The sequence below is a fragment of the Desulfonatronospira thiodismutans ASO3-1 genome, assembly GCF_000174435.1.
Taxonomy (GTDB): domain Bacteria; phylum Desulfobacterota; class Desulfovibrionia; order Desulfovibrionales; family Desulfonatronovibrionaceae; genus Desulfonatronospira; species Desulfonatronospira thiodismutans.
In genome coordinates this window covers 749,730-980,415 of sequence record NZ_ACJN02000002.1, presented here as the reverse complement: position 1 = coordinate 980,415, position 230,686 = coordinate 749,730, and the positions used below count along the sequence as shown (strand labels likewise).

Annotated in this window: 212 protein-coding genes and 4 pseudogenes (1 of these 216 running past the window's edge); 80 read left to right on the top strand and 136 right to left on the bottom strand. The window is 51.6% G+C overall.

Annotated features, from left to right (window positions below; translation table 11 throughout):
* Both rseP and tsaB read left to right on the top strand, forming a co-directional pair.
* Positions 1–924 carry the 3' portion of an RIP metalloprotease RseP gene (rseP, locus tag DTHIO_RS10660; protein WP_008870307.1) on the top strand. Its footprint begins 144 nt before the window's first position, so the window shows 924 of its 1,068 coding nt (coding positions 145–1,068); its start codon lies beyond the left edge, outside the window; the stop codon is at positions 922–924.
* A gap of 29 nt (positions 925–953) precedes the next feature.
* Positions 954–1,673, top strand: coding sequence for a tRNA (adenosine(37)-N6)-threonylcarbamoyltransferase complex dimerization subunit type 1 TsaB (gene tsaB / locus DTHIO_RS10655; RefSeq protein WP_008870306.1), 720 nt, complete (start codon positions 954–956; stop codon positions 1,671–1,673).
* 26 nt (positions 1,674–1,699) lie between these two features.
* Here the strand turns inward: tsaB and DTHIO_RS23105 are convergent.
* From DTHIO_RS23105 to hisS, 8 genes and pseudogenes are all read right to left on the bottom strand, one after another.
* Positions 1,700–1,816, bottom strand: a pseudogene (locus tag DTHIO_RS23105) (PIN domain-containing protein); the annotation flags it as partial.
* Positions 1,817–1,852: 36 nt separating this feature from the next.
* Positions 1,853–2,068: a UPF0175 family protein gene (locus DTHIO_RS10650; RefSeq protein WP_008870305.1), complete on the bottom strand. Its 216-nt coding sequence runs from the start codon at positions 2,066–2,068 to the stop codon at positions 1,853–1,855.
* Between the two features lie 107 nt (positions 2,069–2,175).
* On the bottom strand, positions 2,176–3,429 hold the full coding sequence (locus tag DTHIO_RS10645) for a transcription antitermination factor NusB (protein WP_008870304.1): 1,254 nt from the start codon (positions 3,427–3,429) through the stop codon (positions 2,176–2,178).
* Positions 3,413–4,318 carry a DUF116 domain-containing protein gene (locus tag DTHIO_RS10640; RefSeq protein ID WP_008870303.1) on the bottom strand — a complete coding sequence of 302 codons (906 nt, stop codon included), beginning with the start codon at positions 4,316–4,318 and terminating at the stop codon, positions 3,413–3,415. The genes DTHIO_RS10645 and DTHIO_RS10640 overlap by 17 nt, the downstream gene beginning before the upstream one ends.
* A gap of 39 nt (positions 4,319–4,357) precedes the next feature.
* Positions 4,358–5,314 carry a methionyl-tRNA formyltransferase gene (gene fmt, locus DTHIO_RS10635; RefSeq protein WP_008870302.1) on the bottom strand — a complete coding sequence of 319 codons (957 nt, stop codon included), beginning with the start codon at positions 5,312–5,314 and terminating at the stop codon, positions 4,358–4,360.
* Positions 5,290–5,799: a peptide deformylase gene (gene def, locus DTHIO_RS10630; protein ID WP_008870301.1), complete on the bottom strand. Its 510-nt coding sequence runs from the start codon at positions 5,797–5,799 to the stop codon at positions 5,290–5,292. The genes fmt and def overlap by 25 nt, the downstream gene beginning before the upstream one ends.
* A 417-nt stretch (positions 5,800–6,216) precedes the next feature.
* Positions 6,217–8,028 (bottom strand): aspartate--tRNA ligase, encoded by a 1,812-nt coding sequence (gene aspS, locus DTHIO_RS10625; protein WP_008870300.1) that lies wholly within the window; start codon positions 8,026–8,028, stop codon positions 6,217–6,219.
* 41 nt (positions 8,029–8,069) lie between these two features.
* Positions 8,070–9,329, bottom strand: coding sequence for a histidine--tRNA ligase (gene hisS, locus DTHIO_RS10620; protein ID WP_008870299.1), 1,260 nt, complete (start codon positions 9,327–9,329; stop codon positions 8,070–8,072).
* Positions 9,330–9,574: 245 nt separating this feature from the next.
* Here hisS and DTHIO_RS10615 point away from each other — a divergent pair, with 245 nt between their 5' ends.
* A complete protein-coding gene (locus tag DTHIO_RS10615; protein ID WP_008870298.1) occupies positions 9,575–10,276 on the top strand; it encodes a molybdopterin-guanine dinucleotide biosynthesis protein MobB in 702 nt (233 codons plus the stop codon).
* A 26-nt stretch (positions 10,277–10,302) separates the two neighbouring features.
* Here DTHIO_RS10615 and DTHIO_RS10610 read toward each other — a convergent pair whose 3' ends face one another.
* The 16 genes from DTHIO_RS10610 to purM all read right to left on the bottom strand — a co-directional run bounded on the left by DTHIO_RS10610 (position 10,303) and on the right by purM (position 29,100).
* On the bottom strand, positions 10,303–10,962 hold the full coding sequence (locus tag DTHIO_RS10610) for a hypothetical protein (RefSeq protein ID WP_008870297.1): 660 nt from the start codon (positions 10,960–10,962) through the stop codon (positions 10,303–10,305).
* A 354-nt stretch (positions 10,963–11,316) separates the two neighbouring features.
* Positions 11,317–13,056 (bottom strand): aldehyde ferredoxin oxidoreductase family protein, encoded by a 1,740-nt coding sequence (locus DTHIO_RS10605; RefSeq protein ID WP_008870296.1) that lies wholly within the window; start codon positions 13,054–13,056, stop codon positions 11,317–11,319.
* A 147-nt stretch (positions 13,057–13,203) separates the two neighbouring features.
* A complete protein-coding gene (locus tag DTHIO_RS10600; protein WP_008870295.1) occupies positions 13,204–13,674 on the bottom strand; it encodes a ferritin-like domain-containing protein in 471 nt (156 codons plus the stop codon).
* Positions 13,675–13,705: 31 nt separating this feature from the next.
* On the bottom strand, positions 13,706–14,560 hold the full coding sequence (locus DTHIO_RS10595) for an FAD/NAD(P)-binding protein (protein ID WP_008870294.1): 855 nt from the start codon (positions 14,558–14,560) through the stop codon (positions 13,706–13,708).
* Positions 14,557–15,627 (bottom strand): 4Fe-4S dicluster domain-containing protein, encoded by a 1,071-nt coding sequence (locus DTHIO_RS10590; RefSeq protein WP_008870293.1) that lies wholly within the window; start codon positions 15,625–15,627, stop codon positions 14,557–14,559. Before DTHIO_RS10590 ends, DTHIO_RS10595 begins: the two co-directional genes overlap by 4 nt.
* Positions 15,627–16,583 (bottom strand): 4Fe-4S dicluster domain-containing protein, encoded by a 957-nt coding sequence (locus DTHIO_RS10585; RefSeq protein WP_008870292.1) that lies wholly within the window; start codon positions 16,581–16,583, stop codon positions 15,627–15,629. Before DTHIO_RS10585 ends, DTHIO_RS10590 begins: the two co-directional genes overlap by 1 nt.
* Before the next feature lie 202 nt (positions 16,584–16,785).
* On the bottom strand, positions 16,786–17,244 hold the full coding sequence (locus DTHIO_RS10580; RefSeq protein WP_008870291.1) for a hydrogenase iron-sulfur subunit: 459 nt from the start codon (positions 17,242–17,244) through the stop codon (positions 16,786–16,788).
* Positions 17,232–19,190 carry a CoB--CoM heterodisulfide reductase iron-sulfur subunit A family protein gene (locus DTHIO_RS10575; RefSeq protein WP_008870290.1) on the bottom strand — a complete coding sequence of 653 codons (1,959 nt, stop codon included), beginning with the start codon at positions 19,188–19,190 and terminating at the stop codon, positions 17,232–17,234. Before DTHIO_RS10575 ends, DTHIO_RS10580 begins: the two co-directional genes overlap by 13 nt.
* Positions 19,187–20,125 carry a CoB--CoM heterodisulfide reductase iron-sulfur subunit B family protein gene (locus DTHIO_RS10570; protein WP_008870289.1) on the bottom strand — a complete coding sequence of 313 codons (939 nt, stop codon included), beginning with the start codon at positions 20,123–20,125 and terminating at the stop codon, positions 19,187–19,189. Before DTHIO_RS10570 ends, DTHIO_RS10575 begins: the two co-directional genes overlap by 4 nt.
* On the bottom strand, positions 20,122–20,682 hold the full coding sequence (locus DTHIO_RS10565; RefSeq protein ID WP_008870288.1) for a 4Fe-4S dicluster domain-containing protein: 561 nt from the start codon (positions 20,680–20,682) through the stop codon (positions 20,122–20,124). Before DTHIO_RS10565 ends, DTHIO_RS10570 begins: the two co-directional genes overlap by 4 nt.
* A gap of 189 nt (positions 20,683–20,871) precedes the next feature.
* The gene (locus tag DTHIO_RS10560) at positions 20,872–22,053 is read right to left on the bottom strand and encodes an iron-containing alcohol dehydrogenase (RefSeq protein WP_008870287.1); all 1,182 of its coding nucleotides are present in this window, start codon (positions 22,051–22,053) and stop codon (positions 20,872–20,874) included.
* A gap of 398 nt (positions 22,054–22,451) precedes the next feature.
* Positions 22,452–23,801, bottom strand: a complete 1,350-nt coding sequence (locus DTHIO_RS10555) for a sigma-54-dependent transcriptional regulator (protein WP_008870286.1) — start codon at positions 23,799–23,801, stop codon at positions 22,452–22,454.
* Position 23,802: 1 nt separating this feature from the next.
* Positions 23,803–25,005 carry a two-component system sensor histidine kinase NtrB gene (locus DTHIO_RS10550; protein ID WP_008870285.1) on the bottom strand — a complete coding sequence of 401 codons (1,203 nt, stop codon included), beginning with the start codon at positions 25,003–25,005 and terminating at the stop codon, positions 23,803–23,805.
* A complete protein-coding gene (locus DTHIO_RS10545; protein WP_008870284.1) occupies positions 25,005–26,156 on the bottom strand; it encodes an iron-containing alcohol dehydrogenase in 1,152 nt (383 codons plus the stop codon). The genes DTHIO_RS10550 and DTHIO_RS10545 overlap by 1 nt, the downstream gene beginning before the upstream one ends.
* Before the next feature lie 82 nt (positions 26,157–26,238).
* A complete protein-coding gene (locus DTHIO_RS10540) occupies positions 26,239–27,783 on the bottom strand; it encodes a hypothetical protein (RefSeq protein WP_008870283.1) in 1,545 nt (514 codons plus the stop codon).
* 270 nt (positions 27,784–28,053) lie between these two features.
* The gene (purM, locus tag DTHIO_RS10535; RefSeq protein ID WP_008870282.1) at positions 28,054–29,100 is read right to left on the bottom strand and encodes a phosphoribosylformylglycinamidine cyclo-ligase; all 1,047 of its coding nucleotides are present in this window, start codon (positions 29,098–29,100) and stop codon (positions 28,054–28,056) included.
* A 456-nt stretch (positions 29,101–29,556) separates the two neighbouring features.
* Here purM and amrS point away from each other — a divergent pair, with 456 nt between their 5' ends.
* A complete protein-coding gene (amrS, locus tag DTHIO_RS10530) occupies positions 29,557–30,591 on the top strand; it encodes an AmmeMemoRadiSam system radical SAM enzyme (protein WP_008870281.1) in 1,035 nt (344 codons plus the stop codon).
* Positions 30,592–31,000: 409 nt separating this feature from the next.
* On the opposite strand, the gene DTHIO_RS10525 is transcribed toward amrS, so the two are convergent.
* Positions 31,001–31,570, bottom strand: a complete 570-nt coding sequence (locus DTHIO_RS10525) for a MotE family protein (protein ID WP_008870280.1) — start codon at positions 31,568–31,570, stop codon at positions 31,001–31,003.
* The gene (gene fliJ, locus DTHIO_RS10520; protein ID WP_008870279.1) at positions 31,545–32,024 is read right to left on the bottom strand and encodes a flagellar export protein FliJ; all 480 of its coding nucleotides are present in this window, start codon (positions 32,022–32,024) and stop codon (positions 31,545–31,547) included. Before fliJ ends, DTHIO_RS10525 begins: the two co-directional genes overlap by 26 nt.
* Positions 32,025–32,222: 198 nt before the next feature.
* Between fliJ and DTHIO_RS10515 the strand changes: the two genes are divergently transcribed.
* Positions 32,223–34,163, top strand: a complete 1,941-nt coding sequence (locus DTHIO_RS10515) for a molybdopterin biosynthesis protein (protein ID WP_008870278.1) — start codon at positions 32,223–32,225, stop codon at positions 34,161–34,163.
* A gap of 4 nt (positions 34,164–34,167) precedes the next feature.
* On the opposite strand, the gene DTHIO_RS10510 is transcribed toward DTHIO_RS10515, so the two are convergent.
* Positions 34,168–35,115, bottom strand: a complete 948-nt coding sequence (locus tag DTHIO_RS10510; protein WP_008870277.1) for a histone deacetylase family protein — start codon at positions 35,113–35,115, stop codon at positions 34,168–34,170.
* 189 nt (positions 35,116–35,304) lie between these two features.
* Positions 35,305–36,078 carry an SAM hydrolase/SAM-dependent halogenase family protein gene (locus DTHIO_RS10505; RefSeq protein ID WP_008870276.1) on the bottom strand — a complete coding sequence of 258 codons (774 nt, stop codon included), beginning with the start codon at positions 36,076–36,078 and terminating at the stop codon, positions 35,305–35,307.
* A 382-nt stretch (positions 36,079–36,460) separates the two neighbouring features.
* Here DTHIO_RS10505 and DTHIO_RS10500 point away from each other — a divergent pair, with 382 nt between their 5' ends.
* Entirely contained in the window at positions 36,461–37,330 is an 870-nt protein-coding gene (locus DTHIO_RS10500; protein ID WP_144311504.1) for a DUF2156 domain-containing protein, read from the top strand.
* A gap of 271 nt (positions 37,331–37,601) precedes the next feature.
* Here the strand turns inward: DTHIO_RS10500 and topA are convergent, their stop codons facing one another.
* Positions 37,602–39,839, bottom strand: coding sequence for a type I DNA topoisomerase (gene topA, locus DTHIO_RS10495; RefSeq protein WP_040418491.1), 2,238 nt, complete (start codon positions 39,837–39,839; stop codon positions 37,602–37,604).
* Between the two features lie 689 nt (positions 39,840–40,528).
* On the opposite strand from topA, the gene DTHIO_RS10490 reads away from it, so the two are divergent.
* Together DTHIO_RS10490 and DTHIO_RS10485 are read left to right on the top strand one after the other, a co-directional pair.
* The gene (locus DTHIO_RS10490; RefSeq protein ID WP_008870273.1) at positions 40,529–41,530 is read left to right on the top strand and encodes a DUF933 domain-containing protein; all 1,002 of its coding nucleotides are present in this window, start codon (positions 40,529–40,531) and stop codon (positions 41,528–41,530) included.
* A 270-nt stretch (positions 41,531–41,800) separates the two neighbouring features.
* On the top strand, positions 41,801–42,559 hold the full coding sequence (locus DTHIO_RS10485) for an RNA methyltransferase (protein WP_008870272.1): 759 nt from the start codon (positions 41,801–41,803) through the stop codon (positions 42,557–42,559).
* Here DTHIO_RS10485 and DTHIO_RS10480 read toward each other — a convergent pair.
* Together DTHIO_RS10480 and DTHIO_RS10475 are read right to left on the bottom strand one after the other, a co-directional pair.
* Positions 42,504–44,135, bottom strand: coding sequence for a response regulator (locus tag DTHIO_RS10480; protein WP_008870271.1), 1,632 nt, complete (start codon positions 44,133–44,135; stop codon positions 42,504–42,506). The genes DTHIO_RS10485 and DTHIO_RS10480 overlap by 56 nt on opposite strands.
* A 425-nt stretch (positions 44,136–44,560) precedes the next feature.
* Positions 44,561–45,406, bottom strand: a complete 846-nt coding sequence (locus DTHIO_RS10475; protein WP_008870270.1) for a purine-nucleoside phosphorylase — start codon at positions 45,404–45,406, stop codon at positions 44,561–44,563.
* 147 nt (positions 45,407–45,553) lie between these two features.
* On the opposite strand from DTHIO_RS10475, the gene DTHIO_RS10470 reads away from it, so the two are divergent.
* The 16 genes from DTHIO_RS10470 (at position 45,554) to DTHIO_RS10400 (ending at position 58,614) form a co-directional block, all read left to right on the top strand.
* The gene (locus DTHIO_RS10470; protein WP_008870269.1) at positions 45,554–46,312 is read left to right on the top strand and encodes a motility protein A; all 759 of its coding nucleotides are present in this window, start codon (positions 45,554–45,556) and stop codon (positions 46,310–46,312) included.
* The gene (locus DTHIO_RS10465; RefSeq protein ID WP_008870268.1) at positions 46,299–47,054 is read left to right on the top strand and encodes an OmpA/MotB family protein; all 756 of its coding nucleotides are present in this window, start codon (positions 46,299–46,301) and stop codon (positions 47,052–47,054) included. Before DTHIO_RS10470 ends, DTHIO_RS10465 begins: the two co-directional genes overlap by 14 nt.
* Entirely contained in the window at positions 47,055–47,465 is a 411-nt protein-coding gene (locus DTHIO_RS10460) for a PilZ domain-containing protein (protein WP_008870267.1), read from the top strand.
* Positions 47,452–48,858 (top strand): ATP-binding protein, encoded by a 1,407-nt coding sequence (locus DTHIO_RS10455; RefSeq protein WP_008870266.1) that lies wholly within the window; start codon positions 47,452–47,454, stop codon positions 48,856–48,858. The genes DTHIO_RS10460 and DTHIO_RS10455 overlap by 14 nt, the downstream gene beginning before the upstream one ends.
* A gap of 30 nt (positions 48,859–48,888) precedes the next feature.
* Complete coding sequence (locus tag DTHIO_RS10450) at positions 48,889–51,129, top strand: carboxyl transferase domain-containing protein (protein ID WP_008870265.1); 2,241 nt, start codon at positions 48,889–48,891, stop codon at positions 51,127–51,129.
* A gap of 43 nt (positions 51,130–51,172) precedes the next feature.
* A complete protein-coding gene (locus DTHIO_RS10445; protein ID WP_008870264.1) occupies positions 51,173–51,823 on the top strand; it encodes a biotin/lipoyl attachment domain-containing protein in 651 nt (216 codons plus the stop codon).
* Between the two features lie 95 nt (positions 51,824–51,918).
* Positions 51,919–52,266: a hypothetical protein gene (locus DTHIO_RS10440; protein WP_008870263.1), complete on the top strand. Its 348-nt coding sequence runs from the start codon at positions 51,919–51,921 to the stop codon at positions 52,264–52,266.
* A gap of 36 nt (positions 52,267–52,302) precedes the next feature.
* Positions 52,303–52,773, top strand: a complete 471-nt coding sequence (locus tag DTHIO_RS10435) for a single-stranded DNA-binding protein (protein ID WP_008870262.1) — start codon at positions 52,303–52,305, stop codon at positions 52,771–52,773.
* A gap of 88 nt (positions 52,774–52,861) precedes the next feature.
* Positions 52,862–54,220: a dynamin family protein gene (locus tag DTHIO_RS10430; protein WP_008870261.1), complete on the top strand. Its 1,359-nt coding sequence runs from the start codon at positions 52,862–52,864 to the stop codon at positions 54,218–54,220.
* A 123-nt stretch (positions 54,221–54,343) separates the two neighbouring features.
* The gene (locus DTHIO_RS10425; RefSeq protein ID WP_008870260.1) at positions 54,344–54,973 is read left to right on the top strand and encodes a LexA family transcriptional regulator; all 630 of its coding nucleotides are present in this window, start codon (positions 54,344–54,346) and stop codon (positions 54,971–54,973) included.
* Positions 54,974–55,272: 299 nt separating this feature from the next.
* The gene (locus tag DTHIO_RS21850) at positions 55,273–55,431 is read left to right on the top strand and encodes a hypothetical protein (RefSeq protein ID WP_008870259.1); all 159 of its coding nucleotides are present in this window, start codon (positions 55,273–55,275) and stop codon (positions 55,429–55,431) included.
* A 20-nt stretch (positions 55,432–55,451) separates the two neighbouring features.
* Positions 55,452–55,886: a LexA family protein gene (locus DTHIO_RS10420; protein WP_008870258.1), complete on the top strand. Its 435-nt coding sequence runs from the start codon at positions 55,452–55,454 to the stop codon at positions 55,884–55,886.
* 30 nt (positions 55,887–55,916) lie between these two features.
* Entirely contained in the window at positions 55,917–57,191 is a 1,275-nt protein-coding gene (locus DTHIO_RS10415) for a Y-family DNA polymerase (protein ID WP_008870257.1), read from the top strand.
* 72 nt (positions 57,192–57,263) lie between these two features.
* The gene (locus DTHIO_RS10410) at positions 57,264–57,608 is read left to right on the top strand and encodes a cupin domain-containing protein (protein ID WP_008870256.1); all 345 of its coding nucleotides are present in this window, start codon (positions 57,264–57,266) and stop codon (positions 57,606–57,608) included.
* A 116-nt stretch (positions 57,609–57,724) separates the two neighbouring features.
* The gene (lolA, locus tag DTHIO_RS10405) at positions 57,725–58,363 is read left to right on the top strand and encodes an outer membrane lipoprotein periplasmic chaperone LolA (RefSeq protein WP_008870255.1); all 639 of its coding nucleotides are present in this window, start codon (positions 57,725–57,727) and stop codon (positions 58,361–58,363) included.
* 68 nt (positions 58,364–58,431) lie between these two features.
* The gene (locus tag DTHIO_RS10400) at positions 58,432–58,614 is read left to right on the top strand and encodes a hypothetical protein (RefSeq protein WP_008870254.1); all 183 of its coding nucleotides are present in this window, start codon (positions 58,432–58,434) and stop codon (positions 58,612–58,614) included.
* A gap of 144 nt (positions 58,615–58,758) precedes the next feature.
* Here DTHIO_RS10400 and DTHIO_RS10395 read toward each other — a convergent pair whose 3' ends face one another.
* Genes DTHIO_RS10395 through DTHIO_RS10380 form a run of 4 tightly spaced genes read right to left on the bottom strand, consistent with a single transcriptional unit; the run spans position 58,759 to position 61,251 of the window.
* Positions 58,759–59,583, bottom strand: a complete 825-nt coding sequence (locus DTHIO_RS10395) for a pseudouridine synthase (protein WP_244156354.1) — start codon at positions 59,581–59,583, stop codon at positions 58,759–58,761.
* Positions 59,544–60,329, bottom strand: a complete 786-nt coding sequence (locus DTHIO_RS10390; protein WP_008870252.1) for a J domain-containing protein — start codon at positions 60,327–60,329, stop codon at positions 59,544–59,546. The genes DTHIO_RS10395 and DTHIO_RS10390 overlap by 40 nt, the downstream gene beginning before the upstream one ends.
* Positions 60,330–60,368: 39 nt before the next feature.
* Positions 60,369–60,824 (bottom strand): YkgJ family cysteine cluster protein, encoded by a 456-nt coding sequence (locus DTHIO_RS10385; protein ID WP_008870251.1) that lies wholly within the window; start codon positions 60,822–60,824, stop codon positions 60,369–60,371.
* Positions 60,825–60,828: 4 nt separating this feature from the next.
* On the bottom strand, positions 60,829–61,251 hold the full coding sequence (locus DTHIO_RS10380; RefSeq protein WP_008870250.1) for a CoA-binding protein: 423 nt from the start codon (positions 61,249–61,251) through the stop codon (positions 60,829–60,831).
* A 124-nt stretch (positions 61,252–61,375) separates the two neighbouring features.
* Between DTHIO_RS10380 and mqnC the strand changes: the two genes are divergently transcribed.
* Both mqnC and DTHIO_RS10370 read left to right on the top strand, forming a co-directional pair.
* Positions 61,376–62,401 carry a cyclic dehypoxanthinyl futalosine synthase gene (mqnC, locus tag DTHIO_RS10375; RefSeq protein ID WP_040418261.1) on the top strand — a complete coding sequence of 342 codons (1,026 nt, stop codon included), beginning with the start codon at positions 61,376–61,378 and terminating at the stop codon, positions 62,399–62,401.
* Between the two features lie 19 nt (positions 62,402–62,420).
* Positions 62,421–63,638: a M24 family metallopeptidase gene (locus DTHIO_RS10370; protein WP_008870248.1), complete on the top strand. Its 1,218-nt coding sequence runs from the start codon at positions 62,421–62,423 to the stop codon at positions 63,636–63,638.
* A gap of 11 nt (positions 63,639–63,649) precedes the next feature.
* Here DTHIO_RS10370 and DTHIO_RS10365 read toward each other — a convergent pair whose 3' ends face one another.
* From DTHIO_RS10365 to DTHIO_RS10350, 4 genes are all read right to left on the bottom strand, one after another.
* Complete coding sequence (locus DTHIO_RS10365) at positions 63,650–64,060, bottom strand: DUF1844 domain-containing protein (protein ID WP_008870247.1); 411 nt, start codon at positions 64,058–64,060, stop codon at positions 63,650–63,652.
* 69 nt (positions 64,061–64,129) lie between these two features.
* Entirely contained in the window at positions 64,130–65,281 is a 1,152-nt protein-coding gene (locus tag DTHIO_RS10360; protein WP_008870246.1) for a pyridoxal-phosphate-dependent aminotransferase family protein, read from the bottom strand.
* A gap of 226 nt (positions 65,282–65,507) precedes the next feature.
* Positions 65,508–68,045 carry a DNA polymerase I gene (polA, locus tag DTHIO_RS10355; protein ID WP_008870245.1) on the bottom strand — a complete coding sequence of 846 codons (2,538 nt, stop codon included), beginning with the start codon at positions 68,043–68,045 and terminating at the stop codon, positions 65,508–65,510.
* Positions 68,026–69,087 carry a DHH family phosphoesterase gene (locus DTHIO_RS10350; RefSeq protein ID WP_008870244.1) on the bottom strand — a complete coding sequence of 354 codons (1,062 nt, stop codon included), beginning with the start codon at positions 69,085–69,087 and terminating at the stop codon, positions 68,026–68,028. Before DTHIO_RS10350 ends, polA begins: the two co-directional genes overlap by 20 nt.
* A 595-nt stretch (positions 69,088–69,682) precedes the next feature.
* Between DTHIO_RS10350 and DTHIO_RS10345 the strand changes: the two genes are divergently transcribed.
* Together DTHIO_RS10345 and fusA are read left to right on the top strand one after the other, a co-directional pair.
* Entirely contained in the window at positions 69,683–70,627 is a 945-nt protein-coding gene (locus DTHIO_RS10345; protein WP_008870243.1) for a hypothetical protein, read from the top strand.
* A gap of 31 nt (positions 70,628–70,658) precedes the next feature.
* On the top strand, positions 70,659–72,707 hold the full coding sequence (gene fusA, locus DTHIO_RS10340) for an elongation factor G (protein WP_008870242.1): 2,049 nt from the start codon (positions 70,659–70,661) through the stop codon (positions 72,705–72,707).
* Between the two features lie 107 nt (positions 72,708–72,814).
* Here fusA and DTHIO_RS10335 read toward each other — a convergent pair whose 3' ends face one another.
* Complete coding sequence (locus tag DTHIO_RS10335; protein ID WP_008870241.1) at positions 72,815–73,030, bottom strand: FmdB family zinc ribbon protein; 216 nt, start codon at positions 73,028–73,030, stop codon at positions 72,815–72,817.
* A gap of 103 nt (positions 73,031–73,133) precedes the next feature.
* On the opposite strand from DTHIO_RS10335, the gene DTHIO_RS10330 reads away from it, so the two are divergent.
* The 9 genes from DTHIO_RS10330 (at position 73,134) to cmk (ending at position 80,269) form a co-directional block, all read left to right on the top strand.
* The gene (locus tag DTHIO_RS10330) at positions 73,134–73,571 is read left to right on the top strand and encodes a universal stress protein (protein WP_008870240.1); all 438 of its coding nucleotides are present in this window, start codon (positions 73,134–73,136) and stop codon (positions 73,569–73,571) included.
* 76 nt (positions 73,572–73,647) lie between these two features.
* Complete coding sequence (gene pilM / locus DTHIO_RS10325) at positions 73,648–74,712, top strand: type IV pilus assembly protein PilM (RefSeq protein WP_008870239.1); 1,065 nt, start codon at positions 73,648–73,650, stop codon at positions 74,710–74,712.
* Positions 74,713–74,715: 3 nt separating this feature from the next.
* Positions 74,716–75,303: a PilN domain-containing protein gene (locus tag DTHIO_RS10320; protein WP_008870238.1), complete on the top strand. Its 588-nt coding sequence runs from the start codon at positions 74,716–74,718 to the stop codon at positions 75,301–75,303.
* Positions 75,304–75,306: 3 nt separating this feature from the next.
* Complete coding sequence (locus tag DTHIO_RS10315; protein ID WP_008870237.1) at positions 75,307–75,924, top strand: type IV pilus inner membrane component PilO; 618 nt, start codon at positions 75,307–75,309, stop codon at positions 75,922–75,924.
* 3 nt (positions 75,925–75,927) lie between these two features.
* Complete coding sequence (locus DTHIO_RS10310) at positions 75,928–76,422, top strand: pilus assembly protein PilP (protein ID WP_008870236.1); 495 nt, start codon at positions 75,928–75,930, stop codon at positions 76,420–76,422.
* Between the two features lies 1 nt (position 76,423).
* Positions 76,424–78,133 carry a type IV pilus secretin PilQ gene (locus DTHIO_RS10305; RefSeq protein WP_008870235.1) on the top strand — a complete coding sequence of 570 codons (1,710 nt, stop codon included), beginning with the start codon at positions 76,424–76,426 and terminating at the stop codon, positions 78,131–78,133.
* 11 nt (positions 78,134–78,144) lie between these two features.
* Positions 78,145–78,432 carry a hypothetical protein gene (locus DTHIO_RS10300; RefSeq protein WP_008870234.1) on the top strand — a complete coding sequence of 96 codons (288 nt, stop codon included), beginning with the start codon at positions 78,145–78,147 and terminating at the stop codon, positions 78,430–78,432.
* Positions 78,433–78,479: 47 nt separating this feature from the next.
* A complete protein-coding gene (gene hisC, locus DTHIO_RS10295; protein ID WP_008870233.1) occupies positions 78,480–79,586 on the top strand; it encodes a histidinol-phosphate transaminase in 1,107 nt (368 codons plus the stop codon).
* A complete protein-coding gene (gene cmk / locus DTHIO_RS10290) occupies positions 79,583–80,269 on the top strand; it encodes a (d)CMP kinase (RefSeq protein WP_008870232.1) in 687 nt (228 codons plus the stop codon). Before hisC ends, cmk begins: the two co-directional genes overlap by 4 nt.
* A 267-nt stretch (positions 80,270–80,536) precedes the next feature.
* Here the strand turns inward: cmk and mazG are convergent, their stop codons facing one another.
* Together mazG and DTHIO_RS10280 are read right to left on the bottom strand one after the other, a co-directional pair.
* Entirely contained in the window at positions 80,537–81,313 is a 777-nt protein-coding gene (mazG, locus tag DTHIO_RS10285) for a nucleoside triphosphate pyrophosphohydrolase (protein ID WP_008870231.1), read from the bottom strand.
* Complete coding sequence (locus tag DTHIO_RS10280; protein ID WP_008870230.1) at positions 81,310–81,870, bottom strand: CvpA family protein; 561 nt, start codon at positions 81,868–81,870, stop codon at positions 81,310–81,312. Before DTHIO_RS10280 ends, mazG begins: the two co-directional genes overlap by 4 nt.
* A 172-nt stretch (positions 81,871–82,042) precedes the next feature.
* Here DTHIO_RS10280 and DTHIO_RS10275 point away from each other — a divergent pair, with 172 nt between their 5' ends.
* Positions 82,043–82,405 carry a hypothetical protein gene (locus tag DTHIO_RS10275; RefSeq protein WP_008870229.1) on the top strand — a complete coding sequence of 121 codons (363 nt, stop codon included), beginning with the start codon at positions 82,043–82,045 and terminating at the stop codon, positions 82,403–82,405.
* A gap of 106 nt (positions 82,406–82,511) precedes the next feature.
* On the opposite strand, the gene DTHIO_RS10270 is transcribed toward DTHIO_RS10275, so the two are convergent.
* From DTHIO_RS10270 to panC, 8 genes are all read right to left on the bottom strand, one after another.
* The gene (locus DTHIO_RS10270; RefSeq protein ID WP_008870228.1) at positions 82,512–82,979 is read right to left on the bottom strand and encodes an Hsp20/alpha crystallin family protein; all 468 of its coding nucleotides are present in this window, start codon (positions 82,977–82,979) and stop codon (positions 82,512–82,514) included.
* A 28-nt stretch (positions 82,980–83,007) separates the two neighbouring features.
* Positions 83,008–83,376, bottom strand: a complete 369-nt coding sequence (locus DTHIO_RS10265) for an Hsp20/alpha crystallin family protein (RefSeq protein WP_008870227.1) — start codon at positions 83,374–83,376, stop codon at positions 83,008–83,010.
* Positions 83,377–83,392: 16 nt separating this feature from the next.
* The gene (locus DTHIO_RS10260) at positions 83,393–83,806 is read right to left on the bottom strand and encodes an Hsp20/alpha crystallin family protein (RefSeq protein WP_008870226.1); all 414 of its coding nucleotides are present in this window, start codon (positions 83,804–83,806) and stop codon (positions 83,393–83,395) included.
* A 359-nt stretch (positions 83,807–84,165) separates the two neighbouring features.
* Complete coding sequence (locus DTHIO_RS10255) at positions 84,166–84,978, bottom strand: hypothetical protein (protein WP_008870225.1); 813 nt, start codon at positions 84,976–84,978, stop codon at positions 84,166–84,168.
* A 179-nt stretch (positions 84,979–85,157) separates the two neighbouring features.
* Positions 85,158–86,327, bottom strand: a complete 1,170-nt coding sequence (gene metK / locus DTHIO_RS10250) for a methionine adenosyltransferase (protein WP_008870224.1) — start codon at positions 86,325–86,327, stop codon at positions 85,158–85,160.
* A gap of 2 nt (positions 86,328–86,329) precedes the next feature.
* Entirely contained in the window at positions 86,330–86,986 is a 657-nt protein-coding gene (locus tag DTHIO_RS10245) for a DUF502 domain-containing protein (protein WP_008870223.1), read from the bottom strand.
* Positions 86,979–87,338 carry an aspartate 1-decarboxylase gene (gene panD, locus DTHIO_RS10240; RefSeq protein WP_008870222.1) on the bottom strand — a complete coding sequence of 120 codons (360 nt, stop codon included), beginning with the start codon at positions 87,336–87,338 and terminating at the stop codon, positions 86,979–86,981. Before panD ends, DTHIO_RS10245 begins: the two co-directional genes overlap by 8 nt.
* A gap of 87 nt (positions 87,339–87,425) precedes the next feature.
* The gene (panC, locus tag DTHIO_RS10235) at positions 87,426–88,271 is read right to left on the bottom strand and encodes a pantoate--beta-alanine ligase (protein WP_008870221.1); all 846 of its coding nucleotides are present in this window, start codon (positions 88,269–88,271) and stop codon (positions 87,426–87,428) included.
* A 266-nt stretch (positions 88,272–88,537) separates the two neighbouring features.
* On the opposite strand from panC, the gene DTHIO_RS10230 reads away from it, so the two are divergent.
* Positions 88,538–91,453, top strand: a complete 2,916-nt coding sequence (locus tag DTHIO_RS10230; RefSeq protein WP_008870220.1) for an insulinase family protein — start codon at positions 88,538–88,540, stop codon at positions 91,451–91,453.
* A 128-nt stretch (positions 91,454–91,581) separates the two neighbouring features.
* On the opposite strand, the gene DTHIO_RS10225 is transcribed toward DTHIO_RS10230, so the two are convergent.
* Entirely contained in the window at positions 91,582–92,886 is a 1,305-nt protein-coding gene (locus tag DTHIO_RS10225; RefSeq protein WP_008870219.1) for a M23 family metallopeptidase, read from the bottom strand.
* Positions 92,887–93,386: 500 nt separating this feature from the next.
* Here DTHIO_RS10225 and DTHIO_RS10220 point away from each other — a divergent pair, with 500 nt between their 5' ends.
* The 16 genes from DTHIO_RS10220 (at position 93,387) to DTHIO_RS10145 (ending at position 108,065) form a co-directional block, all read left to right on the top strand.
* Positions 93,387–93,938: a hypothetical protein gene (locus tag DTHIO_RS10220; protein ID WP_008870218.1), complete on the top strand. Its 552-nt coding sequence runs from the start codon at positions 93,387–93,389 to the stop codon at positions 93,936–93,938.
* Between the two features lie 177 nt (positions 93,939–94,115).
* Entirely contained in the window at positions 94,116–94,394 is a 279-nt protein-coding gene (locus tag DTHIO_RS10215) for a hypothetical protein (protein ID WP_040418259.1), read from the top strand.
* Between the two features lie 396 nt (positions 94,395–94,790).
* Positions 94,791–95,063: a ComEA family DNA-binding protein gene (locus DTHIO_RS10210; RefSeq protein ID WP_008870216.1), complete on the top strand. Its 273-nt coding sequence runs from the start codon at positions 94,791–94,793 to the stop codon at positions 95,061–95,063.
* 304 nt (positions 95,064–95,367) lie between these two features.
* Positions 95,368–95,751 carry a Fur family transcriptional regulator gene (locus DTHIO_RS10205; protein ID WP_008870215.1) on the top strand — a complete coding sequence of 128 codons (384 nt, stop codon included), beginning with the start codon at positions 95,368–95,370 and terminating at the stop codon, positions 95,749–95,751.
* 158 nt (positions 95,752–95,909) lie between these two features.
* Positions 95,910–96,485: a rubrerythrin gene (gene rbr, locus DTHIO_RS10200; protein ID WP_008870214.1), complete on the top strand. Its 576-nt coding sequence runs from the start codon at positions 95,910–95,912 to the stop codon at positions 96,483–96,485.
* A gap of 330 nt (positions 96,486–96,815) precedes the next feature.
* Positions 96,816–97,019, top strand: coding sequence for a rubredoxin (locus DTHIO_RS22420; protein WP_008870213.1), 204 nt, complete (start codon positions 96,816–96,818; stop codon positions 97,017–97,019).
* Between the two features lie 69 nt (positions 97,020–97,088).
* The gene (rd, locus tag DTHIO_RS22415; protein ID WP_008870212.1) at positions 97,089–97,250 is read left to right on the top strand and encodes a rubredoxin; all 162 of its coding nucleotides are present in this window, start codon (positions 97,089–97,091) and stop codon (positions 97,248–97,250) included.
* A gap of 252 nt (positions 97,251–97,502) precedes the next feature.
* Positions 97,503–98,705 carry an FprA family A-type flavoprotein gene (locus DTHIO_RS10185; RefSeq protein WP_008870211.1) on the top strand — a complete coding sequence of 401 codons (1,203 nt, stop codon included), beginning with the start codon at positions 97,503–97,505 and terminating at the stop codon, positions 98,703–98,705.
* Between the two features lie 3 nt (positions 98,706–98,708).
* Positions 98,709–99,395 carry a DVU0298 family protein gene (locus DTHIO_RS10180; RefSeq protein WP_008870210.1) on the top strand — a complete coding sequence of 229 codons (687 nt, stop codon included), beginning with the start codon at positions 98,709–98,711 and terminating at the stop codon, positions 99,393–99,395.
* A 63-nt stretch (positions 99,396–99,458) separates the two neighbouring features.
* Positions 99,459–100,328 (top strand): decaprenyl-phosphate phosphoribosyltransferase, encoded by an 870-nt coding sequence (locus DTHIO_RS10175; RefSeq protein WP_008870209.1) that lies wholly within the window; start codon positions 99,459–99,461, stop codon positions 100,326–100,328.
* On the top strand, positions 100,325–100,723 hold the full coding sequence (locus DTHIO_RS10170) for a GtrA family protein (RefSeq protein ID WP_008870208.1): 399 nt from the start codon (positions 100,325–100,327) through the stop codon (positions 100,721–100,723). Before DTHIO_RS10175 ends, DTHIO_RS10170 begins: the two co-directional genes overlap by 4 nt.
* A 46-nt stretch (positions 100,724–100,769) precedes the next feature.
* A complete protein-coding gene (locus DTHIO_RS10165; protein ID WP_040418258.1) occupies positions 100,770–102,095 on the top strand; it encodes an FAD-binding oxidoreductase in 1,326 nt (441 codons plus the stop codon).
* Positions 102,077–102,811 carry an SDR family oxidoreductase gene (locus tag DTHIO_RS10160; protein WP_008870206.1) on the top strand — a complete coding sequence of 245 codons (735 nt, stop codon included), beginning with the start codon at positions 102,077–102,079 and terminating at the stop codon, positions 102,809–102,811. The genes DTHIO_RS10165 and DTHIO_RS10160 overlap by 19 nt, the downstream gene beginning before the upstream one ends.
* Positions 102,812–103,028: 217 nt before the next feature.
* Positions 103,029–104,519 carry an ArnT family glycosyltransferase gene (locus DTHIO_RS10155; RefSeq protein WP_008870205.1) on the top strand — a complete coding sequence of 497 codons (1,491 nt, stop codon included), beginning with the start codon at positions 103,029–103,031 and terminating at the stop codon, positions 104,517–104,519.
* A gap of 367 nt (positions 104,520–104,886) precedes the next feature.
* Complete coding sequence (locus tag DTHIO_RS10150) at positions 104,887–106,131, top strand: HDOD domain-containing protein (protein ID WP_008870204.1); 1,245 nt, start codon at positions 104,887–104,889, stop codon at positions 106,129–106,131.
* 20 nt (positions 106,132–106,151) lie between these two features.
* Positions 106,152–108,065 (top strand): bifunctional diguanylate cyclase/phosphodiesterase, encoded by a 1,914-nt coding sequence (locus tag DTHIO_RS10145; protein ID WP_008870203.1) that lies wholly within the window; start codon positions 106,152–106,154, stop codon positions 108,063–108,065.
* Positions 108,066–108,389: 324 nt separating this feature from the next.
* On the opposite strand, the gene DTHIO_RS10140 is transcribed toward DTHIO_RS10145, so the two are convergent.
* Entirely contained in the window at positions 108,390–109,766 is a 1,377-nt protein-coding gene (locus tag DTHIO_RS10140; RefSeq protein ID WP_008870202.1) for a sigma-54-dependent transcriptional regulator, read from the bottom strand.
* A 354-nt stretch (positions 109,767–110,120) separates the two neighbouring features.
* Between DTHIO_RS10140 and DTHIO_RS19810 the strand changes: the two genes are divergently transcribed.
* Entirely contained in the window at positions 110,121–113,318 is a 3,198-nt protein-coding gene (locus DTHIO_RS19810; protein ID WP_008870201.1) for a PAS domain-containing hybrid sensor histidine kinase/response regulator, read from the top strand.
* A gap of 268 nt (positions 113,319–113,586) precedes the next feature.
* Here the strand turns inward: DTHIO_RS19810 and treZ are convergent, their stop codons facing one another.
* From treZ to glgX, 5 genes are all read right to left on the bottom strand, one after another.
* Entirely contained in the window at positions 113,587–115,353 is a 1,767-nt protein-coding gene (gene treZ, locus DTHIO_RS10130; protein ID WP_008870200.1) for a malto-oligosyltrehalose trehalohydrolase, read from the bottom strand.
* 585 nt (positions 115,354–115,938) lie between these two features.
* Positions 115,939–117,180, bottom strand: a complete 1,242-nt coding sequence (locus DTHIO_RS10125) for a glycosyltransferase (RefSeq protein WP_008870199.1) — start codon at positions 117,178–117,180, stop codon at positions 115,939–115,941.
* Positions 117,177–117,911 carry a DUF5752 family protein gene (locus tag DTHIO_RS10120; protein ID WP_208596401.1) on the bottom strand — a complete coding sequence of 245 codons (735 nt, stop codon included), beginning with the start codon at positions 117,909–117,911 and terminating at the stop codon, positions 117,177–117,179. Before DTHIO_RS10120 ends, DTHIO_RS10125 begins: the two co-directional genes overlap by 4 nt.
* Positions 117,912–118,150: 239 nt before the next feature.
* The gene (gene treY / locus DTHIO_RS10115) at positions 118,151–120,826 is read right to left on the bottom strand and encodes a malto-oligosyltrehalose synthase (protein ID WP_008870197.1); all 2,676 of its coding nucleotides are present in this window, start codon (positions 120,824–120,826) and stop codon (positions 118,151–118,153) included.
* On the bottom strand, positions 120,816–122,918 hold the full coding sequence (gene glgX, locus DTHIO_RS10110; protein ID WP_008870196.1) for a glycogen debranching protein GlgX: 2,103 nt from the start codon (positions 122,916–122,918) through the stop codon (positions 120,816–120,818). Before glgX ends, treY begins: the two co-directional genes overlap by 11 nt.
* Positions 122,919–123,392: 474 nt before the next feature.
* On the opposite strand from glgX, the gene DTHIO_RS19805 reads away from it, so the two are divergent.
* From DTHIO_RS19805 to DTHIO_RS10090, 4 genes are all read left to right on the top strand, one after another.
* On the top strand, positions 123,393–124,106 hold the full coding sequence (locus tag DTHIO_RS19805) for a 4'-phosphopantetheinyl transferase family protein (protein WP_008870195.1): 714 nt from the start codon (positions 123,393–123,395) through the stop codon (positions 124,104–124,106).
* On the top strand, positions 124,103–124,660 hold the full coding sequence (locus tag DTHIO_RS10100; RefSeq protein WP_008870194.1) for a chemotaxis protein CheD: 558 nt from the start codon (positions 124,103–124,105) through the stop codon (positions 124,658–124,660). Before DTHIO_RS19805 ends, DTHIO_RS10100 begins: the two co-directional genes overlap by 4 nt.
* Before the next feature lie 116 nt (positions 124,661–124,776).
* Entirely contained in the window at positions 124,777–126,048 is a 1,272-nt protein-coding gene (locus tag DTHIO_RS10095; RefSeq protein ID WP_008870193.1) for a metallophosphoesterase family protein, read from the top strand.
* A 69-nt stretch (positions 126,049–126,117) separates the two neighbouring features.
* A complete protein-coding gene (locus DTHIO_RS10090) occupies positions 126,118–129,621 on the top strand; it encodes a YhaN family protein (RefSeq protein WP_008870192.1) in 3,504 nt (1,167 codons plus the stop codon).
* Here DTHIO_RS10090 and DTHIO_RS10085 read toward each other — a convergent pair.
* From DTHIO_RS10085 to DTHIO_RS10075, 3 genes are all read right to left on the bottom strand, one after another.
* Complete coding sequence (locus DTHIO_RS10085) at positions 129,609–130,952, bottom strand: B12-binding domain-containing radical SAM protein (protein ID WP_008870191.1); 1,344 nt, start codon at positions 130,950–130,952, stop codon at positions 129,609–129,611. The two genes, DTHIO_RS10090 and DTHIO_RS10085, sit on opposite strands and share 13 nt — an antisense overlap.
* A 95-nt stretch (positions 130,953–131,047) precedes the next feature.
* A complete protein-coding gene (gene tes / locus DTHIO_RS10080; protein ID WP_008870190.1) occupies positions 131,048–132,652 on the bottom strand; it encodes a tetraether lipid synthase Tes in 1,605 nt (534 codons plus the stop codon).
* 408 nt (positions 132,653–133,060) lie between these two features.
* Positions 133,061–133,993: a DMT family transporter gene (locus tag DTHIO_RS10075; RefSeq protein WP_008870189.1), complete on the bottom strand. Its 933-nt coding sequence runs from the start codon at positions 133,991–133,993 to the stop codon at positions 133,061–133,063.
* A 133-nt stretch (positions 133,994–134,126) separates the two neighbouring features.
* Between DTHIO_RS10075 and DTHIO_RS10070 the strand changes: the two genes are divergently transcribed.
* The 3 genes from DTHIO_RS10070 (at position 134,127) to DTHIO_RS10060 (ending at position 138,441) form a co-directional block, all read left to right on the top strand.
* On the top strand, positions 134,127–134,993 hold the full coding sequence (locus DTHIO_RS10070) for a LysR substrate-binding domain-containing protein (protein ID WP_008870188.1): 867 nt from the start codon (positions 134,127–134,129) through the stop codon (positions 134,991–134,993).
* A gap of 202 nt (positions 134,994–135,195) precedes the next feature.
* Entirely contained in the window at positions 135,196–136,866 is a 1,671-nt protein-coding gene (locus tag DTHIO_RS10065; protein WP_008870187.1) for a BCCT family transporter, read from the top strand.
* 207 nt (positions 136,867–137,073) lie between these two features.
* Positions 137,074–138,441, top strand: coding sequence for a tetratricopeptide repeat protein (locus tag DTHIO_RS10060; protein ID WP_008870186.1), 1,368 nt, complete (start codon positions 137,074–137,076; stop codon positions 138,439–138,441).
* A gap of 158 nt (positions 138,442–138,599) precedes the next feature.
* Here DTHIO_RS10060 and DTHIO_RS19800 read toward each other — a convergent pair whose 3' ends face one another.
* The 4 genes from DTHIO_RS19800 to rfaD form a co-directional block, all read right to left on the bottom strand.
* On the bottom strand, positions 138,600–139,034 hold the full coding sequence (locus DTHIO_RS19800) for a zinc ribbon domain-containing protein (protein WP_008870185.1): 435 nt from the start codon (positions 139,032–139,034) through the stop codon (positions 138,600–138,602).
* A gap of 660 nt (positions 139,035–139,694) precedes the next feature.
* Complete coding sequence (locus DTHIO_RS10050) at positions 139,695–141,200, bottom strand: glycine betaine uptake BCCT transporter (protein WP_008870183.1); 1,506 nt, start codon at positions 141,198–141,200, stop codon at positions 139,695–139,697.
* Between the two features lie 127 nt (positions 141,201–141,327).
* Positions 141,328–142,125: a universal stress protein gene (locus DTHIO_RS10045; RefSeq protein ID WP_008870182.1), complete on the bottom strand. Its 798-nt coding sequence runs from the start codon at positions 142,123–142,125 to the stop codon at positions 141,328–141,330.
* A 17-nt stretch (positions 142,126–142,142) separates the two neighbouring features.
* The gene (rfaD, locus tag DTHIO_RS10040) at positions 142,143–143,135 is read right to left on the bottom strand and encodes an ADP-glyceromanno-heptose 6-epimerase (RefSeq protein ID WP_008870181.1); all 993 of its coding nucleotides are present in this window, start codon (positions 143,133–143,135) and stop codon (positions 142,143–142,145) included.
* A 1,198-nt stretch (positions 143,136–144,333) separates the two neighbouring features.
* Between rfaD and DTHIO_RS10035 the strand changes: the two genes are divergently transcribed.
* The 6 genes from DTHIO_RS10035 to DTHIO_RS21680 all read left to right on the top strand — a co-directional run bounded on the left by DTHIO_RS10035 (position 144,334) and on the right by DTHIO_RS21680 (position 151,394).
* Positions 144,334–145,812 (top strand): B12-binding domain-containing radical SAM protein, encoded by a 1,479-nt coding sequence (locus DTHIO_RS10035; protein WP_008870180.1) that lies wholly within the window; start codon positions 144,334–144,336, stop codon positions 145,810–145,812.
* 642 nt (positions 145,813–146,454) lie between these two features.
* Positions 146,455–146,697: a crotonobetainyl-CoA--carnitine CoA-transferase gene (locus DTHIO_RS10025; protein WP_008870178.1), complete on the top strand. Its 243-nt coding sequence runs from the start codon at positions 146,455–146,457 to the stop codon at positions 146,695–146,697.
* Positions 146,684–147,040 carry a type II toxin-antitoxin system PemK/MazF family toxin gene (locus DTHIO_RS10020; RefSeq protein ID WP_008870177.1) on the top strand — a complete coding sequence of 119 codons (357 nt, stop codon included), beginning with the start codon at positions 146,684–146,686 and terminating at the stop codon, positions 147,038–147,040. Before DTHIO_RS10025 ends, DTHIO_RS10020 begins: the two co-directional genes overlap by 14 nt.
* A 154-nt stretch (positions 147,041–147,194) precedes the next feature.
* Positions 147,195–148,742 (top strand): ATP-binding protein, encoded by a 1,548-nt coding sequence (locus DTHIO_RS10015; RefSeq protein ID WP_008870176.1) that lies wholly within the window; start codon positions 147,195–147,197, stop codon positions 148,740–148,742.
* A 347-nt stretch (positions 148,743–149,089) separates the two neighbouring features.
* Positions 149,090–149,260 (top strand): hypothetical protein, encoded by a 171-nt coding sequence (locus DTHIO_RS21435; protein ID WP_208596400.1) that lies wholly within the window; start codon positions 149,090–149,092, stop codon positions 149,258–149,260.
* Entirely contained in the window at positions 149,226–151,394 is a 2,169-nt protein-coding gene (locus tag DTHIO_RS21680) for a methyl-accepting chemotaxis protein (protein WP_008870174.1), read from the top strand. The genes DTHIO_RS21435 and DTHIO_RS21680 overlap by 35 nt, the downstream gene beginning before the upstream one ends.
* Positions 151,395–151,504: 110 nt before the next feature.
* On the opposite strand, the gene DTHIO_RS10005 is transcribed toward DTHIO_RS21680, so the two are convergent.
* Positions 151,505–152,470, bottom strand: coding sequence for a patatin-like phospholipase family protein (locus DTHIO_RS10005; protein ID WP_008870173.1), 966 nt, complete (start codon positions 152,468–152,470; stop codon positions 151,505–151,507).
* A gap of 38 nt (positions 152,471–152,508) precedes the next feature.
* Positions 152,509–153,723, bottom strand: a complete 1,215-nt coding sequence (locus DTHIO_RS10000) for an MFS transporter (protein WP_008870172.1) — start codon at positions 153,721–153,723, stop codon at positions 152,509–152,511.
* A gap of 502 nt (positions 153,724–154,225) precedes the next feature.
* Between DTHIO_RS10000 and DTHIO_RS09995 the strand changes: the two genes are divergently transcribed.
* From DTHIO_RS09995 to DTHIO_RS09985, 3 genes are all read left to right on the top strand, one after another.
* The gene (locus tag DTHIO_RS09995; RefSeq protein WP_008870171.1) at positions 154,226–156,217 is read left to right on the top strand and encodes a BCCT family transporter; all 1,992 of its coding nucleotides are present in this window, start codon (positions 154,226–154,228) and stop codon (positions 156,215–156,217) included.
* A 413-nt stretch (positions 156,218–156,630) separates the two neighbouring features.
* Positions 156,631–156,927, top strand: coding sequence for an antitoxin (locus tag DTHIO_RS09990; protein WP_008870170.1), 297 nt, complete (start codon positions 156,631–156,633; stop codon positions 156,925–156,927).
* A 12-nt stretch (positions 156,928–156,939) separates the two neighbouring features.
* On the top strand, positions 156,940–157,332 hold the full coding sequence (locus DTHIO_RS09985) for a PIN domain-containing protein (RefSeq protein WP_244156352.1): 393 nt from the start codon (positions 156,940–156,942) through the stop codon (positions 157,330–157,332).
* 131 nt (positions 157,333–157,463) lie between these two features.
* Here DTHIO_RS09985 and DTHIO_RS09980 read toward each other — a convergent pair whose 3' ends face one another.
* The 5 genes from DTHIO_RS09980 to DTHIO_RS09960 all read right to left on the bottom strand — a co-directional run bounded on the left by DTHIO_RS09980 (position 157,464) and on the right by DTHIO_RS09960 (position 164,319).
* Positions 157,464–159,923, bottom strand: a complete 2,460-nt coding sequence (locus DTHIO_RS09980) for a DNA internalization-related competence protein ComEC/Rec2 (RefSeq protein ID WP_008870168.1) — start codon at positions 159,921–159,923, stop codon at positions 157,464–157,466.
* A gap of 181 nt (positions 159,924–160,104) precedes the next feature.
* Positions 160,105–162,234: a DNA translocase FtsK gene (locus DTHIO_RS09975; RefSeq protein ID WP_008870167.1), complete on the bottom strand. Its 2,130-nt coding sequence runs from the start codon at positions 162,232–162,234 to the stop codon at positions 160,105–160,107.
* A 20-nt stretch (positions 162,235–162,254) separates the two neighbouring features.
* Positions 162,255–162,812 carry an elongation factor P gene (efp, locus tag DTHIO_RS09970; RefSeq protein WP_008870166.1) on the bottom strand — a complete coding sequence of 186 codons (558 nt, stop codon included), beginning with the start codon at positions 162,810–162,812 and terminating at the stop codon, positions 162,255–162,257.
* Between the two features lie 215 nt (positions 162,813–163,027).
* Positions 163,028–163,489 (bottom strand): type II 3-dehydroquinate dehydratase, encoded by a 462-nt coding sequence (locus DTHIO_RS09965; protein WP_008870165.1) that lies wholly within the window; start codon positions 163,487–163,489, stop codon positions 163,028–163,030.
* Positions 163,490–163,491: 2 nt separating this feature from the next.
* Positions 163,492–164,319: a hypothetical protein gene (locus tag DTHIO_RS09960; protein ID WP_008870164.1), complete on the bottom strand. Its 828-nt coding sequence runs from the start codon at positions 164,317–164,319 to the stop codon at positions 163,492–163,494.
* Between the two features lie 131 nt (positions 164,320–164,450).
* On the opposite strand from DTHIO_RS09960, the gene yihA reads away from it, so the two are divergent.
* Positions 164,451–165,071 (top strand): ribosome biogenesis GTP-binding protein YihA/YsxC, encoded by a 621-nt coding sequence (gene yihA / locus DTHIO_RS09955; RefSeq protein WP_008870163.1) that lies wholly within the window; start codon positions 164,451–164,453, stop codon positions 165,069–165,071.
* Here the strand turns inward: yihA and DTHIO_RS09950 are convergent.
* The 37 genes and pseudogenes from DTHIO_RS09950 to istA all read right to left on the bottom strand — a co-directional run bounded on the left by DTHIO_RS09950 (position 165,033) and on the right by istA (position 200,398).
* Positions 165,033–166,100 (bottom strand): LptF/LptG family permease, encoded by a 1,068-nt coding sequence (locus DTHIO_RS09950; RefSeq protein ID WP_008870162.1) that lies wholly within the window; start codon positions 166,098–166,100, stop codon positions 165,033–165,035. The genes yihA and DTHIO_RS09950 overlap by 39 nt on opposite strands.
* Positions 166,101–166,124: 24 nt before the next feature.
* Complete coding sequence (gene lptF, locus DTHIO_RS09945; RefSeq protein ID WP_008870161.1) at positions 166,125–167,297, bottom strand: LPS export ABC transporter permease LptF; 1,173 nt, start codon at positions 167,295–167,297, stop codon at positions 166,125–166,127.
* On the bottom strand, positions 167,294–167,488 hold the full coding sequence (locus tag DTHIO_RS09940) for a hypothetical protein (protein WP_008870160.1): 195 nt from the start codon (positions 167,486–167,488) through the stop codon (positions 167,294–167,296). The genes lptF and DTHIO_RS09940 overlap by 4 nt, the downstream gene beginning before the upstream one ends.
* A gap of 71 nt (positions 167,489–167,559) precedes the next feature.
* On the bottom strand, positions 167,560–168,930 hold the full coding sequence (locus DTHIO_RS09935) for a B12-binding domain-containing radical SAM protein (RefSeq protein ID WP_244156351.1): 1,371 nt from the start codon (positions 168,928–168,930) through the stop codon (positions 167,560–167,562).
* The gene (locus DTHIO_RS19790) at positions 168,875–169,621 is read right to left on the bottom strand and encodes a tetratricopeptide repeat protein (RefSeq protein WP_050775178.1); all 747 of its coding nucleotides are present in this window, start codon (positions 169,619–169,621) and stop codon (positions 168,875–168,877) included. Before DTHIO_RS19790 ends, DTHIO_RS09935 begins: the two co-directional genes overlap by 56 nt.
* A 30-nt stretch (positions 169,622–169,651) precedes the next feature.
* On the bottom strand, positions 169,652–170,533 hold the full coding sequence (hisG, locus tag DTHIO_RS09925) for an ATP phosphoribosyltransferase (protein ID WP_008870157.1): 882 nt from the start codon (positions 170,531–170,533) through the stop codon (positions 169,652–169,654).
* On the bottom strand, positions 170,530–170,907 hold the full coding sequence (hisI, locus tag DTHIO_RS09920) for a phosphoribosyl-AMP cyclohydrolase (RefSeq protein WP_008870156.1): 378 nt from the start codon (positions 170,905–170,907) through the stop codon (positions 170,530–170,532). Before hisI ends, hisG begins: the two co-directional genes overlap by 4 nt.
* A gap of 405 nt (positions 170,908–171,312) precedes the next feature.
* The gene (gene rlmN / locus DTHIO_RS09915) at positions 171,313–172,344 is read right to left on the bottom strand and encodes a dual-specificity RNA methyltransferase RlmN (protein ID WP_040418450.1); all 1,032 of its coding nucleotides are present in this window, start codon (positions 172,342–172,344) and stop codon (positions 171,313–171,315) included.
* A complete protein-coding gene (locus tag DTHIO_RS09910) occupies positions 172,341–173,666 on the bottom strand; it encodes an HD domain-containing protein (RefSeq protein ID WP_008870154.1) in 1,326 nt (441 codons plus the stop codon). The genes rlmN and DTHIO_RS09910 overlap by 4 nt, the downstream gene beginning before the upstream one ends.
* A gap of 710 nt (positions 173,667–174,376) precedes the next feature.
* Entirely contained in the window at positions 174,377–175,291 is a 915-nt protein-coding gene (locus tag DTHIO_RS09905; protein WP_008870153.1) for a dihydroorotate dehydrogenase, read from the bottom strand.
* Between the two features lie 2 nt (positions 175,292–175,293).
* Positions 175,294–176,079: an iron-sulfur cluster-binding protein gene (locus DTHIO_RS09900; protein ID WP_008870152.1), complete on the bottom strand. Its 786-nt coding sequence runs from the start codon at positions 176,077–176,079 to the stop codon at positions 175,294–175,296.
* A 301-nt stretch (positions 176,080–176,380) separates the two neighbouring features.
* Positions 176,381–177,940: a DNA repair protein RecN gene (locus DTHIO_RS09895; protein WP_008870151.1), complete on the bottom strand. Its 1,560-nt coding sequence runs from the start codon at positions 177,938–177,940 to the stop codon at positions 176,381–176,383.
* Positions 177,941–178,118: 178 nt separating this feature from the next.
* Positions 178,119–178,988, bottom strand: a complete 870-nt coding sequence (locus tag DTHIO_RS09890) for an ABC transporter ATP-binding protein (RefSeq protein WP_208596399.1) — start codon at positions 178,986–178,988, stop codon at positions 178,119–178,121.
* The gene (locus DTHIO_RS09885; protein ID WP_008870149.1) at positions 178,981–179,871 is read right to left on the bottom strand and encodes an ABC transporter ATP-binding protein; all 891 of its coding nucleotides are present in this window, start codon (positions 179,869–179,871) and stop codon (positions 178,981–178,983) included. The genes DTHIO_RS09890 and DTHIO_RS09885 overlap by 8 nt, the downstream gene beginning before the upstream one ends.
* Positions 179,872–180,140: 269 nt before the next feature.
* Complete coding sequence (locus tag DTHIO_RS09880; RefSeq protein WP_008870148.1) at positions 180,141–180,431, bottom strand: nucleotidyltransferase family protein; 291 nt, start codon at positions 180,429–180,431, stop codon at positions 180,141–180,143.
* A 614-nt stretch (positions 180,432–181,045) separates the two neighbouring features.
* Complete coding sequence (locus DTHIO_RS09875) at positions 181,046–181,321, bottom strand: Txe/YoeB family addiction module toxin (RefSeq protein WP_008870147.1); 276 nt, start codon at positions 181,319–181,321, stop codon at positions 181,046–181,048.
* Between the two features lie 13 nt (positions 181,322–181,334).
* The gene (locus DTHIO_RS09870; RefSeq protein ID WP_008870146.1) at positions 181,335–181,613 is read right to left on the bottom strand and encodes a type II toxin-antitoxin system Phd/YefM family antitoxin; all 279 of its coding nucleotides are present in this window, start codon (positions 181,611–181,613) and stop codon (positions 181,335–181,337) included.
* A gap of 413 nt (positions 181,614–182,026) precedes the next feature.
* Positions 182,027–182,170: a hypothetical protein gene (locus DTHIO_RS21430; RefSeq protein WP_008870144.1), complete on the bottom strand. Its 144-nt coding sequence runs from the start codon at positions 182,168–182,170 to the stop codon at positions 182,027–182,029.
* Entirely contained in the window at positions 182,167–183,174 is a 1,008-nt protein-coding gene (locus DTHIO_RS09865; RefSeq protein ID WP_208596398.1) for an AAA family ATPase, read from the bottom strand. The genes DTHIO_RS21430 and DTHIO_RS09865 overlap by 4 nt, the downstream gene beginning before the upstream one ends.
* A 79-nt stretch (positions 183,175–183,253) precedes the next feature.
* Positions 183,254–183,592, bottom strand: a complete 339-nt coding sequence (locus DTHIO_RS09860) for a hypothetical protein (RefSeq protein WP_008870142.1) — start codon at positions 183,590–183,592, stop codon at positions 183,254–183,256.
* A 12-nt stretch (positions 183,593–183,604) separates the two neighbouring features.
* On the bottom strand, positions 183,605–184,126 hold the full coding sequence (locus DTHIO_RS09855) for a hypothetical protein (RefSeq protein WP_008870141.1): 522 nt from the start codon (positions 184,124–184,126) through the stop codon (positions 183,605–183,607).
* Between the two features lie 76 nt (positions 184,127–184,202).
* Positions 184,203–184,613, bottom strand: coding sequence for a hypothetical protein (locus DTHIO_RS09850; RefSeq protein WP_040418256.1), 411 nt, complete (start codon positions 184,611–184,613; stop codon positions 184,203–184,205).
* Positions 184,610–184,900, bottom strand: coding sequence for a hypothetical protein (locus tag DTHIO_RS09845; protein ID WP_040418255.1), 291 nt, complete (start codon positions 184,898–184,900; stop codon positions 184,610–184,612). Before DTHIO_RS09845 ends, DTHIO_RS09850 begins: the two co-directional genes overlap by 4 nt.
* Before the next feature lie 75 nt (positions 184,901–184,975).
* Positions 184,976–185,134 (bottom strand): addiction module protein, encoded by a 159-nt coding sequence (locus DTHIO_RS22410; RefSeq protein ID WP_083803984.1) that lies wholly within the window; start codon positions 185,132–185,134, stop codon positions 184,976–184,978.
* An 866-nt stretch (positions 185,135–186,000) separates the two neighbouring features.
* Positions 186,001–186,897 (bottom strand): aq_1923 C-terminal domain, encoded by an 897-nt coding sequence (locus tag DTHIO_RS09840; RefSeq protein WP_008870140.1) that lies wholly within the window; start codon positions 186,895–186,897, stop codon positions 186,001–186,003.
* A gap of 280 nt (positions 186,898–187,177) precedes the next feature.
* Positions 187,178–187,552, bottom strand: coding sequence for a Fic family protein (locus DTHIO_RS22405; protein ID WP_144311503.1), 375 nt, complete (start codon positions 187,550–187,552; stop codon positions 187,178–187,180).
* 107 nt (positions 187,553–187,659) lie between these two features.
* Entirely contained in the window at positions 187,660–187,857 is a 198-nt protein-coding gene (locus tag DTHIO_RS09830) for a DUF2283 domain-containing protein (RefSeq protein ID WP_008870138.1), read from the bottom strand.
* A gap of 731 nt (positions 187,858–188,588) precedes the next feature.
* Entirely contained in the window at positions 188,589–189,329 is a 741-nt protein-coding gene (locus DTHIO_RS09820; protein WP_008870136.1) for a hypothetical protein, read from the bottom strand.
* The gene (pglZ, locus tag DTHIO_RS09815) at positions 189,326–191,329 is read right to left on the bottom strand and encodes a BREX-3 system phosphatase PglZ (RefSeq protein WP_008870135.1); all 2,004 of its coding nucleotides are present in this window, start codon (positions 191,327–191,329) and stop codon (positions 189,326–189,328) included. The genes DTHIO_RS09820 and pglZ overlap by 4 nt, the downstream gene beginning before the upstream one ends.
* Complete coding sequence (locus tag DTHIO_RS22040) at positions 191,326–191,832, bottom strand: hypothetical protein (RefSeq protein ID WP_208596397.1); 507 nt, start codon at positions 191,830–191,832, stop codon at positions 191,326–191,328. The genes pglZ and DTHIO_RS22040 overlap by 4 nt, the downstream gene beginning before the upstream one ends.
* A 97-nt stretch (positions 191,833–191,929) precedes the next feature.
* Positions 191,930–192,649, bottom strand: a complete 720-nt coding sequence (locus DTHIO_RS22035) for an SNF2-related protein (protein WP_208596396.1) — start codon at positions 192,647–192,649, stop codon at positions 191,930–191,932.
* 105 nt (positions 192,650–192,754) lie between these two features.
* Positions 192,755–193,789, bottom strand: coding sequence for a type II toxin-antitoxin system antitoxin DNA ADP-ribosyl glycohydrolase DarG (darG, locus tag DTHIO_RS09800; protein WP_008870134.1), 1,035 nt, complete (start codon positions 193,787–193,789; stop codon positions 192,755–192,757).
* 11 nt (positions 193,790–193,800) lie between these two features.
* A pseudogene (gene darT, locus DTHIO_RS22400) lies at positions 193,801–194,403 on the bottom strand (type II toxin-antitoxin system toxin DNA ADP-ribosyl transferase DarT).
* Between the two features lie 38 nt (positions 194,404–194,441).
* Entirely contained in the window at positions 194,442–195,236 is a 795-nt protein-coding gene (locus DTHIO_RS09790) for a hypothetical protein (RefSeq protein ID WP_040418252.1), read from the bottom strand.
* A 177-nt stretch (positions 195,237–195,413) separates the two neighbouring features.
* Positions 195,414–196,952, bottom strand: coding sequence for a transposase (locus tag DTHIO_RS09785; protein WP_161598660.1), 1,539 nt, complete (start codon positions 196,950–196,952; stop codon positions 195,414–195,416).
* A 1,130-nt stretch (positions 196,953–198,082) separates the two neighbouring features.
* Positions 198,083–198,838 (bottom strand): IS21-like element helper ATPase IstB, encoded by a 756-nt coding sequence (gene istB / locus DTHIO_RS09775; RefSeq protein ID WP_008869526.1) that lies wholly within the window; start codon positions 198,836–198,838, stop codon positions 198,083–198,085.
* Between the two features lie 12 nt (positions 198,839–198,850).
* The gene (gene istA / locus DTHIO_RS09770; protein ID WP_008869525.1) at positions 198,851–200,398 is read right to left on the bottom strand and encodes an IS21 family transposase; all 1,548 of its coding nucleotides are present in this window, start codon (positions 200,396–200,398) and stop codon (positions 198,851–198,853) included.
* A gap of 160 nt (positions 200,399–200,558) precedes the next feature.
* Here istA and DTHIO_RS09765 point away from each other — a divergent pair, with 160 nt between their 5' ends.
* The 7 genes and pseudogenes from DTHIO_RS09765 to DTHIO_RS09730 all read left to right on the top strand — a co-directional run bounded on the left by DTHIO_RS09765 (position 200,559) and on the right by DTHIO_RS09730 (position 206,755).
* Complete coding sequence (locus DTHIO_RS09765; protein ID WP_083803971.1) at positions 200,559–201,470, top strand: nitrilase-related carbon-nitrogen hydrolase; 912 nt, start codon at positions 200,559–200,561, stop codon at positions 201,468–201,470.
* Between the two features lie 48 nt (positions 201,471–201,518).
* Complete coding sequence (locus DTHIO_RS09760) at positions 201,519–202,262, top strand: YrzE family protein (RefSeq protein WP_008870132.1); 744 nt, start codon at positions 201,519–201,521, stop codon at positions 202,260–202,262.
* 83 nt (positions 202,263–202,345) lie between these two features.
* Positions 202,346–202,921, top strand: coding sequence for a Pycsar system effector family protein (locus tag DTHIO_RS09755; protein ID WP_208596395.1), 576 nt, complete (start codon positions 202,346–202,348; stop codon positions 202,919–202,921).
* The gene (locus tag DTHIO_RS09750) at positions 202,918–203,787 is read left to right on the top strand and encodes an adenylate/guanylate cyclase domain-containing protein (protein WP_008870130.1); all 870 of its coding nucleotides are present in this window, start codon (positions 202,918–202,920) and stop codon (positions 203,785–203,787) included. The genes DTHIO_RS09755 and DTHIO_RS09750 overlap by 4 nt, the downstream gene beginning before the upstream one ends.
* A gap of 2 nt (positions 203,788–203,789) precedes the next feature.
* Positions 203,790–204,566 carry an adenylate/guanylate cyclase domain-containing protein gene (locus DTHIO_RS09745; protein WP_008870129.1) on the top strand — a complete coding sequence of 259 codons (777 nt, stop codon included), beginning with the start codon at positions 203,790–203,792 and terminating at the stop codon, positions 204,564–204,566.
* A 210-nt stretch (positions 204,567–204,776) separates the two neighbouring features.
* Positions 204,777–206,111: pseudogene (locus DTHIO_RS09735) on the top strand (IS1380-like element ISDth1 family transposase).
* Positions 206,112–206,518: 407 nt separating this feature from the next.
* Entirely contained in the window at positions 206,519–206,755 is a 237-nt protein-coding gene (locus tag DTHIO_RS09730; protein WP_008870128.1) for a phage integrase N-terminal SAM-like domain-containing protein, read from the top strand.
* A 33-nt stretch (positions 206,756–206,788) separates the two neighbouring features.
* Here DTHIO_RS09730 and DTHIO_RS09725 read toward each other — a convergent pair whose 3' ends face one another.
* From DTHIO_RS09725 to DTHIO_RS09595, 28 genes and pseudogenes are all read right to left on the bottom strand, one after another.
* On the bottom strand, positions 206,789–207,496 hold the full coding sequence (locus DTHIO_RS09725) for a hypothetical protein (RefSeq protein ID WP_008870127.1): 708 nt from the start codon (positions 207,494–207,496) through the stop codon (positions 206,789–206,791).
* Positions 207,497–207,720: 224 nt separating this feature from the next.
* Positions 207,721–208,404: a hypothetical protein gene (locus DTHIO_RS09720; RefSeq protein ID WP_008870126.1), complete on the bottom strand. Its 684-nt coding sequence runs from the start codon at positions 208,402–208,404 to the stop codon at positions 207,721–207,723.
* Positions 208,405–208,541: 137 nt separating this feature from the next.
* Positions 208,542–208,895: a hypothetical protein gene (locus DTHIO_RS09715; protein WP_008870125.1), complete on the bottom strand. Its 354-nt coding sequence runs from the start codon at positions 208,893–208,895 to the stop codon at positions 208,542–208,544.
* 74 nt (positions 208,896–208,969) lie between these two features.
* Positions 208,970–209,461 carry a hypothetical protein gene (locus DTHIO_RS09710; protein WP_008870124.1) on the bottom strand — a complete coding sequence of 164 codons (492 nt, stop codon included), beginning with the start codon at positions 209,459–209,461 and terminating at the stop codon, positions 208,970–208,972.
* A gap of 74 nt (positions 209,462–209,535) precedes the next feature.
* Positions 209,536–210,072, bottom strand: coding sequence for a deoxyhypusine synthase family protein (locus DTHIO_RS09705; protein WP_083803970.1), 537 nt, complete (start codon positions 210,070–210,072; stop codon positions 209,536–209,538).
* Between the two features lies 1 nt (position 210,073).
* A pseudogene (locus DTHIO_RS09700) lies at positions 210,074–210,757 on the bottom strand (IS630 family transposase); the annotation flags it as partial.
* A gap of 113 nt (positions 210,758–210,870) precedes the next feature.
* Complete coding sequence (locus DTHIO_RS22395) at positions 210,871–211,113, bottom strand: hypothetical protein (RefSeq protein WP_244156350.1); 243 nt, start codon at positions 211,111–211,113, stop codon at positions 210,871–210,873.
* Between the two features lie 21 nt (positions 211,114–211,134).
* Positions 211,135–211,473, bottom strand: coding sequence for a hypothetical protein (locus DTHIO_RS22390; protein WP_244156311.1), 339 nt, complete (start codon positions 211,471–211,473; stop codon positions 211,135–211,137).
* A 365-nt stretch (positions 211,474–211,838) separates the two neighbouring features.
* Complete coding sequence (locus DTHIO_RS09690) at positions 211,839–212,957, bottom strand: hypothetical protein (RefSeq protein ID WP_008870122.1); 1,119 nt, start codon at positions 212,955–212,957, stop codon at positions 211,839–211,841.
* A 47-nt stretch (positions 212,958–213,004) separates the two neighbouring features.
* Entirely contained in the window at positions 213,005–213,706 is a 702-nt protein-coding gene (locus DTHIO_RS09685; RefSeq protein ID WP_008870121.1) for a hypothetical protein, read from the bottom strand.
* Positions 213,707–213,845: 139 nt separating this feature from the next.
* Positions 213,846–215,144, bottom strand: a complete 1,299-nt coding sequence (locus tag DTHIO_RS09680) for a hypothetical protein (RefSeq protein ID WP_008870120.1) — start codon at positions 215,142–215,144, stop codon at positions 213,846–213,848.
* A 59-nt stretch (positions 215,145–215,203) separates the two neighbouring features.
* Positions 215,204–215,875: a hypothetical protein gene (locus DTHIO_RS09675; protein WP_008870119.1), complete on the bottom strand. Its 672-nt coding sequence runs from the start codon at positions 215,873–215,875 to the stop codon at positions 215,204–215,206.
* Between the two features lie 129 nt (positions 215,876–216,004).
* The gene (locus tag DTHIO_RS09670; protein WP_008870118.1) at positions 216,005–217,192 is read right to left on the bottom strand and encodes a hypothetical protein; all 1,188 of its coding nucleotides are present in this window, start codon (positions 217,190–217,192) and stop codon (positions 216,005–216,007) included.
* Positions 217,193–217,231: 39 nt separating this feature from the next.
* Positions 217,232–217,909 carry a thioredoxin domain-containing protein gene (locus tag DTHIO_RS09665; protein WP_008870117.1) on the bottom strand — a complete coding sequence of 226 codons (678 nt, stop codon included), beginning with the start codon at positions 217,907–217,909 and terminating at the stop codon, positions 217,232–217,234.
* Between the two features lie 139 nt (positions 217,910–218,048).
* On the bottom strand, positions 218,049–219,350 hold the full coding sequence (locus DTHIO_RS09660) for a hypothetical protein (protein ID WP_008870116.1): 1,302 nt from the start codon (positions 219,348–219,350) through the stop codon (positions 218,049–218,051).
* A 42-nt stretch (positions 219,351–219,392) separates the two neighbouring features.
* A complete protein-coding gene (locus DTHIO_RS09655) occupies positions 219,393–220,070 on the bottom strand; it encodes a YbbN family protein (RefSeq protein ID WP_008870115.1) in 678 nt (225 codons plus the stop codon).
* A gap of 139 nt (positions 220,071–220,209) precedes the next feature.
* Entirely contained in the window at positions 220,210–221,514 is a 1,305-nt protein-coding gene (locus tag DTHIO_RS09650) for a hypothetical protein (protein WP_008870114.1), read from the bottom strand.
* 59 nt (positions 221,515–221,573) lie between these two features.
* Positions 221,574–222,269, bottom strand: a complete 696-nt coding sequence (locus DTHIO_RS09645; RefSeq protein ID WP_008870113.1) for a thioredoxin domain-containing protein — start codon at positions 222,267–222,269, stop codon at positions 221,574–221,576.
* A 138-nt stretch (positions 222,270–222,407) separates the two neighbouring features.
* Entirely contained in the window at positions 222,408–222,884 is a 477-nt protein-coding gene (locus DTHIO_RS09640; RefSeq protein WP_008870112.1) for a hypothetical protein, read from the bottom strand.
* Positions 222,885–222,977: 93 nt separating this feature from the next.
* Entirely contained in the window at positions 222,978–223,586 is a 609-nt protein-coding gene (locus DTHIO_RS09635; protein ID WP_244156349.1) for a transposase, read from the bottom strand.
* Positions 223,587–224,223: 637 nt separating this feature from the next.
* Positions 224,224–224,586, bottom strand: a complete 363-nt coding sequence (locus DTHIO_RS22030; RefSeq protein WP_040417538.1) for an ADP-ribosylglycohydrolase family protein — start codon at positions 224,584–224,586, stop codon at positions 224,224–224,226.
* Between the two features lie 149 nt (positions 224,587–224,735).
* The gene (locus tag DTHIO_RS09625) at positions 224,736–224,948 is read right to left on the bottom strand and encodes an addiction module protein (protein ID WP_008870111.1); all 213 of its coding nucleotides are present in this window, start codon (positions 224,946–224,948) and stop codon (positions 224,736–224,738) included.
* Positions 224,949–225,218: 270 nt separating this feature from the next.
* Complete coding sequence (locus DTHIO_RS09620; protein WP_008870110.1) at positions 225,219–227,021, bottom strand: GmrSD restriction endonuclease domain-containing protein; 1,803 nt, start codon at positions 227,019–227,021, stop codon at positions 225,219–225,221.
* 34 nt (positions 227,022–227,055) lie between these two features.
* The gene (locus tag DTHIO_RS09615) at positions 227,056–227,259 is read right to left on the bottom strand and encodes a restriction endonuclease (protein WP_040418246.1); all 204 of its coding nucleotides are present in this window, start codon (positions 227,257–227,259) and stop codon (positions 227,056–227,058) included.
* A 563-nt stretch (positions 227,260–227,822) separates the two neighbouring features.
* A complete protein-coding gene (locus DTHIO_RS19785) occupies positions 227,823–228,245 on the bottom strand; it encodes an HIRAN domain-containing protein (protein WP_008870109.1) in 423 nt (140 codons plus the stop codon).
* A 147-nt stretch (positions 228,246–228,392) separates the two neighbouring features.
* Positions 228,393–228,662 (bottom strand): hypothetical protein, encoded by a 270-nt coding sequence (locus DTHIO_RS09605; RefSeq protein WP_008870108.1) that lies wholly within the window; start codon positions 228,660–228,662, stop codon positions 228,393–228,395.
* 139 nt (positions 228,663–228,801) lie between these two features.
* Positions 228,802–229,608 (bottom strand): ADP-ribosylglycohydrolase family protein, encoded by an 807-nt coding sequence (locus DTHIO_RS09600; protein ID WP_008870107.1) that lies wholly within the window; start codon positions 229,606–229,608, stop codon positions 228,802–228,804.
* A gap of 59 nt (positions 229,609–229,667) precedes the next feature.
* Entirely contained in the window at positions 229,668–230,024 is a 357-nt protein-coding gene (locus DTHIO_RS09595) for a helix-turn-helix domain-containing protein (protein WP_008870106.1), read from the bottom strand.
* Positions 230,025–230,686: the final 662 nt, after the last annotated feature.

Genomic DNA, 230,686 nt, shown 5'->3' with positions numbered 1-230,686 from the left:
GTCATGGGCAAGACCGAATACCGTCTTTCCGCCGTGCCGCTGGGCGGGTATGTACATCTTGTGGGGGAAAGTGAAGACTCGGAACTGCCCGGGGGTTTTACTTCCCAGGAAAGTTTCGCCAAAAGACCTCCCTGGCAAAGGATCCTGGTAGTTGCTGCCGGACCTGTTTTCAACTTTGTCCTGGCCTGGTTCATCTACTGGGGGCTCTTTTTTGCCCATGGACAGATGCAGATGTTGCCCCAGATAGGCGATCTGGCCGACGACGGCCCGGCCATGGAGGCGGGACTGCAGTCTGGAGACCTGGTACTGAGCATCAACAGCCATGAAGTGCAGTACTGGGAGGACCTGGTCCAGCACATCCAGCGAAACGAGGGTGAACCCCTGGACCTGGAAGTCCAGCGCAATTCCAGCATAAAGGAATTCACCCTGGTCCCCAGAATGGCGGTCCAGGAAAACATATTCGGCGAGGAGATAAAGACCCCGCAGATCGGCATCGTGGCCTCGGGCGAGACGGAAACCATATCCCTTGGTTTTATAAGTGCAGGCAAGGAAGGCCTGTCCCAGACCTGGATGCTCATCAAGCTCACGGTGGAGGGTATCAAAAAGCTCATTGAGCGTATTATCCCCCTGGACACCATCGGCGGCCCCATCCTTATAGGTCAGCTGGTAAGCGAACAGAAACAGGAGGGCATGGTCAATCTGCTGGCCCTTACCGCCCTCATCAGTATCAACCTTGGGCTGATAAACCTCCTGCCTGTACCGGTGCTGGACGGCGGGCACATCCTTTTCTACACCATAGAAATGATCACCCGCAGACCGCTGAACGAGCGCATGCGCCAGGTAGCCACCAGGATCGGAATACTTTTCATACTTTCCCTCATGGCCTTTGCCATAATAAACGATATCCTGCGGCTGGTGGGTTGATACACTAAGGCAACTGATCCGGTTTACACATGTACCTGATAATCAATTGCGCTGAAGGCGATCTGCAGATTATCCTGGGAAACAGTGAAAGGCTCTGGTTCTCCAGCAGCCTGTACGTACCCGGACGGGCCATGAAGTACATGGCCCCGGGCATAGAATGGGCCCTTGGGTCCCTGGAAATGCAAACCCATGAATTACAGGGCATTGCCTGCGTATCCGGACCCGGGTCTTTTACCGGGGTGCGCATGAGCCTGGCTCACGCCCTTGGACTGGCCTGCGCCCACAACATCCCTCTGGCAGGGCTGAGCTTCATGCAGGCCCTGGCTATGGGGCCCGGACCTCTTATTCAGGGCACCCTTCTGGTCCTGGTACACTCCCGGCGTGAACAGGTATACGCCCAGGCTTTTTCCTGCCCCGGCCTTGCTGTCTCCTCTCCTGCAAAGAACCTGCACCTCTCGGAACTAAAAGACCTTTTATCCGCATACCCCGATCCAGTCTATCTGACAGGCAGCGGAGTACGCCGGAATATGGACTTTTTTCAACACTACAGGTCCGCTGTCCTGCCCCGGCACTGGGACGTGCCCGCACCCCACAACCTTTTGCGCATGTCCCTGGAGGCTTCATGGGATACGGCCCTGCCCGCTCCGGAATACCTGCGGGCTTCCGAGGCCGAGGAAAACCTGGCCCGCATCGCCGCAGGCCGCGGCCTGGACCTGGACCAGGCCAGAGAATACCTGCAGCGGGAATAAACTGGAAAATAAAACTGCTTGCTTGCCACTTCATAAAAAACAGCACCGGGGATAAAAATTGTGCCGTATAGATGTTTCAGGATAGACAGACGTCCAATTCTGGAGAGATTGACCAGTGGCGAAGAATTGCTGACCACCTTCATAAGCGACCCAGCTTTTTAAGATTTTGCATATCTTCATCAAAATCTTTCAACATCATAGTGGATGTTAATTCCGCGATGGCCCAGAAGCTGCTGAAATGACCAGACGTTTAACCCCGTGAGTTCCCTGGCCTTGCCAAAAGAAATTTTGTTTTGCTGATATAGAAGAATGGCAAGCTCTCTTTTCAGTTCCTCTGGAGTGGTGCGGGCTGAATGCAGTACTTCCCTGGGGATTTCAATGCATACATTTTCCATGTTTTCCTCCAATCATAAATGAAATCAGCAGCAGAATATACCCTGTAAACTGACAAGTCCACAAGAAAACCTGAAACACGTAAGTATGCTTTCACTATTATAATGTCCTACCTTCGCTGCAGCCTTGCCCCGAAGAAGAACTCCCCCAGGTCTTCGTCAGCTCCAGTGCCGTAAGTCTGCAGGCACTCAAAGTCTTTGTGTTTCTTTAGAAAATCTGTCACCTGCTCCTGGTTTTCCTGTCTGCTCAGGGTACAGGTGACATAGATGAGCTGGCCTTTACTGGGCAGGACATTGGCGGCGGCAGCAAGCAGTTCCTTCTGGACGCGGCAAAAGTCCAGCACATCCCGGGGGCTTCGCTTCCACTTGGTGTCCGGTCTTCTGGAGAGCACCCCCAGGCCGGTACATGGAGCATCCACAAGTACTGTGCCGGAACTTTTCTTCAAAGGCGGGCTTTGCCCCTGGGCTGCAAACACCTGCACTTGCACCTGCTCCAGGAGTTCCTTTTTCAGCCCGGCCAGTCTGGGCAAATAATTATCACTGGCCCAGACCTGCAGGCCCTGGCTGCTCATGAGCATGGTCTTGCCGCCCCGGCCGGCGCACATATCCCACACAGGAGACTTCCAGTCCCCCATTCCCAGTTCCCAGAGGGTCTTTTGCCCGGCAAAGCTCTGTCTGACGACCTTTTTGTTTTTTTCAAGGTCTTCCAGGCCGGGATAATTATCCCTTAAAAGTATAGAAGGGCCAATGCGCTGGAGCACATAATGCTCATCCAGGCGGCCTGCATCTTCTCCCGGGGCGAGCCTTACGCCTGCAGCCGGTTTCTGCAGGCTCTGCTTCAGGTATTCACGGGCCATATCAGTCCCGTAGTCCTTTTGCCAGAGCTTTACTACCCACTCCGGGCAGGAATAAAACCTGGACAAAAAAAGCATTTCTCCGGGATGATCCTGCCTGAAAAAATCCGGATCAAAGGCATCTACTCTGCAGCATTTGCGCAGGACTGCATTTACCAGGGAGGACATGCGGGAACCGAATCTCTTGCGGGTCAGGGCAACGGCCCTGGAAACAGCAGCATAATCAGGGATGCGCTCCAGAAAGAAGATCTCATATGCAGCCAGGCCCATCAGGACCCTGATTTTCCCGGACAGCCCGGCCGGAGACTTTAAAAAGCAGTTCAGCACAAAATCCAGGCGGCCCTTGTAGCGCAGATAGCCATAAGCCAGCTCAGTGGCCAGGGACCTGTCCCTTAGGTCCATTTCCGGGTCCAGGTTTCTGTCCAGGACCATCTGCAGGTCCCGGCCGGGCCGCAGGGCATCAAGAACCACGTTCAGGGCGACAGCGCGGGGATCACTTGCCTGGGGCATTTTTCAGACTGATCTCTGAGAGTTGTACTCTGCTTTCGGTAACCTGCTCTGACCCATCTGCACCGCGCCTGCTGCTCTTACTGTCCTGCATCGGGACATCAACAAACTTATCCAGAGCCAGTCTTACATGCTCCAGGGTCACCCTGGTATCCAGGCAGGGACCTTTGGGACGTTCGTTCAGGACTCCGTAGACAGGTATGGGGTAGGCATCCTGAATGCCGCTGGAGAGGTCGCGCTCGCAGGCCACGGCCACAATGAGCCTGGGCCGGATATTGACCACAATCCTTCGGGCTATGGTGCCGCCGGTGGCAATAGCCATATGCACTCCGTACTCGCTGCTTAAATCAAGAAGTCCGGAGATACTGCATTCACCGCACCTTTTGCAGTTGTTTACATTGTAGGTGAGCCTGCGGCTGCAGATGCTGTTCTGCAGGCAGTGGGGCATGAGCATGAGCACCTTGTCCGGGGGATATTTGCGGCTTTCGGACAATACAAGTTCATTGTTCACCTTGATGAAGGAGGCCCGGATCTTCTGTTTGGGGATGCGCAGGAGCCTGCCGAAGATGGTCATGAGCGGCAGGAAAAATTTTATGCTGATGCCCCGCAGGTTCCTGGAGTAAAGAACCGGGCGCTTGAGCAGAATGTTCAGGACCAGACCCAGGGATACCCAGAAGATAAAACCTATGGCCAGAGCCACCACCGTGCCCATAACCCACGGTGCCCAGGGATGAATACTGTCCAGTCCTACGTAAGGGATATACCACAAAAGAAGCAGGATCAGGCATACAAGGACGGATGTCCCGGTAATAAGTCCTATGAACAGCCTCTTTCTGGCCTCAAAGGAATCCTGGATTTCCTTCTCCAGAAAATTCTGGCTTTCTGTGCTCATCTTATATTTTAAAAGCTATGGGTTGTAAGCACTAGACATTCAGTCCCGGCATTGCTGCATGAAGCCGCAGTAAAAGCTGCGGGCGGACATTTCTCTGCTGTTTTCAGGCTTTACCCTGTCTGTAAGATACATTTTATCCCTGCAGGCAATGGCCAGATGCTCATCTTCCAGACCCGCCACAGTGCCCGGGTTTATTTCCGGGGGCCTGTCCCCGCCGACCCTGCCCGGGTAGACCTTCAGGCGAATGGTCTTTCCAGATGGACTGGTCCAGTCAAAATAAGCCCCTGGCCAGGGATACATGCCCCGGATCTGGTCGTGAATTTCCTTTGCCGGCCTGTCCCAGATTATGCGGCCCTCTTCCTTGGTAAGCTTGGCCGCATAGGTGGCCTGATCATGATCCTGCGGGACAGGATCAATCTTTCCATGCTTCAATGCTTCCAGTGTTTTGACCACAAGATCCCCGCCCAGGAGGGCCAGCTTGTCATGCAGGCTCTGAGCGGTATCCTGTTCTTCTATGGCCAGGGACTCCTCCATGAGCACCGGCCCCTCGTCCATGCCGGGAGTAAGGCGCATTATGCTGATGCCGGTCCTGCTGCGGCCTTCTATGATGGCTCTCTGGATGGGGGCTGCCCCCCTGTACAGGGGCAGAAGGGAGGCATGCACATTGATGGGCATCTCGGAGGCGGTGTCTAGAACAGCAGAGGGAAGGATCAGACCGTAGGCCGCCACCACCAGATAGTCCGGTCGGAAATCAGCCAGTTTTTCCACTTCTTCCAGAGATTTGAAATTGGGAGGTTGAAGCACCGGCAGACAACGATCCAGAGCCAGTTCCTTCACCGGGGAGAAGGAAAGCCTGCGCCCGCGTCCACTGGGACGGTCCGGCTGGCAGTAAACCCCCACTACTGCACCCCCGGGCCACTGCAGCAACTTTTCCAGCACAATCCGGGCAAACTCCGGAGTGCCCATGAAGACTATTCTTTTTTGTTTTCCAGCCATTTTTTTACTTTTTTATCATACATGGCCCTTTTAAGCCGGCTGATATGGTCAATAAACAGTATGCCGTTGAGATGATCTATCTCGTGCTGCAGACATACAGCCCAGAGATCCTCTCCTTCGTGGATCACTTCCTCTCCCTGCAGGTTCAGGGCTCTTACCTTAACTTTCCTGGCCCGGCAGACCCTGGTCTGGTAACCCGCAACACTCAGGCAGCCCTCCTCGGTGGTGGTCTCATCCTCGGAAGCGATAATCTCCGGATTTATGTAGGTAAAAAGGTCTTCCTGGTTGTCAGGCCCGCTTAAGTCCACTGTCACCACTCTCAGGGACTCTCCCACCTGGGGGGCGGCCAGCCCGATACCTCTGTGTTCATACATGAGCCTGGCCATGTCCCGGGAAAGATCAATTATATAATCGTCGATCTTTTCCACAGGCCTGGCCTTCTGGGTCAGAATCTTATCCGGGTATGTATGTATCTTTCTGGACATAATCAGTCTCTAATGCGGGCCATGTCCGCAACCCAAGCGAAAAAGTTACCAACATGGCAACTATTCAACCCCTGCGGGCGAAAAGCCAGGGTCCGGAGGTTCGGCAAACAGGGTCCCGCACTTACTTTCTTATGTCTGCCCAACTTTCAAAACAAGATTTGCCAGAAAGTAAGTGCGGGATTTGAGCGACGCGTAATCACGCCTGTGGCGTGATTAATCAAAACCGTAAAACACCGAACCTGATTCAAAGCATGTTATAGGAAATATCCTGGTTATCAAACCCGTGTGTAGGTTTTGATTCACGCTTCCTTGGAGCGAGTTTTTACGTCCTGTTTGCCGAATTTCCGGACCACTGGAACTCATATCATTAAAGTGAACAGCTACCCAACATGGTTGTTTGAAATTTGTGCTAAGCGCCTATTCCTCCGGCTTTTTTTCCGCCTCCCTCAGGCGGATGCCCAGCTCTCTGAGCTGACGGTTGGATACTGCTGCCGGGGCCTCGGTCATAAGACAGGAAGCCTTCTGGGTCTTGGGAAAGGCGATTACGTCCCGAATGGAAGAGCACCCGGCCATGAGCATCACTAAGCGGTCCAGACCGAAAGCGATCCCCCCATGCGGCGGAGCCCCGTAATCCAGGGCCTGCAAAAGAAACCCGAACTTGTTCCTGGACTCCTCCAGGTCCATGCCCAGGGCCTTGAACATTCTCTCCTGGTCCTCCCGGGTATGCAGGCGGATGGATCCTCCCCCCACCTCCTGGCCGTTTATGACCATGTCGTAAGCCCGGGCCAGGGCCTGTCCCGGCTCTTTTTCCAGAAGATCCATGTGTCCGTCCTTGGGCGAGGTGAAAGGGTGATGCCTGGCCATCCATCTCTTTTCCTCCCCGTCCCATTCCAGGAGGGGAAAATCCATGATCCAGATGGGTGCAAAGGTATCTCTGGGAATGAGCCCGAATCTTTCACCCAGCTTCAAACGCAGATAGCCCAGGGAGTTGTTCACCACCTCCGGGGACGCAGCCTGAAAGAAAACAATATCCCCGGCCTCCAGTCCCAGGGCCTCTGTCAGCCCGCTGCACTCCTCCCGGCTCAAAAACTTGGCAATGGGGGACTGCCATTCGTCCTCCTTTATCTTGATCCAGGCCAGCCCCTTGGCCCCGTAAATACCTACAAAATCAGTATACTCGTCGATTTCCCTGCGGCTTAGCTCTGCTCCTCCGGGCACGCGCAGGGCCTTGACCAGCTCAGCCCTGGCAAACAGGTTGAAACCTGAGCCGCGCACCACGTCAGTAACATCCTTGAGAGTCAAATCAAAGCGCACGTCCGGACGGTCCAGACCATAGTCAGCAATGGCCCGGGAATAGTCAAGCCTCTGAAAGGGGGTCTCAAGCTCCACGTCCAGGACTTCCTTGAACAGCCGGGCAATCATGTTTTCCGATTCAGACATGACCCCTTCTTCTTCCACAAAGGACATCTCCATGTCCACCTGGGTGAACTCCGGCTGGCGATCCGCCCGCAGATCCTCGTCCCGGAAACACTTGACCACCTGGTAGTAGCGGTCCATGCCCGCGCACATGAGCAGCTGCTTAAATAGCTGCGGAGACTGGGGCAGAGCATAGAAATGCCCCTGACTCAAGCGGCTGGGAACAAGGAAGTCCCTGGCTCCCTCCGGGGTGCTCCTGGTCAGAACCGGGGTTTCCACTTCCGTGAAGCCTGAACTGTGCAGAAAATTTCTAATCTCATGCACCACCTGGCTGCGAAGTCGCAGATTTCCGGCCACCGCCGGCCGCCTCAGATCCAGATAACGATGCTTGAGCCGCAGGTTCTCTGCCGCCTCAGCCCTGTCTTCTATGAGGAAAGGAGGAGTTCTGGAGCGGTTCAACAGCTTGAATTCCCTGACCGCGACTTCAATATCGCCGGTGTACAGGTTGGGATTGATCATATCCTCCGGCCTTCTGCGCACCACCCCCTTTACAGCCAGGACATACTCGCTGCGCAGGGCGTGAGCGTCTTCCAGAGCCTGCGCACTTACATCCGGGGTGAAAACCACCTGGGTCAGACCGTCCCTGTCCCTTAAGTCGATAAAAATAAGTCCGCCATGATCCCGGCGGTACTGCACCCAGCCCATGAGGCACACTTCCCTGTCGTCATGTTCCAGGGTCAGATCATTGCATCCATGAGATCTCACCCACCACCCCAGGGGCTGGGTCTCGAGCTTGCTTCTGGCTTCATCCATTGTGTTTTGTTCCTGTATGGAGTTGAGGTTTGTACTGAAAATTACCTGGGCTGAAATACAAGGCCCAGAGCCTGTTCTGCATCGTCCTGACTCACGGCCCGCTGCACACCCGTGGACATATCCTTGACCTGAACCTGGTTTTTATGCATTTCATCCAGGCCCAGCAATAGACATGTCTTGACGTTTTTCTTGTTGGCCTGGCGCAGATGGCTCTTTACGCTTCTTACCTGAAAGCTCATCTCGCCGCGGTACCCTTTGCTGCGCAGCCTTCTTACCATAAGCATGGCCTTATCCAGGGCATCTTCGTGCAGAACCGCCATATAAAAATCCATGGGTCTTTCCTGGATACCCTGCAGCAGAAGCGCCAGGCGCTCCATGCCGCAGGCAAAGCCGATGCCCGGCACCTCCGGACCACCCAGGACCTTAACCAGGCCATCATACCTGCCCCCTCCGGCCACGGCTGACTGAGAGCCGATATCGTTGGAAATGACCTCAAAAGTAGTCCTTTGATAATAATCCAGACCCCGCACCAGGAACGGGTTCAGCTCATAGTAAATGTCAAAACTCTTGAGAATACCCAGCACCCGGTCAAAATGTTCTTTGCATTCCGGACACAGGTTGTCCACAATTCTTGGAGCCTCTGAAGCCACCTCCCGGCAGCCCGCGGCCTTGCAGTCCAGAACCCTCAGGGGATTGGATCCGGCCCGGCGCTGGCAGTCCTCGCAAAAAACGTCTCTGTTTATACCCTCCAGAAAGCTCTTGAGTTTTGCATCAAAGCCTGGACGGCAGGCCGGACATCCCAGGGAATTGATCTCCAGAACAAGCTCTTTGAGGCCCAGGGACTGAAGATATCCCCAGAGCATGGACAGAATCTCGGCATCGGCATACGGTGAATCCTCTCCCAGCATTTCCGCGTTTACCTGGTGAAACTGGCGGGTCCTTCCTTTTTGGGGCCGTTCGTACCTGAACATGGGACCCAGGGTGAAAAACCTGCTGACATTCCCGGAACTGGCTGCAGGACTGTCGATATAGGCCCGGATAACCCCGGCGGTGGCCTCGGGGCGCATGGTCAGGCTTCTGCCTCTGCGGTCAGGGAATATGTACATTTCTTTCTGGACCACATCCGTATCCTGGCCTATGGACCGGGCGAAAAGCTCTGTCTGCTCCAGAATCGGGGTGCGCAGTTCCTGGTAGGCGTACCTGGCAAATATCTCCCTGGCCTTGTCTTCCATGAAAGTATAAGAAGTGCTTTCGGGAGGAAAAAGATCAAAAAAGCCTTTGATTTTGTTCACTCTGCTCATGCTTGTTCTTTTTTTCTCCGACTGGACAGCCGGGACTGGGGATAGTAAAAAAGCTGAATTAAATAAATCCGGCTGACACCTCCAGCGAAGATTATCAGTAAACCTCCGGGGCTGTCCCGCATCTAGTTGGAATTTCGAAATATTTATTGTGCTTAAATACAGATAACTTACTTGTTTTACGCTCACGTAAACTTTTTAATGTTAGAGCAAGTATTGTTAAATGTCAAAACTTCAGAGGAGCACAGATGATCCAGGCTCTATCCATCGTGGGATACAAAAAGAGCGGCAAAACCGGTCTTATGCTCAAGCTGGCCAAAGAACTTCAGAAAAGAGACATAAAGGTGGCTGCAGCCAAGTTTTCCGAACACGGCTTTGACCAGGACAACACGGACACGGCCCAGATGTCTTCCGTGGTCAGGGAAGTTATCGGCTTGAGCAGGGAACAGTCATTTTTCCACTGGCAGGAAAAAAAATACCTGCCGGACCTCATACCCCTTCTGCAAGCAAAAATGCTCCTGGTGGAGGGAGGAAAACATCTGGGATGGCTGCCGCGGGTGCTGGTTTTAAAAAAGCCGGCTGATGCGGAAGCCCTGGACAGGGGACTGGCCGTAGCCACGTGGGGAAAGATAAAGACCCATTACCTGCCTCATGCCGGCAGCATCCAGGACCTGGCGGACATTGTGCAGTCCAGGGGATTCGCCCTGCCCGGCCTGGACTGCGGCACCTGCGGCCGGGAAACATGCCTGGACCTGGCCCGGGAGATGGTCGCGGGAAAAGCCGGCATTCAGGACTGCCAGGCCATGCACTCCAGGATGAAGGTCACCGTAAACAACCAGGAACTGGCCATGAACCCCTTTGTGGAAAGGATCATAACTAAGTCCATCCAGGGCATGCTCTCGGAGCTGAAAGGCTACTCCCCGGGAAAAATAAACATATCCATTGAATGATCAGACGCAGCGTGTGGCAGGCGGTATTACTCTTTTTCCCCGGAAACCACCCGCAAAAAGACTTCACCTTCGGGTATATTCAAAGATTCAAGGTTGCCCTGTTCCACAGTCAGTTCTGAACTCTGAAATTTTACGCTTTTCAGCTCCGAAAAAAACTTGTCCGGCCTGGATTTGAAAAACTGCATCAGGTCACTGGAAGACAGAATTATTCCCTGATGCAGAAACAGTCCGGCCAGGTCCCGTCCCACTGCATTGTAAAGGCGCACCTGGATGCGAAAGGAAATATCCTGCTCTGAGTCAGTTTCCTCTTCCTGGCGGCTGGACAGGGAGATGCCCTCGCGCATGCGCTTGAAATAGCCGTCCCGGCGCATGGTGGCTCCCACAAGCCCCGGCATGGCTGCAGAAAGTGCCAGCCTGCATCCGGGCCTGATGGTAGCCTGATCAATATCGTCCACTGCTGATCCATCCAGAAAGATGGTCTGCAGGCTCTTTTCGGTATAAACTCCGCATACTCCTACCAGTTCGCAGAGGAACTCCCGCAGGGAGCATACCTTTGGCACCGGCATGAAAAATCCCTGCTGCAACAGCAGACTGAACTGCTCCGGGGCCTCATGTTCAAGCATCAACACAGGCAGACCAAACATGTCTTTGCAATATGGTTCGGGGTACTTGGCTGTATAAGTCATGGCTGTTTCCAGAAAAAATGTAACTATTCACAATCTGATAAAAATGGGCAACCTATGCACAACGCTGATATCCAGGGTCCGGGGGCTTTGCAAACTGGGCGTAAACTGTCTGAACGACGCGTAGTCACGCCTGTGGCGTGATTAATCAAAACCGTAAAACACCGAACATGATTTAGAGCAGGTTATATAAGTTGTTCTGGTTTAAAAACTCGTGTAAAGGTTTTGATCTACGCTTCATAGGAGTGAGTTTTTACGTCCTGTTTGCGAAGTCCTCGGACACTGGTGAAAGGTTTTGAAAAAAGAAGGAAGGCCCTGGAGCCTTCCTTCTTTTTAATATGTATTTTTCAATACTGATTAGAAGTTATATACACTGTCCAGTTCTTTGTCCGGTACGTCAAAAACAACGTTGTGCGGAGCTAGGGGTTCGCGGGAGAAGTACCTGGGCAGACGGTCGTGTGCAGGACCGAAACCGGCCTTCTCGTTGAATTCCTTCTCCATCTTGAGGATCTTCTGGCCCAGGGCCACTACGTCATCACCGGTCATATCCAGTCCGTACATATGATTGATGGTCTGAACCATGGCCTCAAATGTCTCGCCCTGATCCAGGATGGCAAAGGCCACGAACAGGCAGAAGCCGGTGGAATCCAGGGCTGCAGTGGCTATCTGCAGGTTGCGGGACAGCTCGGCCTGGCCTCCGGTCTGCAGGGGATCCACGTCTCCGCCCACCTTGAGGATGTTGGCGGTGACTGCATACCCGGCCGTGTGGTCAGCTCCCTGGGTGGTGGTGGCGTAGGTCACCCCGATACCCTTGACCGAACGGGGGTCATAGGCAGGAAGAGCCTGGCCCTTGACCACAGGTGCATGCTCCATGCCGTAGCAGCGGGCGGTTGTGGCGGCCCCGGCGCCCAGGATACGCCCCAGGGGTGTGCCTTTGCCCACTTCGTGCACCAGGTTTATAGCCCCTTCAGCATCACCGAATTCGATTACGCCTGCCTCCATGGCCACGCCTATGGTCACGCCCATCTCTATGGTATCCAGTCCGTAATGATCATCCAGGTAGTCCAGCCTGGCAATGGCGTCCAGGTCGTCGATGCCGCAGTTGCCGCCGTGGGACCAGACAGTCTCGTATTCCGGCTGCTTGGACATGTAATTGCCGTCCTTGTCTGTGTATATACCGGAGCACTGGATGATGCAGCCCCGGTGGCAGCCGTGTGTGGGCTGACCGCCTTCGCGGTTTTTCATGTTTTCGGCCTGCAGCTCCCCGGACAGGTTCTGGGCGTGTTTATAACGGCCTTCCCTGAAGTTGTACGTGGGGTAGCCTCCGGCCTCGTTTAAGATATTGGTGAGCACGTTGGTGCCGTAGGTGGGCAGTCCCTGGCCGGTGACTGCGTGGGCCTTGAGGCCTTCAACAAACTTCTTGTTGGACTCCTTGAACTCGTCCGGGCGGACAGGCTTGCGGGTCTTGGCACCAGAAGCATCCACAACAATGCACTTGATACCCTTGGAACCCATGACAGCTCCTACACCGCCGCGGCCGCAATGCCTGGTGGGCCTGAATTCCGGGTCGGTGACGGCTATGGAAGAGTTGGACATGCGCATCTCCCCGGCAGTACCGATAGAGATGACCGAAACCTTTTCCCCGTGCACCGGTTTTAGCTTGTCGATGAGGTCGTAGTTGGCCAGCATTTTCAGATCGTTGGCCTTTTCCAGGCTGACGCCCTGGTCGTTGATGACCACTTTGTACATGTCCTCTCCCTGGCGCTCACCTTCCAGGATAACCGCGGCATAGCCCAGTCTGGCCAGGGCCTGGGACCCTGTTCCGCCGGCGTTGGACTCCTTGATGGTACCGGTAAGGGGGCTTTTGCAGCCAACGGACATGCGTCCGGATGAAGAAGCAGCCGATCCGCTCATGAGTCCCGGAGCAATAACCAGTTTGTTCTCCGGTCCCAGGGGGTGGCAATCCGGGGGAACCTCTTTGTAGACCACTGAAGTGGTCATGCCGCGTCCGCCCATTCCGGCATAGTCGCCTATGGGCTCTTCTGTAGCCTTGGGACCGCCCGGGGCCCCAACATCGATTCTCAAGATCTTGTCCATGAAAATACCTCCTTCAAAGGGTTGAGTCTTTATGCAGTTGCCTGTTTATGCCTGTATCATACCTTGAGTATTCCGGCTGCAGGGCAAAGCAGTGCAGGCATGGTCATGCTCATGCCTTTGCAGTCCGGGTAAACGCCTGAAAATATTCTACGTCAACATGCTGGACAGCTGACGCAGATGGGAACGCTCCTCATCTATGCACTGCTGAACGAACTTTTTCTCCGATTCCGGTACAAGCTCGCGCATCTCCATGAAGAAAAGGATAGTATCCTTTTCAAACCCCATGGCCAGTCTTATGGCCTCGTTCTCATCACCGGCTTCAGTCAGCCTTTTCTGAAGATCCGGGGAAAATATTGAGTGAGAATCAATGAGTGCAGACAGGTACTGGCTGTATTCATCGCTGGTGCTCCAGGCCGGCAGTTCTGTCTTGCCCAGGCGCTCCTTGAACTTTGCAAAAATCTCCTCGTGCCTGGATTCCTCCTTGGCAAAATACAGAAAAAAATCCTTGGCATCCGGGTTTTTGGCCGCTTCTGCGGCTCTGGTATAAAAGGCCTGCCCCTGTTGTTCAATATTTACGGCTGCTTCGACGATCTCCGCCGCCTTGAAAAAACCGGCCATCTTATTCTCCTTGATTCAATTACTGGTTCGCCTAAAGTTCATTGGGCAGGGCCCGAAGCTGTTCGTAGCTGAACACGGGTCCGTCCACGCATACATAACTGGTGCCGATATTGCATCTGCCGCAAAGTCCTATGCCGCATTTCATGCGCTTTTCCAGGGTGGTGATTATCTGGTTGTCCTCGAAGCCCAGCTTTTTCAGGGCCTGCAGGGTAAACTTGATCATTATGGGCGGACCGCAGGTCACAGCTATGGCATTTTGTGGCGTGGGAGCCATTTCCAGAAGTACGTTGGGAATAAGTCCCACCCGGTGTTCCCAGCCCTCGGCCTCGTTGTCGATGGTCAGCACCGTTTCCAGGTCCTTTCTCTCCAGCCAGTCCGGAAGCTCGTAACTAAAAGCCATGTCCTGAGGACTGCGCGCCCCGTAAAGCAGCTGAATCCGGCCGTAGTCGTCGCGGTTGTCCAGCATGAACAGAAGCAGGGTGCGCAAAGGGGCCATGCCTATACCTCCGCCCACTATCAAGATATCCTTGCCCTTCATGGACTCATAGGGAAAGTAGTTGCCCAGGGGGGCACGCACCCCTATGCGGTCTCCTTTGGTCAGGCTGTGCAGTTTGGTGGTCACTTCTCCGGCGCGCATGACGCTGAACTGCAGATACTCCTTGCGCGTGGGCGGTGAGTTGATGACAAAGGTGGCCTCTCCAGTGCCGAAAACTGATAGCTGTCCCACCTGGCCGGGTTCAAAGCTGAAATCCTGCATGCGGCTGTCTCCGTCCAGGACCACCCGGAAAGTCATTATATTGTGCGTCTCCTGGATGGTCTCCACAATGGTGCCCAGTTCCGGCAGGTAGGGGTTATTTTCTGTCAGATACTGCTGAATGTCCATCATTTTCCGGCCTCCTCGCCAGTCTCGGTCTGATGCTCCATGGCCCTGATGACAATTTCACGGATGTCCACGCTCACGGGGCAGTGCTTGATGCAGCGCCCGCACCCGCAGCAGGCGATCATACCCTGATGCAGTTCGGGATAATAGCTGAACTTGTGCCCCACCCTGTTGCGCAGTCGATGCGCCTTGGTGGGCCGGGGATTGTGGCCGCTGGCCTCCAGGGTGAACTGAAAAGACATGCAGTTGTCCCAGGACCTTATGCGGCTGCCCTGCATTCCGGCACTTTCATCAGTGATGTTGAAGCAGTAGCAGGTGGGGCAGAGGTAGGTACAGGCCCCGCAGCTGATGCACTTGGCCGAGACGTCTTCCCAGAAGTCCAGGTCATCAAATATGGCCAGCAGTTTTTCCCGGGCCGGAGTAAAATCCCGGGGCTCGCCCATGTCCTTGAGGGCCTTGTCCCGGAGCTCCCGGGCCTTGCCCGCTTTGTCTCCTGCCGCCTCCAGAAGGGAACTGCCGAGCATTTCCCCGCCTTTGTCCGTAACCGCCTCAGCTACGTATCCATTGTCCACCGGGGTGAGCAGGATGTCTGAACCTGCAGTGTCTCCGGGTCCGGAACCCACACTGTGGCAGAAGCAGGAATTCTCGTGACTTACACAGGCCACCGAAGCAAATATGGTGGATTCACGCCTGACCCGGTAATAGGGATCCATGTAGTAGCCCTGGGTATACACCGGATCAAAGATGACAAACCCTCTGGACCCGCAGGGCCTGGCCCCGAAAACCAGGGTCTTTTGAGGTTGTGCCCGGGGACCTATTTCCACGTCGGTCTGGGCCGGGTCCTCTGGATTTTTGCGGTATGTATAGGCAAAAAGCTCCTCGCTGGCTGGAAAAACCGCTTCCTTGGGAGGCAGTGTGGGCTGGCCCTCCAGCCTGATTTCAGTTCCGGTCTGATAGGGTCTGAAAACCACAGCCTCACCTTCCTGTACCGGGGCAAGTACCTGCATCTGCTGGGACAACTCGTCCAGCCACTTGCCAAGCTTGTCCTGGGATATGTATTTGGCCTCTGCCATTACCAACCTCTCTCGTTGATATTCTCTTCCTCAACTTTGAAAGAGAGAAGCGGCGCAGTCTCGTTGGGATCAACACCGGCTTCGTAGTTGAAAAGCTCCCTGGCCTCCCTGTTGAGCTTGCGCTTCAGGGCCATAATGGGGATATCCATGGGACAGGCCCGCTGGCATTCGCCGCACTCAACGCAGCGTCCGGCCAGGTGCATGGCATGGATCACCTGAAACATCCACTTCTCCCGCACGGAATCTTCCTGGGTCAGCCACTGGGGCTGTCTGCTCTGGGCCACGCAATGATCCCGGCATACGCACATGGGACAGGCATTGCGGCAGGCATAACAGCGGATGCAGCGATGCATCTCCCGCTCCCAGTGTTGGAAACGCTCCTCCAGGGACAGGGACTCCAGTTCCTCAACATCCTGGTATTTATCTTCCGAGGCATGAGGTTCAATGGGCTGCCCTGCAAAATGGTCATAGAGCATGGCGTTGGGGTAGCGGCACCTGGCGCACTTGTCCGCCAGAACATCCTTTAAGGCCAGGTCTCTTTCTTCACCGTTGACCTTTACTTTCAGGGACGAGTCCTGGATCTGCACTTCCCTTACCAGGCCGGTGTTGCCCAGGTGCTTCTGCACCTTGACCATGTCCACCACTCCCTGGCAGGGAAAGCCGAATATGACCACGTTTTCCCTGTCTATTAGACCTTCCTGCAATAGCTGGATGACCGCCCGGCTGTCGCAGCCCTTGACCACCAGCCCGACTTTTTTGCCTTTAAATCCGGTCAGGTAGGTGGCGGTATTGTGCACTGCCAGAGGGCCCAGTTCCAGTCGCTCCACGTCCTGGGCCTTGCGCATGAAAAGCGGAGTGGCGTGCAGGGGGTCAAACCCTCTTTCCCAGCCGATGACCATGTCTAAGTCCGGCAGGGCTGTTTTTATCTGCTCTTTGAGCTCCGTGATAACAGTCACTTTGTGCTCCTTAGTTTCTATCCGGAAAGTCTTTCTTTCCGGATATTGAAATCTATTGGTTTTCTTTCCTTAAACGAGGAATTTTTTCTTTTGGCAAGGAAATCAAACAAATTATGAGGAGGCGTATCTTAATACGTTGACGAATAATTGTGCAGATTGACGCCGCCAAAGGGAAAAATAACCGTTTAAGGATGAAAACTCCTTAAGACTGTGGCGCGGTGGCCGGGTTCTCGTCCTGGAAAGCCCCGAAGCGCGGGGCGGGTCCCAGTTCGTGTATCTGCTCTGTAAACTTGGTCACCACTGTCTGCCAGCGCTGGCCCTCGGATGCCGACACCCAGGTATATTCAAAACGCCTGGGCTCGATGCCCATGGTGGACAGCAGACGCTGAAACATTTCCAGCCTGCGCCGGGCGTAGAAATTGCCCTCGGCATAATGGCAGTCCCGGGGATGACATCCCGATACCAGCACCCCGTCGGCCCCGTTTAAAAGGGCTCTGGCTATAAACAGCGGATTGATACGCCCTGAGCAGGGCACCCGGATAATGCGCAGATCCGTGGGCTGGCTGAAGCGCCCCACCCCGGCGGTATCAGCCCCGCCGTAAGAGCACCAGTTGCACAGAAAGCCTATGATGCGTAATTCATTCTGGTTTAAGGCTGACATAAGGCGTTCACCTCGGCTAGAATCTGGTTGTCTGTAAAATGGGACAGCTGAATGGCTCCCTGGGGACAGGTGGCTGTGCATATTCCGCAACCCTGGCAAACGGTCTCAATAACCTCGGCCTTGGGCTGGCCCCTGAAATCCACTTCCTTGACCGCACCAAAGGGACATACCTGTATGCACTTGCCGCAGCCTATGCAGCGGTTGATATCCACCATGGAAATCACCGGGTCGTTTTCTAACTTGTCCTTGGCGAACATGGCCAGCACCTTGGAGGCAGCAGCACTGCCCTGGGCTACAGAGGCCGGAATATCCTTGGGTCCCTGGCAGGCTCCGGCCAGGTAGACCCCGGCGGTATTGGTCTCCACCGGGCGCAGCTTGGGATGACTTTCCATGTAAAAGCCGTAGGTGTCATAAGAAATACGCAGCTTCTCAGCCAGCTGGGGCGCGCCAACTGCCGCCTCGGCCCCGGCCGCCAGAACCACCAGATCCGCCTCCAGCTCCACCTGGGTGCCAAGCAGGGTATCTGCTCCGCGGACCACGTATTTGTCCCCCTTGGGGTAGATCATGGAAACCCGGCCCCGCACGTACTGAGTACCGTATTCCTCCATGGCCCGCCTGGTGAACTCGTCATACATCTTGCCCGGGGCACGGATATCCATATAAAACACATAAGAGTCGGAATCCGGGATATGATCCTTGGTCAAAATGGCCTGCTTGGCCGTATACATACAGCAGAAACCCGAACAGTACGGCCGGCCCACGCTTTTATCCCTGGAGCCGACACACTGGACAAAAACCACGGTCTTGGGTTCCCTGCCATCAGATGGACGTTTGACGTGCCCGCCCGTGGGGCCGGAGGCCGACAGGAGACGCTCATACTGCAGGCTGGTGATTACATCCGGCAGCCTTCCGCCGCCGTATTCCCCGTACTTGCTGATGTCGAATACATCATAGCCGGTGGCTGCTACGATAGCTCCCACCTGCTCCGTGACAAACTCTTCCTGCTGCTCAAAATCAATGGCCTTGGTGGGGCAGAGCTTGGCGCAGACGCTGCATTTGCCCTTGGTGAACTGGCGGCAGAAATCCGGGTCGATGACCGCTTTTTTGGGGATGGCCTGGGGAAAGGGGATGTTTATGGCCGTGGTCTTGCCCAGGTTTTCATTGAAATAGTCCGTGGACTTCTTGGCCGGGCACTTTTCCATGCACAGTCCGCAGCCGGTACACAGATCCCAGTTGACGTAAGCCGGCTTTTTTTTGATCTTGACTTCAAAATTGCCCACATAGCCGCCTACTTCTTCCACCTCGGACATGGCGTACAGGGTGATCTTGGGATGTTGAGCCACGTCCACCATCTTGGGGCCAAGGATGCAGCTGCTGCAGTCCACAGTGGGAAAGGTCTTGTCCAGTTTGGCCATTTTGCCGCCTATGGTGGATCTTTTCTCCACCAGGACCACTTCCCGGTCCCCGTCGGCACAGTCCAGTGCAGCCTGGATGCCAGCCACTCCGCCTCCCACAACAAGCACCCGCTTGTTGATTTCAAACTGCTTGGGATACAGGGGCTGGTTGCGCCTGAGCTTTTCCGCAGCGATGCGGGTCAACTCGATGGCCTTGTTGGTATTGGCCTCCATGTCCTTGCCGATCCAGGAGACGTGCTCGCGGATATTGGCCATTTCAAACATGTAACGGTTAAGTCCTGCCCGCTCCACTGTGCGCCTGAAGGTGGGCTCGTGCATCCTCGGGGTGCACGAGGCCACTACCACGCCGTCCAGTCCTTTTTCCCTGATGGCCTCAACGATAGCGTCCTGACCGGGTTCGGAACAGGCATACATGGTATCAGAGGCAAAGGTGACTTCCGGAAACTCCATGGCGGCTTTGGCGACTCTGGCCGTGTCAACTGTTCCGGCGATATTGCTGCCGCAGTGGCAGACAAACACTCCTATTTTCATGAGTTCTCCTTGGTCTCAGGCTTTTTCTTGCCAGCGCTCTTGGATACGGGCTCTTGTTCCCTGTTGCTGCGCATGGCGTCAAAAGCGATACTTGGCTTGACGCAAAGTTTGGAAAGCCCCAGTTCTTTCTGGGGCAGGCCCAGGGCCACCCCTATCAGCTGGGTGTAGTAAAAAACGGGCATGTTGAATTCTTTGCCCATTACGGATGCAGCCTGGCCCTGACGCAGGTCCAGGTTCATCTGACACAGGGGGCAGGCAGTGACCATGGCATGTGCTCCCAATGCCTGAGCCGTATCCAGGAGTCTGCCCGACAGGGTGGCCACTACGTCCTTGCGAGGTATACCGAAAGAGGCCCCGCAGCATTCCACCTTGAGGGGGAAAGGCAGGACTTCAGCCCCCAGGGCCTGCATGAGCCGGTCCATGGCCATGGGATGCTCGTGATCGTCGAACTGCATCACCTCCGGAGGCCGGTTCATGATACAGCCGTAATAAGTAGCCACTTTGAGACCGCGCAGGGGTTTTTCCGGCAGTCTTTCCGCCAGCTCCCGGCTGCCCACTTCCTCGTCCAGGATCTGCAGGACGGATTTTACGGGCATGGTGCGCTGTACAGGCTTTTCCAGAAGGTTGTTCACTTTATGGCGAAACCCGCGGTCACTCAAACGATGCACAGTGCCTTTAAGATTGGAAAGACAGCTGGGACACGGAGTGATCATGGCCTCGGCCTCCATCTCCTCTGCCAGGGCCAGGTTGCGCCCGGACAAAGCCGATGAAAGCAGATGATCCACTGTATGAGCCGGGGTGGAGCCACAACAGCTCCAGTCATTAATATCCATCAGATTTATCCCCAGGGCTTTACATACGGCCCTGGTGGATTTGTCGTACTCCATGGACGTGCCCAGACCGGAGCACCCCGGGTAGTAGGCGAAATTTCTCATTTATGCGCCTCCTCCCTGAAGCGTTTGAATATCTGGGCAACCTTGTCCCGGCCCTCTATCTTATGGGGTCTTATGGACAGCTTGCCCTTGGGAAGCATCTTGGGGGCCAGGTCCACGTCTGTCCAGACCCGGCCGGTCCTGGTTATGTATCTGGTCAAAAGCCCCATCTCAAAGACCCGGCCGTGTTTTTCCACCGAATCCAGAAAGCTGTCCCAGAATTTCTTCACTTTCTGCTCGGATACATATCCTTCCCGCCTGGCCATATGGCGCAGCACGTCCATGATGGTGGCCACGTCGATCTCGTTGGGACACCTGGTAGTGCAGGATTCGCAGGTGGCGCAGAGCCAGATGGACCTCGAAGAAAGAATCTTCTGTTTCTGACCGGCCTGCAAAAGGCGCATGATCTGGCTCACCGGGATATCGTACACAAAAGTGTACGGGCACCCGGCGGTACAGTTGCCGCACTGATAACACAGGCGCACATTCTGTCCGCTTTCCTCCTCCACTTTGGCGATGAATTCGTTATCGCTGGAGGCGTGAATATCAACAACTTCCATGATTTCTCCCGGCAAATGATGATTAACCTGATTCCTTATTGTGCTCTCAGGTGGTTGTGTGAAATGATAGACCAAGTAATATACAGACTGCCCTGCCTTGTGTAAAGCTTCACAAAACCACGCAAGTTCACAAAAAATCCAGGCAGCCGGCCGCAGGGACCGGACTGCCTGGAACAGGTCAAGGGGTTATTACAGAGCGGCCTCGAAAATCGCTTCCACATCCTTGTCAGTGGGGCAGCGGGGATTGGTGAATCCGCAGGCGTCTTTCTGAGCGTTGGCGGTCATGGTCTTGATGTCCTCTTTCTTGACATCTTTGCCGTAGCGCTTGCCCAGCTCGATGAGACCAGAGGGAATGCCTACGTCCTTGGACAGCTTTCTGATGCCTTCCAGGGCCTTTTCAGCGGCTTCACGCCGTCCCAGGCCTTCGATGTTTTCGCCCATGAGTTCGGCCATGGTGATGAAGCGGTCCATCTTGGCAATGAGGTTGAACTGTTCGACATGGGGCAGCAGGATAGCATTGCACTCGCCGTGGGGCAGGTCATAGAAGCCGCCCAGCTGATGAGCCATGGCATGTACGTGACCCAGGCTTGCGTTGTTGAAAGCCATACCTGCCAGATATTGAGCGTAGCACATGCCTTCGCGGGCGTCTACGTCCTGGCCGTTGGCCACTGCAGGGCGCAGGTACTGGAATATGAGGCTGATGGCCTTTTCGGCGCAGGCATCGGTCATGGGGGTTGCTGCCTGGGATACGTAGGCCTCCACTGCGTGGGTCAGGGCGTCCATGCCGGTGGCTGCGGTCAGTGCCGGGGGCATGCCCATCATGAGCAGGGGGTCGTCAACTGCTACGCCGGGGGTGCAGCGCCAGTCGACTATGGCCATCTTCACCTTGCGGGAAGTGTCGGTGATGATGCAGAACCTGGTCATCTCGGAAGCGGTCCCTGCTGTGGTATTTACAGCAACGTAGGGCAGAAAGGGCTTTTCGGACTTGTCAATGCCCTCGAAATCATGGATCTTGCCGCCGTTGGAGACCACAAGGCCGATGCCTTTTCCGCAGTCATGGGAGCTTCCGCCGCCCAGGGTGATGACGCTGTCGCAATTGTTTTTCTTGAAGACTTCAACACCGTCGTGGACGTTGTTGTCAGTGGGGTTGGGAATGGTATCGTCGTAAACGACGCAGTCCATGCCTTCGGCTTTGAGCAGGCTTGTGATCTGCTCGGTGATGCCTGCGGCGGTGATGCCCTTGTCTGCTACTACCAGGGGCTTGTTGCCGCCCAGGGCCTTTATCTTTGCGGGTACTTCCTTGTGAGCGCCCAGGCCGATGAGGGTAACACTGGGGATAAAAAAACCATAAACCTGTTCACGTACTGCCATAACAATCACCATCCTTTTGGGTTAAATAAATTGAATAAATAAAAAACGCTGCACCTGCTTCAAACAGCAACTATTGATCTTTATGTCAGCAACATGCATGCCACAAAAATAATCAATTTATTTCAAAATGTTAAACTGAATAAACCTGTGAAGAGTGGTTCTTTTGAAGGACGGTGACAGGACAGGCAGCGCTGAAAAGCCTGTAAAAGGGAATGGCTCAGGAAAAAAACCAGTTATTTCAAAGCATTCATTTTTAGTGATTTTTTGATACGCCCAAAACCGCCTTTTGGGTCAAAAAGATACAGTTTCAAGGTCACATATTATGAAAGAACCGCCCGTTGATTCCAATACAAGCCGGAGGCAGCACCAGCCCTTGAATCAGGGGCTCAGCCCATACGCTACTCCAGCTGGTATTCCTTCATCTTGCGATAAAGGGTCTTCCTTCCTATCCCCATGGCCTTGGATGCCTGCTGGCGATTGCCCTGGAAGTAGCTGAGAACTCGGGATATATGGTTTTTTTCAGCCAGGCGCAGGGAAAAGATACCCTCCTGCCTTCCCTGCTCGTGAGCGTCCAGGGTCTTTTCCACCAGTTCCCTGGGCAGGGACCTTTCGGTGATGTTGCCCTGTTCAGCCAGGATCATGCTGCGCTCCAGCACGTTTCGAAGCTCGCGCACATTGCCGGGCCAGGAGTAGTTCATCAGGCAGTTCATGGCCTTGTCCGTAACGCGGTAGTCTGTGATGGAAGTATTCAGGCTGGACAGAAAATGCTCCACCAGCAGGGGTATGTCTTCCAGGCGGTCCCGCAGTGGAGGAGTCTCGATATTAAAAACGTTTATGCGGTGCAGAAGGGCTTCCTGAAACCTGCCCTCCTCCACCTCGGTATACAGGTTGCGGCTTGTGGCGAAAATAAAACGGACATCTATGCTGCGCTCTTCTTTTTCTCCCACCCGGCGATATGTCCTGTTTTCCAGGACCCTCAACAGGGACGCCTGGACTTCCAGGGGCAGTTCTCCTATTTCGTCCAGGAAGAGAGTGCCCTTGTGGGCATAGGCCATAAGCCCATCGCTGGATTCAGTGGCCCCGGTAAAGGAACCCTTGACGTGCCCGAAAAGCTCGGTGCGGGCCAGCTCTTTCACTAAGGAGGCGCAGTTTTTTACGATATAGGGCTTGTCCGCACGCTGACTGCCGTGATGAATGGCCTGGGCCGCCACATCCTTGCCCACCCCGCTTTCTCCGGTAAGCAGTACCGGCACCTCGGCGGGGGCGACCTTGTCTACGAGGTAGCGGATGTGTTTTATGCTTTCAGAGGCCCCAACCATCCTGTGCGTCCGGTTGTTGCCGGAGTAAAGCCGGTAACTGCGGTTTTCACGCTGCATGCAGGCCCTCTGCCAGGCCCTTTCTATAACCAGTTCCAGCTTGTCCAGATTGAAGGGTTTGGTGATATAGTCATAAGCCCCCAGCTTCATGGCCCTGACTGCATTATCGATATTGCCGTGGCCGGTGATAAGAATAATCTCCACATCCTGCATACGCTCCTTGAACTCGGTATACAGATCCAGACCGTCACCATCCGGCAGACAGATATCTAAAAGGACAACATCAAACACGTTCTTCCGGATTAGCTGACGGGCCTGGGAGGCGGAGGAGGCAGTGGAGATGCTTCTTTCCGGTGTGGCGAACTCCTTTTTGAAAAGGGTCAGAATGGACTGCTCATCATCCACTACCAGCACTGAGTACTGCTTGGTCATATCACTCTATAGAGGGGTTTAAAGGAAGACATACCGTAAACCTGGAACCTTTGCCCGGCTCACTGGTCACGGATATCTCTCCCCCGTGACTTTCGACGATATTATAACAGGAGGCCAGGCCTATACCAATGCCTTTGCCCACGGGCTTGGTGGTGAAAAAGGGCTCAAACAGCTTATCCATCTTGTCCGGATCAATGCCGCAGCCGTCATCCTCCACGCACAGGCAGACTTCGTTTTCATGCTCAAAGGCCGAGGTCTTGATGGTGATCAGCCCCTTGTCCTGGATGGCATCCTTGGCGTTCACCAGCAGGTTCAGTATTACCTGTTTCAGCTGAGACTCGTCTGCATTGATCAGGGGCAGACCGTCCTGCAGATCCAGTTTGACCTTGAGCCCTTTACGCTTGCGCAGGCTATGATCCACCAGGCGCAGGGTCTCGTTTACCACCCGGTTGAGATTGATGGGAGAAAACGAGAAATGCTTGGGCCGACTGAAGGTCAGCAGAGTCTGGATAATCTTCTGGCAGCGCTTGCATTCCTTGAGGATGATGTCTGTGTATTCCCGGAAATCCTGGGCCAGTTCAGGATCGACGCTTTTTTCAATGCGCGGAATACGCCGGCGCAGCCCTTCGGCGAACCCGTTTATGGCAGCCATGGGGTTGTTGACTTCATGGGCCACTCCAGCAGCCAGCATGCCTATGGTGGCCATTTTTTCCACCTGATAGTACTTGGCCTGGTACTCCTTTTCCAGGGTCACGTCGCGCTTGAATATAAGAACCCGGTTTTCTTCCCATTCCTTATTTTTCAGGGGCGAAGCCACCATTTCAAACTGCAGGTTGCGGCCTCCCAGCTTGAATATGGCTGTATCCCGGCATACGGAATCAGTGGCCATGGAACGGAAAGCCGGGCATTCCGGGCAGGGATAATCTTCGCCGCGAAAAAGCTGGTAGCAGAATTTGCCTTCGGGCCGGGGTTCGTCAAAAAATTCATGAAAAACATGGTTGACTGAAATTATGCGCAGATTTTCCGAAAGAACCATCATGACATCGGTAATGCCGTCCAGGATAGCTGCGATTTCTCTTCGGCGCTCCTCGGATTTTCTGTTGGCTTCTTTGAGCTCTTCAATCTTCTGGCGCAGCTCCTGAAAAAAACCCAGTTTGCTGTGTTCGATGCCCACAAGATCATTTAGATCAGGAGTCTTCTGCATCACCAGGCCTCCTGGCATATGGAAAAAAGATCTTCCCATCCGGCCTTGCGCGGATTGGTCAGCATACAGGCATCATGCACCGCCATTTTGCAGATCTGTTCCAGCCTGGATGCATCCGGGACAATGTCGCGCAGGTGTACCGGAATACCAAGTCCTGCAAAGAGCTCTTCCAGCCTGGATATGCCCTCCTGCCCCTGGTCGCTGGAACAGGTAGTGCAGGAGCCCTGCACGATGCGCCCGATAATGCACATCTTTTCCGGACAGGCAGGCAGGTTGTAGCGCATGACCGAAGGCAGCACTATGGGGTGCACCAGCCCGTGCAGGGTATCAAAGATTCCTCCTAAGGAATGGGCCAGGGCGTGCCCTATGCCCAGGCCGGCATTGCTGAAGGACATGCCCGCCGCAGTGCTGGCTATGGAAAGCTGCTCCATGGCTTCGCAGCTTCGCGACTCCAGGGCCGGCTGAAGGTATGCGGCTATGAGCTCAATGGCCTTCATGGCCTGGTTTTCGGTGAATGGCGAGGCCAGAGGGGAGACATAGGATTCGATGGCATGGGCCAGGGCGTCCACGGCCGAAGCCACCACCATCTCGTCGCTCTTGGTCATGAGCAGGTCCGGGTCTATAATGGACACATTGGGCACCAGTGAGCGGCTGATGATGGACATCTTTACCTGGCGCTCCACATCAGTGATGATGCAGAACTGGGAAATATCCGATCCGCTGCCTGCATTGGAGGGTATAAATATCATGGGCGGAAGGGGCCGCATTATCTTGTTGGCCCCCTCATAGTCCCCTATCCTGCCGCCGTTGCCCACAATGGTGCCGATACCCTTGGCCGTATCCATGGGACTGCCCCCGCCAAGGGATATTATGACATCAGCCTTTTCCCGGTCATAAATTTTTGCTCCCTCATGCACCTGGTAGTCCCTGGGGTTGGAGTCCACCTGGTCAAAAGGAATATAATCCAGATTGTCGTCCTTGAGTATTTCCTGAACATGTCCGGCCCATCCCGAGTGTATGAGCCCCTCATCCGTGACCAGAAGTGCCCTTTTAGCGCCCAGGCGCATGGCGCACTGGGCCACGTAGCGCAGACTGCCGTGCCCGAAAATGATCTCCGGGATGGCGAATTTTGTGATTCTGTTTTCAGACATCTATATCCGTTTTACTTTGCCGGATCCTTTCAGGAATCCTGTTGTGAATTTAACTGGAATACAGACTTTAATTCATTGGAACCTATATCGCAAGCATGGAATAAATTATTCCTAGAAGTCCTATCAGGGCTATAATATATACCGGTTTTCTGGGCATTGACCCGTCTTTTTCCATAGCCTTGCCGAACATGAAAAACACCAGCGGATGCACCAGGAAGGGCATGGAAAAGATAAACGGTATCATCAGGGACGCCTCCTCACCGAACATGCCTCCCTGGGTGGCTGCGAACAGCCCGAAATGGGATATGCCCGAAGAAACCGCCATGGCTGTAAAATCCAGGGACATGCTGGCTAAGCTGAGAAGAGTAAAGCCCCCGAAAACTGCACAGAGCTGCCAGCCAAAAGAAAACTGCATCAGTCCCTTGACCTCTTTTGCATCTTCACCCCCGGCATTCTTCATGGTCCTCATGGAGAGAACCGTAAGAACAACACCCGCCAGAACTATGATAAAGGACGGCAAAAGCATGAGACTGCCCTTTTGAGCGCTCATGGCCAGCACGGAAAAGACGAATATATGCCCGAAAAACGGTACATTGATCATGATGGGGGCGCGGTAGGCCGCGGTTTTGCCCAAATCTCCAGCGGTACAGGCACCGGTAAGACCCGAGTGGGAAAGTCCGCCGGCCATGCCCGGGGCCAGGTTCCTGGCCATGTCGGTCTTGCCGAAGAGCATGAGCAGGGCTATGCCTCCAAACATCCAGAACATCTGCCCGAAAAACCCGTAAGCCAACACCGCGTTCATGCCGGTAATGGCAAAGGCCTCTTCAATGCGCGACCCTCCGATCATGAAGTTGGCCGCCAGCACCACCGGAATGCCTGCAAACAGAAGGGCCCTGATGGTCGGCCCGAATTGCCAGCGATACATGAGCGCTCCCAGACCGGCTGCAATGACCATGGAAAAGAATATCTGGGGCAGGGCTATCAGGGGCTCTATCCACATGGCTACGGTATAGGAACCGATAAGAATCCCCAGAATGGCGACTATCTCCACCAGACCCATCTTGATGTAGCGCCTTTTATTGGTCACCTGGGCCTTGTGATCTATAAGTATCACAGCCCCCACCAGGCCCAGATAGGCGATAATGGGGTAAAAACGGCTTAGATCTCCAGCTCCCATTCCCACTATCAACCTGTACAGGGCTTCTATGCCCACCAGGAGGAAAAAGGCCCGGACAATAAAGATAAGCTGAGTTCTGCCGGTACCCAGTATAGTCTCTTCCTTGGAGGGAGTCACCATTTCATCAGGTTCGAGCTTGATCCCCCCCAAAATCTTTCGAAGCTCCTGTCCGCCCACGAAGAACGACACCGTCAGAGCCACTATGGTGGTACGGCTTATGAGATCGATGAGGGAAAACTGCGGCAGCCCAGGGGTGCTGACCCCGCTGGCCACCAGGACATAACCCATGGTCAGGCCGAAAACGACAATGATAAGTATCGGGGAATAGCGTGTTCCGGCAACAGCCGTCCTGGCCACCAGGACCATGGGAATAAGCAGAAACAGGGAGAGAAAGAACTGGTTGAGCATCTGCAGATTGGCAATCTGGTCAACTAAATGGGTGGTATCCATTGTTAGCCCTCGCATGATTTTGGTTTAGCGGTGGAAAAAACCTGAAGAGAAAGGCTGTTTAATCCAGATCGGGTTGTGTGACAATCAAAAAATCAGCACATCAATAACTGTAAATGCATAGTCACGTCATCAAGGGTGCATTTTAGCGGTTCCAGCCTGAAAAAACCGGCATTGCGGGCGGAAACTAAAAAGAGGGTGAAGAGCAGGAAGGTGGTGCCGGCAATAAAAGGGGAAAACTTGTTTTCATCCGGACAGCAAGGCCGCAGACCGTCAAAAATCCATCACAACAGTATCGCCGTCAGCCAGGGCCCCGGTGATACGCCCTATCTCCCAGGCCGGGCAGCCCATGCCTGCCAGTCTGGAGCAGACCTCCTCACTGTCCCCGGGGGAGACAACCATTACATAACCTATGCCGCAGTTGAATATCTGCAGCATGTCCTCCCAGTTCATCCGGCCCTGCTCTCTGACCCAGTGCATTACCGGAGGGATATCCCAGCTGCCGAAGTTGATCCTGGCCCCCAGCCCGCGGTGCAGTATCCTGGGAATATTGTCGTAAAAACCTCCGCCGGTGATATGCGCCATTCCCTTGATGCGGATATCGCGCATCAGCCCCTTGACCTCTGCGGTATAGATCCTGGTGGGCTGCAGAAGAACTTCGCGGACTTCACTGGAAGTCCCGGGAAAAATATCCTCGCCTTTCAAGCCCGACTGAGTAAGAAGCTTGCGCACCAGGGAAAAACCATTTGAGTGCAGACCGCTGGAAGCAAGGCCGATAATCACGTCGTCGCGCCTTATTTCTCCGCCGTCCACTATCCTGGAGTCGTCAACCACTCCCACGCAGAAACCGGAAAGATCATATTCCCCCGGCGGATAAAAATCGGGCATTTCAGCGGTCTCACCCCCCAAAAGAGCACAGCCGGCCTGAATACACCCCTGGGCTACTCCCTTTACGATCTCTTCACCCTGCCTGGTATCGAGTTTACCGGTGGCCAGGTAATCCAGAAAAAACAAGGGCTTTGCTCCCTGCACCAGGACATCGTTGACAGACATGGCCACCAGGTCGATACCTATGGTATCGTGACGGTCAAAGAGGAAAGCAAGCTTCAGCTTGGTCCCCACCCCATCGGTGGAGGCAACCAGTACAGGTTCCTGGAGCTCGTTCATATCAAGCTTGAACAGTCCGCCGAATCCGCCGATATCGTTGATAACCCCCTTGACATGGGTTTGGGCCACCATGCTTTTGATACTCTCCACAAACCGGCCTGCTTTTTCCGTATCCACTCCGGCCTGCTGGTAAGCCTCTCCTCTCCTGGTCATAAAATCTCCTGAAATAATTGAAAAAATCTGCCTTCCCAGGCAATTAAGCGTATTATTTTCATTGAGAACAACCCGTGCAACAATAATCATTAATGCTTTTTTCTTTCAAACTCAAGAACTTTCCACCTGACTTCTGCTTCATCTGGATCACGGGCCGGACGCACCATTTCTCCGCAAAAATTTCCGTCATCTACTTGAAAAAACAAAATTTGAACCTATTAATTTACATAGCATGAATATAAAAACGCGTGATGTATCATGTCAGCGCTTTGCATGTGGCATGGGGACTGGCTCTTCCGTCACGCCTGAGGCGTGATTGTCCCAAAAAATGAGATGTTTTAAGCACAAAATGATGCTCAAGTGGGTCCCGGAGTGCCTGTCCCCTGCTTTCCTTAAAAGCGCTGACAGATACCGCGAAATAAACAGCTATCATCGTAATAGTTAAGGAGGTACAATATGATGCATACTTCTAAACAGGCTATACTTTGGAAGCCCTTGAAGGAGCAGAAGGTCCAGTGCCTGGCCTGTTGCCAGTTCTGCCTCATAGAAGACGGAGGCAGGGGTTTTTGCGGGGTAAGACAGAACACCCGGGGAGAGCTTTTCACCCTGGTGGGGGATAACGTGGCCGCCATGAATGTTGACCCGGTGGAAAAAAAGCCTCTGTTTCATTTCATGCCCGGCAGCATGACCCTTTCCCTGGGCACCATGGGCTGTAATTTTTCCTGCAGTTTCTGTCAAAATTACACCCTGTCCCAGCCTCCCAAGGAGCACCAGTTCCGCCAGGGCCAGCCTGTCACCCCTGAGCAGCTTGTAAGCACAGCCCGGGAATACCGGGCCGGGAGTATTTCCTACACCTATTCCGAGCCTACGGTATTCATTGAGCTTGTCCTGGAGACAGCCCGCCTGGCCAGAGAGAATAAACTCAAGAATATAATCGTCAGCAACGGTTTTCAGAGCCCGGACTGCCTGAAGGAGATGGACGGGCTGATTGACGCAGCCAATATAGATCTCAAAGCCTACACCGAGGATTTTTACCAGAACCAGTGCAAGTCCAGGCTAAAGCCTGTTCTGGACAACCTGGTCAAAATCAGGGAAATGGGCTGGTGGCTTGAAGTAACCACTCTTATCATTCCCGGGCTCAACGACTCCACCAGGGAGCTTAAAGACATGGCCGGATTCATTAAAAACAACCTGGGAGCGCATACGCCGTGGCACATATCCAGATTTCACCCCACCTTCAACCTCACCGACAGGCAGTCCACCCCGGTGGAAACCATCGAAGAGGCCTGGCATACTGGAAAGGAGGCCGGACTGGAATATGTCTATACCGGAAATATTCCGGGCCATGACGGTGAAAACACCACTTGCCCCGGGTGCGGGGAAATTGTTGTCTCCAGGCTGGGGTTTCAGTTGCGCAGTGTCAATCTTGACAAGGGAGCCTGCGCCGGATGCGGCAGGAAAATAGCCGGTTATAAAATGTCCAGGGCCTGATGGTGAATGATTGTGAAGAGTTATTTAGTTTCCATCCGGAAAGTCTTTCTTTCCGGATGTTGAAGCTGTTGGTTTTCTTTACGGAAACGAGGAGTTTTTTCTTTTGGCAAGGAAGTCAAGCAATTATGAGGAGGCGTATCTTAATACGGTGACGAATAATTGTGCAGATTGACGCCGCCAAAAGGAAAAAGAACCGTTTCCGGATGAAAACTATTTAACGATAGAGCAAAACTATACGTGCACTCCAGCGATCTGTTTTCACGAAAAAAACCTTTAACCATGAAGGACATGAAGGGTATGAAGTCCAGAAAAGAGACAGCTTTTTCCTTTCTGTTTTTTAAACTTCATGCCCTTCATGGCTGGCAACTCTTAATCATGGTTAGAGCGGAAACAAAAGACGCTCAGGCAGTTACTGCTCAATAAATGGCAGCTGCAGGTCGGTGAGCATCTCTGAGAGCCTGGCCGCTTTCTGGGGGTTGACGTTGGTCAGTATGTCCCCTGCTTCCCTGCCCCGCATTCCAGCCAAAACTTTGACAGCTATGTCTTCGTTCAGGGTCTCCAGGACCTGGGCTGCCTGAGGAGGCTCCATATTTGAATAGACATCCACCAGGTGGGCGATTTTTTCATCGCGGACCACGTCAGCCTCTTTGAGCATCTCATCCACTTCGGCCTGCAACCCTCTGAGTTCTTCCAGCTTGGCATCCAGCTCTTCTTCCAGATCGCGCAGGTTGCGCTCCCTGCGGTCCAGCTCAGCCTCACGTTCCCGGAGCCTTTGCACCTCCCCCGGGATATCCTCTTCATCCACTTCCTCCACGTCTTCATCGCCTCCGTCATTGTTGTTGTCCCCGGGAGCGGCCATGGCAAGCCTTGTTTCCATGACAGGAGCTTTCTGGGTCACGGGTTCACCTTCCGTCTGGCTTTTCTGACCCGGCAGGGCGAAAATAAGCCCCAGCTTAATCACCGCCAATACCATGATCATCTGCAACAGCCTGGAGGGCCTCAGGCTGGTAGCGCAGAACGGCCATTTCATCAAACTCTTTTTGTTCTTCTTGTTGCTGCTCATGGTCAAATTTTACCTTTCTATTGTGTTTCAATCTTTCCAGAACTTTTTTCTGCTTGCTTTTCTCTACGAGTTCCTGGCGTTTCTGGTTGATATCCCTGGACAACCTGCCCAGTTTCTCTTCGGCCTTGACCAGGTCAAGATTCAGACGGTCCCGGTAAAGGTTGTAGAGCCAGATATCGGCCTGGGTTATATCTTGTTTCTCTTCCATGCTCTGCCTGGCCCGCACCCTTTCCTCCAGGATCTCCTGGACCACCTGGTTCTGCTCCTGGTATCTCTTCCTGGCCAGGGCCAGGGCTTCTTTGGCCTTGTCCTCCTGCTGCCGGCGCAGGTCCAGTACTTTCTGCAGGGAAAATATAAAATTCTTTCTCATGAATGACAACCTTGTTTTCCGGATTTCTGCCTGGGCTGATTCAAAAAATGTGCCTTTCCCTGAAAACAGGCTTAAGCCATACTGCCCTCGGAACTTGAAGCCCTCTGGACCTTTATAGTGAAAAAAATTAATATCAATTTTCTCTTCCGCAGAACTTAAGTTTAAACCTGCAACAAACTGAAATCAAAGGACTATAAAATGGACAGTCAAAGAAGTATCTATCTCAAAACCATAAGCATTGATGAAGCACTGGAAAAGGTGCTGGAGGAAATTACTCCCGCCAGCCTGCCGGGCCGTGAATCCGTTCCCTCACAGCAGGCCCTGGGCAGGGTGACAGCAGGGCCGGTCCGGGCCAGGTATTCATCCCCCACCTTTCACAGCGCAGCCATGGACGGAGTGGCAGTAAGGGCCGAAAGCACCTTCACCGCCCGGGAGGACAACCCGGTGATACTTGAGAAAGGGCGGGACTATGTGGAGATAAATACCGGCAATCCCATTCCTGATGGTATGGACAGCGTTATCATGGTGGAAAAGATCAACCAGGAGTACGAGCACAGCATATCCATTGAGCAGCCGGCCTACCCCTGGCAGAACGTGCGCCGCATAGGCGAAGATATAGTGGCCACAGAGCTTCTGCTGCCCCGGAATCACGAGATATCCGCCTATGACATAGGAGTATTGCTCAGCGGAGGCATCTGGGAAGTGGATGTATACCAGCAGGTGGGCATCCATGTAATACCCACCGGGGATGAAGTCCTGGATTTTACATCCCGGCCGGACCCCAGTCCCGGACAGGTCATCGAGAGCAATTCCCAGGTGCTTGCCGCCATGGCCCAGTCCTGGGGATGCAGGTTCTCGCGCACTGCCCCGGTACCAGACGAACCACAAAAGCTGGAAAAGGCCCTGCAGGAAGCCCTGGACTCCCAGGCCCATATCGTGGTCATCGGGGCCGGTTCGTCGGCTGGCAGCAAGGACTTTACCCGCAGAATCATCCAGGAAAAGGGCCGGTTACTGGTGCACGGCCTCAAGGCCATGCCCGGCAAACCCACGGTGCTTGGCATCTCCCACAACAACAAGATCCTGGTAGGAGCTCCGGGATATCCAGTAAGTTCTGTAATCTGCTTTGAGCAAATATTAAAGCCCCTGGTTTATCATCTGTCGGGAAAAACCCCGGAAGAACCGGTGACTGTCGAGGCCAGACTGACCCGGAAAATACCCTCCAGACTGGGAATGGAGGAGTTTTTAAGGGTCTCTGTGGGCCGGGTGGGAGAACAGTACGTGGCCACTCCCCTGCCCAGGGGCGCGGGCATGATGACCACCCTGACCAAAGCCCAGGGCATGACCAGAATCCCTGCCGACCTGGAAGGGATGCAGCAGGACAGGATGATCGAGGTACAGCTTCTGCGCAGATCCCGGGAAGTAAACCAGGTGCTGGTAACCGTGGGCAGCCATGACAACACCGTGGATTTTCTGGCCAACGAACTGGCCCTGTTCAACCCTCCGGTCAGGCTGGCCTCAACCCACGTGGGCAGCATGGGCGGCATTACCGCCATCAGGCGGGGCACGGCGCACATGGCCGGCATTCATCTTTTCGACCCTGAAACCGGGGACTACAACTTTCCATTTCTGGATAAATATGCCCCTGACCTGGACTACAGGCTCATCAACCTGGCCGTCCGGCACCAGGGCCTGATGGTTTTACCGGGCAACCCCAGAAACATCCGCTCTCTGCAGGACCTGCCCCGGGATGACGTGGAATTCGTCAACCGCCAGAAGGGAGCAGGCACCAGGATCCTTCTGGATCATCATCTGCAGCAGGCGGATATTTCACCTGAAAAGGTGAAAGGCTACTCCAATGAAGAGTACACGCATATGGGGATTGCAGTAAATGTCCTGAGCCGGACCGCTGATTGCGGGCTGGGCATCAAGGCCGCAGCACAGGCCCTGGGTCTGGACTTTGTGCCCCTGGCCAGGGAGCGCTATGACCTGCTCATTCCTGAAGATTTCATCCAGGACGACAAGGTGGTCCAGGTAATGAATCTGCTGCATTCCCGGGACTTCAAGGCCGGGATTGAAAGCCTGGGCGGCTACGAAACCACCCTCACCGGCCGGGAAATGAAACCCGGCATGGGGCTTTAGCCTGTTACCCGCCTTGCATAAGGGTTTTTACGTGGGCTGCACAGGCCCGGGCCAGACCGTCCAGGTTGTACCCCCCTTCCAGGGTTGACACCAGCCGTCCCGAGGCATGCTTGCCGGCTATTTCCATGGCGATTTCGGTGAGCCGGGCAAAATCGTCCTCTGTAAGGTTGAAGCGGCCCAGGAGATCTCCCTGCATGGCGTCAAAGCCGGCGGAAACAAGAACAAGCTGAGGCTTGTATTCATCCATGGTCGGGACCAGGTGCCCTGTAAAGGCGGGCAGGATTTCATCCCGGCCCGCACCGGCGCTGAACGGAAAATTCATGTTTGTTCCCCGGCCTTTGCCGGAGCCGGTTTCGTGTCTTTCCCCTGTAAAAGGAAACCAGGCTTCCTGGTGGGTGCTGAAGAAAAACACCTCCTGCTCCTGGTAAAAGGCCTCCTGGGTACCGTTTCCATGGTGTACGTCCCAGTCTATGACCAATATCCGGTCCAGGCCGTATTTCTTCATGGCATGCCTGGCAGCCAGGGCCACGTTGTTGAACAGGCAAAAACCCATGCCCATGCCGGGACGGGCATGATGCCCCGGGGGACGCACCGGGCAGAAGGCATTGGCCGCCTTGCCCTCCATGACCAGGTCCACCGCGTTTATGAGGCCTCCTGCGGCGGTAAGGGCCGCATCCCAGGAACCGTTGCTTATACCGGTATCCGGATATCCCAGGGAGTGGCGTCCGGCGGCCACGCTGTCACGTACCAGGTCCACGTAACCGGCTTCATGGTTGCCAAACAAGTCCTCTTCCCGGGCCGGCTCAGGGCTTTGCCATACCAGCTCAGAATTCTGATCCTCGTTCTGCAGGGCGGAAACAATGGCATCCAGCCTGGCCGGGTTCTCGGGATGCCCGCTGCCGGCCAGGTGGGTCTTGCATATCTGATCATACATAATAAATGTTTTAGCCATCTGCCTTCTCCTTTTGGTCTTACGTACTCCCTTACTGTAAAATACACAGCAGTTGACATCGAGACTGTGCACACTGTCGCGCCCCTGGCCAAGTCGCTGCGTTAGCTTACATCGCTAAAGTCGCCCAGTCGCCCCCCAATCCCCAATCCCCCAATCCCTTAATCCCCCAATCCCTGAATACCTCAATTCTCAATCCATAAACGAAAACAAAGCCTCATCTCCGGGGGCGAGCCCCAGCAGCCGGGCAGCGCTGTATTCCCTGGCCGCGATCTCAAGTTTGCCCTGGCTTCCGGTGACCAGGCCCAGGCACCCTTCGGGGATGGCAGCGTAATATGCAACCAGAACCATTTCATAACCGCCGATACGCATCCTCGCCCCCTGCAGCCTGCCCGCCCAGGGATCTATGTCCAGGTTGAGCACCAGGTTGCCGTAGTGGTCCCGGTGCAGGACCACGCATTTAACCCCGGTACTGCACGCAGCCGGCTCAGGCAGGTAAAGCCTGACCAGTTCCTGGGGATCAAAAGCTTCAAAATCCGCGGGTACCTTTTGCTTTTCAGCCAGATCCGCCCCCAGAGGTGCAAATATATCCCGGCCGTGAAATGTGGTGGATGAGGGAGGATTGCCCAGAAACCTCCGGCATGTCTTTAAAAGCCCGGCATCCAGGGCCTGGGACAGAAGTCCGTTGTCCGGAGCCAGTATCCAGCAGGTCCGGGTTTCAGCCAGGACTATGCCGCGATCAGATCCCACCCCGGGATCAATCACGGCTATAAATACTGTGCCCGGTGGAAAAAAATCCAGGGAGCATGCCAGCAGAAAGCCTCCCTGGTGGATATTAAAGGCCTGCACTCCGTGGGTCAGATCCACAATATCCGCCCCGGGGCAACGACTGTAGACCACCCCTTTCATCTGTCCCACATAAGGGTCCTCTATGCCGAAATCAGTAAGCAGGGCAATCAGGGACATGACAAGCCTCCATGAAAATTATCGACTCACCGTGACTTCCACGCCGTAAAGGACAGTAAGGATCTGTCACGATATAAGTGTTTTATTTGTCTTATTGTTCCCACGCTCTGCGTGGGAACATTCCCTGGACGCTCAGCGCCCACAATGACCGCAGGAGCGGTCGGGCTACGCTCTCCCGCCCTGGCGGGACAGAGCGTAGGAGCGATAAACCCCAGATTATGCAAGCATTATGTAACACTAATTTTTTGACAAACCCTAAACCCTGCATGGCGCACAGCGGGAAAATGGTTGTTGCTTAATTATAGAATTTTACCAGAAAAAATCCGCCTTGACCATGCCTTGTACCTGCTTTAAGTAAGTTGTTTTCACCAGATTGAGGACAATGATGCAATTTTACCCCATAGATTTATCCCTGCAGGACAGTTACAACCGTCTGCTTGCCCGAACTCAGCAACCCGTTTCAGACTACAGCTTTACCAATGTCTGGGGCTGGTCCCAGGAATACGGCCTGGAAATAGCCTTTGACCACGAACTGGCCTGGATCAGACAGGACAAGCCCGAGCAGGGCTTCTGGGCACCGGTGGGCGACTGGAATGCAGACTGGCCCAGGATACTGGACAGCTTCCCCAGGCCGGCCCGATTTATACGGGTCCCGGAAAAACTGGCCCTTATCTGGAAGGAAAGCCTGCCAGGCGTAGAAATACATGAGGCCCGGGAACACTGGGACTATCTTTACTCCGTGCCGGAACTAAAGGCCCTGAAGGGCAACAAGTGGCACAAAAAAAAGAACCTGTACAACCAGTTTGTAAAAAACAACGACTATACCTACGTCTCACTGGACCGCAAGTACATTGAATTCGCCCTTGGACTTCAGACGGAGTGGTGTCTCTGGAAGGAATGCCAGGAATCCCAGACCCTGGAAGCTGAAAATCACGTCGTGGTCCGGGTCTTCAACGCCTGGGAAGAACTCCGGGGGCCTTTCGGGGCCGGGATCATGGTCAACGGTGACATGGCCGCCTTTACCGTGGCCGAGGCCCTGCCGGACAACACCCTGCTTATTCACTTCGAAAAGGGCTGCCCCAAATACAAGGGGGTGTATCAGGCCATGAACAGTCTGTTCCTGCAGAATTCGGCCCCGGACTTTGAAGTCGTCAACCGGGAGCAGGATATGGGCGACCCGGGTCTTAAAAAAGCCAAAGAATCCTACCACCCCATTGGGTTTCTGAAAAAATACACCGTGGTTATCCACTAAGGCGGGCTGTGCCCGCAACCCAAGAAATAAAGACTCCTTAACCGCCCGTTCGAAGACTCACTCAAGACGCAAAGGTCGCAAAGGAAGGCAGTAAGGTTTTTTTCATTTGCCGGGCTTGCGGCAAATGAAAAGGCAGCCTTGTCCAAAACCGTGTCCCGGTTTTGGACAATAGACCTGCTTCGCGTCTTTAACTTTGCGTACTTAGCGGCTTTGCGGTTCAAAATTTTTCTTGTTTTTTATGACAGGGTTTCAAGAGTAAGCCAGTAACTCATCATATTTCCTCCCAGTACTTGCATCCCTTAACCGGACAGTCCAGGTGCTGCCCGCGTGTCTTGGTGTTCTTCTGCACCAGAACCTTTGACCCGCACTCCGGGCATTCCTTGGCCACAGGCGGATTCCACAGAGCATAATCGCATTCGGGATATCTGTTGCAGCCGTAAAATATCTTGCCCCTGCGGCTGCTCTTTTCCACGAGTTCCCCGGTACAGCCGTCCTGAGGACAGGCAATGCCCGTGGAAAAAGGAGCGCTGTGCTTGCACTTGGGATAGTTGTCGCAGGCGATAAAACGGCTTCCGGTGCGGGCTTTCTTGATGACTAAGTCTCCGCCGCAGTCCGGGCAGGTCCCTACCTTTTCACGTTCCACTGTCTCATTTTCCACCAGTTGCACGCTGCCCTTGTCATCCCGGGTGAAATTGCTGGTATTCTTGCATTCCGGATAACTGGAACAGGCCAGAAAAGCCCCGTTGCGCCCGAAACGGATGAGCATGGTTTCTCCGCACTTGTCGCACTTGATGTCCGTCTCCTTGCCCCCCTTGACCGAAGCCATGGCCTTCTGGGCCTTTTCCAGGGTGGGGTAAAATTCCCCGGTAAAACTGCGCATCACCTCCACCCAGTTTTTTTCACCCAGAGCGATGGTATCCAGGTCCTGCTCCAGCTGGGCGGTAAATCCTGCATCCAGCAGGGACGGGAAATGCTCGACAAGCAGATCGCACACTTCTGAGCCCAGTTCAGTGGGCCGGAAATTTTTTTCCTCCAGGGTTACGTATTCCCTGTCCAGGAGTGTGGAAATAATGGCTGCATAAGTGGAGGGCCTGCCGATGCCCAGTTCCTCCAGCCTGCGCACCAGGGAGGCTTCGCTGTACCTGGCCGGGGGCTGAGTGAATTTCTGCTCCTTGGACAGATTTTCCAGGACCAGCTCTTCATCCTTGGCCAGCTTGGGCAGAAGACTGTCCTCCTGGGTGCCCCCCGGGATATAAATGCGCAGAAAACCCGGAAAGATAATGCGCTCTCCCTTGGCCCGCCACAGAGTGTCTGCCGCCTTGACGGTCACCACAGTATCCCAGAACCTGGCCGCGGCCATCTGGGAGGCCATGAACCTGGACCAGATGAGATTGTAGAGCACGTAATCATCCCGGGACAGGTAGGACTTGATTTCGTCCGGAGTAATGGACGGGTCCACCGGCCTGATGGCTTCGTGGGCATCCTGGGCTGAGCCCTTGGATTTGAAGAACCTGGTCTTTTTTGGATAATAATCCTTGCCCAGGTTGTTTATGATCCAGGATTTGGCCTCCTGCTGGGCCTCCTTGGCCACCCGCACTGAATCGGTACGCATGTAGGTTATAAGGGCGGTGGTGCCTTTGTCTCCCAGGTCCAGGCCTTCATACAGGCGCTGGGCCACGCTCATGGTCCGCTTGGCGGTGAATCCTAAGCGGTTGCTGGCTTCCTGCTGCAGGGTTGAGGTGATAAAAGGCGGCTTGGGATCCCTGGATCTCTCCTTTTCTTCAACCGACTGCACTGTAAACGAAGCCCCCCTGACTTTTTCCTCCAGGGCCAGGGCATCTTTTTCCGAGGGCACATGGGCCTTTTTACCGGCAATCTTCCACAGTCCAGCCTCAAAACTCTCCAGGGCCTGGGTCTGCAAATTGACCTTAAATACCCAGTATTCTTCGGGCACAAAGGCCTGGCGCTCGCGCTCGCGCTCCACTATCATGCGCAGGGCCACGGACTGCACCCGGCCGGCGGAAAGGCCGCGTTTGACCTTTTTCCAGAGAAGAGGCGAGATCTTGTAGCCCACCAGCCGGTCCAGAACACGCCTGGCCTGCTGGGAATCAAACAGGCTCTGGTTCAGCTCTCTTGGATTCTGCAGGGCCTCCTGTACCGCCCTGGAAGTGATCTCGTTGAACTGGATACGATGGATATTGGCATTCTTGGATTTTATTTCCTCGGCAATATGCCAGGCTATGGCTTCACCTTCCCGGTCAGGGTCCGGTGCCAGAAAAACTCTGGCTGACTTGGCAGCGCTCTGCTTGAGCTTATTGACCACCTTTTTCTTGCCGTAGATGATCTCGTATTCGGGCTGAAAACCGCTTTCTTCATCCACTCCCAGGGTTTTCTTGGGCAGGTCCCGGATATGGCCCACTGAGGCCTCCACCATGTAATCCTTGCCCAGGAATTTGCTGATGGTCTTTACCTTGGCCGGCGACTCGACGATAATTAGATCTTTGCTCATAATGTTGGTGCGTATAAGCATAGCATTCTTCTTTGGCAAGGAAAAATTGACCCGGGGCGTTTCCCTTGTCAGAAAGAGCTTTTTGCTATAAGGCCTTTGGCCTTTGACGGCCTGCGCCTACAAACCTGTTTCTTGAAGAATCAAGGATCAATGAGTTGAGGGATCAAGGAATCAAGAAAGGCTTGACACACGTGCTTTATGACAGTCCAGAATCCCTGAAACTGTAACCATTCAGGGGGTCCTCGGTGCTGACTAGTTTCCATCCGGAAATTCTTTATTTCCGGATGCTGAAACTGATGGTTTTCTTTCCGGAAACGAGGAGTTTTTTCTTTTGGCAAGGAAATCAAGCAATTATGAGGAGGCGTATCTTAATACGTTGACGAATAATTGTGCAGATTGACGCCGCCAAAGGGAAAAAGAACCGTTTCCGGATGAAAACTGACTAATGGCACAAGGCCAGGGGACTGTCCCCCGCTAAGTAATGATTATGCAGCTTCACAAAATTTTGCGTCTGTAATTTGTGTATTTGTGCAGGACAAGTGACGCGGGGACTGTCCCCAGTCACGCCAGAGGCGTGATTCCTGTCCCCCTGAATGGTTACCTGAAACTTTATCCTTTAATGAATCCCTCAATCCCTTAATACCTTAATTCCATAATCCCTTAATCCCATAATCCATAAAGGTGAAGATATGAAAACCGCCATAATAGGCTTCAGCGGCAGCGGCAAGACTGAGCTTTTCAAAGCCCTGGCCGGTCCAGGCACCCCGGGCAACAGGGCCGCGGTCAAGGTCCCTGAGCCGCGCCTGGAACCACTTTGCGACCTTTTCAAACCCAAAAAAATCACCCATACGGAAATAGAGTTCCAGGACCTGCCCGGGGGAGGCTCAAACTCCCTGGGCAACAAGGTTTTAAGCGATATCAGAGGCTTTGAATGTCTGCTGGCGGTCCTGGACGCCTACACCGGAACCCATGACCCGGCAGCCCAGCAAAGCGCCATTGAAGCCGAGCTCATTATCGCCGATCTGGCGGTGATCGAAAAAAAACTGGAAAGGATGCAGGAAGACAAAAAAAAGGCCAAACACCTGCATGACCAGAACCAGGAAGAACTCCTGAACAAGGCCAGGCAGGTCCTGGAACAGGACAGTCCTCTGCGGGAATATCCAGACCTTGCCGCTCATGAGGATCTGCGGGGTTTTGCCTTTCTGTCATCCAGACCAGTACTCTATGCCTGGAACGTGGCTGAGGACAGCTTGAGCGGCTTTAAAACTCCGCCGGAAAGTACCGGCATGGGACATGTCGCCTTTTCCGCCAGGCTGGAAAGGGAACTGTCCGAGCTGGAGGACCAGCAGGAGCTTCTGGAATTCATGCAGGAACTGGGCATTGAGGGGTCAGTGCTGGACCGGGTCATTGGCCGGACTTATGACCTTCTGGGCTTGATCACTTTTCTCACCGCAGGGGAAAAAGAAGTGCGCTCCTGGCCGCTGAAGCGGGGGAAAAACGCCTGGGAAGCCGCAGGTGTAATCCACTCCGATATACAGAAAGGCTTTATCCGGGCCGAAGTGCTGGGATGGGAGGACTTTTTGGCCTGCAAGACTTTTAAAAAGGCCAGAGAACAGGGTGTGCTGCGCCTTGAAGGCAAGGAATACATCGTGCGTGACGGGGACATCATAACCTTCAGGTTCAATGTCTAACGCGGGCCATGCCCGCAACCCATTTTTTCACGCAAAGGCGCCCAGTTAAATCCTCTTCGAGGTGCTTACGCATTTAACCGGGCAAGCAAAGATCGCAAAGGAAGGCAGCCTTGTGCAAAACCATGTCCCGGTTTTGGACAATACACCTACTTCGCGTCTTTGACTTAGCGTCTTAGCGTCTTTGCGTGAGAATTTTCTTGTTTTTTATGACCCCAGTGTATTGGAAGAAAATACACGGGGCAAGCAAGGTTTCAGGAGTAAGTCACTAACATGAACAACATCGCGGTCATACTCTGCCGCCCCAAGTACTCGGAAAACGTCGGCTCCGTGGCCCGGGCCTGCATCAACATGGGCTGTTCCAGGCTGATCATCGCCGGATCACAGACCTTCGACCCGCAACGGGCCGCTCCCCTGGCCACCTCCAGAGGGGCGGAACTGCTGCGCTCAACCGAGCACTACCCCAACCTGGAACAGGCTCTGAAGGGCTTTCACCGGGTCTTTGCCACTTCCGCCCGGGTGGGTGGCTGGCGCAAGGGCGTATTTCTGCCCTGGCAGGCGGCTCAGGAAATCATGCGCCCGGAAACCCTGGACCAGGACACCGCCCTGGTTTTCGGCCCCGAGGACAAAGGCCTGGCCAACCATGAGATAGAACTCTGCCCGCGCATCATTTCCATCCCCACCACAAGCCAGGCCTGGTCCCTCAATCTCTCCCAGGCGGTTCTCCTGGTCCTGTATGAATGCTTTAAGCATGTACCGGCCGCCAGAACCCGCCATATCCCCTCCTGGGACTCGCCTCCTGTTACCCAGGAGCAGATGCAGCTTTTGCACCAGAACATCCAGGAGACCCTGCTGCTTATAGATTTCCTGCAGCCGGACAACCCGGATTACTTCATGCTGCCCCTGAAAAGGTTTCTGGCCAAAACAGGCATCCGGCAGCATGAATTCAATCTTCTCATGGGAATATGCAGGCAGATCAAGTGGATGGCCGGCCGGCTCCCTCCAGGGCCTGCTTCAAGGTCTCAGCCGTAAAGGGCTTGAAGGTGATATCACTCACACCGGCTTTCCTGGCCTTTTCATTGTCCTGGACCTCGTTCTGGGTGGTGACCATGATAATGGGCAGACTGTTGTCAGGATAGATTTCCCTGACCATGCCTATAAGGTCGATTCCGGTTATCTCGGGCATGTTCAGATCAGTAAACACCACCTCCGGCCGATTTTCCCTGAGCCATTTCATGGCTTCAGTCGGGTACTCGAACACCAGCGGCTCATAACCCAGTTCGTACAGAGTGGATTTATAAATCTTCAGGATCATCTTTGAATCATCCACGGCCACGGCCACCGGTCTCTTGTCCTCCCCAGGATCACCAGGCTTGAGCCTCTGAGACAGTTCCCTGTAACCATACTTTTCCAGCAGATCCCGGAAATATTCCTGCACTTCGGGAGCAGCGCTCTGCACAAGATAATCAGTGACCATTTCCTGGAATGTCTCTTCCTCCAGAAGGGCAACCAGGAGATTCTTGGCCTGGGCGCTGACAATGGCCCGGACTGTTTTCAGCGCGTCCTGGTCCTTCTGCCGGACCATGTTTTTCACCCCGGCGGCCAGGACCTGGTTCAGATTCTGATCAATAGCCGAAGCCGCAACAACGCACACATGCTCCTCTGGATCAGTAAGACCCCTGGCCAGTATGTAAGCCCCCTTCTCCAGGGGCATACGCCCCAGGGCCTCATAGGCTGCAAACCGCACGTTGGGATCCTTTGGTTCCTTTCCCAGCATCTTGCGTATAAAGGTCAGTGCCGAAGCATCCCCGATATCTCCCAGGACATTCAGGGTATGAATCACGAGGTCCGGGTCGTCGTGCATGAGGTTGTCGCAGAGCATGGGCACCGCCTTGGGGCCGATGCGCACCAGCTTGGACTTGGCATAGTTTCTCAGGTGGGCATAATGCGAACTCAGGGATTGATTCAGCTTGCTGAGGGAAACATGATCCTGAACCTGGGAAAATATGTCCAGTATAAGAATGTCCAGCTGGGCATCGCTGCCCATTTTCTCCGATAACCGCTGCATGGCCGTTGGTGTGCCTATCTGTCCCAGGCTCCTGGTGGCGGCGATGGTCAAAGGTTTGTGATTGGAATAAAGAAATTCGCTTATGGAATTGGTGGCGGCAGGATCTCCCATGGATCCTAAGGCGGTAATGGCTTCCTTCAAAATATTTTCGTCCAGCTCCCGCACCAGGATCTCCATAAGACCTGTAGCCGCCTCCTGCAGCCTTAACTCCCCGGCCATACTGATAAAGACTTCCCGGGGAGGCACCTTGTCCTCGATGGTCTTGAGAAGAATTCCCGGTTGCTGCAGGGTTACTGCCATGAGTGCGCTCTTGAGGTCTAAAAGCTGTTCCTGCAGGGCCGGCCTCTTTGAAATGAGAGAAACAAGCAGAGGTCCGACAAACTCAGGCTTGCCCTGTTCCAGGATATGTATCAGCTTTTTCCGGGTGCCGGCATCAGCGCTTTCAATATGTTCCAGGACCAGGTCGGCCTTTATCCGGTCCTGCTTGGAAACGTTGTCTTCCAGTTCACTCAACAGGTGCCTTGGGTCGAAATGAGACATTTTCTCTCCTTGTCATTCCGGCGACAACCAGGCTCTATCCCTGGTTCATCAGCGCACATTTTTTGAATTTTCTGCCTGTCACGCTGCAAGTGTTCTCTCTAGTTTCCATCCGGAAAGTCTTTCTTTCCGGATGTTGAAGCTATTGGTTTTCTTTCCGGAAACGAGGAGTTTTTTCTTTTGGCAAGGAAATCAAGCAATTATGAGGAGGCGTATCTTAATACGTTGACGAATAATTGTACAGATTGACGCCGCCAAAAGGAAAAAGAACCGTTTCCGGATGAAAACTCTCTAACGATCCAGCACTCAACTTGAGCTGCCAATCCCGCCAGGCTCGGCCTCCGGCCCAGAGGGGCCTGCGCCCCGGATGGCAAAATCACTTACTCAAGTTGAGTGCTGGACAAAGCCCCCTGACCTCTGACCCCTGACTACTGACCCCTGACCACCCCGGTTAGTCGGGGCAGGGTTTCCCTTAGCAGTGTCACCAGGTTATTGTTTATCTTGCGGGCCTGTTCCAGGATTTCCTCGTGAGAGGTCTCGGCCATGCAGTCAGGAAGATTCTTGTTGGTCAGGCATGAATATCCAAGCACCCGCATTCCCAGGTGCCTGGCGGCTATAGCCTCAAGGGTGGTGGACATGCCGATGGAGTCAGCACCAAGCTTCCTGAATGCCTTAGTTTCCGCAGGAGTCTCCAGGGAAGGACCCTTTATACCCATGTATACTCCTTTCTCCAAAGGGATTTTCGCCTCCAGAGCTGCCCCGGCTGCCAGACTTTGTAGCTCCCGGCAATAGATATTGCTCATGTCCGGAAATCTGGGTCCCCACTCCTGCACATTATCCCCCACCAGGGGGTTTTCCCCGGTCATATTGATGTGATCGGTGATAAGCATTATATTGCCTGTAGAAAAAAGAGGGTTCAGGGCCCCGGCTGCATTGGTCAGAACAGCTGTCCCGGATCCCCAGAGCCCCATGACCCGCAGATTGCGCACCACTTCCCCGGGGCTTCTTCCTTCATACAGGTGGACCCGGCCGCTCATCACCGCCAGGCAAAGATCCTGATCCCGGCACAGAAAAAGAGTGCCCTCGTGCCCTTCTACTGTTGAATCAACAAACCCGGGGACATCACTGTAATCAAGGCTTGCAAAGGGCTTGAAATCCCGGGCCAGATCTCCCAGGCCGCTTCCAAGCACCACCAGAACATCCGGGCGAAAATCCGGAAAAATTTTTTTTAAATAGCCAAGGGCTTCATAAACCTTGTTTTTTTCTGTCGACATGTTATATTGTCTCCTGCTCTGGCTTGCTCACCCATAAAAAACCGGGATTAATCATTGCAATTTTCGTGAAGATAACCCAAAAAAATCCCCGGAGCACTGCATACGTCCCAGCCCAACCCGCTAAGCCAGGAATCATAAGGATGCTTTATGGATTTTGCAACTTTTTTCGGCATCATTGTAGGATTTTCCCTTATAATTGGTGCCATATTCATAGGCGGAGCAGTAGATACCTTTGTCAACGTCCCCGGGGTCATGATAGTCCTTGGGGGAACCATGGCCGCCACCAGCATAAATTTTCCGGTTACGGACATCAACAAAGCCTTTCGGGCCGCTTTTTACATTTTTGCCGGAAAAAGCGTCACCGCCAACGACGTGGTAAACACTATGGTCCGCATAGCCGAAATCAGCCGCAGGGACGGACTGCTGGCCCTGGAAAACATCAAGACCGAGAACTCAACCTTGAAAAAAGCATGCCAGCTTATAGCCGACAATACTGACCCGGAAACCATTTCCCAGACCCTGCGCATCGAGATAGTCGCCCTGCGCAACCGGCATGCAGTTATCCAGGATGTATTTAAAAAAATGGGCACCTACGCCCCCAGCTTCGGGATGATCGGGACCCTTATAGGACTGGTCCAGATGCTGACCATGCTGGATGATCCGGCTTCCATAGGACCGGCCATGGCTGTGGCCATCCTGACCACATTTTACGGGGCACTTCTTGCAACCTTGCTCTTTTTGCCCATTGCAGGCAAACTAAAGAGCAGGACACAGCAGGAGAACCTGCATCTGGAAATCATATTCCAGGGCGCCCAGTCCATCCTTGAAAACAACAACCCAAGGGTGGTCTACGAGAAGCTGTCATCCTTCGTGCCCCCGGCGGAGAGGAAAAATGAGCGAAGATAAATACAGCCTGTCCTCCAGATCCGCTGAAATGGAGCAGGACCAGGAAGAAGACGAGCCTAAAAACTGGATCACCATTTTTGCAGACATTGCCCTTCTTTTGCTGGTCTTTTTTGTGCTGCTGTTCTCTTTTTCCACTTTAAGCGATGAAAAGTTCCGGGAAACCATTTTATCTGTGCGGGAGTCCCTGGGCCGGGAAGAAACCGAAGACTGGGGAATGCGGGTCAGAACAGACACGTCCGGCGTCCTCATGGACAGAGCCACTCAGTTCCGCCAGCTCCAAGAGGCCCAGCAGGAGACATTCGCCGATATCCAGTACTATCAGAATGAACATGGCATTGAAGGCATAGTGGGAGCCAGGCTGGATGAGGGCAAAATAACCCTGACCCTGCCCTCGGAAGTGCTTTTCGACCTGGGAGAGGTGGAACTCAGGCCGGAAGGAGAAGAACTGTTGCAGGACATGAGAGATATATTTAATCGACACTCTGAGCAACGCATCAATATTGAAGGACATACCGACAACATCCCTCCCCGGGAAGGCGGCAGGTTCGAGGACAACTGGGAAATATCCTCCCTGCGCGCCCTGAACACCCTGCGTTTTCTCAAGCAGGAGGGTATTGATCCCGGACGTATGACCGCCACTGGATACGCCGACCTGCAACCCCTCTATCCTAATACCACAGAGGGCAACAGGGCCAGGAACAGGCGTGTGGAATTCGTCCTGGAAAGGCATATCGGGGGATAGATGTCTGATTTCTTTGGCGAATTCAACTTCGATTACGAGACCGGCACCAGGCGCAGGGCATACAGGATCTCTATCCCCGGTCTTTACGTGCGTATCAGGGGTCTTGAACATGCTTTTCCAGTTCAGGACATCAGCGCCACTGGTGTTGCTTTTGAAAACACCTATAGACAGCATCTGGACTACCAGCCCGGTGACGAAATGGAGCTCGACCTGCTCATCAAAGACAGAACCTATCTGGAAGAACTCAAGGCCTTGCTTGTCAGGCACAGGGATTTCATGCTGGCCTGCGAGTTTCATGACCTTGGCCTGCGCCAGGAGGCCGGACTGGACAAGCTGGTTCTGGAAGTGCAGAAAAAATGGATAGCCGCCAAAAAGAAAAAAAGGGCCGAAGAAAAAAATGAAAAAACATAAAGTGCTCATTGCCAACCGCGGAGAAATCGCCATCCGCATACTCAAGGCATGTATGGACCTGGGTCATGACTTTGTCTGCGTCTACACCAGGGAGGATGCCCAGTCGGAACACTGCACAGAGGCTTTAAAACAGGGCGGTGAAGACTGCCTTTACCGCATAAGCTCCTATCAGGATCCCAACGAGATTTTCGCCGTGGCTGACCAGAGCCAGGCCACAGCAGTGCACCCGGGGTACGGATTCTTTGCCGAAGATTTCCGTTTTGCCCGCCGGGTAGTCCAGAGAAGCAGAAAACTGGAGTTCATCGGGCCTTCCTGGAAAATAATCCAGGACCTGGGAGACAAAATCAACACCAAAAGGCTGGCCAGACAACTGGGCGTACCCACCATACCCGGCTCAGACCGCCCCATCTTCGACGACCTGGAGGCCGAGGAGATAGCCCGCTCTCTTTTCAATTTCCAGCAGGAACAGGGTATTGAACAGCCTGTAATCCTGGTCAAGGCCTCTGCCGGAGGCGGAGGCATGGGCATCGAGGAGGTCAATGATCCCGATCGCTTCCGCAACGTCCTTAGAAAGGTCAAAAACTACGCCCGCCGACAGTTCCGGGACGAGGGCGTGCTCATCGAGCAAAGGCTTTTTGATTTCAATCACCTGGAAGTACAGATCCTGGCAGACAGCCATGGCAACGTGGTGCATTTCGGAACCCGCAACTGCACAGTGCAAAGTACAGGCAGGCAGAAAAGAATCGAAGTTGCACCGGGATTTGATCCCGGTGCAATAAGTTACGCCTTTGACGCCGGGCGGGTACTGGACGACATCATAAATTATTCCGTACGCATGGCTCAGAATGTGGGCTACAACAGTATCGGCACCTGGGAATGGATAGTCAGCCCCACAGGGGAACCCTTTCTCATGGAGGTCAATACACGCATCCAGGTGGAAAACGGAGTCTCGGCCATTACCTCCCGCATTGAGGATATGGAGGTGGACCTCATCCGGGAGCAGATCCGCATCGGCCTCGGGGAAAAGATGGACTTTGATCAAAGCAGCATCAGGTTTGAAGGTGTAGGCATAGAGTACCGCATCCTTGCCGAAGACCCGGACAATGCATTCACCCCCTGGGTGGGCAGAATAGAGCAATTTTCCTGGCCCGAACATCCCTGGCTCAGGATGCACACGCACATCCCCAGGGACCGGGCTTACGACATCCCTACGGAATTCGACCCCAACCTGGCCCTGGGCATCGTCTGGGGCAAAGACCTTAAAGAAGCCAAAAAGCGGGGAATCAGCTTTTTGAACCAGCTGACCCTGGAGGGTAGAAACAACGTGGGTGAACCTCTCAAATCCAACATCAACTACCTCAAAGAGAAAACAGACAGACTGCTGATTTTTTGAACACAGACAACCCTTTAACTCCCCAAAAATATGACAGATATAGAAAAACAGATCCAGGACTTAAGAGAACGTCTGCAATACATCGAAGACATATTCGGCAACAGGGAGAACACCAATATCACTTTGTTGCGCTCCAAACTGCAGGATTTCATCCACAACCTGCCATCTCTTGGCCCGGGACAGATTAAGCGACAGCTGACATCTCTAAGCGACCTCTTCAGCTTCCTGGAGAACAAGCTGGAAAAAGAGCTGACCCCCATGGACAGGGTGCGCATTGTGCGTCATCCCCAGAGGGTCTGCCTCAAAGACATCCTGGAAAACGTCTACGACAACTATACAGAGATCGGTGGGCAGGGCGAATACAGCATCGACCCGTCCATGATCATCGCCCGGGCCTACATAACCCGCAATGTGGGCAAAAAGACGTACAAGCAGCCGGTAATGGTCATCGGCCAGGAAAAAGGCCATGGCGAGGAATTCAGAAACGGGGGCTCGGTAAAACCCTGGGGCAATGCCAAGGCCCTGGAATACATGAAGGTTGCAGAGCGCGAAAACATACCCATCCATACCTACATATTCACCCCGGGGTCGTATCCCATAGAGGACTACCCCGGCGCAGCGCAGCAGATAGCCAGAAATATCTACGCCATGGCCGGCATCAGGGTTCCGGTGATAGCCGTTCTTTCCGAAGGGGGCTCCGGGGGAGCCGAAGCCATCGGCCTGACCGACACCAGGATAATGCTCTCCCACGGCTACTACTCGGTCATATCCCCGGAAGGAGCAGCCGCCATTGAAGGACGCTCCAGTTCCACCCGCAAGGCCTCGGCACAACTGGTGGAAAGCTGCGCCAGGCAGCTGAGAATCACCGCCAGGGACAACCTGGAAATGGGCTACGTGGACCGCATCCTGCAGGAACCGCCCCTGGGGGCCAGGCCTGATCATTTCGACTTTTTCCGCAAACTGCGCCGGGAAGTCATCCTGGCCACCGATGAGATTGTTCTTTCCATCCGCGGGGTCAAGCTCTTCAGAGCCATTGCCCTTAGAAAGCTCAACAACCCCAATATCTATGTCCGCTGGAGCATATCCTCCAAGTCCAAGGAACGTCTGATTTGGAGAAGATATCAGAAATACCGCGGGCTCTGCTCCTGGGCATACCAGGACAGGTCCACCAACTTTCAGAAATGTAAAAGCGCTGTCCTGGAAACCGGCTGGTCCGTCTATTCCTTTTTGCGCTACGAATTCTTCGGCCGGCACCAGAGGGCCATCACCCACCTGGCTGAAGACGTGCAGGGCGAAGTACATGCCCTCATGGACAGGGTCACTCACCGCTTTTCCAGCCTCTTCAAGAAGCTTCCCTGGGTCAGAAAAGAAAGGGAGGACGCCTGTCAGTTGACCACCCTTTCCACCTGGGAAGCGGGCATGTCCTGGAACGAACACTGCAGGTACGTAAGCCCTCAGGCCAACCAGGACAAGACCCTGACCTGTCCCAACAGCGAGAAACACAACTGCCTGGATTTGTGGGCCCCGGACCTTTTCGGAGATTTTGCAGGAGTCTGCAGCCATTGCGGACATCACTTTCCCATGGAATATGAATGGTACCTGTTTAATGTATTTGATTCCCGCTCCATCCGTGAATTCAATGCCCCCATAGAGGCCTCCAACCCCCTGGAATTCGACGGACTGACCCACAAGCTGGACAAGGCCAAGAAGCAGACCGGACACAAGAGTGCCTGCATGACTTTCGAGGCCAAAATAAAGGGCATCCAGGTAGCGGTGGCCATGCTCCTGGCCAGGTTCAGGGGCGGAAGCGTGGGCGCGGCTGAAGGGGAAAAATTCATCAGGGCCGCGGAACAGGCCAGGCGAAAGCATATGCCCTTTCTGGCCTATGTGCACGGCACAGCCGGCATCCGGATCCAGGAGGGCACCAACGGACTTCTTCAGATGCCCAGGTGCACCCTGGCTGTGCGCAGATACCTGGAATCCGGTGGACTGTATCTCGTGGTCTACGACACCAACTCCTATGCCGGACCCGTGGCCAGTTTTCTGGGATGTTCACCTTACCAATTCGCCATCCGCTCAGCCAACATCGGCTTTGCCGGCCCCGGAGTCATCAGGGAAACCACCGGCATGGACATCCCCCCCAACTACCACAAGTCCTTTCAGGCTCTGTCCAGGGGACACATACAGGGCATCTGGGACCGCCGGGAGATCAGAAACAACCTGCACCATGCCCTGATGACCATGGGTGGGGAGTTTTTATATTACAGGTAATAAGCAGAAGTGACATTGCTTCCGCCAATAAAGGAGCCATGCCTTGATCGACACCATATCCCTTTTAAATGAAATAAAACAGGCCCCATACAAGGAAATAACCGTCAGTGCGCCGCATTCCGGGCGTATCGAATTCGCAGTCAACCAGACAGGAGTAAAGGTCAAAGGGGCCTCAGGGACATGGCTTGAGCGTCCCGGTACACTGCTGGCCAGGTTAGTGCGCGAAGGCAACCCCAAACCCATTTATGCCCCGGAAAAGGGCGAGGTGGTGGAATTTTACGACGTCAGCGACCGGGAGTTTGTCCAGGCCGGCACACCGCTTATGAAGATCAGGCATTGCCTGACCAAGCAGGAGGTGATGGACATAATCCTTAAAAAAGCCCTGCATCTCTTCATTGCCCCGGAGAAAGGGCGCTATTATTTTGTATCCGAGATCGACACCAAGATAAAATCCCAGGGCCTTCGTTCCGTCAGCGTCAAAGAAGGCGACGAGGTGCTTATTCTTTCCAGGATGAAACGCGAGACCACCATTACCTATCAGGGACCGCAGGGGATAATCTACACAGCTTACTTCAACTCCAATGAAAGCGTGGAGACGGGAGCCCCCCTTTTCGGCGTCTGCCCCGAGAACCAGGTCCAGGACATCAAGGCAGTCATTGACAAAATTCAAAGCGGATGGGAAGAACAGGAATAGCTTTGGGATCCTGGTGACTGCCAGAATAAAAACAGAGACCAGTCACTGAACAATTACTGATTTTTTTAAATTCAAACTCAACCGGAGTATGCGTCATGGGAGAAATAATCCAGATCCGGGTCATGGCCCAGACTTTTGACCCCGAGGAAGCCAAAAAAAGGTGGAGCGATCTGGCAGAAGCAGCCTTTGACATGGACAGCCTGCAGATCAAAGCTGAAAAAGATTTCCACATCAAGCTTGTGGACGCCCTCGTGGACCGCAACAAACTTGGGCAGTTGTCTCCAAACCTCAAAGAGGCCATCCAGAAGGATCTGCAGACCGCAGGGCAGTTGCGCGACAAACTCCAGAGAAGCCTGAGCGACTGGGACCCAAGGGCCGCGGACAGGGCGGCCTACGAGCTTGAAGACGTTCTGGACCGCATGCAGCAAAACGTGGTGCGCTGACTGAATTCATAGAACAAGGAACCGTAAGGAGGATATATGGCAGGGTCAATGAATAAAGCTATCATAGTGGGCAGGCTGGGCCAGGACCCAAAGCTGGCCTATACAGCCAACGGTCAGCCTGTGGTCAACATGAGTTTAGCCACGGACGAATCTTACACCGACCGGGACGGCAACAAGGTGGACAAGGCTGAATGGCACCGGGTGGTGGTCTTTAATAAACCCGCCGAGTTCTGCGCCAACTTTCTTCGCAAAGGCAGCCTGGCGCTGGTGGAAGGCAAACTGCAGACCAGGAAATGGCAGGATCAACAGGGCCAGGACCGATATACCACTGAGATAGTAGCTATGAGAGTTCAGGGACTGGACTCCAAGGGGCAAAGCCAGGGAGGGGAATCCTATGTAGCTGCCCCGGAACAGGGCAGGGATCAATCCCAGGCCAGGGAAAGCCAGGAAAAGATGGGACCAGCCTTCCCTTCCGAAGCCGGCGGGATGGATGAAGCCCCTTTTTAGTTTCTACCATTCATGTAACATTTATTTAAAAAGCCTGTAATATTACAGGCTGTTCAACTGCATATTGCATAAACACGGGGATGCAATCATGGACGACAAGGCTTTTCAGCAAGAGATCCAGGACAGGGTTCGAAAGACAATCGCACCTGTTTTCTCCAAATACGGCATGGATGTAAACTGGCTTGACTCCACCATGAAATGGAAGCCCCTGATCCTGGTCATCGGCAGCTATTCCTCGGGAAAGTCCACCCTCATCAATGAGCTTCTGGAAATAGACGTACAGAGAACCGGCCAGGCGCCTACAGACGATTCCTTCACTGTAATCACCAATGACGGTGAAAATGTCCCCGGAGAGACCCCCGGGTCCACCCTGGTAAACGATCCCAGGTACCCTTTCGCCGGGCTCAAGGCGTACGGGGAAAACCTCATTTCCCACCTCTGCCTCAAAAACGTCCCCTCTCCACTGCTGGAAAACACGGCCATCATAGACACCCCGGGAATGATCGACTCCACCGCGGAAAGAGACCGGGGCTACAAGTACCTGGAGGTCATTGGAGAACTGGCTGCCATGGCGGACATGATTGTTCTCATGTTCGATCCGCACAAGGCAGGCACCATCAAGGAAAACTTCAGCACCATCAGAAACATACTGCCTGGAAGGACGGGCGAAGACAGGGTTGTGTATGTTATGAGCAGAATTGATGAATGCGACAATTTAAGCGACCTTATCCGCTCCTACGGCACCCTTTGCTGGAATATCTCCCAGATGACCGGGAGAAAGGACATGCCGCACGTCTTTCTTACCTACTCCCCCAGGGAAGCCAGACTGGACCAGTCCAACCAGGAATGGCCCCAGGAACGCCAGGAACTCAAAGAAAAAATCGGCAGCGCCCAGGCCATGCGCATCAACCATATCCTGGAAAACATCGATCGTAAAACCGGGGAACTCGAACTCGTGTGCGAGGCCCTGCACCGTTTCTCCAGGAGGGTCAGGCAGCTCCTCTCCGGCACCTTCAAATGGACCCTGGCTGCAGCCCTGGCCGTTTTTGCCCTTGGCTTCGTCCTCCTGCAGGGTCACCAACCTCTGCAGGACCAGGGCCTTTTTTCCGGAATAACCCAGACATCGCTTCTTTCAATGGAGGTCATCGTCCCTGCTGCCGCAGCCCTGCTGACTTTCGTCCTGGGCTGGGTCATCTTCGCCAGAGTCCGCTTCAGAAACCTTCTACAGAAAACCCTGCGCAATCCCGACAACCTTGTCCACCTGGACAGCGACTACCGCAGGAGTCTATGGGCCAAGGTCAAAAGCCATGTGCTGGACCAGCTCAGGCAGCGCACCGTCAGACAGCACCTGTTTCAATCCGGGGCAAGCCTGGACCGGGTCCGCAAGTTCATCCGAAGGGACCTCAAGGAATACTACTCCAAGATCGGACGTCCCCGGCAGGGTTAGCCGCCGCCGGTCCCCGCTTTAGTTGAATGTTCTTTCCGGACAAAATAATTTTGCAGCGCATAAAGACTTTTTTCTTGACAAGAATGTTTACTTTTGTAAACTCTCGAAAACAAGAGGATCATAATGCAGTTCGAGGATTTTTTTCAACGCGTGGCCAGGGCCACGGAGATAAACACCCAGAGGCAGCTGGCCGATATCCTGGGGGTGGGGGCGACCGCCATCACTCTGGCCAAAAAAAGAGGTGTGCCCGCATCCTGGAGCCTGAAAATCGCCTCTGTATTCGGCATAAATCCCAACTGGATCCAGACCGGGAAGGGACCGGTCTACCAGGCCGGCCGGGAAGGCACCTTTTTCGTGCCCAGGGTCTCGGCCAGAGCCTGTGCCGGGGGGGGATCCCTGGATGTACGGGACAATATCGTTGACGAGATCCCTTTTGCCACGGACTGGTTAAGAAAAAAGGGACATCCGGAAAACTTGGTTCTCATGGAAGTCATGGGGGACAGCATGTCCCCGGAACTGGAAGAGGGTGACAACATCCTGGTGGATCTGGGCCAGAAAAAGATCACCGGCCGGAGTCCATTCGTGCTGGGCCTGGAGGAAGGCCTGCAGGTAAAAAGGGTGGAATCAGCTCCGGGAATAGTCATACTTTTGAGCACCAACCCCAGGTATTCATCCATCACCCTGCACGGCGACGAAGTGGACTCCCTGAGAATCGTCGGGCGCGTGTTGTGGAGCAGCCGGGAGTATTCCTGAAGCCGGGAACCGGGAACCATATGTCGCCGCCTGTTCCCAGGGGTTCAGGGATACAGGCTTTTTTTGTCTTTTTTGTTTACAAAAGTAAACCAGGCTTTTTCCGCGACCCTGCGCGGAAAAGAGGTCCCTTCGGGGCAACATCCGAAATAAGGAAGGGATCTCATACAACCACCCCGGCCCCTCCTTGGCTAAGGAGGGGAGTTTACACCGTGCTCGTAATCCAGATGGGTAGGGTGTCAGATAAAGTTACCAACATGTTTTTTTAAATCTGTGTTAAATCCACAGCAAGGAGGAAAGTCATGCAGGAAAGATTCTGTGCTTGCGGACACAAGGTTTATGTGGCTTACGTCTTCACCGGGCGGGGCATCTACCACCTTTTCAGACCCATGGCCAGGATGCGCGAACTCATGCGCTGCCCGTCCTGCGGAAGGCGCATAAACATAGATGAACTGAGCTGAATTGCCTCGGGGACTTACTAATGAGCAAAAAAAGCCGCATCATGTCCCCCAGGGCGGAAAGCCCCGAGGTACTGCTGCCTGAAGTATCAGCTCTGGTTCCGGCCGGGTTTCCCTCTCCGGCTGACGACTATCTGGACAGGACCCTGGATCTCAACGAGTACCTGATACACAACCAGGCCGCGTCCTTTTTCATCCGGGTGGCCGGAGAGTCCATGCAGGGAGCCGGGATACTGCCCGGGGACATCCTCCTGGTGGACAGATCCGTGGAACCGGCCCACAACAAGATCGTAGTGGCCGTGCTGGATGACGAAATGGTGGTCAAAAGGCTTCGCTACAGGCAGGGACGCGGCGTCCTGGTCCCGGAGCACCCCGGGTTCAGACCCATCGAAATAACCGATGCCATGGAGGCCCATATCTGGGGAGTGGTCACGGCGGTGATCAGAAAGCTTGGATAAATATTTTCCAGACTGCACGGGAGGCTATGCATGACCAGAATGTTCGCCCTTGTGGACTGCAACAACTTCTACGTTTCCTGCGAGCGGGTCTTTGACCCTTCTCTGCAGGACGTGCCTGTAGTGGTGCTGTCCAACAACGACGGATGCGTCATAGCCCGCTCCAACGAGGCCAAGGCCCTGGGCATCAGGATGGGGGCCCCTGCTTTTGAGCACAGGGAAATATTTGAAAAGCACGGGGTCCAGGTCTTCTCCTCCAACTACTCCCTTTACGGAGACATGTCCTCCCGGGTCATGAGCAGCCTGAACCGGATCGTCCCGGACATGGAGGTCTACTCCATAGACGAGGCCTTTCTGATCCTGGACAGCCTTCCCCAAAGCCCCGAGAGCTTTGCCCGGGACCTAAGGGAAAAAATACTAAAGTGGGTGGGCATGCCCGTGTCCATAGGCATCGGCCCCACCAAGACTCTGGCCAAGATCGCCAACCGCTTCGCCAAAAAGCACCTGGAGCATAGCGGGGTTCTGGACCTGGGTTCACCGGGAATGCGAAGCACCTGCCTGGAGCTGACAGACGTGGAAGACGTATGGGGGATAGGCAGAAGGTATGCCCTGCTGCTTAAAAGCTACAACGTCAGAAACGCCCTGCAGTTTTCCCGGCAGTCCAGGGACTGGGTACAGTCCAGGATGACCGTGGAGGGGGTGCATATCCTGCTGGAACTGCAGGGCATACCCTGTCATTTCCTGGACAGGACCCCGCGACCCAACAAGACCATAATCAGCTCCAGGTCCTTCGGGCGCTGCGTGGAAACACTGCAGGAACTGCAGACCGCCCTGGCCTGCTATGTAACCCGGGCCGCGCAGAAACTGCGCCACCAGGGATCAGTCTGCTCCGGGGTAACGGTCTTTGTGTATACCAACAGGTTCAGACAGGATCTTCCACAGCATTCCCCGTCCGGAACAGCCAATATCATGTACCCCACCGACCACACCCCGACACTTATACGGCATGCCCTTAATGCCCTCGAGGGGATATACAGGCCGGGATACAGCTACAAGAAAGCCGGGGTAATGCTCACCAGAATCGAACCCCGGGCCCGGAAAAGGCCCACTTTTTTTCAGCCCGGGGCCGGCCGGGAAAAGAAAGAAAAAAAACTCATGTCTGCAATGGACCATATCAATGCCAGGTGGGGCCGCAATACCCTGCAGCCCGCGGAGACCCTTTATGCCCCCGGCGACTGGGGCATAAAGAGGGAAAAACTCTCCCCCAGGTACACCACTTCCTGGGACGAACTGCCCGTAGCCTCGTAACCTCCGGATTGACGCCTGCTGCCAAAAAAATTAGAGGACAAGGCACAATTATCTTTTACAGGAGGTTCTGTTATGCAGGGCAGTCTTTTTCCCGCCGGAGACAGAGAGTTCAAGGATCATCCAAAGTTTTCCGGGGTCAGGATAGCCATCCAGGTAAGCAGCCAGGAAAGCTCGGCTGTGGGAGTTTCCCAGCTTTTGATCCAGCCCGGGGTGGAAATACCCGCGCACACCCATGACACCCAGGCGGATTCCATATACGTGGTCTCCGGTGAGGGTGAGGTATACTTAAACGGTTCCTGGCACCCGGTAGCGGCTGACGACTACATCTTTGCCCCGGCAGGTGCAGAGCATGGAGTACGCAATTCCGGCAGACAGGAATTAAAACTCTTCATCCATCACAGTCCGCCGCTGTTTTAATAAATGTTTGCAGGCAAAAAACAATCTTTCTTTACAAACTCATCCCGGAAGATTATTATTTCTAATTGATCATAAAACCAACCCATAACACCAGCGTCCAGCTGGCAGGAAAAATTATGAAACGTATTATTATATTAAGCTTGACACTTATATTATGCTTTGCCTTGCCGGCAACGGCATCAGACCAGGAGGTGGTGGACAGGGTCCAGGACCGCCTTGATGCCCTGGAAGGGCTCAAGGCCGACTACGTGCAGATTCTGACCAACGCGGCCACCAAGGAGACCCAGGAACGTACCGGAAGCATCTACTTTAAAAAACCGTTGCAGGTCCGCTGGGAAGCCGATGCTCCCCACCAGGAACTGCTGGTTATAGACCAGGACAAAGTGTGGAACTATTTTCCTGATGATGAAGTGGCCTACGAATACGAAGTGGAAGAGGTGCTCACCTCAAGAGCCATGATCAACTTCATATCCGGTCAGGCCAAGCTTACAGAGGATTTCCAGGTGGAAGAACAGGGGATGGAAGACGGGCTGCACAAGCTGAAGCTGGTCCCGGCCAGTCCGGAACCGGACCTGGTCCTGGCCTATCTGTGGTCGGATGACCAGGGCCTTTTGCACCGTATCCTGCTGGTGGATTTTTTTGGCAACGGCAATGAACTAAGACTTGAATCAATGGAGACAGACCCTGAGCTGGACCGGGAAAAGTTTGAATTCAGCCCCGAAGACGTGGAAATCCGGGAAGGCCGGGTGGACTGATTTTCTGTTGCTGCGGCCCGTCAAAATGACTCTGTAAAAAGTAGCTCAACCCCGAACAGGAGAAAGTCATGGTTATAGTGGTCAAGAAGTGTTCTTCGGAATGCCCTTTCTGCAACACCCTTGAGAATGGCAAAATGGAGTGCAACGTGTCCATGCCTTCAAAAAGGCCCATTCCGGAGATGGAAGAAAAATTCCCCTCCTTCTGCCCCCTCAAGAGGGAGCAGGTCATCACCAGGGCCTTTGAGGAGTGAGATGGCCCGGTTATTTTCGGGTTTACGTCCTGTGGGTACAGCAAAATACCGGCAGGTCAATCCCCTGCCAAATAAATACAGTTTTTGATAAATTCTTTAAATATGCTGCTGTCACGTTGCTTTGTAGCATGCATACAGCACTCACTACCCCCCTCCTTGGTTAAGGAGGGGCTGGGGGTGGTTCGTTCTGGATGACCACTTCCTTAGCTGGCTGACTTCCCCGGGCTCAAGGTAGCGCCACTCTCCGGGTTTGAGTTCACCCAGAGCAAGCGGACCCTGCCTTATCCGGACCAGAGACAGCACCACCATATCCAGATCCCGGCACATGCGGCGGATCTGACGGTTGATCCCCTGCACCAGGGTCATTTCCGCAAGGACTGAATCCCTGGTCTGCTGCAGTATTTTCACCTCCACCGGGGCCAGCTTCTCCCCTTCACTGAGCACCATTCCCCGGCGCATGATCTGCAGCTTCTTTTTGCTTAGATCCCCGCGCATTTTAACCCGGTAAACCTTGGGGATCTTTCTGGAGGGATGGGTCAGGCTGTGCGCCAGATCCCCGTCATTGGTAAGAATCAAAAGCCCCCGGGAAAAATAATCCAGGCGGCCCACAGGGAAAAGGCGCATGCGTCTAAGTCTGTCCGGCAACAGATCCGTGACCTTGGCTCTGCCCCCGGGATCGCTCGTGGTGGTCACCACCTGAACCGGCTTGTTCAGCATGACATGGACAAGCTCGCGCTCTTGTTCAGTCTCAATTTTGACCGGGCGGCCGTCTACAATGATGCTGTCCTTTTCCGGGTCCACCCTGATTCCTGGCTCACGGACCACTTCGTCATTCACCTTTACCCGGCCGGAAAAAACCAGCCCGTCCGCCCTGCGCCTGGAACATATTCCAGCCCGGGCCAGGGCCTTATTCAGCCTCATTTCCCGGCTCATCTGGCCAGCAGCCTCAGGTACAGATCCCCCTTCCATGGTCCTATCTTGCGGCCCAGGCCCTTCAGCCTCACCGGGCGGCCCACAACATAATCCTGGGGCAGATTGACGCTTACCACCTGGGGCGGCCCGGCCCACCTGCGCTCCACATTGATGCGGATACTGCTCCCGGGTCTTAGCTTGACCGGGCTTAAATACACAGTCTGCTCGTCATCCAGCTGGGAGGAAAACCATTTCTTTATTCCGGCAAATACCCCCCCGGAGAGATCCACATCCAGATTGATCCTGCCCCACTCAAGCTTGAACCTGCGCTTCTTGATTTCTGCAGGATGAGTATCCTTTTTGTCCCTTTTAAGCCTCTTGAAAATATCTTCAAATACCTGCTTGGCAAAGGGATCTTTGAGAATATCCCGTAGCACCTCTTCCTGTCGGTAAAAAAAACCTTCCCTGGCCTGCTGTGCGCTGCTCTCGTAATGCCTTTTGCTCTCCGTGCTCTCCCGGGCGGCCTCGGACCTTGCATGGCGTTCATATGTCCTTGTGGCCTCCTTGCGGGACGCCCTGGTTTTTTTACCGCTTTCAGCATAGTCATGCCAACCTTCCCTGGCCTGCTTGCGCAGGGTGACGTAGGCGGTGTTCACCTGGTGAAACTTGTACCCGGCCTCCGGATCATCGGGGTTTAGATCCGGGTGCAGCTCAAAGGCCAGCTCCCTGTAAGCCTTCTTGATGCTCTCCAGGTCTGCATCCGGGCCAAGGCCCAGTATCCTCAAACTTTCCTGCCTGTCCATTCTATGTGTCAGATGCTGTTATTGTTCTGTCAGCTGTTATCAATCTATATCCGAGGTACGCAACGCATTCCCGGCATCGTCTTCAAGTTCGCGTCCCAGGCCCTGCTCCTGCAGATACATCATTCCCTGCCTCACGAATTCCTGAAAATCCGCATCAGGATCAATGCCCGGGCAGAAATCCTTGGCCATCTCGAAGCTGGACTCATCCATGAGATTACCCCGGAAAAAAGGCCAGGCCCTGCATGTACGTGGTTTGACCGGATGAACAGCACATCCTTTGCCGGACTCGAAAAAAATGCACCATCCATGGTCATTATTGCGGATAAAAAATTTGTCGCCCTTTCTTTGCACATGGATCTTCTGAAATTCCAGCAGGTCCATTTCCAGGTAGTCGGCGATTTTTTGCTGCTCTGCCAGTGTGGCCACGATCCCTCCGGAACCCTGGCAGCACTGCCCGCAAATTTTACAGTCAAAGGCTGGTCTGGGCTGCTTCAATCCTTTATGCTCCCAAAAGTCTCTGGTGTTCCACCATGATGCACTTGTCCTGGATAACCTGGATAGGCTTGTCCTTCAAAATTTCTTCAGCCTGGGCCGAGGTGATCCCAAGCTGCATCCAGAAGGCCGCGGGTGTATTCTCCATCTCCAGGACTTCCAGGGCATGATCCGGGCAATAGTCCGAAGCCCGGAAAAGATCAACAATGTCTACGGGTTCAGGAATCCCGGTCAGGTCCGGATAAGTATCCAGGCCCCACACTCCCTTTCTCTTGGGATGTACCGGAATCACCCTGTAGCCTGCCTGAATGAGGTAGCGGCCCACGGCATCCACAGGCTGCCCCTGTTTGTCCTTGGCCCCCACCACCGCTATGGTTACTGCCTTTTGCAGGAGATTTTTTATATCTTGATCCCTGTGAATATCCATCATAATATACTCCTTTACCGGGAATTACAGTCTGTAAACCTTTCAGACTTGTCCTTCAAAAACAATATACAGCTTAAATCCGGAAAGTCTTTTTCCCCATGAAAACCGACTCGACCGCGGAAAATCTATGCAGAGAATCAATTTAGACCAGGCGCAAAAGCTTTGGCAAGAGCAGAATTTGTTTGATCTGGGCCGCATGGCCCATGAAGCCAGAAAAAAACTACATCCGGAAGACGTGGTCACCTACATTGTTGACCGCAACATCAACTATTCCAACATCTGTATATCGGGATGCAAATTTTGTGCTTTCTACAGGCCTCCGGGCCACCATGAAGGCTACCTGCTTACTTTTGAACAACTGGAACAAAAGATCCTTGAAACCATTGAACTGGGCGGCATGCAGATCCTTCTGCAAGGCAGCATAAATCCCGACCTGGATCTGGACTGGTATGAAAAACTGCTGCGTTTTATCAAAGACAGGTTTCCGGATCTTGCTGTGCACGGATTTTCTCCGCCGGAAATCTTCTACCTGGCCGGCAGGGAAAATATTTCCGTAAGCCGGGTCATCTCCAGGCTGAAAAAAAGCGGATTGGATTCCATACCCGGAGGCGGAGCGGAAATCCTGGTGGACCGGGTGCGCAGGAAGCTTGCTCCGCGCAAGTGCACTGCCCGGCAGTGGCTGGATGTGATGCACGAAGCCCACAATCAGGGCCTTAAAACCACGGCCACCATGATGATGGGGCATGTGGAGACCATGCAGGAGCGCCTGGAACACCTGCAGAAAATCCGGGATCTTCAGGACATGACCCATGGTTTCACTGCCTTTATTCCCTGGACCTTTCAGCCCGGCAACACCCTGATGAACGTAAGCGAAGCCTCCTCGGTGGAATACTTGAAATTTCTGGCGTTAAGCCGCCTGTATCTGGACAATATACCCAACATCCAGGCTTCCTGGGTGACCCAGGGGGCCCATGTTGGACAGCTGGCCCTCATGTGGGGGGCCAACGACTTCGGTTCCACCATGATCGAAGAAAACGTGGTGGCTGCAGCCGGGGTCAGCTTCAAGCTCCCTGAAGATAAGCTGCGCCTGCTGGTGCAAAAGTCCGGATTCCAGCCCAGGAAAAGAAGGATGGACTACACCCTGGTGGAATAAACCAAATCAAGGAGAACATATGTTTGAAAGTCTGGAAAAGCTCCCGGCAGAGGAGATGCAGCAAAGAATCGAGGCCTTTAGAAACAATATCCGCTCCAGCGGCCTGGACTGCGAAGCGGCCATGATATTTTCGCGCCTGAACATATATTATTTTACCGGCTCCTTCGGCAACGGCCTGCTCTGGATTCCCATGGAGGGCGATCCGGTATTCATGTGCCGCAAGGGCCTGCAGCGATTCAGCCTGGAATCTCCTCTGGAGCGCGTGGTATCCTTTAAATCCTTCGGCCAGGTGCCGGGCATCCTGTCTGATTTCCACCTGAGCATCCCCAAACGCCTGGGGGCGGAAAAAATGGGTCTTCCCTGGGGACTTGCGGACAACCTGCAAAAGCGTCTTACCGGCCCGGAGTTTGTCGCCGTGGACCAGGCCCTGTCCCTGACCCGCATGGTCAAGACCTCCTGGGAGGCGGAAAAGATGCAGCTTTGTGGCCGTCGCCATCACTATGCACTTTATCATCTCCTGCCGGAGATGATAAACCCGGGCATGACCGAACGCGAAATCAGCATGAAGGTATGGGAATGTTTTTTTTCTCAGGGTCACCAGGGCCTTATGCGCATGCAGAACTTCGGGGAAGAAATCTTTCTGGGCCACGTGGCTGCAGGGGACAGCGCCAATTATCCCAGTGTGTTCAACGGACCCGTAGGCCTGCGCGGAGAGCACCCGGCCATCACCCAGATGGGCTATGCCGGCAAGGTCTGGCAGGAAGACGAGCCTTTGACCCTGGATTGCGGATTTGCCCTGGAAGGCTACCAGACCGACAAGACCCAGGTCTATTTCCCCGGCCGCTGGGATCCTCCCCGGGAAGTGATGCAGGCGCACGAACTGTGCATGCGCATCCAGGAAGAGGTGGCCAAAAGGTTAAAACCAGGCAACACCCCCTCAAAGCTTTACCTCATGGCTGCGGAAATGGCGGAAAAAGAACGCATGTCCCAGGGATTCATGGGACTTGGCGGCAACAAGGTCCCCTTCCTGGGACACGGAATAGGCCTGGCGGTGGATGAATATCCACCCCTGGCCAAAGGATTTGATCAGCCCCTGCAGGAGAACATGTTCCTGGCGGTGGAGCCCAAGATCGGCATTCCCGGCACAGGCATGGTAGGTGTGGAAAACACCTTCCAGGTCACTTCCCGCGGGGGTGAGTGCATTACCGGGGACAGCTTCGAGCCGGTACGGGTCTAGCAGCCAGAACCTTACTTGGCCTTTTGCACGTATTTCATGCGTACTTCAAACAGAAAATCCTTGAGCTGCTGTTCCTCTGCATGAGTAAGGTTGCCCCGGGTCTTTTCCTCCAGCATGGCCAGAATATCAATGGTCTGCTTGGCCAGGGGCAGGTTTACTTCATGCTGACCGTTTTCCGGGTTGGGCATCTCCCCCAGATGGGCCAGGGCGGATGAACTGAGCGAAAACACAAAAGTAGAGAAATCCAGCCGGGGATAGGCATTCTCCTTGTCTGCAGCAGCATCTTTGTAGTCTTGCGCCGCCTTTTTGCGTTCCATCTTCCTGGCCTCGCTCTCCTGAGCAGCACCTTGCTGTTCTGCGCTGTCCTGATCGTAGTTGATCCTGCGATCCGTCACCTTGACGTTTTCGTTATTCTCCTCCATGAGTAAAACCTCCTTGAACACCGAAACCATGCGGCAAATAAACCTGCCTGCATCTTCGGCCTGATAAAGTTATAGCTGTTTGTGCTCCGAGCTACTGGTGTAGGCCAGCCAGGCCCGTTCCAGATAATCCCGGGACCCGGACACCCCGCCGCAATCCACAAAGGCCTGGTGCAGGGCCACAAGCCCGGCCAGGACATCTTTCCAGGATGTGCATCCGGCATGCCCCATGCGCACTGTTCTTCCTGCAAGCTGCCCCTGCCCTCCGGACATGACCACTGAATAATCATCCCTGGCCATTTGTAAAAGCCTTTTCTCATCAATTCCTGGAGGAAGCCTGATGCTGGTCAGGCTGCGGGCAAACTCACGGTGGACCAGAAGCTCCAGGCCCATGGCCTCCACGCCTGCGCGGGCCATTAAACACAGGGCCTTTGAGTGCTGTGATGCGTGATCCAGGCCCTGATGCATATAAATACCCAGAGCCTCATCCAGGGCAGGCAGCACATGCAGCAATGGATGCCTGAAAACCTCCCCCGGACTGATTTTCCCCGGGTCAAGCCATAGAGACTTATCCCCTTGAAAAATTTTATGCATCTTTTCGCGAGCCCTGTGACTGAAAGCAGTAAACACTGCCCCGGGGGGAGCCATGATATCCGGGCCGGAAGCACTCAGGACGCAATCAGCGGACCAGGCATCAGCCATACAAAGGTGGGATCCGATAAGCCCTGTTGCATCCAGCACCAACATCTTTTCAAAGGACCGGCAAAGCCCGGCAATGTCCTGCATTGGATGCAGCACTCCCGTGGAGGACTCCACTGCCGGAAGCAGCACAGCCTTGATCCCCGGCCAGCGGGACAGGGTGTTCTCAACTTCCCCGGGCTTCACCGCTCTTCCCCAGGGTATGGGCAGGGCCACTACCTCCAGGCCGCAGGACTGGGCGGCATCGGAGAGCTGCAGTCCCTGCATTCCGGCTTCCACTACCAGCACCTCGTCTCCAGGCTCAAACTGTGCCTGAAGCGTCCTGCGCAGGACTTCGGCAGCACCAGCAAAAGAGACGGTTACAGGCTCTTTTGTTCCCAGAAGAGCCTTGAGACCGGCCTCGATCCTGATGCATGCCTCTTTTATCTCCTGCTCCCTCAGGCCCCATACGTCTCGGCTCATGGCCCTGCGCACCTGCTCCGGCAGCGGCCCTTTTTCAGGAGTCAGATAGGTAAGCTTGTTCATAGAATATATTCCATTATGCTTTCAGGGACCTGCCAATCTTTCTCGGGGTCGGGATCGGTATCGGAATCGGTATCGACAGTATCCCTCAGAGTCTCGTATTATTTTGCCTTCAGCTGAGTATCTGTCCCCACCCATAATCCCCCAATTCCCCAATCCCTCAATCCCAAAATCCCCCAATCCCTAAATTCCCTAATTCCCCAATCCCAGAATCCCAAAATTCCCAAAATCACCCATGAGCCTCGGCCCAGTTCTCCCCGGTTCCCCACTCCACCAGCAAAGGCACCTCCAGGCTCTCCACTCCGGCCATGACCCGGGCCAGCCTTTCCCCGGCCTTTTGGGCCACGGGGGCATCCACTTCCAGAAGCAGTTCGTCATGCACCTGCAGAACCATGACGCTTCCCAGGGAACGAAGCTCTGAATCGCTGTCCACAGCCAGCATGGCCTTTTTTATCACATCCGCCGCCGACCCCTGGATGACGGTGTTGACAGCGGTACGCCTGGCCTGCTGGGCCATGTTGGTGTTTCTGGAATTTATATCCGGCAGAAGACGTCTGCGCCCGGCCATGGTAGTCACATACCCCTGCTCCTGGGCCTTTTCCTCGATCTGCTGATAAAAGTCCCGCACCCTGTCCAGCTTACTGAAGTAAACACTTATGAATTCTTTGGCCTCTTCCATGGATATGCTAAGCTCCCGGCTCAGCTTCTGTGGCCCCATCCCGTACAGCAGTCCGAAATTTATGGTCTTGGCCTTGCGCCGCTCATCCTGGCTGACCTCTTGTATATCCTTGTCGAACAAAAGCCCGGCCGTGCGACGGTGTATATCCTCATTGCCTCCGAAGGCCTGGAGCAGATTGGGATCCATGGACATATGCGCCAGTATGCGCAGCTCGATCTGGGAGTAGTCCGCAGCCACCAGGAGCTTGCCCTTGGAGGGCTTGAAACAGGCCCGCATTCTGGGGCCGAACTCCCCCTTGATGGGAATGTTCTGCAGGTTGGGGTTGCTGCTGGAAAGACGCCCGGTAGCCGTGGCCAGCTGATTGAAAGTGGTGTGCAGCCTGCCCCCGACGTCCACCTTTCTGGGCAGGGGTTCCAGGTAGGTGGAACGCAGCTTTTCCAGTGTTCTGTACTGTAAAATAAGATCAACAATGTCGTGGTCGCGGCGCATGGACTCCAGGACCACGTTGGAGGTGGAATAAGCCCCTTTAGGAGTCTTGCGCCTGGCCTTGAGACCCAGTTCATCAAAAAGAACCTGGGCCGTCTGCTGGGTGGAGCGGATATTGAATTCTTTTCCGGCCAGGGAATAGATACTGGCGGTCAAATCATCCAGGCTTTTTTTCACCTGCCTTAGAAAATTGTCAAAAGCCGCCAGGTCGATGCCTATTCCCGCGGATTCCATGCGGCAAAGCACCGGCACCAGGGGCATCTCCAGCTCCTGCATAAGCCCAAGAAGACCAGCGGCATCAAGTCGTTTTTCCACCATCTGGCCGATCTTCAGGGCAGCCACAGCCCTGTTCTCCCGGTGCACCGCAATTTCAGGAGCATATGTTCTGAATATCCGATCAAAACTGTAATCCCTTTCTTCCGGATTAAGCAGGTACACCCCCAGGGAAATATCAAAAAAACCGGACACAGGTTCCTGCATCCAGTCCTGATTTTCCCTGTACAGATCTTTCAGGGAAAATACATATTTTTTGCAAAATTCAAGCTTTTCAATGGGCGGCGTTTTTTTCGATACCTCCCATTCCTGGTCTTCCAGGGCCACCAGGTAACTGTCCTGGCCAAGGTAAAGCCCGGTAATCTGTCCCCGGCAATCAGGCAGCTCTTCTTTTTCAGCCCAGGCCTTCTGCACCCCGCCCTTTTCCCGGCTCTGCTCATGCTTAAGTTCCTGGCTTCCCGGGATCTCGTTCTTGAGGCTTTTAAACTCGTATTCATCCAGAAATTTTTGAAGCTCAACCGGATCAGCCGGCCTTGTCTTGAGGGTTTCCAGTCCGGCCCCGCTCAAACAGTCCGGCTTTAGCTTAGTCAGCCTGCGGTACAGAAAAACATCATCCATATGCTCCCGCAGCTTTTCCTGTTCCTTTGGCTTCAGCTCATCCAGGCCCGCCTGCAGCTCTTCCAGGGAGGGGAATTTCTTCAGCCAGTTCAGGGCGGTCTTGGGTCCCACTCCGGGTATTCCCGGGATGTTGTCCGAACTGTCCCCCACCAGGGCCTGGTAATCCGGCCATTGCTCAGGGCCTATGCCCGTCTCGCGCCTGAATCCATCACAGTCAAGAATCTCGGCATTCTTTGCTCCCGGATCCCAGAGATAGACATGATCATCCAGGAGCTGTTTCAGGTCCTTGTCCGAAGCTACTATGATCACCGGATGTTTGCTCTTGAAGATTTCAGTATAACCGGCAATAAGATCGTCCGCCTCCAGCCCCTGGGCTGTATATTCCGGGATTCCAAGAATCCGCACCGCCTCCCTTAGAGGCTCGATCTGTGCGGACAGTCCTTCGGGCATTCCGGGACGCTGGGCCTTGTAGGGGATATACAGTTCATGGCGAAAGGTCGGTCCCTTGCCATCCAGGAAAAAACCCATATACTCCGGCTTTTCCTCTTTAACGATCTTTAAAAGCATGCGGATGACTATATAGATGGCGTTGGTTGGCAGGCCGTCGGAGCGCTTCAGATCCGGATAGGCATAAAACGCCCGGTACAGAAAGGAACTGCCGTCAATGAGGAAAACTGGTTCGTTTTTATACTCAATCTTTTCCCGGATCATTATTTGTCTTCCCTGCAGAGTTTTCTTTCCTGTTGGAGTTGGCGGTCCTGGAAGTCTTTTTCTTTTTGTTGCGGACATCGGCCAGGCGCTGCAGTATAAACTGCTGGGCATGCTTCTGATCTATCTTTTCTATGGGTATCTCCGCCCTGGCCATTTGCTTGTGTCCTCCGGCAGGCCCCAGGTCCTTGAACATCTGGGTGCATAGCTTGCCCATGTCCTTGCGCAGGCCGTCCCCCCTGAATATGATAACCAGCCTGTCCTCGTGTATCCCGCTGATGATATCCCAGGAAATATTGTGTACCCGCAAAAAGAAGTCCGCCAGGATAACCAGAATGTCCGGGGAATCCACCTTGCCCATGAACACGCTGGCCCCGTTGCCCATGAACCTGATTTTGCGGAAGGCCAGGGAAAAATACTTGAGCCATTCCCGGTGAAACTCGGACCTGATAATGTTCTGCAGAAGCAGTGGTTCGTAGAACTTGGTCAGATGCCTGAATGCCCGGATGTCCACATCGGAAAACTTGCGCTCGAAGCTCTGGGTATCGGTCTTTATGCCGTATACCAGGGCCGTGGCCAGAAGCTTCCCTGGACGAATCTTCATATTGTACAGGTATTCTGTGAGAAGAGAACTGGTGGCCCCGTACTCAGGGATTATCTCCTGGTAGTCGGCCTGAACCGGGTTTTCCTTGTCCAATGGATGGTGATCCAGGACTACAGAATAGTCGACCCGGGCAAGATCTTTGTGGTGGTGCGGCTGGGAATCAACCAGGGCGAACCTGTCATAATGGGGCAGCAGGGCGGGGGAAAACCTCTTGGTGGGAATACGCAGCAGTTTGATCATCTCCAGGTTGTCCGGCCTGGAAATGTCGTTTACATGTGCTATGCCCACCGAGTGCACCTTGCGATACAACAGACGCTTCAAAGCCAGGGCCGAAGCCAGGGCATCGGGATCAGCGTTGATCATGATGAGCAGGCGCTCTTTTTTCTTGAACAGCCCCTGCAGCTTGACCAGCCGGTTCTCCAGGGTACGAAAATATGCCATAACCCCTCTTGGGCCGTGGGGAAAACATACCCCATCAGGCCTGCAAAACTCTCAAGGCCTTGCGCCTTGGAAGCCCCCCTTTAACCTGAGTGTACAACATATGCAATGCCAATTTGATGCCGTATCACGGCTTTTTTTCTCTTTTATTTTATTCTGTGTTTTCGAGAATTTTTTGTCATCTCAAAATAGTCCAGAACGGGCCTGATTTTTTGGTGCAGTTCTCTCACTTTCTGGGCGATGTCTTTCACTCCTTTGGACTTGAGCAAGCCTATGGCAAAACCTCTCAAGCGATTTGTATTTGCAGGGCCGTTTCCGGTTCTTATTCTGTTTCTGTCTTCGTCATAAGTCCAATCAAGGATATAATGTCTGCTGTTTTCAATACTCCAGTGTCCACGATGGATTTGTATATTCTGGTAGGATCAACCTTATTTGGATGGTGGCTGGTTACGCCATAAAAAGAGTTTTCACAAAATTTATTGGTTTTTTGGTCATAGCTTTTTTATGAATGCAAAACGCCTGACCGACATGGGGAAAGTCAAGGTATTCATTTAGCCCAGAAATTGGTCCTGGCATACCAACCTTTTTCTTGACATGAATGCAGCCTCTTTTAAACTCCCTGCACAACCAGCACCCCATAATCCCCATTATTTATCTTATGAACATTACTTCAGAACTTGACTCTTATTTGATAAGCGATGACATCATGGCTGCGGCTTATTCCGGCACCACCCTCAAACAACGGGCCTGGATGAAAAAGCAGACAGCCCATTTGTGTACTCATTATGGCCTGGATGGCCACCATTATACCAGAAGTCTGCAGCATAGAGCATCAGATTTTTCCAGGACAAGCATGACCAGGCCTGTGGACTATGCAGGCCTGGTCATTGACAGCTTCCCTCCGGCCTGGAACAAGCTTCTGGCCTTGCTGGTGCCGGCTGCCATGCAGGGCTCAACGGAAACGGGGGTGTTCGTGCTCAGTGATAACCCGGAGGCAATAAATCCCGAACTGCTCACCGCTCTGGAACTGGCCGGGATAGAAGATATATACTGTCTGGACTTAGACACCTTAAAGGACTGGCTCAGCAGGCAGGGCCAGGACCTTGAATGTCTGTTCTTTGCCTGTTCTCAGGACTTCAATGTTCCTGACAAGGGAAACCATCCCTTCAACAGACGGCGCTGGCTGCATCTTACAGGACAAGAGACATACAGGTCAGCTGTCTGGGCGGATAAAAACCATGACTGGGACTGGGACGTACTGGCCTGGGCCAATCCTGACGTTTATTTTCTGGCGGCCGGGGAAAAGGCCGGGCAGGCCCCTCAAGGTTTCGAGATCCTGGATGTGGAACCCGGGGAACTAAAAGACATGGATGTGGATGTATTTTTTGGTCCTGAAGAATACTTCAAAGACACCAGGGCACCCCTGGGATTAAGTCCGGGCTTAGAGGCCTGCTGGGTCTGGCCTGGTCTTGACAGGCATTTTTTTTCATCCAGACGTGAATTCTGGGCCGGCATGCCTGCCCACAGAAACAATAACTCCTGAAGACCATTCACCCTGTACAGGGATAGAAACCATGGCAGCCAAAAAACCATCATCCAGCCGACTGGAAAAGATTCGAAACATCGGCATCATTGCCCATATAGACGCAGGCAAGACCACCCTGACCGAACGTATCCTGTACTACACCGAGAAAATCCACCGCATGGGAGAGGTGCACGAAGGCACCGCCACCATGGATTTTCTGCCTGAGGAGCAGGAACGCGGCATCACCATAGCCTCGGCCTTTACCTCCTGTCTGTGGCGTGAAAAAATCATAAATATAATAGACACTCCGGGGCATGTGGACTTCACCGTAGAAGTGGACCGGGCCCTGCGTGTCCTGGACGGTGCAGTGGCCGTATTCTGCGCTGTGGGTGGTGTTGAGCCCCAGAGCGAGACCGTATGGCGGCAATCTACCAAATACCATATCCCCAAGCTGGCTTTCATTAACAAGATGGATCGCCCTGGAGCCGACTTTGAGGCGGTATTGACGGCCATGCAGGAAAAACTGGGCGCTGTTCCCCTCCCGGTTCAGGTCCCCCTGGGAGAGGGAGAAGACTTCAAAGCTGTACTGGACGTGATATCCGGGCAGAAGCTGGTATTCGAAAACCAGTCTCTGGGCAGGACTATAGAAAGGCTGCACCCGGACAGCCAGGAGCAACAGCTGGTTACAAAATGGCGCAGTATCCTGGTGGAGGCCCTGGCTGATCACGATGACCAGATCATGGAGGATTTTCTGGAAGGCCGGGACATCCCCGCAGAAAAACTTCTTTCAACCATCCGCACCCTCTGCCTGCAACTAAAAGGTGTGCCTGTTCTCTCCGGCACCGCTCTGAAAAATATAGGGGTGCAGCCTCTTATGGACGCCATCTGCGAATTTCTGCCCTCGCCCTGGGATGTGCCCCAGGTGCAGGGACTGGATCCTGCCACCCACAAAAGCAGGTCCTTTCCGGTGAAAAGCAGTGCCCCCCTGTCGGCCCTGGTGTTCAAGGTAAGCATGGAGACAGGCAGGAAGCTGGTTTTTTTGCGTATCTATTCCGGGACCATAAAGGCCGGGGACATGGTCTTCAATTCAACCCAGAATATTCAGGAAAGAGCGGCCAGGCTTTTCACTGTGCACGCAAGACACCGGGAAAAGCTGGAACAGGCCGGGGCCGGGGAAATAGTCGCTGCAGCGGGCATGAAGGATGCCCGGACCGGAGATACCATCTGCAGTGAAAAGGACCCCATACTGCTGGAAAAAATAAGCGATTACGTCCCGGTCATCTCCCTGGCCCTGGAGCCCAGGAACAGCCAGGAGGAGGAGAAGCTCACCTTTGCCCTGGACCGGCTGCTGCAGGAAGACCCTACTCTCTTCTTTGAGCGGGATCAGGAAACTGATCAGATAATAATTTCCGGGATGGGCGAACTGCACTTGGATGTTGTTCTGCACAGAATGAGACGCGAATACGGCGTGGATTTCAGGGCCGGCAATCCCCAGGTTGTGCACCAGGAAACCATACAAGAAAAGGCCCGGAGTCACGGCGAATTCGCCAGAGAACTGGGAGAGGAATTTCACTATGGATGGGTGGAAGTCCAGCTGGAGCCGCGCGGACGGGGCCAGGGCAACCGTATAAGCCTGGAGGTTGACTATGAGAGCTGGTCCCAGGCCTGGTTGGATGCAGTCTATGAAGGGGTGGAGGACGCTCTGCAGGCAGGGGAAATGCAGGGCTTTCCCATAACCGATGTCCACGTCCGGGTAAAAAGGCTAAAGTCAGAAAAGGGAGCAGACAGCATAGGCTTCAGACTGGCTGCGGTGCAGGCGGTCAAAAGCGCCATGAACCAGGCCGGACCTGTCATGCTGGAGCCCATAATGAACCTGGAAATCCAGACCCCGGCGGATTTTGTGGGCGAATGCATCAACCTTCTGGGGGCCAAGTCGGCCCGGGTGGAGAACATGTTTGACCGCGGGGAGCAGAAAATCATTCATTCCCTGGCTCCGCTTCGCAATATGTTCGGCTTCTCCACGGACCTGCGCTCCGCCACCCAGGGCCGGGCCGGATTTACCATGAAATTTCACAGCTTCGACACCATGGGCTCGTAAATCTCCCGGCCACAGCTGCAAGCCAGCTGCCTATAGTATTCCGTCCTTCCCGGTATCTGCCCAGAAAATACGTTTCCTGCTTTGCACCAAAGCAGACTTTAGAAGCCTCAGGTGGGTCCGCTGGCCGGCCCGCATGAGGGTGCTGCTGCAGAGCCTGGCAGTGCGGAACTGTCACGCCGGGAAAAAGAAGCGGCTGCGGACATACACCTGTTGGAGGTGACATCTTGTTTGCACCCGGGACAGGTCACCCTGTCCGGCTGGCCTTTGACCAACTCCTCAAAAACCTTATTGCAGTCCGGGCAATGATACTCATAAATGGGCATTTTCCATACTCCTTTTAACCTGCCTTGAAAAGCTTGTGGTTTTTCTTTTATTTTGGCATCATAGTCAAAAATTTATAAACATCCAGCCAGCCAAGGAGGCATTATGGCCGAGGTAAAAAAGATTCTGTGCGCGGTTGACTTCTCTGATATGAGTTCCAAGGTGGCGGATTACGCCCAGACCATTGCCAAATCCATGAACTCCTCTGTAAAGGTGGTCTACATCGCTCCCAGCCTGTCGCAATACGTGGGCTTTCACGTCCCTCCCACATCCATTGAAAATTTTGTGGGAGAAATTGTCAGCGGAGCCGAGAAAACCATGGATATCTTCATTCAGGAAAACTTCAGCGAAGTTGACGCCACCGGCCAGGTACTCACTGGATACGCAGCAGAAGAGATACTCAAGTATGCTGACCAGGAGGACATGGACATGATAATCATGGGTACCCACGGACGCAAGGGCATAGACCGGGTACTGTTCGGCTCGGTGGCGGAAAAGATAGTCAAATCCGCCCCCATACCTGTACTGACCATCAGGCCTTAATGCCTTGTTCCTCAACTGCTGTTAAAAGACTCTTTAATTATTTAGAGGTAAGACCAGCCCTGGTACTGCCTGAAATATGCAGAAAAAAACTATGTTCAACTTCCTGCAGACCAAAAACCCTTCCTGCAGCCTGGACCTGGGCAGCACCTGGGCCAAGACTGTAAGGCTTGCCCGCAAAGGCAGGGAGCCGCAACTTGACAGGGTTGCCAGGATCGTCTGGTCGGCTGCCGAGCATAAAGATTTCCAGAGCAAAGGCCGGCGGATAAAAGAGGCATGGGGGCAACTGGGCCTCAAGGACAAATCCGTAATCTCATCCCTGGCCGGTCATTCAGTAATTGTAAAAAGGGTATTCTTGGAAAAATCAGACTCCGGTGACCTGGAAAGCAAAATAAACGAAGAAGCCGGGCAGTACATTCCCTTTGATATAAGCGATGTGCACCTGGACTACCATATCCTGGAGCCGGACCCTGAAAGCGAAAACCAGGAAGTCATTCTCGTGGCCACCAAGAAAAAAGTGGTTCAGGACCTTACCCAGGTTATGGACCATTCCGGCCTGGGTCTTAGCATAGTGGATGTGGACGCCTTTGCCCTGAGCAACTGTTTTGAATTTAATTATCCGGAACTGACCGAAAAGCCGGCATACCTGCTGGACATAGGGGGGCAGCACAGTATGTTTGCTGTATTCTGGAAAAACCAGCCCCTGTTCTTCCGGGAGATGTCCTTCGGCGGCAAACAGTTGACCGATGTCATTGCTTCAGCCCTGGAAGTGGATACTTCCCGGGCTGAAGCCCTCAAGCTTCAGGGACCGGATGCCTTAAGCAACCAGGATAAAAACCGCATCAACAGCGAATGCGGAAAAGTTCTGCGGACCTGGGCCTCGGAAATCAAAAGACTTGTGAGCTTTTATCAGACATCCGTGCCGGCGGTTAAACAAGCCGCCATTCTCCAGTTGTCCGGTGGAGGAAGTCTTTTTCAGAGTGTTGGCAGCATCCTGGAAGAGGAGTTGCAGCTGGAGACCAGGCACATGGACCCCTGGAAAAAAGTGGAAATAAAGTCCAATGATTTCGATCTCAAGTACCTGGAGTCGATCAAGCCACAGTTTTGCGTACCTACAGGCCTTGCCCTGAGAGGATTTATCTAACCCATGATCAAAATCAACCTGTTACCGCACTCCAAAAGGGCCAGGGTAAAACCCGCGGAAAAACAGCTCATCCTGGGCCTGGGCCTGATTGTGTGCATAAGCCTTGTGTGCGCGGTATTTATCCTGTGGTCCGGCAGCCGGGTCTCCAGCCTTGAAAACAGGGTTGCCGACCTGGATGAACAAAGACACGAACTGCTGCAGCAGGTAAGACACATTAACGAGATCAAGGACAAGATGGAACAGATGCAGTCCAATATCCGGGCCATCAAGGATATACGCACCATACAGCCACTTCCGGTACGCTACATAGAAACCCTGGTCATCAACCTGCCCGACCAGAGGATCTGGTTTGAATCCATGGACCTGGACCCCGACAGCACCCTGGAGATCCGGGGAGTGGTCCTGGACAACCAGGTTTTTGCCCGGTACGTGGACGATTTACGTCAGTCGCCTTATGTACACAAGGTCAACACAAGAAGAACCTCGCGCAGGCAGGTGCAGGATCTGGACCTGGTGGAGTTTGACTTCCTGGTCCAGGCAGGAGAACCTTTGCCCGGGGAGTTGACCCTGCAGGGCAGCAATGAAGAGTAGGCCATGAAACTGAGCAGAGAGCAGATAATCGCCGGGGTGGAATCCCTGAGTACAGGGCGCAGGATACTTATCCTGGTCCTGTTGGTGGTTATTGTGGGCGGAGGCTCATGGCAGTTCTTTATAGGCCCCAACCTGCAGCAGGCAAGGGACCTTGAATCCGAACTGGAAGATCTGGAAACGGACATTGCCCTGTACTCCGGTCAGGTGGCAGAGTTGGCGAAAAAAGAAGAGGAAGCCGAAGCTATGCAAAAGGAACTGGAGATGGCCCAGACCCTGCTTCCTGCTGACACTCATGCTTTAGAGAGGCTTCTTGCTTCTTTTGAGCGTCTGGGCAATGAAAAGGGTGTGCGCTTTCTCCTTTTCCAGCCCGGCAGCGAGGAGATGCATGACTACTTTGCCAGCCGGAGTGTGCAACTGCGCCTGCAGGGCCGCTTTCACGACCTTGTAGGTTATTTTGACGCCCTGGCCGGCCTGGACAGGCTGGTCAGCCTGGAAAGCCTGCGCCTGCGTCCTGTGGATGAGCAGCAGTTCTCCAGGGACAGGATGCTTACTGCAGAATCAAGGCTGCGGGTCTACAGGGCGCTTACCGCCGAAGAAGAGGCAGCCCTGGAGGATGATTAAGAAATGCCAATAAAAAACAGGGGCGTTTCAAAAACAGTATTTTCCATTGCTTTTATTTTTGTTTTTGTCTTTCCCGTCCCGGCGCAGGACAACGACCGAAGCTCGCCTGACCCGGACTGGATGCAGGTGGAAGCCCCGCAATACAACCCGGAAGGGCTGCAGGATCCCTTTGTCCCTTTTGTCATGCCGGAAGAGCCGCCTGATGCGCTTCCAGCTCTTGAACGTCTAAGGCCCCTGACTCCCCTGGAGCGTGTGGAACTGGGGCAGTTGAGGCTTGTAGGCACCATGCAGTCCCCGGAGCAGGAAATAATGGCCATGGTGGAAATGCCCGACGGAAAAGGCTTCATGCTGCACAAGGGTACCAGGATAGGCCCCAACCAGGGAGAGGTGCTGGAAATACACCCGGACAGGGTATTGGTCAGAGAATATATTCAGGGAGCTTACGGAATCGAGGAAAGCTTAAGCACCCTGAAACTCCGACCGGGAGACAGTGATTGATATGCTTAAAAAGAACCTGATGTTGCTATCAGCCTTGCTTATGCTCACAGCCGGTTTTGCTTTGCTGATTTCGCAGAGCGCCCTGGCCGAAACGCCCCCCGAGGACCTGAATGCACAGAATACCATCCAGGAAATCGATTTCTGGGTGGATCAGGACAAGACCCTGCATGTACAGCTTCTAGGACAGGGACCTTTCAGCCATACAGTCACAGACAGGGAACAGGACCGCATGCACATACTTTTGCCGGAAAGCAGAGCAGCGGAAAAACTGGTCCGGCTGTACCGCCTGAACGAAATGGATACCTCCTTGAAATCTCTTTTGTTGAGAAACACTGATGAGGGGGCCTTACTTACCTGGGTCTGGTCCAGTGAGCCGGACTTCAGCGTCCAGGAGGCTGAAGATGAACTACTGTTTCAGATTGCTCCGGGCAGTGATGCTCCCGGGGCTGCTCCAGCCGGAGCCGGACTGGCCACACTGGAGCAGGAAGCAGGAGAGCTGATGCAGGACTCTCTTTTTCCAGGCATGCGGGAAGAATACACTGGTGAGCCGGTATCCATAGATTTGCAAAACGCTGAGGTGGAACATGTTCTGCGCCTCATCACCCACCACACTGAATACAATCTCATTTTGGACGAGGAGGTTCAGGGCAAGATTTCGCTGCGCCTGCGGGAAGTCCCCTGGGATCAGGCCCTGGACCTGGTCCTGGCTCAAAAAGATTTGGGCATGGTGCGCAAGGGCAATATCATCCGGGTGACCACCGCGGACAGACTGGAAGCCGAAGAGGAAAGACGCCGCCGCTCCAGGCAGGCGGAACTGGAAGATCAGGAAAGCCTGCGCAAGCTTGAACCCTTGCAGCAGAGATTTATTCAGATCAATTACGCCAGGGCTGATGAACTGCAGCCAAGGATTGAGGATTTTCTGTCCGAAAGAGGCCGGGTGACTCAGGACGCGCGCACCAACACCCTGATAGTCCGGGATACTCCCTCCCAGCTTGAAGAAATCACTCAACTGATAGATAATCTTGATCGTCCTGAACGGCAGGTGCTTATAGAAGCCAGGGTGGTATATGCTACAGAGAGTTTTCGCCGCGAACTGGGTGTCGATTGGGGCTTTGCATACCAGTCTCCAGGACTGGATTCAAACATTATCTCACCGGATACTTTCAACTTCCCAAGCGATTTAGAAGGTCTTCTCGGTGTTGGTTATATGGGTCATGAAGGCCAGAGTTTTTCTGTGCTGGAAGCAAGATTACGCTTGGGTGAGTCTCAAGGGAAATCAAACACAATCTCTGCACCTCAGATTATGACCTTAAACAACCAGGAAGCCAAAATCGAGCAAGGAACAGATGTTGCAGTCGATGTCATTGACGCAGACCTCAGAACCAGGCGTGAATACGTGCCAGCAACTCTTGAGTTGATTGTTACACCTCAAATCACACCTGACAACAACCTCATACTGAACCTTGAGGTCAGTGACAATGCTCCAGGCGAAGGAGGTAATATTGAGGTAAAAAAAGCTGAAACCACCCTGTTTGCAGAAGATGGTGAAACCATAGTAATTGGAGGAATCAAAAAGTTATCAGAAAGTCAAAGGGAGACTGGCATACCACCACTATCAAGGCTACCTATTCTGGGCTGGCTCTTTAAGCATGAACTAGTAGAAGAAAATATGGACGAGCTGCTCATATTCATCCGTCCAAAAATCCAGTAGAGAAGTAACGCATGGAACTGAAACTGCCCTCATCCAGAGACCTGCGCAGCATCTGGCAGGAAAGCTTTCTGGGTCAGAAGGGATTCTTTATACCAGGAGAACGTAAGCTTCCCATCGGCCGGGAAATGAAAATTGACCTGGTGGTGGAAGGTTCAAGCTGGGGCTCCCTGAAAATGGTCCCTGTATGGGCCAACCTGTCCGGCCCGGAAAGCAGTGATCTGCCCCGGGGCACCTTTCTTTTGCTCACATCCTGTGAGCAGGAACTGGAAAAGCGCATCAAAAGCTGTTGCCGCAGCTGATCATCCAACACATTTAAAAAACCAATACAGGCAATGTCCAGATAACCATGTCAGAAAATTTCAGCCCCTTCATCCGGGAAGAAGTAAAATCATTCAAGCCCTACTCTCCGGGCCTTGGCATCGATGAAATCAAGCATAAATACGGACTGAGCCGGGTCATTAAGATGGCCAGCAACGAAAACCCCCTGGGGGTTTCGCCGGTGGTGCAGGAAACCATAACCCGCAACTCCGGCCTGGCCTTTCGCTATCCCGGGGCCAACAACCCGGAGCTTTGCCGGGCTGTTGCAGGCCATCTGGAGCTTGACCCTGCCTGCATAGTCTGCGGCAATGGATCAGACGAGCTTATAGACCTTTTGATCCGCATGCTGTTGGTTCCGGGCCGGGACAACATAGTAGCCTTTGACCCCTGTTTCAGCATTTACAGGCTGCAGGCCAGACTGAGCGGGGTGGAATTTCGTCAGGCAAAATTAAACCCGGACTTCAGCTTCAACCTGAAAGAACTTTTAAAGCTTGTTGACGCTAATACCAGGGTGGTCTTTCTGACCAACCCGGACAACCCTTCCGGATATGCAGCCCCTGCATCCGAACTGGACCGGTTCGCATCACAGCTGCCCCATGGATGCTGTCTGGTAGTGGACGAGGCTTATATCGATTTTGCAATGCCCCGGGAGCATTACTCCATGCTGTCTTTTTTTAAAAACGATTCCAACCTGGTGGTGCTGCGCACCTTTTCCAAAATGCATGCCCTGGCCGGCCTGAGGCTCGGCTACGCCATCCTTCCCGTGATTCTGGCGGATTACATGCGCCGCATAAGGCTGCCTTTCAGCGTGAATATCCTGGCGGAAAAGGCCGGCCAGGCCGCGTTGAAAGACAGTGACTTTACCCGGGAATCGCTCTCAATCATTACCCGGGGACGCAAATTTCTGTCCGTTGAACTTGAAAACCTGGGCTGCAGTGTCTACCCTTCCCAGGCCAACTTCATCATGTTCCAGCCCCCGGTGAATGCCGGCCATATCTTCCAGGAGCTTTTAAAGCGCGGAGTCATCATCCGTCCCCTGGACAGCTACGGGTTTTCGCACCTTTTGCGGGTCAGCATAGGTACCCGGGAGGAAAACGAGACACTCATAAAATATATGCAGGAGATAATCGGGTGAGCACTGGACCGGTCACAATCACCATAGACGGCCCGGCAGGCGTGGGCAAGACAACCCTGGCCAGAGGTCTGGCCCGCAGGCTGAAGATCGCCTACCTGGATACCGGAGCCATGTACCGTGCTGCAGCCTGGATGCTTGGACCCTCGGCTGCTGAGATGCAGGAGGAAGAACTGGCCAAAAGGCTTGATGGCATGCGTTTTACTCTCAAAGGAGCCGGTCCGGACAGCTGCCTTCTTCTGGAAGACAGGGTAATCGGGGAGCAGGTGCGCACCGAGGAAGTGGGCCTTCTGGCTTCAAGCATTGCAGCGCTTAAGGTGGTGCGGGAATACATGAAAAAGTCCCAGCAGAAAATGGGGCGGGAAACCTCTCTTGTGGCCGAGGGCAGGGACATGGGCACGGTGGTGTTCCCTGACGCCTCATGTAAATTCTTTCTGCAGGCGGATGCAGGGGTGCGGGCGGCGAGAAGATGCAGACAACTCCAGGAAATGGGCCGGGAAGCTGATGAACAAAAGATCCTGGAGCAGATGCGCCGCCGCGACGTCCAGGACAGTGAAAGGGCCATCGCCCCTCTGGTGCCGGCTCCGGATGCCGTAAACATTGATACCGGCAGCCTCACCCCGGAAGAAATCCTGGATCGGATGGCGGCCATTTTTGCAGACACAGGGGGCAGGGAACGTCTCTAAAGTGTACGTTGTCCGTTGTCACCTGACGTCATAATTATTTGATTTTTCTGACTTCTGGCCACTCACCTCTGACTTCTGAAACTCAATGGCCAGGGGACTTCGTTTAACCCGCTTAAGCTATAGGGACACCCTCCCTACGCCCCACTCCCCATGCCCTCTGCCCTCTGCGCCATGCCCTCTGCCCTCTGCCCTATGCCCCATGCCCTATGCCCCATGCCCCATGCCCCATGCCCTATGCGCCATGCCCTATGCGCCATGCCCTCTGCCCTATGCCCCATGCCCCTTGGCTTTCTGCCAAAGTTCCTCAAGATGCTCCATATCCAGCTTGGATATGTCCCATCCCTTCTCCAGGGCCAGGTCTTCCATCTGATGCATGCGGCGGGCAAACTTGGCATTGGTTTCAGCCAGTGCAGAATTGGCTTTTATTTTGTGGCGACGCCCATATTCCACAAGGGTAAACAGGTAATCACCGAATTCTTCCAGCATCCTGTCCCTGTCCCTGCTTTCCAGGGCTTCCTGCCATTCCTGCCATTCCTCGGCCAGCTTGTCTTCCAGGTCTTCATCTCTGGCCCAGGTAAAGCCAATTTTGGCTGCCTTGGAATTTATGCGGTAGGCCAGAAGAAGCGGAGGCAGGCTTTTGGGAACGGAATCCAGAATATAACCGCGGGTGTGATTTTTTTCGGTTTTTTTGATCTCTTCCCAGTTTCGGGTAAGTTCCTGTAGGGAATTTATCTCTTTTTCGTCAAACACGTGCGGATGTCTGCGAACCATTTTCCTGGCCCCCTGGTGCATGGCCTGCTGCAAAAAAGATCCACCCCCGTACAGACGACTGATAAAGGCCAGAAGAAACACTACATCCCCCAGTTCTTCTTTCACCTCGTCCGGGTTGTCGCAGCGTATTGCCTCAACCAGTTCAAAGGTTTCTTCCACCAGGTAATCGCAAAGACTTTTAGGGGTCTGCTCCCGGTCCCAGGGGCATCCCCCAGGACCCAGAAGTTTTTCTATTATCTCCTGCAGATCGTCCACTGCACTTCTTGAACTCAATTTTCTTCAGCCTCTTGGTTAAATAGTTCCTGCCAGCCGTGCTCCCACATTTCTGTCGCCTTACCGGCCTTGTCCGAAAAAGTCTCTTTCAGGTCTTCGGGCAGATACCCGGCCAGACTCTCGCTTAGTTCAAACAGATATGGCGCAATCTGAGAATCAGCCACCAGGGCGTGTTCAGCCGGCAGAAAAACGGTCAGGAGCAAAAGGGAAATGCTGCAGATAAGCCCCGCCTTGATAAAACCAAGTACCCCTCCACCCAGGCGGTCAAGCCAGCCGAGCATGATCATTCTCAACAGGCTTCTCAAAAAAAATGCCAGCAGTGCCACTGCTGCCATGCTTATCAGAAATATGCTCAGATAACTTATAATCTGGGCCCAGGTTTCATTGTTGATAATCTCATGCACCCAGGGAAAAACATCCATGTAAAACCGGTTGGCAGTTAGAAAACCAGCTATAAGCCCTCCGATGGAGGCAACCTCCAGAACCAGCCCTCTGTAAATCCCTCGGAAAAGGAAAAAACCAAGCACAACAACAAAAAATATATCCAGGGCATTCATGGCATTCTCCGCTAAAAAATACCGCCTCATTCAGGCGTAACCGTTCAGTACTGCGTGCTGCCCGGGCATGCAGTAATGCCCCGGCTTGTTCGTCCTTGACAGTATACAACCAAGCAATTAAGTTCAATACTTTTTAGAAGCAAAACCACAATCACTATAAAGGAGTAAAGTTATGTCTTATGATATTCAACTGGTCAAGCTGGTCAACGGGGACATGGTCCTGGGCAAGTGGAATGCCCAGGAAAACAAAATTACGGATCCGGCAATTCTGCAGATGATACCCACCCAGCAGGGAGGGGTGCAGATGATGCTTCTTCCTTTCGGTTATCCGATAGAAAATGAGGTAACCGGGGAGATAGAAGGCAGGCACATCATTTACTTTTACAAAAAAATCCCCGAAGAACTCAAGAGCAAGTACATGGAGGCATCCAGCAACCTCACCCTCTCCGGAGCCAACGACCTCAAGAATCTGGGCGGCATGGGAGGCGGAGGCGGTCAGAACGTGACCGATCTTGGCTCCCTGTTTAAAAAGTAATTTTTTTGATCACAAAAAAAGGTCGCTACGTGAGTTCACGTAGCGACCTTTTCTGTATGTCCCGGCCGGGGCGGACCTTTTTCAGCCCCCGATCCGGCCGGTACTTTTAGCTCTCTATGGCTATCTTCTTGGCCCTGGTGCTTTCGGGGTTCATGGGTACATTTACAGTCAATACGCCATCCTTGTATTTGGCCTTTACATTTCCTGGATCAACTTCTCCCCTGAGCGGGATGGTGCGGTAGAACCGACCATAAGTAAACTCCCTGTGTATCTGATTTTCCTTCTCGTCTTTATGCTCGTGCTTTTTCTCGCCACTCAGGATCAAATGATTGTTTTCCACCCTGATATCCATATCCTCAGGGCTCATACCGGGGACTTCAGCCCGGACAACTATCTCGTTCTCCTTTTCGCTTACCTCTATTGCCGGGGTAAACTGCTGATCCAGTTCCTCGATCCCCCGGAAAGGGCTTCTCCACATATCTTCAAACATCTCGAACATGTCCATGGGCGTTCTCATGGCAGTTCTTCTTTCAGGTGCATTTGTTCTTCTGGTTGGCAGTAAACGTTCCATCATTGCCATCACCTCCTTTTATATTCAAGTCTTAACCGGCTTCAATCTGAATTTTGCGCGGTTTGGCTTTCTCAGCTTTGGGCAGATATAATTCCAGCACGCCATTTTTCATGGTTGCCTTAATATTATTTCGGTCTACAACGTCAGAGATGGTAAAGCTCCTGCGATACTCACAATCACCGAACTCCATATGTATGTTGCTGGCGTTTTCAACCTTGGGAAATTCCGGTCTGGCGGATACTTCCAAGTCTGTATCCTGAAGGTCAATGTTTAAATTTTCCCTGGTTACGCCAGGCATATCCAGATAAATATGGAAACCGTCCTCTTTTTCAATTATATCCGTGCTGGGTGAAAAACGAGGTACGTTTTGAGCTTCCCTTTTCAACACTTCATTGGTCATATTCATCACCTCCCTGTTATTCCGCCTCGATGCTTACCTTCTTGGGCTTGGCTTCTTCAGCTTTGGGCACTACTATGTCCAGAATCCCGTCTTTCATCCTGGCCTTTACCTTGTCTGCATCAACTGGAACGTTAAGGTTTATCACCCTTTGAAAAAGACCTGCAGGACGTTCCTGCCTGTAGTAATTGCCTGTATCATGTTTTCTATTGCCTTTTATAACCAAGCTTCCATCACTTAATGTGATATCAACATCCTCTATATCGACTCCCGGCATCTCAAGATGTACATATATATTACTTACATCCTCACTGATATTCACAGGTGGATAGGCATTTCTCCTCTGACTAATCATTGATGGTTTCCAGATCTCGTCGAAGAACCTGTCCATCTGCCGCGGTACATTGTAGAAGCTGCTCAGATCAATTACCATATCTCATCACCTCCGTTTCATTGTTTTATTTTCTAAAGAGATAAATAAACAATAAAACAGGGGTGTCAAGACTGGTCAACGCAAATTTATACAAAACTAATTTTAAAACAGGAAAAACTGTTGGCAGGAATGTAAAAAAGGGCATAGCAGCCCTTTTTTAGCGGGTTACTTGAAAACAATGCATGGCTTTAAGCTGTTTTTATGGCTGATTATCCCTGTTGAGGACAAAATCTTCGGTAAGCCGGCAGGCGGTATCGTCATTGAACTGACGCGAAGGTAATCATTCAGGGGCGTGCCGAAATCGGCCCGGGGGCAGTAATCAACACCGAGTACCCCCTGAATGGTTACCTTTTATTCCCTTATTCCGACAACATATAGGATGACCCCACCAGCTTCAGGTCATCATAGGACATCCCGGCCTTGATCCCGGAACACAGGTTCAGGGACATGTCCATCTTGGTTTCGGTAAGATCCAGGATAGCCTTTTTTTGCAGGTTGAGCCTGTATTTGATAAAATCATATTCAAATCCGTCAATAATATAGGACAGACCTTCCGCAAAATAGAACGAGCGAACATAAGAGATATATTCCTTCAACTCCTTGCCTCCCAGTCGCCTGGAGAGCATGTTGTGGATGATGAGATTGAGTATCAGTGATTCCAGTTTCATCCTGTGATCAACGTTCAAAAAGCGTTTTCTGTGGGCTTCATTCTGGTCCAGCCCGCTCAGTGCCGCCTGGGCGGCTTCAAAAATCTGTTTTTCATAAACAGGGGATATGGAAAACTTGGAGATAATCCTGATGAGCACCTTCTGGGGGTTTTCATTGGTGGCCATCCCCAGGATGGAAATGGACATGAGAACAAATTTGCGCTGCAGGTCATCGATAATGGTCTTCTTCTTCACTGCTGCGTACTTCTCCACCTTTTCCGGGGCCAGGGAAGAGCCAAGCAGTCCCAGCAGATGACTGATGAAAGGCTCGGAGGTATTCTCCCTTTCACGCGCAAGAAATGATGCGTCCCTGGAGGACATGACCTTGCCCACAGAAAGCCAGTAAGCCAGCACCGCCTCAAGGGGCATCTCCAACAGATCAAAGTCGTTGGGCAGTTCCCTGTGTTCCTGGACGGACCTGGACAATAAAAAATCCTTGACCTTGGTGGTTAGATTATTTGCCATTTCTGATACAAACCCTCAAACAAGTAAAACACTGCGTAAACATAATCCCCCAATCCCCCAATCCCCCAATCCCCCAATTCCTCCAATCCCTAAATTCCCCAATCCCTAAATTCCCCAATCCCCCCAATCCCTGAATTCCTCAATTCCCCAATCCCTAAATTCCCCAATCCCAGAATCCTTTATACCCTGCACGCAGTTTTCAGGTCGTCAGCAGCATCGGTAAACTCCCAGGTAAAATCCGGGTGATCCCGGCCGAAATGACCGTAACAGGAAGTTTGGCTGTAAACGGGCCGCAGCAGGTTAAGACGTCTTATGATGTGATAGGGCCGCAGGTCAAAGACCTCCCGCACCGCCTGGGTCAGAACATGGTCCGGCACCTGCCCCGTCCCCCATGAGGTAACCATTATGGACACAGGCTCAGCTACGCCTATGGCGTAAGCAATCTGCACCTCGCAGCGCTGAGCCAGTTCTGCAGCCACTATATTTTTGGCAATGTACCTGGCCATGTAGCCTGCACTTCGATCCACCTTGGAAGGATCTTTCCCGGAAAAGGCCCCGCCGCCATGATTGCCCATGCCGCCGTAAGTATCCTGAATGATCTTACGCCCGGTAAGTCCACAGTCCGCCATGGGACCGCCCAGCACAAACCTGGAGGTAGTGTTGACAAAGATTCGCGTATTTTTATCCAGCATTTCCGGAGGCAGGGTATGGAAAATCACTTCCTCCCGCACAGCCTCAACCAGATCTTCGTAAGAAACATCCTCGTTGTGCTGACAGGCAATGACCACATAATCAATTCTTTCAGGCTTGCCGTTTATATACTCTACGCTGACCTCGGTTTTGCCATCTGGCCGCAGAAAGTCCAGTATCCGCCTCTTGCGCACATAAGCCAGTCTCCTGGAGAGCCTGTGGGCATAATATATGGGCGCCGGAATAAGCAGGGGATTCTCCCGCACGGCATATCCAAACATCATGCCCTGGTCCCCTGCTCCCTGGTCCTCCTGGGATTTGCGATCAACGCCCATGGCAATGTCAGGGGACTGTTTGTCTATGGAAGAAAGAACCGAGCAGGTCTCCCAGTCAAACCCCATTTCTGAACTGTTATAGCCTATCTCGCGCAGGGTCTGCCTGACAATGCCCGGCAAGTCTGCATATCCACTGGTGGTGATCTCTCCGGCAATAAAGGCAAGTCCCGTGGTGACTAAGGTCTCACAAGCCACCTTGGAGTGTTTGTCCTGGGCCAGAATAGCATCCAGCACCGCATCTGAAATCTGGTCCGCCACCTTGTCCGGATGACCCTCGGTGGCGGACTCGGAAGTAAACACATAGTTTTTATTGGATAGGAACATAACTAACCCTTTTCATCTTTCTTTTCCGGGGTGAGTATTCCGCCGGACATAAGCAGCTTGAAGGAATCCTCCACGCTCATGTCCAGGGGTATGGTTTCATCTTCGGGTACCATGAGATAAAAACCGGAGGTAGGGTTGGGAGTAGTGGGCACGTATACATTGACCATTCTTCTTTTGGTCTTTTCCTGCAGCTCGCCCACTGCGACTCCGGTAACATAGGCCATGGCATACATTCCCTGCCTGGGGTATTCCACAAGCACCACCCGCTTGAAGTCCTTGGCCGTGCCCCTGGCTATGGTATCCAGAAGCTGCTTTACCGCTGTATAAATCTTATTGACTATGGGAATATGCTCAACAATTCGCTCCCATATATACACCAGCTTTTTGCCCAGATAATTGCGGACAAACATCCCGGAAAAGATCAGCACCAGCAAAAGCAGAATCAGGCCCAGCCCAGGGACCGGGAAAGGCATGAAATTCTCCGGGCGGTACGCAGGGGGAATAATGAGCAGGATACGGTCTATCCACTCTATGGTAACCTTTAAAATGAAAAAGGTAGCCACTATCGGGGCCAGAAACAGTATCCCGGCCAGGATATTCACCTTTAAAAACTTGCGCACACGGCCGAAAAGGGACAACTGTTCCCGGCGATCATCCATGCTGCTGCCCCTTTGCCTTGTTGGCCCCGTCCACCAGGACCACACTGGGGATATGCTCTTTTTGCTCCCGGGCATCCAGCAGGCAGTAGGCGGCAATGATCACCTTCTGCCCCGGGCTGCCCTTGTGGGCCGCAGCACCGTTAAGCCTTATCTCCCCGGGTTCTCCGCGAATTGCATAGGTAGTCAGGCGCTCCCCGTTGTCCAGGTTGTAAACATCCACCTGCTCAAAAGGAATAATCCCCGAGATCTCCAAAAGTTCCGGACAGATTGATATGCTGCCCTCGTAGTCCAGGCATGCTCCAGTCAGTGTGGCCCTGTGTATCTTGGCCTGTAAAAAAGTTCGTAAAGGCATGGTTGATGGTTTATCTCTTGCTGTCTGCTGCTGTTAAAAGACTATAGGAAAAGCCGTTGCGGGGCTTTTTGACAATATATTGCAGTATTAACCAAGAAGAATATTGTCAATGAGCCTGGCTGGACCAAGCTTGAGGGCCACTGCCGCCAACGCCCCGGGCTTTAATGTGTCCGGCCTGTCCAGGGTATTGCAGTCCACTATCTGCACGTAATCGATCTCTCCCTGGGGAAGATTCTTCTGGTAATATCTTTCAAGCTCCCGTTCCAGTTGACCAGGGTCTGTAAGGCCCGACTCAAACCTTTCCCGGGCATATAAAAGGCCCTGGTAAACCATGGGCGCGGCTTTTCTTTGCTCCCGGTCCAGATAAGCATTCCGCGAACTCATGGCCAGCCCGTCCTCTTGGCGCACAATGGGCCTGCCCACCACTTCCACGGGAATATTCAAATCCCTGGCCATCTTGCGGATAATTATCAGCTGCTGCCAGTCTTTCTGCCCGAATACAGCCTTGTGCGGACAGGTAAGGTTGAAAAGCTTGCAGACCACAGTGGCCACGCCACGAAAATGCTCGGGCCTGGACCTGCCGCAGAGCTTTCCGGACATTCCCTCCACCTCCACCCAGGTAGCATAATCTTCAGGATAAAGACTACCCTGGCCCGGCGTAAAGAGTATATCCACCCCCTCCTCGCTGGCCGCAGTCACATCGCTGTCCAGATCCCGGGGATAGTGCTGATAGTCTTCTCCGGCACCGAACTGGGCCGGATTGACGAAAAGAGAAACCACCAGCAGATCGCAGTATTCCCTGGCCCAGCGCATGAGGCTTAAATGCCCTTGGTGAAAATAACCCATGGTGGGCACCAGGGCCAGGGTCCTGCCGGAATGCCTGGCCTGCATGCAGGTCTGTTGAACCTGGGAACAGGAAGATATAATATCCATTTGAATTTCAGTTGTTCAGGGTTTTCAGAAGACAACCAGCGCGGTTGAAACAGGGCAAAAAAGCTCAATTTTGACTTTGACTTTCAGCACGCAAAATTTAGCCCAAATAACTGTGCTTGTCCATCCCGCGTTTCAGTAACCACCCGGACTCTTCCATGCTTTTTTACCATTCAGGGAACCCGCCAGAGGTTGAGTTTATCTCTGATTCAATTTATGCTGGTAGCCTTTGAACAATTTTAGACAAAATCTCTCATACGGAGGAAAAAGTGCAGCAAGCCAATAGATTCCGCCTCGTGGAAGAAAGGCACATCCCGGAAATCAACTCCCTGGCCCGCCTTTTCGAGCACCAGAAGACCGGGGCCAGGGTTCTGTCCATGACCAACCAGGATGAAAACAAAGTTTTCGGCATCACCTTTCGCACCCCGCCCAGGGACAACACGGGGGTGGCGCACATCCTGGAGCATTCAGTGCTTTGTGGTTCCCGCAGATACAGGGTCAAGGAACCCTTTGTGGAACTCTTGAAAAGCTCGGTTCAGACCTTTTTAAACGCCATAACCTTCCCGGACAAGACCTGCTACCCGGTGGCCAGCCAGAACCGGCAGGACCTGTACAACCTTATGGACGTATATCTGGACGCCGTATTTTTCCCCAATATCCCCCCGGAGGTGTTTGCCCAGGAAGGCTGGCACTATGAGCTGCCCTCTCAGGACGCTCCCCTTAAATTCAAGGGGGTTGTCTACAACGAGATGAAAGGCGCATACTCTTCGCCGGAGAGCCTCCTTGCCGAGTACTCCCAGCAGTCCCTGTACCCTCAAGGTACTTACGGACTGGATTCAGGAGGGATCCCCGAGGAAATTTTAAACCTTACTTACGACGACTTCATTCAGTTTCACAAAAAGTTTTACCATCCATCCAATGCCTGGATTTTCTTTTACGGCGACGACCCGGAGCAGGAGCGCCTGGACCGGGTGGGAGAATTTCTGGATCAGTTCGATCCCCTGGATGTTAATTCGCAGGTCAATACCCAGCCCAGAACCGACATGCAGAAAAGGGTGGAGGAGAGCTACAGCGCCACCGACGAAAGCGATCCAAGGTGCTACCTGACCATAAACTGGCTTCTGCCGGAAACCAGCTATCCTCAGTTGAATCTCGGGCTGCGCATCCTGGACTTCATCCTCACCGGCATGCCTGCTTCACCCCTGCGCCGGAGGCTCATTGAGTCCGGTCTCGGCGAGGATCTGGCCGGGGTGGGCCTGGAGACCGACATTTTTCAAATGTACTACTCCACAGGCATGAAAGGAGTGCCCCCGGAAAACCTGGACCGGGTGGAGGCTCTCATCCAGGAGACCCTGCAGGACCTGGCCCGCAACGGTATCGACCCGGAAATAGTCCAGGCCGCCATGAGCAGCGTGGAGTTCGCCCTGCGCGAAAACAACACCGGATCCTTCCCCCGGGGACTGGCAGTGATGTTCAGAGCGCTCAGCACCTGGCTCTACGATGAAAGCCCTTTTTCCCTTCTGGAATTCAGCGACGTCCTGGAACAGATAAAGCTGAGGCTGGAACAGGGGGAGAAGGTCTTTGAAAACCTGATCCAGGAACATTTCCTGGATAATACCCACAGGACTGTGGTTCTTCTAAGGCCCGACAGCGACATGGAGCGCAGAATCCAGGAAATGGAAAACCAGCGCCTGGAAGAAGCCAGGAAACAACTGGACCAGAAACAGATGCAGGAACTGGTGGAAAGCACCCAGAAGCTCATGAAATGGCAGGAAGAACCCGACGACCCGGAAGAACTGGCCAGAATCCCCAGGCTTACCCGGTCGGATATGGAACCACAAATCCGCACCGTGCCCAGAAGGGAAGAGAAGGTTCAAGAAGCCACCCTGCTCATGCACCCGCAGCCCACCTCAGGGATTTTCTACCTGGATCTGGGAATGGATCTGCACTTTCTGCCCCAGAAATACCTGTCCTATGTACCGCTTTTCGGCAGGGCCCTGTTGGAGATAGGCACCTTCAGCCAGGACTACACCGCCCTGACCACCAGGATAAGGCAGCTCACCGGAGGCATTGTCCCGGTGCCTTTTTCCCATTCTGTACGCGGCAGCAGTGAAAGCACCTGCCGGCTTTTTCTACGTGGCAAATCCCTGCCGGAAAAAGTTCCGGACATGTTCAAAATATTCAGGGACATTCTCACCCAGGTCAAGCTGGACAATAAAGAACGTTTCAGACAGATGGTCCTGGAAGAAAAATCCGGCCTGGAGCAGGCCCTGGTGCCTGCGGGACACCGGGTGGTGGGCATGCGCCTCAAGGCCAGGTACTCGGAAGCGGACTGGGCCCAGGAACATATGTCCGGTGTGACCTACCTGCTGTTTCTACGACATCTTCTGGAAAAAATAGAGAAAAACTGGGACCAGGTCCTTTCCGACCTGGAAGGCATCAAGTCTTTGCTGGTACATAAAGGCAGCATGCTGGTCAATATCACCGCCGAAGAAGACGCCCTGGACCAGGGCCGCCAATACCTGCAGGACTTTCTGCAAGAGATCCCCCGGGAAGAGGCGTCCCGTCAGCACTGGAAATGGAGCTGCACTCCCGGCAACGAGGCCCTTTATATACCGGCCCGGGTAAACTACGTAGGCCGGGCCGTGGACCTGGAGTCAGGATCCTACCGTTTTCACGGGTCATCCATGGCAGCTACAAGGTTTTTGCGTGCCAGCTGGCTCTGGGACAAGATCCGGGTCCAGGGGGGAGCTTACGGAGCCTTCAGCAGCTACGACCATTTCAACAATGTCATGGCCTTTACCTCCTACCGCGACCCCAACATTACAAAAACACTGCAGGCCTTTGCCGGCTCCGGGGCCTACCTTTCCAGGCCGGACCTGGACCCTGAAGAAGTGGAAAAGGCGGTTATCGGCGCTGTAGGGGAAATGGACAGCTACCAGTTGCCGGACGCCAAAGGCTTTTCATCCATGATCCGCTTTCTGGCCAATATTACCGACGAATATCGCCAGAATATAAGAGATGAGATACTTGGCGCTTCAGTGGAAAACTTCCGGGAATTTGGACAGGCCCTGGACCAGGCCCTCAGGGAAGACAAAGGTGTCATAAGTATTCTTGGAGGCCAGAGCCAGATAGAAGAGCACCAGGAGGAACTGGAACTGGAAAACAGCTTCCGCCTTCTGTAAAACTGTCCTTCACGCTTTTTGGCCCCGCGAAAGCGGGGCGCTAAGCTCAGCCATGAAGCCCGGTCTCGACTTGAATAAGAGAATCGGGCTTCATGTCCTTGCCTTAATTATTTCTACTTACTGCCTTATTAATCACTTATTTTACTGAATATGTTATTTTCCAGCCAGGTGCCGTCCCACCATTCGGATGGATTCACAGGTACACCCGATACCAGAACCTCGAAATGCAGGTGATCCCCCACTGCCAGGCCGGTAGTTCCGGTTCTGCCGATATCTTCCCCCCTGGCAACATCCTGCCCTTCGCTTACGTCAATGCTGCTCAGATGTGCGTAAAGGGTCTGCAGCCCCAGGCCGTGATCCAGGATCACTGTCTGTCCGTATATGCCCAGATCCCCGGTAAAAACCACCTCGCCCCTTTCAGCCGCCGGCACCGGAGCCTGAGCCGTGGAAGCCAGGTCCACCCCCAGGTGCACCTGGCGGTCAATTTTTTCACCCTCATAATAATAACTCCTGTGATCAGCAAAACCGGCCATAAACGCAGATGGCTTGCGCTTCAAAGGGCCTTCGACCCTGAAATCGGGAGATGTTCTGGCAGAAATCTCCTGCACCCTGTCCCGGTTCTGCTCCCTTAATTCACGGTTGACCCTTAAAAATATCTCCAAGGGATCGTTTTCATCCGGAAACTTGCTTTCAAACTGGGGCATCTGGGACCTTAAGAAGCCATCACTTATGTTCAGTTCGGCCTGCCTGAAATCCCTGGCGTTTACATGATAGTTGAAGCCGGTAACCTGCCTGTTGCCCGCCTTGTCTTGCGCCATGACCCTGGGGGTGTCCCCCTGGGGATCAGCATCATAGGCAAAGGAAAAAAGGCAGTAATAATTGCCGTCTGGTTTCTGGTAAGCTGGAAAAAAATATTCACCCAGCTGAACCCCGGTCTTTTCCACTTCCTTGGACAGGGAATAGATGACCAGGCCGGCACCGCCCTGGTTGAGGTTGTGCGTTGTGGACACCAGAGAGACTGAAGGTGGAATGCTGTCAAAGACCATCTTCCTGGAAGCCAGGGATTCGTTGCCCCGCCCCCAGTTTACAATGGATCTGTCCACGGCGCGCACCTGGAGTTCGAATTCTCCCTGGTCCAGATCCGGCAGTTCAAGGCTTGCTTCAAGGTCGTTGATTCCCGGTTCAATTTCCTCATCAACCGACTTCTTAACTTCGCCGTTCTGAATCACCTTCACTTCAACGTGTTTAAGACCCAGCCCCGGATCATGCACCTGGATTTCAAAGGGCTTTTCAGCATTTGTGTAACTCACCTCGGGTTCAATGCCGATTACGGGCTCCTCTTTGTCCACGTAGTTTATGTATACGTATCCCGCACCAACGGCCAGAATAAGAACCAGAGCCAGCCAGAAACCCTTTTTAAATTTTAAAGCCATAACACCCTCGTATAGTTTAAAAAGTATACAACCCCACTTTTCTGGGGGGCTGACTTAACCTTCACTCGAGGTAACAGTTTAGCCTTTTTTCAAGGACAGCAGGGGACATATGCCCCGCACTTATTTTTTGTAAGGAAGATTGACAGGTTTTAAAAATAAGTGCTGGTAGAGCCAGTCCCCAGTGCCACATGCAAATGGCTGAACTGTCACCACTCGACAGACACCGATTTTAAACCTCCTGATAAAAAAATCAATATCAAAGTGTTCCCAGGACGGATCAATTATAAATTTTATTGCTGGACATTTTGCCGGCAGTTTAAACTTGCTATGCTCTGCACTTTCAGGTAATGAGCCTTAAAAGGCTGGTAAGTGGTCCGGAATGCTCAGGGGCTGACCACGTTATCAGCCTCCGGCTATCACGGTTTTTTGTGGAAAATCTATAAGTGGGTGGTATCTCAAAGCTTTAAAAAGCCAAATTCTTAAAAGGAGGTTTTCAGGTAATGTCCCAGGAGAAAGTAAAGCCCGTGGGAGAGGAACAAGGTAGCAATCCCTCTTTTACTCCGGATGAGGTCAGCAATGTCAAGCAGGATATGGGCAAGGTCGCCCTTGCGGTTGCAGTACTGGCTGTATTTCTGCTGATAATCTTTTACTACACGGTCAACTCCAAGGTACAGGAGTTTTCCGAAAAAGTGGAGGTTATCGAGGAAACCAGGACCATGGTCCAGGATATCGATGAAAAAGTCGACAGTGAAATGCGCGATATCCAGGCAGATATGCGCCAGGTCACCCAGAAAGCTGAAGGCACTGCCGACGACCTCCAGAAGGCTGAGGAAAAGATTTCAGGCATAGAAGGCAAGGTTGAGGATATGGATGAGCGCATCGCAGAACTGGAAGACCTGCCTGATGTAGTCAGAAACATGGTCCTTGGCGGTATGCTCGAGGAGATCTCTCAAAAAGCTGATTACGTTGGCTCCCAGGTTTCCGAAGAACAAAAGGAAAAGCTGGAAGAAGCCCGCAGGATTATGGACGAGGTACGAAAAGAAATGCAATAGTACCTGCCTGTCTTAAAGCTCAGTCAGTTAAACTTGTTATCTGTTCAGCGCTTTGGATTCGGCATGGGGACCTGCCCTCCCTGCACTTATTTTTCTGAAGGAAGATTGACAGGTTTTAAAAATAAGGCCGGGTTGCCTGTACCCTGCTTACCTTAAAAGTCTAAACAGATACCATACTTGAAAAAACAGCCCCTGCCCGCGTGCGGACAGGGGCTGTTTTTTCTTGCGTCGAAGATCAAAGCAAAAAAACACCCGGCAGCTCAGAGCCCATACAGGCAGATAAAATTTCACTTCAGTCATATCATTTTAATTTGCAATCAAGATGATCTTAATGTTTATCACTACAAACCTTTTGGCAATGCTTTTCTTATCTGCGGAGATCTGCGCAATCAGCGGCCAAGATTCTTTGCCTTTGATGTTATCAGTTGCATGAAGAAGAAAGATGTTAGCCGCTGATCTCGCTGATCTACGCTGATTAAAATCATTTTGATAGCAATCTAGAATCAGCATTTATCTATCACACAGTCTTATCATTTTATGATTACGGCACGGCCTGCATCCCTTCTCCCGGCAGGTACCTGTTCAGCGCTTTGCATGTAGCACGGGGACAGTCCTCCTGGCCAGCCCCCCCTGAATGGTTACACCCAAACTGATATTCCGGCAGTGGTTTTGATCCTGCTTTTTTGAATACTTAACAGATACTTGCATTTCTGATCCTTATATGCTAATCTAATAATAATTATAATACATATCAAACAGTTATTTATGCTGAACTCTAACTATCAGTTTTTTCCGCTCTGTTTTTTCGACTTCAACGGGACATGCGAATCACCTGAAAATTAGGAGGCTCTTATGATTAAGTTTAGCTTGAAAGTGGTTATACTGTTTTTCGCCTTGACACTGTTTCTGACTCCGGCATCGTCAATGGCCGGAGACCATATAAATATCAATACAGCTGATCAGCAGGAACTGGAAAGCCTCCAGGGCATCGGCCCGGCTCTATCAGAGAGAATCGTGGAGCACCGCGAGCGATTCCCTTTTGAGGAAAAGGAGGATATCAAGCAGGTATCCGGAATCGGAGAAAGCATCTATGAAAACATAAAAGATGTGATTGTCGTGGACTAAGATTCCGGCCGGTCTTCCCGTTGAAGCACTCAAGGCCCGCGGAGCGCATATGTCGTCCCGGGCCTTTTATTTTTGAGCACCCGCCCTGCATGCACAGACGCGCAGACTCTGTTTTTTGCCACCTCAGGGGCTGCATCTCCGGCCTTCACTCCCTGCCGCGCGTCTGGCGCAATTTGTGTGGCAAAAAAGACAACTCAACACAGATCCTCCATATCCCGTATTAATATCGATTGCCTCTAACCCAGAAAAAATACTTGACAAAAGCCCGAATAACAATAACGATTCCTAAAAAGGAAGGATAAATATGCGCTTGACAAAACAAAGAAAGATCATACTGGAAAGGCTTAAGCAGTCACGCAGCCACCCCACAGCTGTGCAGATTTATGACGAGGTCCGCAGCGAACTGCCCAATATCAGTCTTGGTACCGTTTACCGCAACCTGGACATTCTTTCCAAAGAGGGAATGATCAGCAAGATAGAAACCTGCGGGGATCAGAAAAGATTCGACGGGATTCCCGATCCTCATCTGCACATTATCTGCTCCAGATGTGGCAAGGTACAGGACGCTCCCCAGGAGCCCGACTTGGATCTGGACCAGTTGACCCGGGTGGAGACAGACTTTTTGATCACCGGGGTAAGACTGGAACTCCTGGGGGTATGTCCGGATTGCAACAGGGAAAACAACTAAGCATCCCGGCCTTTGTTTGCATTGCGCGTTAAAACGGTTTATCCACTCCACTGATGTCGAATATTGAGGATCAGTTTGACTGGTCCTCATGTATATACTGTATTGGTTGTTCATCAATTTATGAAGTTAAAACAAAATACCCAGGAGGTTGATTACTTATGAAATCCTTGAAAGGCACCAAGACTGAAAAAAACATCCTTACCGCTTTTGCCGGTGAATCTCAGGCCCGTAACCGTTACACCTATTTCGCCAAGCAGGCCAAAAAAGACGGTTACGTCCAGATATCCAATATATTTGAAGAAACAGCCAATCACGAAAAAGAGCACGCCAAAAGGCTGTTCAAGTTCCTGGAAGGCGGCGAGGTGGAAATTCAGGCTGCATACCCTGCCGGCAAAATAGGGTCCACTGTTGAGAACCTCAAAGAGGCCGCTGCTGGAGAAAATCACGAACATCAGAGCATGTATCCCGAATTCGCCAAAACAGCGAGAGAAGAAGGGTTTGAGGAAGTGGCCGTGGCCATGGAAGCCATAGCGGTATCCGAGCAGTTCCATGAAAACAGGTACCGCACCCTCATTGCCAACATAGAACAGGGCAAGGTGTTTAAAAAAGACCAGGAAGTCACCTGGAAATGCCAGAATTGCGGCTACACCCACAAAAGCGCCGAAGCCCCCGGGGAATGCCCTTCCTGTGCTCACCCCCAGGCTCATTTCGAGGTTCTTTGCGAACACTGTTAATCATACCCGGCAACCAGGCACCTTGCAAAGCCCCCGGTTGCCGGTTTAAAAGCCGGCAATAGAAGTTGCAATACGCAAAAAAACTGTCATGACCTGCCAGAAGCAGATACATCAGCGCTTAACCATTCAGGGGGCACTCAGTTGTAGCTCCTGGCACGAGGTCTGGTGGGGACTGTCCCGCACTTATTTTCTAGCGCTTACAACTGTCAATTGTTCATCAAAAAATAAGTGCGGGACTGTCCCCAGGCCGTTGCGGCACCCCCTGAATGGTTACATCAGCGCCATGTATACGGTAATCCAGTCTAAGAAACCATGCACCAGGAGTTTAAAATGGCCCAGCCAGAAGAGATGTGGCAATGCCAGATGACCAATTGTGGTTGTATCTATGACCCGGACAAAGGTGACCGAAAGAATAAAACCCCAAAAGGCACCGCCTTTGAGGACCTGCCTGAGGACTGGAAATGTCCTGTATGCGGTGCATCAACCAAAAACTTCCGCCCCCTGGCCGGCCCCGGGTCAGCAAGGGAAGAATAAAGGATCTCTCAGCAAATCAGGCTGCACAGCAGCCATGAGTGCAATTTTTAACCAGCACCGGAGGAAATCATGCAAAAATGGGTATGTACAATTTGTGGTTACGTCTATGATTCTGCCGCCGGCGATCCGGACAACGGAGTAGCAGCTGGCACCAAGTTCGAAGATGTGCCTGACAGCTGGGTCTGCCCGGTATGCGGAGCAGCCAAGGACGATTTTGCCCCTGAAGGCTGAGACCTTCGCAACTGTTTACTGCAGATCAGTGGCATCGGGTCGGTACCGGGATCAAAAACACCTGTAACACCCCACAATCACATGGCCTCATATCTGATTCCGTTCTCGGCCCGGAACAGAATTCCGACACCAATACCCGTTACGGGATAAAAGCAGACAGAAATCGAGTTGAATAATTACAGAACTTCCAAAGAGTCCCGCTGGCCGGTCCAGCGGGGCTTTTCATTCCCTTAAGGCTTCTCTGGAGGACAAATGCCAGCAATCGAAATCAAAAAAAACGTTTACTGGGTGGGTGCAATAGACTGGAACCTCAAGAACTTTCACGGCTATGCCATGGCCCGCCGGGGCACCACCTACAACGCCTTCCTGGTTCTGGACGACAAGATCACCCTTTTCGACACTGTAAGCGAAAAATTCAAGTGGGACCTCTACCATCAGGTCAGAAGCCTGGTAAAGCTGGAGGAAATCGACTATATTGTGGTCAACCATTTGGAACTGGATCATTCCGGAGCTCTTCCCTTCATGGTGGACAATATAAAACCGGAAAAAATATTTTGCTCTTCCATGGGTGAAAAATCCATCCACGGCCACTTCCACAACAAGGACTGGCCCCTGCAGGTGGTCAAGGACGGAGAAAGCATCTCCCTGGGCAAGAGAAACGTCACCTTCATGGAAACCAGGATGCTGCACTGGCCGGACAGCATGTTTTCCTACATACCTGAAGACAAACTGCTCATATCCAGCGACGCTTTCGGCCAGAACATCGCCAGCCAGAAGATATTCGACGACCAGCACGATTTGAACCTTCTTCTTTCCGAGGCCAGGCACTATTACACCAACATCATCCTGCCCTTCTCCCCCCTGGTACAGAAGCTCCTGGACAAAGTGCAGAAGGCAGGCCTGGAAATAGACATGATCGCCCCGGACCACGGAGTCATCTGGCGCACGCACCCAGGAAAAATCCTGGAGGCCTATGCGGATTTCGCCGCCCAGACCCTCAAGCCCAAGGCTGTTCTGGTATACGACACCATGTGGGGCAGCACCGAAAAGATGGTCAAGGCAGTGGCCGATGCCCTCACTGAAGAAGGCATAGACATCAGGGTCATGTCTCTTAAGTCTTTTCATCACAGTGATGTCATGGGCGAGTTCTCCGATGCAGCAGCCCTGGTCTGCGCCTCTCCCACCCACAATAACGGCATGCTTCCCCTCATGTCGGATTTTCTTACCTACATGAAGGGCTTGAAACCCAAAAACCGGCTGGGAGCGGCCCTGGGGTCCTACGGCTGGAGCGGTGAAGCTCCCGGAGCAATGGCCAAAGTCCTGGAAGAGGCCGGATTCGAACTCCCGGAAAAGCCTTATCGGACCCAGTTTGTACCTGCACACGAACAACTGGCCCAGTGCAAGGAACTGGGACGCAACCTGGCATCAGCCATCAAGGCCAAAACCCAGGCATAAGCCATGCAGCAAAAAAGTCAGCAACATGGTTACAGGGAACTGAAAAAAAAGGTCCCCCTTCTCCTGGAGAACCGGGATATTGATCAGGTGCTTCCGGAGCTCATGCAGTACCCCGCCCAAAAACTTCTGGGGGCTTTATATGCAGCCCTTTTAAGCCCCCGGAAGCTGATAAAATGGCACTCGGTCACCGCCATAGGGGTTACAGTAAGCAGGCTTGCCCAAAACGACCCGGAACAGGCCCGCATTGTCATGCGCCGATTCATGTGGACCTTAAACGACGAATCCGGAGGCATAGGATGGGGATCACCTGAATGCATGGGCGAAATAATGGCCCGCCACCAGGGACTGGCCCGGGAGTACAGGCGCATTTTATTTTCTTACCTGGTCCAGGGGGACACGGGCAGTGACAATTATCTTGAATACCTTCCCCTTCGCCGGGGGGCTTTCTGGGGACTGGCCAGACTGGCCCAGGGTGATCCGGTACTGTCCAGGGAAGCTACCTACCAGGTCCAGAAGGCCCTGAAGCAGGAAAGCGATCCGGAAATACTGGGCCTCATCTGCCTGTACCTGCGCCTCAGCCGGCGGAGTAAAGACGAGTTCCCCAGGCCAGATCCCGGCAGCGGCACCCTGGAGATTTACTGGGACCAGCAGCTTCAATCAATCCCTGCCAGGGAACTTTGCCTGGAGTAGTCATTCTTAAAGCATACTCTTTACCAGTTATACCCTGCAATATAAATCCCCCAGCCCCAATACATGATAAACAAGGCCTACATATCCTTATTAAGACCTCACCAGTACATTAAGAACCTGTTTGTATTCGCACCTCTTTTCTTTTCCTTTCGTTTCCTGGAAGCTGAGCCTCTTCTCAGGACATTTACCGCTTTTGCCGCATTTTGCCTGATAGCCAGCAGTGTTTACATCTTCAACGACATAAAGGATATCAATGAAGACAGCAGGCACCCGGTCAAAAAATTCCGCCCCCTGCCAGGCGGCCTGGTCTCCATTCCCGAGGCCTATACCTGCATGGCTGTTCTTCTGATTGCAGGCCTTGGCCTGGGCCTTGTCCTGGACTGGAGAATATTTTTCATTCTGGCCGGATATTCTCTGCTGAATACCTTTTACACCCTGAAGTTAAAACACGTAGCCGTCCTGGACGTATTCATCATAGGCATAGGTTTCGTGCTCAGGATCTTTGCCGGTGCAGTGGCCGCAACAGTGCAGGCCTCAATGTGGATAGTGCTCATGACTTTCCTTCTGGCCCTGTTTCTGGCCCTGGCCAAACGCCGGGACGACGTGCTGCTCTCAGACGAGGGCAGGGATGTACGCAAGTGTATTGACGGTTACAACCTGGAATTCGTCAACGTCTCCATGATCATCATGGCCGCCGTAACCCTGGTCAGCTATATCCTGTACACCATATCCCCGGAAGTCCAGGACCGTTTCGAATCCAGGCACCTGTACCTGAGTGCTGTTTTTGTTCTTTTGGGCATCATGCGCTACCTGCAGATCGTATTTGTCCAGCAGGGAGGAGGCAACCCCACCCGGGTTATGCTTGAGGACCGCTTCATGCAGGTAACCGTTGCCTGCTGGCTGTTATTCTTTCTTATCCTGACCCTGACATGACAACCGCCTTTTTATACGCCCTGTTCGCCTTAGCTGCCATTTTGGTCAACCTGGGCACGCAGATGATCAGCTTCAGCCTGTACCAGGGCCCCCTGGATCTTTACCTGGCCCTGGCATGTGGTACTTTCACCGGGCTTTTGACCAAGTACGTCTTGGACAAGAGGTATATTTTCAGATACATTTCCAGGGATTTCTGCGATGACACCTGTAAATTTTTTCTTTACTCCTGTATGGGGGTGTTCACCACCCTGATATTCTGGGGCACTGAAATCGGGTTTCACCATCTGTTCGAGTTTGAACACGCCAAGTACGTGGGAGGCGCTTTGGGACTGACCATCGGCTATGTCCTCAAGTACAGGCTGGACAAAAAATGGGTTTTTGTTGCCGGGACATAACATTGACCCGGGCGTAAGATGCTTTCTTTCATGGAGATGCACAGACTTGCTGGTATCCAACTGGAACAACTGTCCCCGGGTAGAGGCCGCAATGCGCAGCTTCAGATCCCAGGAAGAAGCCCGGGATATCCTGGGGCAGACAGACAGGTGCATCCCCCGCGGCCTGGGCCGCTCTTACGGGGATTGCTCCCTGGGTGAAAACATCATCTCCACCCCCGGCTTCAGGCGCTTTATCCACCTGGATCCCGCAAAAGGCATACTGGAATGCGAAGCCGGAACCAGCCTGGACCAGATACTTTCGGTCATCATCCCCCACGGCTGGTTTTTGCCGGTCACCCCGGGCACCAGCCGCGTAACCCTGGGCGGGGCCATCGCCAGCGACGTACACGGCAAGAACCACCACCTGCATGGAGCCTTGGGCCGGCATGTGCTGGACCTGCGTCTCCTGACCCCCCAGGGCCATGTCCTGGTCTGCTCAAAAAATGAAAATCCGGCAATTTTCCAGGCCGTTTGCGGCGGCATGGGACTTCTGGGCCTGATACTCTCCGCCAGGATAAGCCTCATGCCCCTGGAATCCGTATTTATCCGCCAGAAAACCATCCCGGCTTACGACCTGGACGAACTTATGAGTTTTTTTGACAGCCATCACCAGAGCACCTACACAGTGGCCTGGATGGATTGCCTTCAAAGGGGCAGGCACCTGGGACGCGGCCTTTTTATGCACGGTGAGCACTGCAGGTCCCATGAAGCCCCGCAAAGCCAGCTTATACCCCCGGGCTGCAAAGGCATAAGCATTCCTTTCACCCTTCCTTTCAGGGCGCTGACCCCAGCAGGCATTAAAGCCTTCAACAGTCTCTACTTCCACCGCAAATCCAGGCGTACGGGTTACGAAATTTCAAGCATTGAATCTTTTTTCTACCCCCTGGATGCTCTTGCCAACTGGAACCTCCTCTATGGAAAAAAAGGCTTTCTGCAGTATCAGTTTGTCCTGCCCCGCTCCACATCCCGGTCAGGGCTGCAAAAAATTCTGCAGCACATAAATTCCTTTGGCCAGCCTCCCTATCTTGCAGTACTCAAGCTTCTGGGCAAAGGACAGGGTCCTCTGTCCTTTGCCCAGCCCGGCTACACCCTGGCCCTGGACTTTCCAATCCGTCCCGGAGTCTTTTCCCTGTTAAACGCTCTGGACCGGGTGGTGCAAAAGCTCGGAGGCAGAATCTACCTGGCCAAGGACGCCAGGATGAAAAAACACATGCTCTGGGAGGGGTATCCCCGGGCAAAGGAATTTGTAGAGCTGAAAAAAAGGCTTGACCCGGAAAACAAATTGAGTTCCCTGCAATCCAGGAGGCTTGGATTATGTCAAAACCCGTACTGATCCTGGGGGCCGGCTCGGACATAGCCAGGGCCCTGGCTCACCAACTGGGCGCGGCAAAGTATGATTTGTATCTGGCCGGGCGAAACCTGGAAGAGCTGCAAAAAGACGCCCGGGACCTGGAAATCAGATACGCCATCAAGGCCCGGGGAGTTTATTTCGATGCCCTGGATTTCGCTTCCCATGAAGATTTCTACGACAGCCTTGAAACAAGGCCCTACGGAGTAGTCCTGGCCTTCGGAGTCCTGGGGGATGAGTCCCTGGCCCGCAGTTCCCGTGAGCAGTGGGAAAAAATCATCCATACCAACTATACCGGCTGCGTAAGCATCCTCACTGTGGCCGCCAACCGCCTGGAACAGGCAAAAGAAGGGTTTGTGGCCGGGATAAGCTCCGTTGCAGGCGACCGGGGCCGGGCGGCCAACTATGTATACGGCAGCGCCAAAGCCGGCCTGAGTATCTTTCTAAGCGGCCTTAGAAACAGGCTGCACGGATCCGGGGTCCGGGTGATCACCGTAAAACCTGGCTTTGTCAGAACCAGGATGACCAGGGACCTGGAACTGCCCCCCCGGCTCACCGCTACTCCGGAGCAGGCAGCCAGGGATATTTTTCAGGCCATCACCAAAAAAAGAGACATAATCTATACCCTGTGGATCTGGCGCTGGATCATGCTGGTGATAAAAAGCATTCCCGAGAAAATATTCAAGCGCATGTCCATATAGTCAGTGAGTACTTCCTGCCCCTTTTGGAAATGGGCAACAAATGACAATTTATTCCCCATGATAATGCTTTTGTCGGGGTCGGCGTCGGTATCGGGATCGGTATCCAAAAATTTTGTTGGCGTTCCACATGATTTCGCCTCCGGTTTCGATTACGATGCCGATACCGACACCGATTTTTATTGTAAGAGCAAAAACAACCTTTTAATAGTTACAAAAAATGAACTACATCCAGGCCAGAGACTTTTTTTATTTCGCCCTGTTTTTGTCCCTGCCGCTGAAGCTCATCCTGGCCGGGACACTTCCCCTGACCGGTGACGAGGCCTATTTTGTAATCTGGGCCCAGCACCCGGCTGCGGGGTATTATGACCACCCCCCCCTTATCGGGTGGCTGATCCACCTGTGCATGTACATATCCGGGCACGAGATCCTTGTGCGCCTGCCCTCCATCCTGGCCAGCTATGTCCTGGTCTGGGGAGTATACAGGATCCTGAGTGATCACGACCGCACCAAGGCCCTGCTGGCCGCATCCACCCTTCTGCTTACTCCGGTCTTTCTTCTGGGTGTCCTGGTCACCACTGATACCGCGCTTATCCTGTCCATGTTTTTATCCGTGCTGGCCCTGCACCGGGCTGAAACCAGAAACAGCAACCTTCTGTATATACTTTCAGGCATCCTCCTTGGCCTGGCCTTTCTTTCCAAGTATTTCGCCGCCCTGCTGCTCCTGGCATATATTTTTTATTTCCTGACCGGCGGCCTGAAAAAACTTCCCCGGCTGGGGCTTGTCCTTCTGGGCTGCCTGCCTCTGGTGGCATTCAACCTGTACTGGAATTACACTCACTGCTGGGTGAACATAATGTTCAACTTCATAGGCAGGGGAGGCGACGCCGAGTTCAGCCCCATGCAGCCACTCATCCTCCTGGGGATGCTGGCCTGGGTGGTCTCCCCTGTTCTTCTGGTCCAGCTTTTCAGGCACCGCAGTCAGGTGTTAAGCAGAATACGCAGTTCCGGACACGGGCTTTTCGCCTTTGCCGCCCTTGTGCCTCTGGCCGTGTTCTTCGCCGCTTCCCTTTTTTACTCCGTGGGTGCACACTGGATCCTGGGCTTTGTTCCTTTTTTATATGTAATCTACGCTGCATTGCCGGGCAAATCCCTGATCCTGGGCCGCAAATTCATGCTGGGGTATGCCCTGCTGCATATCGTGCTGGTGGCAGCCGCCCTGCTTGTGCCTCTGGAGATAATCAAGGAAAGACCTGGGCTTTACCGGGACGCAGTCTTTTACCTGCGCCCGGCCCAAGTCGCAGAAAAACTGGACTCCTACAGGGCCGATTATTACGCCACACCCAGCTACTCCAGGTCCGCTGTAATCTCCTATTATTCCAGCCACTACTGGGGGATCCTGGGCACCGGCTCCAGATACGGGCGCGAGGATGACCGCATAACGGATTTCAGGAAGCTTGACGGCAGGGACATCCTGTTTCTTTCCCGGGATGACGAGCTGGACAAAGACCGGTTAAGCCCATATTTTGAATTCCTGGAGCCCAGCCGGATCCAGGTCCGGGAGACTTCCTTTGCTGTCGCGCTGGGACGGGGATTTGATTACTCTTCTTACCAAAGCCAGGTACTGGCCCAAATAAAAAAGAGGCATTACGATATACCGGATTTTCTGCCCCTTGGCCGGTGTTTCTTCCATGAGCGTTATTTTCAGTGACATTTCGCTGTATACATTTCAAAAATTTCTGTAACTATTCAGAACCTGCGGACGAAAAGCCAGGGGCCGGGGGTTCGGCAAACTGGGCGTAAACTGTCTGAGCGACGTAGGAAGCGTCGATCAAAACCGTTAAACACTCAACTTGATTCAAAGCATAATATAATTGAAGCTTTTCTGGTTGAAAAAACTTGAAGAGGTTTTGATTTACGCTTCCTTGGAGCGAGTTTTTACGTCCTGTTTGCCGAATTTCCGGACCACTGGGAGGTCATATCATTAAGGTGAACACTTACAAATTTCTTTCAGCTCCGGTTGTGCTTAAAGATTACTGCTATTGCATTTTCAGGATATTTTGCTTACAGGTGGGCCAATGGGCAGAATTCTGGTAGACGACATTAAACCCGGCATGGTCCTGGACGATGATGTGCGGGACTTCAACGGCCGCTTTCTCCTGGGCAAGGGCCTGAGCGTTCAGGAAAAGCACCTGCGTATTTTCAAGATCTGGGGGGTCAGCGAAGTAACGGTTCAGGGAGACGGGGCTGAACAGGACGACGAGCCCGAGGAATTCTCCAGGGAAGAACGCCGCCAGGCCGCTTCCCAGATACTGGAAAGATTCCCCCACTACGATCCCCAGCATAAAGTCAGCCGCAAGCTCCTGGAGATATTCATCCTCTGGAAATGCAGGTACCCGGGGGGATTCTACACATCAGATGCCTGGCATGAGGCCCTGGACAACCATACTCCTCCCTCTGAACGTAACAGGGGCGAGCCTGTTGACCCCTCGGTCATTATCCGGGACGAAACCAGGATGCCTTCCCTGCCGGACATCTTTTTTCAGATCCAGGAGGCCATTCAGGACCCCAGGACTTCCGCCAGGCACCTGGCGGATATTATCAGCAAGGACCAGGGCCTGACATCCAGGCTGCTCAAGCTTGTCAACAGCGCCTTTTACGGCTTCCCTTCCCAGATCGACACCATCAGCCGGGCAGTGGCCATCCTGGGCACCAGGCAGCTGAGCATGCTGGCCATGGGAGTGACCGTGCTTTCGGGCTTCAAGAGCATTTCCCCGGACATCATCGACATGAAGGGCTTCTGGAAACACAGCCTGGCCTGCGCCATAGGAGCCAAGACCCTGGCCCAGTACCGCCACCTGTCCAATACCGAAAGCATCTTCATCTGCGGCCTGCTGCACGATATAGGACGTCTGCTCATGCTGCGTTACTTTCCCAGGGAAACCCTCTGGTCCATGCACCTGGCGGCAACAGAAAAACTTGAGCTTGCCCGGGCGGAAAAGAAATTCTTTCGCCAGGACCACGCCCAGCTGGGCGCAGCCATCATGAAGAACTGGAAGCTGCCCCTCAAGCTCGAGCAAAGCATCCGGCATCACAATAGTCCTGGCAAATCCAGCTTTCCCATTGAAACCACCCTGGTAAACATGGCCAATGTGCTCTCCAGCGGGTGCCTCATGGGTTTCAGCGGAGAATATATGATCCCGGCTCCGGACCTGGAAAGCTGGGACGCCCTCAACCTTGACCCTGCGGTGCTGCTTCAGACGGCCAAACTCATGCAGTCCCAGGCGGACAACCTTTTTCAGCTTTTTTTCGACAACAAATGATCGTTTTCGGGCAGAAATAAATGCAGGATAAAGACAGCACAGAACAGATAAAAGATCTGCAGGCCAGGCTCGAACACCAGGAAGAGATCAACCGCTTTACCCTGGACGCCCTGGAGCTGGCAGCAAGTCTCATAGACTTTCAGCCCCGCATCAGCAGTCTGGAAAGCCCCTCCCTTATCCTGGACGAGATATGCAACCGCATTGCCAGGCTCATAGACTTCCAGGCCCTGGGAATCTATCTGGTGGACGAACAGGACAACGATTTCTACCCCGCTTACATGACCCCGGCCAAATACAATGAAGCCCTTGCTCAGGAAACAGGCCGGCTTATTGACAAGGGCTTCTTTCCCTGGGCCATGCGGGAAAAAAGACCGGTCATACTTGCCGGATCCTGCAAAGACAGAAATATTGTTCTGCACGTGCTATCAACAAGCGCCCGGGTCCGGGGTATGTTCGTAGGGCTTATAGGTTCCGAGGTACACACTGTGCCTGATGTTTCCTGGGGGCTTTTGACCATTGTCCTGTCCAGCAGCGCCAATCAGCTGGAAAGTTTTGAGCTGTACAAGCTCTTTAGAGAAAGCAATATACACTTGAAAAAAATTGTTCAGGAAAGAACCAAACAGCTTGAGGCCCAGGCCAGCTATGATCGTCTGACGCACCTGCCCAACCGGGACATGATTTTTAAGAACCTGGAAAAACAGATCCGCTGGTGCCTGCATACCAACGATCAGTGCCAGGCCGCCTTTATCCTGGTGGATCTGGATATGTTCAAGGAGGTCAATGAAAGTCTGGGGCATCAGACCGGGGACAGGCTCCTGGTGCAAGTCGGTGAACGTTTGCAGGAATTGACAGACGACTGTGAGATTCTTGGCAGGCTGGGCGGGGATGAGTTTGCCCTGGTCTTCACCGGGAATGACGTCAGGAAACAGGCTACAAAAAGGGCCGGCCAGATGATCCAGGCCATGGCCCGGCCATTTGAGCTTCAGGGGCAAAGCCTTCTTCTGGATGTCAGCATCGGTATAGCCATATTTCCGGAGCACGGCAAAACCCTGGGGCAGATCCTCAGTCGTGCGGACATGGCCATGTATGCGGCCAAGCGCATGAAAACCGGGTATGCCGTGTATGATCCCAAGTTCGAATCCTCGGGAATCAACCGCTTAAACCTCATGTCAGAACTCAAAAAGGGCCTGCAGCATGATCAGCTCTCCCTCTATTTCCAGCCCAAGATAAACCTGCATACAAGCAGGGTCTGCGGCGTTGAGGCCCTTATCAGGTGGCACCACCCCACCCGGGGATTCATATCCCCCGAGGAGTTTATCCCTCTGGCTGAACAGGGCGGCCTCATCAGAGAGCTCACTTCCAGGGTTATCCGCATGAGCATGGAGCACCTGCAGCACTGGAAAGCCATCGGCATCAGCATCCCTGTAAGCATCAACCTCTCGGTGCGGGATATCCAGGACAACAATCTCCCCTCCCAGATCTCATCCGCCATTGAAAATCATGCCCTGGATGCTTCCTGCCTGGAACTGGAAATAACCGAAAGCGCCTTCATGAGCGCTCCGCAAAAGGGCCTTAGGGTCCTGAAAAACCTGGACAGCCTGGGCATCCCCATGGGTATAGACGATTTCGGCACAGGCTACTCGTCCATTGCCTACCTGCGGGATCTGCCGGTGAAAATAATCAAAATCGACCGCAGCTTCGTCATGGACATGGATTCAAACGACAACAACCGCAAAATAGTCAAGTCCATCATAGACCTGGGGCACAACCTTGATCTACAGGTAGTGGCCGAGGGAGTGGAAAGCCGGACAAGCCTGGACATGCTCAAAGAACTGGGCTGCGATATGGCCCAGGGCTACTTCATCCTCAAGCCCAGACCATTTGACGAACTGACGGACTGGCTGCAGAAAAAAACTGATCTGCAAAAACTGTAACGTAACCATTCAGGGGGTTGCTCGGTGGTGATTACTTGCACAGGCCCCGGGGACTGTCCCCCGCTAAGTACTAACTGTGCAGGCTCACAAAACTTCGCGCACGTACTTTTTATATTTGTGCTGAAAAAGATGTCGCGGGGACTGTCCCCGGGGCCATTGAGGCATCCCCCTGAATGGTTACACTGTAACTGCCTGCACTCTGGGTGGCTGCACCCTGCAGGGGTCCCTTATAAGCAGCTGCAATTCAAGCGTGATTATTTCAGCATGCTTATGCCCCATGCTTGTCATTTTATTCATACACAACGAACCATGACAGGCAGATCCTCAAGCTTTTCTGGTCAGTCCATATTTCTTGAGTTTGTACTGCAGGCTGCGTCTGCTTATGCCCAGAGCCTGAGCAGTGTTTTCCCGGTGCCCATTATTGGCCTTAAGTGCCTGTTGCAAAGCTGCCTTTTCCGCACTTTCCAGTCCTTCCTTCCCCGGAGCATTCCCGGCAAAATTTCCGGTCGTACCCCCGCCGGCTATACTCTCAGGCAGGTCCCCGGCATCCAGGACATCGCTTCTGCATAGAATTATGGCTCTTTCCACCACGTTTTCCAGTTCGCGGACATTGCCTGGCCAGTGGTAGCTTTTAAGGGCCTGCAGAAAATTATTATTTATGCCCCGCACCTGCTTACGGTTTTTTTCCCCCAGGACCTCCACAAAGTGATTCACCAGAAAGGGCAGGTCTTCCATTCGTTCCCGCAGGGGCGGAACTGTTATCTCCACCACATTGAGGCGGTAATACAGATCCTGCCTGAAATTGCCCTGCCTTACCTCCTGCAGGAGATCCTTGTTGGTGGCTGCCACAAAGCGTACGTCCACCGGGTCTTCCTGCGTGCCGCCCAGGGGCTGGACCACTTTTTCCTGCAGAGCCCGCAAAAGCTTGGCCTGCAGTTGCAGGGGAAATTCTCCTATCTCGTCCAGAAAGAGAGTACCCTTCTCCGCCAGCTGAAATTTGCCCGGTTTATCCTTTGCTGCACCGGTAAAGGCCCCTTTTTTATATCCGAAAAGTTCGCTCTCCAGCAGTTCCGGTGGCAAAGCTGCACAGTTAATGCTTACCAGCGGGCCTTGACTTCTGGGACCGGCCTGATGCAGGGCCCTGGCCACCAGTTCCTTGCCTGTTCCGGATTCTCCGAGTATCAGCACGCTGGCTTCACTTGGCCCCACCTGCTGCACCAGGTCCATGACCCTGTGCATGGCCGGACTCTGACCGATGACCCGGGCCTTTTCCTGCACGCCCTGCAGGCCTTTTCCGGTACGGGCGCTGTCGCGCACAAGCCTGGAATAATCCAGTGCCATCTGGATAACGGATTTTAGCTCATCGATATCAGCAGGCTTGGTCAGATAGTCGAATGCGCCCTGTTTCATGGCATCCACGGCAGAACCTACGCTTCCAAAGGCCGTGAGCATGACCACCTGCACACCGGGATGCAGTCTGTGTATACGCTCTAAGACCTGCATCCCGTCCATGCCGGGCATCTTGATGTCCAGAAGCACCACGTCTATATGCTGCTGCTCCAGCATATCCAGGCACTGCAGTCCATTGCCGGCCTCCATCACCTTAAAGCCCTGGTCCTGCATCACTGCCTTGACCATCATCCTGTGCCCGGATTCGTCGTCCACCACCAGCAGTGCGGGCTTGTCTTTTTCATTTTCCATCAGATAAATCCTGTTATCTGCATGTAAGGCCTGTCTCTACTATGCGTCTTTTTGTTATGCCCAAAGAGCCTTGCTGTTGCTGCGCCGGCCCGGGGCTGTGAGTGAATACTGCCGCACAAATACTGCAGATGACGCTGCATAGTCAATTCCAGTGCCGGCGCAGCAGATGATTAAGAACCCATAAAATCCCGGCACCCTGTTGCCACAGACCTGGCCGGGAAATCTTTACGGCCGAACAGACTTGAACTTAAACTCAAACAGGTCTGTTGTTTTTTCTGTTAAAAAAAGATAGGATAAAGTCAGGATTATGAAAACAGAAAAGATGCCATCCCTGCTGCATCCAAGGAGATTGTAATGCCCAAGAAATCTCCCAGAAAAATGCACGCCAATCCGCTGGAAAAGCCTTGCTTTGAGAGCCCTCAGGACATCCTGATGCATGCCCCTGTGGGCATATTCATCTCAACACCCAAGGGTCTGGCTGTTTCAGCCAATCATGCCCTGAGCCGCATGTTCGGCTATGATTCACCCGACGAATTCACCGGTACTGTCAAGGACATCTGGTCCCAGCTGTATGTGGACTCCGCTGACAGGGCGGAAATCATAAGCCTGGTGCATAAGCAGGGAGCGGTAAACGATCATGAATGCCGGATGCGCCGCAGGGACGGCAGTATTTTCTGGAGTTCCCAAAATATCCGTGCTGATCAGGACCAGCATGGACGACTCAACCATTACCAGGTTTTCATAACTGACATCAGTGCCCGAAAGCAAAGCCCTGAACCTTCGCCCACGGGCCTTACCAGTTATGTACTGGACACAATTCCGGATCTGATTTTCATCAAGGACATGCACGGCGTTTATATAGGATGCAACAGCGCATTCGCCAGCCACCTGGGCCGGGACAGGGATGAGATAACCGGTAAAAACGATTACCAGCTATACAGCGCCGAAATGGCAGACTTTTTCAGAGAAAAAGATAAGCAGGTGCTTAAAAGGGCTGCATCAGGCAGCAATGAGGAGTGGATATCATATCCAGATGGCCGGGAAATCCTCCTGGAAACCCTGAAAACACCATACCGCGACCAGCACGGAAACATCACGGGAATAGTAGGGATAGGCCGTGACATCACCGGTAGAAAGATGGCTGAAAAAGCCCTGGAAGAAAGTGAAAAGCGCTTCAGAATAGTCTTTGAAAATCTTCCTGGAGGTATTTTTATCCATGACCTGGATGGAAAAATTCTCATGGCCAACGATACTGCATGCAAAAATACCGGCTACTCCATGCAGGAACTTTTGAATATGTACATCAAGGACATTGACGTCCATGCCCTGAATCCGGAAGGCAGATTTGAAGCCTGGGATCTCCTCAGGGAGGGTCAGTCCATCTCCGTTGAATCTATGCACACCAGGAAAAACGGCTCTTCTTACCCTACCGAGGTATACCTGAACGCCATGAGCCTGGACGCCAAGCCGGTTATATTTGCCGTGGCCTTCGATATCACTGTACGCAAGCGCATGGAGAAGGCCCTGCAGGAAAGCGAGTCATCATTTAAGATGCTTGCTGAAAAATGTCCTATATCCATCATGCGCTTTGACCGTCATGGCAGGGTCAACTTTGTAAATGACTGGCATATCGACAAATTTGCGTTTAACAGGCTGGACAAGGATTTTTTCCTCAACAGATCGGTTCATGAACTGCCGGGCCTGGTCAACGCCGGAATAGACCATGAAGTTGCAAAAATCTTCAAAGGCCGGACAGTGGAAATGGACGAAGTCTTTTTTCCCGAGTTTGCAGCAGGCGGTCCCGGCTGGGTAAGCATAAGAGCCGTTCCTGTTTACGAGAAAGGGGTGGTTGCAGGGGGCATTCTGATCCGTGAAAACATAACCCAGCGCAAGAAGGCAGATGAGGCCCTGCGCATAAGTGAACAGAAATACAGGCAACTGTTCGAATCATCCCCTGTTTCCCTGTGGGAACTGGACTTCTCAGAAGTGAAAAAGCGTCTGGATGCACTCCAGGCCGAGGGAGTCCAGGATCTTCACTCCTATTTTGCAGGCCGTCAGGAGTTGATCTGGGAAATGGCTGACATGGTGAAGGTGCTCGATGTCAATCAGCAGAGCCTCAACCTCTTCAGGGCCCGGACAAAAAGGGAACTGATGACCGGAATAACCAGTATTTTCGACAAAGAGTCCCAAAACAAAAATTTTATACAGTTTTTAAAGGTGATGGCCTGCAGGGGGCAAGGTGTTGTCGTTGAAAGAGACCATGTAACACTGGACGGACAGAAACTGAAAACCCAGGTCTACTGGTCTGTTGCTTCAGGACATGAGCAGGACTACTCCCTTGTGCTGGCATGCATTGTGGACAACACTGATCTTTTGCAGACCAGGCAGCAACTTTACCAGGCCAAGGAGCAGGCCGTGGCCGCAAACCAGGCCAAATCACACTTCCTGGCCACCATGAGTCATGAAATCCGAACTCCCATCAACGGCATAATGGGGCTGATGCAGCTTATGCAGGACACCACCCAGGACAGGGAACAACAGGAGTATGTCGACCTGGCCCTTACCTCGGCTCAGCGCCTGACCAGGCTTCTATCGGACATCCTGGATCTATCCAGGGTGGAGGCGGGAAAAATGACCATCCAGGAAGAAAAGTTCAGTCCCAGGGATCTTGCCGGGTCCGTGGCCGAGCTGTTCAAGGTCACTGCAAAAGACAGGGGGGTCTCCCTGGAGTGCATCCTGGACCCGGGCCTGCCTGGTGAAATAATCGGCGACCCGGCCAGGGTCCGTCAGATACTGTTCAACCTTGTGGGCAATGCGGTTAAATACTCTGAACATGGAAACGTCAATCTGCACATGACGCCTGTGCCTGCAGGCAGAAATGAAGATATCCGGGTGCTTTTCATTGTCTCGGATACCGGAATCGGCATCCCGGAAGACAGGATCAAAACCCTGTTCGATCCTTTTGTACAGGTGGAGGACTATCAGACCAGAAAACACCAGGGAGCCGGGCTGGGCCTGGCCATCATCCGCCGTCTTACTCAGCTCATGGGCGGCAACATAAGCATTGACAGCACAGAAGGCGAAGGAACCGCAGTGTACGTTGCCCTGCCCTTCAAGCTGCCTGACAAGGCATCCCTGCCGGAGTATGAACAGCAACCGCAGTCAGATGAAACGACTCAGGGTCTGCGCATTCTCCTTGCTGAGGATGACGCATCCAACCAGTTTCCCATGCTGAAAATCCTGGAAAAAATGGGGCACGAGGTGGTGCTGGCTGCAGACGGTCAAGAAGTGCTGCAAATCCTTGAAGAACAGGATTTCAACTGCATCATTATGGACATCCATATGCCCATAATGAGTGGAACAGAGGCAGCCGGCATTATCCGCAGATCCAGAAAAATCGGCAACAATAGAGACATCCCCATCATTGCCCTGACCGCCAGTGCCATGCATGGCGATCGGGAGAAGTTTCTCCAGTCGGGCATGAACGACTACCTGGCCAAGCCGGTGAAGGCGGCTGATCTGCAACGGGTGCTCCAGAAACATGCAGGCTGAAGCCTGCCCTTCCCTGTGCCGCCCGGCATGTAAAGATGCTCTTTCAACGAAGGTCTCTTTACATCATCAAAACAGGTATCCCCGTAACCATTCAGGGGCACTCAGTTGAAGCTCCTGGCACAAGGTCATGGTAGTGATGATATCCCGGATGTGATCCCGGAGTTCAGAGTATGGGTTCTGCGCCCGGTGGAGGTGGTTATGAGGACGCAGTCCTCTACCGTAGGGAGCTCGACCGGGGAAGAAATACTGTTTTTCGGAAATGGCAGACCTAATTTAACCTGCAGCACAACACGGCCACACAGTGTCCGGGCAGAAAAAGGTCCCATCCGTAAAGGGCGGCATCCGCCTGAGAAGCCAGCACTATATGCAGGTTGGTGGCCTGTCCGCCCAATGGGACTGTCTGCTGTGCCGGGGAAAAATTGCAGGCCACACATAATGGACCACGGCGCATAATCAGCCATCTTTTTTCCTCATGGAATTCCACCCTGACCTGTTCAGGGCGTCCGCTGGTCAGCTCAGGATATTCCCGGCGCAGACGAATCAGCTGTTTGTACCAGTTCAGGATTTCCGCATGCCTGTCCTGACTCAGTTCCTGCCGGTCAAGCCTTGAACGGACAAAGGTTTCCGGGTCCTGCGGGTCGGGTATGTCCCCGGGATCCCATCCAAAACCCTTAAATTCCGCCAGCCTTCCGTGGAACACCTCCCTGGCCAGGCCTGCATCCTCGTGGGCTGTGAAATACAGAAAAGGTGTTCTGGCCCCCCATTCCTCACCTTGAAACAGCATGGGGATAAAGGGCGAAGTGAGCACCAGGGCCGCACCCATCTTGAGCTGACCCTGCGTCAGCAGTTGGCTGCTGCGCTCTCCCCGGGCCCGGTTGCCCACCTGGTCGTGATTCTGCAGGCAGCCCACATACCTGTGGCCGCAGATATCCGGAGCAGGACGGCCGTGCCTGCGACGGCGAAACTGCGAATAAATACCGTCATAAACAAAACCTTTTTCCAGGGCCTTGGCCAGGTGGGCAAGATCCCCGAAATCAGCGTAATAGCCCTGGCTTTCGCCGGTGAGGGCGGCGTGCAGGGCGTGGTGAAAATCCTCGTTCCACTGGGCATGCATCCCGTACCCGCCGGCCTGAAAAGGTCTGATGACGCGCGGGTCGTTCAGATCGCTTTCAGCTATAAGCACTAAGTGCCGGCCCAGACCGGCCTCCAGCTCTTTTACTTCCCAGGCCAGTTCTTCCAGGAAATGCCTGGCTGAAAAATCATACAGGGCATGCACCGCATCCAGGCGCAGTCCGTCAAAATGATAATCCCGCAGCCACATAAGGGCGTTTTCAATAAAAAAGCGGCGGACATCATCGCTGTAGGCCCCGTCCAGATTCACTGCATCCCCCCAGGGAGTGCGGTAGCGGTCGGTAAAGTAGGGCCCGAAGCGCGGCAGGTAGTTGCCTCTGGGTCCCAGGTGGTTGTAGACCACGTCCAGGATCACCCCCAGCCCGCGGCTGTGGCAGGCATTGACCAGCTCCTTGAGCTCTTCGGGGTGGCCGTAAACATGATGCGGAGCATAAAGGTTCACCCCGTCATAGCCCCAGCCCCGGCTGCCGGAAAATTCAGCCACCGGCATAAGTTCCACATGGCTCACACCCAGTTCCACTAAGTGGTCAAGCCTGTGCATCACGCCCTTGAATGTCCCTTCCGGGGAAAAAGTCCCCACATGCAGCTCATATATTACAGCCGAAGACAAGGGTACTGGCTGAAATCCCTGGTCACTCCACTCAAAGCGGCGGTGATCCAGCCGCCTGGACTGTCCTTCAATACCCCCGGGCTGCCAGGGTGAGCGGGGATCAGGAAAGGGACCCTCGCCATCAACAAGAAAAGAATAATCCTCACCGTGGCCGGGACTTTCTTCCGCCTGCCACCAGCCATTATCCTGGGGCAGCATGAGCTGTCTGTCCAGCCGGGTAACCAGGTCCACCCTCTGAGCCCTGGGCGCCCAGACCCGAAGCTGCGGGAGGGATGGCTTACAGGCATGATACATGATCAAGCCTCCCCACCGGCACTCCCCAATGGTTCAATGCAACCCCGGCACCCAGTCCTGAAGCTCTCTGATGTTTGCACAAGTACGCCCTGACCTCTCTTATGGCCACAATTACCGTTTTAATATTCATCTCCTGCTCATCTTTTTTAGAGTTGCTGCCTTCTTAAAATAACATGATAAAATAAACACAGTAAACACCGGAAGTCAAACAGACGGAGCTTAGAGTACAGGGAAAAATTATCATTTTAGTAAAAACACAGCGAAACTTATGACTGACCTCCGGGGACTGGCTCTTTTGCCGCCGAATTTTTGAAGCATTTGCAAACTAGCGCGAGTTTATTACGCGCAGCGCAAATTTCGAGGAAATCTTTAATATTTTCAATATGTTTTTCAAACTAAAAATGTATACACTGAAGTAGAAACTATCTTAAAAAACCTTCAAGAGGCAGGGACTACCAGGCTATAGTCGAATCCAGACGGATCAATGGAAAACCTCGCCCTATTGTCCTGGAGCATCTCGGTACTGCTGAAAAACTCCTGAAACAGCTTCAATAAGAGGCAGGACCGCACAAGGTCAAAAGCGTATCATCCAAGCTCAATTCGATATCCAGCACCGTTTTCCAGTCCCACCATAAGGGTCAGGTATTCCCGCAGATGCCGGGTGAGTAAAAAGTTTTCCCGCACGAACTCCCTGGCCTTGTCCCCCATTTCCTGCATACGGTCTCTACGATGCAGAAGATACCGGATGCGCAGGGCCGCCCCCTGTGGAGTACGCACCAGAAAGCCGGTATGGTAGTTGATGACCTGAAGCCGGATACCACCGGTATCCCCGCCTATGACCGGCCGGCCCTTCCACAGGCCTTCGGTCACTGTGAGGCCGAAACCTTCCTTGACGGATTTCTGAATGACGATATCGGCCATGCGCTGCAGGGCATTGATCTTTCGGTGGGCATCCGGCGGCAGAAGCAGAATCTTGACGTCTGGATCATCCCCTGCTGCGGCCCGGACTTCCGTAAGAACGGCCTCGCCCTCAGGATCATCGTCAGCCGTGCCTCCGGCCAGGACCAATTGCAGCCCGGGCGTAAATTTTCTGGCCAGACGATGGGCCTCCACTACCCCCACCGGGTCTTTGAAGCGGTCAAAACGAGACACCTGAAGAACCAGGGAGCGCTCCGGGTCCAGGCCGAACTCCTTGCGTACATCTTCTATCTCCTCCTGAGGCAGATCAATATTCTTGTCACTTAAAGGATCAATACTGGGGGGAATGATATATTCCGGATGAGGCAGGGCCTGGGCAAAATCCGGCAGGGAAAAAACGCTTGCATCATACCCTGACACATGATCACGCAGGTAACGCCATACCGGACGGTAAGGACGGCTGGCGTCAATGTGGCAGCGCCACACCCAGCGCCCCTTTCGCCCGGGACAAAGACCCAGAAGAGGTGCGGGCTGGGGATCATGAATGAAAACAAAGTCAGCTTCTTCCAGGACAGCGCGAAGTTCCTGGGCATTTTCCAGGTTGATCTGTTCATAAACGTCCAGCAGGGGCCGGGAAATTGGTGCGGCCAGCCCCTGCAAAGCATTGTGCATGGCCTTGGTGCACTGATAAAATTGTTCGTTGCCGCTTATGACCTCCCAGCGAACGTCCAGGCCCAGCTCAGCACTCAGAGGCACCAGTTTTTCCAGGATCTCGGCCACCCCTCCCCCTTTGCGGGTGGAGTTGACATGGACCACCTTCATCCCCCGCAGTGGGGCTGCCAGCTGTTTCAGATGGGATACTACATCCTGTCCCGCCACCTTGGCATACGCATCAAGAAGGCTGCTCATGATTTATCCCCCCTGTCCCGGCATTCCAGACAGACCCTGGTCATTTCCTCGCGTATACTGCTCAGACTGGAAAAGAAGGGATCTATCCCGGCCAGTCCCCGGCGCAGTTCAAAGTACGGCTCCTCAAAACCCATAAGCCAGTAGCTGAAATCATCCAGACCACCGGGCACCCGACGCCGGGCGTCAATGAAGTGATAAAAGATGGTGCCCGTAGAAAGTTCGGGGATAACCTCGGCCAGTGCTTCTGGCCGGGCAAGGCGGGTTCCGGTGTCAAAGATGACCAGCTGAGAACGGATAAACTCAAAGGGCCGGAATGCCTGCAGCCAGTGCGCTGTTTCGCTCTCATCCAGCCTTCCCTCGATGGTCTCCAGGAGTTCACGGCGCAGATCCTCCAGATCCCGGTGTTCCACCGGATCGATTACAGCCAGCTGCTCGGCCAGGGCCTGTTCCCGCAGCTGCCTGCGGCACCATACGGCAAAATCATTGTTGAATTCGCGCTCTTCAAAGCGCGCCCCCAGCAGCCCTCCCCAGAAATGGTGGTAGACACTGTCGAGATTCACATCCCTGATGTGATCCCGGAGTTCGGCCAGGGTATGGGCCTTGCGTCCGGTGGCGATGGTGATGAGGGCGCAATCCTTGAGGGCGAAAGGCTCGGGCTGGGATAGATTGCTGATGTTCATGGATTCACCTCTATTGAAAAGGTCTGGATGTATCTGTTTAGCGCTTTGCATGTGGCATGGGGACTGGCTCTTCCGGGACCCACTTGTCCCAAAAAATGAGATATTTTAAGCACAAAATGATGCTCAAGTGGGTCCCGGAGTGCCTGTCCCCTGCTTTCCTTAAAAGCGCTAAACAGATACGTCTGGATGGAGGAAAGCTTGGAATACTATATCTTCATGAAAAAACTTACCGTTTTCATGAATTTCAACAAGATCAAACGAAGTTATGCACTGGACATTTGTCTAATACTTCATTCGGCTTTTACTTCCCGGTCTCGGGCACAAAGCGCCACCGGAAACTTATCCAGCAACCGGGAAAGCTCAATTTTGCCTCCGGCCAATCTCTCCCCGGTCAAGACATTCTCCCAGTCCCCCGGCGGCAGGTCCAGGACGGTATCCTCAAAGTCCCCGCCAAGGCCCAGAACCAGGCGGGGGACCACGGTCAACACGATCTCGCCGCGCAAAAAGGCTACTACATGATCACTCTTCTTTCCCCTGGCATATACCGGCCGATATTCTCCGTCTGGCCCAAAGGCGTGGGGCCGTCTGCGCCGCAGCCCCAGAGCCTGCCTGATGAGCCACATCTTGGGCAGACCCACATTCATGCGCTCCATGATCTCCTGCACCTGGAGTCCGGGCAGCTCCGCCAGGAACATTTGGCGCATTTGAAAATCCACAGGCCTGCGGTTGTCCGGATCCACCAGGCTCATATCCCACAGCTCGCAGCCCTGGTAGATATCCGGCACCCCGGGAAAAGTCATCCGGATCAGAGTCTGGGCCAGGGAGTTCACCCGGCCGGCCGGAATCAGGGGTTCAATGAACTCCTGCATTCCCCGGCAGAATCTTTCATCCTGCATAACAGACCTGGCAAACTCCTGCATCCGTCTTTCATAATCCTTGTCCGGGCTGGTCCATGAGGTATGCTCCTTGGCCTCGCGCAAGGCCTTTTCCAGGTATATCTCCAGACGCTCAGGGCTTATGGGCCATGCCCCGGCCAGGGTTTGATAGATGAAATACTCGGTATTGGGCTCAGGTACTCCGTCAGTTATATATTTTCTGTTCTGCTCATGCCAGGCCTGGACCTGATTACGCCATTTTTCGGGAATCTCGGAAACAAGGCAGAGCCTGGCCCGCACATCCTCGCTGCGCTTGGTATCATGAGTGGAACCGGCCAGAAGGCTTAAAGGCCTCTTGTCCCGGGCCGTTCCGGCCTGCCTGTGAAACTTCTCTAAAGAAGTTCCGAAATGTCCGGGATCGCCTCCCACCTCATTTAAGCAAAGCAGGCGGCTGTAGCGGTAAAAGGCCGTGTCTTCCACGCCTTTGGCCATTACCGGGGCGGTGAACTGCTGAAAGCGCATGGCCAGTTCACCTTCCAAAACACCAGGAATTTCCAGCAGTAAAAGGGCTTCCAGAAAACTCAAAAGCTCCGCATCCGGTTCAGGGGTTTCCTCTGCTGCCAGGGCGATGGCCTCCCTCACGTAATATTTGTCCGCCTGGCTGACCACTGGTTCCTTTTCTCCCGACCCTGTGCGGACATAGCTGCGGTAAACGGGATAATTAGCTCCCACTCTCACCAGGGCTTCCTGAAGCTCATGCCGTGTATAGTCGCGGTGCCTGCGGTGTTTTTCACAGACGGCTACGAAAAGAGAAGTCAGCCTGTTGAGTTCACTGCCCAGAAGCTCCCTGATGACCTTTTCCTTGCATACCCGGACCAGTGCCTTGAAATCCTGGTCATTACCACAGAAGGAGACATAAAAATCGGTTAGCAGATCCTCTTTGGACTGATCCACAAAGAGCCCGGTCACCAGGTTCAAAAAATCATAACCGGTGGTCCCCTCAATGGGCCAGTCAGGAGGCGCTTGTTCCCCGGGCTCCAGGATTTTTTCCGCCACAATCCAGACCCCGGGGCAGGTGTCCCGCAGACGCTGGAAGTACCCGGCAGGATTGCGCAGCCCGTCCGGATGATCAATCCTTAGGCCCTGAACACTGCCCTCCCGTACCCACTTCAGGGGCAGGGAGTGCGTGGCGGCAAAGACATCCTCATTTTCCACCCGCATCCCGGCCAGGGAATTGATGTCGAAAAAACGCCGGTAACCCAGGTCCCGTCCTGCAGTACGCCACCAGGCCAGGCGATAGTTCTGCTCGTCCAGGATACGGTCCAGGGCGTCCGGATCCTGGTTGACTCTGTCTACTTCCCCCTCTATGGCCATCCGGGGCCCCGGCTCGGCACAAAGACCGGTCAGAAGACCGGCTATTACAGCCTTGTCCCTGTGCCGGCGCATGACTTCCCTGCGTTTTGTAACCGTAGGCCGGGGCAGCCTGGAGCAGCAGCCGGCCAGAAAACCCAGCAGATCAGAGCCGCAATTGTGAGCAGCCCTGGCCAGAAGGCCGGACAGGCTGCAAGGGTCCACTGGAAAGCTGTGTTCATGATACTTCAGGGTGAATTCTCCCTGGTCCTGAACCAGGCGCAGTTCCCCGGCTTCCAGGACCCGGCCGTAATGATCCCCCAGAACCGGCAGCAGCACCCTGTTGGGCCAGCGGTCTTCAGAAGAGTCCCAGTCCACGTCAAAATATGAGGCATAAGGACTGGACGGTCCGTTTTCCAGGACATCCCACCACCACGGGTTTTCCCGCCCGGGTATGGCCATGTGGTTGGGGACCAGGTCCAGGACCTGTCCCAGGGAGGCCTGTTTCAGGGCCTGAAGCATCGCCCGGTGCCCTGACTCTCCTCCCAGGCCGGCATTGACCCGGGTGGGATCAACTACGTCGTATCCATGAGTACTGCCCGAGGCAGCCTGCAGATAAGGGGAGCAGTATATATGGCTTATTCCCAGCTCAGCCAGGTAGGAAATAATTTCTGCTGCAGCAAAAAAATCAAAGTCCTGGTGCAGCTGAATTCTGTAAGTGGCCCTTGGTTCAGGAAACATGGCGCAGCACCACCATGCAGCGGGCAGCCACGGCAATCTCCTCACCGGCCTGAAGGATCTTTTCCTCTTCCAGCCAGCCGCTTAGAGTATCCATTTCCAAACGCCATGAACCGCCCCAGGTATCCGGTGGCAGAGTGAACTCCAGTTCTTCGTAATGGGCGTTGAAGATAAGATAAAAACTGTCGTCTGTCACCGGTTCCCCTTTGGGATTGGGGTTGGGGATGGCTCCGCCGTTGAGGTAAACTCCCAGGGACTTGGCAAACCCCGAGCCCCAGTCCTCCTCGGACATCTGCTCTCCCAGATGGGTGAACCAGGCGATGTCGGTTATTTCCAGACCGTGTATTTCACGGCCGTGAAACCAGCGCCTGCGCCGGAACACCGGATGTCTGTGAAAATAACTGATGAGCTTCTCTGTGAAGGCCAGCAGATCCAGGTCCGCGTTTTCCCAGTCATACCAGGAAATCTCGTTGTCCTGGCAATAGGCGTTGTTGTTGCCCTGCTGGGTGCGGCCCGTTTCGTCTCCGCCCAGGAGCATGGGCACTCCCTGGGACAGGATCAAAGTGGCCAGGAAGTTGCGCTGCTGCCTGGCCCGCAGGGCCAGAACCTCCGGATCGTCAGTGGGTCCTTCCGCTCCGCAGTTCCACGAGCCTTCGTCGTCGTGGCCGTCGTTGTTGTCCTCGCCGTTGGCCTCATTATGCTTGCGGTCATAGGATACCAGGTCCCGCAGGGTGAATCCGTCATGGGCGGTGATGAAATTGATGCTGGCAAAGGGCTGCCGGGAGTCGTCGGCATACAGATCCGGGCTGCCGGTGAGACGGTAGGCGAACTCCCCCAGGGTCTGATCCCTCCCGGCCCAGAAATCGCGCACGCAATCGCGGTACTTGCCGTTCCACTCCGACCACACCGGAGGGAAATTGCCCACCTGGTAGCCGCCCTCGCCCACATCCCAGGGCTCGGCAATGAGCTTGACCTGGCTGATGACCGGGTCCTGCTGGATAAGATCAAAAAAGGCAGAGAGCCTGTCCACGTCGTGCAACTCCCTGGCCAGGGTGGAGGCCAGGTCAAAGCGGAATCCGTCCACGTGCATTTCCAGGACCCAGTAGCGCAGGGAGTCCATGAGCAGCTGCAGGACGTGGGGATGACGCATATTCAGACTGTTGCCCGTGCCGGTATAATCCATGTAATAGCGGGCATCATCGGGCATGGTCCTGTAGTAATAGGCGTTGTCTATGCCCTTGAAGGACAGAACAGGCCCCAGGTGGTTGCCCTCTCCGGTGTGGTTGTAGACCACGTCCAGGATGACCTCCAGGCCTGCCTGGTGCAGATTCTTGACCATCTGCTTGAATTCGGCCACCACCTCGCCGGGCCTGTTGCCCGAGGCGTACTCACTGTGCGGGGCGAAAAAGCCTATGGAATTGTAACCCCAGTAGTTGCGCAGGCCCTTGTCCACCAGGTGCTTGTCATGGATAAAGTAATGTACCGGCATAAGCTCCACTGCGGTGATTCCCAGCTTTTGCAGGTGCTCCACTGCCACCGGGTGTCCAAGACCCGCATAAGTACCCCGGATATTTTCCGGAATTTCCGGATGGCGCATGGAGAACCCCTTGACATGGGTCTCGTAAATCACTGTCTCGTGCCAGGGACGGCCAAGAAGCCGGTCTCCGCCCCAGTCAAAGTCCGGCTGGTGCACCACGCTTCGTGGCATAAACGAGGCGCTGTCTTTATCATTGCGGCTTTCCGGACCGTCTTGAAGGTTGTAGGGAAAAAGGGCTTCATCCCACTTTATCTGCCCGTCCACCGCCTTGGCGTAAGGGTCCAGAAGCAGCTTGGCCGGGTTGCAGCGGTGCCCTTCTTCAGGCTGCCACGGCCCGTGCACGCGAAAACCGTAATGCTGGCAGGGTTCAATCTCTGGCAGATAGCCGTGCCAGCAGTGCCCGGTTACCTCCGGAAGCTCAACCCGGGTCTCCTGACCGTCAGCATCAAAAAGGCACAGTTCCACCTTTTCAGCTATGCCGGAGAAAAGTGAAAAATTGGTTCCAGATCCGTCGTAAGTTGCCCCCAGAGGATACGGGGTGCCCGGCCATACTTTCATGTCTTGTTCCGGCTTCATGTATTATTTGTTGTTGAAGGACATCAAAACCATCCGCATTATTTATAGCCCATCCGTTTAAAAAATGCCAAGTAAAATTATTTGTAACTGTTCACCATGATAACGGGGTTTGTCGGGGTCGGTATCGGAATCGGGATCGGTATCGAAGCTGTTGGGGAAGGCCCAACGCAACTTTGGCTTTCGGTTTTCTATCGACCCCGACCCCGATACCGACCCCGACACCGATGGCCAGAACAAGAGTACACACAAAATATGCTGAACAGTTACAATTAGTTCTAAAAAGTGTTGTCACTATTCAGCAAAGTCTAGGCAGTTGCAAATCATGTTTGAACCTTTTCAGGATTTGGTATAACCATAAAACTTCGTTTTGAACCAGAACCTGATTCCCGTAAGAAGCTCACCCCTGAGATTAAACTGATTCCGGATGAAAACTGAAGTATACCACAAGGACCCTTTATGCTGCATAGATACCCGGCCACAAACATATATGCCCTGGACATATCCTCCCTGGACCCGGACCAGGACAGGTGGAAGCCGTGGCTTGGCCAGGAACGGATCGCGGCCCTTTCCAGGCTCCGGAAAAAACAGGACCGGTCCAGGTGCGCAGGGGCTGGGCTGCTCCTGGCTTATGTTATAAAAAAACATGCACCCGGGTTTAGTGTCCCTCCCCTTACGGTGACCGGCTCAAACGGCAAGCCGTATTTGCCTCAACTGCCTGAACTCCAGTTCAATATCTCGCATTCCGGAAAATGGGTGGTCTGCGGCGCAGGAGACAAACCGCTCGGCCTGGACATTGAAAAAGTACAAAGGGATATCACGGCAGTGGCCAGGAGATACTATCCACAAAGGGAACTTGACTGGCTGCAAACCCTGCCTCCCAACAGACGGCAGGCCGCACTGATCCAAGGCTGGGTGCTCAGGGAGAGCTGCATGAAGGCCACAGGCCTGGGACTTAGCCTGCCTTTAAAAGATCTGGAGATAGTTTTTAACCCCGAGGTACAGGTATACCTTACCCGCAAGGGGGTAAAAACCCGCTGCGCAGCAGCCCTGTGCGCCTTTGATGACCAGGAGTACCGCCTGGCCTTGACTGTTATGGATGCAAGTCATCCCCCTTCTTACACCCTGGAGCACATTGATCTGGAAACAATTACAGGCACCGAAACGTTATGAGAAAAAATGTAAACATTCACATAGGTGAATACCATGCCAGCGCCAGTCCATCCATCATCCATACGGTTCTTGGATCATGCGTTGCAGCATGCCTTTTCGACCCCCGCAGCCTCATAGGCGGCATGAACCACATCCTCCTTCCGGGAAAAGCGGACCTTAATCACTTTGATGTTTCCGCCCGCTACGGGGTCAATGCCATGGAGCTGCTCATCAACAGGATGATGAAACTGGGGGCAAAGCGCAACAGCCTTCAGGCCAAGGTCTTCGGAGGCGCTCACGTGCTGCCCTCCATCTCCAGGGAAAACGGAGTAGGGGACAAGATATCCGCATTTGTCATTGAATTTTTGCAAATGGAAAATATCAGGCTGATAAACAGCGACATTGGTGGATCTGATTCCAGAAAAGTCTTTTTTTACACTGATACCGGCGATGCTTATGTCAAAAAGCTCCCTTCTCTCCAGTTACAAAAAATCGCCCGCAAAGAAAAAAAGGCTTCCAGGCGGGTCAAAGACATCGCCGGCAAGCCGGGCGACATCACCCTGTTTGAGGACTGATGCCGCTTTCCCCCAGCGCCCATCACTCCATAACTCATGCCCTCTGCCCCTTTCTCCATGCTCCATGCCCTTAGCCCCTTGCCCCCCGCACCCACCCCTGTTAAACTGTTCCCATCATGCTTACATTCATCCACGCCGCAGATATCCACCTGGACAGCCCTCTGCACGGCCTGAGCCGCTACGAGGGAGCACCGGCCCGGGAAATACGCCAGGCCACCCGCAAGGCCCTGGACAACCTGGTAAACTACGTACTGGAACATCGCATCCCCCTGCTGCTCATTGCCGGGGATCTCTACGACGGTGACTGCCCGGACTTTCAGACCCCGCTGCACTTTTCCGCCCAGATGAGCAGGCTGCGGGAAGCCGGGACCCGGGTGGCCCTCATCCGGGGCAATCATGACGCCCAGAACAGGATGACTAAGTCTTTGCGCCTTCCGGACAATGTCTTTACTTTTTCAGCTGCCAGGCCCGCCACCTGGAAACTGGAGGACCTGGGCACTGCAGTTCACGGTCAGAGCTATGACCGGGAAGCCGTCCTGGAGAATCTGGCCCTGAACTACCCGGACCCGGTCCCGGGCATGTTCAACATAGGCCTTCTGCACACATCCCTGTCCGGCACTCCGGAACACAGCGGATACGCCCCGTGCACCCTGAACCAGCTCCTGGCAAAGGGCTACGACTACTGGGCCCTGGGACACATCCACCGCCATGAAATCTTGCACCGGGATCCGCCGGTCATCTTCAGCGGATGCATCCAGGGACGCCATATCCGCGAACCAGGGGGCAAAGGCTGCATGCGCGTGGACGTGGACCCTTCCGGCAGGATAAATATCGAGCGGGTGGAACTGGACGTCCTGCGCTGGCAGCACATGGAACTGGACGTCTCGGGGCTTAAGACCCGGGGGGCTGTACTGGACCTGGTCAGCCGGGAGCTGGAAAACATATCCGCAGCCAGAGACAGTGAAAAACTCCTGGGCCTGCGCCTCACCTTAAAGGGCACCACAGGGGCCTTTTCAGACATTATGCATGATTTTGCCGGACTGCAGGCCGAGATCCGCAACCTGGCCACGGACATCTCCGGACAAACCATCTGGGTGGAAAAAATTTTCAACCAGTGCACTCCGGCCCTGGACTGGGAGGAAATCAAGGCTTCGGGCACGGCCCTGGCCCATCTGGCCGGATATATGCAGGCACTGGAACAGGATCCGGAACTGTTTAAGTCCCTGGACCTGGATCTGACAGAGCTTAGGGCCAAGCTTGGCGGCACCGGGGTGGAACTGCCGGACCTGGACGACCCCCACACCAGACAGGAGTATGTATCCCGCTGCCGGGATATGGTCATGACCCTGCTGGCCCGGGACATGTCCAGTACCGGAAACGGCTCCTGAGAATATAACCGCGGCTCCAGACCCATACCCCGGACCAGGACTGCAGACTGCGGGAAAGCGTAGACAACCATGAAAATAAACACACTCAAACTAAAAGCCTACGGGCATTTCACCGGCACAGAGCTCCAGCTGGAACAAAACGGCGGCCTGCAACTCATCTACGGTCCCAACGAAGCCGGTAAAAGCACAGCCCTGCGCGCCCTGACCACCCTGTTTTACGGCTTTGACCACCAGACCAGAGACGGATTCCTGCACCAGAACAAGGACCTGGCCGTGGGCGCCTGCCTGGAGCTGGACAGCGGACAGCAATGGGAAATCACCCGCTACAAGAGGCGCAAGAACGATCTTCTGGACGCATCTAACAGTCCCGTGCCCCAGGAAGCCGTAAACAGGCTCATGTCCGGCATGAGCAGAGACATGTTCTCGGCAATGTTCGGCATAAGCCATGACAACCTGCGGGCCGGGGGAAAAGAAATCCTGCGGGCCCAGGGCCATCTGGGCCAGGCCCTTTTCTCGGCCGCAGCCGGGATCATGCACCTGCGCCGGGTCCGGGAAGACCTGCACAAGCGGGCCGACGAACTTTTCCGGCCCAGGGCTTCATCCACCCGGATCATGCAGAAAAAGTCCTCCATGGCAGAGCTGGGCAGGGAACTGCGCCAGGCATCCATCAAACCCGAGCGCTGGAAAAACCTGCAGAATGAACTCAAACAAAAGCTCCACCAGAAGCAGAACACTCTCTCCCGGCTTAAACAGCTTGAGGCCGACCTTGCGTGGCACTCCACCTGTATCAGGGCCCTGCCCCGCATTGCCAGGCGCAGGGACCTGCTCAGGCAGCTCGGGGAACTGGAGCATGTCCCCAGGCTGGAGCAGGACTTCAGCCAGCGCAGGGTCAAGGCGGCAAGCAGCCTGGAAAACGCCCGTCAGGATCGCCGGGACCGGCAAAAGGAGCTGCAGGACCTTGAACAGGAGCTGTCAGAACTGGAAATTGATTCCGGTCTTATCCGGTTCGCTCCGCGTATCAGGACCCTTTCCGGCCAGGTGGCCCTGATACAGCAGGCCATGCAGGAACTGCAGGACCTTGAAGCGGAAAAGATCACCCTGGAGCAGACCATCCAGGACAAAAAGGCCATGCTTGGCAGCTCCGTATCCTGCAGCGACATGGACCATCTGGCCCCTGATCGCAAGCATCAGAGCCGCATTCAGGAACTGGCCAGTGAAAAAAGCTCCCTGGACCAGAAGGCAAGTCAGGCCCGGGAATCCATGCTGGAACAGGCCCGTATCCTGCGCCTTTGTCGCAGAGATCTCAAAAAAATGCCACCGCTTCCGGACATTGAGCTTCTGGATGCCGTATCTAAGAAACTAACCTCTGGAGAAGACCTGCAGGACAAGATCCGCAAGGCCGGGGAAAAAGTACAGAGCCTGCAGCTACAGATCCAGGCCGGTATATCCTCCCTGGGACTTGCCAGCCTGGATTCCCGGAGCCTGCCCGGGCTGCCTCTGCCCCTGCCTGAAAGCCTGGAGCGCATGCAGAGTCTTCTGGATGCAAAAGAAAAGCAACTGGAATCCGCCCGCCACAAACACCAGGAACTGAACCAGGAACTGGCAGACAGACAGGCAGAACTTGAGCGCAGGCAGAAAGAACATGCCCTGCCATTGCCCCGGGACCTGGAGTCCCGGAGGAAGGTCCGGGACCAGGGTTGGAGTCTTATCAAAAAATCATGGCTGCAAGGCACGCAGTCCCCTGAAGAGATCCATGAATACCTGCACCAGACCGGAGGAGAAGACCTGGCCTCCAGCTTTGAACAAAGCATATCAGAGCTGGACCAGACCACGGACCAGATGCTGGACCGGGCACACCACCTGGCCAGACTCAAGGCCCTGCATGATGAAATCCAGGCCTGCAGCCAGAAGATTGACCAGGCCAGCAAAGACCTGGATAAGGCCGGGGCCGATTACCAGCAGGCCTGCCGGGAATGGCAGGCCCTCTGGAGTGAAACAGGCATTGAGCCCCTGTCCCCCCGGGAAATGCAGGCCTGGCTGTACAGGGCCCAGGAACTTATCCGCCAGGTCCAGGAAAAACAGCAGTACCAGCAGGCCCTGGAAGAATACGAGCAGGAACTGCAGAGCCTTTGCACCCAGGGCGCAAAGGCTCTGGAAAGTGCCGGATACAGCGCCGCCCAAGGACATGACCCGGCCACCCTGAACCGTATTATTGATAAGTACCGGGACCGGGCCAGGGATGATCTGGCTGCAGCTGATCTGTTGCGCAAGGAAATCCGCAGCGCGGAAAAAAAGCTGCAAAAAGCCGGGGAGCAGGCCGGCGCAGTCCAGGAAGACCTGAATACTTGGAGGCAAAACTGGATCCGGGCTCTTGAGTCCCTGAGCCTTGACCCTGACAGCGATATCCGGACCGTGCAGGAAGAGATCCAGCTGCGCCAGGACCTCTTTGCTGCCTGCGGCAGAATGCGCTCCCTGCAGCAGAGAAAAGCCGGCCTGGAACAAAAAGTCCGGGAATTCGAATCTGCGGTTCAAGGCCTTGTGCAGGAACTTAAGCGAAACCCCGGCAGGGCCTCTCCTCTGGAAATCCTGGAGGCGCTCGCCCTGGAACTGGACCAGGAAGAGAAAAAGCAGTCCAGGCAGGAGCATCTGCAGCAGGAGCGACGTAAAATACGCACAAAACTGGACCAGGCAGAAGGCAGAATCCAGACCCTGCAAAGGGAACTGGAACAGCTTTGCAGAGAAGCCGGGGCAGAGCACCCCGAAGAACTGCCCGCCCTGGAGGAAAAGGCCGCAATGAAGCAGGAACTGCGCACAGAGCTAAGACAGCAGGAGGAGCAACTGCAGGAACTGGCCGGAGGCGAGGACCTGGAGAAATTCATAAATGACGCTTCCGCCCGGGACATGCAGGAACTGCAGGCTTTGTCCACAGAGCTTGCAGAGGAAAAAGAGGAGCTGGAAAAAAAGCGAGAGGAAATAATCAGTGAACACGCCACCCTGGAAAAGGAGCTGCAGGACCTGGACGGAACCTCAAAGGCCGCGGATATTAGTCAGCAGATCCAGGAGCAAAAATCCGAGCTTGAACAGGAGGTGCAGGAATACATCCAGCTTCGCCTGGCCGAGGCCATCCTGAGCTCCGAGATGGAGCGCTTCAGACAGGCCAACCAGGGGCCGGTCCTGGAAATGGCCGGCAAAACCTTGAACAGAATCACTCTTGGCTCCCTCACCGGCATCTATGCGGACTACGATCAGCGCGGCGAGCCCGTGCTTAAAGCCCTGCGCATGGACGGCACCGGTCTTGGAGTGGAAGAAATGAGCGACGGCACCAGGGACCAGCTCTTTCTGGCCCTGCGCCTGGGCGGGATCAGGCATTACCTGGACAACAATCCTCCTTTCCCCTTTATAGTGGATGACATTCTGGTCCACTTTGACGATGAAAGATCCGCACAGACCCTGCAGGAACTGGCCCTTCTGTCTAAGCAGACCCAGGTTCTGTTCTTCACCCACCACACACACTTACTGCACCTGGCCAGACAGCACCTGGACCCGGCCAGGCTCCAGATTCACGAACTCTGAGCCTTCAGCAGCCTGGGCACCATGAACAGATTGCGCATTCCGGCTACAGGATGAGCAAGAATCTTGCCGGGATGCAGATAAAAGGACACGTAGGCCTTTTTTATCAGCCTCTCCAGTTCCTCAGCCCTGACCCGGTCAGGTTTGATTGTAGCGTGCATGCCGTCGTATCTGGACCAGTCAAAGGTCAGTATACGGTCTTTTACCTCATTGTACAGTCTGGTACCGGGATAGGGGGTAAGAATGGAAAACTGGGCGGTCTTTGGATTGAGCTTGTTTGCAAACCTTATGGTATTTTTGATCATCCTGCTGTCCTCGTTCAGGTTGCCGATTATAAAACTGGCCAGGGCGTCTATACTGTATTTCTTCAATATCTCCAGTGCCCTGAATGAGGTCTCGGCAGTGATTTTCTTGTTGTAGCTTTCAAGCACCCTTGGGTCAGGGCTTTCCACGCCCAGAAACATCATCCTGACCCCACTTTCAGCCATACCCTGGACCATGTCTTCATTTTCCACAATGGTATTCACCCTGGAAAAACAAAGCCACTGGATGTTGAGATCCTTTTTACAGATCAGTTCGCTAATGCGTACGGTCCTCTGGGGGTCCAGTGTGAAATTGTCGTCAACAAACAAAATATTGGAAACCTGGTATCTTTGCTGTACATGCTCGATTTCATCGAAAATGGCTTCCGGTTCCCTGGCCCGCCATCTGGCTCCGAACAGCTGCGAGGAAGCGCAGAAGGAGCAGTTGAAGGGACAGCCCCTGCTGCTGATCATTGATGTGGCCCTTTTTTTATTCAGGTGGGTCCTGTATTTGTCCATGGGCAAAAGATCCCTGGCCGGAAAGGGCAGAGAATCAATGTCTTTTGCAATACATTGATCCGGGTTGTGCACCGCCTCGCCTTCCAAAAGATAAGAAACAGCCGGCACATCTTCCAGAGAGCGTTCTCCTGCCAGAAATTCAGCCAGGTAAAGCATGGGATACTCACCTTCTCCCCTGACTACGTAGTCCACATACCCGGATTTCAGGCTCTCTTCCGGCAAAAAACTTACATGCGGGCCTCCAAGAGCAACAGGAACCTGATGCTCTCTGGCCTGAGCAGCCAGGGCCAGGGCTTTGTCATGTCTTGGTGTATCCGCGGATATTCCAATCAGGTCGAAACGCCTGAATCCTGGATACTCCCCTGTATCAGAAGCGTTCAGATCCAGCAGATGAACATCATGGCCGGACTTTCTCAGCATCCCGGCAATATAGGCTATGCCCAGGGGAGGAAACTCCTGGGTAAACTTCTTGTATGCACTGTGAAAGGGGGTGTTGATCAAAAGGATACGCATATTTACCTCCTTCATGCCTGAAAACATCAACTCTCATCAGCAGATGGGTGAGCCGGCACCGCCATTTTTACATGTCGGTACCGGACATTCCCGGATCAGGAGGCTGCGGTTTCCGTCTCGGCCTGCCTGTTTTTATTCAGTGCCCTGGCATACATTTCCTCTACCCTGTAACGGTGACAGGGGCCGCTGTTCCAGGTGCAAAAGGGGTACAGGCGGCCTTCAGGATCGGCATAATGCACAGCGCAGTACTGGACCCGGTCCAGTTCATAGTTGTACAGATCCTGGAAATGCATGGCCGCAGACATGATAATCTCGAAACGGCGGCCCTGAATGGCCTCTTTCTGAACCTTTTTGTCAACCTTGTGCCCTTCTCCCAGATGAATCAGGCTGTCTACAAACTGCATCAGCGTCTCATGATCCCAGCCCTCAGGGGCGTTTTCCCGGCGGAAATGTTTCTTGAGTTCGCCCTTGAACTGTAGAGACAGGGCATTTTTCAACCAGGGATAATGCTCCAGCCGCCCGGCCTTTTTGTTCAGGCTGGCCGCAAGGGCTTCAACATCCAGAAAGGCTGGAAAGGGCACAGCCTGGCCGGTCTGTTTGTCCACAACCAGATAGGTTACACATCCGCAATGGGGATGACAGTTTGTATGTGCCTTTTTTTCGCCGGTCACCGCTTCCAGGAATCTGGACAGCGGAGAGACAATGGAAAAAGGATACCAGTCACGGTGCATATCCAGTAATCCAGTCTGTTCCTGCAGTTCCCTGGCCAGATCAGCAGTGGTGAAGCGCATCTCCTGGCGTCTGGATTCGTCTATGCGGCCGGTAAAAGACACTGGCTGCCAGCTTATGGCGGTTACAACCTCCGGGTTTCTTACGGCAAAGCGCAGTATGTCTCCCACCTGATGATCATTAAAGCCTTTGACGATGGTGGGGACCAGGGCCACCCGGATTCCGGCCCGCCCCAGGTTGTCTATGGCCTGCATCTTGGTCTCAAACATAGGCCGGCCTCTTGTGTCGCGGTATATATCATCGCTCATGCCGTCGAACTGCAGGTACACAACATCCAGACCAGCTTCGGCAGCCTTTTCTGCAAAACCATAATTACCGGCGAACAGCACGCCATTGCTGGCTGCCTGGACCTGGGCAAACTCCCGGGACTTTGCCAGACGTACTGCATCCAGAAAATGGGGATGTATAGTAGGCTCGCCACCAGCGAACTGCACGCAGATCACAGGGTGGGGACCCAGAGCTGCCACGGAGTCAATTACATGGTTGATCTGCTCCCAGTCCAGCTCGTATACTCGGCCCATGGCATTGGAATTGGCAAAACAAATGGGGCAATTCAGGTTGCACCGGTTGGTCAGATCAATGTTGACCATGGAAGGAAAAGACCGATGACTGGGGCATATCCCGCAATCGTGGGGACATCCCTGTTCCACCTTTGTTTGAGGCCTGTCCAGTCCTGCCGGTCTTTCATAATGGGTGCGGCGCATTTTCATAAAAAAATCCCTGTCTGCACTTATGATCTCTCTGAACTCCCCATGTTCCGGGCAGGTTTTATACATCAAAACCTGTCCGTTCTCCTCCACCAGCTGGGCCTCTATTGTTTCACGGCACTCCGGGCAAAGACTTCTGGTGGATAGAGGCAGATTTTCAACGGTCTGTTCTGTTTTTTTACCCCATATCTTATCCAGAAACATAATCCATCACCTCACTTGAACATTATTTTGTGCTTACTACACAAAAATTTTTCTACGACTGAATAATTAAATCTTGCCTGGCAATAAATTACTACAAACTGACTGGTGTACACTATTAAACCTATATACAGCATTGAATTGGTGTAAAGGGATTAATTAGTTGTTAAATATGGTAAGAACTTCTGTGCAGATAATGAAACAGGCGAGCAACTGCCCTTGGAAATGTAAATTAATCAGTTTTTTTGCCAGCTATCCTGCTAAGCAGTCCCCATGCCACATGCAAATAGATAAACTGTTACGCTGTTCAAAATCTTTAATTCTGCCTTAAAAAGAAGGAAATATCATTTTTATATTGCGGTAATGTTTCCGGTATACGGTAAGACATAGCAGATATATTTCTTAGAATCATCATGCTTCAGCCAGGGTTTTATTCCTGTCCCTGCCGGCCAGCCACGCCCCGCAGGTCACGGCCAGGGCGGCCAGGGCCAGTTCCATTCTCCAGGCCTCCATCCCGGCCAGGATAAGCAGAGTGGTGGCCACCACCGGCACTGTATAGCAAAGGGCGCTTAATAAACCTGCATGGCCGTATCTAAGGCCCTGACCCCAGGCCATGAAAGCAAGTCCATAAGGCCCTATGCCTATACATGCGGTGGTCAGAAGGACTGCAAAAGACAGATCCAGAACCGTGTGTTCCAGCAGCAAATGCAATAAAGCAGCAGCAATCCCGGCCCATGCGAAAATGCCTGCATGCAGCCCGGCATTAGTCGGAAGCCTGCCCAGCATAAGGGAATATCCAAGCCAGCATGCCCCGCTGGCCAGACCCAGGGCATAACCGGCCGCCCTACCCGGGTCCATGGTGCTTCCGCCCTGTCCCTCGTTTCCGCTTAACAGAGCCAGGGCCGCACCAGAAAAAGACAGCAGAAGACCTGTCCACATGTTAAGCCCTGGCCTTCTTCCGGCACTGATGCAGATAGCAGCCGCCAGGCCCAGGGGCCACAGATATGTAATCAGAGCCACCTCGGCAGCCGGGGCCTGCATCAGAGCTGCAAAATAGAATACCACCGCCCCCAGCAGAAATCCGGCAGCCAGAAAAACATCTCTTTGTCCATGGTCATGCCATGGCTTTCCATATATTTTCCTGCGGGTTTTGCCCCAGGTTAAGACGGCCAGGGCGGCTGTAAAAAGAGACATAAAGGTCAGCTGCAAAGGGGGAACCTCTCCCGCCATGAGGCGCAGCAGGGGCAGAAAACCCCACATGAGAACCGCCATACTGCCCAGTAAAGTCCCTTTTAACTGCGATATTTCAATCCTGTGTCCGGTTTGTCCTGCTATTACACTCATGCTCTATCTCCATGGCAAATTTACAGTCATTAAAGTTAGTAACATCCATTAAACAACTGGTTGCCTTTTCCTGGTAAGCTGGTTATAAGCATCAAGCAAATTAATAGTTTTGAACTAAGGATCAATTATTTTGATGAATATCCCAAGACCCGTACTGGACCTGAATCTGGCCATAACTTTTGCAACCATAGTGGATTGCGGGGGATTTACCGAGGCGGCCCGCAGGCTGAACCGCACCCAGTCCAGCATCAGCATGCAGATGAAAAGGCTGGAAGATGATGTGGGCAAAAGACTTTTAAACCGCAGACCAGGGCAAATTGCCCTGACCCCGGCTGGAGAGGTCCTGCTGGACTATGCCCGCCGCATGCTTCACCTGAACGAACAGGCCTGGCAGGCACTTAAAATTCCGGGGGTGGCCGGAGCTGTCCGCCTGGGCATCCCGGATGATTACGCCTTTTATCTGCCGGACATCCTGGCCCGTTTCGCTGAACTCTACCCCGGGGTCACTCTGGATGTACGCTGCGAACTCTCGGTGGAACTTATGCAGGAGATCCGGGGAGGAAATATCGACCTGGCCCTGGTGACCAGACAGCCCAAAAGTCCGGGCGGACATGTGCTGCGCTCGGAGCAGCTGGTCTGGGCCGCGGCGGTACATACCGCCACCGAGCACCAGGAAGTGCTTCCCCTGGCCCTTTTCCCGGAAGGATTCTGTGTATTCAGGGAAATGACCCTTGAGGCCCTGGCCGGGGCTGGACGCGAGTGGCGCATCGCCTATACCAGCCGTTCTCTGGAGGGCCTTCGAAGCGCTGTTTCAGCCGGCCTGGCCGTAACAGTTGTCACCCGTTCCATGCTGCGCGGCGAACTGCGCGAAATCGAACCGGAAGGCCCGGCCGGGCTGCCCGTCCTGCCTGCAGTGGAAATCGCACTGCACCGCAGTCCGGGAAGGCCTTCCGAGCCGGCCCAGAGGCTGGCTGAACTCATCCAGGAAAACCTGGGGTGATTAAAAAAAATGCTGAACAATGCTTTCACTGATTGACATGTGTTTTCAAGCTTTTAATGAATACCAGCATATTTTGTAGCCATTCAGGGGGTTCCTCTGTGGTGATTACTTGCACCAGGCCATGGGGACAGTCCCGCCACTGAATGTCACCACATTATGCACTGGCTTTCGTTTTAATATTCTGGCTTCAGGAGACAAATAAATGGCTTTTCAGAAAGAATCCGGGATCTTCAAGGGCATGAACGCCCGCCTGACTGTAATATCCACTGCGATTATCCTGGCGGCCCTTGTATACGGAGCATTTTATACGGAGATTTTGTCGGACAATCTGAGCGCAGCCAGGGATTTTCTCAACCCCTTCCTGGAATGGTATTATGTGATCCTGGTGGCCTTTCTGCTTTTTTTTATGGTCTGGCTGGGCATCGGACACTACAAGGACGTCCGTCTGGGCCACGATGACGAAAGGCCGGAGTTTTCCTTTGTCTCCTGGGTGGCCATGCTTTTTGCAGCCGGAATGGGCGTGGGCATAATCTTCTGGTCGGTGGCCCAGCCTGTTTTGCAGTTTCACGACAATCCCTTTGTTGAAGAAGGCGGCACCCCGGAAGCCGCCATAGCCGCACTCAGGCTGACTTTTTTTCACTGGGGCCTGAACGGCTGGGCGATTTTTGCTTTTGTGGGTCTGGTCCTGGCCTACTTTTCCTTTCGCCGTGACCTGCCCTTGACCATCCGCTCAGCACTTTACCCTATCCTTGGAGAAAGGATCAGGGGGGTATCCGGGGACGTTGTGGATACCCTGGCTGTATTCGGCACGGTTTTCGGCATAGTTACCACACTGGGTCTGGGGGTACAGCAGCTCAATTCAGGACTCGGGGCTGTATTCGACCTGGAGGCTACTCTTTTTCTGCAGCTGGTGATCACCGCCTGCATCATGGGCATTGCCGCCGTCACAGTGGTTTCCGGGCTGAACCGCGGAGTGCGCTGGATGTCTGAGCTGAACCTCTGGCTTTCGGTAGCGGCGATGGCTTTTCTCATGCTCTGGGGGCCCACCAATCACCTCATAGCCATGACCGTGGAGGCGGCCGGCTATTATGCTCAAAATCTGCTGGTGATGAACCTGTATACCCATGCAGCCCTGGAGGACGGCTGGCAGGCGGAATGGACGGTTTTCTACTGGGGATGGTGGCTGGCCTGGGCGCCTTTTGTGGGCATGTTTATCGCGCGCATCTCCAGGGGCAGGACCTTCAGCGAATTTATCATGGGTGTACTTCTGGTGCCCACCGTGGTGACCATGGTCTGGATGGGGCTGTTCGGTGGCTCAGCCCTGTACCAGGAACTTTTCGGCTCCGGGGGCATAATCGATGCTGTCGAGGAGGACGTGGCCGTGGCCCTTTTCGCCATGCTGCAGGGGCTGGACCTGGGACTTGTAGGAATTGCAGCCTCTATTGGAATGCTTCTGCTCATCGCCACCTTTTTAATCACTTCTGCCAATGCCGGCACCCTGGTGGTCAATACCATACTTTCCGGCGGGGATCCCGAGCCTCCGCGCATCCACAGGGTCTTCTGGGCCGTGGTCCTGGCCCTTTTGACTGCAATACTTCTGGCGGCAGGCGGGCTGGAAGTGCTTCAGTCCGCGGTGATAATGGGAGCCCTGCCCTTTTCTCTGGTGGTGGTGGCCATGACAGCCGGCCTGTTGCGGGCCCTGGAAGATGAAAAATGCGCCCACAGACGCGGCAAGCGCACTGAAACACCCAGGGAACCCTGGGCGGATCTGGATGACGCCGGTATAAAACCCGTTAGAGCCGTGCCTGAAAAAATCCGGGATTCCTGCAGAACCAAGGGTAAAAAGCCTGAGTACTGGCGCAGCAACCAGTAATTATGAGCCCTTCTGAGCTGTCTTTTTGCAGACGCATCTTAAAATCCACTTGTGCCCCGGGCAGGGGTAGGATATACATTGTCACAGGATTCCGATGTGATTTCTTTCAGGCCCGTGCAAAAATCATCGGGCAAAGCACAAAAAAGCGGAAAGCAGTCCAACCGCAAAGACTTCCGCCTTCTCACAAGTGGCTGAACCGGGATCAAGATGGCGTATAAAAAAACAGAGAAAAAATATAATGAAACCTTCAGAGAGTATATCTCTCATTGGAAGGGATGCATATTCACAGTCACCGACGACGTGCTTTTCTACAAGACCATGGTAGCCTCTTTTAAATACCTGGGCATAAATACCAGTGCCTTGATTTACAGAAGATACATTGACAGTGTCTCTTCAGACGCCAGAGCACTTTTAAGCTCTGGTCACTTTTCCAGAATAATTTTTTTGATGGAAAACATGGTTGAAGGCAGCAGCAATATTATCAGATTAAGAGACCTGAGATCCAGTTTTGGAGACGAATGCAGGTTCATCACTCTTACAGCCGAGACAGACAGCGACAATGTAGCGCAGATGTATGAAATGGGTGCTGACAATGTCATCGTAAAGCCGGTGTCCATCAATTCCATTATTCAAAAGATAAGCCTTACTTTCAAGCCCAATGATGCTCTGTCCCAGAAATTCAATCAGGCCAAGGCCCTGATCCTCACCAATGATCTGGACCAGGCCGGAAAAGTAGTGGAAGACATCCTGAAGGAAAAGCCGGACAGCGCGGCCGGGTTTATTCTCAAGGGGGACATAGCTAAGGCACAAAACGATTTTGAACTGGCCGAAAGCTACTATGTAAGGGCATCCCGGGAAAGCAAAATGTATCTGGAGCCGTTAAAAAGGCTGGTCAACCTCTACGATGCCATGGCGGATCTGGAGAAAAAGCTGGAATACCTGAAAAAACTGGATAAAATTTCACCGCTCAACTACGATCGCAAGATAGAACTGGGCAGTACCTATTTACATCTTGATGACGAAGAAAACGCAGTTCAGAATTTCAACCAGGCCATAAGACAGGTTCAGAAGCAGGCCAGGGACATAATAAGCTCCACCATGGCCAAAATAGCCCGGAAAATTCAGGGCATAAGACCGGAACTAAGCACCAGGTATCTGGAAAAAGCCATTGAATACAAAGGAAAGGATCTAAACCGGGACGACCTTTGGATATTCAACGAAATAGGCATCAACCTCAGGCAGCAGGGCAAGCTTTCCAGGGCCATCGAATACTACCAGCAGGCCCTGAAGATAGCACCGGGCGATGAAGGGCTTTATTACAACATCGGCCTGGCTTATGCACAGGGAAAGCAGTATTACAATGCCCTGGCCCATTTCCAGAAGGCAGTGGAATTAAATCCGGACCTGCTGACCCGTTATGCAAGCATCCCCTACAACATGGCCACCACCCATGCAGCCCTGAAACAAAACGACGAGGCCGCAAGGCTGGCGGAAAAGGCCCTGGCTATTGAACCCGGGCATAAAAACGCCCGCAGGCTGCTGAAAAGCCTTACGCCCGACTCTGAAAAATCCTGACGCAAATACGCCAGTATCTCCCTCAGGAACTGCCGAACCCTGCTGCTTCAGGAATTACTACTTCGTAACCATAAATGGGGTGCCGGAATCGGCTTGGGGACAGTTCCGTACTTCTTTTTTTCTGATGAACGATTTTCAGCTCTCCGGGAATTAACTGGTTATTCTTTTCCTGAACCGAATATGTAAAATACGATAATTGCGGCAATTATAAAGTACACAATAAATGCCCCGAGGTTGGTGTCCAGAAGTCTGTACCTGATCTCTTCCAGCACCTTTTCCAGCCCTGTACCTGCGTAAGCAGCAGACACGATTTTCTCTCCCTCCCCGCTGCCGAAAGCTTCCCCGCAGTACCTGCATTTACGGGCTTCCGCCCTGATTTTTTCTGCACAGTAGGGGCATTTTTTCCATTTGTGCCCTGCACTGGCGATTTTGCGGACATTCTCCGGATTTTTTGGAGCCAGCAGGGCCATGATAAGTCCAAATGGTCCCAGAAGTATTCCCAGTCCAAACCATCCGCATCCGCTGTGCCCTTTGCGTGCGGCGATTATTGCGCTTATCAGCCCCACCAGAAGCCAGGTGGCAAAAAAATCCATATTATCCTGCTTTAAACTTCATGTTAAAATGAATAACAATTCCTTGCTCAAAAAGTTCACAAAAATTTTATTGACACATTTTCTATTTCAGTGTATTTACTTTTAAAAATTGTACAATAGTTTCATTTATATGATACATCAACTAGAATTTGATGCAAATAAAATTGCGTAGTTAAATTTCAAAGCATTAAAACCTCGGTACCTTTCAATGGATACATAAAACCAGAATACTAACCTGAAATGGAGGAGCAAAACCATGGTAGCCGGATTTTTGACAATACTTGCGCTTGTTTGTGCAGCAGGAGGCGTCCTTGCACTGGTCATGCATATGAAGACTGTCAAGGCATAACTTCAGCATACAGCGCAGGAGATTGTTTCTCCTGCGCTGTATTTGACCCTCTTTGCTGTCAAAAACAATTAGAGTTACAGTCTTCCTTCATTTATGAGGTAAATACAAAATTCATAGCCAGGCCTCGACCCTTCAATATGTGACTGCAAAAAGTCATTTTTGCAGTCACAGACGTCAGAGATCAGAGGTCAGAGGTCAGTAAAATCAAAGAGTTATGTAGATTATTGATTTCTGAATTTTTCATTTCCCGACTTTTTGCAGGCGCATCCTTCAAACTGAGTTTAAACCCTTTTTCTCCACCTGCCCCCGTGTCATCTCCTGGAAAAACGACTGTTGAGCCCTTCTTTTGCCTCTGCGGACAGACCTCTCCAAAGGTTGTAGCACATAAGCAGAAGCACAAAGCTGAAAGGCAGGGCAGCGGTAATGGCCATCTGCTGCAGGGCTACCAGACCGCCTGAAACCAGGAGTATGGCCGCCACTGACGACTGGGTCACCCCCCAGACGATCTTTTTGCCCAGGCTGGGATTAAGCGATCCCCTGGAAGTCATTATGCCCAGCACAAAAGTGGCTGAGTCCGCTGATGTCACGAAAAAGACAACCAGGAGCAAAATGGCTGCATTGGACAGGATTATCGAGCCTGGATAATGGTCGAACACAGCAAAGAGCCCGGTGGATACGTCGTCAAGGACTGCTCCGCCTACTGCGGCTCCTGCCTCCAGTTCCAGGTAAAGGGATGACCCGCCGAATACCGCAAACCAGATGAAGGTGAGCAGGGTGGGTACCAGCAGGGCACCGCTGATAAACTCCCTGATGGTCCTGCCCCGGGAAATACGGGCCACAAATATGCCCACAAAAGGAGACCAGGCGATCCACCAGGCCCAGTAGAATATGGTCCAGTCCTTGTACCATTCATGTCCCAGAAACGGGTTCACGGTGAGGCTCATCTCCAGGACGTCGCTTAAGTAGCCGCCCATGGTATCGGTAAAAACAGTCATTATATACGCAGTGGGTCCGAAAATCAGCATAAACACCACCAGCAGAAAAGCCAGAAACATATTGGACTTGCTCAGAGTCTGAATCCCCTTGTCCAGCCCCACGGCAGCGGAAATCATAAACAGCAGGGTGGTGACAAGAATAATGAGCAGAGTACTGGTATCTGTGGCGGGAAGCCCGTAGATATGTTCCAGGCCGCTGTTGATCTGAAGCGCCCCCAGGCCCAGGGAAGTGGCTATGCCGAATATGGTGGCGAAAACAGCCAGGATATCTATCAGCTTCCCCGGCAGCCCGTAAATTCTGTCCCCGAGCAAGGGGTAAAAGCATGAACTGATAAGCGGAGGCATATCCCTGCGAAAGGAAAAATAGGCAATGCTCATGCTCATGATGATGTATACCGCCCACGGATGCAGGCCCCAGTGAAAAAAGCTGTAGCGCATGGCAAAGGTGGCCGCCTGGCCGCTTTCCTTTTCTATATGTTCCGGGGGCTGCATATAGTGGCTCAAAGGTTCGGCCACTCCCCAGAAAATAAGCCCGATGCCCATGCCGGCGGCAAAGAGCATACTGAACCACCCGAAATAAGTATACTCCGGCCTGTCTTCGTCCTTGCCCAGCTTGATATTGCCGTATTTACTCAAGGCCAGGACAATACAGAAAACCAGAAAAAAGAAGGTCACCAGAAGATAGGCCCAGCCGAAATTGGCTATAATGCCGCCATGAATGGTTGTGGAAATGCTGTCCAGAAGTTCCTGGTCAAATATTCCCAGCAGCACAAAACCGGCTACAATGATTAACGATGCAACAAAAACCGTATCCTTGAACATATTAAGACCCGGCTGAAATTTAGTTTGAAGTTACAGTTTGCACCAGCTGCAGCTGGCTTTTGTCAGGTTTTGTCCCTTTTTCGAAATTCATCCGCCCCGCAGAAAAGTCGCAGGAAAAGCCTGGCCATTATGGAATCAACAGAACCGAGCTGTTGACCCGGGAAACGACTCTGGCGCAGGTGGAACCCATCACATGCAGGGGAAACGGCTCATTGAGTCTTCCCAGGATCACTGCGTCTGCCTGGATTTCATCCACCACATCCAGTATGTGGCTGGCAGGAGAGCCGATCCTGGATATCTGCCTTACCTTCCGGTAATATCCCGAGTACTGCTCTTTTAGCTCTTCCAGCTTTGCATTGACATGCTCCCGCCTAAGCTGTTCCGAATACGGATCAGCCGCTCTCTCCCCCACATGCAGGACTACAAGTTCCGGCACCAGCTCCCCGAGAAAGAACACCGGTTGACAGCATTTTTCTGCTGCCTGCTGAAAATCCGTTGCAAATACGATCCGGTGCATTTGCTCCTCATGCCGCAAATCAGGTCTTTTCTTGTGCACCCAGACCGGGCTGTCCGCCAGGCGGACCACATCCTGGGTGGTGCTTCCCAGAAGTGAGCTCATGAGAAAATTTCTGCCCCTTGCCGGAATATAAATAAGGTCAGCGCCCTGCTCCCTGGCCTCCCTGGTGATCTCTGAGGCCACATGTCCTTCTTCCACTTTATAGTGTACGTTTATCCCAACTTCATCCAGAGCGCTCTGAAAATGCCTGAGCCTGGACTCGGCATGCTTGTGGCCACCCAGTCCGGGGTTTAGCACATGAAAAAACACCATATCCTCGGCCTTCATCTTGTACAAAAACGAAGCCCTTATCTTTATTTCAGTAAGGGATTCGTTCAAATCCACGGGATGCAGTATTTTTTTAAACATAAACTACTGATCGCTTATTATTGGTGTTCAACAGGTCGCAGTGAAAGATAGGGATCATCCTGTTCCAGGTGATTTAGAATATAATCATGCACCCCCTCTTCCAGGGAAGAAAAACGTACCGGGCATCCGGTGGCCTCCAGCCTGTGCATCCGGGCCCGGGTAAAATACTGGTATTTGGGCCGTATTTCCTCGGGCATGTCTATGTATTCGATATCCGTTTCCCGGCCCAGGGCTTTGAACACGGCACCGGCCAGGTCGTTCCAGGACTCGGCCCGCCCGGAACCCAGGTTGAAAACCCCGTTTACTTCCTGGTGTTCCAGAAGCCAGGCCATGGCCTCCAGGCAGTCCTTGAGATAAATAAAGTCTCTTTTCTGCTCCCCGTGCCGATAATCAGGGTGATAGGACTTGAAAAGCCGCACCCTCCCGGTTTGCTTCACCTGAAAATATGCCTTGCGCACCACGCTCTGCATGTCTTCCTTATGATACTCGTTGGGACCGTAAACATTGAAGAACTTCAGCCCCACAGCCCTGTCCAACCAGTTTTGCCTGTGCATCCAAAGATCAAAGAGCTGCTTGGAGTATCCGTACATGTTCAGTGGCTGCAGGTCCGGCATGATTTCCGGGTCATCGCTGAATCCACGGCTGCCGTCCCCGTAGGTTGCCGCACTGCTGGCATATATAAACCTGGAGCCGCTGCTTATGCAGTACCTGGCCAGTCTCTGAGAATAACTGAAATTGTTGTGCATTAGATAATCGGCGTCACTTTCCGTGGTGGAAGAACAGGCCCCCATGTGGATTATGGCTTCCACCCTTCCGAAATCACCGTTTTCCAGCCTGTCCAGAAAACTGTCCTTATGTTCAAAATTCTGAAACCTGAGGTTGACCAGGTTCTTCCATTTCTCTTTATGCCCCAGACGATCCACTATGAGAATATTCTCAATGCCCATGCTGTTCAGCTTCCAGACAAATCCGCTGCCGATGAATCCGGCCCCTCCGGTCACTATATACACTGGTTCATCTCCTTTAGACTTACTCCTGAAACCCTGTCATAAAAAACAAGAAACTTAGACAGGATTAACAGGATTGACAGGCTAATGCAATCTGCGGCCGGAAGCCGCAGATTGCATTAGCCATCCAGCACTCACTTTCTTCTGGCATTCATGAGTGCCGGAAAAAAAGTGAGTGCTGGAGTGATTACCTTTTGGCCTGGCTCCCGGCCAGGACTAAAATGTTTTTCTCTTAATCAATCTCTTAATCCTGTTAATCCTGTCAAAAAAGCTCTTTTCTTTATTGGGTTGCGGGCAAAGTCCGCGTTAGTACTAATCTCCAGAAATATCCCGGCATCAGGCTCAGGCTTTCAACCCTGAAATATATACCTGAAAATACCTGCTGCCCTGTAACCATCACGGCTTAAAGGTTTTTCTGCTGTTCCTCAAGTCCTTTAAGAGATAAAAAGTTTTGAGCCTGCAATCACGCTTCCCCGCAACCGTAACCATTCAGTGGGTTCCAGTAATCACCACCGAGAGTAGACTTCAGGCGTACTTCTCAACCGTGAGCGGCAAAGCCGCCCGTGGGCAACGAAGTTGCCAGTGCCAAAATAATCTTTTCTGGCACTGGAAGCCTGCAGGCTTCACACTGGTGCTTCGCACACACGGTTTTGAAGAATAAAGAGCACTAGAAAGGCGTTGCCCGCCCGTCTGCCAGACAGGCAAACTTGTATGGTTCCGCCCCCCCCTGAATGGTTACCCGCAACCAGCTTTTTTCACCGGAGACTGTCCGGCTTATATCCCTCCAGGACCTGTAACCCTTGAGCACTTCCGGCAGTGCCGCCAGAAAAAAAGGCTAACCTGCTAAAATCTTCGCCCGGCACATATTAAATTGCAAAAAGGGGGCTTGAATTTCTCATTTCAATGCATTACATTCCAGTGTGCCTTATAGTTGAAGGCTTATGTATCAAGGGCAAGACAACCTGTATGCCCCTGTGTCGATTTTTTTAACTGCATCAAATCGTAACAGTTCAGCCATTTGCATGTAGCACTGGGAGTGGCTCTCCCCGCACTTATTTTTAAAACCTGTCAATACTTTTTCAAAAAAATGAGTGCAGGGGTGCCAGCCCCCTGCTTTCCTTAAAAAAGGGCTGAACTGTTACATCAAATCAATCCCTGTATCCCAGGGCCTCTGCATAAAAAGAGAAAGGCGGTATTATTTATGCGCACATTAATGGTGTACCCTCAATATCCTGACACATTCTGGAGTTTTAAGCATGCCCTGCGCTTTATTTCCAAAAAAGCGGCCTATCCTCCCACCGGCCTGCTCACTGTGGCAGCCATGCTCCCTGGGGAATGGGAGAAAAGGGTTGTGGACCTCAATGTTGAGAGCCTTAGCGACTCGGACATAGAATGGGCGGACATGGTTCTGGTCAGTGCCATGCTGGTCCAGGACAAAAGCGCCCGGGAAGTCATAAGCCGCAGCAAGGAAAAAGGCAAAACAGTTGTGGCCGGTGGTCCGGCCTTTACCTCACAGCCTGAAAGCTACCCCGAGGTGGACCACCTTATCCTGAACGAGGCAGAAACAACCCTGCCCCTGTTTCTAAAGGACCTGGAGATGGGTAAACCCGAGCGGATATACACTTCCCAGGAACGCCCCGCACTGGACCGCACCCCGGTACCGGAATGGTCACTCATCGACATGCGCAAGTACGCCTCCATGGCCATTCAGTATTCCAGGGGATGCCCTTACCAGTGCGAATTCTGCGACATTGTTATAATGAACGGCCGCCGCCCCAGGACCAAATCGCCGGAACAGATGATAAACGAGGTGGAGACCCTGTACAATGCCGGCTGGCGAGGTTCCCTGTTTATAGTGGACGACAACTTCATTGGCAACAAGCGCAAAGTCAAAAAAATGCTTGCCAGCCTCAAAGAGTGGCAGGCTGAGCACGATTACCCCTTTGTTCTTTTTACCGAGGCCAGTGTGGAGCTGGCTGATGATCAGGAACTTATGGACCTCATGCGCCAGTCCAATTTCAACAAGGTCTTTCTGGGCCTGGAAACGCCCAACAAGGAGAGCCTGCAGGAGTGCGGCAAGAATCAGAACAGCAGCCGCGACCTGGTCCAGGCGGTGGAGACCATTCACCAGAACGGAATGCTGGTCATGGGAGGATTTATTGTCGGCTTTGACAATGACAATGAAAGCATTTTCGAATCCCAGATCCGCTTTATCCAGCAAAGTGGAGTGGTCACGGCCATGGTGGGCCTTTTGGGAGCCCTGCCCCGGACCAGGCTCTGGGAGCGCCTGCAGAAGGAAGGCCGCCTTCTTTATACCCCCACCGGGGAAAACACCGACGGCAGCCTGAACTTCATCCCCAGGATGGGCACGGAAACCCTGCTGGCCGGTTACCGGGACATCGTATCCACAATATATTCTCCCAGATACTATTATCAGCGCATTGAGACCTTTCTCAAGAGCTACAGGCCAACATCCCGGTCCAGGATCAACCGCCACGACATCATTGCCCTGTGGCGCAGCATCTGGCGTATCGGTATCTTTTCCAGAAGTGCGCCCTGGTTCTGGAAGGTGCTGATAAAAACCGCACTCACCAAGACCAGAGCCCTGCCCGAGGTGGTGGAGCTGAGCATCTTCGGGCATCATTTCCAGCGCATTTACAAGCGCTGCCGCAATACCTGATCCTGCTTCAGGAAAACCCGGCACTCAGACATGCCTCAGTGCCGGGTTTTTTCTCGATTTTCCGCATTCCGTTCACCCAGCCCGTTTTGCCTTTTACCTAAGCGCAGGCCAGGACATCAACGCCCATAAAGAGGCCGAATGCTCAACGCGCCCATGCTCCGGCAAATCTGGGATGACGCCCTGCCCGTAGTACTGGAGGAGTACGCCCGGGGGCACGGCGAGTTCAACCTGGACCGATGCCAGGCAGGCCCGGTGAAATCAAGGTTTATTGATCTTTGCATGCAGACACACGTAAATACCAGATACTCGCTCCAAATACACAAATTACAATACCTATCGTCTTAAAAAAAGACGCAATCTTCATGAAAGTGGGCCTACTCCCCGACAACAGATAATTGGGCCCAGTTTAATGCCCTTGACATTTGGCCCAGAAAGACCCTAATTATAATTATCATATTTTTTAACACTACAGCGAAACTTATTTATTGACCTCCGGGGACTGGCTCTCCCTGCACTTATTTTTAAAACCTGTTAATCATCCTTCAGAAAAATAAGTGCGGGGGTGCCTGTCCCCAATTGAGATACCATACTGTATTTTATAAATTTCGCTGTAGTGTTAAGGACAGAAATGAGAGGTTCCCGATGCTTATTCAGACCAAAATCCAAATAGAGCCTGAACACTATGAGTTCATCAAGAAAGTCTACAAAGAATTGAACTACAAAAGCTTAAGTGAGTACATGCGTCAGGCGGTCAAGACCCAGGTCAGGGAAGACCGCAAAAGGCTTCGGGCTCTCAAGAGGCAGCAGGCCATGGAAATGATTGGGCAGGGGCCCTATCCCAATCAGTTTGAAGACATAGAAGGGGAAGACTTTGAACGTTGGTGACATTTACTGGGTCAACCTTGCGCCCACACTGGGAGATGAAATCAAAAAGACGCGCCCTGTTGTCATCTTGAATGGCGGTCACAGCAAACATCTGAAGTTAGCCATTGTCGTCCCCGTAACCACCTGGAATCCGAACTGGGAAGGCAATCCTTTTTTTGTCTGCCTGGAACCCAGCGTGTCCAATGCCCTTCAGAAAAAGTCCGCCATCGACTGTTATCAGCTCAGGTCCCTCAGCCATCAACGGTTTCTGGAAAAGCTCGGGCAGATCAACTCAGCGGAGTTGGATGCCGTTAAAAAGGCTGTTGCCTTGATCCTGGACATTGATCCGGAACACTGTACTTGAACTCTCTTCCTTTTTAATTGCACACTTCGCGTCAAGCGCGAAATGTGAAGATGATTACAAGCAGTATGTGCCTGTCCCACTCTCTTTCACCCAGGCTCTAACTTTTGACCCAAGAACTGAACCGGGCAACCATAGCAGTTACCAGGAGCTGAACATGAAAAAACTGCCCATAGGGATCCAGACCTTTGAGAACTTGATCCAGGAAGGATATTATTATGTGGACAAGACCGGATTCGTGCACGAGGTAACCTCCCAGGGTAAATACTATTTTCTTTCACGACCCAGGCGGTTTGGCAAGAGCCTGTTTTTAAGCACCATCAAGGCCGCTTACCAGGGCAAGAAGGATCTGTTTCAGGGGCTTTATCTGGAAGAGAACTGGGACTGGAACCAAACCAATCCGGTGATCCATATCAGCTTCGGGTCCGGGCACCTACAAAAGCTTGAGGACCTGGAAATACGCTTTGGAACAATTCTGGAAAATCAGGAGATGGAATACGGCATCACTCTTAAACGTCCTGATTTGCGCGAACGCTTTGCCGAATTGATTTATTCCCTGTATTCCAGATTCAGCCAGAAAGTGGTTATCCTGGTGGACGAATACGACAAGCCCATTCTGGACAATATCGAGGACCGGGACACCGCCGCGGCCCTCAGGGATGAGTTAAAGAACTACTATTCCGTGATCAAGGACAGTGACCCGTATATCCAGTTTGTTTTTATCACCGGGGTCTCCAAGTTCAGCAAGGTCTCTTTGTTCAGCGGGCTGAACAATCTCCAGGACATCACCATAGACAGACGCTACTCTGCAATCTGCGGCTATACCCAGAAGGACCTGGAAACCGTGTTTGCGGAACGGCTTGCAGGTGTAGACCTGGAACAGGTCCGGTACTGGTACAACGGCTACAGCTGGCTGGGAGAAGAGGTCTATAATCCCTTTGATATTTTGCTCTATCTGGACTCTAAGGAACTTCGGCCTTACTGGTTTGAGACCGGCACTCCCAGTTTTTTGATCAAGCTCATGCAGGAACGGAAATACTTTGTTCCGGATCTGGAACAGGTCCAGGCCAGTGAAAAACTACTGGGCAGTTTTGATGTGGATCACCTGGAGGTAGAGACCCTGATGTTTCAGGCCGGGTACCTGACCATCAGGAAGGTTTCCCAGACCGCCGGGACCAGGCGCTTCTTTCTTAGCTACCCCAACCAGGAGGTGAAGCAGAGCCTGACCGATTCCCTGCTGCCCTATCTCACGGGCAACCTCTCCGCTTCGGAAAAGACCAAGTTCGCGGCCCTGGATGCCCTGGAGGCGGAGAATCCGGAAGCCCTGAAAGATATTTTTCACGCCTTTTTCGCCTCCATTCCCCATGACTGGTACCGCAAAAACCAGCTGGCCGGGTACGAGGGCTATTACGCCTCGATTTTTTACTGCTATTTTGCCGCCCTGGGACTGGAGGTCATCCCTGAGGACGCCACCAGCATGGGCCGGATAGATTTGACGGTCAAGCTGGAGGACAAAGTCTTTATTTGTGAGTTCAAGGTTCAGGGCTTGGACAAAACCCCGGGCAGTGCCCTGGAACAGATCAGGTCCAGGCGATATGCGGACCAGTACCACGCACCCGGCCGGAAGATCTATCTCATCGGGGTAGAGTTCGACCCCCGGGAGCGTAATATCGCAGGCTTCGACTGGGAAAGCAGGAACTTATGATGATTGACAATAGATTTTCTTGAGCTGGCTTTTGCCTGGCCCGAAAGACAACGCCCCTTTTTCACTTGCAGCAACCCGCCCCCTGTCAAATCGACTTAACAATCATTGAGTATGCATTGACAAACCCGCCCCGGGAGTGCATATCTGGCAACGCAAAATTCAAGCACCACTTTTATTTTGGACAAACCTGTTCTACTGACTGATGGCAAGCATTCAGGTCTCAGGCAGGCTAAAGAAACCTCTTTTTTCACCGAATCAGCTTTTATCTGCATTATTTCATAAATCAGCAACAACGTGGAAAAAACATGACCGGGCAAGACGCTTAAAGCAACAGCAGACTGCTGATGATGGCAGACTTTTATTTTACCGGAGTGGCCAGGCTGAAGGTGGGCCTGGCCACCCTCCTGGACTTTGAATCTTTACTTTACGGACTGAAAAAAGCAGCCTTTCCCGGCATGCGGCAGTATAAAACAAGGAGGATCCATGAAACAGCTTTTCAATCTCAGACTGCGGGGTAAAATAATTTTGCCCCTGATAATCGCCCTGGCAGTACTTATCCTGATTATTTACTTTCTTTTGGGCCGTCAGCTGGCAGTGGTCAGCAACGAGTTCATCCAGCGACTCTCGGAAAACAAGCAGGCCGAAATCCAGGGGGCCATGACTCTGGCCACCCAGGAATCCGAAGCCGTATCCTCGCTGTTTACCCGCATGCCCGAGGTGCAGCAGGCTTATCGCACTGCACTGCAGGGAGACATAGATGACCTGCGCTCGCCTGAATCCCAGGAAGGCCGGGAGATGCTGCGCCAGGATCTGTCGGACATGCTTGACGGCTTTAAGGAAACCCGGGACGAAGACCTTATGCTGCACTTTCACCTGCCCAACGGCCGCAGTCTGGTGCGCATCTGGCGGGACAAAAACGCCATGGTGGACGGCAACTGGGAGGATGTTTCCGATGATATTTCCGAGTTTAGAGAGACTGTCATGCATGTCAACAATACCGGCACCCCTGCCCAGGGCCTGGAGGTGGGCCGGGGCGGCTTCACCCTGCGCAATGTCCTGCCGGTCATGGGAGAGGAGCGCGACCAGCTGGGTTCGGTGGAAATGCTCATCGACTTTGACCCGGTGGTGGAAGCTGCAGCCGAAGGTGAGGGTGAGCACCTGCTGGTGTACATGAACGAGGACCTCCTGGACATAGCCACCCGGCTGCAGGATGAATCCGAGTATCCGGTTCTGGACAACAGGTATGTCCAGGTCATGGGTGCTGACGACCGGGACCTGGAGCGCATGATCAGCGCGGATATTCTGGATACGGGCCGCACTGAGCTGTCTGTACACCAGGAAGGCAACTATTCCGTGGCCGCTTTTCCCATCTTGGATTATTCCGGAGATCAGGTGGGAGTAATGGCCTATGTCCTGGACATCTCCCGCGAACAGGCCATGATCAGCAATCTCACCTACACCCTGGTGGGCACCATGGCCCTTCTGCTGCTCATCCTGGCCGGAATCACCTTCTACAACACCAACCGGACCATATTAAGACCTCTGAACAAAATAACCGGCTTTGCCAGCCAGGTCTCAGCCGGAAACCTGGAGCAAAAGCTTCAGGTCGATTCCCGGGATGAAATGCAGGATCTGGGACACAGCCTGCAGAAGATGGTGGATAACCTCAAGGAAAAGATCTCCGAAGCCGAGGAAAAGAAGGAACAGGCCAGACAGGAGACTGAAAAGGCTGAACAGTTCAGGTCCGAGGCCGAGGAAGCCCTGGAGCAGGCCAGGAAGGCCAAGCGCGAGGGAATGCTGCAGGCGGCCGGTCAGATTGAAGAAGTAGTGGAGCGCATGACCTCGGCTTCCGACGAACTATCGGCCCAGGTGGAGCAGTCCAGCCGCGGCGCTGAACAGCAGAAGCAGCGCACCGGTGAGACCGCTACAGCCATGGAGGAAATGAATGCCACTGTCCTGGAAGTGGCCAAAAACGCCTCCAGCGCTGCTGAAAGCTCGGATCAGGCCAGGACTAAGGCCCTGGAAGGGGCGGACGTGGTCAAACAGTCGGTCCAGGCCATCAACAGGGTGCAGCAGCAGGCCGGCGAGATGAAGGACAGCCTGGCCGGGCTGGGCAAGCAGTCCGAGCAGATCGGCCAGATAATGAACGTCATTGAAGACATAGCCGACCAGACCAACCTTCTGGCCCTCAACGCGGCCATAGAAGCGGCCCGGGCCGGTGACGCCGGGCGGGGCTTTGCTGTGGTGGCCGACGAAGTGCGCAAGCTGGCGGAAAAGACCATGAAGGCCACCAAGGAAGTCGGCGAGGCCATTTCATCCATACAGAGCGGTGCGGATGAAAATATCCAGGGCATGGATAAGGTGGCGCAGCTGGTGGACGAATCCACCGGACTGGCTAATAATTCCGGTGAAGCCCTCAAGGAAATCGTGGCCCTGGCAGAGCAGGCAGCGGACCAGGTCCGCTCCATCGCCACCGCCAGCGAGGAACAGTCTTCGGCAAGCGAGGAGGTAAACAGAAGCATGGAGGAAATAAGCCGCATTTCCCAGGAGACCGCGGACGTCATGCAGCAGTCGGCCCAGGCCATTTCCGACCTGGCCCAGCAGGCCCAGGAATTAAGCGAACTGGTCAACAGGCTGAAAGAAGAAGAATAACCGTAAAACTGACGAAAAAATGCGCTCCCTCCAGAAGGCGGGAGCGCATTATTACAACTGTATATGCCGGCCCCTCCGGCCAAGTCTTTATGCAAAAGGAAGCGGAGGGCCTATAAAAGCCTTTCCAGCTCTTCTTTAAGCCTTTCTCTGGCAGGCTCGGCCTCCTTAAGGATCCTTTTTATCTTGTTGAACTGCATCAGGCGCACATCCACTACTTCCGGGCGTAAATAAATATCCGGAGAATATATCCTTAGCTTTTGCTGCATTATGGATTCCTGCATTATCTCAAAGGTGGCGAATATAGTGTCCAGGTAGGATGGGCGCTCCTTGTTATCCGGGGAACTCTTCCCGGATACATCCACAGCAACTGAAATATCGCAGCTGTCCAGTACAAGATCGAAAGGCACCGGGTTGACTATGGCCCCGTCCACCAGGAGCCTGTCCTGGTAGCGCACCGGGGCGAACAGCCCCGGAACAGCCATACTGGCCTCGATGGCCGGGATGATCTCCCCGGAGTCAAATACTACCTGCTCCCGCCTCCAGAAGTCTGTAGCCACCACCTTAAGAGGAATTTGCAGCTCTTCAAAGTCCTGCACCTGGATCTTTTCCCGCACAAAGTCCAGGACTCCTTCAGGGTCCAAAAGTCCGCCCTCTCCAAGGCCGGGCCTGAGCATATCCAGAAGTCCGCTGCCGGTGATTCTCTCCAGCCACCCTCCCCAGATGCTGGGCTGGGAGTCAAAGATTTCCAGGGCTGCCTCGCGCATCTCCCGGCCTGATATGCCCGAAGCATACAGAACTCCCAGAATGGCCCCTATACTGCTTCCGGCAATGATTTTTGGCCGGACTTTAATTTCGTCCAGGGCTTCCAGCACTGCAATATGGGCCAGGCCGTTGGCACCGCCTGCACCCAGAGCCAGACCGACTCCCGTGCGGGAAGCTTCGGGCTTGCCTTCACCTGCATGGGCCGCAAATCCCGGCCAGGCCACCAGTCCGGCTCCGGCCATACCGGCTGCAGCCAGAAAATCCCTGCGGCTGCAGCCGGTTGTATTTCTTTGTTTGTTGTTGGTATCTTTCATGGTCTTGTCTTCATTTTGATTCTTCTATCTTCTGGCATCTAACTCCGGGGGGCAGGGGCAAAGCGTGCCAGAACCCCGCAGGTCAGAGTTGTTGCTGCCAGAATGGCAGCCAGAATATTTATGCCCAGCCCCTGATCCAGCAGAAAACCCGCCAGCAGAGGAGCAGCCGCTGTAGACAGAACCACCGCTGACTGAGCCATGGCCCTGATGGAGCCCAGGTGAAGCAGACCGTAGCGCTCCGCCCAGACAGCCCCTCCGGCTGTAGCGGTCATGCCGTGGGTCATGCCCATGAGCCCCAGGTAAACATATGCCACCCATATCCCCTGGAAAGCCGCAAGTATCATCAGGCCGGCTGCCATGGGCAGCACCGCCAGAGGCAGGGTTTTGCCCGCACTGATGCGGTCCACCAGGGGACCTGTCCCCAGAAGCGCTCCCAGGTGCCCCGCAGCATAACAGGTAAATGCCGTACCCACAACATGCATGGACCATCCCTGCATGGAGGCAACGGCAGCCTGGTGAAACAAAAGGGCTGTGACCATAAACGGTGAGGCCAGAATCGCAGGCAGGACCATGTAAAAACCCCTGTCCCTTACCACCTCTTCCCGGGTGTGGCTTCTAAGAGAGTCTTTGGCTTCTTTGCCCGCCAGGTCCTGAACAGGAGCTGGTATATCCCTGGTCAGATAATACAGCAGGGGCAAAACCATCAGCACCAGGAATCCGGCAGAGGCCAGCCAGGGAACATGCCACCCCCAGAGAGCAGCCATGAACACAGCACTGGCAGGCAGGACAGCTTCAGCCAGGGGAAATCCCGAGCCGGCCAGAGCCACTGCCTTGCCCCTGTGAGCAGAAAAATACCTGGCAGCCGTGGTCATGCCCATATGCCCGAAAAGACCCTGCCCACCGAAGCGTATGCAGAAAAAACCAACACTTAGCAACAGCACCCCGCCCTTGAGGCCCACAAGCAGGCACCCCAGGGCAAGAATGGCTGTGGCCAGCAGCACAGCCCTGGAAAGAGGCCAGATATCAACCAGCCTGCCGAACTTGAAGAGCATGGCCGCACTTACCAGGGTGGCCAGGCTGTAGATACTGCCGTAAGCAGTGTGCGAAAGCCCGGCAGAGGTACGGATTTCTTCCCCGAAAACCGAGACGAAAAAGGTCTGTCCGAACCCGGAAACCGCCACCGCCAGCATGGCAAAAAGCGCCAGGCCCGGTTTTTGCCTGATAAAATCCGGTAGAATATTCATTCTGTCCATTGGGCATGTTCCTTAATCCTCTTTGCATCCCGGGTCAAAGTCTATCCTGTAAGCTATCTGGTGAAAAATATATCAAGGCTTGAAGAATTTTTTTTCAAGGAGTACAAAGAGTAGCACTACAGCGAAACTTATTTATTGACCTCCGGGGACTGGATCTCCCCGCACTTATTTTTAAAACCTGTTAATCATCCTTCAGAAAAATAAGTGCGGGGGTGCCTGTCCCCAATTGAGATACCATACTGTATTTTATAAGTTTCGCTGTAGTGGTAGGCGCTTAACAAAAATATCGGAAAAACATGTTGGCAACTGTTTTCTCATACCCTGCCTGCTCCTCCGTATAGGATTACTGGCCCGGCGTTAACTCCCCTCCTTAGCCAAGGAGGGGCCGGGGGTGGTTGTATGAAATCCCTTCCTTTTTCTGAATTTGCCCAGAAGGGGCCTCTTTTCCGCGCAGGGTCAAGGAAACAGCCCAGAATATTTATCCAACCTCAGGAGCATTCCAATGGAAGAAAATACCTCTCCCCTGTCCACAGAAAAATCGTGGATCAAAATCAATCCGGCTGTTTTTTTCAGTTCCGCCCTTCTGACCATTATTTTCGTTGTACTGACAATAAGCAGTCCCGAAAGAGCCGGTGAAATCTTTGGCAGTGTTCAGGGATGGATAGCCGAGTCCGTCGGCTGGTTCTACATTCTCTCCGTGGCCACTTTTCTGGTTTTTGTTATCTTCCTTGGAGTGTCCTCCCTGGGCACCATAAAGCTCGGCCCTGACCACAGCGAACCTGACTATACATATATATCCTGGTTTGCCATGCTTTTTTCCGCCGGCATGGGTATCGGGCTCATGTTCTTCGGAGTGGCCGAGCCGGTCATGCATTACCTGAGCCCGCCGGTGGGTGAAGGGGGTACTCCTGAAGCGGCCCGGGAGTCCATGAAGATCACCTTCTTTCACTGGGGCCTGCACGCCTGGGCCATCTATGCAGTAGTGGCCATCTCCCTGGCCTATTTCGCCTTTAGGCACAATCTCCCCCTGACCATCCGCTCCGCATTTTATCCCCTAATCGGGGAACGTATTTACGGACCCATAGGCCATGCCGTGGATACCTTTGCCGTACTGGGGACCATGTTCGGGGTGGCTACATCTCTGGGACTGGGAGTGACCCAGATCAACGCCGGACTGGAATATCTTTTCGGTGTACCCATAGACATCTGGGTGCAGATCCTGCTTATAGCCGTCATCACTGTCATTGCCACCATTTCCGTGGTCATGGGCCTGGACGGAGGCATTAAACGCATATCCGAGCTGAACATGATCCTGGCTGTGGGCCTGGTGATTTTTGTACTCATTTTCGGGCCGACGGTCTTTTTGATGCAGACCTTCACTCAGAATACCGGGGCCTATATCGCAGACCTGGCTGAAATGACCTTCAACCTGCATGCCTATGATCCCACGGACTGGATAGGGGGCTGGACCCTTTTTTACTGGGGCTGGTGGATAGCCTGGTCCCCCTTTGTGGGCATGTTCATCGCCCGGGTCTCCCGGGGCCGCACCATCCGCCAGTTTGTAGTGGGTGTGCTCATGGTCCCGGTGGGCTTTACCTTCATCTGGATGACCTTTTTCGGCAACACCGCCCTGCACATGATCATGATCCAGGGAATGACCCATCTCGGGGATGCAGTCAGCGAAGATGCAACCGTGGCTTTGTTCAGGTTCTTTGAGCACCTGCCTTTGTCCACAATAATATCCTTTATCGCCACCATCCTGGTGGTCACCTTTTTCGTCACCTCCTCGGACTCCGGCTCGCTGGTCATCGACATGCTCACCTCCGGAGGCGAGGAAAATGCGCCTGTCTGGCAGCGCATTTTCTGGGCCACATCCGAAGGAGTCGTGGCTGCAGTGCTCCTTGTAGCCGGGGGTCTGGGGGCCCTGCAGACGGCTTCCATTGCCAGTGCCCTGCCCTTTACAGCCATAATGCTTCTCATGTGCCTGGGGCTTTACAAGTCGGTGCGCATGGAAGTGGTCAAAAAAGTCACTTTGAAGCACGCCACAACCATGCCTTATTCTTCCCAGCCGGGTTCATGGAAGAAAAGGCTCAAGACTCTTGTCTATCAGCCCACCAAAAAGGAAGTTTTGAACTTTATCCAGCAGACCGTGTGGCCGGCCATGGAAGAAGTGGCCCAGGAAATGGAGATGCGGGGCATACAGACCAGTATTCAGGAAGGCGAGGATGGCCGGGTCTGGCTGGAGGTCCTGCATGGGGAGGAGATTGACTTCTTCTACTCGGTACGGCCCAGGGAATACGAGCCCCCGGCCTTTACCCTGCGCGCCACCAGCGTCAATAGACCCGGGCAGGAACGCAAATACTACCGCGCCGAGGTGCACCTGCGCGAAGGCGGTCAGGACTACGACATCATGAACTGGACAAAGGATCAGATCATTACCGACATCCTGGACCACTATGAAAAGCACCTGCAGTTTCTGGATGTCGTGCGCTGATATAAATCCGTACCCTGAAAGCAGAGAAAAACATATGCCACCTGAATAATTGTCCCTGCAGCGAAACTGTTTTATTGACCCCCGGGGACAGCCATGTAATTATTTTTTCTGTAACCGTTCGAAACCATTCGTAACCATTCAGGGAGTCTTCGGTGGTGACTCATGTCATTAGGCCAGGGGACTGTCCCCGCTGAGTAATGACTGTGAAGCTTCACTTAATTTCGCGTCTGTACTTTTTGTATTCGTGAAGGAAAAGTGTCGCGGGGACTGTCCCCTTGGCCGGTACCTGCCCCCTGAATGGTTACAATCATCCAGGGCGTATTAATACGGCAAAGAAGTAAACTTGACAAAATTAGAGTGTAGCATATACCCATGTATATACTAAATAAAAGTTAAGCAGGAGGACAACGGATATGAAAAAAGAAACACGCACCGCCAGGTTATTTAAAAACGGTAGCAGCCAGGCTGTTCGCCTCCCTGCTGAGTTTCGTTTTGATGGCCATGAGGTATATGTTACTCGAGATGAAACAACAGGGGATGTGGTGCTTTCCAGCAGCCCCGGTGCTAATACCTGGGAAGATTTTTTCGATCTGATTCACTCCTTGGATGTGCCTGAAGATTTCATGACGGAGAGGCCCATGAATATTCTTCCTCAAGAAAGCGGTGTGTTTGATGATGCTGTCAACCTTGAAACTGACAAAGCAGTATGAATCATGCTTTACATGCTGGATACTGACATCACAAGCTATCTCATCAAGGGGCAATCTCCTGATCTTGAGGCAAGACTGAAGAAAATACTGCCTGCCAGGATTTGTATTTCAGTGATGACCCGCGCTGAGTTGAAATATGGCTTGAAACGCTTGCCTGCTGACCACCGTCTGCATCTGGCTGTGCACCACCTCCTTAAGATTGTTCGGATTTTGCCCTGGGATGTCGAGGCAGCTGACTGGTATGCCGGCATCCGGTATCAGCTGGTATCAACCGGCCAACCCATTGGTGAACTGGATATGATGATTGCGGCTCACTCATTATCTGCTGGAGCTGCGCTGGTTACAAACAATGTCCGCCACTTTCAGCGAATAAATGCCCCTCTGATCCTGGAATGCTGGGGGTAACGCTGATTTGTTCAGATGCACCTGCAAAGACGTGACTGCAAAAAGTCAAAAAAACAAAGAGCTATGGAGTTGGTTTACTGCTGCATTATTGGCGTTTCCACCTGTTGCGGCAGGTCCATCTGAAAATGCACTCAATACCAGTACGGTACTCCACCAGGGCCGGTTCTGTCCCTGGCCCAGCGGATGACTGGATCACTGTCCGGACTGTCCCAGGTAAAAATCACTTCCCCGTGCACGGCAGTGTCATACATGGAAATATCCAGATCCCTGATTATATTTCTGACTTCCTGGTGCGGTACTCCGAACCTGTTCATGAATCCCCGGGAAACCACTGCAAGCTCCGGGTCCACCCGGCGGTAGAACTCCGGGTCAGCGCTGCTGCGGCTGCCGTGATGCGGCACCAGCAGGACCCGGGCCGAAATATCCTGTTCCGTATCCAGAAGATCCTCCAGCCCCCGGGCCTCGATATCCCCTGGAATAAGGGCCAGCGGCCGGCCTTTCCAGATCAGCCGCACAACCAGGGACGAATCGTTCAAGAGCTCGTACTTGTCAGGGTCCCCAGGATGCAGCACCTCCAGAGCAACTGCCCCGTCAAACTCCAGGACATCGCCTTTGCCCGGCACCCCTTCCTGCACCTCCTGCCTGTCCAGGGCTTTTTTCAGGCGCAGCCGGTCCTGTTCAGCCGGCCAGATGGAATTGTGCAGGTATTTATCCGCCCCCAGGTACTTCAAAGGATAAAAGAGCCCGCCGTAATGATCCACGTGAGCGTGGCTCAAAACCACTTTGTCCAGTCTCTGGGGACGGGTGCGCCAGGTGAGCGACGGGGTTACCACGGCTCGGCCCAGGTCAAAATCCGGGTTCCAGCTGCCTCCGCCGTCCACCATAATCCTTTCTTCACCCGGAAGCTCCAGTACAATGCCCTGCCCCTGTCCCACATCCAGCACCCGCATTGTCAGGCTCTCATCCTGAATCTGTCCCGCCCGGGGCACAATCACAAGACACAACATCAACCCCAGACCCAGAAGGACGCGCTCTTTCTTCCACTCAATAGACCCGGCATGTATAATGATCCCCAGGAGCAGATAATAGGCGAATATCTCCACCCATGCAGGACGATAAGTGATGATGGGGTGCAGAAGATCCTTGCTGTGCATAAATTCCAGGGCGGATATGAAATACCCCAGAAGGTGCCCGGCAAGGCCCAGCAGAATATCCCCGGCAAAAGTCAGTCCCGGTACAGTGGAAACAATAACGCCTGCAAACCCGGCGGGTAGCACCAGAAAGCCAAGCACCGGCAGCCAGATGAGGTTCAGGTAAAGATGAGGGCTGAAATAGTTGAAAGTCCAGGCCTGAATGGGCAGCAGGGCCACATTGGCGGCCAGGGTCACCCCGGCCAGCCCAAGAAAATACTTGAACACCCTGGAAACCCCTTTTTCCTCCATGTTCTTGAAAAGCCTTTCCACCAGGGGGATGATCAGGGCTATTCCCGCCACAGCCATGACTGACAGCTGCAGCCGCAGGTCGAATACAGACCACGGATTGTACAGGGTGATGGCAGCTGCGGCCATGAAAAGCCCGTCCAGGAGCACCCGTCGCTGATTGGCAAAGAGATACCACCCCCAGCAGGCAAGCATGATCCCGGCCCTGATAAGCGTTGGCTGAAACTGGCCCATCCACAGGTAAACAATGCATATGGGAGCAGCCACGAGGATTCCCAGCTTCATGAAGGGCAGCCGCAGGTAAACTCGAGGGTACAGGTATCCAATGCCCGCAGCCAGCAAAAAACCCATGCCGGCCATGATGCCCAGGTGCAGCCCGGAAAGGGCCAGGGTATGGGCCAGGGATGCCAGACGTACCCATTCCAGCACTTCCGGCTCCAGCATGGATCGGTCACCAAAAAAAAGAGCCAGACCCATTGCCTGGATCCTGGCTCTTTGTTCTTCATCTACGCCTTCAAGATGCAGTCCCTGCAGGGTCCTCTCCTTGAGGCGGCTGCGCATTACATGGCTTCTGCCCGGTTCACGGTCCACACGGTGCCAGAAATGCTCTCCCTCGGCAAAACTCCTCCAGAAAACACCCTGGGTACGCCAGAAAAACTCGCTGTTCCAGACCCCGAAATTGGCCATGCCCTGCACCGGCCTGACATTTACGTGAGCCTGGAACTTCTGCCCCGGAGCCGCCTCTACTGGAGCATCTTTCCAGGTGAAAACAAGTCTGCCCGGAAGCTTAACAGGCTCCCGGTCCGGTTCAATGAGCAGGTTTTTCAGAATAAGGCGCTGTCTGTCCCCGGGCTGGTAACTCACAGATTCCACTTCACCCTGCAGCCACACCCGCTCCTGGGCCTGGATGGGATCCGGGATATAACCAGGCGGGTCTGGAAGTCTGAACCAGGCCAGCAAAAAAGCCGCCATAAACACCCCGGCCAGGATCATATTGCGCCAGACGTCCCTGAAGGGGAGAAAAAGCAGGACAAGCAGCAGGCCTGCAAGACCTGCCAGAGGATATTTCAGGGTCCAGATGCCCAGGACATAAGCCAGAACAAACTTTTGCCAGGGCAACAGCCCCTTGGGGGTCAGGGTCTGGGCAACCATTCAAAGGGTCCTCGGTGTTGATTGCTGGCACAAGGCCTGGGGACTGTCCCGCACTTATTTTTTTCCTGATGAACCATTTTCAGCTTTTGGCGCTGGAAAAATAAGTGCGGGACAGTCCCCAGGTCAATTCCGGCACCCCCCTGAATGGTTACGGACCTGGAAATGCTGCACTGATTCTCAGCTATTTTGGTTTGAGCACCTGCCTGGGCCTGCTGCCATCCGACGGTCCCAGGATACCGTCTTTTTCCATCTGTTCAATAAACAGGGCCGCCTTGTTGTAACCTATGCGGAAACGGCGCTGGATAAGGGAAATTGATCCCTTGCCCTGTTCCTGAATGAACTCCACCGCCTGGGCATACTTGGGATCATCCACCACCGGATCCGACTCGAAGTCCTGACCGTTCTGACCGTTTTCACTGTTTTTCCACTCATTGAAATCCAGTTCAAACTCAGCCCCGGCCTTGTCCTTCCAGAACTGCACCACCGAAGCTATCTCCTCTTCCTGGACAAAGGCCCCGTGGATCCTTTGCATCTGCCCTCCGGCGCTCTTGAAGAGCATATCCCCGTGCCCCAGCAGGTATTCCGCGCCCACGCTGTCCAGAATGGTCCGCGAATCATGTTTGGAGCTTACCTGAAAGGCTATCCTGGAGGGAAAGTTGGCCTTGATTATGCCGGTGACTACATCCACCGAAGGTCTCTGGGTGGCCAGGACAAGGTGAATTCCAGCCGCCCTGGCCAGCTGGGCCAGGCGGACGATGCCCATTTCCACTTCCTTGCCTGCGGTGAGCATGAGATCGGCCATCTCATCCACCACGATCACCAGGTAGGGCATGGACTCCTGATCTTCAAAGCCTTCCGGGGGATTGTCCCCGAAAGAGGCCAGCTTCTGGTTATAGCCTTCTATATTGCGCACACCCAGGGCGGCCATGCGGTCGTAGCGTTTTTCCATCTCGTAGATGGCCCAGTCCAGGGCGGTCTTGGCCAGGTTCATGTCTGTAACCACGGGATGCACCAGATGGGGCAGGTCGTTATACACTGCCAGTTCAATGCGCTTGGGATCAATAAGCAAAAACTTGAGTTCCCGGGGCGGGTATCTAAAAAGAAGGCTTAGAAGAAGGCTGTTGAGGCACACGCTTTTGCCAGCTCCGGTAGCCCCGGCCACCAGCAGGTGCGGCATGCGTGAAAGGTCCTCCACCCTTGGCCTGCCCTGGATATCCTTGCCCAGGGCCAGAGGCAGCTTGTGTTTGGAGCGGCCGAAATCCCCGGACTCCAGAATCTCCTGAAGATAGACTGTCTGCCGGTTGTCATTGGGTATTTCCACGCCCACGGTGTCCTTGCCCGGCAAAGGGGCCACAATGCGCACTGCAGCCGCCTTCAGGGCCAGGGCCAGGTCGTCGTGCAGGTTGGAAATGCGGCTTATCTTGACTCCCGGGGCGGGCTTGTACTCCAGCATGGTCACCACCGGGCCGGGCTGCACACGCTGCACCTCGCCCTGCACAGAAAAGTCCTCCAGGCTGGATTTTACTGCCTGGGCAATCTCATCCAGCCTGGTCTGATCCACTTTTAAAACATCATCAGGTGCAGAGGTCAAAAGCTCCAGGGGAGGAAGATCATACCTGCTGGTATCTATATTGCCCGGACTTGCCTGTGGTGCAGGCGGATGAGGGTCAGCTTTTTTTTTGCCCTTGCCGGAGGAGGAGCTGTTCTGCTTTTTTGGGGCCTGCCTTGCAGACCCGGTTGAATCTGAAGAACTGTCGCGGTCACGTTCTTTTTTGTCAGGCATGAGAACAGCCAGCCTGTAAAGGCCTCCTCCCCAGGAAAAACCGGTGGCCAGCTGAATCCCCATCAGGGTCAAAAACCCCCCTGCAATAAGTATCCCCCAGAAGCCAAGGGCTTCAAAACCGGCCTGATACAACTGACTTCCGGCAAATCCTCCGCCGCTTATTTCCATATCCTGCGTGAAAGCCTGCACCCGTGGAAATTCCGCCCAGACGATAAGTGCTGCAAAGCAGAAAAAAAGCCCCAGCCAGCGCCACCAGGCAAGTTGGAGCACCGGCCAGAAAAGATAGAGCCCCAGGTAGACGAAAAACAACGGCACCACCAGGCTGCCTACCCCCAGAAGCTCCACCAGGGAGCCTCCCAGGTATGCGCCCACGGTTCCTGCAGGGTTTTGAACCGTGTGTGCGCTGCCCACTTGCTGGTTGAATGTGGGATCCAGAGAAGAGTACCCCGCCAGGCTTACCCCCAGAAGCAGGGCCAGAAAAAACATAACTGTGCCGGGAATTTCCCTGTAGAGCCTGCTGCCGTCCATGATTCGCCCTGACAATCTGTTTATTCCCGGCCCATGTATTCTTTGGTGCGGGTGTCCACTTTGATTCTTTCTCCCTCGTTTATAAACAGGGGCACATTGACCGCAATGCCGGTCTCCAGCCTGGCAGGCTTGGTCCCGCCGGTTACAGTGTCCCCCTTCATTCCCGGCTCGGTCTCGGCCACCTCCAGGATTACCGCTGCGGGGATCTCGATGTCTATGGGGTTGCCGCGGTAAATCAGGGCCTTGACGGTCTGGCCGTCTTTGAGAAAGCCCCCTTTCTCTCCCATGCTTTCATCGTCCACCATGAGCTGCTCATAACTGCCCATATCCATGAAGACATAAGCGGTGCCGTCATGGTAAAGATACTGCATCTCCCTGGACTCCAGGTCCGGCTTGGCCACCTTTTCCCCGGAGCGGAAGGTCTGGTCCAGCATGCCTCCTGTAAGCAGGTTCCTGAGCTTGGTGCGCACAAAAGCCCCGCCCTTGCCGGGCTTGACATGCATAAAATCCACGATCTCGTAGGGCTCATTCTCGATCTCGATTTTCAGTCCTTTGCGGAAATCAGTAGTGGAAAGCATTCATCCTCCTTTATATATGACATGGGGCTTGGGGCATGGAGCATGGGGCCTGGGGCCCCTGGCTCTTAATCCCTCGATCCTTGAATTCCTGAATCCCCCAATCCCTCAATCCCTCAATCCCTAAATCCCTAAATCCCTAAATCCCTGCATTCCTCAATCCCTCAATTCCCCAATTCCCCAATTTCCCAATCCCCCAATACCTAAATCCCTAAATCTTACAAACTATCCAGATACCAGACCAGCGCCTCAAGCCCCAGAACATAACTCATGATGCCGAATCCGGCAATGACTCCCAGGCTGTGGGCTGCGGTCAGGTTCTGTCTGCGGATCTCCTCCCGGCTCCAGATGTTACTCAGGTGTACTTCCACGTGGGGGATATTTATCCAGGCCAGGCAGTCCCCCAGGGCCAGGCTGGTGTGGGTATAGGCCCCGGGATTGATGACCAGCCCCTGCACATTGTCCTTCCAGGCCTTTTCCAGCCTGTCAATGATCTCCCCTTCGCCGTTGGCCTGAAAATAATTGAGCTCTATCCTGTCTAGAAGCCCGGGGCGGTCCTTTTCCAGGATGGTCTGCACAGCGTCCATGCCGCGGGTGCCATATGTACCCGGGTCGCGCCGGCCGATATAGCCGAGGTTGGGTCCGTTTACCATCAATACAGTGTACTTTTCCCCGGGCATGGCTACTTTTTCCTCCACAGTTCAGGGTCATCTTCAGTCGGCTCATCTTCTTCGGGGCTGATGCGCATTCTGGGCTGCACCTGGACTTCTTCGTATTCGGGCTCATCTTCTTCATGCACACCCTCCACTGACAGGTAACTCAGCAAAATCAGATCACCGGGCCTTACTTCGCGCCTTGTTTCCAGGATAATCCCCCGGCCCAGGGTGCCTGAAGGGTTTTCATGCCACTTCATTTGTGTATCTGACTGCAGGACCTGCTGCAGCTTTCCCGAGCCGAAGACCTTCAAAAGCAGCCGGCCCTCTCTCTCGGTCCTTCTGGCCACGAAAAAGTAGGCCGGTCCCTTTTCCGGATACCTGTCAAACAGCTCGACATCTATTTTATCCCGGGTTGCAGCTATTGTCTTGTCCTTGTCAAAGGCGACGATTTCGCCAGCCAGACTCCAGTGGGGTATGGTGCTCAACATGCAGGTGAATTCCTGGGACTGAGCATCGGTCATGGAGGCCTGAACCGGCTCTATTTCCCCGCTTGTGCGCACAAAAACCGTACCTGAACCGGGTGAGCCCATTCTGCCGGGACGCACCAGGGGTTCCCGGTTTATAACCTTCCTGGCATTGATACTGAAACACTTGTCCGCTCCGTGTTCCCAGAAGGCCTTCTCCAGGGTGGCAAACTCATCTATTTCCGCCGGATCAAGGCTGACCTCGAACCGGGCCTGTTCGTAAAATTCTTCTCCAGGATCCTGCAGGTAAAAATAGTTCTGCACCGGTTCTTCGCGGGCGCAGGAAACAGCAAACAGCAAAAGAGAAGATAAAAGCAGTTTTCTCCACATATGCACCTCGATGCGGAAATGCTTAAGATTTACAACCGGACCTTTCATCACTACAATCAATGCATTGTGACATTGAGCATAATAACAATCCGGCCCCAGGTCAGAACAACCCGACTTCAGGAAAATCATCTATGTATTTGACGTTAAGACTTGAAACCACGTCCTACACCAAAGATCAGCTGCGCTTCCCTGACCTGCCGCAGATCGCCCTGGCCGGGCGCTCCAATGTAGGCAAATCATCCCTGATAAACAGTCTGGCCGGTCAGAAAAAGCTGGCCAGAATCAGTTCCACCCCGGGAAAAACCAGGAGCATCAATTTCTTCCTGGCTCCACAGGAAAATTTTTACCTGGTGGATCTGCCCGGGTACGGCTACGCCCGCTGCTCCAGGGTGGAGCGTGAAAAGTGGGGCGAACTCATCCAGGAATACCTCCAGGACAACCACCACCTGGCGGGCGTGGTTCTTCTTCTGGATTCGCGCATTTCGCCCCAGTCCAGCGACCTGGACCTGGCCCATTACGTGGATTCCCTGCAGACCAGGCTGCTGCCGGTGCTTACCAAGGCGGACAAGTGTAACCAGAAACAGAGACAGCTGGCCCTGAAGCGCTGGCAAAAGCTTCTGGAGCGGGCCCACAAGCCCATCCTTTTTTCAGCCCGGACACGGCAGGGGCAGCAGGCCCTTCTGGAGGCCATAAAAAATCTGGTACAAGCCGGGTCATCTCCTGTCCATCCAGAAAAGCTGCAGCAGGCTTAAAATCCCGAAAAACACATTGGCTGTCCAGGCGCCGACAAAAGGTGCTGTCACGCCTTCTTCAGCATAACTTACCCCGAACACATATACCGTGTAGTAAAAAAAGACAATCACCAGCCCCAGGGTTACCAGGGCGTAAATATTTTTGATGCGGGTAAACAGGGCCAGGGCCAGCAGGGTCATGACCACCAGGGCAAAAGGATAGGCTATCTTGCTGTGCAGGGCGGTGGAGATCTTTTCAACGCTGGCCCCGCTTTCCTTGAGCTGATTTACCAGGGCGGATAGGGTAAATATGGACCAGGCCTGATAAGGCAGATCCGAGTCCACCAGGGCAAAAGACCTGAGATCAATTTTAACCTCCATCTCCATCTCCTGCAAACTCTGTCTTTCCAGGCTGTGGGGCTTGAATACAGTGACGTCGCGCAGCAACAACCGGTTTTTATGGACCTCGAATTCGGGCGCCTTGATTATCTCCTGTATCTTGCCCGGATCACTTTTTTTGTAGGCGGTAAAATCCTTTCCCCGGCCCTCGTTTATATGCGCACGTTCAATATGAATCATATAATCCCGGTCCTTGACCCAGACGTCCTCCAGACCCTCTACAGCGGCTTCCCTGTCACGCACGTCCTGGTTCCAGATCTGCCTTGTGACCTGCTCTCCCCTGACTCCCAGGGTCTCGGAAAAAACAAACAGCAGCATAAAAACCACAAGCGCGTAACCAATAAAGAAAACAGCAGGCTTTCTAAAGGAGATGGCACTGCTCTCCATGGCCACAAGCTCATTGCTGCGATGCATCATGGCCATCTGTATCAGAACTCCCAGCATAAATATGGCCGGCAGGGTCTGGGCAACAATAAGGGGCATCTTGAAGACAAAATACTCCAGCACCTGGAGCGCGCCAAGGCCTGCTTCGACCATTGCGTTCATGCGCCCTACGAAATCCACGATGAGATACACCATGGTCCCGGAAAAAAGCAGGACCGCGGTGTAGAAAAGATTCTGGCGCAAAAGATATCTATTTAAAACACTCATATCTGCATGCAGGGGAGCTTTTTTTTAATTGTTCTCTTGATTTTCATCTCTTTTGTGCAACCACGGGACAAAGCTTCGCAACACCTGCCCCAGGTCTATCTCGCGGCCCTGGGAATAGAAATAAAAACCACCCAGGGTCAGAACCAGGAAAAATATATTGGGCATCCACATGGCCAGGTCCGGATTCAGGGTACCGGCCTCTCCCAGGCCGTACACCGCGGTAAACAGGCTGTAGTAAATAAGAAAGCAGCTCATGGCCAGCAAAAGCCCCCAGTTGCGGCCCAGGCCCTGCAGGGTAAGGCCCAGGGGCACAGCGAAAAGCCCCAGAATCAGACATGCCAGGGGCAGAGAAAAACGCTTGTGCTCTTCCAGCACCGCCAGGCGGTACTGCCTGCTGTCAGCCTGGGCATCATCCTTGTAAGCCTGCAGTTCACCCCAGGACATCTCTTCCGGACGCTTGTCCCGCAGACCGGCATCGCCCAGAAGTGAAAAAAGATCCAGGCGCAGCCTGTATTCTCCAAAGGAAACCAGGCTGTGCTCCTCCTGGTCCTGGCGGTAGATCCGGCCATCATCCAGGATGAAATAGAGCATGCCTTCCTCTTTGTCACTGAGCATACGTCCTGTGGGGGCAACAATAGTCAAAGGGGCTTCCGGAACAGTGTCGTCGGAGATAAACACCTCTTTCAGCTCACTGGTCCCCGGGTCCCTGTTGTGAACATATATGGCCATGTCCGGGATCATGCGGTGAAACACTCCTGGCTGCATGCTGACTTCGGTCTGCTCCCGGACCATTTCCACCGCTGTCTCGCGAAAATTGTCTATGCCCCAGGAAGTAAGGTGCAGGGTTACGTACAGGGTAAACCCCATGGCTCCCAGGGAAAAAAGCAGGGGAGAAAGAACCAGGCTTCTTATGGATATGCCGCTGGTCTGCAGGGCAGTGAGCTCCCGGTCCGAGGACATGCGCAGAAAACACAGGAAGATGCTCAGCATGCAGGCTATGGGAATGACCATACTGAGAAAGGAGGGGCCAAGGTAGAAAAAGGACTTGATAACGTACAGTATCTGAATACTTTGCCCTACAAAGATATCCTTGAGGTCGATCATACGCCCGATGACTATCAGAGACAGCATAGAGGCCAGAGTCACCAGGAATATCGTTCCCACCTCTTTTATAATCTGCCGGTGCAGAATTTTCATTGGTTATCGTCTGAGCCCTGCTCGTTTTTCCTGAAAAATTTGTACAGAAACTCTTCGTCTCTTGGCCCCAGGTTGAAGCGCATGCCCGCTTCACCAAGGAGCCTGTCCAGGCTTTTGCCCTCCTGGATACCCTCGTCCACCCACTTTACAGCCTGCCTGACTTTTTTGTCTTCGGGCATTATGGTACTCATTTTCTCCTCCTGGGTTTAATAGCCTTGTACACCTCTTTTTCCCGTCAGACCATGAAAAACTGCCCTGCTCCTCATGCCCCTGCTGCAATACGACTCCAGTAATTGCGCTTTGCCCAGGTAAAACCACCTGGAACGCAGGGCCAGATGGAGTTGTTGTGCGCCAGGGGATCATCTAAGTCCAGCCAGGTATAGTTTTTTGCTTCTTCAAACATCTCGCTGCCGGGAATGGGCGAATACTGGGTAAGCTCGGGGCGGATGCCCCATCTGCGCACCTCCCGGATGCTCTGCAGGACTTCTGCATTATCCTGCCCGGGCAGGCCGAAGAGTACATACGCAGCCATCTGTTCTTTTTCAAATCCTGCCTGCAGCAGATTGTGCATGCCTTGGCTCCACTCGTCTGATGCAAGCTTTCTGTCCGGCCGGGACCCGAAAGCCCCGGTCTCGAATCCCAGGCGGATGGTATGCAGTCCGGCCCGGTAAAAAAGTCTGCACACTTCCAGGTCCAGGTAGCGCACGTGCAGGGCATTGGGAGTGTGCAGCCTTATCTCCATCCTGCTGGATATAATCTTGTCCAGCAGGGGGATAAGCAGATTCCGGGCATTTACCAGAAGGGCATCGTCGTAAAAGGCAAAATCCCTGATGCCGCGCATGTATTCACGCCTTATATGCTCAAACAAAAGACCTGCCTCAGCCTGCCTGAAGCCCGGATAAAGCCTGTACCCGGAACAGTAACTGCACCTGAAGGGGCATCCCCTGGAACCCATTATCACCGAATAACCGCTTTGTGTATAAAACGAGGTATCCAGGCTCATGCCCGCATCCCGGGGCAGTTCTGGAGGGCTGGAACCAAGCAGGTTCCACACCTTGGCCCAGTTGTCCTCGTCCTCCAGGGGACCTGAAATTACCAGGTCCACGTCCAGCCTGAGCGCATGCTCCCGGCACAAGGTGGCATACACCCCGCCCAGACAGACGGGCACCCCTGGCCAGAGCCTGCGCAGCATGCGCACAGCCGCGACAATGCCCGGATACCAGTAGGTCATTATGGAAGTGATCAGGATAAGATCCGGTGGAGGATCAAGCCTGGCCAGGGCTTTTTCCACCCTGTCCCCGGGAAGGCCGTACCGGCTGTACTGCCGGGGAACATCCGCCAGAACCCCCGGCCTGGGCAGGACGGTGCGGGGATAGCGTCCTGCTCCGGTATACCCGGCAGCAGGCCAGGGCTGATCCTGCCAGGTGCGGTCCATGCAGTCCATAAGAGCGGTGCGTGCTCCAGCTTTGGAGAGCATGTCCAGGCAGACCAGGAGGCCGGCCGGCCTGGCCCAGAGATTGTAAGCTGCAAAGTCGTAAACCCAGGGGTTTACCCCGAGTATCCAGGGGCCGCTTTCTCTAACGCAGGGCCTCCAGGTAATCCCGGGCCATTTGGGCCTCTTGGGAGTCATCATTTTGCTCGATTACGTGCTCAAACCACGTTATTGCTTCGCTGTCCCTGCCGGCCCGAACCAGTTCCTCGGCATAGGCAAGACTCAGCCGGGCATTGCCCGGCATGGCCTGGGCCCCCCGCTCGAAGATGCGCAGGGCCTCATCATAAAGATCCAGTTCCTGGTAAAGGCTGCCGGCCAGGTCGTAGCCGGGAACAAAACGCCTGTTTTTTTCCACGGAGTTCACTGCATATTCCAGGGCTCTTTCTAAATCTCCCTCTTCCTGAAAAAGCGAGGCCAGGTTATAGTATGCAAACTCCGGAGTCATGTATTCTTCAATCTCCAGAGCCGCTTCATAGGCCTGTCTGGCTTCCTGAGTGCGGCCCTGGGCCTTTCTTACCTGGCCCAGGTTGTTCCAGGCCTCTCCGTAATCAGGCTTTAGTTCCAGGGCCTTTTCAAAATCCCGGGCAGCCCTGTCCCAGTCTTCCATGCTGGTATGGGCCAGTCCCATGTTGAAATACAGCCTGGGATTATCCGGAGAGGCTTCCTTTACCTGCTGCAACTGCTCCAGGGCCGGCCTTGGCTCATCCTCGATGAGATAGCGCTCAGCCAGGTCCAGGCGCAGTTCGGCCTGATGCAGACTCATGCGGTCGGCCCCGGTATGGGCGCATCCTGCCAGAAAAACAAGCAGCATTAAAGAAATCAGTCTGGGCATAATTGAACTTGATTGTGGATAACCAGGCAATCAGATCACCTTGTTCAGGGCGTACTCAATAATGGCCTCGGCGCCTTTTTCCTGGAGCCTGGGCACCAGTTCCCGGACCCGGTCCTCCTCCACCACGATTTCCACGGACAGCCAGTCTGTATTGTACAGATGGGCAACAGTGGGGGCTGTCATACTGGGTAAAAGGGCCATGACGTCTTCCACCCTGTCCGCGGGCAGGTTCATTTTCAGCCCCACCAGCCGGTCCGCCCGCAGAGCACCGTGCAACAGGGTGTTGATATTCTCGATCTTGTTTCGCTTCCAGGGATCTTCCCAGGCCTCTTTATTGGCGATGAACTGGGTATTGGTCTGCAGAAGCTCGGCTATTATCCTTAGCCCGTGCGCCTTGATGGTGGACCCGGTTTCGGTGACCTCCACAATGGCGTCAGCCAGTCCCTCCACCACCTTGGCCTCTGTTGCCCCCCATGAAAATTCCACCTCCACGGGAATGCCAGCATTGTGAAAATAATTATGGGTAAAGTTTCTTAACTCTGTGGCTATCTTTTTGCCTGACAGATCCTCGGGGCGGCGGTAGGGTGAATCACCGGCCACCGCCAGCACCCACCTGGCCGGCCTGTTGCTGACCTTGGAATACACCAGGTCCGAGACCACCACCACGTCGGATTCATTTTCCATGATCCAGTCTTTTCCGGTAAGCCCCGCATCCATGGTCCCGTTTTCCACGTACCTGGATATTTCCTGGGCCCGGCAAAGAGAACACTGCATCTCCTGGTCATTTATTTCCGGGAAATAGTTCCTGTGATGGGGCTTTATCTTCCATCCGGCCCGGGCGAAAAGCCTTCTGGTGGCTTCCTCCAGGGAACCCTTGGGGATGCCCAGCTTCAGGACTTGCTCGCTGCTCATTTATTGTAAACCTCCTTGGGATCGAATACTTTTTCGGCATGTTCCAGAAAACGGCCATCCTTTTCCACCCGGGTGTAAAAGCAGCTTTTGTAGCCCTTGTGGCAGGCCGCTCCCCCCACCTGTTCCACCATGAACAAGATGGTGTCATAGTCGCAGTCTATGCGTATCTCCCGGATCCTCTGCACGTGTCCGGAAGTTCCGCCTTTATGCCATATACTTTTTCTGCTGCGGCTGTAGAAATGGGCCTCACCGGTATCCAGACTCTTTTCCCATGCCTGCTCGTCGGTGTAGGCCAGCATGAGCACCTCGCCGGTCTCCCACTCCTGGACTATCACGGGCAACAGCCCGTTTCCCTTGTCAAAATCGGGTTTCAAAACATATCTCCTTGTTTACCCTTGATCATTTCTTACTGATACAGGGTTTTACAACCCCCTTATACCCACACTCCAAACTTCTTTTTTCCTTCCATCACTGTAAATATTCGACATCTGCGGGCAAATAGCCAGGGTCCGGGGGTTCGGCAAACAGGGCGTAAACTGTCTGAGCGACGTAGGCAGCGTTAATCAAAACCGTTAAACACTGAATTTAATACAAAGCATGTTTTTGATGTCATTCTGGTTGAGAATGCCGTGTATAGGTTTTGATTTACGCTGCCTTGGAGCGAGTTTTTACGTCCTGCTTGCCGAACCCCCGGACCACTGGAGCACATAATTATTATGGTGAGAATTTGCTCATAATTCATCATTCCGCATTCATCATTTCTTCCCCTGATCACCCGGTCATGAATCGGCAATGAGCTGTCCGCAGGCGGCACTTATGTCCTGGCCCTTGCTTTTGCGCAGGGTGACAGTCAGCCCCTTGGAGCGAAGCACTTCCTCAAACGTCAGTATGGTCTTCTCCTGTGGCGGCTGATATCCTTCCTGCTCCCCGGGGTTGTAGGCCAGCAGGTTCACCTTGCATTTGACCCGGGACAAAAGACGCACAAGGGCCCTGGCCTGGGCCGGGGAATCGTTTATATCCTTTAACAGAACGTATTCAATGGTAATACGTTCCCTGGGGGCAAGAGGGTATTGCTCCAGGGCCCTGACCAGGTCCTTTATATCCCAGGTTGCGGCCCCGGGCATAAGCCTGCGGCGCAGATCCTGATCCGGTGCATGCAGTGACACCGCCAGCATCCCCAGACGGGAGCTGCCGAATTCCTGCAGCCTGTCCCTGACCCCCACCGTGGACAGGGTAAGCCTTCTTCTGGAAATCCCCAGTCCCAGGGAATCCGTCATCATGTACATGGCCTTTTTCACCGCATCCCAGTTTAAAAGCGGCTCCCCCATGCCCATAAGCACCACGTTGGTCAGACGGGTACTGTCCAGGCCAGTGTCCTCCAGGTGCCGGCATGCCACAAGAACCTGGGAAGCTATCTCTCCGGGGGTGAGATTGCGCTTGAACCCCATACACCCGGTACTGCAGAAGACACATCCCATGGGGCACCCCACCTGGGTGGATATGCACTGGGTATAATAATCCTTTTCCGGGATGATGACCGTTTCGATAAAAAAGCCGTCATTAAGACCCAGCAGGAGCTTTACTGTCCCGTCAATACTTTCCTTTTTCTGGACCACGGCAGGCCTTTGCAGGACAAACTCCTGCTGCAGACTGCTGCGCAGGGCCTTGGAAATGTTGGTCATCTCCTGGAAATCCCCGGCTTTTTTCTGCCATATCCACTGCCAGAGCTGATCCGCCCTGTAGGCCGGTTCCCCGCGCTCTTTCAGCAGATTCTGCATTGATTCGCGGTCTTGTTCCAGCAGGTTGTCTATTGCAGATGCTCCTTTTCCTTGTAGCGCATGACAAATTCTATGGCCTCGGGCACCGAAGTAACATCTCCAGCTGCCTGGGCCTGCAGCAGGGCCTCCCGGATCACCCCTACCCCGGGACCGGGCTTGATGCCGGTGAACTCCATGATCTCGTGCCCGTTCAGAAGAGGCTCCAGAGTATCCTCGCTGACCTTGGCCTTCTGCAGCATCTTCAGGTTGTGGTTGAATTCCTTGTAGCTGCCGTCCCTGGCCTTGATGTCCGCCCGGACCATTTCCATGAGCCTGGGATACTCGTCCAGGGCCATGAACCTTCGGATGCCGCGGTCTGTGAGCATGAAATGAAAGCGCATATGATGGCGCACCAGGTGGCACACCAGATCGATCTCATCGGTATTGAACCTGAGCCGCTTAAGTATCTTGCGGGCAACCTTGGCCCCTATACGGTGGTGCTGGTAAAAAGTGATTCTGTCGTGAAAATATTCCGCGGCAAACAGCTTGCCCACGTCATGAAAGAGGCAGGCCATGGTGCCGTACCAGTCATAGGGAAGTTCTTCCGGATAATAGCGCATCACCCCAAGGGTATGCTCCCATACATTTTCCAGGCCCTCCTCCTGATTTTTCACCTGCTTTACCCTGCTGAGGGATGCAAGCTCCGGGATGAGACCGTGCAGGATCATGGATTCAAACAGAAGACTTACGAACCTGTGCATATTTTCGGCTTCCACCTTGCGCCATTCGTCCATGAGATCTGTAACTGACACGTAGTCCAGAACCCTCCTGGAAGATCTGAGAATGGCCAGCCAGGTGTTACCCTCTATGGGCAGGCCGAAATTGGCTGAAAAACGCAGGGCCTTGATGGCCCGCAGATAATCTTTCTTCAGAGTCTCGTCGGGCAGCCCCTCAAGGGTGACTTTGCCTGTATCCAGGTCTTCAAAGCCGTCGTAAACGGCCCTGGGATCCGGAATATAAGGACAGGCCCAGGTCAGGGGCATATCCCCCATCTCTTCCAGGCGCTTGACCAGCCTGGGAGTCATGCGGGCTATGGTGCCGTCGGTGTATGAACTTTCTATGACGTCTGCGGGGTAAAAATTGAAGGTCACCTGGCCCTGGCGTAGAGAACCAAGGAAATCCAGTCCCCCGGATGTCTCCAGGCTGGGAAAAAGCTTGGTCAGGCCGGTAAAGTCCAGTTCCGTACAGATATCCACTTCCATGTGGTCCTGATCCATGGCCCGCTCCTGCAGGGGGGCATTGATGACGTATGCATCGTAGCCGTTGCGCATAATGGTCTTGCACACGGCTGCTGCTTCTTTTATGGGCTGGGACATTTTATCTCCTTAAGATTTCGCCTTGAAGCAAAACCCTGCAAAGGTTCAACCGGTTGCAGCAAATAAAGGGGCCGGCCCTCCCGGAGGGCTACCCCTTTCAAATCCAGCAGTGCAGCTTGTTTGCAAGCTTACAGCCTATCTGACACCCTTATTTTTTTCAAGTCTTAGCAGGCGGGTGCCCCTGATTTATTTATCCCCGCAGGATACAGCTGCTAAATATGGCTATACCCTTAGTCCAGTGTAACCATTCAGGGGGTGCCGAAATCGGCCTGGGGACAGTCCCCGCGACACATTGCCTTCACAATCACCAATATTACAAGCGCAAAATTCCGTGATCCTGCACAGACCTACACAGCGAGGGACAGTCCCCAGGCCTTGTGCCAGTTATCAACATCGAGGACCCCCTGAATGGTGACAGTCCAGTTATCTGCTAATGGTTGATTGGGGTAATGAAGGGATTTCATACAACCACCCCCGGCCCCTCCTTGGCTAAGGAGGGGAGTTCACACCGGGCCTGTATCCTGTCCAGAGGAGCAGACCCAGTGAAAAAAATCAGTTACCAGCAGGTTGTTATAAAATTTATACTAAGCACCTGAACAACTATTTTCTGGTTCCTGGTTCCTGGCTCAAATGCAAAAAATGAAATTTCCAGCACGGACTGCTCCCCTCCTTGGCTAAGGAGGGGCCGGGGGTGGTTCGTTATGAATATTTCATTGAGTTTCCAGAGAACCTCTGAAGTCCTCGAGAGACTCTGCACCCAGTTCAGCCAGCAGGCCCGGCAGCTCGTCCACCAGGTCGAAAATCAGGTCCGGACGCATGAAATTGGCCGTGCCCACCTGCACCGCGTGGGCCCCCACCATGATGAATTCCAGCACGTCCCGGGCGTTGCAGATGCCCCCCAGGCCGATAACCGGGATATCCACTTCGCTGCAGACCTCGTAGACCATCTTCAGGGCCACCGGCTTCACAGCGGGACCGGAAAGACCGCCCACTATATTGGCCAGCCTGGGCTTTCTGCTGTGGATATCCACTGCCATGCCCCCCAGAGTGTTTATCAGGGAAATAACATCCGCGCCGGCATCCCGCACCGCCCGGGCAATGACCCTGATATCCGTGACATTGGGGCTTAGCTTGATGATCAGCGGCTTGTCCGGGCTGGCCCTGCGCACTTCCCGGGTGACGGATGCCGCGGCCTCGGGGTCCTGGCCGAACTGCACCCCGCCGCAGCGCACATTGGGACACGATATATTCACCTCCAGGGCCCCCACTCGGGGTGCATCCCCCAGGATTGCCGCCAGCTCCACGAATTCTTCAGCACCCTGGGCATAGAGATTGGCTACCACCGGGGTTTCATCCGCAGGCAGAAAGGGAAGCTTCTGTGCAAGAAATTTTTCCACCCCCACATTTTGCAGGCCTATGGCGTTTAGCATGCCGCAGGGTGTTTCAGTGATGCGCGGTGTGGGATTGCCGCTTCGAGGATGCAGGGACAGGCCTTTGACCACGATGGCTCCCAGCTTTTGCAGGTCTCCGTAGGGAGAAAATTCCAGGCCATAGCCAAAGGTCCCGGATGCGCTCATGATGGGATTTTTGAGGCGGAGTCCGCCCAGATCGACACTTATATCCATAGCTACAACACCAGTTCCCCGGCATCAAAGACCGGTCCTTGTACACAGCTCTGTACCAGACCCTGGCTGCGCGTCTCAACCACGCATCCCAGGCAGGCACCTACTCCGCAGGCCATTCTGGTCTCCACCGAAAGCTGGGCCGAGGCCCCTGCTTCCAGCACATGCTTCTGCACCACCTGCAGAAAAGGCATGGGACCGCAGGCCAGGATCTCTCCCCTGGAAGCAAACCGGGATATCTGCTCCCTGAGGACCCGCCCGAAATGCTCCATGTCTTCCTGGTTCGTCTGGCGCATGTTCTGGCGCTGCATCTCCCCGGGCAGTTCATCAAAGGGGTAGCAGGACCGGTCCATGCGATGACCAAAGATAAGGCTCAGCTTGCCGGGATAGGGATGCTCCTTGCAAAGGCCGATAAAAGGAGCGATGCCCATACCACCGGCCAGGATCAGGTAGCGTTTTTCAGGGGAGAGCCTGAACCCGCGCCCCAGCGGACCCCACATGTTGATTTCACTGTCCGGTGCAGCACTGCTCAAAAGACTGGTTCCCCGTCCCACCACCTGCATAAAGATGCGCACGTATTCCCGGGTCTTTTCGCAGATGGAAAAGGGCCTGGGCCAGACCGGGTCCTGGCCCCATTTTTCCGGCCTGAGCATGACGAACTGCCCCGGGGTGTAGTCCCAGGAAGGCGGCTCAAGGTAAAGATGAACAAAATCCGGGTTTGCGGCAAAGTCCAGCCCCAAAAGCCTGACCCTGTCGCAGGAGCGCGATTTTGTCTGAGTGCTTTTATGCATGAAATTTATAAAGTTTTAAGTTGCAGGTTGTAAGTACTTCCGCCCAAGAGACCCTTCTTGTTCCCACAGGTCCTAAGCCACTCGAACTTCTGTCCTCTTCTAAATAATCATAATTTCAATTCATTAAGTTCAGCATGTTGCTGTCATACAAGTTTGTCATTTTTTTGCGTACAGCACAGCCTTCTCCTCCTTGGTTAAGGAGGGGCCGGGGGTGGTTCGTTCTAATAACCACTTCCTTATCCATTTACTCGCAGATTCGGTCCCGGACGAGCAAGCGTGGAAGGCTGACATCCGTCTTCACTCATCCGCCTTCCCCAGCCATACGCGCAAGCTCGCTTCTGGACTGCTCAGCGTCCAGCCTGGAACACAGGGTATAGGTCTGGTCACTGTAGACCTCTTTTTGCACCATGAAATGACAGTCGGCCAGGTCCGCCAGCTGCGGCCAGTGGGTTATCAGGAGAATCTGCCGGTTGCGGGACAGTTCCTGGATCCTTTGTCCCACCTGGATCAGGGTGCCTCCCCCGATACCTGCATCCACCTCGTCAAATAAAAGGGTGGGCATGCCCTTTTCCGAACGCAGCCCTACCAGGGCCAGCAAAAACCTGGAAAGCTCGCCTCCGGAAGCGATCTTGTCTAAGGGCTGGGCCGGCTGACCCGGGTTGGGTATCCACAATAGCCTTGGCCTGTCTTCATTGATGCCCGGATAAATTTCCACAGGGGAAAATTGAAACTCCACCCGGATATGCTCTGAAAACCCCAGGCACTGAAGCTCCTTTTCCAGCCTGGAGGCCAGCTCACCGGCGCATTTCCTGCGCTCCTGGTTGAGCTCTCCTGCGGCCTGGTCCAGTTCCCGGGCCAGGCCGGCCTCCTGGCGCTCCAGCTGCTTCAGGTCCAGGCGGCCCTGGTCCAGAAAAGAAAGATGCTCCTGGATCTCTCGCTCCATGTCCAGGATTTCATCCAGGCTGCGCCCAAGCTTTCTTTTCAGCTGGTTCAGCTCCCACAGCCTGGATTCCACCTTTTCCAGTTCCGCCTCTTCGTCATGCACCCTTGTGCTTCGAAGGACCCGGTCAAAATCTTCCAGTGCTGCGGCAGCGTTCTCCAGTTCCCCGGCCTGCCTGGCATACCCTTCATCCAGGGCTTCCATACGCTCGGCTATGCGGCAGAGCTGGCGTATGCCATCCAGGAGACTTCCCTGGGGCGAATGCAGGATGTCCAGACCCTTTTGCACGTCCTGGGCCAGGTCCGCCCTGGATTTTATCTCATCTCGCCGGGCCAGGAGGTCATCTTCCTCCCCTGCCTCGGGATGCACCTCGTCAATCCTGGCTTTCTGATACTCCAGGAGTTCTTTTTTCTCTTCAAGCTCGGCCAGCCTGCCCTGGATCTCTTTTTTTCTGTCCAGGACCTGGTTCATGCTCTCCAAGAGTTCGTCCTTTTTCTGCAGTACTCCGGGGTTTTCCAGGAATCCGTCAAGGATCCTTACATGGTAGGCAGGCTTCAAAAGTTTCTGCTGCCCGTGCTGGCTGGTATAGATAAGAAGACTGTCCCGCAGGGACTGGATGCGGTCCTGGGAACTCAGGGAATCGTTCAGGTAAAACCGGCTGCGCGAAGTCCTGGCCGCAAGCTCGCGCTTGATGATATACTCCTCCCCGTCCAGGACAAAGACCGCCTCCACCACGGCCTTGTCCTCCCCGGCACGGACCATGGAAGCGGACATCTTTTCCCCCAGGATAAAATCCAGGGCCTTGAGGATAAAGGATTTGCCCGCCCCGGATTCACCGGTAAGCACGTTCAGCCCCGGGTCGAATTCCAGTTCCATGTCCTGGATAAGGGCCAGGTTTTTTATTCTTAAAAGTTCCAGCATGAATTTTCAGCCTGCAAACCTTCCAACAGGGGATGTGCCCGCAGCCGGGTTTAGACTCTCTTTTTTCTTTTTATACAGCTAAAAACAGTTAAAACAACAGGCTTTATGGTCCTGCCCTTCTGCAATATACACTTGAACGTACACTGCAGAGGCAGAATGTCAAGACTGATGAAGTGCTCTACAATCCCGGTACAGCCTGCAACAGCTTTATAGTATACGGATGCTGCGGTGCACTGTAAATAACTTCCGAGCTTGCCTGTTCCACGATCCGGCCCTGGTGCATCACCAGGACATAATCGCTTATGTGCTCCACTACTGCCAGGTCATGGGCGATGAACAGGTAAGTAAGCCCCAGCTCTTCCTGCAGATCCTGCAGCAGATTGATTATGGTGGCCTGCACGGATACGTCCAGGGCGCTTACCGGTTCGTCGCAGATGATAAATTCCGGCTCCACGGCCAGGGCCCTGGCTATGCCTATGCGCTGGCGCTGTCCGCCGCTGAACTCGTGGGGATAGCGCCGCAGCTGATCAGGCTTGAGCCCTACCATCTCCATGAGCCGGGCGCAGCGCATGTGCCTTTCATCTGCACTCATCCGGGGAAAGTGGATGCCCAGGGGCTCTGTGAGGATCTTTTCCACGCTCATCCTGGGGTTGAGGGAGTTGAAGGGATCCTGAAAGATCATCTGCATCTTTTTGCGGTAGGGGAAAAATTCGCGTTTGCTCAGGCCGACTACATCACTGCCCCGGTAGAGGATTTCTCCGGCGGTGGGCTGAATAAGCCTGACCATACTGCGTCCTGTGGTGGTCTTGCCGCTGCCTGACTCCCCCACCAGGCCCACGGTGGAGCCCTCCGGAACACTAAAACCCACATCATCCACAGCCCGCATGTAGCCCCGCACCCGCCTGAACAGACCTCCGTAAACAGGGAAATACACCTTGAGATTTTTAACCTGCACCAGGGCCGGGGCTGAAGTCCTGTCCCCGGTGTGCCCGGGTTTGTCCTGAACCGCCTCCCCCGCCGGGCTCATGTCAGTTTGTGCATCAGGCATGGCCATGCTCTTGTTCCTGCCTGGTTTCGGATTCTATGGTGGGCAGTCTGCGCAGCTTGCGTCCCAGAACAGGAATGCAGCCTATGAGGGCCTTAGTGTAGGGATGCTCCGGGCTTTTGAGAATCACCGACGTCTCTTTTTGCTCCACGATCCTGCCATGGCGCATTACCGCCACCCTGTCTGCAAATCCGGACACAATGCCGAAATTGTGGGTAATGAGCATGATGGACATGCCCAGTCTTTCCCGCAGCTCCCTTAGAAGGTTTATTATCTGGGCCTGGATGGTCACATCCAGGGCTGTGGTGGGCTCGTCCGCCACCAGGAGCCTGGGGTTGCAGGCCAGGGCCATGGCTATCATCACTCTTTGCTGCATGCCGCCGCTCAGCTGATGCGGATAATCCTCAAAACGCCTTTCAGGCTCATGAATCTTGACCATGTCCAGTGCCTTTACGATTTCTGCTTTTATATCTTTTACTTCGGGGCGATGCAGGCGGATGGCCTCGGCGATCTGGTGGCCTATGGTAAAAACCGGGTTCAGAGCAGTGCCCGGCTCCTGAAAGACATAAGCTATCTGCTTGCCCCGGTACTGCCTCAGCTCCCTGGCGCTGCACTCAAGCAGATTGCGGCCCTGGTAGAGCACTTCACCGCCCACCCGGCATCCCGGAGGCGGAGGCAGAAGACCGGTCAGGGACAGTCCGGTAACACTCTTGCCGCTGCCGGACTCCCCCACCACCGCCAGGACCTCTCCCGGGGCAATGGAAAAAGACACGCCGTCCACAGCCCGGTGTACCTCACCATGGGATTCGAAGTCTATACACAGACTGCGCACCTGCAAAAGGCTGCTTCCGGACAGGTTGTTCTGTTCTTTTTCACCCGGCTGCATAATCCTCCATATATATCCTACCCTGATCAGTGTCTTTAAGGCTTTGTCTCTCACCTGTAATCATTTATTTTCGAAATATGATGCACCTGCAAAAAGTCGGGGAATGAAAAATGCAGATATCATTCACGCGTCCAGCCACGCGTCCTGCCAAGCTTTCCTGCCACGCGTCTTAGCGTGGTTAGCGTGGTTCGCGTGACATAACTATTTGATTTTACTGACCTCTGATCTCTGACGTCTGTGACTGCAAAAATGACTTTTTGCAGTCACAACTATACATAGGTCACCTCTTGGGAAATGATCGGCTGGAGGCGGGGCTTAAGGTTGTCTGCCAGAACAAGATCCACCGATCGGCCGAATGCGTCTTCCAGGAAAAATTTAAGGTCCATATAGTTGTCAAATGTGGGCTGATCCAGCTCTACCAGAATATCCACATCGCTGCCAGTCTCTGCAGCATCATTAAGTACAGACCCAAAAAGACCGATTCGTCTCACGGAAAATCTTTCCTTGAGTTCTTTTCTGTGCTCTTGCAGAAAAAATAGGATTTCCTCTTTCTTTTCCATACACTATCCTATAGTGGCTGAGACAGTAGTTTTTAGTTTACTCTCAATTCTACAGTGAAACTTATGACTGACCTCCGTGGACTGTCCGGCACCTGCTTGGGAATGATTTCATGATGTCGCTGCAACTTGCTAAAATATCAAGCAGGTACGGGACTATCCCCAATTGAGATACGTTCACGGCTTTCTGTTCGACTCTATCATTATTAGTTAGCCGCTGGTATCTGTTTAGCGCTTTGCATGTGGCATGGGGACTGGCTCTTCCGGGACCCACTTGTCCCAAAAAATGAGATATTTTAAGCACAAAATGATGCTCAAGTGGGTCCCGGAGTGCCTGTCCCCTGCTTTCCTTAAAAGCGCTAAACAGATACAGCCGCTGATATTTTGGGCTATGAATTAAGTTCAAATAAAATCTTTAAAGACTGGTTACTTTCCTGTACCTTATCTTTTGACAATTTTACTAGAATTTTGACCAACCTATGACGATAATCTATTGGACGTGTCTGCAAGCAGTCTGCTATCTATTTTTTTGACAAACCATTATAGGATGAAGGATAAATTTCAACATTGGTTTGTATTTGAGCTTTTTTGAAACTCCATTCAGTAAGGCGTATCTCTTAATAGTGATAACGAGCTTGAACAAAATCCACTCTTTCATGGCCGACAACATAAACTAACCGATGTTCCTGTGTAATTCGACGAGACCATGCACCCGGGCCAAGATACTTTAAAGGTTTAGGTTTCCCCATGCCTTGAAATGGGTCGCGCATAACAGCCTCTATCAACTGAAATATACGAAGTGCGGTTTTGCGATCTGTTTCAACCCAGAATTTCAGGTCTTCCCTGAATTCGGGTTGAAACACGGATTCGCGCTTTATTTTTGTTTGAGGCATTTTCTATGCCCCCTTACTCAAAACCAACCTCGCTTTGAAGTTCCTCTATGGTTTGAGGTGATCCTGATGGTTTTTTCACCCTGTCCAAAGCAGCATAAAGCCGCTCTGCATTTTTGGGGGAACGGAGCAGATGCGCGGTTTCAAAAATACCAGCCAGTTCATCGGCGCTGATCAGGGCCACGTCCTCTTGCCCACGTCGCTGAATGATGACTACTTCACGATCTTGGGTCACCGCATCCAATAATGAAGACAGCTTTGCGCGTGCATGTGTGTATGTTGTTTGGATTGCCATATTCGCCTCCGTTTATGGTGTACATATTTCCTGTACATATCAATGAGAGGTTTGTCAATGCCGACATGGATCTTGAAACCGACGGTGACACACAGGCGTGGGGAACGCTCCGCCGTCATGGCGGCGGTACGCAGGCATATCTTGCCTGGCGTGACGACGCGTCGGGAAGGATCAGGCTACTTGGCTGTCCTTTCTGGATGCCGATCAGACAGAGGCTCCGGTGAATGCAGAACCGCGCGGGTGTGGACAAGCGCGGTAGCGGCTGCAGCCTCTTCGACCGTGATTAGATACCAGTTTGGTCTCGAACTCGTTGAGGATGAAGTCTGAGATGAGTATCCCCATGTGTCAGGATAGATGTCGCGGGGACTGTCCCCAGTCACGCCAGAGGCGTGATTTCGGTATCCCCTGAATGCTTACATCACGCTCTTTTCCAGCTCAACAATAAAATCCACCGCCTTCATACAAAATGAAAGGCCGCGATTGATGTCGTCAAATCTGCGGACCTTCAGGGCCTGGGAAAAATCTATAGCAATACTGCCTTCCTTGATTTGCGTCATACCTCAACCGCTCCCAGGCTTCTTTCCACCTCCCGGTCATAGATATCAGAAAAAGCGTCGGCAATGGCGTTGGGATGCACCTGCTGGTAATTCAAAGCAACCTGCAGCGCGATTTCATTGGTTTCTTCATCCCGGTACAGAGAATGGAATACCACCTTGTCCCTTTTCCGGCGGCGCAGGTCCAGTTCTTTAAGGATCACATAATCATGAGTGGCCAGGAATACCTGGACTCCCTGCCTCTGCAGAGCGAGCAGGATCTCCATCATGGTCCCGAAAAGCTTGGGATTGAGATTGCTTTCCGGTTCGTCCCAAAAAAGGACAGAACCTTTGAGCAGGGTGCCGTTTTGAATAAGCAGCCAAAGCAAACCCAGTTTGCGCATGCCTTCGGCCAGAAGAGAGAATTCCAGGTTGCCCTCCTTGTTGCGCAGAAAAAACTCTTCTTCTTTGACAATGACCAGCCCATCAATGATCTTTTGCAGGCTGTTCATCAAGGACTTGCGGCTTTTTTCAGCCGGACCGCGCAGAGGAGGACGATAAGCCCTGTCCAGAATATCAGCATAGATCTCTTCAAAATGAATTTCTCTTTGAGCATACAAGGATCTGAAACCTACTGCATTGGCCAGCATCTCCTTGACCGGGATATATACGCTTTCCACAGGATCCTTGACCCAATCCTTCTCTCCAGTGCTTGTTGCCGATCTGGACAACTTGGCATGGTTGGAAAAGGACAGTGTCAGTTTTTTATTGCCGCGACGGATGTCCAGCTTCGCCCTGGAGCTACCTTTCTGCCGTTTGACCATGCGGCCGATATGTCTGTTTGAGGGCAAAAAAACCCGGACCAGCTTATCTGCCAGCCCAAGCTTGCTTTTGGTAATATCACAGGCTGCATAAGCGGCTTTCATCAAATGCGTCTTGCCCGTCCCATTGGTTCCAATAAAGACATTGATACCTGGAGATAGATCCAGCTCCAGCCGGTCAAAGGCTGTAAATCTGTGAAATTTCAAATACGTTAAGGTCACGAACTACTCCATACATACATTGATACGATTTCCATAATCAACTCTGGTCATTAAAGAAAACACGCTAAGCCTCGAATCGATGAAGCACATTATCTATTTTTAATCTTAACTCATCGTGCCTGATAGAAGAATATGGCCGGATGAATATGTGCAGATATGTGTCCCCTTTTTCCAGAACATCTTCGTCTGAAATCTTGAATCCAAGATATTCTGCTACAGGAGCTTCCTTTCCGGAGTCTTGCTGCACCAAAAGATCCTGTTGTACTCTACGTTCAAAAACTGGCAAAGGTAACTGGTTCACCCAGCGCAGGCGCTGGGTCAATCTATGATCAATAAGCTTAATATCCTGATCATCTACCTCGATAAAGCCGTATAACGGATCTCGGATACGTTTAGAGCTCATGCTTCTCTCGCCTTACACTTCCAAAGCCTTGTCCAAATTGTTCGCCAGGTGTAAATAAGCTTGTATCTTTTCAGGATCTTCGCCAGACAATTCCTTCCAGCCCAAAAACTTGGCCTGAGATTGGATATAAGCAACAGGGTTCTGTTTGGCATCTTCCCGCTCTGAGCGGGATAAAAGATGTGCTTTGGCCAATGTGGCAATATCGTCTGCCCCTGTAAGGCTATTTTTATAAAAAAAGTCAATTGTAACTTTAATTCGATCAATCACCGGATCTGTTTCCTGGTTAAGAGTTCGATTATCAGCTAGGGAAAATCCTTTGCCGGACTTACTTAATATTTCTCTTTTAAGCAGGGCACTCACAGCCTGCTGCACTTCAGCACAGTAAGGGCCATAATGATAAGGTCTGTAGAATTCTTTTCTTAGCTCAGCTGGAAGTGCAAAATAAACCACCTTCTGAATATTGGTTTTCCCTGCAAAAATATCGTTCTTATTCAGCTCGCTGACAGCTGAAGCCACATAGCTTCCAAGCCTCATAGTCTCCTCCTTTTTTTTTTTTCTTACCTTGAAATCACGAAATGTTAACGCTTCTGTATGTATCAGGAAAAAATTTTTATCCCCCCACCCTGGTCACCGCCTGATCATACCGCATGAGCAGTTTTGGGTCTTCCTGGAGGACCTTTTCCGGGATCTTTTCGGCGATATTGATGATGGTCTGGTAATCCCGGTCCTGCCAGGCCTTTTTGAATCCGGCCCGGACTGCCTCAAGTCTAAACTGCTTCATCTTCCGGCCCTTGAATTGCTTGTATTCTTCGAACTCCTTGAGCAGCGATTTTTCCCGGAGTTTTTCCAGGTCCGCAGCCCTATGGGGATTTGGTACATACCACCGGAATCTGGCCCGGCTGTTGAATTTGGAAATTTGCGTGCTGGTTTGCTCTATATGCAAGGCACCCTGGTCTTCCCGCAAGCGGCCGGCTTCAGTTTCTTCAGCAATGATGCTTCGCATCTCCTCGCTTTGCTTCATCCAGGAGACAATCTGGGCCGGTATGGGGCTAACTCATTATATATCAGAAAATTCTGCTCCAGCAGATCAGACAGTTCCAGCGTCTTCTCATGCTTTTGCCAGCCTCCGATTTCCTTCATGAATTGGGGATGCAACTCCTGAAAGGTCTGGGGCTTTCTGGAAAGCTGCTGCTTGAGCCATTGAATGGCCGAAGCCTCGTCAATGACCATGAGCGTCAGCTCTCGGAATTTTTTTACTGTCCTGCGTTTCCGGTCGTATTCAGCAGCCTGCTCAGGCAGAAAATACATAACGCACCTGCAAAAAAACATATATTAAAATAGCACCATCAAGCTCAATATCAGCCGGCGGCAAAAGATGAATGTTCATTTTTTATATCTTTGCCTGATTTCGTTCATACTTACAGGTTGTATCCTGCCTTCTTTATAGGCTTGATAACGCCGCTGCGACTCTTCAATCCATTTTTGTTCTACTTCGGGGTCGGGTTTGTCCAGGCTGTCAAATATAAACTCGGCTAAATGCAGTCACTCAACTTCATTGAGTGCCAGAATTTTTTCTTTTATTTCTTTTGTGACCATATGAACCTCGATAAATTATCAGGGCAAGGTTTTGATTGCATAATAGTCTTTCTCTTGATGGATACCTAAAAAAACTGGGCTTAAAATGTGAGAGTTTCCTTATTTTGTAACTCTTCAGGGGGGAGATATGCCAATTTGCCTGTCTGCCATGTGGGCAATGCCCCCGCACATATCCTTTAAACTATTTGCTACCTGCGCACACAAGGCCTGAAGAAACTCTAATGAATACCTCAAGACTGTGTTTAAAGATATGGGCGGGGCATGCTTCTGGGGATCTTTATTCTTCAAAACCGTGTATGCGGAGCACCTGCCTGCCCGCTAAAATTCCGCAGGACAGCAAAGCGTATTTTAGTCGGGTGTGAAGCCTGAAGGCTTCCCGTGCCAGAGAAGATTTTTTTGGCACGGGCAACTTCGTTGCACATCCCAGTGAAACCAGCTACGCTGAAACTACGTTTGTTTCACGGGACAGGCGGGCGGCTCTGCCGCTCACGGCTGGGGAGTACGCCTCAGGCCTATTCCCGGTGGCGATTGCTGGCACCCCTTGAATGGTTACCTGTTACCTTATTTTCCATGTGTCAGGATAGATGTCGCCTCGGAGAATAGAACTTTGGAACTACATTTTCAATATCAAAATGGCGGTTCTAAGACTTAAAATCAAGCAAAAAACGAGCTTTTCTCAAATATTTTCGACATATTGGCCGGGTCCGACCCGAATAAAGAACCGTTACCAGCAACCTCACTGTGAGTCGGATTTTGCCTTCCCTTTGGTCGGGGCGATCTCAGCTTCTTTCAGCTATCCGAACAAGACTGATTTAATTTTCAATACTTATGTTCATATATTCTATAATATCGTCTGTGTTCTGAATTTGCATAAGCCTTCCCAAAGGACGCGGCTCTTCTGGCCTGGCCGTGATGGATAGGGAATCCTGGTTCTCAAGAAAGCTTTTCAAGTTTTTCAGGGACTCTCTGGCAAAATTTGTATCTGCAACCCGGATGTCCTGCTCAACTTTTGCTATAACCATTTCAAGTACTTCATCCTCGCTCATGCCAGTATCATCTGCAACATATTGAATTATCCTGGGTATAAAAGAGTCATCGTTATAATGCAGCCGAAAATCACCCACCAATATCTCCTGGTGAGTAAAAAGCAGGTTCATCAGATCTCGTTTGTCAGGAGTGATATTACCAAGATCAAGATCAAAAGATATACTCCCCATATCATCTATACCAATACCTATATCATGCAGGGACAGATGGCTTTCATCCAAATCGTATTTGTATCCGAACTGGAGATTGCCCCGCATAACTTCTTCATAGCCAAGATCACGCATGGTTCTGGCATCATCCGGTTTCATGTCGTCTATGTATATAGCAAGACCCTCAATCGATGCATTCATAGTATATGGTACACCATTATCACTGAAATCCCTGGCCTGGATTTGCACCCTGTCAATTTCAGACTTCTGTTCCGGATCGCTTTTTGGCGCGACAGTCACCCCGTTAAGAACAATAGCACTGCCCAAAATCTCCCCTCTTACAGAATTATACTCTACCTTCACATAATCTGAAACTTCAGAAATAATCCCGTCGGCCACTTCCTGCGCCTGTCTGTTTGCATGCTGTCTCACCCCGAAAATCACAACCAGAAGCAAGATCACCCCAGCTATAATCAGATACCTCGAATCAATCTCCAAGCTACCAATCTTCATGCTCTCTCCTTATTTTTCTATTTTTACAAAGCCGTTGTAACCCCATGTGTCAGGATAGATGTCGCCTCGGAGAATAGAAGTTTAGAACTACTTTTTCCACATCAAAATGTCGGTTTTAAGACTCAAAAACAAGTGAAAACAAGCTTTTATCAAATACTTTCAATATATTGGCAGGGTCCGACCCGAGCAAATGAACAAACTGTGAATCTGGGTTATTGCTGAACTATTCATACCCAGTTTTTTGCAGCCCTCTGTGCCAATATCATCGTCGGGGCAGACATCATTTTTTGCCCTTTTTCATGTTTTGAAGATAGTTGCGTCCGGCCTGGGCCAATCTGTATTTTTGAAACTTGCTCTTAGGCGTTTGGGGGATTGTTTGCTCAATCAACCCCGCATCAAGTGCTGGCTTTAAATAGTATTTCCGAAAGTGTTCACGGTCCTTGAGTCCTAACCTATCTTGCATCTCTTGCCGGGATAATGGCTGGATACAGATTTCGAGAAGCTGTTCGACTTGCGGGGCATCTTGCGGGGTGGCTTGCGGGGTATCTTGCGGGGTCAGCCACTTCTCCTCTGGGATGCGAAAGATGACCACAAACCCCATGTGGCAGGATAGTTGTCGCCTCGGAGAATAGAAGTTTAGAACTACTTTTTCCACATCAAAATGGCGGTTCTAAGACTCAAAATCAATCAAAAAACGAGCTCTTCTAAAATATTTTCAATATACTGGCTGGGTCCGACCCGAACAAACCTTTGATGGGCTGATTATGCCGCAATGCCCTCCACGATGAGGTGACTCACGTCAGTACGTTCGCTTGCATGTTCGAATGTGATTGCGCAGACGTTGCCCTCCGCATCAACATCAAGAATGGTATTTTCATCCAGATCTTTGGTCTCCGCTATATCACTATCACGGAACTCGATGTATAGTGTATCAGTATCATCAAAATAGCTAACTTTCACGGTTTGAATCCTCTATCAAAAAATACATTGTGGATAGTTTCACCATCCGCGAGTAAAATTACCCGAAGGTATCGGCCTTCCATTTCCTCTATTCTGGCCCATCGCTTTATTCGGCCATCCGTCTGTATTTGTTCTCTCTCAGGATGTTGGACAACATACTGAATCCATTCGTCCTTGATGATTTTTCGATCCGGCCTGATTCGGGTCGCCTTAAAGTATTTCGTTGTCTTCAATTACAAAATTTCCCTCTATCACTCAAAAAATATAATATACATTATATTTAAATCTCAACCAGAGCCCCCTGCCATGAGACGAGGTGAGCCAGGCCTGCCGTCCACTCAAGGAACACCTCCAACCAAAAACTCTGATAAAGATGCTTTCTTTATTCCATGCCTTGTCCCCACTAAAAAGTCAATCATGCCCATGAACTGACACAATCCAAGCAGGAACCTATCCCCGTACCGGCAGACCCTGGATCGTCCAGTACTCGCAAGGCCCGAAAGGCACCAAGTGCACAACCAAGCCCCTGACCACCACCATGGCCAGAACTCATCCCCTCAAAAGTACTCCTACAAGAAAGCACCCAAATGAAAGAAAATATATCAAAATGGCTGTTCTAGGACTCAAAATCAAGCAAAGAACGAGTTCTTATCGAATATTTTCAATATATTGGCTGGGTCCGACCCGAACAACAACCCGAACAACAGAACAACACATGCCCTGATAAATTCTCACTTGCTCAGCATTACCATATCCTCATCCATACCAAAGCGCATAAACTCAAGACCGGAATATGTATTCAAGGAAACGCTCCCGGAAAATGAAAAAGGAAACAGGCTGGGACTATGCATAAGGCTGTGCAGAGATGCCGAGTCCCTGGAGCCTGCCCGCAGCAAGGCCTCTATCAGCCAGCCCATGGATTCGGAAGTATCCACAGGCAAATTCCGCCCTTGTACATATACTCCTTTCTTGCCAGAATCCTCAAGCACCCCCCAGTCCATAAAAGAACGCAACACCCGCCTGGCTGCTCTGGAAACGGTCTCCCGCTCACCATAGCGTTCCCTGATGCGTCGTTGAACCTGGGCAGCGGCAACATGACCCTGCAGACGCAAAAGTCTGCCTGTCTGCTCTGCTACACCGGCCCAGAATGGATATACAGCCGTGGCCATGCCCCAATGAACCAGAAGATGTTGCTTTACCGGAAGAACCTGCAGCAGATTAAGCCCTCGGTTGCGAAAATCCTGCAAATGCCTGGGAGGAACGGACCACAGCTTCATTAAGATGGTAATAACTTTTTCCCTGTTGCCCCGTTTAGCAGTTCCGCCGATGGAGAGCTGATCTTGTAAATCCTGCTGCAGAGAGGCAAAAACAGTGTCTTTGTCATTGCCCGCCAAAACCAAATTTGCTGTACGTTCCAGCCACTCCAGACGGATGCGCTGGCTCCAGCCTATTTGAAATTTATCTGCTGTCACGTCTGCTTCCTCTCAATCTGCACCAAAGGCACAACCAGTTCTTCAAGGCTAATTCCTCCATGACAAACCAGCTGCCTGGTGTTTGAAACGAAAGCCTGCCTGTGGGGGGCTATCAAAGGAAAAACATCCTCTGGCAGACCGGAGCCGGACCATGCGATGGCCTCGGGGAAGCTGGATGCAACTCTTTCCCGCAATGCTGGATCACGAAATATGCGGACCCTTTCCCCCCTGCTAGCGGCCAGGGCTCCTTCTGCTGGACGTCCGCATCCTGCAGCCTGGATATTTCCGTGATCAGAGGTCAAAAACACCTGGTATCCGGCCTGCAAAAGCACATCCAGCAGATAACCCAGAAAAGGCTGCCCGGCCCACTGCCTGATCTGATTATGCATACCTGACAATCCAAGCTCCATTCCATGCATTATCCTGTCCACCTTATCCACCACCAGACCGGCCACCCTGGTCTGCGGGCTGACGAGCTGATGGTGCAGTTCATCAGTGATATCATCACCCAGCCCCCTGGCGTAGACTGTTTCCTGTTCTTTGATACCATGATCAGCCCAGAACTGACGCCAGAGATACGCTTCTTTACCAGTGGTATGAATGCTGTCCGGAAAAAACACAGGAGGACGTCCCGCAAACAGGGCCTGCCTGGAAATGGAGGTGGTTGTGGGCAGCCAGGCAAAAACCGCATTTTCTCGAAAAAGAAAATCTGTGTTCAAAGCAAGCACCTTGCGCATGGTCACCCATTGATCAAAAGAAAGTCCGTCCAGGACTACCAGAGCTACTTTGCCACCCTGGGTCTGCTCCAGACTGCGGGCCAGGAAGCGCGGGATATGATGCAGCATAACCGGGGGTACGGGGGGCAGGTTGATCAGCCCGCCAAGCTTATTTTCCGCCCAGACAGCAAGAGTATTATCCAGCTCCAATTGAACAGCCCGGATCTTGTCTTCAATACCGGGGACCGGCTCCTTATCGGTTTGCAGCCACAAGGCCAGAAGCTCAGCCCAGCTTCTGGCAAAAGTCAGCCACTTCCCGTGCCGGGCCTGCTGACCGGGTAGGTCATCCCGCAGGGAGGAATACAGCTTTTCCAGTCTTTTTATGCGATCCGCCTCTGGATCAATGCGCACCCCCAGACTGACCCAGGTTTCGCTCAAGGCCTGACTCTGGGGATGATCTACAGGCTCCAGCAGTCCATCCAAAAAAAGTGTGTCCAGATAGACACGGACGTCGTGATGTTCAAACGGCAGATCAACAGGGCCGGGATAGACTGGATTGAAGACTCCCCTGTTTTCCTGAAGAGACGCAATCTGTTGCGATGATTTTTGCTGGATAAAATACTCCCAGCGCTCCTGCAAAAAGGCCAAAAATGCCTCTCTATCAGGGACTATTGTTCCCAGGGGCCAATCAGAAAAACGTCCGTTTTTTTCAATCTCCTGGATCAGGTGCTCCTGGAACAGGGATGGCAGGTGAATTTGCCTGTAATGCATCCGTAACAGCATGCGCAGAAGATCAGCAGTATGCTTCAGTAGTTCCGGGGCAATGGAGTAGACATGACGCAGAATAAAATCTTTACTGCTTCTGTCCCCAAGCCTTTCAGAGGCCAGATCCTTCTGGGCCAGATACAAGGCATCCAAATCAGACTTATCCAAAGCTGCCAGCACCGGATAGCTGAAATTGGGGAAAATCCCTGCCAGAGAAAAATGCAGCCTGCGTCCGGCCTGTAAAAGGTCATAAGGCAGAGTCTGGAGATCATCCTGAGTTACATGCACCACCACAGCCTGTTCTTTCTCCAGGTTCTCATCCCACTTTGATCTGAAACTGGATTCAAAGGCAAAGCGAAACTCGACATGGCTTTCAAAGGGAATCAGAGCAAATCCTCTCTCTTGAATCCTCTCCAGCATACCTGCTTCCAGCAGCAGGCCATCAGGGTCCGCAACCAGGGTTAATCCGACTGTTCCCGGGCTGAAATCAGCAAGGATATGCTCCCGCCATCCAGTCATTTTTCCCCCTGTATACGCAGCATAAGCAAGGGCTCAATCTCAGGAATAACCTCAGCCTTTCTCTGCAACTCGGCCTGGCTGGCCTGTTCTTCTTGTTCCAGCTTCCTGAAGCGATATGCACGCACTTCAGGCAGTCCAATGCTCTCGATTATTTTTCTTCTGGCTGCGAAATAATAACGCATTTTTTCCTGCTCCCGGCTCAATTGGCTTGCATGCTCCTGTAAAAGCTCTTGATACTGAGGCTGACCCTGCTTTTCCGCAACCCTGGAAGAATACCCATACCTTTTGTAAGAACTCTGGCTGCCCAGATAATCATGTATAACAGGCTCTGCACTGAGCAACAGATCCCAGATGTTCCTGGCGCTTAAACTGAAATTCTTGCCCTGATCATCGATGAAAAGGGGCATGATCCGCACCTTTTTCCAGTCCTGGGTGATAATAGCAATACGCCACAAAGACCACACCCCTTGAAGAGAAGCAGCAGCACCAGGAATTGTGGTCACGGGCAGTGGCTGGCCAGGCGCCCAACAAGGAAGCCGCATGGCCAAAGCTCGTATCCTGGAATCCTCCAGGGTCAACAGGCTGGCTTGTGGAGTTATCTCAGCATCCCTGGCAGTAAAGGCAGCAGCAAGAACATTGTCGTCTCCAGGCCAGATCAGATTCCAGAAGCTGCCTTTGTTTTCCGCCCTGCCGCCATAAGCTGCAAGATCTGGACATGCCTTGCCTGTTGTCCAGAGGCTTGAAGGAATCCAGGGGAATCACCACCTGAGAAAGCAGCCGCCATGGGTTGGCCGGATTGTCCAGGGAATCTGCATTTGTATAATCTCTGGATATTGCAGGGGCCATGCGGCCAAGTCCCTGCACATCTCCTGGCAGCATAAGCTGAAAATGTTCACTGAAATGAAACTGCATCTCAGCCACCCATTGGGAGACCAGACCTTTGGGTGCCACAATCAGCACACGCCGGACCTGGCCCCTGAGTTTTAGCTCCCGCATGATCAGACCGGCTTCAATGGTCTTACCCAGACCGACTTCATCAGCCAGAAGGTAGCGTACTTTGTCCCCGGAAGTCGCCCGGGCCAGGGCGTGGATCTGATGCGGCAGAGGGATTACCTGAGATTCTATGGGCGCAAGCAAGACATCCTGAGTCAGGGCGTCAGCAATTCTGGCGGCTGTGGAGATATAGATAATGGCGCTGGTGGAGTAGCGAGCGCCTTTTTCAAGAGGAGTGAGCGCACCGGCAGGAACCCGGACCACAGCATCCTGCTCAGGCAGCCAGACCCGGCATATGTCTTGGCCCCAGAGAGAGTGCTTTTCCAATACCCGGCAGGGTTGATTATGCTGAATGCTGTACTGCCAGTCATGCATCAGGACTCAACCATTTATCTGATGAGAGATAAATTTCCTCTTCTAAGTCAATTGATTTCAATAGGTTATCCAGCCCTCTTCTTGAAGCCGGTCCCAGGCAATACAAATGTGCTCTGGCTTGAACAAACACTTTTTTCGTTCATTCCATCCAGCCATGGCTGATATAGCGCTTTGTTGATCAACGGCCAGCCGTTCGTGAACTGCCAGCCAATGTACCGACGATAACATCTCCATACCATAAGGTGTTTCAAAGCCATCAACAAGGTCGGCAACCCTGTTGAGATGTTTATAAGCTTCTAGATGTTTGCTCAGGAGTACATCAGCAGCATCAATTGCATCAGGCAACAGTTTGATCTCCACATCAGGCTTTTGGGTGTCTCCATATCCTGAAATATAATGGCCTTCCAATATCTCCAGGACCTTGTTCAAATTATGTGCGTATGGTCCATAGTAATGCCTGACATAGGAAAGCCTCAGGTTCAGCCCAGACTCTTGAAGAAGATAGGCCAACTTCTGTATCTCCAAAAGGGTAAGCCTGTATGCAAAACGCTTATATTGCTGCATCAGTTTGATAAACAAGGCCCTGGCCGTTGTCAGATGCGGCCTGTCAGAGCCTACTGGCATTTCTGAAGCCTGGGGCGATCCTTCAGGCTTAAACAACTGAATCTGTACATTGGGGAGGTCACTGAATGCTCTTTCGATCATCGGCTTTATCTTTGCCCAATCCAGCCCACCCAGGCCCGATCCTAAAGGAGGAACGGCAATAGAGCTTATATTTCGAGCCGTTATTTCTTTGACCAAGGCTTGCAAACCAGCTTCTATATCTTCATATCTGCTTTTGTCTCGCCAATGACGCTTAGTGGGAAAGTTGATTATGTATCTTGGAAGCTCTTGCCCGGTATCAAAAACAAACATACGACCAGGCTTGACTTCTCCTCGCTGGCAAGCATTTCTATATGTCTTGAAGTTTTCAGGAAAGGCTTTCTTGAATTGCAAAGCAATTCCTTTGCCCATAACGCCTACACAGTTCACTGTATTGACCAGAGCTTCTGTCTGGGCGTTCAAAATATTTCCTTGGACATGCTCTATCATTTTTTATCCTCTCAGTAGTACCACTGCCTTTGTATTTGTACCGGCGTTATCATGGAATATTGGTTCAAGATTTTCTCTACCTTGATCTTCACACTATCACTCAACACGCCAATAGAGCTAACAATATCCCATGGACAAGACTGGTAAACCAAAAATTCAGCTTGCTTGCGACGTTGCCTGTCCATATCTTCATTGGTATCAGCCCAATAATTTGCTTATACCGTATTCCAATCCACCTTGTCTAAATCTTCAATATTACTAAACCATTGTGTATAGGCGGCTATCCCATGGCCGTCTGAAAAGACATAATCAAGGCCCGCCTCAATTACAGATTGTACTGTAGACACGATATAAATCAATGGCTCCTGTCCTTGATCATATCCAGGTACCTGTCCGGTATGCAATTGCAGGAGCATGGGTGGGCGTGGGCCAAAATAAAAACCCACATAATCATGCACCGTACCTCCTGGACCGCATTTTATATATCTGACACGTCTGATCTGCTGGATGTCAATATTGTGAATTGCCGTGTAGCTGAGCCCGTTTTCAGGAACGTAATGAGGTGCGTGTAGTCCACCTCGATTCAAACAAACCGGCAGATTGTCTACATGCATGAGCCGATAAATAGGAATAGGCTCATCCAGCTTCATTACTAATTCCCCACCCTGGTCACCGCCTGATCATACCACATTAGCAGTTTTGGGTCTTCCTGGAGAACCTTCTCCGGGATCTTTTCGGCGATATTGATGATGGTCTCGTAGTCCCGGTCCTGCCAGGCCTTTTTGAATCCGGCCCGGACCGCCTCCAGTCTGAATTGCTTCATCTTCCGGCCCTTGAATTGTTTGTATTCCTCGAACTCCTTGAGCAGGGACTTCTCCCGGAGTTTTTCCAGGTCCGCAGCCCTGTTGGGATTGGGTACATACCAGCGGGACTTGGCCCGGCTGATCAATTTGGAGATTTGCGGGGTGGTTTGCTCTATATGCAAAGCGCCCTGGTCTTCACGCAAGCGGCCAACTTCAGTCTCTTCAGCAATGATGCTTCGCATCTCCTCGCTTTGCTTCATCCAGGAAACAATCTGGGCAGGTATGGGGCTGCCCTCACTATATATCAGAAAATTCTGCTCCAGCAGATCAGAGAGCTCCAGCATCTTCTCATGTTTTTGCCAGCCCCCGATTTCTTTCATAAACTGAGGATGCAACTCCTGAAAGGTCTGGGGCTTTCTGGACAGTTGCTGCTTGAGCCATTGAATGGCCGAAGCCTCGTCAATGACCATGAGCGTCAGCTCTCGGAATATTTTTACTGTCCTGCGTTTCCGGTCGTATTCAGCAGCCTGCTCAGGCAGAAAATACATGCCATCCCGCTCATCAAAGCGCTGGGCCAGTCCCTGGTAAAACTCAGCAGCAGACATGGGCACGCTCACCCCGCGCTGGACATGAAAAGCGATCATGCGGTCAAATAGAAGATAATTCTGTCTTTCAGCTACAGGTTCTACCTGCCCATCTTGAGATGCAAAAAGGGGTAGCTGCTTTAAATGAGTGTGAACAAAGATGCGTCTGCAAAAAGTCCATTTTTTGCCAGATCAAGATTAACGGCCAATAATTCGTGTTACGACTTTTTTCGAAGATCAGCTAAAAATTTTCGGACGCAGGCCCGAGACGATCAAAATTTTGCGAAGATATGAACAGAAAAGCCAGAAAAAAAACAAAAGTATGCCTGTATCCGGTTCAAAATCTTTATTGTTTCGGGCTCTGGACCCACTACTGCCGCCCTTCATCCAGTTGAAAGCTCTTTTGATGTTTAAGGCCGTGACCGCCATGATAATTTTAAACTTTGATTTCACGGATCCACGACATCTCAATCTTCTCAGGCCAAGATTAACCTTGAGCTGGGAAAAGCCGGCTTCACCTCCGGCCCGTTGTTTGAAAAGATTGATTAGTTCCTGATCTTCTTGAAAGGCATGTCTTCTGGCTTCCAAGCGAGGTTTGCTCCATTGCCATTCCACCTTTGCCTTGCGCTTGGTGATTTTTATTGGACAGTCCTCGGAATGCGGGCATGCTCGACATTGTTCGGGGTCAAAGTATGAAGCCGTCTTTTGCTTTTTTTGATTAATTTTGTTTTCAATACAGGTCTGTCCCATGGGGCAGGCATCAATGGATTGTCCATTTTCCTGAAGTTCAAAGTCCATGACTCCAAAGCCTTCAGGCGGCTTTCCGGTGGGAGGTGCGATGAGGTCAACGCCTTTTTCCTGCAGGGCCTGATGGTTTGCATCGGATTCATAGCCATTGTCAGTCAGTTCCACATCAGGCTTAAAGCCCTTCTCCTCTCTGGCATCTATTGATGGCTGCAGGAGTTCATGGTCCGAGATATTGGCGGGGGTAACCTCTGCATGGGTGATAATTTGCGGATTAGGCGTATCCTTGTCAGGTGCACAGGTTTCTGATGTATTGAGCTTGACTCCGATATCTTTTTTGTGGCCATTGTACTGAGCATCGGGATCATGGGGATTGGCCATGGCGGATCCCTTGCATTCCTCTTTTATCTCGACTTTGATTTGGCCCTGATCATCCACGTCCACCTGTTCATTGATGAGGCGCTGTACCAGCTGAAAGGATTCCAGTTTTGAGATTTTGGGATGGCTTTCGAAAAGCTCTTTTAGTTCCAGGGCGTCTCTGGCGGCTTGGACGAGGTAGTCATTGGCCTTGCTGGGGGTGAAGTCTGAAAACCAAGTGTTGTTTTCGTCATTTTGGATGTATTGCTGGATGTGCTCAGGCACACTCTTGAAGATGACGGGGTGCTTGGCTTTGATGTCGTTCAGGGCTTTAATCAGAGTTTTTTTGAAGAGTTCCCATTGGGACATTTTTTTGAGGTTGAGGCGAACAAGAGATGAATCGGTTCTTTGCAGGGAGTAGTCAAATTGGAGTTCGTCAAAAATTTTGGCCAGGATCTGCTCGAAGATGTGGTCTTCCGTGCCCAGCAGGATTGTCTTGTAGTAGTAAAAAGCTCTTGCTGATAAATAGGCTTCCTGCTCTTTAATATCTAAGGCATAATGAAACTTTTGGTCAAAAGTATATGCTTCAACGGCATCGCTATCTTTAAGGTCAAACAGCGCCTGCAAGATAAAGAGTCCTAGCATTGACTGTACGTCTTTAGTTTTTCTGCCCATTGTTTTATCGAAGTGCTTACCGTAAATTTTAACAGGCAAAAAAGGCAAAAAGACAGTCCTGAAGGTATGATATATTGTCTTCTGTAAATAATCATACTTTCTATCATTGAAATAAGTAACGTTTATTGGCAGATAAGGTTGCATTCTATTCTTTGCGTGTAACATGTTTATGTCTCCCTGTTGTTAGGAGACTGCATAGCAAAAACCTTGTTATTTGTCAATAATATATTGAAAATCAGTTCACAGAGAAAGTGTTACGAGACAGACTTTTTGCAGTCGCATCTTGGAAAGAAAAAATGTTGGGCAGGAAAAATCTAAGTCTGGTAAAAAAGTCTATTATACCATATTATATACAATAAATAAAGACGTTGAGATAGATTGTCATGTTAAGTTTAATACCAGTACACAAATCAGACTAAAGAAAACAAAATCCAGGTCCAACTGTCTCACATGTCTCACAGCCCCATGCTTATTGCCGCAGGATTCCAGGGCTGTCAAATTAAACTCCCATGGCTGAACAGTAACTTAAAAAATTGAGTTCAAATAACCCTCGCGGTGTTAAGTCCAAAACTAACAGGTAGGCAAGCTAAGGATAAAGATTTGATTTTTGAAGCACGCCAAACTAGTTTTGCTAAAACTTTTGAAAGGAGAGAGCAGCATGATCAAAGAAAAAAATCTCAGAAGCGACAAGCCAATTGAGCAGTATATGGCCCTGGCCATTCAGCCGGCTATGGTAGGTACGTCCAGCAGGGAAGACATAAAAAGAAATATTTCGCACATCACAGATATCATAAGGGCAGGCTATTGGCTTGGCGGAATAGAAATGCCTGTAAAACTGGCAACTATTCCTGAAGGCGCTCTGCAAGGGTTTAACGATGAGCTGATGGACAGGGATCATGTAGATTTTGCCAATAATATGGCTATCGACATCCCAGGAAAAGAAACAGATATGCTCGGTTGCGTATTCCACGCAAAGTGGACAGTCAGTACACGGCATGATGGACAGTGTTCCACACTGATGGTGGACAGCATTCCATGGGAAAGTGGACAGTGTTCCACGCTGATGGTGGACAGATGTCATTCACAGAACAAAGCGCTTATCGGAGCGAAGCGACGCGGGATGCCTTGTTTTAATCGAAACTGTTCTTTGAAGTCAACGATGCTTCCAGTTCGCGCATGGAATCTCCCCAAAGATCCATTCGGTGTGCATTGTGGATCAGGCGATCCAGGACAGCGTCAGCCAGGGTGGGATCACCCAGATACTCGTGCCATTTTTGGATTGAGAGCTGGCTTGTAACCAGGGTGGAGCGCAGCCCGTGCCGGTCCTCAAGGATCTCCAGTAGATCTCTTAGCTGTTCAGCTTTAAGCGGGCTTATGCCCCAGTCATCCAGGACCAGCAGATCTGTTTTGGCCAGCTCTTTCATGACTTTGGGGTAACGCCCGTCACCTCTGGATATGCCCACATCCTGCAAGAGACGGGGCATGCGGGTATAGAGGGCGCTGTATCCCTCTCTGCAGGCTTTTTGGGCCAGGGCACAGGCCAGCCAGCTTTTGCCTATCCCTGTGGGTCCTGTAATAATCAGGTTTTGATGCTCTTTTATCCACTGGCAGTCACAAAGCTTGAAGACTTGTGACTTGTCCAGTCTTCTGGGATGACGGTAGTTAATGTCTTCAACCACAGCCCTGTGCCTCAGCTTGGCTTTTTTGAGCCTTGTTTGCAGACGTTTGGATTCTCTTTCCGTCATCTCCCGGTCCAGGAGCAGGCCCAGTCTTTCTTCAAAGGACAGGGCCTCAATTTCCCTGGTTTCCTGCTGTTCCTGCAGGGCCTTAAGCATGCCTGTCAGTCGCATGGTTTGTAGTTTTTCAAGAGTGGGGTGGTTTAACATTTTGTCCTCCTTTTAATGATAGTAGTTTGCGCCCCGGATGTTGTCATGCTCCAGCACCGGAGCTTCAGAATTCTCGGACGGACTTGGTAAAGGCTGTTTGTCCAGGTTGTTCTTCAGGATGGATTCTACGCTCTTGTAGTTTGTCGATCCCAGGGTCAGGGCTCTTAAACAGGCAGATTCAAGCCTTTCTTCTCCATATTGCTTGCCCAGGCGCATGACGCCCAGGCAAGGCCTAAAGCCCTGCTGGGGATGGATCCTTTTGCCCATGATGGTTTTGATCAGCTTGGCCGTGGCAGGTCCAGTCTTGCTGGCCCAGTTTATCAGCCGCTCCGGATTCCAGTAATCATGCTCCCTGTGAGCCTTGGGCATATGTTCTTTGACCGTGGTATAGCTCCTTTTGTTATAGGATCTTTTATGGCTGGCCACCCGGGAGTTCTTGTGGAACAGCTCCACAGTGTTTTCCGTGTACCTGGCATCAAGCCTTTTTTTGACCAGGTGATGGGGAACTGAGTAGTAATGCCGGTCAATCTCCACGTGATAGTCTATGTTCACCTTAACCTTCTTCCAGAGGGCATATTCATAATGTGTGGCCGGAAGCGGCTGCAGAGCAGGTCTGTCTATTTCTTCAAAGAGCGACTTCCTGCTCCCTGGCAGTTTTTTGAAAGGCTTGTCGTTTAGCTTTTCCAGCAGCTTCCTGATTTCCAGGTTTAACTCCCACAGGGAGAAAAACTGCTGATTTCTGAGCCTGGCCAGAATCCACCTGGAGACAAGAAGCACACCGCTTTCGGCTTTGGCCTTGTCCTTTGGCTTTTTTCTCCTGGCAGGGATGACCGCCGTATTGTAGTGCAGGGCCATGTCTTGATAGGTGGGGTTCAGATCCGGCTCATATATATGGGGTTTATTGACTCCGGACTTGAGATTGTCCGGGATTGTAATCAAGGGGACTCCCTGTAGAAACTTGAAGGTCCGGACATGGGAGTTGATCCAGTCCCAGAGGTTCTGGCTCCAGGTGGCTTCCGCATAGGTGTAGTTGCTTGCACCCATGACAGCTACAAAGATCTGGGCCTGGCTTATTTCTCCTGTTCCCGGATCCGTAACCGGTACAGTATGGCCGGCATAATCAACGAAGAGCTTTTCGCCGGCCCTGTGGTTGTGGCGCATGACCAGATCAAGCTTGCCGCGCCATGCTCTGTATTCCCGGCAGAACCAGCTGTACTCGAAGCCGTCTGGGTTGGCCTCTTTGTATTCTTCCCAGAGCAAAAACTTGGTCACACCCTTTTTTTGCATTTCCTGATGCACCAGGTTCCAGTCCGGTACTGGGGTAGATACTTTATGCTCATTTTGCTGCGGAGGAAACAGAAGCTCGTGAAGCCTCTCCTCTGTCATATTCTCAGGCAGCGGCCAGAAAATCCCGGCATTTTTTGCTCTGGATATATAGGTGGCAACTGTGGACTTGCCTATATCGCAGCACTTGGCAATCTGGCGGGTGCTGAAGCCTTGTCCGTATTTTAAACGCAGGATTTCAGAAATTTTTCGCATGGATAACCTCTCCTGTGGCATTTGTACCTCCCGTTTGAATTTGTTTGGAGGTACATGATTGACAGGTTATCCCGCGTCAAACTTAAAAAGAAGAGGTGCTCCTTAGAGCGGCGAGTTCATTGTGAAGGTGTCCATCTTCCCGTGGAATGCTGTCCACCTTGCCGTGGAATGACTGTCCATCATGAGCATGGAATGCTGTCCTTTTTCCCATGGAACACTGTCCACTTTGCTGTGGAATGCTGTCCGTTTTCCCGTGAAATACGCACTCGGTGATGTAGCCAGAGAGTTTGATTTGTACCTTATAGCTCAGGCAAAGGTTAAACACCCCAAATTTCCAGACCGGTTTTTTAATTCTGCCTTTCTTATAAATCCTGAAGGGGAGGTCATTTTGCAGAGTTATAAAATGCAGGTCTTCTGCCGGGAGCACTCTACCGTGCCGCATGATGTTTGGGATCAATGGCTGGAATTGTATGGCAACAACCTGGATTCTATTTATGCTGTCGCAGATACAAATATAGGCAGGATTGGTCTGATCTTCTGCCAGGAGGGTGACTATCCTGAACCTGCCCGGGGATTGGCCATGAATGGAGCAGAAATCATCTATCGCTCCAGCGCTCCTGAGCCTGCTGTATCTCGAGGCTGGTGGGAAGTACAGAACAGGGCCAGAGCCCTTGACAACACCTGCTACGTTGTTGCCCCGAATGTAGCTTCCTACCTGGTTCACCCTGAAGCCTCCGGGCCGGTGGACAATTTTGGCGGCCAGTCCATGATCGTCCATTATGACGGCCGCATACTTTCATCAGTTGCTGGTGGAGCCAGCATCTATGCAGGGGCTATCATTGATATAGAAGCCTTGAGAGAATACCGGGAAAGGTCTCTTTTCGGCAACTGGATGAAAGATCTGCGCACTGAACAGTATAAACTTATATACGAAAAATCTGTTTTTCCCAAAAATCTTTGTATAAACAGAGCGCCGCTCAAACATGCGGAAACAGACGACTTGTATCGTGACAGCATAAAAGGTCTCATTCAGCAAGACATTTGGGCGAAAAGTTTCAAGACGAAAATGAAAGAAAAAGGTGAAGGGTTGTAGTTAATAGAGCTTTTGTCACTTGCAATCTATAGCTTACAGGAGGTTTTGATGAACAAAATAAAGATTGATGATCTTAAAGATATTCTGCAAATAATTGAAGGGGCCAGAAATCAAACCTTAGAAAGAATCAGAATCGCTGAAAGAGCAAAGTATAAAAAAATCAGGAAGGTTATTAGTGATTTTCCTTTTAAAGTCCTTAATCTGGATGACGATTTTGTTAAAAAAATTGAAGTAAATGATATAGATCTCGAGAAAAGAATCGAAGAGACGAAACGTTGGGAAATTAAAGAGAGCAGACGAGAAAAAATTGATAAATTTATAAAATCTGAAAAAAAAGAGGTTGAAGAGCTAAATAGAATTGAAGAAGAAGTGAAGAGGCTTGAAAAAAGTGGCTTCAATAAATTCGAAGAGCTTGATCCCGGGTCACGCAAAAAGATTGGCGATATGGTCAAAGAGGATGCTGAAAGACTTGAGAATGCTAAAATAGCTGCTCGTATGTTTGAGCAGGAACGGAAGACCAGGAAGAAAGAGGAACTAACGAAAATTTTATTTAAGCTGATATGTTACGCTATTCTATTTCTGATTGTGTTCATTCCGTTAATTTCGTTTTTTATTTTTTTTGGTGACACACTTAAGGATTTATTTGGGGTTTTTTTGGGCATATTTGTATTAGGCGGAATAATTGGTTGTGCTTGGATGTTTGGTGTTACAGCATTATTATTGTGGTTGGTAGGAATGACACCGTGGAAATATTTTGTTTATGATGCAATTGAATGGGATAGATTATTATAAGTCCTGTGCTATTTATTTAATTTTTTGCTTTCTTATGAGCTCAACTCCGAAAGTTGAGGTATTAACCAATGACAACTGTAGATATGAACAGATTTAATTTTCTGATTGCATCTATCCAGGATATGCAATCAACCATAAGGGCTGTGGATACAAAGCTCACTGCCATATTGGTAGTATTAGTATTGCCTGTGACTCAGTCACAGGTGTTTGCCAAATCCTTGTCCCATACTTGGTCTCAGGCTGGTACTGGTTGTAAAGTGATTATTGCAGGTTTGGTAATAACTTTTGCTTTGTTTTGGCTAGCAACATTTGTATCAAGTATACTGGGACTTTGGTCAAGTAACAATCCGGCAAAGATGGTCAGTGGTGCAAATAAAGTCAACGGATCATTTTTTCTCGGCGGAATTTACCACTTTAAATGGTGGCATGGGTTTATAAAAAATCAAAACATTAAATCTAAAATAAGTATTAGCGAATGCCTTGAAAATTTACCGGATGAAAACTCAATAATTGATGAGCTTGTATTTGAACAAATGAAGCTCGCATACATAAGGGATAAGAAAATCAGTCATCAAAAGGCGGCCTACCACTGTCTTATAGGTGGTTTAATCTTCGGCTTTTTTGTTTGGCTAATACTTTTTGAAGGATTGATATCATGAGTGATAATTTTAGTTTTGATTTGCTGTACAATTACACAAATCGAAATATCAGCAGATGCCTTGACCAAGCTCAAAAGATTCAATCCAAATATTCCAAGACTGCTTATCCTGGTTATTCCAGAATGGTTCCAGGTGAATACAAAGAAGGTTTTTTTTCAACATTATTCCTGGATATCAGGGAATCAACTAAAAGAACTATTGATTTAGGACCGGAAAAAACATTATTGTCCATGCAGGCTCTGTTGCCCTCCCTGGCACGGATTGTATCTGAATTGGATGGTTTTGTAGTTGAATATCCTGGTGATGGGATTATGGCCCACTGGGACGGAGCGAAACTTGGCAATGTTGAAGCTTTGAAATTGTCTATAAAAGCAGCTGGCTGGATGGATGACTGTGTGGGGAGAATAGTTAATCCCATACTGGCAGATTATGGGATAGAACCTTTACTTTGTGGTATTGGTGTGGATGCAGGCAACATAATCATCACAAAAGTCGGCAACCCTGATTTTATCTCATCAAAGGCCTTCGGCCCCTCTATAAATCAAGCAGCAAAACTATCAAGCAGCATGTTTAATTCCGGCGATGATGTGCTTATCGGAAAAAGTGTTTTGGAAAGCTCGATACCCAGAAGTGGCCTGTCCGAATATTTAAACCCTTATTTCAGCAATTTCTATACATTGCTAACAGATATAGGATGTTACTATCATCTTGATAAATTAAAACATCATTTTTTGCTGCCTGATCCGCGTTCCAAAGAGCATTGTGGATCGTTCAGAGCAAGAACATTGGGGCAGTCTCTTGGATTAAGATTTTATGCAGATCACAACTATTACAAAAAAAAGGGCTTCGGCCTAGGATTAGGTTAGCAATGTCTACACCTGATAACCATGCAGATATACACAAACTTGTCGAAAGTGAGCTTGATAAGGCTGAACTAATTTGGGAGCAAGTTTCCCGACACCTTGATTTCAGTAAACGAGCCTCACTTAAGGCTTTGCTTGAAGATTCAATTCCGACTCAAATACCTGGTTATCCATACCTTGAGGACATGAAGCCAAAGGTGGATTACTTTATTGCCCTAGTTGCGGATATGCGTGATTCAAGCAAGCATCTGCTTGAAGCAATCAGTGCAAAAAAGGCCAAAGTCAGCCAGTTACAGCGCGTTTTTTATGAAACCTCTGCTTTGCTCCCTGCCCTGGCTAAAACGGTTTCTGACCATGATGGCAAGGTAACAGAATATCTCGGGGATGGAGTTCTGGCCCTTTTTAGAGCCTATGGAGAGGACAGAGAAACATCGATAAGACAGTCCTACAGAGCCGCATCACAATGCCTGTCCGTAACCCATGAAGTGGTCAACAATGCTCTTGAAAAAAGATATAGCCTCCCACCTTTGCAGATTGGTATTGGGATGGCCATGAGTCAAGCGGTAGTGACACTTGTCGGTCTTAAAGAGTATGTCCAGCCTAAGGTATTCGGTGAGTGTGTTTTCAGAGCCTCTAAGCTTTCAAATGGCAACGATGAGATTCATGTTGATGAATTTTTATATCAATCCTGGCCAATAGGGAAAAAAGGCATGCTTAATTTCAAACGGACGATCAAAAACGGAGTAAACGGATACCTACTCGAAAGATCCGGTCCATCATAGGGAAGCATTCAGGGGTAAAATTTAGCAGCTCAGCAGTGCATTGCATAGCTTATTACCCCCTGAATGCTTACCCTGATTCCGTGAACTTGTTGCATAAACATTGCAGTAACAATGCAGTTTTTTGTTGACTTTATCCATAAATTTCAGTAGGTTCCATCACTAATGCAACTTTTTTGAAACTGCACCCAACAGGTGATGGAGGCTACAATAATGAAGATATCTAAAGTGGTTAATAAGGATGACCTGCAGACAGGCCCGGCCGGCCTGATTTTGCTGGGCGAAATGGTCAGGGCGATAGAACTGGACAAAATAGCTAAAGCCATTACTTCCGGTAATCCCCAGATAACCGCGGCAGATATCCTGAGAACTATGATCGGCCTTTTGAGCCAGGGCAAGTCCGACTTTGACCACGCCAAAGCTGTTATCGGTGACGAGTTCTTTATGAACTCCATGAGCATTGATCGTGTACCTTCTGCTGAAACCTACAGGCAGAAGTTTTAGGAGCTGGCTTTGAATAAGGATCTGGAGACTATTCTGCCCGAGCTTTCCATCAAACTCTGGAAAAAGTCCGGGGTAGAAAATGAATACATCAAGAAGGACCAAAAGAAGTGGGTGCGTGTGGACATTGACCCGGTCATCTACGACAATGCCGACACCAAGAAAGAAGGTGCTGCCTATACCTACAACAACCAGTTCGGGTTTTCTCCTGTTTTTGCTCATTTTGCCGGGGGCTGGATGATCAATGCCAAGCTCTATCCCGGCAATTTTTCTACTCATAGCCGGGAAGCCATAGACTTTGTCCTGCAGAGCCTTGGTTTTGCAGACAGGATGGTCGAGGAGACCAAGCTCCTGGTGATGGATTGTGGCTTTGACAATCAGCAGATGCTTCAAAACCTTTGGAATCGCCCGAATACCGACTTTCTGATCAAGCACAATATAAGACGTGAGAGCCTTGAAAACTGGCTTGAAGTAGCCAAGGAGAAGGGAGAGCTGGTATTTTCGGATGAGAAGAAAGGATATGACCTGTATCGAGGCAGCACTTATCGCCACATTGACGGCTGCGATGAGCCTGTGCGCCTTGTTTTCGAAGTCCGGGAAATCTTCAAGAAGAAAGGGCAGCTTTTGCTCATGCCCCAGGCCAAGGTGTTCAGTGTCTGGACCTCTCTTGACCAGGCCTTTTCTGACAAGGAAGTGCTCAAGCTCTACCGGATGCGGGGAACCAGTGAGCAGTTTCACTCCGAGTTCAAGTCCGAGATGGACATGGAGCGCTTGCCCTCGGGAAAGTTCCAGGTGAACAGTGCCTTTTTGCTTATGGGCATGCTGACCTATAATATGCTCAAGGTTGTTGCAGAGGACATGGTAGTCCAAAAGGCCCTGGGACTTAAGAAAGCCACCAGGCGCAGAATCAAGACCGTGATGACCAGTGTGGTCTTCCTCTCCTGCCGTCTGGTGAAGCATGCCCGGCAGCTGATCCTGCAGCTGGGATGTTCCAGGCCGTGGTTTGACTGGTTCGCCTCGCTGTTCACACGTCTCAAGCAGGCGTAAGGCCAGGAGGAGGCGCATGGATAAAACACCCAGGGAGTAGTGGGTCCAAAATCTGGAAAAATATGAATATTTGAGGCTTATCATGCTTATTTATCGCTAAGTGCCCTGTTTTTGCCCATTCCGGAAGGCTCGGATGGACCGTAAACGCCCTCTCGGAGGGCTGCGCAGGGGTCTATGTATATAACGTCACGGATTCAGGTGAAATGCTAACGCCAACCATCAGCGGCGCGCGCCTTTGGCGCGTCCGCTGAATGGTTTTGTTGGACGAAGCCGCTACGCGGCAGACAAGGCCAAGGTGACCTTCTTTGGCCATAATGAACATGTTGTAATCTCACGGCATTCGGTAATGGGTAAGAAGTGGCGGAGCAAAGGGAGCCGCCGCATCAACCATTACCAAGGAGGTTACAATGAACACCGCCATGCCGCAAGATCCCCATTTCAACAAGAAGTATCAACAACACCTAAAATGCCTCAAGCTGGGCGGGCTACAGCCCAAGACCATCGACGCCTACGCCAGGGCGATCCGGCGTATCGGCAACTATTTCGATGGCAAAGTTGACGACCTCTCATCCGAGCAGTTGCTTGATTATTTCACGAAACTCCTGGACACGCATTCCTGGAGCGCGGTCAAGCTCGATCTCTAGGGGCCTGAAGTTCTTACCGTGGTGGACGAATTGTTAATTGTCCATATTGATTTTTCTTAAAAGCACATGGATTGTCGCAAGATAATAATAAAACATCCAACTCAACCATAGGGAAGTATCATAATCCGTCTTTTGTTTTTCATTATGGTGGCGGATGCCAAAGTTATTAGCCAAATTGAATAAATCCTTTTCATCCTCTTTGGTAAGGATGCTTTTTACTTTTGGCCTCAAATATTCAAGGACATCAGCTAAATCACGAACAGCCTGTCTCCTATCATCCATTGTAGACCCATGCCGCCTATATCTCAGAATGGCCGAGCTTATTCTGTCCGTTACATTCTGATCCTGAGAAGGAATATCTGCTTCAAATATTTTTTCAAATCCTACTTCAGGCTTGTGAAGGATCTCACCTTTCTCAGATAGTTCAAAAGTTTTAGAATACATATTTAGGAGTTCATTGATTTTTTGTCGAAATTCAGATTGGCCTTCAATTTTATTGAATGTTTCCCAATGCATACCACAGTTATTCCAATTGTGATATGTACCATCTACAGGTTTAGAGACATGAATATGCAAAAATTCAATAATGTCAAACAGATCATCCTCAGAGTATTGCTTAATATGTTCATCAATTGGCCACAAGTTTTTCTTTCTAATTTTTAATAATATTTCTAAGTCAATATCTACTATTTTGCCTGGAATATAATCTTGATCAACAACAATAAAAGCCAAAGCTTTCATCAAAGAACCCATCCCTTTTGAACTGGTAAAAAACCCTCAAAAACAGCTCACTGAGTTCTATCAACGAAAAACCTTCTGTGTTTTTGTTTTTTCCTGTTCTAATTGAATAAAATTTATGTTCAGGCATGAGTATTATTCCTGAAACTTAACGCTCCGCATAACCGGCTGGCAATGGAGCGCAGCGGAATTGCCAGTCCGGGTTAATGCGGTTGTTAGGGGCAAGCTTACCTGAAAAATGCATCTGGCAGCACCTTGCACGCCGAAAAATTGAACTGAGTAAGAAAAGTCATGGAAGGTGCTTTAGAGGTCGCCTGGCTCAAGACTTCATATACCGCGCCACTCTGTGATGAATCGAGACCGCCAAGTCGCTGAATCCTTCCTGACAACGCTCGTATGTTATCTGAGATATGATCGCCCGATTCGGGAAACGCGTGGGCGCGCTCGCCGTGAATGTACTCATTTACTGCATTAACCATGACTCTTTCATACGCAGCCCCAGTTGCTTCCGAAAGCGCTCGTTTGACGTTCGGGTTTGATTTGAATAGCGATTCCATAGTCCGTTCCAACCGAAGTGCAACGTCGCCACATAATCGCGATATTTTATCGTGTTCGTCAGGTGTGCTGTACTGGTGCAATAAAATCAATTGCCAGAGGCATTCGTAATAGGCGCGTAACTCGGCATATATAGGGCCAATATTAGACGCGATTCGCGGATCAGTATGCAATAGGTTATGTGCTGTATGCGTAGCATTGATCAACGTAAAGCATACGAGCATGTCTGGTGATGCCTTGTCTCGACCAAGAGTATCGTCACCCATTCTGAGAAACGCCTCAGTCATGTTCGCCAGCCAATCAGAAAGCTGTAGCGATTCCGGTGTGCGCTTAAATATTTTCCCGAAAAGGCTCATCCGTTCTTCTCCTGCTCATCACTTTGCCACGACATCTGGCCAATGCCGCCCCTAACGTTTGGGTTAACCGGCGCCGCCACTGAACTCGCCCGGCTTTGCCGGCCCGGAGTTTACCCGGCGTCCGGTTGAACCCTTTGTTAGCACTGCGAGCAGAGAAACTTGCTGAGCTTCCGACATACTGTGTCCAGTTCTTTTTGCCATTCTTCTCTATCCAAGTAAATCAATGGCCCACCTCCTCCGGACGTAGCTTCGACAAGTAGGCGATGAGCGTCCATCCTGGCCTTCTTTTCTGCGACCTCTTGGACAGCCCAGCCACCCATGGCGTGGAGTGAAGCGCTATATCTCTGCTGCGTGGACTTCGACTTCTGATCAAGTTCGGCCCAGCACCAGAATTTTTGAAAAATTCTCACCAGTTCGCCGGAAATCTCACGCTCTTCCGCCGGGGAAAGCCCGTAACTCCAGTCTTTGATCCACGACTCAGTAGGTTGCATTTGCCTTCAAGTGCTAACGTTTGAGTTCAGGGGCCTTGCGCAGCTTTATGCGCAAGATCCCCTGCAACGAAAGGTTAGACCTCGCCTTTATTCCGGAAGCCACGAATGACCCACCCAATAGCGGAACCGAGTATGTAGAGAGCCAATACAGGGATGGTCCACCAAGCCGCAGCTTGAAATATGAAAGTTGTCCGGTCATCACGAAGGTGCTCGGCATCACGTTTAATTCTTTCGTCCAAAGTAGAGAAATCGGCTTTCCCACCGAAGGTTGTGCGAATACGTTGAATAAGCTCGGCGTCCGAAAGGTCGCCGTATGCTTCGGTTCGAATCTCCGCGGCACCTCGCTTTAGATTACTTAGCGCGTCAAGCTCAGCCCGTTCGTTTCCGAGGGTGCGAGCAGCATCTACTTGTGCTCGGAGCGCCAAGTCAATGGCAACTTTCGCTCTCTCTGCTTCTAAGCGAGCACCATCGGGAAACATTGCTGCCCCAACTACGCAGACAACGATAAAATAGATACCGGCCGCCACAACCCAGAGACGCTGCCATCCATTCAGTTTCAGTTTCACAACGCACTCTCCTGGCGAGGTCTAACACTATGATAAGTAAATTTTATTTACCATGCCCAATAAGTCACTCAAAATCAACCACCAATTCTATCTACCAGACCCATCACCAGCAAAGGCCAGGCAATGGTCGCATCCGAATAGATCTCAGCATATTTTCCACCTTCGCTTTCCGGTACAAACTTGCCCCAGGAAGTCCCTTCCTGGTTTGTGCAGCCGGAAAGCCCACCCCAATGAACAGGCTCGGGGCATATCCTGATGCCGTAATGGAATCTACGCTCAGGCAGATCCAGATCAAGTCTCTGGCTTGCAATCTCCATAAACGGCCCCACCTGCTGCGCCCAGTTCCTGGGGACACCGCCGCCTATGGTGAAGATGCCGATTTTCTTAGCCTCGATAATTTTGTTGGTATAGCTCAACAAATCCAGGAAGGGATTGAATGAATAATCAAGGACCTGGCTTGTGGCTCCTTTCAGGCCCTTCTTCTTGATCATGTGAGTGGCAATATCCAGGGCCAGCTCAGAATCTGTAAAGGCTTGAATGTAAACAGGAACACCGTTTTCATAGGCGCTTTTGAGTATTCCCGGCCCCTGGACATTTTCAGCTAGTGTCATGTCAATCACCAAATGTCGGATAAAGCCTATGAAGCTTCACCCGTGCATTTTCTGCGGTAAATTGCCAGTTAACTTGAGCGGTATTGTTGTTTCTCATGTTTTGCCAGGCTGAGACTTCCTTTCTTACTATTTCTATATCGTCTATGCGGCGATTAAGGCATTGTCCATGAAGTACATTTAGTTCAATCTCAGCAATGTTCAACCAGCTTCCATGCTTGGGGGTGTATACAAAATCAAATCTGTCCCATAACGATTTAGCCTGATCAGGTGGAAAGGTGTCGTACAAAGAACCTGGACCATGAGTATTTAAATTGTCCATGACCAGGGTAATCTTCTTGGCTTCCTGGTATTGCTCATCAATATCTTTTAAAAAGAAGGCCCAATCCTGTTTGGTTTTCCTTTCTGTAATCTTTACGAGGCGTTTCCCAGCCAGGGGCTCAAAAGCAATAAAAATATTGCAGACTCCGCAACGCTTATATTCATAGTCATGCCTTGCTGGTTTTCCCGGCGAGGCTTTAATCGGTGTTCTTTTTTCTGAAATAAGTTGCTTTGGGGATTCATCCATGCACACCACTGGATAAAGGGGATCAAAAGATCTTTTATAGATATCCAATACATGTTCCATGTGGGCCACGAAGTTGCCGTTCTGCTCCGGAGGAATCACCCAGCCTTTGCTTTCTTTGGGGTCGGACCTAACCATCATCCTTAAATATCAGGATAAACCCAATGAAATCCAGCAATGCTTCAACGCGAAGCGTTATTTCACCGGGTGAATGTCCCGAATTAGCCTGTTTTCAGTCACGCGTCCTGCCACGCGCTTCGCGTGGTTCGCGTGATTAGAAGCCCCTTTTTACCATCAAAAACATCATTATAAGCCAATACAGGCTCTTTCAGAGTATATGACCCAGTCTTGCTTACTTCATGAACTCTTCTGCCACAAGCTCTTCCGCCAAGCATTTCCTTTATCTTTTCTACAAAATCCTTACAGCCTACTGCAACACCTTCAGTCCAGTCGGCTTGCCTTGGAGTTCTCTCATCCAATGTTGTCTGAACCCATCCAGACTAAATCCCTGATAAACCATCATCGATATCCAGGAGTTTTTGCAAGAGATCCCTGTTGATAAACCGGCATCTTTGCTGGGGCTCGACTATTTCAGGGTATCCCCCGTGACTCCACTCATTGGGATGCTTAACCACTCTGGACCTGACCATATTCAAGTCTATATAGACCAGACATCGAACAAGGTGTTCATCAACATCCACTGCTGTAGCGTGATACCTGTCTTCCCAGAAAGCCCCCTTACGCTTCTTCCTTTGATTGTATTCCTGGCCTGTCCTGCCAGCTATCAATTGTAGCGATCTGGGTATAGCATCTTTGTCTTCATGACCGTGTACCGGCAAGTGAATATGACCTGTCCCGTTAAATTTTTACCCCGTGAAGCTTTCTTTTGCTTTACTGGGGCCGAAGGACAGCGCAGCGCATTTAACTGGGATTCGAGGTAACCGTATAGTTCAATACCTGTAGCCCATACCTTTTTTTGGCTTCAAACAACCATTTTACCCATGTGCTACGGTCCTTGGCGAATTTAAGCAAGAATTCCTTTTTATGGCATCTATGGGTAATATGCCATACATGATCAGGCAAAAAATATCTGTTGGCTCTGGGCATATTTGCTTACAACTGGTTTTTGAGCATCGAAATGGGCGTTCTAAGGCCAATTTTAGACTATATAGAGGATATTTATACAATCAACTCAATAACTTGATTAGGTCCGACCCCAAATCTTCCTCATTTTATTGACAAAATCCTTCACACCGCACCGGCTGCAATCGCTCGTGTAGTTTTCTTCAGGAAGCGTCCTTATGCAAAGCTCATACACTCCCCCATAGGAAGGCACAAAAAGCGCAAAATCATCAAAGTCAGATCCCGTGTATTCAAACCTTGACCCTGGAGAAATTTCAACGCAGCCGACATTTGGGTATGTAGCTTCGATTTTCCCCTGTTCAGAATCAAGGCTTAGATCGAACTTGCCCGTCTCCTCATCAAGCTTAGCATTAAAAGTATCATTCTCATCCATTTCAACAGTAATGCCATCAAGGGTAAAAGAATTATCATCAGTTGAACTTGTGACGCTGGCTTCGGTTATAGCTCCATCTTTTGTTTTAAAATAACTATCTTTAACATCAGTAAAAAGTGTGCCGTCGAGAAGTACGGCTTTGGCCTCACCTATGCTAAACTCATCGCCAGAGCTTTCGTAGCTATCGGCGTAACTAACAAACTCATCATCGCTATCGATTGCATGCCCCTCATCCACATAGATATTACCGCCTGATTTTTGAATACCATGGCCTTCAACTATCTTATGACTTTCTGTCTCCCAATAATCAGCATAGTCAATAGTGTAGTCGCTTCCTTGCCAGTTCATTCCCTCTAAGCCCTGTCCGCTTGAGATGTCTCCTTCAGGGGTTTGATGCTCAAGTTCATCGGCTGATGGGATATTGCCTTCCATAATCTCTGTTATATCCATTTCTCCGCCGCCGATTTCATTGCCATTTTCATCAGTTATCGCACCAGGAGCTAACAATGCTTTTTCACCCCAAGACATTGTAAACTTGCCCTCATTGATAGTGTATCCATTATCAAGGGTAATATCTTCAGTGTTTCTTCCATTCAGCCCGTTTTCTACCAGAAACTCAAACTCTTCTTGTGTAGTAAACTCAAGCTCTTTATCAAAGCCAGGTGGTACCTCACCATGTTCCATCATTTCTTTTGCTGTTGTGAAATCTTCTGGGTCTTGGGTTTCTTCTCCGCCTCCGGGTGCAATAGCCAAGGATGTGATTAGAAGAAAACTTACAAATAGAGCAATTATTAATTTTATATTCATACAGATACTACAATACAATATAAATATAAAAAGATTTTTGTTTTAGTTTAGTCTATAAAGTTTTTTGGAATATGTTTATAGTAGTCACCTATCTTTCCATCAAGATAATCAAAAGTCACTATGCCACCCTGCATATGCCAGTTTTCAGGCATAATTTCAGTTCCGCTACCAAAGTCCTTTGATTCGTAAAAGAGTAGTGATGGTGTTTTTTCTACTGGGTACTCCGAAGTCACATGGTTATATACATTCCTTGGTGTTGTATTTCTGTCACTTAGTTTATATGCACAAAACTTTATTTCTGGAAACTTTTCGTGTAGTGTTTTAGTTAAGGCGACAAGTCCTCTGGAAGGATTAACTCCATCTGTGTTAGGGTTGTCTGTATAAAACAACACCATTGTCGGTTGGTCGGCTTGTTTGACTTCCCTTTGATAATTATGGTCGTTGACTTTTGTGTAGTTTGTTCCTGCTAATGTTTCTTCAACTGGTTGGTTCATCCACTGTTTCAGTGTTGCATCGTCTGGGCGTTGGTAGTTTTGGTTAGTTTGTGCGAAAGCTTTTGCTGGGGCTAAAGCGTTGGTTAGGTTTTCTAAAGCACTTGCTTTATAATCAGTTTGAGCTGTTTCTAATTGTGCGTTTTCTTGTGTAGTGTTTTGGTATTCAGAATTAACTTTATCTCCAATAGTTCCATATGCTAGCATTCCGCCTAGCACAAGAGCTGGAATTGTTGATTTTTTTGTAGGTTTTTCCATGTTCAACCACCTTTTATTATTTCGTTATTAAGGGAAATATTTAATGATATAAATATGGTATTATTTAAAGCTTTCGCTTTTGTTGTTACTTGAAAGTGTCGATAAATTTCAAGAAGTTGGTTTTTGGCTTAATGTCATTTCATAATCGTACTGGAGCCTTGTGCTCCAGGGCTGCATCTCCGTGGCTGCGGCGGAAAATGTAGGTATTGTTGAACTTGTGATTGTCAGCTTCCATTGAATAATTTCCAGAAGCATCAATCATATTTCTAAATATATCATCCTCAAACACAGAAGGCTTTTCATACTGATAGATTCCGTTAAACTCAGCTGTTTTATTGACAAAATCCTTCACACCGCACCGGCTGCAATCGCTCGTGTAGTTTTCTTCAGGAAGCGTCCTTATGCAAAGCTCATACACTCCCCCATAGGAAGGCACAAAAAGCGCAAAATCATCAAAGTCAGATCCCGTGTATTCAAACCTTGACCCTGGAGAAATTTCAACGCAGCCGACATTTGGGTATGTAGCTTCGATTTTCCCCTGTTCAGAATCAAGACTCAAGTCAAACTTGCCCGTCTCCTCATCAAGCTTAGCATTAAAAGTATCATTCTCATCCATTTCAACAGTAATGCCATCAAGGGTAAAAGAATTATCATCAGTTGAACTTGTGACGCTGGCTTCGGTTATAGCTCCATCTTTTGTTTTAAAATAGCTGTCTTTAATGTCAGTAAAAAGTGTGCCATCGAGGAGTACGGCTTTGGCCTCACCTATGCTAAACTCGTTGCCAGAGCTTTCGTAGCTATTGGCGTAACTAACAAACTCATCATCGCTATCGATTGCATGCCCCTCATCCACATAGATATTACCGCCTTTTTTTTGAATACCATGGCCTTCAACTATCTTATGGCTGTCTGTCTCCCAATAATCAGCATAGTCAATAGTGTAATCAGAGCCCAGCATTGAAAACCCTCCAATACCCTGTCCGCTTGAGATGTCTCCTTCAGGGGTTTGATGCTCAAGTTCATTGGCTGCAGGAATATTGCCATCCATAATCTCTGATATATCCATTTCTCCGCCGCCAATTTCATTGCCATTCTCATCAGTTATCGCACCTGGAGCTAACAATGCTTTTTCACCCCAAGACATTGTAAACTTGCCCTCCTTGATAGTGTATCCATTATCAAGGGTAATATCTTCAGTGTTTCTTCCATTCAGCCCGTTTTCTACCAGAAACTCAAACTCTTCTTGTGTAGTAAACTCAAGCTCTTTATCAAAGCCAGATGGTACATCACCATGTTCCATCATTTCTTTTGCTGTTGTGAAATCTTCTGGGTCTTCGGTTTCTTCTCCGGCTCCGGGTGCATCACCCCAACCTGAGACAGCAATAGATATAGAAACTATACATAACATTAAGACAATAAAAAGTTTAAATGTTTTCATGAATAAATATAATAAAAAAGAATATATTTAAATTTTGCTTTTATTTGTTTTTACTTATTTCAATCAAGCATATTTCTTTTAATTGGCTCATAAAAAGATTCTATTGTGTCAGTCAATAAGTCAAAGTTTTTTATGCCACCATTAAATGCATGTCCCTTTTCAGTTCCACTTCCAAAGTCTTTCTCTTCGTAAAAGAGTAGTGATGGTGTTTTTTCTACTGGGTACTCCGAAGTCACATGGTTATATACATTCCTTGGTGTTGTATTTCTGTCACTTAGTTTATATGCACATAGTTTTATCTCTGGAAACTTTTCGTGTAGTGTTTTAGTCAGAGCAGTTAGTCCGGCGGAAGCTTCGCCTTGTGCATTATAAAACAACACCATCACCGGCTGGTCGGATTGTTTGACTTCCCTTTGGTAATTATGGTCATTAACTTTTGTGTAGTTTGTTCCTGCTAGTGTTTCTTCAACTGGCTGGTTCATCCATTCCTTCAGCGTTGCATCGTCTGGGCGTTGGTAGTTTGTTCCTGCGTGGGCTTTTGCTGGGGCTAATGCGTTAGTTAAGTTTTCCAGCGCACTTGCTTTGTAATCGGTTTTAGCTGTTTCTACTTGTGCGTTTTGTTGTGTAGTGTTTTGGTATTCAGAATTTACTTTGTCTCCAATAGTTGCGTATGCTAGGAATCCGCCTAGCACAAGGGCTGGAATTGTTGATTTTTTTGTAGGTTTTTTCATAGTTAACCACCTTTTATTATTTCGATATTAAGGGTAATATTAAATGATATAAATATGGTATTATTTAAAGCTTTCGTTTGCGTTGTTACTTGAAAGTGTCGATAAATAAAGAGAAATGAGGTCAGGGGTTTAAGCAGTCGTTTCTTCCAGCAGCCTATCCTCAAACACAGAAGGCTTTTCATATTGGTAGATGCCGTTAAACTCGGCTGTTTTGTTCTTGTAATCAACAACCCCACAATTATTGCAATCGGAATCAAAATCTTCATTTTCAAGTGTTCTAATGCAAAGCTCATACACTACCCCATAGGAAGGCACAAAAAGCGCGAGGTTATCGAAGGCATCGCCTACGTATTCAAACCTTGAGCCCGGAGAAATTTCAACGCAGCCGACGTTTGGGTATGTGGCTTTTATTCTCCCCTGGTCTGAATCAAAGGTAAGGTCAAACTTGCCTGTTTCTTTATTGAGTTCTACATAGAAAGTATCATTTTCATCCATTTCAACAGTAATGCCTTCAAAGGTAAAGGAATTATCATCAGTTGAACTTGTGACGCTGGCTTCGGTTATAGCTCCATCTTTTGTTTTAAAATAACTATCTTTAACATCAGTAAAAAGTGTGCCGTCGAGAAGTACGGCTTTGGCCTCACCTATATTAAACTCGTCGCCAGAGCTTTCGTAGCTATCGGCGTAATTAACAAACTCATCATCGCTATCAATAGCATGCCCCTCATCCACATAGATATTACCGCCTTTTTTTTGAATACCATGACCTTCAACTATCTTATGACTGTCTGTCTCCCAATAATCAGCATAGTCTATAGTGTAGTCAGGACCATCCATTGAAAACCCTTCAATACCCTGACCACTTGAGCTATCTCCTTCTGAAGATTCAAAGTTTAGTTCATTGGCTGCAGGAATATTGCCATCCATAATCTCTGATATATCCATTTCTCCGCCGCCAATTTCATTGCCATTCTCATCAACTATCGCACCTGGAGCTAACAAGGCTTTTTCACCCCAAGACATTGTAAACTTGCCCTCCTTGATAGTGTATCCATTATCAAGGGTAATATCTTCAGTGTTTCTTCCATTCAGCCCGTTTTCTACCAGAAACTCAAACTCTTCTTGTGTAGTAAACTCAAGCTCTTTATCAAAGCCAGGTGGTACCTCACCATATTCTATCAATTCTTCTACTGTTGTGATGTCGTCGATGTGTTCGTCGGTTTCTGCTCCTCTGTCCTCTGTCATAGCAAAAACAAAATATGTAGAAAATATGAAAACGAATAATACAATCTTAAATACAAAAAATATATTTTTCATAAAATTGATAATAAATAATTAAATATAAATAATTTTTCATTAATCAATGAATTGTTTGGGTATTGCTTCGGAGTAAAACTCTATTTCTCCTTTGAGAAAATCCAGTGTTTTAATTCCACCATGAAGCTGAGATAGATATTCAGTTCCGCTTCCAAAATCTTTTGTATCGTAAAAAAGTAATGACGGAATTTTTTCAAGCGGATATTTATTGCGCATTTCATTAACTTTGCTCATGTGCACTCCACTACCATCAGTAACTTTATATGCACATAGTTTTATCTCTGGAAACTTTTCGTGTAGTGTTTTAGTCAGAGCAGTTAGTCCGGCGGAAGCTTCGCCTGCATTCGTATAAAACAACACCATCACCGGCTGGTCGGATTGTTTGACTTCCCTTTGGTAATTATGGTCATTAACTTTTGTGTAGTTTGTTCCTGCTAACGTTTCTTCAACTGGCTGGTTCATCCATTCCTTCAGCGTTGCATCGTCTGGGCGTTGGTAGTTTTGGTTAGTTTGTGCGAAAGCTTTTGCTGGGGCTAAAGCGTTGGTTAGGTTTTCTAAAGCACTTGCTTTATAATCAGTTTGAGCTGTTTCTAATTGTGCGTTTTCTTGTGTAGTGTTTTGGTATTCAGAATTAACTTTATCTCCAATAGTTCCATATGCTAGCATTCCGCCTAGCACAAGAGCTGGAATTGTTGATTTTTTTGTAGGTTTTTTCATAGTTAACCACCTTTTATTATTTCGATATTAAGGGAAATATTTAATGATATAAATATGGTATTATTTAAAGCTTTCGCTTTTGTTGTTACTTGAAAGTGTCGATAAATTTCAAGAAGTTGGTTTTTGGCTTAATGTCATTTCATAATCGTACTGGAGCCTTGTGCTCCAGGGCTGCATCTCCGTGGCTGCGGCGGAAAATGTAGGTATTGTTGAACTTGTGATTGTCAGCTTCCATTGAATAATTTCCAGAAGCATCAATCATATTTCTAAATATATCATCCTCAAACACAGAAGGCTTTTCATATTGATAGATTCCGTTAAACTCAGCTGTTTTATTGACAAAATCCTTCACACCGCACCGGCTGCAATCGCTCGTGTAGTTTTCTTCAGGAAGCGTCCTTATGCAAAGCTCATACACTCCCCCATAGGAAGGCACAAAAAGCGCAAAATCATCAAAGTCAGATCCCGTGTATTCAAACCTTGACCCTGGAGAAATTTCAACGCAGCCGACGTTTGGGTATGTAGCTTCGATTTTCCCCTGTTCAGAATCAAGACTCAAGTCAAACTTGCCCGTCTCCTCATCAAGCTTAGCATTAAAAGTATCATTTTCATCCATTTCAACAGTAATGCCATCAAGGGTAAAAGAATTATCATCAGTTGAACTTGTGACGCTGGCTTCGGTTATAGCTCCATCTTTTGTTTTAAAATAGCTGTCTTTAATGTCAGTAAAAAGTGTGCCATCGAGGAGTACGGCTTTGGCCTCACCTATATTAAACTCGTCGCCAGAGCTTTCGTAGCTATCGGCGTAATTAACAAACTCATCATCGCTATCAATAGCATGCCCCTCATCCACATAGATATTACCGCCTTTTTTTTGAATACCATGACCTTCAACTATCTTATGACTGTCTGTCTCCCAATAATCAGCATAGTCAATTGTGTAGTCAGGACCATCCATTGAAAACCCTTCAATACCCTGACCACTTGAGCTATCTCCTTCTGAAGATTCAAAGTTTAGTTCATTGGCTGCGGGAATGTTGCCATCTACCAAATCAGAAATATCAAACTCCCCTGATATTCCTGTGCCATCTTCTAAAACAATTCCCGGAGGGTCTGGTCTAACATTTACCTTTTCACTACCTATACTAACGCCACCTTCCTTAAGGATTGCAGTTCTGCCATCAGCCAATGTTATCTCTGTATCCTCGCTGGGAGAACCAGTAAGACCATGCTCAACCATATGAAAGTATTCTTCCTCAGAATTAAAGTTGAGATCATCAAATTCTTCTAGAGGAATGCCTGATTCCATCGCTTCTTTTACTGTTTTGATGTCGTCGATGTCTTCTGTATCTCCGTCTCCACCCATTCCCCCTAATACTATGTTTAAAGTTAATATAAGAGTTAATATACATAGTAGGAAAATATAGAGTTTTTTAACCATACAATCTCATTATAATATAATAAATATAAAAAGATTTTTGTTTTAATCAAGTAGATATTTTGGAGTTACTTCATAATAACGGTCAATTTCATCTTTTAACAAATCTAAAGTACTGATACCTCCTTTAAATTGGGCCAAAAACTCTGTCCCGCTGCCAAAGTCTTTCTCTTCGTAAAACAGCAGTGCTGGTGCTGATTCAAGCGGATAGTTTTGTTGTAGTCTTTCAAACTCTGGACGTGAAATAGATTCGCTATCTGTTAGTTTATATGCACATAATTTAATTTCTGGGAATTTTTCATGTAAAGTTTTTGTTAAAGCAGCCAATCCTGTTGATCCTTCTCCTTGATTAGCATAAAACAAAACCATCACCGGCTGGTCGGCTTGTTTGACTTCCCTTTGGTAATTATCATCATTAACTTTTGTGTAGTTTGTGCCTGCTAATGTTTCTTCAACTGGCTGGTTCATCCATTCTTTCAGCGTTGCATCATCAGGGCGTTGGTAGTTTTGGTTAGTTTGTGCGAAAGCTTTGTTTGGTGCTAATGCTTGGGTTAGGTTTTCCAGAGCACTTGCTTTGTAATCAGTTTGAGCTGTTTCTACTTGTGCGTTTTGTTGTGTAGTGTTTTGGTATTCAGAATTTACTTTGTCTCCAATAGTTCCATATGCTAGCATTCCGCCTAGCACAAGGGCTGGAATTGTTGATTTTTTTGTAGGTTTTTTCATAGTTAACCACCTTTTATTATTTCGATATTAAGGGAAATATTCAATGATATAAATATGGTATTATTTAAAGCTTTCGCTTTTGTTGTTACTTGAAAGTGTCGATAAACTTTAAGAAGTTGGTTTTTGGCTTAATGTCGTTTTATAATCGTACTGGAGCCTTGTGCTCCAGGGCTGCATCTCCGTGGCTGCGGCGGAAAATGTAGGTATTGTTGAACTTGTGATTGTCAGCTTCCATTGAATAATTTCCAGAAGCATCAATCATATTTCTAAACAACCCATTCTCAAAAGCCGAAGGCTTTTCATACTGATAGATGCCGTTAAACTCGGCTGTTTTGTTCTTGTAATCAACAACCCCACAATTATTGCAATCGGAATCAAAATCCTCGTTTTCAAGTGTTCTAATGCAAAGTTCATAAACCCCACCAAAGATTGGAACAAACATTGCAAAATCATCGAAGTCAGAGCCAACGTATTCAAACCTTGAGCCCGGGTAGACTTCAACGCAGCCGACGTTTGGGTATGTAGCTTCGATTTTCCCCTGTTCAGAATCAAGGCTTAGATCGAACTTGCCCGTCTCCTCATCAAGCTTAGCATTAAAAGTATCATTCTCATCCATTTCAACAGTAATGCCATCAAGTGTAAAAGAATTATCATCAGTTGAACTTGTGACGCTGGCTTCGGTTATAGCTCCATCTTTTGTTTTAAAATAGCTGTCTTTAATGTCAGTAAAAAGTGTGCCATCGAGAAGTACGGCTTTGGCCTCACCTATGCTAAACTCGTCGCCAGAGCTTTCGTAGCTATTGGCGTAACTAACAAACTCATCATCGCTATCAATAGCATGCCCCTCATCCACATAGATATTACCGCCTTTTTTTTGAATACCATGGCCTTCAACTATCTTATGACTTTCTGTCTCCCAATAATCAGCATAGTCAATTGTGTAGTCAGGACCATCCATTGAAAACCCTTCAATACCCTGACCACTTGAGCTATCTCCTTCTGAAGATTCAAAGTTTAGTTCATTGGCTGCGGGAATGTTGCCATCTACCAAATCAGAAATATCAAACTCCCCTGATATTCCTGTGCCATCTTCTAAAACAATTCCCGGAGGGTCTGGTCTAACATTTACCTTTTCACTACCTATACTAACGCCACCTTCTTTAAGGATTGCAGTTCTGCCATCAGCCAATGTTATCTCTGTATCCTCGCTGGGAGAACCAGTAAGACCATGCTCAATCATGTGAAAGTATTCTTCCTCAGAATTAAAGTTGAGATCATCAAATTCTTCTAGAGGAATGCCTGATTCAATCGCTTCTTTTACTGTTGTGATGTCTTCGATGTTTTGGTCATCTCTGGCTCCGGGTGCATCACCCCAACCTGAGACAGCAATAGATATAGAAACTATACATAACATTAAGACAATAAAAAGTTTAAATGTTTTCATGAATAAATATAATAAAAAAGAATATATTTAAATTTTGCTTTTATTTGTTTTTACTTATTTCAATCAAGCATATTTCTTTTAATTGGCTCATAAAAAGATTCTATTGTGTCAGTCAATAAGTCAAAGTTTTTTATGCCACCATTAAATGCATGTCCCTTTTCAGTTCCACTTCCAAAGTCTTTCTCTTCGTAAAACAGCAGTGCTGGTGCTGATTCAAGCGGATAGTTTTGTTGTAGTCTTTCAAACGCTGGGCGTAATATGGTTTTACCATCAGAATGCTGATAAGTGCAAAACTTAATCTCAGGGAATTTTTCATTTAAAACCCTTGCTAAAGCTGCTAAGCCCGTTTGTCCGCCACTGTTTGTAGTGTCCTGTGGGTCAGCGTGGAATAAAACCATAACGGGTTGGTTTGCATTTTTTACTTCTCTTTCATAATTATTGTCATTAACTTTAGTATATTCAGTTCCTTGCAAAACTTGTTGAAGGGAATAATCGTTCATCCATTTCTTTAGTGTTGCATCGTCTGGGCGTTGGTAGTTTTGGTTAGTTTGTGCGAAAGCTTTGTTTGGTGCAAGGGCTTGGGTTAGGTTTTCCAGCGCACTTGCTTTGTAATCAGTTTGAGCTGTTTCTACTTGTGCGTTTTCTTGTGTAGTGTTTTGGTATTCAGAATTTACTTTGTCTCCAATAGTTCCATATGCTAGCATTCCGCCTAGCACAAGAGCTGGAATTGTTGATTTTTTTGTAGGTTTTTCCATGACAACCACCTTTTATTATTTCGTTATTAAGGGAAATATTTAATGATATAAATATGGTATTATTTAAAGTTTTCGCTTTTGTTGTTGCTTGAAAGTGTCGATAAATTTCAAGAAGTTGGTTTTTGGCTTAATGTCATTTCATAATCGTACTGGAGCCTTGTGCTCCAGGGCTGCATCTCCGTGGCTGCGGCGGAAAATGTAGGTATTGTTGAACTTGTGATTGTCAGCTTCCATTGAATAATTTCCAGAAGCATCAATCATATTTCTAAATATATCATCCTCAAACACAGAAGGCTTTTCATACTGATAGATTCCGTTAAACTCAGCTGTTTTATTGACAAAATCCTTCACACCGCACCGGCTGCAATCGCTCGTGTAGTTTTCTTCAGGAAGCGTCCTAATGCAAAGCTCATAAACCCCACCAAAAGTTGGCACAAAAAGCGCGAGGTTATCGAAGTCAGAGCCAACGTATTCAAACCTTGAGCCCGGGTAGACTTCAACGCAGCCGACGTTTGGGTATGTAGCTTCGATTTTCCCCTGTTCAGAATCAAGACTCAAGTCAAACTTGCCCGTCTCCTCATCAAGCTTAGCATTAAAAGTATCATCTTCATCCATTTCAACAGTAATGCCATCAAGTGTAAAAGAATTATCATCAGTTGAACTTGTGACGCTGGCTTCGGTCTTTAGGGTCGGACCTAACCATCATCCTTAAATATCAGGATAAATATCCCAAAACAGCCTATTTTCGGAGCTTAGAAGCCCCATTTTACCCTCAAAAACATCATTGTAAGCCAATACAGGTTCTTTCAGTGCGTACATCCCTGACTTGCCTACTTCATGGACCCTGCGGCCGCAAGCTCTGCTGCCAAGCATTTCCTTGACCTTTTCGACAAAATCTTTGCAGCCCACTGCAACACCTTCAGTCCAGTCGGCTTGCCTTGGAGTTCTCTCATCCAATGCTGTCTGAACCCACCCAGAGTAAATCCCTGATAAACCATCATCGATATCCAGAAGTTTTTGCAAGAGATCCCTATTGATAATCCGGTATCTTTGTTGTGGCTCGACTATTTCAGGGTATCCCCCGTGACTCCACTCATTGGGATGCTTAACCACTCTGGACCTGACAATATTCAAGTCTATATAGACCAGACATCGAACAAGGTGTTCATCAACATCCACTGTTGTAGCGTGATACCTGTCTTCCCAGAAAGCCCCCTTACGCTTCTTCCTTTGATTGTATTCCTGGCCTGTCCTGCCAGCTATCAATTGTAGCGATCTGGGTATAGCATCTTTGTCTTCATGACCGTGTACCGGCAAGTGAATATGACCTGTCCCGTTAAATTTTTACCCCGTGAAGCTTTCTTTTGCTTTACTGGGGCCGAAGGACAGCGCAGCGCATTTAACTGGGATTCGAGGTAACCGTATAGTTCAATACCTGTAGCCCATACCTTTTTTTGGCTTCAAACAACCATTTTACCCATGTGCTACGGTCCTTGGCGAATTTAAGCAAGAATTCCTTTTTATGGCATCTATGGGTAATATGCCATACATGATCAGGCAAAAAATATCTGTTGGCTCTGGGCATATTTGCTTACAACTGGTTTTTGAGCATCGAAATGGCCGTTCTAAGGCCAATTTTAGACTATATAGAGGATATTTATACAATCAACTCAATAACTTGATTAGGTCCGACCCCAAATCTTCCTGATTCCGGTCTTTTTTCCAGTGAATATTGGGCTTGTCCCGGAGAATGCCTGCCCCCTTTTTGCTAAAGCGGGCCTGCCCCGCAACCCAATAAAGAAAAGAGCTTTTTTGACAGGATTAACAGGATTAAGAGATTGATTAAGAGAAAAATTATTTTGTCCTGGCCGGAAGCCAGGCCAAAAAGTTATCCTGCGGAACGTGTCAATCCTGTTAATCCTGTCTAAATTTCTTGTTTTTTGTGACAGGGTTTCTACGATAAGTCACTAACGTCGCCTATGGTCATGAAGGGGCGGATGTTCAGACGGACACCATCGTTGAGGTCCGGGTTCCAGCCTATGGGCTGTTTTTCAAGGGGTTTCCAACGGACAAATATATCGTATGGATTTTCTCCCTCGAGTATCAACTCAAGTTTCTTTTTCAGGCTCTCTGCCAGGCACAGGGCCATGGAGGTATCATCAGTCCACTGGCCCGGACGCAGATTAAACGGTCCTCCCCCGACCATATCTCTGAGTGGTTCAAAACCGCCCCTGGGCATGAACTCTACAGTGGTGCCCACGGCATCACCGGCAGCCAGGCCTGCAAGGCAGCCCCGGAATCTGTCTTGTGTGGTCATGATTAATCAGGAGATCCAATATATATTATTACGTGTATCTGAGCCAGGCTACAGCCTCACTCTTTGGATTTATAAGCGATTTTTTTGCCCTGTGTAGTAATTAATAGCATCATCAAGCTCCATATCAGCCGGCGGTAAAAGATGAACGTTCATTTTTTATATCTTTGCCTGATTTCGTTCATACTTACAGGATGTATCCTACCTTCTTTATAGGCTTGATAACGCCGCTCCGACTCTTCAATCAATTTTTGTTCTACTTCGGGATCGGGCTTGTCCAGGCTGTCAAAGATGAACTCGGCTAAACGCACTCGCTCAACTTCATTGAGTGCCAGTATTTTTTCTTTTATTTCTTTTGTAACCATATGAACCTCGATTAATTTTCAAGACAAGATTTTGATTGCATAATAGTCTTTCTCTTGAAGGATACCTGAAAAAAACTGGGCTTAAAATGTGAGAGTTTCCTTATTTTCCCATGTGTCAGGATAGTTGTCGCCTCGGAGAATAGAACTTTGGAACTACTTTTTCCACTTCAAAATGGCGGTTCTAAGACTCACAATCAAGCTAAGAACGAGCTCTTATCAAATATTTTCAATATATTGGCCGGGTCCGACCTGAACAAACCATCAAATCAATTATTGCAAATGCCCACCAAACTCCTGAACGACTTCCTGAGAATCTCTGCCGGTTACTGACTTGCCAATAGCAGCCTGGATCAGATCAAGAAGTTTCTTTGCTCTGTCTGAGATAAATCCTGTAAAATCATCAACCTCCAGCAAAGCAGGGTTTATCAAGTGAGTTTCAATATGATTGTGAAGATTATGGCTTGAGATACCGTGGTTCTTGACAATGCTTGCCATATAACTTGACGGAGCCTTGCCGCCAACAATTCTGTTGGTTCTTGATGTTAGCGGTGCTTTGTTAATGATGCTGTTCCAGAATCTTCTTTCATATTGTTGTTTGATGCAATAAGATCTTGGAAAAATATGGTGAATATCTACAGCCTGGTCAAAATATGTGGTTGTTTCAATAGGATCGCCGTTTATCAGATCAATGCTGCCTGCCTTCATCAGCAAAGCCATAATTCCTTTGTATGCTGCACTATTGCGAGTCTGCAAAGACAAAAGCCTTGTGGGATAAAACCCAGCATCCCTTACTGTAACAGGTTCACTCCCCCCATTAATCCATGCCGGAACGTTCTGCACATCCAAAGCATACCTTGTCTCATTGGCTCCGCCGTACAGTTCTCCTAGAACCCCACACCAGAACCATTGTGAGAGCTTATTTCTTGCGGCAGAATTTTCAAAGCCATTGCCCAGTATCGAGCAAATAACTGAAAGAGGAATTAACTGTGTCTGGTAGGGTAGATTTTTGGTATCGAAAATCTTTTGGGTATGCAGAAATTTTGCAGCTCTGATCATGCCCTGTTGAAGATCATCAGCGCAAGAACAGTAATCAGAAAGTGTAAGATTGAGAATATCTTTTCTTTTGCAGCTGATGGATGAGCCTTTAGAAATATGCTTGTTATATGAAGAAAGCAGAGTGACAGCAGTTAAGAAATCCTTTTCATCCAGATGCTTGAGTACCGGATCAGTTGAGTCAAACACTGCCCTTCTCTTGTCCCAGTCTTGGCGCAAACGAAAGTCATCAGCTGCAAAAGTAGCTGTAAGCAACTCAAAAACAGTCAAAGAAACGCCACCAGTATTAACATTCTCAAATACCTGGCAAACCGCTTCTTTAGGTGTATCTTTTAAAAGTTTGATTACTGGTATCTTGAATTTCTGGAAAGGAGTAATTACTTCGCTCTTAAATCTAAAGAGGAATTTAATCTTTTCTTTATCAAAATCATAATACTCCTGGAAGCGCATCTGCCATTCATCTGACTTGTTACCATCAAATATAATGTTTAAGGGAAATATCTCATTTTCAATTTCCTTGTCTGTTGAGCTAAGATCCAAGTCAACTTTTCTTCCAAAATCGCTTGTTACAACCTTTTCCTCGGGAACTGAAACAATTGCGTCAAACCTGTCTATATCGGGATCAAAGCACTTCTTTATATCAAGATAATAATATCGCTTAATTTCTTGCTTTTTCTCATTGGTGGTCAAAACAGGAAACTGGCTCTTTAAAGAAAGAAACAGGGATGTGATCCTTTGCTGACCATCCAGCATCAGCTCAGAAGGTGATGTATTGCTGATCGATACACCTTCAAAAGGCCTGGGGCTGAAGCGAACCCCTTCGCCGCCAGTTTCCATGCACATCAAAGCACCCACTGGATAGCCCAGTGAAACGCTGGCGATAATCGCTTTAATACGATTGTCATCCCATACCCAGCCTCGTTGAAAGTCAGGTAGCTGAATTGAACCACTACTTGCTGCTGATAACAGCTCTGATAGAAATGGCTGGTCTGTGCTGAATGTGTTTGTAATGGCAGTCATATTTTCCTCTTTCTTGATTGGTTATTTTTTGACACTACCTCACCACATCCAGCAGCTTTTCATAGCTGTCAATCACTCCATATTGAACTGTGCTGTTGCTGATTTTTTCAAAATGTTTTCTGGCGCAGTGAATTTTGGCTTCCTCGATTTTTCTAAGCTCCAAAGAATTAATGCTGCCTTTGGTTTCTGCAATGAAGTAGAGATGCTTAAGCAATCTTGACTTCATAAATACACCAATCCAATTTAGCAGTGGTTGGCACTCCTTGGGCTGATATTTATAGAAACCTCAAACCTTAGAGCTGCCTTTTTGATGGCAAAACAGGCGTTCTAAGGCTGAAAAACAATCACAATCAAGGCTTTTTCTATGTTAAATCAATGCCTTGACTCGGTCCGACCCCGTAAAGGAAACCTAAACACCTTTTACAAGTGTGTGCCGGACACAGCCAAACCTGCGAGTAACTTACACGCATGAAAACCTGGATTCCGGCTTTCGCCGGAATGACGAATGAAAACAGGTCGTTGCATTGTGATGTCATACCGGAGGAAGCCGGAATCCAGGAATAATGCCCGGAGTTTTTGAGAAGTTACGTTTTTTGCAAATAAAACAGATCTTCTCACTGATTCTTGTTCTTTGATACAATTACAACATTGTGCTACTAAGGTATTTGCGTAGCAAGCTGCTTCGCAATTATACATGGGTCAAGGGACTGCTGGTTTTTTTCCAATTTGCGAAACAAGCTGTTTCGCAATTACATTATCCTGCCAACCCCGCAACAAAATTTAACAATCAATCCCAAAAAATCACAAGACCTGCCAGCCACCACTAACCACAAAAACCCCCATCTCCAGACAGCTATACTCCCCCATATCCGGAGAAACTGAACTCAGGCTGGCTGTGAGCTTGTGTCCATTATCCATGAGATCTGCAGGAAGCGGGTTGTGAGTCCTGGGTACATAGCCCAGCTTGTGGCCGTTTGAGGTGAATACGGCAATGGCTTTGCTGTCGTAAGGGTTATTAGGCTCGCGTAATAATTTTAATTTTTGGCCAGATTGAAGATCTGAAAAGATTTTCGGACCCTGATAGTACGGAAATCCTGCCACATGGCACTGGAACAGGGATACAGGCTTGGGAATAACCCTGGCCTTTGCCTCTGGAAGTTTCCCCCCAAACACCAGTGCCCCAAAATAAGCACCAAGCATGCTGATGAAACCTCTTCTTTGCATACCCCCTCCTATGTGCAAACTGCAGACATTCGCGAGCATCGCGCTTTGTAGGCAACCAGGTTGGGGACAGTCCTGCTGGAGCCAGAAACTGCACCCGTACTAAACCATGGCTGTTTGTTTTGAACCCAGATATTGCTACAATCAAATTCATCCGGCTATGGTTATCAAGCCTGATTTATCGTATTTGGACCTGGCCCATTCATCCAGATCAACACGCTGCTCAACCTGATTAATGACTTCACGACCGTTGAGTTCACCACTATTTTTCTTGAGGATTTCAAAAGCCGCAAATATGACTTTGGAGGCCAGGGCAAGGGATCTGGACTGTTTTTTCATGGTAAAGCTCTCAAAAGTTAAAAGCTTGGAGGCAAGGCAGGTTAAAAGTGCCGGGATGACATGAAAAACTGAGTATTTCATGCCATATTTTATGCAATCTATCAAGGAAAACAGGCCGGGGAGGTTGCCCGCTTCGGCGCATTTTTAAGGCAGAAAATTATTGTGTTTAAAGAAAAAAATCCGGGCAGTGCCAGGCCGGCAAGAAAGTGGATTTGAATGCTCATCTCTTAGAATCCGCCTGGTTTTGTGGCGGTTTTTGGCTGCAATAACGCTGCATAAACTTTTCCGTTATGTCTCTTAGTCGATCATCCAGAATCCTGTATACCCGAACCTGAATATCTTCAGGCACCCCTTTGTAGAAGGCCTGGGCAATCCCTCCTGTTATGCAGGCCAGGGTATCGCTGTCCCCTCCAAGGGATACAGCTGTACGCAGGGCGTCCTCAAAACCGCTGGAGTCAATAAAAGCCCGCACAGCCTGGGGAACGGTTCCCTGTGACGACACATCGAACTGGTAGGTGGTGCGGATTTCATCCACATGCCGATTCAGGTCGTAACCAAACTCATTTTCTATGTACGTCTTTATCTCATCCCTGGTTTTGCCCTGCCTGTCCAGAAATATTGCCGCTGCTGTTGCCTGGCCACCCTTGATCCCTTCCGGGTGATTGTGAGTGACTTCCGTATATTCTCGCGCCTTTTTAAGCACAGTATCCAGGTCATCATAAGCGAACCCCACCGGGCTGATGCGCATGGCCGCCCCGTTTCCCCAGCTGTTGTAAGGGCCAAGCCCTGGATTTTTCGCCCACTTATGAAAGCTTCCCCCGTAGCCTACTCCTGGATACCATTTGTAGAATCGCCTCATGTTTTCATCATAGGGCCTTCCAGTCAGGATGGAATCTACAAGGGCCACGGTCAGGACGGTATCGTCAGTAAAGAAGCTGCGCGAGCTGAACAGATCAAAATCCTTGGTCTTGATGTTGTCCCACTCGTAAACCGATCCGACAATATCTCCGGCAATGGCTCCAATCATTTACACCCTCTCCTTGTTGCGAGAAACATTTGTTTCGCTTCCACCACCTGATATGCCTTTCACCACTCCCCGTCACGCACTTCACGCACCAGGCGCAGGACTGCGTGGTCGGGCATGTTTTTCAGGTTTTTTATAAGTTCGGCAAAGAACTCGGGGCGGCTGCGGATGACTTCCTGGACTTCTGAGGACACCTTGCCGGCCAGGGCCAGAAGCAGGTCCGGGTTTTCCCCCAGGTCCCCCGCCAGAGAGATTATCTTCGCCTCGGACAGAGGCACAGGCCAGCCCCGCTCAATCCTGCTCAAATAGGACGGCTCAACGCTGATTCTCCCCGCCACCTGACGCAGGGAGTACTTCTTGTCGATTTTTCTCAATTCAAGGCGCTTTTCACGGACGTATAATCCAAAAGGTGTTTCCATAAATCTATTGTGGACTCCATAATACACGAAGTCAAGGTTTTATTTTATATCAACCTGAACCGGACTCAGACCCTTTTGCCTGAGTCCCTTTATTGTCTCCTTCCCAGCCTGCAAAGCCAGGTTTATTACGTTCTGCGAAAGATAAATATTTGATGTATATTAGCTTAGCATTTGTTAAGTATTTACTTATCATTTGCTTAGCACTTGATAAGTATCCTCAAAACAGATTGCCAGATCTTTGAACATCTTTTTCATATTGCCCCCCTGCCCTGTTTGACCAACAAAAATACGGCTATGCTCGGACATTGAAAATCCATTCTGTACTGCCTGTACAACTCTTGTCTGGCCAGCCCAAGTCTTAGCTGGTTGCTCAAGCCCCAGATAAACTCTCGGGCCATGTCCCAGGTAACAGGCACTTGCTTGTTACCTGGGACATATTATATGATATGCACTTTTTACCGAGAGTTTATAGCGTGCAGCGCAGCTGCACGCTATGGAGCAACAATACTTTTTTGGGCCGGCAACACAAGATTCTGGGACCACAAATAAAAAAGGTAGGCCAAAACCGAAATGGGTGAGCAAAAACCGGAGGCAATCAAGTTTATGAGTATAGTCTGAATCATTGTTGCCCAGGATGTACATCGGCTGTAAGGCGGTAACCA

Bases quoted from the DNA above. Each gene is read 5' to 3' on its own strand.
- DTHIO_RS10410 (WP_008870256.1), top strand. From the start codon at position 57,264: ATGCAGGGCAGTCTTTTTCCCGCCGGAGACAGAGAGTTCAAGGATCAT.
- fusA (WP_008870242.1), top strand. From the start codon at position 70,659: ATGGCAGCCAAAAAACCATCATCCAGCCGACTGGAAAAGATTCGAAAC.
- DTHIO_RS10160 (WP_008870206.1), top strand. From the start codon at position 102,077: ATGTCAAAACCCGTACTGATCCTGGGGGCCGGCTCGGACATAGCCAGG.
- DTHIO_RS10470 (WP_008870269.1), top strand. From the start codon at position 45,554: ATGGATTTTGCAACTTTTTTCGGCATCATTGTAGGATTTTCCCTTATA.
- DTHIO_RS09680 (WP_008870120.1), bottom strand. From the start codon at position 215,144: ATGAAAACATTTAAACTTTTTATTGTCTTAATGTTATGTATAGTTTCT.
- DTHIO_RS09980 (WP_008870168.1), bottom strand. From the start codon at position 159,923: ATGGTTGCCCAGACCCTGACCCCCAAGGGGCTGTTGCCCTGGCAAAAG.
- DTHIO_RS09890 (WP_208596399.1), bottom strand. From the start codon at position 178,988: ATGCCTGATGCACAAACTGACATGAGCCCGGCGGGGGAGGCGGTTCAG.
- DTHIO_RS09605 (WP_008870108.1), bottom strand. From the start codon at position 228,662: ATGAAATACTCAGTTTTTCATGTCATCCCGGCACTTTTAACCTGCCTT.
- DTHIO_RS10320 (WP_008870238.1), top strand. From the start codon at position 74,716: ATGATCAAAATCAACCTGTTACCGCACTCCAAAAGGGCCAGGGTAAAA.
- DTHIO_RS09755 (WP_208596395.1), top strand. From the start codon at position 202,346: ATGAACAGATTTAATTTTCTGATTGCATCTATCCAGGATATGCAATCA.
- DTHIO_RS09600 (WP_008870107.1), bottom strand. From the start codon at position 229,608: ATGATTGGAGCCATTGCCGGAGATATTGTCGGATCGGTTTACGAGTGG.
- DTHIO_RS10280 (WP_008870230.1), bottom strand. From the start codon at position 81,870: ATGAATGCCCTGGATATATTTTTTGTTGTTGTGCTTGGTTTTTTCCTT.
- DTHIO_RS10075 (WP_008870189.1), bottom strand. From the start codon at position 133,993: ATGAGTGTAATAGCAGGACAAACCGGACACAGGATTGAAATATCGCAG.
- DTHIO_RS10650 (WP_008870305.1), bottom strand. From the start codon at position 2,068: ATGGAAAATGTATGCATTGAAATCCCCAGGGAAGTACTGCATTCAGCC.
- DTHIO_RS10350 (WP_008870244.1), bottom strand. From the start codon at position 69,087: ATGGCATATTTTCGTACCCTGGAGAACCGGCTGGTCAAGCTGCAGGGG.
- DTHIO_RS09725 (WP_008870127.1), bottom strand. From the start codon at position 207,496: ATGAAAGCTTTGGCTTTTATTGTTGTTGATCAAGATTATATTCCAGGC.
- DTHIO_RS10415 (WP_008870257.1), top strand. From the start codon at position 55,917: ATGACCAGAATGTTCGCCCTTGTGGACTGCAACAACTTCTACGTTTCC.
- DTHIO_RS21850 (WP_008870259.1), top strand. From the start codon at position 55,273: ATGCAGGAAAGATTCTGTGCTTGCGGACACAAGGTTTATGTGGCTTAC.
- DTHIO_RS10475 (WP_008870270.1), bottom strand. From the start codon at position 45,406: ATGTCGACAGAAAAAAACAAGGTTTATGAAGCCCTTGGCTATTTAAAA.
- DTHIO_RS21435 (WP_208596400.1), top strand. From the start codon at position 149,090: ATGGCAGACTTTTATTTTACCGGAGTGGCCAGGCTGAAGGTGGGCCTG.
- hisS (WP_008870299.1), bottom strand. From the start codon at position 9,329: ATGAGCAGAGTGAACAAAATCAAAGGCTTTTTTGATCTTTTTCCTCCC.
- DTHIO_RS10435 (WP_008870262.1), top strand. From the start codon at position 52,303: ATGGCAGGGTCAATGAATAAAGCTATCATAGTGGGCAGGCTGGGCCAG.
- topA (WP_040418491.1), bottom strand. From the start codon at position 39,839: ATGAGCAAAGATCTAATTATCGTCGAGTCGCCGGCCAAGGTAAAGACC.
- DTHIO_RS09760 (WP_008870132.1), top strand. From the start codon at position 201,519: ATGAACAAAATAAAGATTGATGATCTTAAAGATATTCTGCAAATAATT.
- DTHIO_RS09850 (WP_040418256.1), bottom strand. From the start codon at position 184,613: ATGAAGCAAAGCGAGGAGATGCGAAGCATCATTGCTGAAGAAACTGAA.
- DTHIO_RS10610 (WP_008870297.1), bottom strand. From the start codon at position 10,962: ATGACTTATACAGCCAAGTACCCCGAACCATATTGCAAAGACATGTTT.
- DTHIO_RS10450 (WP_008870265.1), top strand. From the start codon at position 48,889: ATGACAGATATAGAAAAACAGATCCAGGACTTAAGAGAACGTCTGCAA.
- lolA (WP_008870255.1), top strand. From the start codon at position 57,725: ATGAAACGTATTATTATATTAAGCTTGACACTTATATTATGCTTTGCC.
- efp (WP_008870166.1), bottom strand. From the start codon at position 162,812: ATGCTTTCCACTACTGATTTCCGCAAAGGACTGAAAATCGAGATCGAG.
- DTHIO_RS10255 (WP_008870225.1), bottom strand. From the start codon at position 84,978: ATGGCAAATAATCTAACCACCAAGGTCAAGGATTTTTTATTGTCCAGG.
- DTHIO_RS09845 (WP_040418255.1), bottom strand. From the start codon at position 184,900: ATGTATTTTCTGCCTGAGCAGGCTGCTGAATACGACCGGAAACGCAGG.
- DTHIO_RS10100 (WP_008870194.1), top strand. From the start codon at position 124,103: ATGAGAAAAAATGTAAACATTCACATAGGTGAATACCATGCCAGCGCC.
- DTHIO_RS10545 (WP_008870284.1), bottom strand. From the start codon at position 26,156: ATGTCTGAAAACAGAATCACAAAATTCGCCATCCCGGAGATCATTTTC.
- DTHIO_RS10145 (WP_008870203.1), top strand. From the start codon at position 106,152: ATGCAGGATAAAGACAGCACAGAACAGATAAAAGATCTGCAGGCCAGG.
- DTHIO_RS09745 (WP_008870129.1), top strand. From the start codon at position 203,790: ATGTCTACACCTGATAACCATGCAGATATACACAAACTTGTCGAAAGT.
- istA (WP_008869525.1), bottom strand. From the start codon at position 200,398: ATGCCACAGGAGAGGTTATCCATGCGAAAAATTTCTGAAATCCTGCGT.
- DTHIO_RS10000 (WP_008870172.1), bottom strand. From the start codon at position 153,723: ATGGACAGAATGAATATTCTACCGGATTTTATCAGGCAAAAACCGGGC.
- DTHIO_RS10180 (WP_008870210.1), top strand. From the start codon at position 98,709: ATGCAGCAAAAAAGTCAGCAACATGGTTACAGGGAACTGAAAAAAAAG.
- DTHIO_RS09875 (WP_008870147.1), bottom strand. From the start codon at position 181,321: ATGCCTCAAACAAAAATAAAGCGCGAATCCGTGTTTCAACCCGAATTC.
- DTHIO_RS09870 (WP_008870146.1), bottom strand. From the start codon at position 181,613: ATGGCAATCCAAACAACATACACACATGCACGCGCAAAGCTGTCTTCA.
- treY (WP_008870197.1), bottom strand. From the start codon at position 120,826: ATGTTTCCTGAACCAAGGGCCACTTACAGAATTCAGCTGCACCAGGAC.
- DTHIO_RS19785 (WP_008870109.1), bottom strand. From the start codon at position 228,245: ATGCAAAGAAGAGGTTTCATCAGCATGCTTGGTGCTTATTTTGGGGCA.
- hisC (WP_008870233.1), top strand. From the start codon at position 78,480: ATGTCAGAAAATTTCAGCCCCTTCATCCGGGAAGAAGTAAAATCATTC.
- DTHIO_RS09675 (WP_008870119.1), bottom strand. From the start codon at position 215,875: ATGAAAAAACCTACAAAAAAATCAACAATTCCAGCCCTTGTGCTAGGC.
- DTHIO_RS10210 (WP_008870216.1), top strand. From the start codon at position 94,791: ATGATTAAGTTTAGCTTGAAAGTGGTTATACTGTTTTTCGCCTTGACA.
- lptF (WP_008870161.1), bottom strand. From the start codon at position 167,297: ATGAAAATTCTGCACCGGCAGATTATAAAAGAGGTGGGAACGATATTC.
- fliJ (WP_008870279.1), bottom strand. From the start codon at position 32,024: ATGAGAAAGAATTTTATATTTTCCCTGCAGAAAGTACTGGACCTGCGC.
- DTHIO_RS09965 (WP_008870165.1), bottom strand. From the start codon at position 163,489: ATGCCCGGGGAAAAGTACACTGTATTGATGGTAAACGGACCCAACCTC.
- DTHIO_RS19810 (WP_008870201.1), top strand. From the start codon at position 110,121: ATGCCCAAGAAATCTCCCAGAAAAATGCACGCCAATCCGCTGGAAAAG.
- DTHIO_RS10090 (WP_008870192.1), top strand. From the start codon at position 126,118: ATGAAAATAAACACACTCAAACTAAAAGCCTACGGGCATTTCACCGGC.
- DTHIO_RS10185 (WP_008870211.1), top strand. From the start codon at position 97,503: ATGCCAGCAATCGAAATCAAAAAAAACGTTTACTGGGTGGGTGCAATA.
- DTHIO_RS09950 (WP_008870162.1), bottom strand. From the start codon at position 166,100: ATGAGTGTTTTAAATAGATATCTTTTGCGCCAGAATCTTTTCTACACC.
- DTHIO_RS09995 (WP_008870171.1), top strand. From the start codon at position 154,226: ATGGAAGAAAATACCTCTCCCCTGTCCACAGAAAAATCGTGGATCAAA.
- DTHIO_RS09640 (WP_008870112.1), bottom strand. From the start codon at position 222,884: ATGGATGAAGATGATACTTTTAATGCTAAGCTTGATGAGGAGACGGGC.
- DTHIO_RS09655 (WP_008870115.1), bottom strand. From the start codon at position 220,070: ATGAAAAAACCTACAAAAAAATCAACAATTCCAGCCCTTGTGCTAGGC.
- DTHIO_RS10605 (WP_008870296.1), bottom strand. From the start codon at position 13,056: ATGGACAAGATCTTGAGAATCGATGTTGGGGCCCCGGGCGGTCCCAAG.
- DTHIO_RS10300 (WP_008870234.1), top strand. From the start codon at position 78,145: ATGGAACTGAAACTGCCCTCATCCAGAGACCTGCGCAGCATCTGGCAG.
- DTHIO_RS10420 (WP_008870258.1), top strand. From the start codon at position 55,452: ATGAGCAAAAAAAGCCGCATCATGTCCCCCAGGGCGGAAAGCCCCGAG.
- DTHIO_RS10315 (WP_008870237.1), top strand. From the start codon at position 75,307: ATGAAACTGAGCAGAGAGCAGATAATCGCCGGGGTGGAATCCCTGAGT.
- DTHIO_RS10150 (WP_008870204.1), top strand. From the start codon at position 104,887: ATGGGCAGAATTCTGGTAGACGACATTAAACCCGGCATGGTCCTGGAC.
- DTHIO_RS09670 (WP_008870118.1), bottom strand. From the start codon at position 217,192: ATGAAAAATATATTTTTTGTATTTAAGATTGTATTATTCGTTTTCATA.
- DTHIO_RS09645 (WP_008870113.1), bottom strand. From the start codon at position 222,269: ATGGAAAAACCTACAAAAAAATCAACAATTCCAGCTCTTGTGCTAGGC.
- amrS (WP_008870281.1), top strand. From the start codon at position 29,557: ATGATGCATACTTCTAAACAGGCTATACTTTGGAAGCCCTTGAAGGAG.
- fmt (WP_008870302.1), bottom strand. From the start codon at position 5,314: ATGGCTGGAAAACAAAAAAGAATAGTCTTCATGGGCACTCCGGAGTTT.
- DTHIO_RS09935 (WP_244156351.1), bottom strand. From the start codon at position 168,930: ATGATGACTCCCAAGAGGCCCAAATGGCCCGGGATTACCTGGAGGCCC.
- DTHIO_RS21430 (WP_008870144.1), bottom strand. From the start codon at position 182,170: ATGACGCAAATCAAGGAAGGCAGTATTGCTATAGATTTTTCCCAGGCC.
- DTHIO_RS10465 (WP_008870268.1), top strand. From the start codon at position 46,299: ATGAGCGAAGATAAATACAGCCTGTCCTCCAGATCCGCTGAAATGGAG.
- DTHIO_RS10050 (WP_008870183.1), bottom strand. From the start codon at position 141,200: ATGTTCAAGGATACGGTTTTTGTTGCATCGTTAATCATTGTAGCCGGT.
- DTHIO_RS10095 (WP_008870193.1), top strand. From the start codon at position 124,777: ATGCTTACATTCATCCACGCCGCAGATATCCACCTGGACAGCCCTCTG.
- DTHIO_RS10485 (WP_008870272.1), top strand. From the start codon at position 41,801: ATGAACAACATCGCGGTCATACTCTGCCGCCCCAAGTACTCGGAAAAC.
- DTHIO_RS10455 (WP_008870266.1), top strand. From the start codon at position 47,452: ATGAAAAAACATAAAGTGCTCATTGCCAACCGCGGAGAAATCGCCATC.
- DTHIO_RS19800 (WP_008870185.1), bottom strand. From the start codon at position 139,034: ATGGATTTTTTTGCCACCTGGCTTCTGGTGGGGCTGATAAGCGCAATA.
- DTHIO_RS09880 (WP_008870148.1), bottom strand. From the start codon at position 180,431: ATGGAAAAGAAAGAGGAAATCCTATTTTTTCTGCAAGAGCACAGAAAA.
- DTHIO_RS10070 (WP_008870188.1), top strand. From the start codon at position 134,127: ATGAATATCCCAAGACCCGTACTGGACCTGAATCTGGCCATAACTTTT.
- DTHIO_RS10015 (WP_008870176.1), top strand. From the start codon at position 147,195: ATGAAAAAACTGCCCATAGGGATCCAGACCTTTGAGAACTTGATCCAG.
- DTHIO_RS10275 (WP_008870229.1), top strand. From the start codon at position 82,043: ATGTCTTATGATATTCAACTGGTCAAGCTGGTCAACGGGGACATGGTC.
- DTHIO_RS10370 (WP_008870248.1), top strand. From the start codon at position 62,421: ATGTTTGAAAGTCTGGAAAAGCTCCCGGCAGAGGAGATGCAGCAAAGA.
- DTHIO_RS10390 (WP_008870252.1), bottom strand. From the start codon at position 60,329: ATGGACAGGCAGGAAAGTTTGAGGATACTGGGCCTTGGCCCGGATGCA.
- DTHIO_RS10025 (WP_008870178.1), top strand. From the start codon at position 146,455: ATGCTTATTCAGACCAAAATCCAAATAGAGCCTGAACACTATGAGTTC.
- DTHIO_RS10270 (WP_008870228.1), bottom strand. From the start codon at position 82,979: ATGATGGAACGTTTACTGCCAACCAGAAGAACAAATGCACCTGAAAGA.
- DTHIO_RS10170 (WP_008870208.1), top strand. From the start codon at position 100,325: ATGACAACCGCCTTTTTATACGCCCTGTTCGCCTTAGCTGCCATTTTG.
- DTHIO_RS10570 (WP_008870289.1), bottom strand. From the start codon at position 20,125: ATGAGAAATTTCGCCTACTACCCGGGGTGCTCCGGTCTGGGCACGTCC.
- pglZ (WP_008870135.1), bottom strand. From the start codon at position 191,329: ATGACTGGATGGCGGGAGCATATCCTTGCTGATTTCAGCCCGGGAACA.
- DTHIO_RS09785 (WP_161598660.1), bottom strand. From the start codon at position 196,952: ATGGGCAGAAAAACTAAAGACGTACAGTCAATGCTAGGACTCTTTATC.
- purM (WP_008870282.1), bottom strand. From the start codon at position 29,100: ATGACCAGGAGAGGAGAGGCTTACCAGCAGGCCGGAGTGGATACGGAA.
- DTHIO_RS10395 (WP_244156354.1), bottom strand. From the start codon at position 59,583: ATGGAAGGGGGATCTGTACCTGAGGCTGCTGGCCAGATGAGCCGGGAA.
- DTHIO_RS10155 (WP_008870205.1), top strand. From the start codon at position 103,029: ATGAACTACATCCAGGCCAGAGACTTTTTTTATTTCGCCCTGTTTTTG.
- DTHIO_RS10600 (WP_008870295.1), bottom strand. From the start codon at position 13,674: ATGGCCGGTTTTTTCAAGGCGGCGGAGATCGTCGAAGCAGCCGTAAAT.
- yihA (WP_008870163.1), top strand. From the start codon at position 164,451: ATGTATTTGACGTTAAGACTTGAAACCACGTCCTACACCAAAGATCAG.
- DTHIO_RS10175 (WP_008870209.1), top strand. From the start codon at position 99,459: ATGATAAACAAGGCCTACATATCCTTATTAAGACCTCACCAGTACATT.
- DTHIO_RS10425 (WP_008870260.1), top strand. From the start codon at position 54,344: ATGCAGTTCGAGGATTTTTTTCAACGCGTGGCCAGGGCCACGGAGATA.
- DTHIO_RS10555 (WP_008870286.1), bottom strand. From the start codon at position 23,801: ATGACCAAGCAGTACTCAGTGCTGGTAGTGGATGATGAGCAGTCCATT.
- DTHIO_RS09730 (WP_008870128.1), top strand. From the start codon at position 206,519: ATGAACACCGCCATGCCGCAAGATCCCCATTTCAACAAGAAGTATCAA.
- DTHIO_RS10045 (WP_008870182.1), bottom strand. From the start codon at position 142,125: ATGTTTAAAAAAATACTGCATCCCGTGGATTTGAACGAATCCCTTACT.
- DTHIO_RS09705 (WP_083803970.1), bottom strand. From the start codon at position 210,072: ATGACACTAGCTGAAAATGTCCAGGGGCCGGGAATACTCAAAAGCGCC.
- hisG (WP_008870157.1), bottom strand. From the start codon at position 170,533: ATGAGCAGCGAGCAAGTCCTGAAGCTGGGCATCCCCAAGGGTTCCCTG.
- DTHIO_RS10125 (WP_008870199.1), bottom strand. From the start codon at position 117,180: ATGAGCAGCCTTCTTGATGCGTATGCCAAGGTGGCGGGACAGGATGTA.
- DTHIO_RS10440 (WP_008870263.1), top strand. From the start codon at position 51,919: ATGGGAGAAATAATCCAGATCCGGGTCATGGCCCAGACTTTTGACCCC.
- DTHIO_RS10480 (WP_008870271.1), bottom strand. From the start codon at position 44,135: ATGTCTCATTTCGACCCAAGGCACCTGTTGAGTGAACTGGAAGACAAC.
- DTHIO_RS09860 (WP_008870142.1), bottom strand. From the start codon at position 183,592: ATGAGCTCTAAACGTATCCGAGATCCGTTATACGGCTTTATCGAGGTA.
- DTHIO_RS09620 (WP_008870110.1), bottom strand. From the start codon at position 227,021: ATGACTGCCATTACAAACACATTCAGCACAGACCAGCCATTTCTATCA.
- treZ (WP_008870200.1), bottom strand. From the start codon at position 115,353: ATGTATCATGCCTGTAAGCCATCCCTCCCGCAGCTTCGGGTCTGGGCG.
- DTHIO_RS10575 (WP_008870290.1), bottom strand. From the start codon at position 19,190: ATGAAAATAGGAGTGTTTGTCTGCCACTGCGGCAGCAATATCGCCGGA.
- DTHIO_RS10565 (WP_008870288.1), bottom strand. From the start codon at position 20,682: ATGGAAGTTGTTGATATTCACGCCTCCAGCGATAACGAATTCATCGCC.
- DTHIO_RS22420 (WP_008870213.1), top strand. From the start codon at position 96,816: ATGGCCCAGCCAGAAGAGATGTGGCAATGCCAGATGACCAATTGTGGT.
- def (WP_008870301.1), bottom strand. From the start codon at position 5,799: ATGTCCAGAAAGATACATACATACCCGGATAAGATTCTGACCCAGAAG.
- DTHIO_RS09765 (WP_083803971.1), top strand. From the start codon at position 200,559: ATGAGCATGGAATGCTGTCCTTTTTCCCATGGAACACTGTCCACTTTG.
- DTHIO_RS10225 (WP_008870219.1), bottom strand. From the start codon at position 92,886: ATGGCTTTAAAATTTAAAAAGGGTTTCTGGCTGGCTCTGGTTCTTATT.
- panD (WP_008870222.1), bottom strand. From the start codon at position 87,338: ATGCCTTTACGAACTTTTTTACAGGCCAAGATACACAGGGCCACACTG.
- DTHIO_RS10510 (WP_008870277.1), bottom strand. From the start codon at position 35,115: ATGGCTAAAACATTTATTATGTATGATCAGATATGCAAGACCCACCTG.
- DTHIO_RS10335 (WP_008870241.1), bottom strand. From the start codon at position 73,030: ATGCCCATTTATGAGTATCATTGCCCGGACTGCAATAAGGTTTTTGAG.
- DTHIO_RS19805 (WP_008870195.1), top strand. From the start codon at position 123,393: ATGCTGCATAGATACCCGGCCACAAACATATATGCCCTGGACATATCC.
- polA (WP_008870245.1), bottom strand. From the start codon at position 68,045: ATGATCCGGGAAAAGATTGAGTATAAAAACGAACCAGTTTTCCTCATT.
- DTHIO_RS10330 (WP_008870240.1), top strand. From the start codon at position 73,134: ATGGCCGAGGTAAAAAAGATTCTGTGCGCGGTTGACTTCTCTGATATG.
- DTHIO_RS10400 (WP_008870254.1), top strand. From the start codon at position 58,432: ATGGTTATAGTGGTCAAGAAGTGTTCTTCGGAATGCCCTTTCTGCAAC.
- aspS (WP_008870300.1), bottom strand. From the start codon at position 8,028: ATGGATGAAGCCAGAAGCAAGCTCGAGACCCAGCCCCTGGGGTGGTGG.
- DTHIO_RS09855 (WP_008870141.1), bottom strand. From the start codon at position 184,126: ATGAGGCTTGGAAGCTATGTGGCTTCAGCTGTCAGCGAGCTGAATAAG.
- DTHIO_RS09975 (WP_008870167.1), bottom strand. From the start codon at position 162,234: ATGGACGGCAGCAGGCTCTACAGGGAAATTCCCGGCACAGTTATGTTT.
- DTHIO_RS10365 (WP_008870247.1), bottom strand. From the start codon at position 64,060: ATGGAGGAGAATAACGAAAACGTCAAGGTGACGGATCGCAGGATCAAC.
- DTHIO_RS09840 (WP_008870140.1), bottom strand. From the start codon at position 186,897: ATGAAGATTGGTAGCTTGGAGATTGATTCGAGGTATCTGATTATAGCT.
- DTHIO_RS09595 (WP_008870106.1), bottom strand. From the start codon at position 230,024: ATGGAAACACCTTTTGGATTATACGTCCGTGAAAAGCGCCTTGAATTG.
- DTHIO_RS22030 (WP_040417538.1), bottom strand. From the start codon at position 224,586: ATGACCACACAAGACAGATTCCGGGGCTGCCTTGCAGGCCTGGCTGCC.
- DTHIO_RS09750 (WP_008870130.1), top strand. From the start codon at position 202,918: ATGAGTGATAATTTTAGTTTTGATTTGCTGTACAATTACACAAATCGA.
- DTHIO_RS10360 (WP_008870246.1), bottom strand. From the start codon at position 65,281: ATGAACAAGCTTACCTATCTGACTCCTGAAAAAGGGCCGCTGCCGGAG.
- rbr (WP_008870214.1), top strand. From the start codon at position 95,910: ATGAAATCCTTGAAAGGCACCAAGACTGAAAAAAACATCCTTACCGCT.
- rd (WP_008870212.1), top strand. From the start codon at position 97,089: ATGCAAAAATGGGTATGTACAATTTGTGGTTACGTCTATGATTCTGCC.
- DTHIO_RS10140 (WP_008870202.1), bottom strand. From the start codon at position 109,766: ATGGAAAATGAAAAAGACAAGCCCGCACTGCTGGTGGTGGACGACGAA.
- pilM (WP_008870239.1), top strand. From the start codon at position 73,648: ATGCAGAAAAAAACTATGTTCAACTTCCTGCAGACCAAAAACCCTTCC.
- DTHIO_RS10500 (WP_144311504.1), top strand. From the start codon at position 36,461: ATGATGCAATTTTACCCCATAGATTTATCCCTGCAGGACAGTTACAAC.
- DTHIO_RS10265 (WP_008870227.1), bottom strand. From the start codon at position 83,376: ATGACCAATGAAGTGTTGAAAAGGGAAGCTCAAAACGTACCTCGTTTT.
- DTHIO_RS10205 (WP_008870215.1), top strand. From the start codon at position 95,368: ATGCGCTTGACAAAACAAAGAAAGATCATACTGGAAAGGCTTAAGCAG.
- DTHIO_RS10305 (WP_008870235.1), top strand. From the start codon at position 76,424: ATGCTTAAAAAGAACCTGATGTTGCTATCAGCCTTGCTTATGCTCACA.
- DTHIO_RS10065 (WP_008870187.1), top strand. From the start codon at position 135,196: ATGGCTTTTCAGAAAGAATCCGGGATCTTCAAGGGCATGAACGCCCGC.
- DTHIO_RS09790 (WP_040418252.1), bottom strand. From the start codon at position 195,236: ATGATCGCTTTTCATGTCCAGCGCGGGGTGAGCGTGCCCATGTCTGCT.
- DTHIO_RS10540 (WP_008870283.1), bottom strand. From the start codon at position 27,783: ATGGATACCACCCATTTAGTTGACCAGATTGCCAATCTGCAGATGCTC.
- DTHIO_RS10645 (WP_008870304.1), bottom strand. From the start codon at position 3,429: ATGCCCCAGGCAAGTGATCCCCGCGCTGTCGCCCTGAACGTGGTTCTT.
- tes (WP_008870190.1), bottom strand. From the start codon at position 132,652: ATGTTTCTGGATAAGATATGGGGTAAAAAAACAGAACAGACCGTTGAA.
- DTHIO_RS09900 (WP_008870152.1), bottom strand. From the start codon at position 176,079: ATGCATAAAAGCACTCAGACAAAATCGCGCTCCTGCGACAGGGTCAGG.
- DTHIO_RS09895 (WP_008870151.1), bottom strand. From the start codon at position 177,940: ATGCTGGAACTTTTAAGAATAAAAAACCTGGCCCTTATCCAGGACATG.
- glgX (WP_008870196.1), bottom strand. From the start codon at position 122,918: ATGAAAGTATGGCCGGGCACCCCGTATCCTCTGGGGGCAACTTACGAC.
- DTHIO_RS10120 (WP_208596401.1), bottom strand. From the start codon at position 117,911: ATGCAAAGCGCTAAACAGATACATCCAGACCTTTTCAATAGAGGTGAA.
- DTHIO_RS09910 (WP_008870154.1), bottom strand. From the start codon at position 173,666: ATGTCCCAGCCCATAAAAGAAGCAGCAGCCGTGTGCAAGACCATTATG.
- DTHIO_RS09685 (WP_008870121.1), bottom strand. From the start codon at position 213,706: ATGGAAAAACCTACAAAAAAATCAACAATTCCAGCTCTTGTGCTAGGC.
- DTHIO_RS10525 (WP_008870280.1), bottom strand. From the start codon at position 31,570: ATGATCATGGTATTGGCGGTGATTAAGCTGGGGCTTATTTTCGCCCTG.
- DTHIO_RS10460 (WP_008870267.1), top strand. From the start codon at position 47,055: ATGTCTGATTTCTTTGGCGAATTCAACTTCGATTACGAGACCGGCACC.
- DTHIO_RS09905 (WP_008870153.1), bottom strand. From the start codon at position 175,291: ATGGATATAAGTGTCGATCTGGGCGGACTCCGCCTCAAAAATCCCATC.
- DTHIO_RS09885 (WP_008870149.1), bottom strand. From the start codon at position 179,871: ATGCAGCCGGGTGAAAAAGAACAGAACAACCTGTCCGGAAGCAGCCTT.
- DTHIO_RS09720 (WP_008870126.1), bottom strand. From the start codon at position 208,404: ATGAGCCTTTTCGGGAAAATATTTAAGCGCACACCGGAATCGCTACAG.
- DTHIO_RS10595 (WP_008870294.1), bottom strand. From the start codon at position 14,560: ATGATGGACATTCAGCAGTATCTGACAGAAAATAACCCCTACCTGCCG.
- DTHIO_RS10505 (WP_008870276.1), bottom strand. From the start codon at position 36,078: ATGTCCCTGATTGCCCTGCTTACTGATTTCGGCATAGAGGACCCTTAT.
- DTHIO_RS09940 (WP_008870160.1), bottom strand. From the start codon at position 167,488: ATGAGTACCATAATGCCCGAAGACAAAAAAGTCAGGCAGGCTGTAAAG.
- metK (WP_008870224.1), bottom strand. From the start codon at position 86,327: ATGTTCCTATCCAATAAAAACTATGTGTTTACTTCCGAGTCCGCCACC.
- darG (WP_008870134.1), bottom strand. From the start codon at position 193,789: ATGATAGAGCATGTCCAAGGAAATATTTTGAACGCCCAGACAGAAGCT.
- DTHIO_RS10560 (WP_008870287.1), bottom strand. From the start codon at position 22,053: ATGGCAGTACGTGAACAGGTTTATGGTTTTTTTATCCCCAGTGTTACC.
- DTHIO_RS10220 (WP_008870218.1), top strand. From the start codon at position 93,387: ATGTCCCAGGAGAAAGTAAAGCCCGTGGGAGAGGAACAAGGTAGCAAT.
- mqnC (WP_040418261.1), top strand. From the start codon at position 61,376: ATGCAGAGAATCAATTTAGACCAGGCGCAAAAGCTTTGGCAAGAGCAG.
- DTHIO_RS10005 (WP_008870173.1), bottom strand. From the start codon at position 152,470: ATGAAAGATACCAACAACAAACAAAGAAATACAACCGGCTGCAGCCGC.
- DTHIO_RS10515 (WP_008870278.1), top strand. From the start codon at position 32,223: ATGGACAGTCAAAGAAGTATCTATCTCAAAACCATAAGCATTGATGAA.
- DTHIO_RS19790 (WP_050775178.1), bottom strand. From the start codon at position 169,621: ATGCCCAGACTGATTTCTTTAATGCTGCTTGTTTTTCTGGCAGGATGC.
- DTHIO_RS10245 (WP_008870223.1), bottom strand. From the start codon at position 86,986: ATGGATGATCGCCGGGAACAGTTGTCCCTTTTCGGCCGTGTGCGCAAG.
- DTHIO_RS10310 (WP_008870236.1), top strand. From the start codon at position 75,928: ATGCCAATAAAAAACAGGGGCGTTTCAAAAACAGTATTTTCCATTGCT.
- DTHIO_RS10590 (WP_008870293.1), bottom strand. From the start codon at position 15,627: ATGGCAGAGGCCAAATACATATCCCAGGACAAGCTTGGCAAGTGGCTG.
- DTHIO_RS09715 (WP_008870125.1), bottom strand. From the start codon at position 208,895: ATGCAACCTACTGAGTCGTGGATCAAAGACTGGAGTTACGGGCTTTCC.
- DTHIO_RS09985 (WP_244156352.1), top strand. From the start codon at position 156,940: ATGCTGGATACTGACATCACAAGCTATCTCATCAAGGGGCAATCTCCT.
- DTHIO_RS10380 (WP_008870250.1), bottom strand. From the start codon at position 61,251: ATGATGGATATTCACAGGGATCAAGATATAAAAAATCTCCTGCAAAAG.
- DTHIO_RS09625 (WP_008870111.1), bottom strand. From the start codon at position 224,948: ATGGTTACAAAAGAAATAAAAGAAAAAATACTGGCACTCAATGAAGTT.
- DTHIO_RS09990 (WP_008870170.1), top strand. From the start codon at position 156,631: ATGAAAAAAGAAACACGCACCGCCAGGTTATTTAAAAACGGTAGCAGC.
- istB (WP_008869526.1), bottom strand. From the start codon at position 198,838: ATGTTAAACCACCCCACTCTTGAAAAACTACAAACCATGCGACTGACA.
- DTHIO_RS09650 (WP_008870114.1), bottom strand. From the start codon at position 221,514: ATGAAAACATTTAAACTTTTTATTGTCTTAATGTTATGTATAGTTTCT.
- DTHIO_RS21680 (WP_008870174.1), top strand. From the start codon at position 149,226: ATGAAACAGCTTTTCAATCTCAGACTGCGGGGTAAAATAATTTTGCCC.
- DTHIO_RS09690 (WP_008870122.1), bottom strand. From the start codon at position 212,957: ATGAATATAAAATTAATAATTGCTCTATTTGTAAGTTTTCTTCTAATC.
- DTHIO_RS09660 (WP_008870116.1), bottom strand. From the start codon at position 219,350: ATGGTTAAAAAACTCTATATTTTCCTACTATGTATATTAACTCTTATA.
- DTHIO_RS10085 (WP_008870191.1), bottom strand. From the start codon at position 130,952: ATGCGTATCCTTTTGATCAACACCCCCTTTCACAGTGCATACAAGAAG.
- DTHIO_RS09665 (WP_008870117.1), bottom strand. From the start codon at position 217,909: ATGAAAAAACCTACAAAAAAATCAACAATTCCAGCTCTTGTGCTAGGC.
- DTHIO_RS10580 (WP_008870291.1), bottom strand. From the start codon at position 17,244: ATGTCAGCCTTAAACCAGAATGAATTACGCATCATAGGCTTTCTGTGC.
- DTHIO_RS10345 (WP_008870243.1), top strand. From the start codon at position 69,683: ATGCAGCCTCTTTTAAACTCCCTGCACAACCAGCACCCCATAATCCCC.
- DTHIO_RS10640 (WP_008870303.1), bottom strand. From the start codon at position 4,318: ATGAGCACAGAAAGCCAGAATTTTCTGGAGAAGGAAATCCAGGATTCC.
- DTHIO_RS10035 (WP_008870180.1), top strand. From the start codon at position 144,334: ATGCGCACATTAATGGTGTACCCTCAATATCCTGACACATTCTGGAGT.
- panC (WP_008870221.1), bottom strand. From the start codon at position 88,271: ATGGATATTATATCTTCCTGTTCCCAGGTTCAACAGACCTGCATGCAG.
- DTHIO_RS09960 (WP_008870164.1), bottom strand. From the start codon at position 164,319: ATGTGGAGAAAACTGCTTTTATCTTCTCTTTTGCTGTTTGCTGTTTCC.
- DTHIO_RS10430 (WP_008870261.1), top strand. From the start codon at position 52,862: ATGGACGACAAGGCTTTTCAGCAAGAGATCCAGGACAGGGTTCGAAAG.
- DTHIO_RS10060 (WP_008870186.1), top strand. From the start codon at position 137,074: ATGGCGTATAAAAAAACAGAGAAAAAATATAATGAAACCTTCAGAGAG.
- DTHIO_RS10490 (WP_008870273.1), top strand. From the start codon at position 40,529: ATGAAAACCGCCATAATAGGCTTCAGCGGCAGCGGCAAGACTGAGCTT.
- DTHIO_RS10260 (WP_008870226.1), bottom strand. From the start codon at position 83,806: ATGGTAATTGATCTGAGCAGCTTCTACAATGTACCGCGGCAGATGGAC.
- DTHIO_RS10550 (WP_008870285.1), bottom strand. From the start codon at position 25,005: ATGCAGAAGACTCCTGATCTAAATGATCTTGTGGGCATCGAACACAGC.
- DTHIO_RS10615 (WP_008870298.1), top strand. From the start codon at position 9,575: ATGATCCAGGCTCTATCCATCGTGGGATACAAAAAGAGCGGCAAAACC.
- tsaB (WP_008870306.1), top strand. From the start codon at position 954: ATGTACCTGATAATCAATTGCGCTGAAGGCGATCTGCAGATTATCCTG.